The following is a 224776-nucleotide window of genomic DNA, read 5'->3' as shown; positions in this document are numbered from 1 at the left end:
CCGGGCACATCCGCGAACTGTCGCCAGCCGCCGATCCAAAATCCCGCACCTTTGCCGCTCGCATTGCCTTCACGGGCGGCAAGGTTCCCGCTGAACTGGGCCAGAGCGCCAGGGTGTTCGTGCAGACCGCCGAGGTGATCCCGCTGTCCGTGCCGCTTTCGGCGTTGACCGCGGAAAACGGCGTGACCTACGTCTGGGTGGTCAGCGCCAACAATACGTTGAAGAAGACCCCGGTGCGGGTCGGTGCCTTCGGTGAGAAAACCGTCCCGGTGCTCGAAGGGCTCAATGCCAGTGACTGGGTCGTGGCCGCTGGTGTCCATGTGCTTCTCGACGGGCAGCACGTGCGCCCGGTGGATCGCTCCAACCGCGTGGTCAATCTGGCGGACAAGGAGTAATCCCCGATGGGCTTCAATCTTTCCGAATGGGCGCTGCGTAACCGCCAGATCGTACTGTTCCTGATGCTGTTGCTGGCAATCGTTGGCGCACTGTCCTACACCAAGCTCGGTCAAAGCGAAGACCCGCCGTTTACCTTCAAAGCCATGGTGATCCGCACCAACTGGCCGGGGGCGACGGCGCAGGAAGTCTCGCGCCAGGTGACCGAGCGCATCGAAAAGAAACTGATGGAAACCGGCGAGTACGAACGCATCGTGTCGTTCTCCCGGCCGGGTGAATCCCAGGTGACGTTCATCGCGCGAGATTCCATGCACTCGGTGGAAATCCCGGACCTCTGGTATCAGGTACGCAAGAAGGTCAGCGACATCCGCCACACTCTGCCACCGGGCATCCAGGGGCCATTCTTCAACGATGAGTTCGGTACCACCTTCGGCAATATCTATGCACTGACCGGCGAGGGTTTCGACTACGCCGTGCTCAAGGATTACGCCGACCGTATTCAAATCCAGCTGCAGCGGGTCAAGGATGTGGGCAAGGTCGACCTGCTCGGGTTGCAGGACGAAAAAATCTGGATCGAGCTTTCCAACGTCAAACTCGCCACCCTTGGCTTGCCGTTGGCGGCGGTGCAACAGGCGCTTGAAGAACAGAACGCGGTATCCACCGCCGGCTTCTTTGAAACCAGCAGCGAACGATTGCAGCTACGGGTGTCGGGGAATTTTCAGACAGTCGATGAGATAAAAAACTTTCCGATTCGTGTCGGTGATCGCACCTTCCGCATCTCCGATGTGGCTGACGTACGCCGTGGCTTCAACGATCCTCCCGCACCGCGCATGCGCTTCATGGCGCAGGATGCCCTTGGTCTGGCCGTGGCCATGAAGGATGGCGGCGACATTCTGGTGCTGGGCAAGGCCTTGGAAGTCGAGTTCGCCCGCATCCAGAAAAACCTCCCGGTCGGCATGCAACTGCGCAAGGTGTCCGACCAGCCTGCGGCAGTGAAAACCGGCGTCGGCGAGTTCGTCCAGGTGCTGGTGGAAGCGTTGGCGATTGTGCTGCTGGTGAGTTTTTTCTCCCTCGGCGTGCGCACGGGCATGGTGGTCGCCCTGGCGATCCCGCTGGTGTTGGCAATGACCTTCGCCTGCATGTATTACCTGGGCATCGGCCTGCACAAGATTTCCCTCGGCGCGCTGGTGCTGGCGCTGGGTTTGTTGGTGGACGACGCGATCATCGCCGTGGAAATGATGGCGATCAAAATGGAGCAAGGCTTCGATCGTATAAAAGCTGCCAGCTATGCCTGGACCAGTACCGCCTTCCCGATGCTGACCGGAACGCTGATCACTGCCGCCGGGTTCTTGCCGATAGCCACCGCGCAATCGGGCACGGGTGAATATACCCGGTCGATTTTCCAGGTGGTGACGATCGCACTGCTCGCCTCCTGGGTGGCCGCTGTGGTGTTCGTGCCTTATCTCGGGGAAAAACTCCTGCCGGACCTGGCGAAAATTCACGCAGCCAAACACGGCACGGGTCAGCCCGATCCTTATGGCACGCCGTTCTACCAGCGTGTCAGACGTCTGGTGGAGTGGTGTGTGCGCTGGCGCAAAACCGTTATCGCCTTGACCGTGCTGTTGTTCATTGCCTCGATTGTGCTGTTCCGCTTTGTGCCTCAGCAGTTCTTTCCCGCTTCCGGCCGACTGGAGTTGATGGTCGACCTGAAACTGGCCGAAGGCGCTTCCCTGAGCAACACGGCCAAGGAGGTCACGCGCCTCGAGGCGCTGCTCAAGGACAAAGCCGGAATCGATAACTACGTGGCCTACATCGGCACCGGCTCGCCGCGTTTTTACCTGCCGCTGGATCAGCAACTTCCTGCGGCGAGCTTCGCCCAGTTCGTGGTCCTGGCCAAGACCATCGAGGAGCGTGAAGCGCTGCGCACCTGGCTGATCGAAACCCTCAACCAACAATTCCCGGCCCTGCGCTCGCGGGTCACGCGCCTGGAAAACGGTCCGCCGGTCGGTTATCCGGTGCAGTTCCGGGTGACGGGCGAACACATCGATGAGGTCCGCGCACTGGCCCGCAAGGTCGCGGCCAAGGTTCGCGAAAACCCGCACGTGGCCAACGTCCACCTGGACTGGGAAGAACCGAGCAAAGTCGTGTACCTGAACGTCGATCAGGACCGCGCGCGGGCACTGGGCGTGAGCACGGCGAACCTGTCGAAGTTCCTGCAAAGTTCACTGACCGGTTCCAGCGTCAGCCAATACCGTGAAGACAACGAGTTGATCGAAATCCTGCTGCGCGGCACCTTGCGTGAACGCAGCGAACTGTCGTTGCTGCCAAGCCTGGCGGTGCCGACCGATAACGGGCGTAGCGTGGCCCTGTCGCAGATCGCAACGTTGGAGTACGGCTTTGAGGAAGGCGTGATCTGGCACCGTAACCGCTTGCCCAACGTGACGGTTCGCGCCGACATTTATGGCAAGGAACAACCGGCGACCCTGGTGCAGCAGATCTTGCCGACCCTTGAACCGATCCGCGCCGAGTTGCCGGACGGGTACTTGCTGGATGTCGGGGGTACGGTGGAGGACTCGGCACGTGGGCAGAACTCGGTGAAGGCTGGCGTACCGCTGTTCATTGTGGTCGTGCTGACGTTGCTGATGCTGCAACTGCGCAGTTTCTCCCGCACGGCGATGGTGTTCCTGACCGCGCCGTTGGGGCTGATCGGGGTGACTTTGTTCCTGATGGTGTTCCGTCAGCCGTTCGGTTTTGTCGCGATGCTCGGGACGATCGCGTTGTCAGGGATGATCATGCGTAACTCGGTGATTCTGGTGGATCAGATCGAGCAGGACATCGCGGCCGGTCTCAAGCCATGGCAGGCGATTATCGAGGCGACGGTGCGGCGCTTCCGGCCGATTGTATTGACCGCGCTGGCGGCGGTGCTGGCGATGATTCCGCTGTCACGAAGTGTGTTCTTCGGGCCAATGGCGGTGGCGATCATGGGCGGGTTGATCGTGGCGACGGCGCTGACGTTGCTGTTTTTGCCGGCGTTGTATGCGGCCTGGTTCCGGGTCAGGAAGGAGTCGGTCTGATCCTTGGGCGTGGCGGCCTTCGGGCCGACCAGGCTTTGGGGTGGTTGTTCCGTTCACGCCCGGCGTCCGGCCCCTCGCTGAGGCTCGGCGTTCCTTCGCTGCGGTATCCATCCGGGGACACTGCCCTCCGGTTGGCTTCGCTTCAACCTACATGCAGCGTGTTCGACTGCGTCGAACGGCGCTGCGCGCCACTCCCCGGATGCACACCTCCACTCAGCCTCCCGAAGGGGCGGGTGGATCAAGATCAAAAGCTGCAGGCGAGCTAACGCTCGGCCTGATGAGTGGTGAGGAGCGGGTGGGTGTACGCCGCTGTGCTCTCTGTAGGAGCGAGCCTGCTCGCGATGAACGTCAGGGCAACGCGGGTATTCAGACAGCCCGCGTCATCGTTGACGACCATCGCGAGCGGGCTCGCTCCTACAGGGGCTCTGGTGAATGGAGTAGATCTTGCCGGTATCGTCGTTGCCGATGTAGACCCCGGCCCTCCGCACTTCGATATAGTGCGATGGCGGCCTGACAGTCGAACAATTTCCCTCGGATGTACCTGCTCCCACAGGATTTGTGTTTCGGCTTAGAGCGTACCAAACACCTTCTTCGCCAGGCTGGTCGCGGCGGCTGCCGGGTTCTGGCGGATGGTTTCTTCCTGTTTGCCGATCATCTCGAACAGGCCGTTCAGCGCCTGTTCGGTGACGTAGCTTTCGATGTTGGCATTCTTGGTGTCGATCACGCCCATGGTCGCGGCCTGGCCGGCGAACGAGTTGTACTGTTGAGCCAGGCCGACATGGTCGGTGGCTTGCTTGACGATAGGCAGGAACTTGGCGCGGATCTGTTCGCGGCTGGTTTTGTTCAGGTACTGGGTGGCTGAGTCGTTGCCGCCACTGAGAATGCCCTTGGCGTCTTCCACGGTCATTTTCTTCACCGCATCCACGAGGATCGGCTGGGCCTGTACCACGGCGGTTTCCGCCGCTTTGTTCATGCTGGTTTCCAGTTGATCGACCTGATCACCCATGCCGAACTGCTTCATTTTGCTGGCGACCTTGCCCAGTTTGCCGGGCAGTTCGATTTTCACGTCCGGATTGTTGCTGAAACCACCCGGCGTACCGAGTTGTTTCACGGCCAGTTGTGCGCCTTGGGTCAGCGCATCCTTGAGGCCGCCGGTGGCGTCTTTTTGCGACAGGTCGCTGAGGGACAGTGCCATGGCGTTGGCGCAGATCATCAAGCCAGCGCACAGGCCGGCGAAGCGGAGAGTGGGGCGGAGCATGGCAGCTTCCTTTCAAAAATGGGAGTTAGCGGACGGCGTTGACGCGGATTTTCAAAGGTTGCGGATCGCTGCCATCGAGCTGCACGGCATGATTTTCGGTGGTGATAAACAGTAACTTGCCATCGACTTCGATGCGCGCACTGACTGAATAGCGATGACCCGGTTTAACCTGCGCCGGATCGTAACTCAGATGAAAGGGGAGCGGCACCTGACCTTTGATCTGGCCTTTCTGTTCGTCGAGGACTGCAGCCGGCGCATCGGCCAGCGACACGTCCTGCAGGCTCACGCTCAAGGTGGCGTCAGCGGGCAGGGCGATGCGTTGCAAGTAGAAGACTTCACCGTCCAGGCTGGTCTTGGCGGCAGGTTGTATCGATTGGCAAGCTCCAAGCAGAGCTGTCAGTCCCAGAAGCGAAAGTTTTTTCATGATTGGAATCCATGTCGTTGACGCCTGAAGAAGCTCGGCGCCAACGACAATTTAAAGGAAATTGCCGGCGATATCGCCCGGCAAGGTATTGCAGACGCCTGACGGGGAGTCTGGCGTTAACGCTCAGGGTTTGAAGAATTGTTGCCGTAGGTCTGCGTTAAACCCTGTGGACCAGCACTTCAACAGCCTGCACGCCGTCGACGCCCAGCTCTACCGGGTGATGCTCGGTGGTGGTAAAGACCAGTTCGCCATCGGTTTTGATTTGTGCACTGATTGCGTAGGTGTGACCAGGCAGGACGTCTGCGGTGCTGTACTGAAGATTGAAGTTCAAGCCTGCCCTTTGCGCATCGGGGATGACTTGAGCGGCCAGTTGTTTGGCAGGAGCATCAGCCAGCGAAACGTCTTGCAGGCTGACGTAAAGTGTCGAGTTCGGCAAAAGCGCAATCCTTTCCAGATAGTGAACGTTGCCGCTGATGCTCAGGGTGTTTTCGTTGCTCATGTTGATTTCCTTATCATTGACTCGTCGAAACTGACGAACCGAGAGCATATTCCTTCAGTGCTCAATCCAATGTAGGAAAAGTCCTGCGCGCGACAGCGAAAGTGCAGCTGGATTGATGAGAAGCTTCCTTGCTTCTGCGATCTGGATCAGAGCGGCGTTGCCAACTCCTCCGCATCTTCACTGCGATGCAAGGCCACCTGACGGATCGACAGACGAATTTCCGCCGGCAGCACCCGCTGGGCTGCACCTTCAGCCAGTTCGCCGAGCAGTTCGTGATAGCCCAGCTTGCCGGCTGCATCGCGTTTGAGCACGTCGAGGTCCAGCAGGGTCTGGATGAAGTGGCGGAACAGGCTTTTGTCGAAGAACTCCGGGGCGTTCAGGCCGTGGAGGATCGACAGGCGCTGGGCCATGACTGTGCACAGGTCTTCCAATTCTTCGGCGCTGATGCTGTTCTGACCGCTGTTGAGCAGCAGGGAAACGGTCATGTAGAAGCGCTGCAAGGTCTGGGCGATGCTCTTGGACAGCAGTGTCAGCAGCACGAAATGCCGCGAGCTCGGTGCCGGGCGCAGGTATACGTCGTTCTCGAAGCGCAGCAGTCCTTGCTCGACGAACGCCTCGAGCCATTGATCGATCACCGCGTCCAGTTCGTCCAGCGACCAGCGAATGAACAGCTCCGCTTGCAGGTACGGATACAGCGCGCGGGTGTAGCGCAGGATCTGTTCGCGGTTCATGCGCGAGGCGCTCTGGAAGAAGCTCGCCAGCAGTGCCGGCAGCGCGAAAATGTGCAGCACGTTATTGCGGTAATAGGTCATCAGGACAGCGTTCTGCTCGTCCAGATACAGGATCTTACCCAAGGCATCGCTCTGCTCGGACAGCAAGTCCATGTCCTTGACGTGCTCGATCAGCGCGCGGCCGTCGCCTTCCGGCAACGTGGTGTGCGGTGAGTACGGGACTTTACGCAGCAGCGCCAGATACAGGTCGAGCACCCGCGCCATGGCGCGATCATCCAGCGCCAGGCGGCTGGTGGACAGCAGGGCCAGGGCAACCAGGTTGACCGGGTTGATTGCCGCCGCTTCGTTCAAGTGCTGCGCGACTTTGTTGCCCAGACGATTGGTGGTTTCGTTGAGCCAGGCCGGTTTGAACTGAGGGCCGAGTTCCTGCTTGCGCCAGCCCGGCTGTTCGCTGTCGAGGAATTGCGCCAGTTTGATCGGCTCGCCGAAGTTCACCGCGACCTGACCGAAGCGCTGCTTGAGCGCGCCGATGACTTTGAAAATATCGAAGATCGATTCTTTCTTCTTGCTCGCGCCGCGCAATTCCCCGAGGTAGGTCCGGCCTTCCAGTACGCGTTCGTATCCGATGTACACGGGTATGAACACGATGGGCATGCGTGACGAGCGCAGGAAGCTGCGCAAGGTGATCGCGAGCATCCCGGTTTTCGGTTGCAGCATGCGACCGGTGCGTGAGCGCCCGCCTTCGACGAAGTACTCCACCGGGAAACCCTTGGTGAACAGGGTGTGCAGGTATTCGTTGAACACCGAGGTGTAGAGCGGGTTGCCCTTGAAGGTGCGGCGCATGAAAAACGCGCCGCCACGCCGCAGCAGGCCGCCGATGACCGGCATGTTGAGGTTGATACCGGCGGCGATGTGCGGCGGGGTCAGGCCGTTGCGAAACAGCAGATAGGAGAGCAGCAGGTAGTCGATGTGGCTGCGGTGGCACGGCACATAGATCACTTCGTGACCCTGGGCGACTTTCTGCACACCTTCGATGTGATTGACCTTGATGCCGTCGTAGATCTTGTTCCAGAACCAGCTCAGTACCACTTCCAGGAAGCGGATCGCGGTGTAGGTGTAGTCCGAGGCGATCTCGTTGCCATAGCGCAGGGCCTGGGCCTTGGCTTTTTCCAGGGAAATGTTTTCGCGCTCGGCCTCTTCGATGACCGCCTGTTTGACCAGTGGCTGGTTGAGCAAGCCCTTGACCAGATTGCGGCGGTGGGAAATGTCCGGGCCGATCACGGCGGCTTTCAAGTTGCGGAAGTGCACCCGCAGGATGCGCTGGGCCATGCGCACGGTGCGCTCGTGGCCTTTGTTGTGGTCGATCAGTTCTCGCAGGTGGATCGGTGCGGAGAACTGCACGCGGGTCTTGCGCCCCAGCACGATGATGCTGAGCAAGCGACGCAGGCGCCCGGTGACGGCCCAGCTGTCGGCGAACAAGAGTTTCCACGGACTGGATTCGCTGTCCGGCGACTGGCCCCAGAACACGCTGACCGGAATGATTTGCGCGTCTTCGGCCGCGTTCTGGCTCAGGGCACTGACCAGACGAGTCAAGGTGGGTGGCGCGCCGCGCTTGTCCTGGCGGCCGATCCAGTCGGGGTCTGGCGTCAAATAGAAGAACGCGGCCGGCTCCAGCAGGTTGCCCACCGAAACTGGCAGCACCGGGCGCGGCAGGCCGGCCTTGGTGCATTCGGTGTCGACCACCGCGAGGTCGGTCAGCGAAGGATTTTGCAGGACGTAGAACACCGGGCGACTGCGGTCGAGGTCGAGGGTAAACGACGACTGGTTGATCGTCTCCGAGCGAACCCAGAGGTACAAAAGTCGGCGCAGGGTGCCAAACACAAGACGGCGGAGCGGGGAACGGGTCATACGGCTTCTGCATGAGTGAATAAAACCAAGCGTTTGCTCGGGGGGGGACAGTGTGCCGGATTCGCTGAAAATCGGCAAAAAAGCGCATAAGTAAACTCCATTTGAGAGTTTTGGCGCCTGACATATACTCGGCGAGCCCGCACTGGCCATACAGTGGCACCTATCAGTGCAAGCAATGTTCCCGAGGCTTTCCTGCGAAAAGCCCGATCAATAATAAAAGAGGAGTATGAACAGATGGCAACACGTGAAACCGGCAACGTGAAGTGGTTCAACGACGCGAAGGGCTACGGTTTTATCCAGCGCGCGGACGGGGTGGACGTGTTCGTGCACTACCGGGCCATTCGTGGTGAGGGGCATCGCTCGCTGACCGAAGGCCAGCAGGTTGAATATGCGGTGGTGGAAGGGCAGAAGGGTTTGCAGGCTGAGGATGTGGTGGGGTTGTAAGCACATTCATCGGACCAGAAAAAACACTGTGGGAGCGAGCCTGCTCGCGAAGATCTCAAGGACGCCGCGCTTTCCGGAATTGGCGCGTTTTCGTTGACGACCATCGCGAGCAAGCTCGCTCCTACAGGTGCGGTGTTCAGGCTTTAAGCGGTCTTCCAGGTGATCTCTTCTTCACCGTCGGCACTGATGCGAATCCAGCGATCGGCCGTCTCCTCGCCTTCCTCCTCGACCCAGCTCCCCGGTGCGCAACGCACTTCGACGTTCAGTGCGGCAAAGGCGGCGCGTGCGCACGCAATGTCGTCTTCCCATGGGGTCTGGTCGCTTTCCAGGTACAGGCTGTTCCATTTTCCTACGGCTTTCGGCAACCAGGTGACCGGCACGTTACCGGCCTTGCACTTGTAGGTCTGGCCTTTCTGCACCCAGTCGGTGCACGGGCCCAAGGCGGCACCGAGCCAGGCGGAGATGGCCTTGTGGTCGACGTCGGCGTCTTTCAGGTAAATCTCGATATCGGGTTGGCGCATGGATGTCCTCACTGCGGTCTGAAAAATCCATTCGCGGATTTAGCCGGCCTTGGGGATCGCCCAAGGCCAAAATTGAAAATTATTGAAGAACGAAATAATCGTAGCGCATCGACACGGTGACCTCGAACGGCTCGGCCTGTTCGATGACCGCCGCCCGACGTTCAGCGCTGGCACGCCAACCATGGGGTGTCATGGCCAACAGGTTCGCGCGGTCCTGGCCGCTGGTTAGCGTCAGCCGGAATTCCAGGGTTTCACTGTGCGCCAGCGCCATGCCTTCAGGCACCAGGTCCAGATGCTTGTCGTCAATGTATTCGCGGACTTCGTCATACAGCCGCTCACGCAATTCCATCAGGTGGCCGCTGGTCGGTCCGACTTTCATCAGTCCACCGCCAGGGCTGAGCAGGCGTTTGGCTTCCTGCCAGTCCAGCGGGCTGAAGACGCTGGCCAGAAACTGGCAACTGCCGGAGGCCAGGGGGACGCGGGCCATGCTGGCGATCAACCAGGTCAGCTGCGGATTGCGTTTGCAGGCGCGTTTGACCGCTTCCCGGGAAATGTCCAGCGCGTAACCGTCGGCGTCCGGCAAGGCATCGGCGATTTGCGCGGTGTAGTAACCCTCGCCACAACCGATGTCCAGCCAGCGCTGCGGCGCATACCCGGCCGCCAGTTCCGCCAGGCGCCTGGCCACCGGCGCGTAGTGGCCAGCGTTCAGAAAGTCGCGGCGGGCTTCGACCATCGCCTGGTTATCCCCAGGGTCGCGGCTGTTCTTGTGCTGCACCGGCAGCAGGTTCAAGTAACCCTGGCGTGCACGGTCGAAACGATGCCCGGCGGGGCAGGCCACGCCGTTGTCCACCGCGTTGAGCGGTTCGCTGCAAATCGGGCAGGCCAGCATCAGGCGAGCAACTTGATCAGGGTCTGGTAGTAGATTTCGGTCAGCACGTCGAGATCAGCCGCCAGCACCCGCTCGTTGACCTGGTGGATGGTCGCGTTGACCGGCCCCAGCTCAACCACTTGCGTGCCCATGGTGGCGATGAAGCGTCCGTCGGAGGTACCGCCGCTGGTGGACGCCTTGGTCTCGCGACCGGTGATGTCCTTGATGCTGGACGAAACGGCGTCGAGCAGCGCACCCGGTTCGGTGAGGAATGGCAGGCCGGACAGCGCCCAGTCGATGTGCCAGTCCAGACCGTGTTTGTCGAGGATGTCGGCCACGCGCTTCTGCAGGCCTTCGACGGTGGATTCGGTGGAGAAGCGGAAGTTGAACACCGCGACCAGATCGCCCGGGATGACGTTGGTCGCACCGGTGCCGGAGTTGACGTTGGAGATCTGGAAACTGGTCGGCGGGAAGAAGTCGTTGCCGTGGTCCCAGTGCTCGGCGGCCAGTTCGGCCAGGGCCGGGGCAGCGAGGTGGATCGGGTTCTTCGCCAGGTGCGGATAGGCGACGTGGCCCTGCAGGCCGCGTACGGTCAGCTTGGCGCCGAGGGAGCCGCGACGGCCGTTCTTGACCACGTCACCGACCAGGGTGGTGCTCGACGGCTCGCCGACGATGCACCAGTCCAGACGCTCCTTGCGCGCCGCGAGGCGCTCGACCACGGCTTTGGTGCCATGGTGTGCCGGGCCTTCTTCGTCACTGGTGATCAGGAACGCGACCTTGCCCTTGTGATCCGGGTAGTCGGCGACAAAACGCTCGGCGGCCACGGTCATGGCGGCGAGGCTGCCCTTCATGTCCGCCGCGCCACGGCCACAGAGCATGCCGTGTTCGTCGATCACTGCATTGAACGGGTCGATCTGCCAGGCGGTCACCGGGCCGGTCGGTACGACGTCGGTGTGACCGGCGAAGCACAGTACGGGACCGTCGTGTTGACCGTGGGTAGCCCAGAAGTTATCCACATCTTCGATGCGCATCGGCTCGAGCGCAAAACCGGCATCGCCCAGGCGCTGCATCATCTGCTTCTGGCAATCGGCGTCGACCGGCGTCACGGATGGACGGCGGATCAGGTCGATGGCGAGTTGAAGGGTCGGCGAAAGGTCGGCGTGGGCCGTCATGTGAAAACTCCGGAAAACTTGAATATGGGCAAGGGCCAATGTGGGATTCGTATTGCGCCAAGCCCTGCAAAATGGCGGTTATCTTAAAGCAAAACGGCGACCATAGGCCGCCGTTTAGTGCATCCGCGAAGATTTAGACCGCAGGTGCCGTTGCCGTCTCGGCCACGGGTTTTGGCAGCGACGACAGGAACGCCATGATCAGCGCCGCGAGGTAAGGCAGCGATTGCACCAGCAACATGGTCACCCAGAAGCGCATGTCGTTGCTCGGCATGCCGTTGACCAGGAAGATCCCCAGCGCCGCGCCCCATAGCAGCAGCATGATGAACACCTCTTCGCGCGCTTCCGAGATCGCCACCCAGAAGCCGTGGTTATCGGCATTCTTCGGCGTACGGAAGAACGGAATGCTGCTGGTGAAGAAGCCGTACAGCACCGCTTTGGCGATGGTGTGCGACAACGCCAGCCCGGCCAGGGCCGCGCAGAACGCGTCTTTCAGGTTCACGCCCACCGCACGGCGGTAGAGGAAGATGATCTTGCCGACCTTGAACACGAACAGTGCCAGAGGCGGGATGGCGAAGATCAGCAGCGGCGGATCGACCCGTTGCGGCACGATGATCATCGCCGCCGACCACAGCAGTGCACCGACGGTGAAGAAGATGTTCATGCCGTCCGCCACCCACGGCAACCAGCCCGCGAGGAAGTGATAACGCTGGCCGCGGGTCAGTTCGGTGTCCTTGCCGCGCAGCAGGCTGGCGGTGTGGCGCTTGATGATCTGAATGGCACCGTAGGCCCAGCGGAACCGCTGTTTCTTGAAGTCGATAAAGGTGTCGGGCATCAGGCCCTTGCCGTAACTGTCGTGGTAGTACGCCGCCGACAAACCTTTTTCGAACACCCGCAGACCCAGCTCGGCGTCCTCACAGATGCACCAGTCGGCCCAGCCCAGTTCTTCGAGCACCGAGCGACGGGTCATGGTCATGGTGCCGTGCTGGATGATCGCGTCACGGTCGTTGCGGGTGACCATGCCGATGTGGAAGAAGCCTTTGTATTCCGCGTAGCAGAGCTTCTTGAAGGTGCTTTCGTTCTGGTCGCGATAGTCCTGCGGCGATTGCACCACGGCGATTTTCGGATCGGCGAAGTGCGGCACCATGTGCTTGAGCCAGTTCGGGTGCACGCAGTAGTCCGAGTCGATGACCGCGATGACTTCGGCGTCCTTGGCGGTATGCGGAATCAGGTAATTCAGCGCGCCGCCCTTGAAGCCGGCCAATGGCGCGACGTGGAAGAATTTGAAGCGCGGGCCGAGGGTTTCGCAGTAGTCGCGCACCGGTTCCCAGACCGCCGGGTCCTTGGTGTTGTTGTCGATGATCAGGACTTCGAAGTCCGGATAGTCGAGGTTGGCCAGGGCGTCGAGGGTCTGTTTGACCATCTCGGGCGGCTCGTTGTAGCACGGCACGTGAATCGACACTTTGGGGCGGTAGCTCGAATCACCGACCACCGGCAGGAATTCCCGGCGGCGCTTGTGAATCCACACCGCCTCGGCCAGTTCATGGGCCTCGGTGAGCAGCACGATGAACACCCCGAGCGCACCGAGGGCGAGCAGGAAGCCCACCGTCAGGCTGAACCAGGTGCTGTATTGCTGGCTGTAGTCATAACCGATCCACACCAGCACCGAACCGCAGAGGAACGCGATGAACGTCAGGAAGGTACGGCCGCGTTGGCGCAGGGCCGAGCCGTCAATCATCAGCAGGGTCAGCGACAGCAGTGCCAGCACCACCGAGCCGATGGCCAGTACGCGCCATTGCGGAATGGCGACGACCGGGCCTTCGAAGTTGAATTTCTGCTGGCGCGCGGCGTTGAACACGCCCCAATACGCTCCCACCGAACCTTCGTCGCTGGCCTTCCAAGGCTGGTCAAAGGCCTCGATCACGAAGTAGTTGAAGCCCTGGCGGTTGAGTTTGTTGACCAGGTTGCGCAAGTAGATCGCCTGGTCTGCCGGCGACGCATCGGCGCCCCCACGCATGCGGCCGTTGCTCGGCCAGCCCACTTCAGACAGCAGCAGCGGCTTTTTCGGGAACAGCTTTTTCAGGTCGCGGGCGCGGTCCAGAACGAACTGCTGGGCCTTGTCCACCGGGATAAATTCCCAATAAGGAAGAACGTGGGCGGCGATCAGGTCGACGTGCTTGGCCAGTTCGGGGTGTTCTTCCCAGACATGCCACTGCTCGGACGTGGTGACCGGCACCTTCACGGCGGCACGAACGCGGTCCAGCATTACGCTGAGTTCCTGTGCGGTAATTTCCTTACGGAAAATCGCCTCGTTGCCTACGACCACACGCACGACGCTGCGCGAGGTGTTGGCCAGTTCGATGGCCCGGGCGATTTCTCGCTCATTGCGCTCCTGGTCCGGGCTGATCCAGATCCCCAGGGTCACCCGCAGGCCGAATTCTTCCGCGAGCTTGGGGATGTCCTCCAGCGTGCCGTCGACCGAGTAAATACGGATGTTGTCCGTCAGCTTGCTCATGATCTCCAGATCACGCCGCATCTGGTCGTCAGTGGGGTACTGGTCCTTCTGTGGGAATTGGCCCTGCTGGAACGGCGAATAGGAGAAGCCGGAAATCTGTTCAGGCCAGTTGGGAGCGGTGACCGGGCGATTGATCAGCGCCCAGAAGCCGGTAAACAAGGCAGCGATGGCGAGCACCACCACCAGATTGAGTCCAAATTTACGCGATGACATAGCTATTTCGGGTTCCAAAGGCTGTGGAACGAAGGAACGGTTGGCTACCGCCAAGGGGCGCGCATCCTACACCGGCAGATCGCTGAACGTACATCGGACAGGGAAATGCCCGACATTGGGCAATGTGCTCTCACATAAGTTCTTACACTTGTAGCTTGAAAGTTAAATCTTATTAGAAGGCCGGACACCCTCTATAATGCGCGCCGGTTTTTGGGGTAATGGTCATGAGTACAGAAGATCCGCGGTTTGCTGGTATTGCCCGTTTGTATGGCATCGAAGGCCTTGAGCGCCTGCGCGCGGCCCATGTGGCGATCGTCGGCGTCGGTGGCGTAGGTTCCTGGGCGGCGGAAGCCATGGCGCGTAGCGGCGTGGGCGAGATTTCGCTGTTCGACCTGGACGACGTCTGCGTCAGCAACGCCAACCGCCAGTTGCATGCGCTGGACAGCACCGTTGGCAAGCCCAAGGTCGAAGTGATGGCCGAGCGCCTGCGCGGGATCAACCCGGACTGCACCGTGCACGCGGTGGCGGATTTCGTGACCCGCGAGACCATGGCCGAGTACATCACGCCGAACATCGACTGCGTGATCGACTGCATCGACAGCGTCAATGCGAAGGCGGCGCTGATCGCCTGGTGCAAGCGCCGCAAGATCCAGATCATCACCACCGGCGGCGCGGGCGGGCAGATTGATCCGACACTGATCCAGGTCTGCGACCTGAACCGCACCTTCAATGACCCATTGGCTTCGAAAGTGCGCTCGACCCTGCGCCGCGACTATGGCTTCTCGCGCACCGTGACCCGCCATTACAGCGTGCCCTGCGTGTTTTCCACCGAGCAACTGCGCTATCCGAAACCGGACGGCAGCATTTGCCTGCAGAAGAGTTTTGTCGGCGACGGCGTGAAGCTCGACTGCGCCGGCGGGTTCGGCGCGGTGATGATGGTGACGGCGACGTTCGGCATGGTCGCAGCGACCAAGGCGGTGGACAAGATTGTGGCGGGGGTACGGCGGCCAGCGGATCGGGTCAAACCTGAGGTTTGATGGTTGTTGCTGATGGCTTCATCGCGAGCAGACTCGCTCCCACATTGGATAGGCGTCGAATACAGATCCCTGGTGGGAGCGAGCCTGCTCGCGATGGCTATTAACCTGCCAAGTCACGCATCCGCTGTAAAACAGCGTTCAAACCATTGCTACGGGACTGGGACAACTGGCGACCGAGCCCCAGCTGATTGAACCAGTCCGGCAAATCCACCTGTCGCAACTCAACCGCCGACAAGCCGTTGACCCGTGCCAGCAGCAGCGCCACCAATCCGCGAATCAACCGCGCATCGCTGTTGGCACTGAACTGCCAATGACCGTCGTGCAGCGCGCCCACCAGCCATACCTGGCTTTCACAGCCGTGCACGCGGTTGGCGTCGACTTTATCCTCATCGCTCAACGCTGGCAGGCGTTCGCCCCATTGCATCAACAGGCGTGCCCGTTGTTCCCAACCGGGGGCATTCTGAAAGGCGTGCAGGGCGGTCACGGCATCGACGGGCAAACTCATCGCAGCAACTCCAGTGCCTGATCCAGGGCTTCAAAGAAGCGCTCAAGGTCTTCAGAGTCATTGTATAACCCCAGCGACACCCGAATCGCTCCGGCCAGTTGAAGGCTTTTCAGCAACGGCATGGCGCAGTGATGACCGGCGCGAACGGCGATCCCTTGCTCGGTCAGCAAGTGGGCCAGATCAGAGTTATGCACACCCTCGACGGTAAAACTGGCCAATGCCACTTGCGGCGTGCCCAGCAGGCGGATGCCGTTGCGTGCCTCAAGGCCTTTGAGCAGATAGTCATGCAGCGCCGCTTCATGGGCGGATACGGCGTTCTGATCGAGCCCGGCGAGGTAATCCAGAGTCGCGCCCAGACCGATCACGCTGGCAATCGGCGGTGTGCCTGCTTCAAACCCCAGCGGTGCAGGGCGAAAGCGTGCGTCGTGGTAGTTGGCGTCCAGCACCATCTCGCCGCCGAACTGCCATGGCGCAAGCTGTTGCAAAGCTTCATTGCGCCCGAACAGCACGCCCAGGCCATCAGGGCCATAGAGCTTGTGGCTGGAAAACACATAGAAGTCGCAACCCAGTGCCTGGACGTCGTGTCGACCATGGACCACGCCTTGGGCACCGTCGATCACGGTCAGGGCGTTGTGCGCCTTGGCCATCGCCAACAGTGCGGGCAATGGTTGCCAGGCGCCGAGCACGTTGGACAACTGGCTGACCGCCAACAGGCGAGTGCGCGGGCCGATCAATTGCGCCGCGGCTTCGAGTTCGATCAGACCGTCGGCGTTCAGCGGCAGGATCACCAGTTTCAATGCGCGACGCTTTGCCAGTTGCTGCCACGGCAGCAGGTTGGCGTGATGCTCCAGGGCGCTGATGACAATTTCATCGCCCGGGTTGAATAGGTGTTCCAGGCCATAGGCCAGGAGATTCAGCGCAGACGTCGCGCCGTGGGTGAAGATAATTTGCCCGCAGTTCCCGGCATTGAGCCACTGGGCGACTTTGCTGCGGCTGTCCTCGAAGGCCTGGGTGGCGTGGGCGCCCGGCAGGTGTTGCGCCCGATGCACGTTGGCCGCGCCGTTGGCGTAGTAATGCGTGAGGGCATCGAGCAGGGCTTGAGGTTTTTGCGTGGTGGCGGCGCTGTCCAGATAGGTCTGGTCTTGCCGTTGCAGCGCGGCGATGGCCGGAAAGTCGGCGCGCCAGGGAGAGGGAATCATCATGCTTTTGAGCCCTGTTGAACTTGGGCGGGCGTACGCCAGACACCTGTGGGAGCGAGCCTGCTCGCGATGAACGTGAACGGTAACGCGCATTATCTGGATAACCGCGTTGCCCTTGCGTTTTTCGCGAGCAGGCTCGCTCCTACAGGTGAACTTGTGTGACGCTTAGTTATGAGCGTGCAGTGCTTCGTTCAGTTCGATCGCCGATTTGTGGGTTTTGCACTCCACGGCACCGGTTTCCGAATTGCGACGGAACAGCAGGTCAGGCTGACCGGCCAGTTCACGTGCCTTGACCACTTTGACCAGCTGGTTTTTCTCGTCCAGCAGGGCCACTTTGGTGCCAGCGGTCACGTACAGGCCCGATTCAACGGTGTTGCGGTCGCCCAACGGGATACCGATACCGGCGTTGGCGCCGATCAGGCAGCCTTCGCCAACCTTGATCACAATGTTACCGCCGCCCGACAGGGTGCCCATGGTCGAGCAACCGCCGCCCAGGTCAGAGCCTTTGCCAACGAACACGCCAGCCGATACACGGCCTTCGATCATGCCCGGGCCTTCGGTGCCGGCGTTGAAGTTGACGAAACCTTCGTGCATCACGGTGGTGCCTTCGCCAACGTAAGCGCCCAGGCGCAGACGTGCCGCGTCAGCGATACGCACGCCGGCCGGTACGACGTAGTCGGTCATTTTCGGGAACTTGTCCACCGAGAACACTTCGAGCAATTCGCCGCGCAGGCGGGCTTCCAGTTGATGCTCGGCCAGTTCGGCCAGGTCGATCGCACCCTGGCTGGTCCACGCTACGTTCGGCAGCAGCGGGAACACACCGGCCAGGTTCAGGCCGTGCGGCTTGACCAGGCGATGGGACAGCAGGTGCAGCTTGAGGTAAGCCTCAGGCGTGGAAGTCAGTTGAGCGTCTTCGGCCAGGATGGTCGCAACCAGCGGCTTGTGGCTCTCGGCCAGACGGGTCAGTAGGGCGGCCTGGGCAGCGTCGACAGCTTTGACCGCTTCAGCCAGTTGCGAAGCCTGTGCGGTGGTGAAGGCGATGGCCTGGTTGCCTTCGGTGTAGCCCAGAACCGGGGCGATGGCAGCGATCAGTTCGGCGGACGGATTAAGCAATGGCTGCGCGTAAAACACTTCCAGCCATGCGCCTTGACGGTTTTGAGTGCCGACACCAAAGGCCAGGCTGAACGGGGTAGTGGACATGTTGATACCTCTAGCAAATTGGAACGGGCTGCCTACTTGAGTGCTGCCGCGTAGATATCTGGCTTGAAGCCAATCAGGGTTCGGTCACCGAGATCGAGCACCGGGCGCTTGATCATCGAAGGTTGTGCGAGCATCAGCTCGATGGCTTTCGACTGGTCGAGATCGGCTTTGCGTTCGTCGTCGAGCTTGCGAAAGGTCGTGCCTGCACGGTTCAACACCACTTCCCAGCCGTGCTCGTTGCACCATTGGGTCAGGTGTTCACGGTCGATACCGACCGCTTTGTAATCATGGAAGTCATAGCTGACAGCGTGTTCATCAAGCCAGGTGCGCGCCTTTTTCATGGTGTCGCAGGCTTTGATGCCGAAAAGGTGCAACGTTTTACTTGAAACGGTCAAGGACTCGCCCCCTTTACAGATGCCGGAAATAAAAGGTTCGGGATTATGCCATGACCGGACGGTTTCGCGTCGGCTGTGGTCGGGTTTGTCTTTATCACCTGCATGAAACCCTGTAGGAGCGAGCCCGCTCGCGATGAACTCGAGAACACCACGGGGTGTCAGTTTGGTGGCGTCATTGTTGGCGACCCTCGCGAGCGAGCTCGTTCCTACAGGACCGCGTGCGACATTGGTGCAAAGGTCAGTGCACAGTCTAAGCGGCTAATATGGCACTTCAATGCTGTCGTTTGTCCGGGAACCCTGCGTTATGCAAACCGCCTACACCGTGCTGATCATGCTGATGTTGGTCGGCGTTTCACGCCTGATCGGACGGGTGATCCCGTTGCCGTTGCCTTTGGTGCAGATTGGCGCAGGTGCCTTGCTCGCCTGGCCGACACTCGGGCTGCACGTCGCCCTTGATCCTGAGCTGTTTCTGTTTCTGTTCCTGCCACCGCTGTTGTTTTCCGATGGCTGGCGCATGCCCAAGCGTGAGTTCTGGCGCTTGCGCGGGCCGATTTTGACGCTGGCGGTGGGCCTGGTGTTGTTCACGGTGGTCGGTGCGGGGTATTTCATTCATTGGTTATTGCCGAGCATTCCGTTGGCCGTGGCGTTTGCACTGGCGGCGGTGCTGTCGCCGACCGATGCCGTGGCGGTGTCGGCGATCTCCCAGAACCGCTTGCCGACGCCATTGATGCACATGCTGCAGGGCGAGGCGCTGATGAACGATGCGTCGGGTCTGGTGACCTTCAAGTTTGCCTTGGTGGCCGCCGTGACAGGCGTGTTCTCGCTGGCCAATGCCAGTGTCACTTTCGTGCTGGTGGCAATTGGAGGCCTGGCCACGGGCGTGGCGTTGAGCTGGCTGGTGGGGCGCTTGCGCTCATGGATGGTCGCCCGCGGTTGGGATGATCCGGCCACGCATGTGGTTTTCATGTTGCTGCTGCCGTTTGCCGCCTACGTGCTGGCCGAGCGGGTGGGGGTGTCGGGCATTCTGTCGGCGGTGGCGGCGGGGATGATGCAGAGCTGGCTTGACCTGCTTCCGCGCCAGACCAATACCCGCTTGCTCAATCGCAGCGTCTGGTCCTTGCTGGAGTTTGCCTTCAACGGCTTGATCTTCCTGCTGTTGGGACTGCAATTACCGGACATCATCAAAGCCGTGGCCAGCCACGAAACATCACTGTGGCCAACGTTGCTTTACCGTTGCCTGGATGTCCTCGCGATTTTCCTGGTGCTGCTGGTGTTGCGGTTTGTCTGGGTGCAGAGCATCTGGCGCCTGTCCATTTTGCTGCGACGCTGGCGCGGCGCGGATCAGATCACCCGGGTGCCCAGCGCGCGTTCCTGTTGGTTGCTGACCGTCGGTGGCGTTCGCGGCGCGGTGACATTGGCGGGTGTGCTGTCGGTGCCGATGCTCATGGGTCGCAGCGAGTTTCCTGAGCGTGACCTGCTGATCTTCATCGCGGCCGGGGTGATTCTGTTATCGCTGATCGCGGCCTGCATTGCCTTGCCGTTGCTGCTGCGCGGGATCGAAAAAAGCCCTGACGACAAGCGTCGAAATGAAGTGCGCGATGCCTGGCGCAAAACCGCCGAGGCGGCTATTCATGCGCTCGAAGCCGAAGAGGTCAACCCTCATGACGCCGCTGAATCCGCCTTATCGGCAGAGCTCAAGGCGCGGATCATGTCCGAATATCGGCATCAACTGGAGGTATACAACGATTCGGCTGAAGCCCAGGCGCTGGCGTTTCAGATGGATTTGCTGGAGCGGCGTCTGCGCTTGAAAGCGCTGCGGGCGCAGCGTCTGGAGTTGTATAGCCTCAGCCGTCATCACCAGATTGGTGATGACGTCTTGCGTGAGGTGTTGAGTGAGCTGGACCTGAGTGAAGCGAAACTCGGACAGGTCAAATAACCCTTGTAGGAGCAAGCTCGCCGCTACAGGGGACGCGTGCTATTTACGACGCTGGATGAAGTCGCGGATACGTTCCGCGGCTTCGACGCATTCGGCCAGCGGTGCGACCAGTGCCATGCGCACACGGCCTGCGCCCGGGTTGACGCCATCGACATCCCGCGACAGGTAGGAACCTGGTACCACGGTCACGTGCTCCTGTTCGAACAGGTCGCGGCAGAAGGCAGCGTCGTCACCGGCCACATTCGGCCACAAGTAAAAACCGCCATCCGGGCGCTGCACGTCCATGACCGGGCTGAGGATTTCCAGCACCGCATCATACTTCTCGCGGTACAGCGCACGGTTGGCGCGCACGTGCACTTCGTCGTTCCACGCGGCGACGCTGGCCAGTTGGGTTTGCACCGGCATCGCGCAGCCGTGGTAGGTGCGATACAGCAGAAAGCCCTTGAGAATGTCCGCATCACCGGCGACAAAACCCGAACGCAGGCCTGGCAGGTTCGAGCGCTTGGACAGGCTGTGGAATACCACGCAACGCTTGAAGTCCTTGCGGCCCAGTTTCACGCAGGCACTCAACAAACCGGGCGGCGGGGTTTGTTCGTCGAAGTACAGTTCGCTGTAGCACTCGTCGGCAGCGATCACGAAGTCGTATTCATCGGCCAGGGCGATCAGCTTTTTCAGGGTGTCGACCGGGATCAGCGCGCCGGTCGGGTTGCCTGGCGAGCACAGGAACAGGATCTGGCAGCGTTTCCAGATGTCCGGTGAAACGGCATCGAAGTCCGGGTTGAAGCCGTTTTCATCCAGGCATGGCAGGTAATGCGGCTTGGCACCGGCCAGGAACGCCGCGCCTTCGTAGATCTGATAGAACGGGTTCGGGCTGACCACCAGCGCATCGTCGCCACGGTTGACCACGGTCTGGGTGAAGGCGAACAGCGCTTCACGGGTGCCATTGACCGGCAGCACGTTGCGCGCCGGGTCAATCCAGCCGTTCGGGACGTTGAAGCGACGCTCGCACCATGCCGCAATGGCTTCGCGCAGGGCCGGGATGCCGAGGGTGGTCGGGTACACGGCCATCTGATCCAGATTGCTTGCCAGGGCTTCGGCGACAAAGCTTGGCGAGCGGTGTTTCGGCTCGCCAATGGACAGCGCGATGGCGCGTTTTTCCGGGTTTGGCGTGACGCTGCCGAGCAGGGCGCGGAGCTTTTCGAAAGGGTAGGGCTGGAGCTGGGTCAGAGCGTTGTTCATCGGTAGATCTCGTTCGGTGCGGGGTGTGGACAACCCTTGTTTCCTGTGGGAACTGGCTTGTCAGCGATGGTCGTTAACAATAACGCGTGCTTGCCGGCTAAACGCGGTGATCTTGAGTCCATCGCTGGCAAGCCCGCTCCTACAAAGAACGGGCTCGTTCCCACAGGGGAAAATTTGTCATGTCAGATACTGATGCGCGACAGTTTGATATCGGGTTCCTGAGTGACGCTCAACTGCTCGACGATTGCATCCTGTAACCGGCTGCACAGTTGCGGGTCGGATAACGGCTGGTTGTTGGCGTCGGTAATGAAGAAGACGTCTTCCACCCGTTCGCCCAGGGTCGCAATCTTGGCGTTTTGCAGCGACAGGTCGAACTCCAGGAAGATCGTACCGATTCGCGCCAGCAGGCCGGGGCGGTCGGGCGCGGTCAGTTCAAGCACGGTGACCGGGCGTTGTGCATCGTTATGGATCGTGACCTGCGGCGCGAAGGCAAAATGCTTGAGCTGGCGCGGTACCCGGCGCTGGATGATAGTCGGGTAGTCGGCCGGGTTTCGCAGGGCTTCGGTCAGGCCTTCGCGGATCTCCTTGACCCGTGCCGGATTATCGCCGATCGAGTCGCCATCCGCGTCGAGCACGATGTAGGTGTCGAGGGTGAACTGGCTGCTGGAGGTGATGACCCGGGCGTCGTGGATGTTCAGGTTGAGCTGATCCATCGCGGCCACGGTCACGGCGAAGAAGTCGTGCTGGTCGGGTGCGTAGATGAAGATTTGCGTGCCACCCTCGAACTCGCGCTGAGTGGTCTCCTTGATCAGCACCAGTGGCCCGCCATCGGCTGGCTGCTGGAGGATCGCATCACTGTGCCAGGCCACGTCGCCAGCGGTGTGGCGCAAGAAATAGTCATCGCCCAATTGCGCCCACAACTGCTCGACGTCGTCCGGATCGGTGCCGCCGCGCACCAGAATGTCCAGGGCGGCGCTCTGGGTCTGGCGGATCTGCTCCTCGCGATCGACCGGGTTTTCCAGGCCGCGACGAAGGGCGCGCTTGGTTTCCGTGTAGAGCTGGCGCAGGAGGCTGGCGCGCCAGGAGTTCCACAGCGTCGGGTTGGTGGCGTTGATGTCGGCGACGGTCAGCACGTACAGGTAGTCGAGGCGGGTTTCGTCACCGACGATCTGTGCGAAATCGTGGATCACCTGCGGGTCGGACAAATCCTTGCGCTGGGCGGTGGTCGACATCACCAGATGGTTCTGCACCAGCCAGACGATCAGGCGACTGTCCCACACGGGGAGTTGGTGGCGCTGGCAAAAAGCTTCGGCATCCACGGCGCCGATATCCGAGTGATCGCCATGCCGGCCCTTGCCGATGTCGTGGTACAGCCCGGCCAGGTAGATCAGCTCGGGTTTGGGCAGTTTGCCCATGAGCTTGCTGGCCAGCGGGAATTTTTCCGACACCTGTGTGTATTGCAACTTACGCAGGTGCTTGATCAGGTTCAGCGTGTGTGCGTCGACCGTATAGATGTGAAACAGGTCGTGCTGCATCTGCCCGACGATGAAACCGAATTCCGGCAGATAACGCCCGAGGATGCCGTAACGGTTCATCCGTCGCAGGTTGCGATGGATGCCGATCTTGCACTTGAACAATTCGATGAACAGGCTGGTGTTGCGAATATCGTTGCGGAAATCGTCGTCGATCAGGTGCCGGTTCTCGCGCAGCAGGCGAATGGTGTCGGCACGCACGCCCTTGATTTCCGGCTGCTGGGCCATCAGCACGAAGATCTCCAGCATGGCAAACGGGGTGCGACGGAACACGTTGTCGTTGCGCGCCTCGATGTAGCCATCGTGGAGCTGGAATCGCGAGTTGATCGGCTGCGGCGGCGCTTGATCGTCCGGTGCGAGGATGACCTCCTCGAAGTGCTGGATGATCAGGTCGCTGAGCTGGGCAATGCTCATCACCACCCGGTAATACTGCTGCATGAAGTTTTCGATGGCTTGCTTGGCATCGTCGCCTTCGAACCCCAGCAGCTTGGCAATGGTGCGCTGGTGATCGAACAGCAGGCGGTCTTCCGAGCGGCCGGCGAGCATGTGCAGGGCGTAACGCACTTTCCACAGGAATTCCTGGGAAGACGCCAGCAGGGCGTTTTCGCTCTCTACCAGGAAGCCTTCGCCGGCCAGTGCGCGCAGGTTCAGGGTGCCGTACTCGCGACGAGCCACCCACAGAATCGTCTGAATATCCCGCAGGCCGCCAGGCGAGCCTTTGACGTTGGGTTCCAGGTTGTACTCGGTGTCGTTGTACTTGTGGTGACGGGCCTTCTGCTCGGCCCGCTTGGCCAGGAAGAAATCCTTGCTCGGCCACATGTGCGCAGTGCTGGTGACGTCCAGCATGCGTTGGCGCAAGCGCTCGGGGCCGGCGATGGTGCGGCTTTCCATCAGGTTGGTGATGACCGTCAGGTCGGCGCGGGCCTCCTGGGCGCATTCGTCGACCGAGCGAACGCTCTGACCGACTTCCAGGCCGATGTCCCACAGCAGCGTCAGAAAACGCTCGATGGAGTCACGGAAAATTTCATGATCGGCGCTGTCCAGCAGGATCAGCAGATCGATGTCGGAGTAGGGGTGCAATTCACCCCGACCATAGCCGCCGACCGCAACCAGCGCGATGTCGGCGTCTTCACTCCAGTCGAACTGTTCCCAGGCCTTTTGCAGGATGTTATCGACGAACCAGGCACGATCCTCGATTAACCGGCGAATGTCCCGGCCGCTGCGAAAGCGCCCGTCGAGCACCTCGCGGGCCTGGCGGATCGCCTTCTTGAAAGCCGCGATCGGGCTTGCCTTCAGGGCCAGTTCAGCCTGGAACTGGCCGCGATCGAAGAGTTCTGGATCCACCTGCGGCATCGATTGGCTTTCCTTTCTGTAAGGCTGGGAATGGAGCGGGGCGGATCAGGCCGAAACGCGCGGGATGGTGTCATCGCTGCGCAAGGTGAAGATCTCGTAACCGGTTTCGGTTACCAGCAGCGTGTGTTCCCACTGTGCCGACAGCTTGCGATCCTTGGTGATCGCGGTCCAGCCGTCGCCCAGGACCTTGGTGTCGGCCTTGCCCTGGTTGATCATCGGCTCGATGGTGAAGGTCATGCCGGCCTGAAGTTCCATGCCGGTGCCCGCGCGGCCGTAGTGCAGGATCTGTGGCTCTTCGTGGAAAACTTTACCTATGCCGTGACCACAGAATTCGCGAACCACCGAGAAACCGTTCTTTTCAGCGTGTTTCTGGATGATTTCACCGATGTCGCCGAGGCGGCAACCGGGTTTGACGATTTCAATCGCCTTGTACATGCATTCCTGGGTCACTTGGGACAGGCGCTCGGCCCAGACTGGCACGGTGCCGACGTGGAACATGCGGCTGGTATCGCCGTGGTAGCCGTCCTTGATGACGGTGACGTCGATGTTAAGGGTGTCGCCATCCTTCAGCGGCTTGTCGTTCGGGATGCCGTGGCAGACCACGTGGTTGATCGATGTGCAAATCGACTTCGGGTAGCCCTTGTAGTTGAGCGGGGCAGGGATGGCTTTCTGCTCGTTGACAATATAGTCGTGGCAGATCTGGTTCAGTTGATCGGTGGTCACACCCGGCTTGACGTATTCGGCAATCATTTCCAGCACATCGGCGGCCAGTTTGCCGGCGACGCGCATTTTTGCGATGTCCTCGGGGGTTTTGAGGGTGACGGTCATACAGGCTCTCTCTGCGCTCGATGGCGCTTTCTCAACGAAAAGGGCGTTGCGCATTCGAACTTCGCAGCCCTGAAAAACGCAATTCTAACAGACGATCGGGGCAAATCCGCCGCTCTGTGAATCGCTTCTCTCCATACAATGGTGCATTGGGGGCCGATTCCAAGGGCGGGAACTGTGTGGTTGCCAGGATTTCAGAATCCGGGTTCCGTTTTTTCCTCCCTTGTGGTATAAAATGCGCCGCTTTCCGGGGATGCCCCGAAAAGCCTAAATCCACACACGTGTCGACACGATGACCTGGGTGCCTTCAGCTGATGCTGCTGGTTGGTCATTGGGATACGTGGAGGCCAAACCCGACTTATTAAGGAACTATCATGTCCCAAGTCAACATGCGCGATATGCTGAAGGCCGGTGTGCACTTCGGTCACCAGACCCGTTACTGGAACCCGAAAATGGGTAAATACATTTTCGGCGCGCGTAACAAGATCCACATCATCAACCTTGAAAAAACCCTGCCAATGTTCAACGAAGCTCTGACTTTCGTAGAGCGCCTGGCCCAGGGCAAAAACAAGATTCTGTTCGTCGGCACCAAGCGTTCCGCTGGCAAGATCGTTGCTGAAGAAGCAGCACGTTGCGGTTCGCCGTACGTCGATCACCGCTGGTTGGGCGGCATGCTGACCAACTTCAAAACCATCCGTGCTTCCATCAAGCGTCTGCGTGACCTTGAAGTACAAGCCGAAGACGGTACTTTCGCCAAGCTGACCAAGAAAGAAGCGCTGATGCGCTCCCGTGACCTGGAAAAGCTGGATCGTTCCCTGGGTGGTATCAAGGACATGGGCGGTCTGCCAGACGCTCTGTTCGTTATCGACGTTGATCACGAGCGCATCGCGATCACCGAAGCCAACAAGCTGGGCATCCCGGTTATCGGCGTAGTCGATACCAACAGCAGCCCGGAAGGCGTTGACTACATCATCCCAGGCAACGATGACGCAATCCGCGCTATCCAGCTGTACATGGGTTCGATGGCTGACGCTGTTATCCGTGGTCGCAACAACGTTGCTGGCGGCACCGAAGTTTTCGTTGAAGAAGCTCCGGCAGCTGCAGCTGAGTAATTAACGCCCCTGGCGTTGACTCAGTAAGCAAAAAGGGGGCTTGGCCCCCTTTTTGCCACCTCGGAAACCATTTGTTGGCGCCCTCTGCTTCATCTGTAACGTGCGGCAGCTAACAAGGGTGGTTCGGGAAGAATTGAACGCCCGTTCGATCGGGTGGAATGGTTGATAACCTATCCAAGAGGAATTTTGAAATGGCAGAGATTACTGCAGCGTTGGTCAAAGAACTGCGCGAGCGTACTGGCGAAGGCATGATGGACTGCAAAAAGGCCTTGACCAAGGCTGGCGGCGACATCGAAAAAGCCATTGATGACATGCGTGCTTCGGGCGCCATCAAGGCTGCCAAGAAAGCGGGCAACGTTGCCGCTGAAGGCGCAATCGCCATCAAGGCTGACGACAAGTCTGCCGTACTGCTGGAAGTTAACTCGCAGACCGACTTCCTGGCCCTGCAAGACGACTTCAAGAACTTCGTTGCTGCCAGCGTAGAAAAAGCTTTCGCCGAAAAACTGACCGACGCAGCTCCGCTGATCGCCGCTCAGGAATCGGCTCGTGAAGCCCTGGTTGCCAAAGTTGGCGAAAACGTCAACATCCGTCGTCTGGTACGCGTAGAGGGTGACGTTGTCGGCACCTACCTGCACGGTAACAAGATCGGTGTTGCTGTTGTTCTCAAGGGCGGCGATGTACAGCTGGCCAAAGAGATCGCCATGCACGTGGCGGCAAGCAACCCTGAGTTCCTGCTGCCATCGCAGGTTTCGCCAGAGGCCATCGAGCGCGAGAAGGGTGTTTTCATGACCCTGAACGAAGACAAGATGAAAGGCAAACCAGCAGAAATCGTCGAGAAGATGATCGCTGGCCGTATCACCAAGTTCCTGGCCGAAGCCAGCCTGGTCGAGCAAGCTTTCGTCATGAACCCGGAAGTCACCGTTGGTGCCCTGGCCAAGAAAGCTGGCGCAGAAATCGTTTCCTTCACCTACTTCAAGGTCGGCGAAGGCATCGAGAAGCCAGTTGACAACTTCGCTGAAGAAGTTGCTGCTCAGGTTGCGGCTGCTTCCAAGCAATAAGACGGTTTTTTTTAACTGTCGCCCTGAAGAGGCTGCCCGCTCACGCGCGCAGCCTCTTTTCAGATGGGGCACCAATTTTTAATTGGTTTCCTTTTGGAACTGACTTACAAAGCCATGTTCCGATGGCGCTGAAGCAGCGCCAAGCTAGAGTGAACGCCAGCTGAAAACAGCTCGCAAAGAATTTTTAAAATACGCCGCAGGAGAGATTCGCAATGGCTCAGCAGGGCAGTGGTTATCAGGCTCGCTATAAACGCATTCTACTCAAGCTTAGCGGCGAGGCCCTGATGGGCTCGGAAGAGTTCGGGATCGATCCGAAAGTTCTGGATCGCATGGCGCTGGAAGTTGGCCAACTGGTCGGCATCGGTGTTCAGGTCGGTCTGGTGATCGGCGGCGGTAACCTGTTCCGCGGCGAGGCGCTGAGCAAGGCTGGCATGGATCGGGTCACGGGCGACCACATGGGCATGCTGGCCACTGTGATGAACGCCTTGGCGATGCGCGATGCGCTCGAACGTGCCAATATCTCGGCCATTGTGATGTCGGCCATTTCCATGGTTGGCGTGACCGATCACTATGATCGCCGCAAAGCCATGCGCCACCTGAACTCCAAGGACGTCGTGATTTTCGCAGCCGGCACCGGCAACCCGTTCTTTACCACGGATTCGGCAGCCTGCCTGCGTGCAATCGAAATCGATGCCGATGTCGTGCTCAAGGCGACCAAGGTCGATGGCGTCTACACCGCTGACCCATTCAAAGACCCGCATGCAGAGAAGTTCGATCATCTGACCTACGATGAAGTACTGGATCGCAAGCTGGGCGTGATGGATCTGACGGCCATTTGCCTGTGCCGCGACCACAAGATGCCATTGCGCGTATTTAACATGAACAAGCCCGGCGCCCTGCTGAACATCGTGCACGGTGGCGCTGAAGGGACCCTGATCGAGGAAGGCCAACAATGATCAACGAAATCAAGAAAGACGCTCAAGAGCGCATGCAGAAATCCGTGGAATCGCTGGCGCACAACTTCGGTCGTATTCGTACCGGCCAGGCGCATCCAAGCATTCTGGAAGGTGTCATGGTGCCGTATTACGGCTCCGACACGCCGATCAAGCAAGTTGCGAACATCACTGTCAAAGACGCTCGCACCCTGCAAGTTGTTGCCTTCGAGCGCAATATGCTGGGTGCTGTGGACAAGGCGATCGGCAGCGCTGGTCTGAACCTCAATCCGACCAACCTCGGTGAGTTGCTGCTGATTTCCATGCCTGCCCTGACTGAGGAAACCCGTAAGGGCTTCACCAAGCAGGCTCGTGATGTTGCTGAAGACGCCCGTGTTGCGGTGCGCAATATCCGTCGTGACGCGAACAGCCAGCTCAAGGATCTGGTCAAGGAAAAGGAAATCAGTGAAGACGAAGAGCGTCGCGCCACTGGCGAAATCGACGATCTGACCAAAAAGTTCGTGGCTAAAATCGATGCGGATTTGGCGCAGAAAGAAAAAGACCTGATGGCCGTATAAGGGTCACGTTTTCATGGAAAAGACCAAGCAGATTGCACCGCCTGCGGTGCCGCGCCATGTCGCGATCATCATGGATGGTAATAATCGCTGGGCGAAAAAACGCTTTATGCCGGGTATCGCCGGGCATAAAGCGGGCGTGGATGCGGTTCGTGCGGTCATCGAGGTGTGCGCCGAGGCGGGGGTCGAGGTATTGACCTTGTTCGCGTTCTCCAGTGAGAACTGGCAGCGCCCGGCCGATGAGGTCAGTGCCTTGATGGATCTGTTCTTCAAGGCATTGCGTCGTGAGGCCAAGCGCCTCAACGACAACAACATCAGCTTGCGCATCATTGGCGACCGTTCGCGTTTCCACCCGGAGCTTCAGGCTGCGATGCGTGAAGCCGAGACCATGACCGCAGGCGCCAATCGCTTCGTTCTGCAGATCGCCGCCAATTACGGCGGTCAGTGGGATATCGCGCAGGCGGCGCAGCGCCTGGCTCGGGAAGTTCAGGCGGGGCACCTGAGGCCCGAAGACATCACCCCGGAATTGTTGCAAACCTGTTTGGCTACCGGTGATCTGCCGTTACCGGACTTGTGCATCCGTACCGGTGGCGAGCACCGCATCAGCAATTTTTTGCTGTGGCAGCTGGCCTATGCCGAATTGTATTTCTCCGACCTGTTCTGGCCGGACTTCAAACACGACGCCATGCGTAATGCGCTGGCCGATTTCGCATCTCGCCAGCGTCGCTTCGGTAAAACGAGCGAGCAGGTCGAGGCTGGAGCCCGGGTTTAATGCTCAAACAACGAATCATCACCGCGCTGATCCTGCTGCCGATTGCCCTGTGCGGTTTCTTCCTTCTCGAGGGCTCTGCCTTCGCGCTGTTTATAGGGTTGGTAGTGACCCTGGGTGGCTGGGAGTGGGCTCGCCTGGCGGGTTTCAATGAGCAGTCGATGCGCATTGCCTACGCCGCAGTCGTCGCGTTGATGCTGTTTGTCATGCACCTGTTGCCGGGGCTCGCGCCCTGGATACTGGGGGCTTCGGTGCTCTGGTGGGGCATTGCGACCTATCTGGTGCTGACGTATCCACGCTCCAGCGATCACTGGGCCAGTGCGGCCTGCAAGCTGGTGATCGGACTGCTGATTCTGCTGCCGGCCTGGCAAGGCCTGGTCCTTATCAAGCAGGAGCCCCTGGGGAACTGGTTGATCATGGCGGTGATGGTGCTGGTCTGGGGGGCTGATATCGGCGCGTATTTTTCCGGTCGGGCGTTCGGCAAGCGCAAGCTGGCTCCGCTAGTCAGCCCGGGCAAAAGTTGGGAAGGCGTTTACGGTGGTTTGGCGCTGAGCCTGATCATCACTGTCCTGGTTGGGTTTTTCCGTGACTGGACGGTTGCCGAGCTGTTCAAGGGCCTGATCGGCGCGGCGTTGATCGTGTTTATTTCAGTCGTGGGCGACCTTACCGAAAGCATGTTCAAGCGTCAGTCGGGGATCAAGGACAGCAGTAATCTACTGCCGGGACACGGCGGTGTACTGGATCGGATCGACAGTCTGACCGCCGCGATTCCTGTATTTGCCGTATTGTTGTGGATGGCTGCACCGTGAGCCGCCCACAGCAGATTACCGTGTTGGGGGCGACGGGTTCGATCGGTCTGAGCACCCTCGATGTCATCGCTCGTCATCCTGCGCGCTATCAAGCTTACGCCCTGAGCGGCTTCACACGATTGAGTGAGCTGCTGGCGCTGTGCGTGCGTCATACCCCGCGATTCGCTGTAGTGCCTGAAGCGGCGGCTGCTCGAGTGTTGCAGGATGATCTGCGTGCGGCAGGTCTTTCGACCCGGGTTTTGGTGGGTGAGGAAGGTCTGTGTCAGGTCGCCGCCGGCCCTGAAGTCGATGCAGTCATGGCGGCCATTGTCGGCGCGGCGGGTTTGCGTCCGACCTTGGCTGCAGTCGAGGCCGGCAAAAAAATCCTCCTGGCCAACAAGGAAGCACTGGTGATGTCCGGTGCGTTGTTCATGCAGGCTGTGCGCAAAAGTGGCTCGGTGTTACTGCCGATCGATAGTGAGCACAACGCGATTTTCCAGTGCATGCCGCAGGATTTCGCTCGAGGCCTGGGGGCAGTCGGTGTGCGGCGGATTCTGCTGACGGCGTCGGGTGGCCCGTTCCGGCAGACGCCGATGGCTGAGCTGGCGCACGTTACCCCCGAGCAGGCCTGTGCTCATCCGAACTGGTCCATGGGGCGCAAGATTTCGGTCGACTCGGCCAGCATGATGAATAAAGGGCTCGAACTGATCGAGGCCTGCTGGCTGTTCGATGCCAAGCCTTCCCAGGTCGAAGTGGTGATTCACCCACAGAGCGTCATTCATTCGCTGGTCGACTATATCGATGGCTCAGTGTTGGCTCAATTGGGTAATCCCGACATGCGCACGCCAATCGCCCATGCGCTCGCCTGGCCGGAACGGATCGATTCGGGTGTGGCGCCACTGGATCTGTTTGCCATCGGGCGTCTGGACTTCCAGGCGCCCGATGAGGAGCGTTTTCCTTGCCTGCGCCTGGCCCGTCTGGCGGCCGAGGCAGGCAACAGTGCGCCGGCCATGTTGAATGCGGCCAATGAGGTCGCGGTTGCGGCCTTTCTCGACGGACGGGTTCGCTACCCGGAAATCGCGAGTATCATCGAGGAAACCTTGAATCTCGAGCCTGTGGTAGCAGTGGATGATCTCGCGGCAGTGTTCACGGCAGACGCGAAGGCGCGTGTGCTGGCTGAACGATGGTTGAGTCGTCACGGGCGATAAGTGTGCAATGCGTTGGCCCATGCGGCACCGGATAGGAATGCGGAGAAAATAGATGAGCGCGCTCTATATGATTGTCGGCACCCTGGTAGCTTTGGGCGTGCTGGTTACCTTCCACGAGTTCGGCCATTTCTGGGTCGCTCGTCGCTGTGGGGTCAAAGTGCTGCGCTTCTCCGTAGGCTTCGGAATGCCACTGCTACGCTGGCACGACAAGAAAGGCACTGAGTTCGTATTGGCTGCCATCCCGCTGGGTGGCTACGTCAAGATGCTTGACGAGCGTGAAGGCGAAGTGCCTGTCGATCAACTCGACCAATCCTTCAATCGAAAATCCGTCCGTCAGCGTATTGCCATCGTAGCGGCTGGGCCGATTGCCAACTTCCTGTTGGCCCTGGTGTTTTTCTGGGTGCTGGCCATGCTCGGCAGCGAGCAGGTGCGCCCGGTCATCGGGGCCGTAGAGTCTGGCAGTATCGCCGCCAAGGCCGGTTTGAGCCCGGGTCAGGAAATTGTTTCCATCGACGGTGAGCCGACTTCCGGTTGGGCTGCGGTGAATTTGCAGTTGGTCCGTCGACTTGGGGAAAGCGGTTCCCTGCAAGTGTTGGTTCGTGAACAAGGCTCCACAGTCGATTCTCCGCGTGAGCTGGCCCTTGATAAATGGCTCAAGGGGGCTGATGAGCCGGATCCGATTCGATCGCTGGGTATCCGTCCTTGGCGTCCGGCGTTGCCGCCGGTCCTGGCTGAGCTTGATCCAAAGGGCCCGGCGCAGGCTGCTGGCCTGAAAACCGGCGACCGACTGCTGGCGCTGGACAGCAAGGCGCTGGATGACTGGCAGCAAGTGGTCGACACCGTCCGTATGCGTCCTGATACCAAAATAATGCTGCGGGTCGAGCGCGATGGTGCTCGAATCGACGTCCCTGTGACACTGGCTGCGCGTGGCGACAGGAAGGCTCCGAGTGGTTACCTGGGGGCAGGGGTCAAGCCTGTCGACTGGCCGCCGGAGATGATTCGGGAGGTCAGTTACGGCCCGGTGGCCGCGATTGGGGAGGGGGCACGGCGTACTTGGACCATGAGCCTGCTGACCCTGGATTCGCTGAAGAAAATGTTGTTCGGCGAGCTCTCGGTAAAAAACTTGAGTGGACCGATAACCATTGCTAAAGTGGCGGGCGCTTCGGCCCAGTCGGGTGTTGCTGATTTCCTGAATTTCCTTGCTTATCTGAGTATTAGCTTGGGGGTTCTGAATTTGCTGCCCATTCCTGTGCTGGATGGGGGGCATTTGTTGTTTTATCTGATTGAGTGGGCGCGTGGTCGTCCCTTGTCGGATCGGGTGCAAGGTTGGGGGATACAGATCGGTATCAGTTTGGTGATCGGAGTGATGTTGCTTGCTCTGGTCAATGATCTGGGTCGTCTGTAACGTCGCTGAATTGCGAATCTGCCGCATTTTGCGGCAGTTTGTTTATTGCCAGTTGGAATAAGAAAGGACTTCATGAAACGTCTGCTGCTAACTGCGGTTCTCACCGTATTGATGATCGCCGAAGTTCACGCCGAGTCCTTCACTATCTCTGATATTCGCGTCAATGGCCTCCAGCGGGTCTCCGCGGGTAGCGTCTTTGGTGCTTTGCCGTTGAACGTCGGTGAACAGGCGGATGATCATCGCCTGGTGGAATCCACTCGTGCGTTGTTCAAAACCGGTTTCTTTCAAGATATCCAGCTGGGCCGCGATGGCAACGTCCTGGTTATTACTGTAGTCGAGCGTCCGTCGGTCGCCAGTATCGAGATCGAAGGTAACAAGGCGATTTCCACTGAGGACCTGATGAAGGGCCTCAAGCAGTCCGGTCTGGCCGAAGGCGAGATCTTCCAGCGCGCGACCCTTGAAGGTGTACGTAACGAGCTGCAGCGCCAGTACGTCGCTCAGGGTCGCTACTCCGCCACCGTCGACACCGAAGTGGTACCGCAACCGCGCAACCGCGTCGGTTTGAAGGTCAACATCAACGAAGGCACCGTTGCCGCTATCCAGCACATCAACGTGGTGGGCAACACGGTCTTCCCGGATGAAGACCTGATCGACCTGTTCGAACTCAAGACAACCAACTGGTTGTCGTTCTTCAAGAACGACGACAAGTATGCTCGTGAAAAACTGTCCGGTGACCTGGAGCGTCTGCGTTCCTACTACCTGGACCGTGGCTATATCAACATGGATATCGCTTCGACCCAGGTGTCCATCACTCCGGACAAAAAGCACGTCTATATCACCGTCAACATCAACGAAGGCGACAAGTACACCGTTCGTGATGTCAAGTTGAGCGGCGACCTGAAGGTTCCAGAGGATCAGGTCAAGTCCCTGCTCCTGGTGCAGAAAGGCCAGGTGTTCTCGCGCAAGCTGATGACCACTACGTCCGAGCTGATCACCCGTCGTCTGGGTAACGAGGGTTACACCTTCGCCAACGTCAACGGCGTGCCGCAGCCTCATGATGAAGACCACACCGTAGACATCACCTTCGCTGTGGATCCGGGCAAGCGTGCCTACGTCAACCGCATCAACTTCCGCGGCAACACCAAGTCCGAGGACGAAGTGCTGCGCCGTGAAATGCGTCAGATGGAAGGCGGTTGGGCGTCGACTTACCTGATCGATCAATCCAAGACACGTCTGGAGCGACTGGGCTTCTTCAAGGAAGTCAACGTTGAGACGCCGGCCGTACCTGGCGTCGATGACCAGGTGGATGTGAACTACAGCGTTGAAGAACAAGCGTCCGGTTCGATTACCGCCAGCGTCGGTTTTGCCCAGAGTGCCGGTCTGATCCTCGGTGGTTCGATCACCCAGAACAACTTCCTCGGTACCGGTAACAAGGTCAGCATCGGCTTGACCCGCAGCCAATATCAAAGTCGCTATAACTTCGGTTATGTCGACCCGTACTGGACCGCTGATGGTGTGAGCCTGGGTTACAACGCCTTCTATCGCACCACCGACTACAAAGACCTTGATGTCAACGTAGCCAGCTACGCCGTTGACAGCCTGGGAGCGGGCGTCAGCGTCGGTTATCCAATCAGCGAGACGTCGCGTCTGACCTTCGGATTGACTGCGCAACAAGACAAGATCAAGACGGGTCTTTACACCGTCGACGAAATTTTCGACTTCGTTAACCAGCAAGGTGATCAGTACCTGAACTTCAAGGCCTCGGCCGGTTGGTCCGAGTCCACATTGAACAAAGGCGTACTGGCGACCCGTGGTCATTCCCAAAGCCTGACTGCGGAAGCGACAACACCGGGCAGCGATTTGTCGTTCTTTAAACTGGATTACCGCGGTCAATTGTTCCAGCCGTTGTCTGAAAACTACACCATGCGCCTGCACACCGAACTGGGTTATGGCGATGGTTACGGTTCCACTGATGGCTTGCCGTTCTATGAAAACTACTATGCTGGTGGTTTCAACTCGGTTCGTGGCTTCAAGGACAGCACTTTGGGGCCTCGCAGTACCCCGAGCCGGGGCGTGAACCCGGGAACCGCAGTCGATCCAGACCAGGATCCATTGCCGTTTGGTGGTAACGTCCTGATTCAGGGTGGTGTAGAAGTTCTGTTCCCGTTGCCGTTCGTGAAAGACCAGCGTTCGTTGCGCACCTCGGTATTCTGGGATGTGGGTAACGTGTTCGATTCGACCTGCAAGCAGAGCACCAATGCCGATGGCTCGAAGTCCAACACTCAATGTAACGACGTCAGCCTGAGCAATATGGCCAGTTCTGTGGGTGTTGGTGTGACTTGGGTTACCGCCCTTGGTCCGTTGAGCTTCGCGTTAGCGATGCCAGTTAAAAAGCCGGACAGCAATGCCGAGACTCAAGTGTTCCAATTCTCCCTCGGCCAGACGTTCTAAGCGTCTGACCCAAGATAACGACAATGGATTTTGTAGGAGTGCATCGTGCGTAAGTTGACTCAATTGGTTCTCCTGGCTTCCGTACTGGTAGCAGGCCCGGCATTCGCCGACATGAAAATCGCCGTTCTGAACTATCAGATGGCCCTGCTGGAATCCGATGCGGCCAAGAAGTACGCCGTGGATGCCGAGAAAAAATTCGGTCCTCAACTGACCAAGCTCAAGACACTGGAAAGCAGTGCCAAGGGTATTCAGGATCGTCTGATGGCCGGTGGCGACAAAATGCAGCAGGGCGAGCGTGAGCGTCTGGAGCTTGAATTCAAGCAAAAGGCTCGTGACTTCCAGTTCCAGTCCAAGGAACTGAACGAAGCCAAAGCCGTTGCCGATCGTGAAATGCTGAAGCAGCTCAAGCCGAAACTGGACAGCGCTGTGGAAGAAGTCATCAAGAAAGGTGCTTTTGACCTGGTCTTCGAGCGTGGCGCAGTGATTGATGTCAAACCTCAGTACGACATCACGCGCCAGGTTATCGAGCGCATGAATCAGCTGAAGTAATCCATGACTGCGACTATCAAACTCGGCCAACTGGCCGAGTTCCTCGGTGCCACGTTACGTGGCGACGCGGAGAAGGCAATTACTGGGCTAGCCACCTTGCAGGAGGCTGGCCCAACTCAGTTGAGCTTTCTCGCAAATCCCCAATACCGTAAATACCTGGCAGGCAGCCAGGCTGCAGCCTTGTTGCTGAAAGCCGCTGATGCTGAGGGGTTTGCCGGTAATGTGCTGGTGGTGCCTGATCCATACGCCGCCTACGCGCGCATTTCGCACCTGTTCGATCCCAAGCCCAAGGCGGCCGCCGGTATTCATCCGACCGCAGTCATTGCGGCGGACGCGGTGGTCGATCCGGCGGCGAGTATCGGAGCCTTCGTAGTCATCGAGAGCGGAGCGCAAGTTGCCGCGGGGACAACCATTGGCGCGCACTGTTTCATCGGTGCTCGTAGCGTCATTGGCGAAGGTGGCTGGCTCGCTCCGCGCGTCACGCTGTATCACGACGTGCGCATCGGCAAACGAGTGGTCATTCAGTCGGGTGCCGTACTCGGTGGCGAAGGCTTTGGTTTTGCCAACGAAAAGGGTATCTGGCAGAAAATTGCCCAGATCGGGGGCGTTCTGGTCGGTGACGACGTGGAAATTGGTGTGAATACTGCCATCGACCGCGGCGCGCTCGCCGATACCATCATCGGTAACGGCGTTAAGCTCGACAACCAGATTCAGATCGCCCACAACGTCCAGATTGGTGATCACACGGCCATGGCCGCGTGCGTGGGAATTTCCGGCAGCACCAAAATCGGCAAGCATTGCATGCTCGCCGGTGGCGTAGGGCTGGTGGGACATATCGATATTTGCGACAACGTTTTCATTACCGGAATGACCATGGTGACTCACTCGATCACCGAGTCAGGTTCCTATTCTTCCGGTACGGCAATGCAGCCTGCGGCCGAGTGGCGCAAAAGCGCGGCCCGTATCCGTCAGCTCGATGACATCGCACGGCGTCTGCGACAGCTGGAAAAGCAAGTAGGGGAAGTGACCCCTGACGGTAATGCTTCTTCAGATGGCTGATACCATTTCCATATCAAATGTGCGCAGCCGCTAGACTGTGTCCTTGATTTGCTAGAGGAGTGCGCGTAAGTCGCGCGCTCCCAATCTTTACATAGGCTTCCCCCCGAAATGATGGACATCAACGAGATTCGCGAATACCTGCCTCACCGTTACCCGTTCCTGCTGGTGGACCGGGTCGTGGATCTGGATGTGGAAGGCAAGCGCATTCGCGCCTACAAGAATGTCAGCATCAACGAACCTTTCTTCAATGGTCACTTTCCGGCGCATCCGATCATGCCGGGCGTGCTGATCATCGAAGCGATGGCTCAGGCTGCCGGGATCCTTGGTTTCAAGATGCTCGACGTGAAACCGGCCGATGGCACCCTTTATTACTTCGTCGGTTCCGACAAGCTACGCTTCCGCCAGCCGGTGTTGCCGGGTGATCAGTTGATTCTTGAAGCCAAGTTCATCAGCTGCAAGCGTCAGATCTGGAAGTTCGAGTGCCAGGCTTCGGTCGACGGCAAGCCAGTCTGCTCAGCTGAAATCATCTGCGCGGAACGTAAACTATGAGTTTGATTGACCCTCGCGCAATCATCGATCCGACGGCCGTCCTGGCTGACGGTGTCGAGGTCGGGCCGTGGTCGATCATCGGCGCAGGTGTGGAAATCGGCGAGGGGACGGTCATCGGGCCGCACGTGATTCTTAAGGGCCCAACCCGAATCGGTAAGCACAACCGCATCTATCAGTTCTCCTCGGTAGGTGAAGACACGCCTGATCTGAAGTACAAGGGCGAAGAAACTCGCCTGGTGATCGGTGACCACAATGTCATTCGCGAAGGCGTGACCATTCACCGTGGAACCATTCAGGATCGTTCGGAAACCACCCTGGGCGATCACAACCTGATCATGGCCTATGCCCACATCGGTCACGACAGCGTCATCGGAAACCACTGCATTCTGGTCAACAACACCGCACTTGCCGGTCATGTGCATGTTGAAGACTGGGCGATCCTGTCCGGATTTACCCTGGTTCACCAGTATTGCCACATTGGTGCCCACAGCTTTTCCGGCATGGGTACCGCCATCGGCAAGGACGTTCCCGCGTTCGTTACGGTGTTCGGCAATCCGGCCGAAGCCCGTAGCATGAACTTCGAAGGCATGCGCCGTCGCGGTTTCAGCGAAGAAGCGATCCACGCCCTGCGTCGTGCCTACAAGGTGGTCTATCGCCAGGGCCTGACGGTTGAACAAGCACTCGCCGAACTGGCCGAACCTTCGGAGCAATTCCCGGAAGTTGCGGTGTTCCGTGACTCCATCCAGTCTTCGACTCGCGGCATCACCCGCTAATCATGGTCAATCTGCGTATTGCGCTGGTGGCGGGTGAGGCTTCCGGTGACATTCTGGGCGCGGGCCTGATGCGTGCGCTCAAGGCTCAACACCCGGCAATCGAGTTCATCGGTGTCGGTGGTCCGCTGATGCAGGCTGAAGGCTTGACCTCATACTTCCCGATGGAGCGCCTGTCGGTCATGGGCCTGGTGGAGGTGCTTGGCCGATTGCGCGAACTGCTGGCACGACGCAAGAAACTGGTCGCGGACCTGATCGCCGCGAAGCCGGATGTGTTCATCGGAATCGATGCCCCGGACTTCAATCTCAATATTGAACTCAAGCTGCGTCAGGCCGGGATCAAGACCGTGCATTACGTCAGTCCGTCGGTCTGGGCTTGGCGACAGAAGCGTGTGCTGAAGATTCGTGAAGGTTGCGACCTGATGCTGACGCTGTTTCCGTTCGAAGCAAAATTTTATGAAGAGAAGGGCGTGCCAGTGCGGTTTGTCGGGCACACCCTGGCCGATGCCATTCCGCTCGAGGCCGACCGTGCCGCAGCGCGGGCCGAGCTTGGATTGCCTGACGGGCCCTTGGTCGCGCTGATGCCCGGCAGTCGCGGCGGCGAAGTGGGCCGTCTCGGTGCATTGTTTCTCGACACGGCCCAACGCCTGCGGGCACTGCGTCCGGGCGTGCGGTTTGTCTTGCCGTGTGCCAACCCGCAGCGTCGCGCGCAGCTTGAAGAGCTGTTGGTCGGCCGCGATCTGCCGCTGACCTTGCTCGATGGCAAATCCCACCTGGCCCTGGCCGCGTGTAACGCAGTGCTGATCGCGTCCGGAACGGCAACGCTTGAAGCCCTGTTGTACAAACGCCCAATGGTGGTCGCTTATCGCTTGGCGCCGCTGACGTTCTGGATTCTCAAGCGGATGGTGAAAAGCCCCTACGTCTCCTTGCCGAACCTGCTGGCCCAGCGACTGCTGGTGCCCGAGTTGCTGCAAGACGATGCGACGGTCGAAGCGCTGGCCCAGACCCTGTCGCCGCTGATCGAGGGTGGGGAAGAGCAAACTCGCGGTTTTGACGAAATCCACCGTACCTTGCGTCTGGATGCCTCTAATCAGGCGGCGGATGCGGTGCTGAACCTGATCGGCCAAGTACAATGAGTAAAACAAGCATGCAGATGGGGCTGGATTTCACCTTGGTCGCTGAAGTGGAAGAGTTGGTTGCCGGTGTCGACGAGGTCGGTCGCGGCCCGCTCTGTGGCGCCGTGGTGACTGCGGCTGTGATCCTCGATCCGAACCGTCCGATTCTCGGTTTGAATGACTCCAAGAAGCTCACCGAAGCTCGCCGCGAAAAACTCTACGATGAAATCTGCGAGAAAGCCCTGAGCTGGTGCATCGCCCGCGCGGAAGTCGAAGAGATCGACGAACTGAACATCCTCCATGCCACCATGCTGGCCATGCAGCGCGCGGTAGCGGGGCTGCACATCCAGCCGAAACTGGCGATGATCGACGGGAATCGTTGCCCGAAATTGCCGATGCGCGCCGAAGCGGTGGTGCAGGGCGATGGCAAGGTGCCAGCCATCGCGGCTGCATCGATTCTGGCCAAGGTCAGTCGTGACCGTGAAATGGCTGCGTTCGAGTTGATTTATCCCGGCTACGGCATTGGCGGGCACAAAGGTTACCCGACGCCAGTCCATCTTGAAGCGCTCGCTCGTCTGGGACCGACCCCGATCCATCGGCGTTCGTTTGCCCCGGTGCGCCTGGCGTATGAGGCACGGGAACGCCTGATCGAGAGTTAGCGGCAAGGCTGATTTTTTTTGCCAAGGCCCGGTACAATCCGGGCCTTGTTGTCTTCACGTTTCTAGTTTCTAGACAGGATCACTATGCCGGCTTCATTCGTTCATCTACGCCTGCACACTGAATATTCCCTGGTCGACGGTCTGGTGCGGATCAAGCCGCTGGTCAAGACCCTGGTCGGCATGAACATGCCTGCCGTTGCGGTCACCGATCAGAACAACATGTGTTCCCTGGTCAAGTTCTATAAAGCCGCCATGGGTGCCGGGATCAAGCCGATCTGTGGCGCCGACCTGTGGTTGTCGAACAAGGATCCGGACAATCCGCTGAGCCGGATCAGCCTGCTGGTGATGAACGCCGAAGGTTATCGCAACCTCACCGAGCTGATTTCCCGCGGCTTTATCGACGGCCAGCGCAACGGTTCGATCATCATCGAGCGCGAGTGGGTCGCTGAAGCCAGCGCAGGCTTGATCATGCTGTCGGCGGCGAAAGAAGGCGAGATCGGCCAGGCGATGCTCAGTGGCAACCCTGACGAAGCCGAAACCCTGGCGCGTGAATGGATGGAGGTGTTTCCGGACCGCTTCTATCTGGAAATCCAGCGTACCAATCGCCCCAACGACGAAGAGCAACTGCACGGTGCCGTGGCGCTGGCCGAGAAAATCGGTGCGCCGCTGGTGGCGACCAACGATGTGCGCTTCATCAAGCAGGAAGATTTCGCCGCCCACGAAACCCGCGTTTGCATCGGTGAGGGCCGCGCCCTCGACGATCCGCGGCGTTCGAAGAATTACAGCGATCAGCAGTACCTCAAAAGCGCCGAGGAAATGGCCGAGCTGTTCAGCGATATTCCCGAAGCGCTGGAAAACACGGTCGAGATCGCCAAACGCTGCAACATCGAAGTCAAGCTGGGCACGCACTTCCTGCCCAACTTCCCGATTCCCGATGGCATGACCATCGACGAGTATTTCCGCAAGGTTTCCTTCGACGGTTTGGAGGAGCGTCTCGCGGTCCTGCTGCCCAAGGACACCACTGAAGACTACGAGGCCAAGCGTCAGGTTTATGTCGACCGGCTGAATTTCGAGCTGGATATCATCATCCAGATGGGATTCCCCGGTTACTTCCTGATCGTGATGGACTTTATCCAGTGGGCCAAGAATAACGGTGTGCCGGTGGGGCCGGGCCGTGGATCGGGTGCCGGATCGCTGGTGGCCTATGTGCAGAAGATCACCGATCTCGACCCGCTGGAATATGACCTGCTGTTCGAACGTTTCCTTAACCCGGAACGGGTCTCCATGCCCGACTTCGACGTCGACTTCTGCATGGACGGTCGCGATCGGGTGATCGACTATGTGGCCGAAAAATACGGCCGCAACGCGGTAAGCCAGATCATCACCTTCGGTTCCATGGCGGCAAAAGCCGTGGTGCGCGACGTGGCGCGGGTGCAGGGCAAGTCTTACGGCCTGGCGGATCGTCTGTCGAAGATGATTCCGTTCGAAGTCGGCATGACCCTGGAAAAGGCTTACGAACAGGAAGAAATCCTGCGTGACTTCATCAAGGTCGATGAAGAAGCCGCCGAAATCTGGGAGATGGCCCGCAAGCTCGAAGGTGTGGTGCGTAACGTCGGCAAGCACGCCGGTGGTGTGGTGATCGCTCCGACCAAATTGACCGATTTCTCGCCGATCTATTGCGACGAAGCGGGCGATGGCCTGGTGACCCAGTTCGACAAGGACGACGTTGAAGCCGCTGGTCTGGTGAAGTTCGACTTCCTCGGCCTGCGGACCTTGACGATCATCGACTGGGCCCTGAAAACCATCAACCGCGACCGCGCCAAGGTCAACGAGCCGCCGCTGGACATTGCGTTCATCCCGCTGGACGACAAGCCGACGTACACGCTGCTGCAAAAAGCCGAAACCACGGCGGTGTTCCAACTCGAATCCCGCGGCATGAAAGAGCTGATCAAGAAGCTCAAGCCCGACTGCCTGGAAGACTTGATCGCACTGGTGGCCCTGTTCCGTCCCGGCCCGCTGCAATCGGGCATGGTGGACGACTTCATCAACCGTAAACACGGTCGTGCCGAACTGGCGTACCCGCACTCGGATTACCAGTACGAAGGCCTCAAGCCCGTATTGGCGCCGACTTACGGCATCATCCTGTATCAGGAACAGGTGATGCAGATTGCTCAGGTCATGGCCGGCTACACCCTCGGCGGTGCGGACATGCTGCGTCGGGCGATGGGTAAGAAAAAGCCGGAAGAAATGGCCAAGCAGCGTGGCGGCTTCATTGAAGGTTGCGCCACCAACAATATCGATGCCGACCTGGCCGGTAACATCTTCGACCTGGTGGAAAAGTTCGCCGGTTACGGCTTCAACAAATCCCACTCTGCGGCTTATGGGCTGGTCTCATACCAGACAGCATGGCTCAAGGCGCACTACCCGGCGCCGTTCATGGCGGCGGTGCTTTCGGCGGATATGCACAACACCGACAAGGTCGTGACCTTGATCGAGGAAGTGCGCACGATGAAGCTGCGCCTCGACGCACCGGATGTGAACACCTCAGAGTTCAAGTTCACGGTGAACGACGAAGGCCGGATCATTTACGGATTGGGCGCGATCAAGGGCGTGGGCGAGGGGCCGGTCGAAGCGATCACCGAAGCGCGTCAGGACGGCCCGTTCAAGGATCTGTTCGATTTCTGCGCCCGGGTCGACCTCAAGCGCATCAACAAACGCACCCTCGACGGCTTGATCCGCAGCGGAGCGCTGGATCGTCTTGGCCCGTACTTCCACGATGAGCCGAAGGCTTATCAAGCCAATATCGACCGTAATCGTGCCGTCCTGCTGACCGCGATGGAAGAGGCGATCAAGGCTGCCGAGCAGACTGCCCGTACCCACGACAGTGGCCATGCCGATCTGTTTGGCGGTCTGTTCGTCGAAGAAGATGCCGATGTTTACGCCAACCATCGCAGAGCCAAGGAACTGACCCTCAAGGAGCGGCTGAAGGGGGAAAAAGATACCCTGGGCCTGTACCTGACCGGTCACCCGATCGACGAGTACGAAGGGGAAATACGCCGTTTTGCCCGTCAGCGCATCATCGATCTCAAGCCTGCGCGCGATACCCAGACGGTCGCCGGCATGATCATCGCCCTGCGGGTGATGAAGAACAAAAAGGGCGACAAGATGGGGTTCATCACCCTAGACGACCGTTCCGGGCGGATCGAGGCGTCGTTGTTTGCCGATGCGTTCCATTCCGCGCAATCGCTGTTGCAGACTGATGCAATGGTGGTAGTCGAAGGCGAAGTCAGCAACGATGACTTCTCCGGCGGCCTGCGGTTGCGGGTCAAGCGGGTGATGAGCATGGAAGATGCGCGTACCAACCTGGCTGAGAGCCTGCGCCTGAAGTTGCACGCGAAAGATTTGAAAGGTGATCAGCTACGCTGGCTGGGTGAGCTGCTCAAGCGTCACCGTGGTGCGTGCCCGATCACCATGGACTACACCAGTCCCGATGCGAAAGCCTTGCTGCAGTTCGGCGAAGGCTGGCGAATCGATCCGGCGGATGCGTTGATTCAAGCCCTGCGTGACCAGTTCGGGCGAGACAACGTCTTCCTCCAATACCGTTGACGGTCAGGGCTGTTGGATGGCCCTGGCCTTGACCTGAATTTTTAATCTCGACCTGAACGCGCCTGTCCCTTAAGGTAGGGCGCGAATAGACAACCGGCCGGCCCAAGCTCTCTTGGACGTCGACCCAAGACGGACGCCTATGAACCCGAATTTTCTAGATTTCGAACAGCCGATCGCCGACCTGCAAGCCAAGATCGAAGAGTTGCGCTTGGTCGGTAATGACAATTCGCTGAATATCGGCGATGAGATCTCCCGCCTGCAGGATAAAAGCAGCACCCTGACCGAAGACATCTTCGGCAAGCTGACCAGCTGGCAGATCGCGCGTCTGGCGCGTCACCCGCGTCGCCCTTACACCCTGGACTACATCGAACACATCTTCACCGAGTTCGATGAGTTGCACGGCGACCGCCACTTCTCCGACGACGCCGCCATCGTAGGCGGTATCGCCCGTCTGGATGACCAGCCAGTGATGGTGATCGGTCACCAGAAAGGCCGTGAAGTGCGCGAGAAGGTTCGCCGCAACTTCGGCATGCCGCGTCCGGAAGGCTACCGCAAGGCCTGCCGCCTGATGGAAATGGCCGAACGCTTCAAGATGCCGATCCTGACCTTCATCGACACGCCGGGCGCTTACCCTGGCATCGACGCCGAAGAGCGCAACCAGAGCGAAGCCATTGCCTGGAACCTGCGTGTCATGGCCCGCCTGAAAACCCCAATCATCGCCACCGTGATCGGCGAAGGTGGATCCGGTGGTGCTTTGGCGATCGGCGTTTGCGATCAGTTGAACATGTTGCAGTACTCGACCTATGCGGTGATCTCGCCGGAAGGTTGCGCTTCGATTCTGTGGAAAACCGCCGAGAAAGCACCGGACGCCGCTGAAGCCATGGGTATCACCGCCGAGCGCCTGAAAGGCCTGGGCATCGTGGACAAAGTGATCAGCGAGCCTTTGGGCGGTGCGCACCGTGATCCAGCGGCGGCAGCTGCCAATATCCGTGCCGAGCTGAGCTCGCAACTGGCGATGCTGAAGAAGCTCGACAACAAGGCGCTGCTGGCCCGTCGTTACGAGCGTCTGATGAGCTACGGTCTCTGATCTGACCGCGCTGTTCGCTCTAACCTGTGGGAGCGAGCCGGCTCGCGATGAGGCTTAACATTCAACCAATCCGTTGTCTGTTATACCGCTATCGCGAGCAAGCTCGCTCCCACATTTGATTTGTGTGAATGAAGGATATGAGCCAGTCCAATAGTGATCTGCCAACCAGACTTCTCCTGAATCTCGCCCCCTGGCGCAACGCCAAAACCTGGCGCATCGCTTTCTCCGGCGGTCTTGACTCCACTGTCCTGCTACACCTTCTCGCAACACTCGCGAAAACCGAATCCCTGCCGCCATTAAGTGCCATTCATGTTCATCATGGTCTTCAGGCTGTCGCTGAAGCCTGGCCGGACCATTGTCGGTCAATGTGCGCGGCGCTGGACGTACCGTTGCAGGTTGTCCGTGTGCAAGTGCAGCCCGGCGCCAGTCTTGAGCGAGCGGCCCGGGATGCCCGTTATGGCGCGTTCGTCGAGGTTACCGGGGTCAACGACGTTCTGTTGACCGGCCAGCATCGTGATGATCAGGCCGAAACCCTGCTTTTCCGTTTGTTGCGTGGGGCCGGGGTGCGAGGTCTGTCGGGAATGCCTCGCCAGCGTCGGCTGGGTAACGGCTATCTGTTACGGCCCCTGCTGGAGGCGACTCGCGCCGTTCTGGAAGCCTATGCGGCCGAGCATCAATTGAGCTGGATCCAAGATCCTTCCAACCAGGATCGACATTTCTCGCGCAACTACCTGCGTCATCAAGTGTTCCCCGCATTGACCGCGCGGTGGCCGCAGGCAACCGCGACCATGGTCCGCAGCGCTGCGCACCTGAGCGAAGCGCAGGGATTGCTCGACGACCTGGCACAAATGGATCTGCTCGACGCCAGCACGGACAGTCCTTTCGAGTGGCTCAAGTTGCCATCGCTGGAGCTGGCATCACTGCAGAAACTCTCCGCGGCGCGTCAACGCAATGCGCTTGGCCATTGGCTCGAGTCGCTCACAGGACTACCGGACACCGACCATTGGTCGGGTTGGCAAGATTTACGCGATGCGGCGGCTGATGCCCGTCCGGTCTGGCGCTTGGCCGATGGCGAATTGCATCGGGCTGGCGGCCGCATCTGGTGGCTGAGCGGCCACTGGTTGCGCGCTTGCCCCGCTGTCGGAGCATGGCTGGAGCCAGCGTCTCCCTTGGCCTTGCCCGAAAATGGAGTGCTGAAAATCACCGGGACAATCCCGGAGGGCCCGCTGCATATCCGCTATCGTGAAGGAGGAGAAGTGATGGAATTGCCAGGTCGAGGGCATCGCGACCTGAAGCGTTTGCTCAACGAAAGCGCTTTACCGTTGTTCGTGCGCGGCAGATTGCCGCTGCTGTTCAAAGGTCAGCAATTGCTGGCGGTGGCGAACCTGCCGGGGCTCGATGGCGATGCGGCGGGAAGCTGGAAATTACATTGGCAGCCGCCTGACGAGGATCAAGGTTTGAGATGAAAGGGGCTTTCCGGTAGACTACGCTCCCTTCTTGATACAACTTCTGTGGATTCGCCTGAATTGCAGGAGTTGCCGATTACCAAGCAGTCTTTGCTGGGCGATTCCAAAAAATGTGTAGCGAGCAACGTACCGGTGTTTCATCTTCCGGTCTGTCCCAACGCGGCGGTTTTTTTGAAAGGTGCACTGTGATTAATGCAGGTGATCGGGGGCTTCGGCCTTCCTTCGCTTTCCCCGGCGGCTCGGACCGCTTTAACGCAGACTTCTAGGGTTTTTCATGACGCGCTACATATTCGTCACGGGCGGTGTTGTTTCTTCATTGGGGAAAGGCATTGCATCGGCATCATTGGCGGCCATCCTGGAGGCGCGGGGACTTAAGGTCACCATGCTGAAGCTGGACCCGTACATCAACGTCGACCCGGGCACCATGAGCCCGTTCCAGCACGGTGAGGTGTTCGTCACCCACGACGGCGCCGAGACCGACCTGGACCTGGGCCACTACGAGCGGTTCATCCGCACGACCATGACCCAGAACAACAACTTCACCACCGGCCGTGTCTACGAGCACGTGCTGCGCAAAGAGCGCCGTGGTGACTACCTGGGGGCGACCATCCAGGTCATCCCGCACATCACCGACGAAATCAAGCGCCGCATCATCAAGGGCGCCGGCGATGCCGACGTGGCGATGGTCGAGATTGGCGGCACCGTGGGTGACATCGAATCCCAACCGTTCCTCGAAGCCATCCGCCAGTTGCGTTTCGAAGTCGGCGCCAAGCGCGCGATGCTGATGCACCTGACGCTGGTGCCGTACATCGCCACTGCCGGCGAAACCAAAACCAAGCCAACCCAGCACTCGGTCAAGGAGCTGCGCTCCATCGGCCTGCAACCTGACGTGCTGGTTTGCCGTTCCGATCATCCGATCGATGTGTCTTCCCGTCGCAAGATCGCGCAATTCACCAACGTTGAAGAACGTGCGGTGATCGCGCTGGAAGACGCCGACACCATCTACAAGATCCCGGGCATTCTGCACTCCCAGGGTCTGGACGATTTCGTCGTCGAGCGTTTCGGCCTGCAATGCGGCGGCGCCGATCTGTCCGAATGGGACGCCGTGGTCGACGCCAAGCTCAACCCGGAGCACGAAGTCACCATCGCCATGGTCGGCAAGTACATGGAGCTGCTGGACGCCTACAAGTCGCTGATCGAAGCGATGAGTCATGCCGGCATCAGCAACCGTACCAAGGTCAACCTGCGCTACATCGATTCCGAAGACATCGAAAACCAGGGCACCGCGCTGCTCGAAGGTGTCGACGCCATCCTGGTTCCTGGTGGTTTCGGCCTGCGTGGCGTGGAAGGCAAGATCACTGCCGTTCAATACGCTCGCGAAAACAAAGTGCCATACCTGGGTATCTGCCTGGGCATGCAGGTGGCCGTGATCGAGTTCGCTCGTAACGTCATGGGCTGGAAAGACGCCAACTCCACCGAATTCGATCGCACCAGTGGTCACCCGGTCGTGGGCCTGATCACCGAGTGGGAAGATGCCACCGGTGCCGTCGAAACCCGTACCGAAGCGTCCGATCTGGGCGGCACCATGCGCCTCGGCGCGCAAGACTGCCTGCTGGAGCCGGGTTCCCTGGTTCACGATTGCTACGGCAAGGACGTGATCGTCGAGCGTCACCGTCACCGCTACGAAGTGAACAACAACCTGCTGCCGCAGATCATCGAAGCCGGCCTGAAAATCTCCGGTCGTTCCGGTGATGGCGCGCTGGTTGAGGTGGTTGAAGCACCGGATCACCCATGGTTCGTCGCTTGCCAGTTCCACCCTGAGTTCACCTCGACACCTCGCGACGGTCACCCGTTGTTCAGTGGTTTCGTTAAAGCCGCTTTGGCTCAACACCAGAAGAAGGCTTGAACCTTATGGCGCAGAAGATCATCCGTGTAGGCGATATCGAGATTGCCAACGACAAGCCAATGGTGCTGTTCGGTGGCATGAACGTGTTGGAAAGCCGCGACATGGCGATGCAGGTCTGCGAAGAATACGTGAAGGTTACCGAGAAACTCGGTATCCCTTACGTGTTCAAGGCCAGTTTCGACAAGGCCAACCGCTCCTCCGTGACCTCTTACCGAGGCCCCGGCCTGGAAGAGGGCATGCGGATTTTCCAGGACATCAAGCAGGCCTTTGGCGTGCCGGTCATCACCGACGTCCACGAGCCGGATCAGGCTGCGGTCGTTGCTGAAGTCTGTGACATCATTCAGCTGCCGGCCTTCCTGTCGCGCCAGACCGACCTGGTGGTCGCGATGGCCAGGACCGGTGCCGTGATCAACATCAAGAAAGCCCAATTCCTTGCGCCTCAGGAAATGAAACACATCCTGAACAAATGCGTGGAAGCGGGTAACGATCAGTTGATCCTCTGCGAGCGTGGTTCGAGTTTCGGCTACAACAACCTGGTCGTCGACATGCTCGGCTTCGGCATCATGAAGCAGTTCGAGTACCCGGTGTTCTTCGACGTGACCCACGCGCTGCAAATGCCGGGCGGTCGCTCCGATTCCGCCGGCGGTCGTCGCGCCCAGGTCACCGATCTGGCCAAGGCCGGCATGAGTCAGTCCCTGGCGGGCCTGTTCCTGGAAGCCCACCCGGACCCGGACAACGCCAAGTGCGACGGCCCTTGCGCCCTGCGTCTGGATAAACTGGAGCCATTCCTGGCCCAGCTCAAGGCGCTGGACGAATTGGTGAAGAGTTTTCCGACGGTAGAAACCGCGTAATCCTCAATTCTCCGGTAAAGTACCGCACGATTTAACGCTCAGGCCCTCGGGTCTGAGCTTTATCGTCTGCAAGTCTGCCCGCTGCACATCGCTTGCCGACGATCAAAGATTTCCTACAGCTGCGTCGTTTTCGTCAACTTTGGAGTGTTTACAACAATGGCTAAAATCGTCGACATCAAAGGTCGTGAAGTTCTCGACTCCCGTGGCAATCCCACCGTGGAAGCGGATGTGCTTCTCGACAACGGCATCATCGGCAGCGCCTGCGCGCCGTCCGGTGCTTCCACTGGCTCGCGTGAAGCGCTCGAGCTGCGTGATGGCGACAAGAGCCGTTACCTGGGCAAGGGCGTACTCAAGGCCGTTGCCAACATCAACGGTCCGATCCGTGACCTGTTGAAAGGCACTGACCCAAGCGACCAGAAAGCGCTGGATCTGGCGATGATCAAGCTCGACGGTACTGAAAACAAGGCAACCCTGGGCGCCAACGCGATCCTCGCCGTTTCCCTGGCTGCGGCCAAGGCAGCCGCACAGGATCAGGATCTGCCGCTGTACGCTCACATCGCCAACCTGAACGGTACCCCGGGTGTTTACTCGATGCCGGTCCCGATGATGAACATCATCAACGGTGGCGAACACGCCGACAACAACGTCGACATCCAGGAATTCATGGTTCAGCCAGTTGGCGCCAAGACTTTCTCGGAAGGTCTGCGCATGGGCACCGAGATTTTCCATCACCTCAAAGCCGTGCTGAAAGCCCGTGGCCTGAGCACTGCCGTCGGTGACGAAGGTGGTTTCGCGCCTAACCTGGCTTCCAACGAAGACGCTTTGAAAGTGATCTCCGAAGCCGTGGCCAATGCCGGTTACAAGCTGGGCACCGACGTGACCCTGGCCCTGGACTGCGCGGCCAGCGAATTCTACGAAGACGGTAAATACAACCTGTCCGGCGAAGGCCAGGTCTTCACCGCTGAAGGTTTCGCTGATTACCTCAAGGGTCTGACCGAGCGTTACCCAATCATCTCCATCGAAGACGGTCTGGACGAGTCCGACTGGGCTGGCTGGAAAATCCTCACCGACAAGATCGGCGAGAAGACCCAGCTGGTAGGCGACGACCTGTTCGTGACCAACACCAAGATCCTGAAAGAAGGCATCGACAAGAAGATCGCCAACTCGATCCTGATCAAGTTCAACCAGATCGGTACCCTGACCGAAACCCTGGAAGCCATCCAGATGGCCAAGGCTGCTGGTTACACCGCGGTGATCTCGCACCGTTCCGGCGAAACTGAAGATTCGACCATTGCCGACCTGGCTGTGGGCACCTCGGCTGGCCAGATCAAGACCGGCTCCCTGTGCCGTTCCGATCGCGTTTCCAAGTACAACCAACTGCTGCGTATCGAAGAGCAGTTGAACGGCAAAGCCAAGTACAACGGCCGCAGCGAATTCCGCGGCTGAGTAAGTACATGGTAAAAAAGACACCGGATTGTGTCGGAAAAATCGCTGCGGCGACGTTTTTACCACTAATCTGATGCCTTATAAGCACAAGCCTGGTTCATCCAGGCTTCGTGCTATCAGTAGCTTCATGTTTTGGTATGGCTGTCTTTTTTCACTGGATACCTGATATTCGATGCGCAGTCCCAATTGGTTGTTCCTCGTCTTGCTCCTGCTGCTGGCTGGCCTGCAGTACCGCCTGTGGGTGGGTAATGGCAGCCTGGCGCAAGTGGCCGAACTGACTCAGCAGATCGCGGATCAGCACGCTGAGAACGAGTCGTTGCTGGAGCGCAATCGAGTGATGGACGCTGAAGTCAGCGAGTTGAAAAAGGGCATGGAGACCGTTGAAGAGCGGGCTCGCCATGAGCTGGGCATGGTCAAGGACGGTGAAACCCTTTACCAGTTAGCACAATGAATTTGTCTCTACCGGCCTTCTGGGCCGTGATTCCTGCCGCGGGCGTCGGTGCCCGTATGGCCGCAGACCGTCCCAAGCAATACTTGCAATTGGGCGGGCGCACTATTCTCGAACACAGCCTTGGCTGTTTCCTTGATCATCCTTCCCTTAAGGGATTGGTGGTCAGTCTTGCGGTTGACGATCCTTATTGGCCGAACCTGGCGTGTGCTTCCGATCGGCGCATTCAACGCGTTGATGGCGGTGCCGAACGTTCCGGATCGGTACTCAATGCGCTGCTGCATTTGCATGCGTTGGGTGCGGATGACGAGGATTGGGTGTTGGTGCACGATGCTGCACGGCCCAATCTGAGTCGCGATGATCTGGACAAGTTGCTGGGCGACCTGGCGGATGATCCGGTGGGTGGACTGCTGGGGGTGCCGGCACGGGATACCTTGAAGCGGGTCGACAAGGAGGGTCGCGTGATTGAAACCGTGGATCGCAGCGTGATCTGGCAAGCCTATACGCCGCAGATGTTCCGACTTGGCGCATTGCATCGCGCGCTGGCGGACAGTCTGGTGGCCGACGCGGTCATTACCGACGAAGCTTCGGCCATGGAGTGGGCGGGGATGGCGCCGCGCCTGATCGAAGGGCGCGCCGATAATCTCAAGGTCACGCGCCCCGAAGATTTGGAGTGGTTGCGTCAACGGTGGGCTCACCGAGGCTAGACAACCCTAACCCCGATACTCGGGTCTTTCGGCCAATCCTATCTTCAGATAATCGACCAGTTTGCGCACCTTGGGCGACAGATGCCGTTGCTGTGGATAAAGCGCCCACACGGCAGTGTTCGGCGGCTGATGCGCCTCCAATAGCGAAATCAACGCACCGCTTTTCAAGTGCTCCAGCACGTAATAATCCGGCAGCTGGCATAACCCTACGCCCTGTAGCGCCGCATCCAGCACCGCTTGCCCACTGTTGCAACGCCAGTTTCCCTGGACTCGCTGGGAAAATTCCCGACCGTTCTGTTCCAGTTGCCAGAGATCAGAGCTGCCGATCAGGCAGTTATGACGGCTCAATTCCGACAAACTGTGGGGGCGACCATACCGTTCAAGGTAGGAAGGCGACGCGCAAAGAAACATGCGCCGTGGCGCGAGGCGGGTGGCGACGAGTCGCGAGTCCTGCAAGCGACCCAGCCGGATCGCCAGGTCCAGGCCTTCATGCACAAGATCGAGTTGCCGGTTGCTCAGTTCGATGTCGATCCGCAGTTGCGGATAAAGCCCCATGAATCGTGTCACCAGCGGCACGATAAAGCGTTCCCCGTAGGCCACGGCGCAGGTCATGCGCAGCATGCCCTTGGGTTCGCTGGTCAAGTCGCCAACCGCGCGCAACGCCTCTTCGCGACCATCCTGTAATCGCTGGCAGTGTTGCAAAAAGGTCTGCCCGGCTTCGGTCAGCGTCACCCGGCGAGTGCTGCGGTAGAGCAAGCGGGTTTGCAGGCGCTCCTCCAGGCGTACGATTTGTCGACTGACGTGGGAGGAAGAAACCCCCAAGCGTTCGGCGGCAGCCGTGAACTGACTGCATTCGGCGACTGCGACAAATTCGTCGATACCTTCCCAGCGATTCTCAGACATCCTGGATTATCCCTGTGTAGCAATAATGTTTTGCTTTTGTCCGGATTATTCACCGTAAGGCGCTGTAATACACTCCCTGTCTCGTTTTTATTCACTGGAGTATCACCATGATCAAGTCGCGCGCCGCCGTTGCCTTCGAGGCCAAGAAACCTCTGGAGATCGTTGAAGTCGATGTCGCCATGCCCAAGGCCGGTGAAGTGCTGCTGCGTGTGGTGGCGTCCGGTGTTTGCCATACCGATGCCTACACCCTGTCCGGTGCCGACCCGGAAGGTATCTTTCCGTCGATCCTCGGTCATGAAGGTGGTGCGATTGTCGAGGCGATTGGCGAAGGCGTGACCTCCGTTGCCGTCGGTGACCATGTGATCCCGCTGTACACCCCTGAATGCCGTCAGTGCAAATTCTGTCTGTCGGGCAAAACCAATCTCTGCCAGGCGATTCGCGCGACCCAAGGCAAAGGCCTGATGCCAGATGGCACTTCGCGTTTTTCCTACAAGGGCGAAACGATTTTCCACTACATGGGCACTTCGACCTTCTCCGAGTACACCGTGCTGCCGGAAATCTCCGTCGCCAAAATTGCTAAAGAAGCGCCACTGGAAAAGGTCTGCCTGCTGGGTTGCGGTGTCACCACCGGCATCGGCGCAGTCCTCAACACTGCCAAGGTGAAACCCGGTGACACCGTGGCCATTTTCGGCCTCGGCGGTATCGGTCTTTCTGCCGTCATTGGCGCGGTCAAAGCCAAGGCTGCTCGTATCATCGCCATCGACATCAACCCGGCCAAATTCGAGATCGCCAAACAGCTGGGTGCAACCGACTGCGTGAACCCGAAAGACTTCGACCGTCCGATCCAGGAAGTCATCGTCGACATGACCGATGGTGGCGTCGACTTCTCGTTCGAATGCATCGGCAACGTCCAATTGATGCGTGCCGCACTGGAATGCTGCCACAAGGGTTGGGGCGAGTCGGTCATCATCGGTGTGGCCGGTGCCGGTCAGGAAATTTCCACCCGTCCGTTCCAGCTGGTCACCGGTCGCGTCTGGCGCGGTTCGGCGTTCGGTGGCGTGCGCGGCCGTACCGAGTTGCCAAGCTACGTGGAAATGGCCGAAACCGGCGAAATTCCGCTGGATACCTTCATCACCCACACCATGGGTCTGGAAGATATCAACAAGGCTTTCGATCTGATGCATGAAGGAAAAAGCATCCGCACCGTCATTCATTTCTGAGGTCAGTCATGAGCCTGGAAAATATTTCCTGCCAGAAAAGCTTCGGCGGTTGGCACAAACGCTACCGGCATCGTTCCGAGGTGCTCGGCTGCGACATGGTGTTCGCCGTATACCTGCCACCACAAGCGGAGCTGGGCGGCAAGCTGCCCGTGCTTTATTGGTTATCCGGCCTGACCTGCACCGACGAAAACTTCATGCAGAAGGCCGGCGCCATGCGCATGGCGGCCGAGCTGGGGTTGATCATCGTCGCGCCGGACACCAGTCCCCGTGGTCCGGACGTGCCGGGTGATCCGGATGGCGCCTGGGACTTCGGTCTCGGTGCCGGGTTTTATCTGAATGCCACGCAGGAACCCTGGTCGCGTCACTATCGGATGCATGACTACGTCGTGCAGGAATTGCCGGCTTTGGTCGAAGCCCATTTCCCGGCGTCCGACAAACGCGGCATCAGCGGTCACTCCATGGGCGGGCACGGTGCGTTGGTTTGTGCCTTGCGCAACCCGGGGCGTTATCTCTCGGTGTCGGCGTTTTCGCCGATCAACAATCCGATGGACTGCCCTTGGGGCCAGAAAGCATTTTCCCGATACCTCGGCGAAGACCGTTCGAAATGGCGCGAATGGGATGCCTGTGCATTGATTGCCGGGGCCGACGAGAAGCTGCCGCTGCTGGTCGACCAGGGAGATCGCGATGATTTTCTGGCCACCCAGCTCAAGCCGGAAGCCTTGCAGCAGGCGACCAAACTGGCGGGTCATCCGCTGACCTTGCGTCTGCAACCCGGCTATGACCACAGCTATTTCTTCATCGCCAGTTTCATCGATGATCACTTGCGGCATCACGCGCATGCTCTAGGTGCCTAATGCAGGTAGAATCACGCCCTGACAAAATTCGGGGCGTTTTTTTATGCGTATTGGCCACGGCTATGATGTGCACCGTTTCGCTGAAGGCGATTTCATCACTCTGGGCGGCGTGCGTATTGCACATGGCTTCGGGCTGCTCGCTCACTCCGACGGTGATGTCCTGCTGCACGCCTTGAGCGATGCCTTGCTCGGCGCGGCTGCGCTGGGCGACATCGGCAAGCACTTCCCGGACACCGACCCGCAATTCAAGGGCGCCGACAGCCGTGGGCTGTTGCGTCATGTCGTCGCATTGATCCACGCCAAGGGCTGGAAAGTCGGCAACGTCGATAACACCATTGTCGCCCAAGCGCCAAAAATGGCCCCGCATATAGAATCGATGCGCGCACTGATTGCCGCGGATCTTCAAGTTGAGTTGGATCAAGTGAACGTTAAAGCTACCACTACCGAAAAGCTTGGCTTTGTCGGTCGCGAAGAAGGCATTGCGGTGCACTCCGTTGCCTTGTTGCTGCGCGCATGAACGAACTGCAATTGCTCGGCCCGCGGGCCTATGGTGAAGCCCTCGGCACCGCAGTCCTGAAAGCCATCGCGGAAGATTTTCAGGTCGACGAAGTTCTTGATATTCCCCTGAGCGGTGACGGTGAACACCTGTGGATCTGGGTGGAAAAGCGCGGTCTGAACACTGAAGAAGCGGCGCGGCGCATTGCCAAGGCCGCTGGCGTGCCGTTGCGCACCGTCAGCTACGCCGGGCTCAAGGATCGCCAGGCGCTGACCCGACAGTGGTTCAGCGTGCAGTTGCCGGGCAAGGCCGATCCGGATCTGTCGGCGGCAGAAAACGATACGCTGAAAATCCTCAAGACCAGTCGGCACAAGCGCAAGCTGCAACGCGGTGCCCACTCGGCCAATGGCTTTACTTTGCGCCTGACGCAGTTCGCCGGCGACAAGGCGGCCGTTGAAGAGCGTCTACAGTTGATCGCCAAACAAGGCATCCCCAACTATTTCGGCGCCCAGCGTTTCGGGCACGACGGCGGCAATGTGGTCGATGCCCGCGCCTGGGCCGCGCGCAAGGCCTTGCCGGAGCAGCGCAACGTCAGGTCGCGCCTGCTCTCCACAGCCCGTAGCTTTCTGTTCAACCAGGTGTTGGCCGCCCGTGTCGCCGATGGCACCTGGCAGCGTGCCCAAGTGGGTGACTTGCTGGCATTCACCGATAGCCGCAGCTTCTTTCCAGCCGGTGAGGCCGAGTGCAGCGACCCGCGTCTGGCGATTCTCGATCTGCATCCGACCGGTCCGCAGTGGGGCGAAGGTGACTCGCCGACCACGGGCGCTGTCCATGAATTGGAGCAGGCAATCGCCGCCCGCGAAGCCGACCTTCGCGATTGGTTGATTAACGCCGGAATGAGCCACGAACGTCGCATCCTGCGACTGCCCATAGCCGGGTTGACGTGGCATTATCCCGAGCCTGACATTCTGCAACTGGAATTCGTCCTGCCGGCCGGATGCTTCGCCACTGTATTGGTGCGCGAACTCGTTGATCTGGTGCCGGTGGGGCAGACGGACAGCCCATGCGTATTCTGATTTCTAACGACGATGGGGTAGCCGCACCCGGTCTCGCCGCGCTTTATGCTGCGCTGGCGGATTACACCGAATGCGTGGTTATCGCCCCGGACCAGGACAAAAGCGGCGCCAGCAGCTCGCTGACGCTCGACCGTCCGTTGCACCCGCAGACGCTGGCCAATGGTTTTATCAGCGTTAACGGCACACCGACCGATTGTGTGCACTTGGGCCTGAACGGCTTGCTGGAGCGTGAAGCGGACATGGTGGTTTCCGGGATCAACCTGGGCGCCAACCTGGGGGACGATGTCCTGTATTCCGGAACCGTGGCGGCGGCGCTCGAAGGGCGTTTCCTGGCACGTCCTTCATTCGCCTTTTCGTTGGTCTCACGACAAGTTGAGAACCTTCCTGCGGCGGCGTACTTTGCGCGCAAGCTGGTCGAAGCCCATGCTGAACTCGATCTTCCTCCGCGCACGGTATTGAACGTGAATATTCCGAATTTGCCGCTGGATCACATACGCGGCATCCAGTTGACCCGTCTGGGCCATCGCGCTCGCGCGGCGGCACCGATGCAAGTGGTCGATCCGCGAGGCAAGGCCGGGTACTGGATCGCGGCTGCCGGGGATGCCGAGGACGGTGGCCCGGGCACTGATTTCCATGCGGTCATGCAGGGCTATGTGTCCATCACTCCGCTGCAACTGGATCGCACCTTCAATGACGCCTTCAGAAGTCTCGATGGCTGGCTGGAGGGGCTGCGCTGATGTCTCGTGAGCACGACGATATGCTGCGTCGCGGCATCGGGATGACCTCGCAACGGACCCGTGAGCGCCTTATCCAGCGTTTGTATGAGGAGGGGTTGTCGAACGCCAGGGTGCTGGAAGTCATTCGACGTACACCGCGTCACCTGTTCGTCGACGAAGCGCTGGCGCACCGTGCTTATGAAGACACGGCGCTGCCGATTGGACATAACCAGACCATTTCCCAGCCTTATATGGTGGCGCGCATGAGCGAGCTGCTGCTGGAAGCAGGTCCGCTGGACAAGGTGCTGGAAATCGGCACGGGGTCGGGTTATCAGACGGCCGTTTTGTCGCAACTGGTCGAGCGAGTGTTTTCCGTCGAGCGCATCAAGGTGCTGCAGGACCGGGCCAAGGAGCGCCTGGTCGAATTGAACCTGCGCAACGTGGTGTTTCGCTGGGGCGATGGCTGGGAGGGCTGGCCGGCGCTGGCGCCCTACAACGGTATTATCGTGACCGCCGTGGCGACCGATGTGCCTCAGGCTCTGCTCGATCAATTGGCACCGGGAGGGCGTCTGGTGATTCCGGTCGGGTCGGGCGAGGTTCAACAATTGATGCTGATCATCAGGGAAGAACAGGGCTTTTCCAGGCGTGTTCTGGGAGCGGTTCGCTTCGTTCCGTTGCTCAACGGACCACTGGCCTGATCATTTGTTTCAGCGCTCTGAATTCTCTTCGATTGCTTCTGTCTTACAGCGGCGTCGATCGGTTAAACGGGTTGTTTTGTCTAGCAGCAAACGTGTGCGCGAAGCCATTTCGCTTCATTAAAGGTAAAGCGTGCACGGCCCGTTATACTTGCGACATTTCATGCCGGACCACGGCAAATCATATTTTCAGCCACCAAAAAGGGAGCGGCGGGTGAGTCTCACAGTCATTGCGCAGCGTATGGGTACAACGAGCTTTCAGCGCCTGGTGACTGGCCTTGTCTTGAGCACCTTGCTGGTCGGTTGTTCCAGCAACAAATCCAGCAATGTACGCGTGGTCGATCGCAACAATGCCGTCGCCCAGCGTCCGGCGGTAACGACGGGGCAGTATGTTGTCCGCCCCAAGGACACCCTGTTTTCCATTGCCTTTCGTTACGGCTGGGACTACAAGGCCCTGGCGGCACGCAACAACATTCCTGAGCCCTATACGATCCATCCGGGTCAGACGATTCGCTTTGACGGGCGCAGCGATTCAACGTCGACGACGACGGTCAGTTCGTCGAATTCAACGCCTTCGTCCTCGAGTAAAACCACGGTCATCCGTCGTCCGGTAAACGGTTCGACCAGCACTGCGCCAGCGGTCGTACCGTCCGTCGCCAACAAGCCAGCACCCGCTCCGATGCCTCCTGCCGGTCCGGCCCCGACCGGCTGGGGATGGCCATCTAATGGCATTTTAATTGGAAAATTCTCTTCAAACGGTAGTTTGAATAAAGGAATTGATATCGCCGGGGATTTGGGACAGCCTGTTTTAGCTGCGTCTGATGGGACGGTGGTATACGCCGGGAGTGGCTTAAGGGGCTACGGCGAATTAGTGATCATCAAACACAGCGAAACCTACGTCAGTGCCTACGGACATAACCGCAGGCTGTTGGTTCGGGAGGGGCAGCAGGTCAAGGTCGGACAGACAATTGCCGAAATGGGGTCAACGGGTACGGACCGGGTGAAACTGCATTTTGAGATTCGCCGTCAAGGTAAACCTGTAGATCCGCTGCAATTCCTGCCACGTCGTTGATCGCTTACCAGCCTGTTCCATCGTAGAGGGGACAGGCTCCAGCGTTGCCAAGGATAAAGGCGCCGCTTGAGCTTGAGGTCGAACTCACCAAAGGACTATAACAATGGCTCTCAGTAAAGAAGTGCCGGAGTTTGACATCGACGATGAGGTTCTCCTGATGGAGACCGGCATCGGTGCGGATTCGATGTCGAATGATGAAGGGGCGGCTCCACCTTCCGTTCGTGCCAAATCCAAACACTCCGCTTCGCTAAAGCAACACAAGTACATTGACTACACGCGGGCGCTCGATGCCACGCAGCTGTACCTCAATGAAATCGGTTTTTCCCCGCTGTTGTCCCCCGAAGAAGAAGTTCATTTTGCGCGCCTGTCGCAAAGTGGCGATCCGGCCGGGCGCAAGCGCATGATTGAAAGTAACTTGCGACTGGTGGTGAAAATCGCCCGACGTTACGTCAATCGTGGTCTGTCGCTGCTTGATCTGATCGAAGAGGGCAACCTGGGGTTGATCCGGGCGGTGGAGAAGTTTGATCCTGAACGTGGTTTCCGCTTTTCGACCTACGCGACCTGGTGGATTCGTCAAACCATCGAGCGCGCGATCATGAATCAGACCCGGACCATCCGGTTGCCGATCCATGTGGTCAAAGAGCTCAACGTGTACCTGCGGGCCGCACGGGAGCTGACGCAAAAACTCGACCATGAACCCTCACCTGAAGAAATCGCCAACCTGCTGGAAAAACCGGTAGGCGAGGTCAAGCGCATGCTCGGCCTGAACGAGCGAGTTTCCTCAGTCGACGTCTCGCTGGGGCCGGATTCGGATAAAACCCTGCTGGATACCCTTACCGACGATCGTCCCACCGATCCATGCGAATTGTTGCAGGATGACGACCTGTCCCAGAGCATCGATCAATGGCTCTCTGAGTTGACCGACAAGCAACGCGAAGTGGTAGTCCGTCGCTTCGGCCTGCGAGGCCATGAGAGCAGCACCCTCGAAGACGTAGGCCTGGAAATTGGCCTGACCCGGGAACGGGTCAGACAAATTCAGGTTGAAGGCTTGAAGCGTCTTCGGGAGATCCTGGAGAAAAACGGCCTGTCTAGCGAGTCGCTGTTTCAGTAACAGCCTTGCGTAGCAGCTAACAAAAAGCCCCGACTGATTCGGGGCTTTTTTGTTGCCATGGAAAAATAATCTCAGCGCAGGGTGCTCATCTGGTTCGTAGTCTCGCGTTGTAAGTCTTCGCTTACTCTTTCGTAAGTGTTCGTTATTTTTACAGGGTGATAGTTGCTCAGAATTTCAGGCAAGAAGTTTATCTAACTGAAAAATAAGTAAATTTTAATAAATTTACGGCATGTGACAAGCGGGTGGGGTGCCAGGCCCTGATTGCTCTTGCCACGGAACGCTTTAGTATTCGGGTTGTGTCGACGGACAGACACACCCTTCAAGGATGAAGGGAAGGAACATCGCAGGAAGCGATTCATCAGGACGATGAAAAGGAACACAGGGAATAGGGAAAAAATGCGGGCGGGTCAAACCGCCCCTTTTTTTGCCCATGAAAAAGCAAAAAGGCCCGCAAGGGGCCTTTTCGTGAACGCGGGTGAAATCAGCGCTCGAGATCCTTGATTTTGCCTTTGACACCATCCCACTCTTCGGCATCGGGCAACGATTCTTTCTTTTCGGTGATGTTGGGCCAGATTTCAGCCAGCTCAACGTTGAGCTGAATGAACTCCTGCATCTCCTCCGGGACTTCATCTTCGGAGAAGATGGCCACGGCAGGGCATTCTGGTTCGCACAGTGCGCAGTCGATGCACTCATCCGGGTGAATCACCAGGAAATTCGGGCCTTCGTAAAAGCAGTCCACCGGACACACTTCTACGCAGTCGGTGTACTTGCACTTGATGCAGTTGTCGGTGACGACGAAGGTCATTTCTAATTTTCTCCTCAGGCGCGGCTTGCTGCGCCCCTTCACGTGGGGGTCGCAAGGTTCGGGAGCGATAGTCTGCAGGCCAGGCTATAGCCAGCAGCATCCCAAACCGCGCGAGATTCTAACAGCTTGCAAGCCTATGCGTTAGATCCGTGTCTTCAGTGTATAGAGCATTTCGAGTGCACGACGTGGTGTCATGTCGTCCAGATCGAGTTTGGCCAGTTCATCCAGCACGGGATGTGGCAGGCTGGCGAACATATCGCTTTGCTGTGGCGCGGCCGGTTTGCCTTTGACTGGCTTGGGCGCCTCATGAGGCAGAGCGGTATCTTCCAGTCGGCTTAAATGCTCGCGGGCACGCACAATCACTTCGCTTGGCACGCCGGCCAGTTGCGCAACAGCTAGGCCGTAGCTTTGGCTGGCAGGCCCCGGCAGAACGTGGTGCAGGAACACGATGCGCTCGTTGTGCTCGGTGGCATTGAGGTGCACGTTGGCTACCAGCGGTTGGGCTTCCGGCAGGACCGTCAACTCAAAGTAGTGGGTGGCGAACAGCGTATAAGCCCGCAAATGCGCCAGACGCTCCGCTGCAGCCCACGCCAGGGACAGACCGTCGAATGTACTGGTGCCGCGTCCGACTTCGTCCATCAGCACCAGGCTGCGCTCGGTGGCGTTGTGCAGGATGTTGGCGGTTTCGCTCATTTCGACCATGAAGGTCGAGCGCCCGCCGGCCAGGTCATCACTGGAACCTATCCGGGTGAAGATCCGGTCGACCAGGGACAGCTCGCAACTGGCCGCCGGTACGAAGCTGCCGATGTGTGCCAGTAGCACGATCAGCGCGGTTTGCCGCATGTAGGTGGATTTACCGCCCATGTTCGGACCGGTAATCACCAGCATCCGCGTGCTGTCGTCCAGGTTCAGGTCGTTGGCGACGAACGGGGTGGTCAGGACTTGTTCGACCACGGGGTGACGACCCTGAGTGATGCGCATGCACGGCTCGCTGACGAAGCGTGGGCAGTTCAGGTCGAGGTTCAGCGCGCGCTCGGCCAGGTTGCTCAGCACGTCCAGCTCGGCTAGCGCCGCAGCGGTGTCCTGCAGCGGTGGCAACTGTGCGATCAAATCTTCCAGTAGCGCTTCGTAGAGCATTTTTTCCCGGGCAAGGGCTCGGCTCTTGGCCGACAGCGCCTTGTCTTCGAAGGCTTTCAGCTCCGGCGTAATGAAGCGTTCGGCGCCTTTGAGCGTCTGGCGGCGGATGTAGTCAGCCGGTGCTGATTCGGCCTGCTTGCTTGGCAGTTCGATGAAATAACCGTGAATGCGGTTATAGCCAACCTTCAGGTGCGAGAGGCCGGTGCGGGCCTTTTCGCGTGCTTCGAGGTCGATCAGGAACTGCCCGGCGTTCTCGCTCAGCGATTGCAGTTCATCGAGTTCGCTGTCGTAACCGGTCTTCAACACGCCGCCGTCACGGATCACCGCCGGTGGATTGTCGATGATGGCTTTATCCAGCAGCGCCGCCAGTTCCGGGTAGGTGCTGGTGGTCCTGGCCAGTTGAATAATGTGCGGGGCTTCTAGCTCAGTCATCGCCACTTGCAGCGCCGGCAGTGCACCGAGGGCGTCACGCAGGCGTGCGAGATCGCGGGGGCGAGCATTGCGCAGGCCGATTCGCGCGAGAATTCGTTCGATGTCACCGATTTCCTTGAGCTGCGGTTGCAGTTTCTCGAATCGGTAGCCATCGAGCAGACAGGTGATCGACGTCTGGCGAGCCAGCAATACGGTCAGATCACGCAGAGGGCGGTTCAGCCAACGGGTCAGAAGACGACTGCCCATGGCCGTCTGACAACGGTCGACCACCGATTGCAGGGTGTTGTCACGACCACCGGCCAGGTTGGTATCCAGCTCCAGGTTGCGGCGGCTCGCGCCGTCGAGCACGACGGTGTCGTCCAGGCGTTCATGACGCAAGCTGCGCAAGTGAGGCAAGGCGGTGCGTTGGGTTTCTTTCGCGTAAGCCAACAGGCAACCGGCGGCGCCGATGGCCAGGGTCAGGTTTTCGCAACCGAAACCTTTCAGGTCCTGGGTAGCGAATTGTTGGCAAAGACTTTTCAGTGCCGAGTCGCGCTCGAAATCCCACGGCGCGCGGCGACGCACCCCACGGCGTTTTTCGGCCGGCAGGTCTTTGGGCCAGTCATCCGGGATCAGAAGCTCCACCGGATTGACCCGCTCCAGCTCCGCCAGCAGGTTTTCCCAGCCTTTGATTTCCAGCACGCTGAAGTTGCCGCTGGTGATATCCAGCACCGCCAGGCCGAACAGGCGCTCGTCACCCAGTACTGCGGCGATCAGGTTGTCCCGACGCTCGTCCAGCAGCGCCTCGTCGCTCACCGTCCCCGGCGTGATGATCCGCACCACCTGGCGATCCACCGGCCCTTTGCTGGTTGCCGGGTCGCCAACCTGTTCACAGATCACCACCGACTCGCCAAGCTTCACCAGTTTCGCCAAATAGCCTTCGGCCGCGTGGTAAGGAATACCGCACATCGGAATCGCTTGCCCGGCCGACTGTCCGCGGGCAGTGAGGGTGATGTCCAGCAACTTGGCGGCCTTCTTCGCGTCTTCGTAGAAGATCTCGTAGAAGTCGCCCATGCGGTAGAACATCAACTGATCAGGGTGCTGGTTCTTCAGGCGCCAGTACTGCTGCATCATCGGCGTGTGGGAGGACAGGTCGGACAGGGCTTTATTCATCGGGAATCGGAAAACTCATTGAAAGGTGTGGGGCAAAGGTGGGCATCGGCCCGGCTTTTCCGCAATGGGCGCAAGATTAACATGGGCGGTCCGCCGGACGCAGGCACGAACGCCACGCGGCTTGCTTCTGCTAATCTATGCATGAGGCATGCAAATCAGCATTTGTTTTCCATGCAAAGAACAAGCACTATGCACAGTATGCAAAAACGCAACGTTTCTACCGTCTTAAGAGCACTGCTCGACCAGCACGGAATCTCCCCCACGGAGCTTCACCGTCGCACTGGCGTGCCCCAATCCACTCTCTCGCGGATCCTCAGCGGGAAGATTGTCGACCCATCGGATAAACACATCTCGAAGATCGCCGAGTACTTCGCCGTGAGCACCGATCAGTTGCGTGGTCGCGTGGACATCACGCCGACAGCCAGTGCCGGGCGCGGTCGAGCGCATGCTGAACTCAAGGATATAAGTCTGTGGGACGACGATACCCCTGTCGATGACGACGAGGTGTCGGTCCCCTTTCTTCGCGAGGTTGAATTGGCGGCGGGATCGGGAAGATTCGTCATCGAAGAGAGCGAGCGCGCCAGCCTGCGCTTCGGCAAGCGCAGCTTGCGCCATAACGGTGTGCAGTTCGACCAGGCCAAATGCGTGACCGTGCGTGGTAACAGCATGCTGCCGGTACTGCGCGACGGCGCCACGGTTGGGGTCAACGCCGGCAAGTGCGGGATTGGCGACATCGTTGATGGCGACCTCTACGCTATCAACCACAACGGTCAACTGCGGGTGAAACAGCTTTATCGCCTGCCTACCGGAATTCGCCTGCGCAGTTTCAATCGCGATGAGCACCCGGACGAGGACTACAGCTTCCAGGAAATGCAGGAAGAGCAAATCGTCATCCTCGGTCACGTCTTCTGGTGGGGCATGTACGCCCGATAATCTCCCGTCACTGTCAGATAAAACCCGCCATCAGGCGGTTTTTTTTCGCCTGCGCCAAAGGCGCGAACGTCCTTGTTTGCATGAGTGTGAATGCGTTTGTGCATTTTTGTGCGGCTTGAATGCACTTTTACATTGACAGAATATGCATAAATGCATAGATTCGTTCTCAATCCGTACGGTTAATCGGTTCCAGCGAACCTTTTCTGCCTGCGTGATGTAAGACTCGGCAACGGACATGGTTAAGCGCACTTACACCCCCATCAATTACTCCAGGAGGCATGACATGACCATTGAGCCGCAAGCATTGCTGGACATTCCGATCTGGCTGGTCGTTGTCCTTGCGTTGGTGGGTGGGCTGTCCGGTGAAATGTGGCGCGCCGACAAGGATGGCGCACGTGGCTGGACGTTGCTGCGGCGGCTGGCCCTGCGCTCCGGGGCCTGCATGGTCGGCGGGGTATCGGCAATCATGCTGTTATATGCCGCCGGCCTGTCGATCTGGGTCGCAGGCGCCTTCGGTGGCCTCACCGCGATGGCCGGGGCGGACGTGGCGATCGGTCTTTATGAACGCTGGGCGGCCAAGCGGATCGGCGTTTGTGAAATGCCACCCCGAGACTCTCGGCCCGACCAATAATGAATCCCGTCGATAAATAAACAGGAAGTGCTCTGTCAGTCGTCGATGTGATCCTGGCGTCCATGCCAGCGACCGCGGACTGATTGCCTTGCAGGCGTGCCAGGCTTATATCAGAGCGCTCGCGCGCTAACATTTTGATCGATCCTGTAACTTGCAAGCGTGATCCGCTCGTGTACGGTAGGTCTCATTCCGCCTGATCAGGAGATGACTGTGAAAGAAATCACACAGCTGGCCGCCGAGCTCGGTAGACGCTTGCAGGTTCTCAACGCCCATGTCACCGCAGCAGAGTCCTGTACGGGCGGCGGAATTTCCGAGGCGATAACCCGGATACCGGGCAGTTCGGCATGGTTCGAGGCGGGTTACGTCACTTACTCCAACCGTCAGAAGACCCAGCAGTTGAATGTCCCTGCCGAGTTGTTTTCAACGGTGGGGGCGGTCAGTCGAGAGGTCGTCGAAGCCATGGTCCGCGGCGCGCAGGAAAAAAGTCATGCGCGTTTTGCCGTGGCAGTCAGCGGCGTCGCCGGCCCGGACGGCGGTTCGCCAAGTAAGCCGGTCGGCACCGTATGGCTGGCCTGGGGCGTCGGCGAGCAGGTGTTCAGTGAGCTACAGCACTTCCCGGGTAACCGCGACGAAGTTCGCCGACAAACGGTGAAGGCCGCGCTAGAGGGGCTGCTGCGACATGCCGCCGGAGAAATCTCAAATCAGGGGTAGGCGATCCTCGAACGCTGTGGAATAATACTGTCTACTTATACAGGTGTTGGCCGTCAGGCCTTATTGATTACGTGAGGACTTTAATGGACGACAACAAGAAGAAAGCCTTGGCTGCGGCCCTGGGTCAGATCGAACGTCAATTCGGCAAGGGTGCCGTAATGCGTATGGGCGATCAGGACCGTCAGGCGATCCCATCCATTTCCACTGGCTCTCTGGGTCTGGACATCGCACTGGGCATTGGCGGTCTGCCAAAAGGCCGTATTGTTGAAATCTACGGTCCTGAATCTTCCGGTAAAACCACCCTGACCTTGTCCGTGATCGCCCAGGCTCAAAAAGCCGGCGCGACTTGTGCATTCGTCGATGCTGAACACGCTCTCGATCCTGAATACGCCGGCAAGCTGGGTGTCAACGTCGACGACCTGCTGGTTTCCCAGCCGGACACCGGCGAGCAAGCCCTGGAAATCACCGACATGCTGGTGCGTTCCAACGCGGTTGACGTGATCATCGTCGACTCCGTAGCGGCGCTGGTGCCAAAGGCTGAAATCGAAGGCGAAATGGGCGACATGCACGTTGGCCTGCAAGCCCGTCTGATGTCCCAGGCGCTGCGTAAAATCACCGGTAACATCAAGAACGCCAACTGCTTGGTGATCTTCATCAACCAGATCCGTATGAAAATCGGCGTGATGTTCGGCAGCCCGGAAACTACCACCGGTGGTAACGCGCTGAAGTTCTACGCTTCGGTTCGTCTGGATATCCGTCGTACTGGCGCGGTGAAAGAAGGTGATGAAGTCGTCGGTAGCGAGACCCGCGTCAAGGTTGTGAAGAACAAGGTGGCTTCTCCGTTCCGTCAGGCCGAGTTCCAGATTCTTTATGGCAAAGGCATCTACCTCAATGGCGAGATGATCGACTTGGGTGTTCTGCACGGTTTCGTTGAAAAATCCGGTGCCTGGTATGCCTACAACGGCACCAAGATCGGTCAGGGCAAAGCCAACTCGGCCAAGTTCCTGGCGGATAACCCGGAAGTTGCAGCGGCCCTTGAAAAACAACTGCGCGACAAACTGCTGACGCCAGCGCCGGACGTCAAAGCTTCGCCAGTTAAAGAGACTGAAGATGACCTGGCTGACGCTGACATCTGATAAGAACCGATGACCGTCGTACTCGATACTCTCGTCGCGGTGCGGCGAACTGCCATGGACCTGCTCGCACGTCGTGAGCACGGTCGGGTCGAGCTGACGCGTAAGCTGCGTCAGCGCGGCGCTCTCCCCGAAATGATCGAGACAGCACTCGACCGATTGACGGAAGAGGGTTTGTTGTCCGAATCCCGATACCTTGAAAGCTTCGTTGCCTATCGTGCCCGTTCCGGTTATGGCCCTCTGCGTATTCGTGAAGAGCTAAGCCAGCGGGGCCTGCAGCGTAGTGACATTGAACTCGCCTTGCGCGAAAGCGGGATCGACTGGCAAGAGCAGTTGGCTGACACCTGGCAGCGCAAGTTCTCCGGGCATCTACCGATCGATAACCGGGAACGTGCCAAACAAGGCAGGTTCCTGGCGTATCGAGGGTTCTCCATGGAAATGATCGGCCGCTTGTTCAGTGGTCGAGGGATGGACGATTAACTGAAACGGCTCGCTATTTCGATAGCGGGCCGTTTTTTGTGCCTCACGTAACCTTTGATGGCTCACGAGTGTGCTGTTGCACTTGAGGTTGGGGCTGCGCCCAGTTTTCCGGCAGGTTGATGTAGTCCACCAGTTCTCGCAGCCGGCCATGATCACGGGCGTTGAAATTGAAGGCCAATCGCGCCAAGTGGCTGAACTGCGCTTCGTCGTGTTCTTCGCCGCTGTAGACATGTTGATGGAAGTGGTCGCTGAGGCACAGATCGGCAAATGCCACCTGCATGTGTTCGAGCGCCGGGTCACTGAGTGTGTGATTCATGCGAATCAGGAACTGATGCTTGAGCCAGCGGCTGGAGTGGAAGTTGCTGTAGAACTGGTTGATGTGCTCCACCGCTTCATCGACGCAGTAGACCAATTTCACCAGTTTCATGTCGGTGGGCAGGATGTAGCGGTTCTCCACCAATTGCTGATGAATGAAGTCCAGCGCGACCTGCCAGAATTTGCCGCCTGGGGCGTCCAGCAGCACGACCGGTACCAACGGCGTTTTTCCGGTCTGGATCAGTGTCAGTACTTCCAGTGCTTCATCCAGTGTGCCGAAGCCACCCGGGCATAGCACCAGCGCATCGGCTTCCTTGACAAAGAACAGTTTGCGCGTGAAGAAAAAGTGGAAGGGCAGCAGATTGGTGGTGCCGCTGACGGTCGGGTTGGCGTGTTGTTCGAAGGGCAGGGTGATGTTGAAGCCCAGGCTGTGAGCGAGGCCGGCCCCTTCATGGGCTGCGGCCATGATACCGCCACCGGCGCCGGTGATAACCATCAGGTCTGAGCGGGCCAGAGCGGCGCCGAGTTCACGGGCCATTCCGTACAGCGGATGTTCAACCGGGGTGCGGGCCGAACCGAAAACCGTGACTTTACGCCGTCCCTTGAACTGCTCCAGTACGCGGAAGGCCTGCTCCAGTTCGCGCAGGGTTTGAAGGGTGATCTTGGCATTCCAGCGGTTGTGGTCTTCCTGGGCCATGCGCAGCACGGTCAGGATCATGTCGCGATAGATCGGGATGTTCGGGCTGTTGGGAGAAACCAGGTTGAGTTGTTCTTCGACCTTGCTGATGAGGTCGTGGCCGCTTTCTTCAAAATGACGGCTCAAGAGGTCATTCGGTTGGTAAGGCATTCAACTTCTCCTTCTGCACAGAGCCCCCGGCATCGACAACACATTCGCCAATGCCACGACACCTCGTGTGTCGCTGTCTGCCCAGGCCCATGCCTGGGCGATCCACTTGACCCGAATGGTTGTCGGATCATCCATACAGGCTCTGTTTTTTCCTTGGGTGAAAGAAACATTCGCAAAGCTTGGTTCGTAACGGACGGCCCCTTTCCAGCCCTGAAAAATTGAACGTGGCTAACCTGTAATCTAGACCCTCGCGATGATTTGCGCTGTTTTGATCATTGCGCCGTAAAGTCTTTCCTGGCAACCGCTTATTGACGATTTACAAGGTGGTTTCACCACTCGTCTGAAGGCGCGCCCAGGGGGCTGCATTCTGATTAACTGAATGACAGGTGTATCACAACAACTTGGCGTCAAGGGCAGGGCGCACGGTACGAGCGGTTTAAGGATTTGTCGCTCAACAAGAGCGAGGAGCAAGGAGGCGGGAGCCATGGCCAGAGTCATTCTGGAAATAGAGATCGATACGAATTTGTATCGATTGCTGAAGTCGTCAGCCGAGACCCATCATTTGAGTCTCGAAGAGGAGTGCTGTCGACGGCTTGAGGGCGCAGAGCCGCACTCTCGTTACCTGCAGGCGTTGCTGGCGGAGCTGCGCGCCGAAGATGAACAGCGGCGCGCCAAGTCCCACTGATTACTTTTTCTTCTGAGGTGCTTTCGGGCAATCCGATTCCCGGTAGCTGGCCGAGCCGACCGAACGGTTGGACTTCACTTCGGTGAAGTCGTAACGCATGGTTGCGCCTTTGGCCATCAGCTTGCGGTACGACGGGTTGTTGCATACCGAGGCACCGAGTTGGAAATACACGGCTTTTGGATCGGCGCGCATCTTGGTGGCATGGCTGCTTTGCACGCTCAGGTGGTTGATCAATGTCGTTCCTTCGACGGTATAGCCCTGATCAAGAATGTCTTCATTGATAGCCCGTGGAGTACCAACACTGCTTTGCGCGGCGACGTTTTGCAGCTCTTTGTTCAGATTCTGTTCACTCAAGGATGCAGCCTGGGCGCTGAATGACGACGCCAGCAGAATGGCAGCGGTGGGAACGATAAGGCGCAGCATGAAACTCTCCTGATTCAGTGACTGAGTGCTTCGACCAGTCACATGACTGTGCGTTCAGTGGTGGCGAATTATAGGGGAGGTGGTCGGGACGGTACAGGTTTGCGCTCAGCGCTCTGTTAAACTGTCGGCCTTTATTGCCATGCCGAGAGTTGTTCGTGTCAATTTCCCCATTTTGTCGGCGTTGCCTTCGATGAGCCATGCTCCCAACGCCGTAGCCCGGCTGCGCGATCAACGTGAAGAGGAAGGCATCAAGCCGATTCAGGCCCGTGGCTGGCGGGCAACTCGTTGCCGCGATTGTCGTGTAATCGAGAGCCATTGCCTGTGTGCCTGGCGCCCGCAGGTCGAAACCCGCTCCGGCGTTTGCCTGATCATGACCAACAAGGAAGTGTTCAAGCCGAGTAATACCGGCTGGCTTATCGCCGATGTGGTACGGGACAATCACGCGTTTATCTGGTCGCGCACCGAGGTCGACCCAAAGCTGCTGGCATTGCTGTCCGATCCGCAATGGCAGCCTTACCTGGTGTTTCCGGGCGAATACGTCGCGCCTGAGCGTGTAACCCACAGCGTGACGCCCGATAGCACTAGGCGGCCGCTGTTCATATTGCTCGACGCGACCTGGACCGAAGCCCGCAAGATTTTTCGCAAAAGCCCCTACTTCGACACATTGCCGATCCTCAGCCTGCTGCCGGAAAAACTCTCCCGCTATCAGTTGCGTCGCTCTACACGCAGTGAGCATCTGTGCACTGCGGAAGTGGCGGCGTTGTGCCTCGATCTTGCCGGCGATGCGCAGGCAGCGTCGGCGCTGGACGCTTATTTCGACGTCTTCAGCCAGCATTACCTCGACGCCAAGCGGCAGCTTGAAATGAACGTTGAAACGGCGGCGCACGCTGAGTTGATGCCATTCGTGCAGGGTAACGCCGCCTCAATGAGCTAATTGTCGCCCATACTGCAAAGAACTGTCCGGGCCAAGCACCTTGACCACCCCGGCTACGCTGGGCATGCTTGGCGCCGATTGGGGCGCGGCCAAGGTTTGATACGCCATTTTTTCACGTGAGATCCACGTGATTGGCGTTTAGCGTGCCCTGTTGGTGCAGCTCCGTGGCTGCACCTTGAGCTGTTTGAAGAACAGGATGATTTGAAAAATGGCCACATACGAAATCCTGATAGCCGATGACCACCCGCTTTTTCGTTCCGCCTTGCACCAAGCGTTGACCCTGGGTCTTGGCCCGGATGTCCGTCTTGTCGAAGTGGCGAGCATTGCGGAGCTGGAAACCCGTCTGACTGAAAAGGCCGATTGGGATCTTGTACTGCTGGATCTGAACATGCCGGGGGCATACGGTTTTTCCGGGTTGGTGCTGTTGCGCGGTCAGTATCCGCAGATTCCGGTGGTCATGGTCTCGGCCCAGGAAGAGGCTACGATCATGGTCAAGTCCCGTGAATTTGGCGCCAGTGGCTTCATTCCCAAGTCCAGCGACCTGGGCGTGATCCAGAAAGCCGTGCGGGCGGTTCTCGATGGCGATGTTTACTGGCCACCGCAAGCGTTCGAGGCCGTCAGTGTTTCGGAGGAGGCGAAGGCGGCCAGTGAAGGCCTTGCGAGCCTGACGCCGCAGCAGTTTCGCGTGTTGACCATGGTCTGTGAAGGACTGCTGAACAAGCAGATCGCTTACGAACTGAGCGTTTCCGAGGCGACCATCAAAGCCCACGTGACCGCGATTTTCCGTAAACTGAATGTCCGGACCCGAACCCAGGCCGCGTTGCTTCTGCAACAACTTGAGTCAATTCCGAGCCATTAAGAAACAGCGTCTTCACGCTTTTTTGACTTTGGCTAATCTAGCTTCCCCACCTCTTTTTTGGTCAGTTGCATACTCTATGTCACCTTTCAAAGGCCAGACCGGCCTGAAACGCATCCTCAACGCCTCCGGCTATTCCCTTGACGGCCTGCGCGCAGCTTTCACCGGCGAAGCCGCTTTTCGCCAGTTGGTGTTGCTTAACGTCATCCTGATTCCGCTGTCGTTCTTCCTGAATGTCAGCCGTGTCGAGCAGGCATTGCTGATTGCGGTCTGCCTGCTGGCCTTGATAGTCGAGTTGCTCAATTCGGCAGTGGAAGCGGCCATCGACCGCATTTCCCTTGAATTGCACCCGTTGTCGAAAAACGCCAAAGACATGGGCAGTGCCGCGCAATTGGTGGCGTTGAGCATGATCGCGCTGGTGTGGGCCGTGATTCTGCTTTAAGCGATTGTCGGCAGCACGATCTCGTCGCTGCGCTGAACCCCGGCGGTGAAGGCGCGGCAGAGATCGAGAAACTCGCGCATCGCCGACGTCTGGTATTTCTGTTTGTGCCAGATGAAATAGAACTGCCGCGCCAGATCCAGATCCGGTGTCTCCACCGGCACCAGGCTGCCGCGCCGGAATGCGTCCCGTAGCGCCAGTCGCGAGATGCAACCAATCCCCAGGCCAGACTCCACTGCGCGTTTTATCGCTTCGGTGTGTTCCAACTCAAGACGGATGTTGAGCGAACTTCGGTGATGACGCATCGCCTGATCGAAGGTCAATCGCGTGCCCGAGCCTTGTTCGCGCAGAATCCAGGCTTCGTGACTCAACTCATCCATGGTCGCCGTGCCGCGTTTGGCCAAGGGATGCTGTGGTGCGCAAAACACCACCAGCTCATCCTCGACCCAGCTCTGCACTTCGATGTCCGGATGGCTGCAGTCGCCTTCGATTAGACCCAGGTCAATTTCGTAGTGGGCCACTTGTTGCACAATGTTGGCAGTGTTCTGTACGTGCAGCTTTACCTGGCTTTCCGGGTGGCGTTGCATGAAGCTGCCGATCAGCAAAGTGGCCAGGTAATTGCCGATGGTGAGGGTTGCACCCACCGCCAGAGAGCCGAAGCCGGACTTGCCGTTGAGCAGGTCTTCGATTTCCTTGGCCTGATCCAGCAGGGCAACGGCTTGCGGCAGCAGTTGCTTGCCAAGGGCATTGAGGCTCAGGCGTTTGCCGGCGCGGTCGAATAGCTGGCAGCTGCATTGGCGCTCAAGCTCGGTGATCGAGGTGCTCGCCGCCGATTGCGAGAGATTGAGCAGGCCCGCAGCGCGGGACACGCTTTCCTGCTGGGCGACGGCGACAAATACTTGAAGTTGACGGAGAGTAAATCGCATATCGATATAACCGATAACCCTTATCTTAATAATCCATTTAACAGATATTGTCGCTGCCTTTAGAATGCGATGCAATTGCGCGAAGCCAACTCTTTTTCGCAGGGCAGGGCGCAGACAAATCTCCAGGAGTCCCACGTACATGAGCAACATGAACCACGAGCGTGTCCTCAGTGTTCACCACTGGAACGACACTCTGTTCAGCTTCAAGTGCACCCGCGATCCGGGCCTGCGCTTCGAGAACGGTCAGTTCGTGATGATCGGCCTGCAACAGCCCAATGGCCGCCCGCTTATGCGCGCATACTCGATTGCCAGCCCGAACTGGGAAGAGCATCTCGAGTTCTTCAGCATCAAGGTACCTGATGGTCCGCTGACTTCTCAGTTGCAGCATCTGAAGGAAGGCGACGAGATAATCATCAGCAAGAAGCCTACCGGCACGCTGGTGCTGGATGACTTGAAGCCTGGCAAACATCTGTACCTGCTCAGCACCGGTACCGGTCTGGCGCCGTTCATGAGCGTCATTCAGGATCCGGAAACCTACGAGCGTTTCGAAAAAGTGATCCTGTGCCACGGCGTACGTTACGTCAACGAAGTCGCCTACCGCGAATTCATCACCGAGCACTTGCCGCAGAACGAGTTCTTCGGCGAAGCGCTGCGTGAGAAGTTGATCTACTACCCGACCGTGACCCGCGAGCCGTTCGAGAACGAAGGCCGCCTGACCGACCTGATGCGCAGTGGCAAGCTGTTCCGCGACATCGGTCTGCCGCCGATCAACCCGCAGGACGACCGCGCCATGCTGTGCGGCAGCCCGAGCATGCTCGACGAGACCAGCGAAGTGCTGAACAGCTTCGGCCTGAAAGTGTCGCCGCGGATGCGCGAACCGGGTGACTACCTGATCGAGCGTGCGTTCGTCGAGAAGTGACCGTAGGTCACCTGTGGGAGCGAGCCAGCTCGCGATGGAGGTCAACGATAACGCGGGAAGCTTGATACCCCGCGGGTCCTCAGGTTTTTCGCGAGCAGGCTCGCTCCTACTGTAGATTTGCAGCGTATCTGAAAAGCCCGCATGACCTGGTAAGGTCATGCGGGCTTTTTCGTTTCCGGCATTCAGCCTTTTGCAGGAATGACTTCCAGCACGCGGATCAGCTCCGGTGTCGGGTAATGCCAACGCACGTCCAGGTCCCAGAACTGCGCGCCGTACTCCCGTTCCGGTACCGGCGTCTGATAGGCCGGGCGAGGATCTTGCGCCAGGCATTGCTCGATCAGCTCGACCAGGGGCTCCTGAAGGCGCTGAGCGTGCCCGCGGGCCTGTTGCAGGGCAGTGTCCGTCCATTGCACCGGAATCAGCTGTGGCGCGGCGCTGGCGATGGTGTTGGTGGCGCTCTCGATAACGTCGGCATAAGGCACGTAGGGCTTGATGTCGAGAATCGGCGTGCCGTCCAGCAGGTCTATGCCGGATATCCACAAGCGATTGGCTTCGACCTTGTCCAGTTTGACCACGGACTGGCCAATGCCGTTGGGTCGGTGAGTCGCGCGGGTGGCGAACACACCCATGGATTTGTTGCCGCCGAGGCGTGGCGGGCGGACCTTCAGCCGTGGTTTATCTTCCAGGGCTTGATGAAACAGGAACAGCAGCCAGACGTGGCTGACCTGCTCCAAACCCTGCACCGCGTCGCCTTGATCGAATGGCGCCACCAACTCCAGCACGCCGCGTGCGGCCGGGGCCAGTTGCGGCTGGCGCGGGATGGCGAACTTCTCCTTGAAGCAGGAACGCACGAAGCCGATGGGAGAAACGCTGTAGGTCATGGTGTGGGATCGAAGCGGAATGGGGGCGGGAATGATAACCCGATCACCCGGTGCATCGGTGCAGACTGTGAGTCTGCTATCGCGGGCAAGCCACGCTCCCCCTGTTTTTGGAGTGGGCGCGTATTGTGTGTTCGCTCGAGAACCCAGTGGGAGCGTGGTGTGCCCGCGATGGCCACACCGCAAATTTCAGAGACTGAAGCCCCCATCCAGCGGAATAATATTCCCGGTCATGTAAGCCCCTGCCGTACTCGCCAGGCTGATCGCCAGCGCAGCCATCTCTTCCTCCCGACCCCAGCGCTTCATTGGAATCAACGCCGTATCTTCGGCCAATGCCTGCTCATCATTGCCGATGTGCTGGGTCATCTTGCTCGGAAAACGTCCCGGCGCGATCACGTTGACGTTGATGTGCTGGCTCACCAGCTCACGCGCCAGAATGCGGGACAGTTGATGGAGGGCCGCCTTGCTCGGTCCGTAGGCATAGGCTTGTTCACCGAAGGATGAAATTCCTGCAACCGAACCGATGTTGATGATCCGCGCCGGATTCGCCGGTGAGCCGGCCTTGCGCAACAGTGGCAGGAACTGCTGGATACAGTTGAAGACCGACGTCACATTGAGCTGCATGACCTTTTCCCAGCCCTTGACCGGGTAACTCTCCAGTGGCGCGCCCCAGGTCGTACCTGCGTTGTTCACCAGGATATCGAGGTGGCCGATCTGCTCGCTCAAGCGTGCGGCCAGTTGCTGCACGCCTTGTTCCGTGGCCAGGTTGGCGGCGACGGCGTGACAGCGTCCAAGTGCACCGAGCTCATCCGCCGTTTGCAGGCAGGCTTCGGCATCTCGGGCACAGACGTAAACGGTAGCGCCCGCCTCGACATAGGCTTTGGCGATCATTTTGCCGATACCGCGAGTGCCGCCGGTCACCAGTGCGGTGCGGCCTTGCAGGGAAAAGTAGGGGTGCATGGCGATTCCTGAGAACTGAAGGTCTTAACACCCTAGTCGTCAGCCGCGTGAAGCGGAGCCACTATTTTCAAGCGGAATGGAGGGCCATTCGGCCATGTAGGCGCTGGCTTGCCAGCGATGATCGCTAACGATCACGCGGATTGTCTGGATCAACGCGGCGCTCCAGCTCCTACATGGAAAATGAGCCTTATTGCGGGCGTACGCGCAGGGTCAGGCCCTTAAGGAAATTGCGCAGCAACTGGTCGCCGCACGGGCGATAGTTGGTGTGGCCGAACTTGCGGAACAGGGCGCTCAACTCAGGTTTGGACACCGGGAACTCGGCGGCCTTGAGGATCGCGTGCATGTCGTCTTCTTTCAGTTCGAAGGCCACGCGCAGCTTTTTCAGGATGATGTTGTTGGTCACTGGCACTTCGATCGGCTGCGGTGGACGGCTTTCGTCCTTGCCGCGCTTGAAGATCACCAGGCCGTCGAGGAAATGCGCCATGACTTCGTCCGGGCAGCGCACGAAGCCTTCTTCGTCTTCCTCTTTCTTGTCGAGGTAGCTCACCAGGTCGGCCAGGGGCACGTCCATGCCGCCGAGCTTGATGATCTCGATGACTTTCTTGTCGCTGATGTCCAGCATGTAGCGCACGCTGCGCAGTACGTCGTTATGAATCATGTGAGCAATCCTGATAATTCAGCTATGGGCGTCGCAGAACACAGCGACGCCGGAATGTGTGACGGCGCGAGTGTCTTAGAACTTCTCTTTGCCGGTCAGGTAGCGCCATTGCCCCAGGGGCACTTTGCCGATGGACACGCCGCCGATACGGATGCGGCGGATGGCCACGACCTTCAGGCCGACAGCCTGGCAGAACAGGGCGATCACGCCCGGTTGCGGGTTCTTCATGGCGAACCGCAGGCGGTTTTCGTTCTGCCAACTGGCCTTCACCGGTGGCAGCTCCTTGCCCTTGTAGGTCAGGCCGTGCTGCAAGCGATTGAGGCCGTGCTCAACCATGTCGCCCTCGACCTCGACCACGTATTCCTGCTCGATCTTGCTCGCATCGGCGGTGAGTTTGCGCAGGATCTTCCAGTCCTGGGTAAACACCAGCAAGCCGCTGGCATTGGCTTGCAGGTCGGTGCTGGCGGTCAGGCGCAGGAAGTGACCCTTGAGCGGGCGTTTGCCGTAGCGGTGCTCCTCGCTCAGGGTTTCGGCGCTGATGGTCGCCATGGCGGTTTGCGCATCCATGCCGGCGGGCACGTTGAGCAGGAGGGTCACCGGTTCCGGCGCGGTAGCCTTGGCATCCTTGTCGAGTTCGACTTTCTGGTCGCCAACCTTGAATTGCGGTTCATCGATGACTTCGCCGTCGACGGTGACCCAGCCGCCCTCGATGAACAGCTCAGCCTCCCGACGGGAGCAGCCGACGAGTTCGATGAGGCGTTTGGAGAGTCGAATCGGGTCAGTCATGACAAGGCCGTAACAAAAAAGGGGTGGGCATTGTACCTGCCTGGCGCCGGTTAATCCCGGAACCATTTTGCCGCAGGGGCTTTTTGTAGGCGCCAGCTCCTGCCGTCGTTCCGTGTGGTGTCAGCCAAGTCGTGAGTGTTGCTGGTTTTGGCGCATCCGCATATGCAACAACGGATATGGCTGGCCCATGCCGTCGACTTCAGATCGTCCAATGACTTCGAAGCCCTGTTTGAAGTAAAAACCGAGGGCTTGCGGGTTCTGTTCGTTGACGTCCAGTTCATCGGCATTCAGGTGCTCCATGGCGTAGCGCAACAGCTGCTTGCCCAGGCCCTGGCCGCGGTGCGCGGGGTCGATGAAAAGCATTTCGATCTTGCCTGCCGCGACTCCGGCGAATCCGGTAATGCGCTGGCGTGGGTCTTTGGTGCAGATCAGCATGACCGCATCGAGGTAGCGGGTCAGCACCAGGTTTTTCAGCAATTCGATGTAGCTCTCTGGCAGAAAGTCATGGGTAGCCCGTACCGAAGCCTCCCAAACCCGTGTCAGCTCTTCGTAGTCGCTCTGTTTCGGCGTATGGATGACCGAATGTTGGCGCATGCCCGACTGCTCCTTCTATTTTTCAACCGGTTGTAAGGGAAGAGAAATCCGTTCTTCATAAAACGATAGCCGTAAAAAAGCCCCGCATCTCGTCAAGAGAGCGGGGCTTTTCGTATTTTTGGCGCTTAGATCTGTTCAGCCCACAGGTCATATTCGTCGGCGTCGGTCACTTTGCACCAGACCTTGTCGCCCGGCTTCAGGTTGCTGCCGTTGTCGATGAACACGTTGCCATCAATTTCCGGGGCATCGAAGAAGCAACGGCCGACTGCGCCTTGCTCGTCGACCTCATCGACCAGCACTTCGATTTCACGGCCGATGCGCAGTTGCAGGCGCGCCGAGCTGATCGCCTGCTGGTGCGCCATGAAGCGCTCCCAGCGATCCTGTTTGACTTCGTCCGGGACGACTTCCAGATCCAGATCGTTGGCTGGAGCGCCTTCGACCGGCGAATACTGGAAGCAGCCGACGCGGTCGAGTTGCGCTTCAGTCAGCCAGTTCAGCAGGTATTGGAAGTCTTCTTCGGTTTCGCCGGGGAAGCCGACGATGAAGGTCGAACGGATGATCAGGTCCGGGCAGATCTCGCGCCAGTTCTTGATGCGCGCCAGGGTCTTGTCTTCGAACGCCGGGCGTTTCATTGCCTTCAGTACTTTCGGGCTGGCGTGCTGGAAAGGGATGTCCAGGTACGGCAGGATCTTGCCGTCGGCCATCAGCGGGATCAACTCATCGACGTGCGGGTACGGGTAGACGTAGTGCAGGCGAACCCAGACGCCCAGGGTGCTGAGGGCCTCGCAGAGTTCGGTCATGCGGGTTTTCACCGGCGCGCCGTTCCAGAAGCCGGTGCGGTATTTCACGTCGACGCCGTAGGCACTGGTGTCCTGGGAGATGACCAGCAGCTCCTTGACGCCGGATTTGACCAGGCGCTGGGCTTCGTCGAGCACATCACCCACTGGACGGCTGACCAGTTTGCCGCGCATCGACGGGATGATGCAGAAGCTGCAGCTGTGGTTGCAGCCTTCGGAAATCTTCAGGTAGGCGTAGTGGCGCGGGGTCAGTTTGATCCCTTGAGGCGGCACCAGGTCGATCAGCGGGTTGTGATCCTGACGCGGCGGCACGACTTCATGCACGGCGTTGACCACTTGTTCGTACTGCTGAGGGCCAGTGACCGCCAGCACGCTCGGGTGCACGTTGCGGATGTTGCCTTCTTCGACGCCCATGCAGCCGGTCACGATGACCTTGCCGTTTTCCTTGATGGCTTCGCCGATCACTTCCAGGGATTCCGCCTTGGCCGAATCGATGAAGCCGCAGGTGTTGACGACCACTACGTCCGCATCCTGATAAGTGGACACGACGTCATAGCCTTCCATGCGCAGCTGGGTAAGGATGCGCTCGGAGTCGACCAGTGCTTTCGGGCAACCCAGGGATACGAAGCCAACCTTTGGATTGGCCGGCGCAGGAGTGGTGGACATGTCTAACCTCGGTGTTTTGTGACGCCTCCAGCCGTGATCGGCAAGGCGACAGATGGACGCTTTATCGCGCCTCTGATCAAAAAGTGCGCAATTCTAGCGATGGCAAGCGCACTTGACCAGCTTTATGCAGGGAAATACGACGAGTGCTGCGCTATGCTTCGCGCCGTTAGGCTTTACCGAATTTTTACAGTCATCAAAACGTCTGTAACGCGAAGTAAAACAGCGCATGCTGCACGACAAAGCATAGTGCTTCTTCAAAAGAAGCCCGAGTCTGGGTAGTAGGAGTGGTGGATGGGTCAGGCAAGTAGTCAGGCTGCGGGCGCCGGGCATTCGACGGCAAAGCCGATCGGCATGCTGGTCGCGGCGGTTGGGGTGGTATATGGCGATATCGGCACGAGCCCGCTGTACACCCTCAAAGAGGTGTTTACAGGCCACTATGGCGTTCCGGTCAATCATGACGGCGTGTTTGGGATTCTGGCGCTGATTTTTTGGTCGCTGGTCTGGGTCGTTTCGATCAAATACGTGCTGTTCATTCTGCGGGCAGACAACCAGGGCGAAGGCGGGATCATGGCGCTGACGGCGTTAGCTCGTAGCGCTTCCTCGCCCTATCCGAAGCTGCGGGCAACACTGGTGATTCTCGGTCTGATTGGCGCGGCGCTGTTTTATGGCGACAGTATGATCACCCCGGCGATTTCCGTACTGTCGGCGGTGGAAGGTCTGGAGTTGGCGTTCGAGGGGCTGGAACGCTGGGTCGTACCATTGGCCTTGATCGTGCTGGTGGCGTTGTTTCTGATCCAGAAGCACGGCACTGATCGCATCGGCAAGCTGTTCGGCCCGGTCATGGTGCTGTGGTTCGTGGTGCTGGGTCTGCTTGGCGCCAACGGTATTGTGCAGCATCCGGAAGTCCTGAATGCGCTGAACCCGATGTGGGGCGTGCGGTTCTTCATCGTGCATCCGGGCATGGGGGTTGCGATCCTGGGCGCCGTGGTGCTGGCCTTGACCGGGGCCGAAGCGTTATACGCCGACATGGGCCACTTCGGCCGCAAGCCGATCGCCCGTGCCTGGTTCGCCCTGGTGCTGCCGGCGCTGGTGCTCAACTACTTTGGCCAGGGTGCCTTGCTGCTGGAAAACCCGGAGGCGGCGCGCAACCCGTTCTACCTGTTGGCGCCGAGCTGGGCGTTGATCCCGCTGGTGGTGCTGGCCACCCTGGCCACGGTGATTGCTTCGCAAGCGGTGATCTCCGGCGCGTTCTCGTTGACGCGTCAGGCGATTCAACTGGGGTACATCCCGCGCATGCACATTCAGCACACGTCCAGTGCCGAGCAGGGGCAGATCTACATTGGTGCGGTGAACTGGGCGCTGATGGTTGGCGTGATCCTGCTGGTGCTTGGCTTTGAATCCTCCGGCGCGTTGGCCTCGGCCTATGGTGTGGCGGTAACCGGAACCATGCTGATCACCAGTATTCTGGTCTCCGCTGTGATGCTGTTGTTGTGGAAATGGCCACCCGTGCTGGCGGTGCCAATCCTGATCGGTTTCCTGTTGGTGGACGGGCTGTTTTTTGCCGCCAACGTGCCAAAAATCATTCAGGGTGGTGCCTTCCCGGTTCTGGCGGGGATCGTGTTGTTTATCCTGATGACCACCTGGAAGCGCGGCAAAGAGTTGCTGGTGGATCGGCTGGACGAGGGCGGCCTGCCGCTGCCGATTTTCATCAGCAGTATCGCCGTACAACCACCGCATCGTGTTCAGGGCACCGCTGTATTCCTCACGGCGCGGCCAGACGCCGTGCCTCACGCGTTGTTGCACAATCTGTTGCATAACCAGGTGCTGCACGAGCAAGTGGTGCTGCTGACGGTGGTGTATGAGGATATCCCGCGTGTGCCGTCATCACGACGGTTCGAGGTCGACGCCTATGGTGAGGGTTTCTTCCGGGTGATCCTGCACTTCGGTTTCACTGACGAGCCGGACGTACCGCAAGCGCTGAAGCTGTGTCATCTGGATGAACTGGACTTCAGTCCGATGCGCACGACCTACTTCCTCAGCCGTGAGACGGTTATCGCCTCCAAGCTTGAAGGCATGGCCCGCTGGCGTGAGGCGCTGTTCGCCTTTATGTTGAAAAACGCCAACGGCAACCTGCGTTTCTTCAATCTGCCGCTGAACCGGGTGATCGAGCTGGGTACCCAGGTCGAGATGTAAGCCTGAATCAAAAGCCCCCGGTGCCTTGCGGTATCGGGGGCTTTTTGTTGTCTGGCAATTGAATGAACCTTGCGCGAATACCCTGGGGGAGAGAGCCTGGTCGCGAAGGCGGACTGACATTTAACCCCTGTGTTGACTGACCCACCGCTTTCGCGAGCAGGATATGTAGTACTTGCTGAAATGAAAAAGCCCCCACGCTCATGAAGCGGTAGGGGCTTTTTTGTTTGCGCGGGTCACATCACTCCTGTGCCGTCGCCTCTTCCTTGGCCTGGCGTTTTATGATGATGTCCACCAGCCGCTTGGCCAGGGCCGGGTAGTTCTCGTCGAAGTGGTGACCGCCAGGCAGTTTGATGGCTTCGCCCACGGCGGTCTTGTCGGTGCAGCCGCTTTCGTCGACTTCTTCTTCACCGTAGATGCACACCACTTTGGCGGCAGGCAGCTTGGCCATTTCCGGGCCGGTGGCGGCTTCTTTGCCAGCATTGCCAAGCCAGCCTTCGACTTCGATCTCGAAGCTGCCGGTGCGGGCGAAGGCCAGCAGGATGATCGCGTCGACGCGCTGCTGCTCGGACTCTGCCAGGCGGTTGTAGATGGCTGGCAACACATCGGCACCAAACGAGTAGCCGGTGAGGATGAAACGCTTGGTGCCCCATTTCTGGCGGTAATGCTGCATCAGCTCGGCAAGGTCCAGGGCGCTTTGCTCGGGACTCTTGTGCTGCCAGTAGTAGCGCAGGGTGTCGATGCCGACCACCGGGTAGCCGATCTTCGCCATTTCGCCCGCCACGTCGCGGTCGAGGTCACGCCAGCCACCATCTCCGGACAGGAACAGGGTTACGGTGTCCTTGGCCTGGCCCGCTGGCACTTCGACCACCGGGATCTGCAGGCCGCCTGCGGCCTTGTCGCCGCCAACGAGGATCTTGCGCAGCTCGTTGTTCAGCACTTGCGGCAGGTTGATGTCGTAGTCGCTGATGCTGGTTTCGGCGTTGGGCTGGTCGCGCACGAAGCCGGCGCTGGTGTCATCCGGGTTGTCGTTCCACGCCACCAGCCAGTGGCCGTGGGAGGCGCTTTTTGGCAACAGGTGCGTGCAGCCACCCTTTTCCAGGGCCAGGTCGACCGAGACAGCCTGGGCCTTGTCGTTTTTCTGTTCGGACAACCAGCGCCAGGCGAGTACTGCGCCGGGGCCGATGCCGCTGACCAGGGTTGCCGGGCCTTTGAGTTCTCTCAGACCCGACTGCAGGGCGCGGCTTTGCAGCAGGCAGTCCTTGGGCAGGATCACCTGGACAATCTGCGCTGAGCCGCTGCGGCTCAGGGTCATCAATTGTTTGTCGCTGAGCTTCTGTTCCTCGGTGACCGCCACCAGCACCTGGGCGCGTGGCGTGGTCCCGGAGATGACGCGGGTCATCGCCGCGCCATCGGCCGGGGTCAACAGTTCGAGGGTCGGTTCAGGTGCCGGGCGTTTCAAGTACCAGTAGCCACCACCGAGAATCAGGGCCAGCACTACCAGCGTGCCCAGTACGTACCGCAAGGAGCGTTGAATCATCAGCGTTTCACCAATCCAGTCAAGCCGCCCGCGATCAGGGCAGCAGTATCGGCCAGGGCAACCAGCGGATCGAGTCCGGCGGGCACGGCCATATAACGGGGTTCCCAGTCTGGCTGGAACTTGTCTTTGAAGCGGCGCAAGCCTTGGAAGTTGTAGAGCTGCTCACCACGGCGGAAAACCATCGAGCCCAGGCGCTGGGTCAAGGGGGCACCGCGACGGGGTTGCAGCCCCGACAATGGCACCATGCCCAGGCTGAAGCGTGCATATCCATGATTTTTATAGTGCTGAATCAGGCCGACCATCATGAATTCCATGGTCAGTTTGGGCGCGTCCGGGTGCGCGCGCATCAGGTCGAGGCTGGCCAGGTCATGGCTGTAGGTCTCGAGCAGGTTGGCGAACGCCACCGGGCGCCCTTCGAAACGAATCACCGCTATGCGGAAATGCTTGAGGTAGTCATCGCTGAAGCGGCCAAGGGAGAAGCCTTTCTCGCGTACGTTCTTGCCGGTCAGCCAGGCATCGGATATCACCTTCAGCTCATTCATCGGCGCCTGGCCCGGCTCGAAGATCTCCAGCGACAGGCCGTCGCGTGTGCCACGGTTCCAGGTGTAGCGCAGGTCCTTCATCTCTTTGCCCTTGGCTTCGAGATCGAAGCGATGCAGATCCACCCGGGCTTCTTCGCCGAGTTTGATCGCCGTCAGGCCGATGTCCATGTAGTACGGCAGGTTCTCCGCGCGCACTTGATAGAACACGGGGCGGGCGTGGTGGATGTCGCACAGGTCGCGGAACTGCCAGATCATTTCCGCCCGTTGCTGGCCCGGACCGATCGGGTCATACAGCGCCACCAGGCTGCGGCCACGGCGGGCGTACATCAGGAACGCTTCGTCGTTGGGGTGAAACAGCAGTGCCTTGTCGCCGGTCAGGGCCAGGCCGCCATCGGGTTGCGCCGAGGCCATCAGAATCCTGCTGGCGCGCTCCAGTTCATCGGGTGTCGGCAGGTGGATGACCGGGCGCGCAGTGCGCAGCAGCCAGGTCAGGGACACCACAACCAGCAGCACGGCGGCACCGAGCAACGAGCGCAAGCCGCGGGGGGCGTCGGCGTCGAGGGTGAACTGCCACCAGAGCTGATGGCTGTACGGAACGTCCTGATAGGCAAACAGCAGCAGCCACATCGAGGCGCCCAGCACGCACAGGCTGGCCACCAGATAGAGTGGTGAGAACGGCACTTCCGTCAGGCGGCTGGGGCGATAGAACGAACGCCGGAAGACCCCCAGCAAAGCTGCGGTCAGGGTCATCAGGCAGGCTTCTTCCCAGTCGAAGCCCTTGAGCAGCGAAAGCAGGGCGCCCACCAGCAACAGAATGGTGGTGAGCATCCACGCGGCCGACAGTCGACGACGCAGGCCCTGGGCCAGCAACAGGCACAGCACGCCAATCAGGCTGGCGCCAAAGTGCGAGGCATCGACCAGTCGATGGGGAATCAGAAAACCGATGTGTTCCAGTCGGGTGTCGATTTCCGGCGTGGCGCCGGAAAACAACAGCACCACGCCGGACAGGAACACCAGCACCGCCAGAATCGGCGCAGCCAGGCCCGATGCCGCCCGCAGGGACTGGCGCGTCTGGAATACGCGCTGACCTTCGTTGATCAGCAGCAACAGGCAGGCCACCAGCATCGGCAGTACGACGTAGATCAGGCGATACAGCAGCAGGGCGGCGGCCAGTGGCGCGGCACCGAGTTTGTCGGAGAACGCGGCCAGCAAAATCGCCTCGAATACACCGACACCACCCGGTACGTGGCTGAGTACGCCGGCGGCCAGGGCCAGCAGGTAGACCAGCAGAAAGGCGCCGAAGGGCGGTGCTTCCGGCAGCAGCAAGTAAAGCACGGTGGCGGCGGCGGCAACGTCCAGGGCCGTGATGATCAATTGCAGGAAGGTCAGGCGACGCCCTGGCAGGCGCAAGGTGCGACGCCCGACCTTGACCATCAGGTTGTCCGCATAAGGTTGTTCCGGCAAGCGACGACGGTAGATGCCGATGGCCAGTACCGAAAACAGCAGCAATACGGCAGTGGCTACGGCACCCAGCAAGATTTCGGAGAGACCCAGTGCGACGGAGGCCGCTGGCAGGTCGCTGAGCGTCGCCAGCGCGGCGAGCGGTGGCAGGGCGCACCCTAGCGAAAGGCTGGCGAACAAGGTCATGTGGGCGACCTCGGCGGCCCCCAGACCGTGACGCGCATATAAACGGTAGCGAACCGAGCCGCCTGACAGCATCGAAAGGCCGATGGCATTACCAATGGCGAATGCGGTGAAGCCTCCCAGTGCCAGGGTTCGCGGCGCCAGGTTCGCGCCGGCGTAGCGACTGGCCGACCATTCGTAACCCAGCAAAATGATGAAACCCACCACGGTAGCGCCCACGGCACCCAGCAATGCGGGTTTGGGAACGTCGAGGATCGAGTCGTGCAGAGCGTCCAGATCGAGCTCGCTCAACAAATGACGGCAGGCAATCAGCGCGATCGCGAACAGCAGCAGGGTCACCGCCAGGCCGATGGGCTGACGGTATTTGCTGACCAGATCGAGCAGGCGCAGGCGCTCCGCCTTGATCGGTTGTGTCGCTGTGACGGTGTCTTGTGAATCAGACGAGTTGGCGCGCATCAATCACCTCTTGGATTGTGCGCGACAGGATGGGGGTATCCAGCCAAGTTACCAATCCCTGTAGAAAAAAATAATCACAAATATTAACGCCTATCACCGGCTCTCGGCGACGGCACGTCATCCGTCGTAGAGGGCCAAGTCTGCGATTGAGCATAGTCGGAACTCAGCGCATCGGTGGCCCCGGACGGCTCACTACACAGTGACAGATCATTGTTGCGAAAGGGTTTTTTCAACAGATACAAAAAAGGCCACTCTTTCGAGTAGCCTTTTTTGATGTTTGGTTGCGGGAGCCGGATTTGAACCGACGACCTTCGGGTTATGAGCCCGACGAGCTACCAGACTGCTCCATCCCGCGTCTGTGTGGCGGCATTCTATAGAGATACGCCGGAGTGTCAACCGTTAATCCTGAACCTGGTCAAATAAACGTAAAAACGCGGCAAACGGTCGCAGGTGAGGCTTAAGTTTCGGAATCGGAACGGTTTCTGGTTTTGCCGTGGCGCTGGTGCGTACCCTTATGGTGCGCCTTCTGCACAAAACAGGCACGCACAAAAAAGGCCACTCTTTCGAGTAGCCTTTTTTGATGTTTGGTTGCGGGAGCCGGATTTGAACCGACGACCTTCGGGTTATGAGCCCGACGAGCTACCAGACTGCTCCATCCCGCGTCTGTGGATCGGCATTCTATAGAGATACGTCAGCGTGTCAATCATAAATTTCGATAAAACCTGTTTCTGTTCAATCGCTTAGCTTGCTTTTGACGGTATGTGGCAGGGCTGTAAGTCATGCGTGGCAAGGCTTTCAGCTCTATTGGCGTAAGTAATTCGATTGAAAAAATAAATTTATCGGAAGCTATCCTACGATTGGAAAAGAACATTCCGACTACTGGTGCTATATACAGGTGTCAGTGAGATACTGCCCGTCTGACACGGCATGACGCCGTTTCTTCACCCTGAACACCACGTTGATATGACCCAGCGAAAAATCATCCACGTCGATTGTGACTGTTTCTATGCCGCCATCGAGATGCGTGACGACCCGCGCCTGGCCGGTAAACCCCTGGCGGTAGGTGGGTCGGCGGATCGGCGTGGGGTGATCGCGACCTGTAATTACGAAGCGCGGGCTTATGGTGTGCGTTCGGCGATGTCCTCCGGGCATGCGTTGAAGCTGTGCCCGGACCTGACCATCGTCAGGCCGCGAATGGATGCCTACAGAGAGGCGTCCAAGGAAATTCACACGATTTTTCGCGATTACACCGATATCATCGAGCCGCTTTCCCTGGATGAAGCCTATCTCGATGTGTCAGACAGCGCGCATTTCGGCGGCAGTGCCACGCGAATTGCCCAGGATATTCGCCGACGAGTGTCCAATCAGTTGCATATCACCGTTTCAGCAGGCGTGGCGCCGAACAAATTTTTGGCCAAAATCGCCAGCGACTGGAAAAAGCCCAACGGTTTGTTTGTCATCACGCCGGATCAGGTCGAAGACTTTGTCAGCGGCTTGCCGGTGAACAAGTTGCACGGGGTCGGCAAGGTCACTGCGGATAAGTTGGCCAAACTTGGAATTGCCGATTGTCTGCAATTGCGCGAGTGGGAAAAGTTGGCGCTGGTGCGGGAATTCGGCAGTTTCGGTGAGCGACTCTGGAGTCTGGCCCGTGGGATTGACGAACGCCAGGTGCATAACGACAGTCGCCGACAGTCGATCAGTGTTGAAAATACCTACGATGTCGATCTGCCCGATTTGCGGAGTTGCCTGGATAAGTTGCCGGAACTGCTGGAAACCCTGAAAACCCGCATGGAGCGAATCGACAGCAGCTATCGGCCAGGCAAGCCGTTCGTCAAAGTGAAGTTTCATGACTTTACCCAAACCACACTGGAGCAGGCCGGGGCAGGGCGGGATTTGGGCAGTTATCAGTTGATGCTGACCCAGGCGTTCAATCGCGGCGGTAAGCCGGTGCGATTGTTGGGTGTGGGAGTGAGGCTGGAGGATTTGCGCGGCGGGTTCGAGCAGATGGAATTGTTCGAGCGGTAGTTCCAGGGTGCCTGCCAGGCACCTTCGCGGGCGATTCGATTTGCCCGCGATGCTCTGAGCGTTTAGTTCGGCCCCGGATCTGCTACCAGTCGTCCGGCATCCTTGGTCAGTGCCTTGAGGAATTCGGTCTGCAGTTCGGGATCGTTACGGGTCAGTTCGATCAGGCTTTGTTCCAGTTCACTGGCTTCTTCCTCCAGCCCCAGTTCCGACAGGCGTTTGACCCGGTGTACCCATTGGCTCACTTCGTCGTCTTCGAGGTCGTCGTAAATCAGGCCGTGGGCTTCGAGCAATTTGCCGCGCAGCGTGCCGCTGAGCGCCAGGGACGAATCGCTATGCACATCGCCCTTTGAGTCATCGACGCTGATCTGCAGCTTACCCAGATGATTGAGGTCATATTCGGCGAACGGGCTGTCCAGCAGATTCAGGCGCAAGACGCCATTTTTGTCGGTGGTCAGCTCGAAGGTTTCCTTGCCGGCCTTGACCTCGACCGGGCGTTCGCTCCACGGCAGGCTCGAGTATTCCTTGCGCTTGTCGCGCTGGACTTCATCGATACCAGCCAGGTTCTGTTGCGCACGACCGTTGGATTGGACGTTCATGAACGGGTTGAGTCCGGCGAAACCGTAGCTGAGCCAGTCCTTGGTCATGCTGTCGGGAAGATTGCCCAGGGCAAACACGTTGACCACGTTCGCGCCCACGCCGCCCACCACCGCCACTGCGCCCAGCGGGAACTCGTAGATCTCCCGCCAGGGTTGATAAGGCGTATAGCGATCGTAATGACGGGTGACTTCGAACTCGGTGACTTCGAAGGTCTTCTGCTCGTGGATCTTTACCCGGCGTTGCGGGAGCTCAAGCACCTTGGGCTCACCGACATCGATCTGCAGGCTGTGATCGAGCAATTTGCGCTCGACACGTTCCTCGTGCTCGCTGCGTTGTGACATGTGATTGGCACAGCCGCTGACCAGCAGGGTGCCGCACAGGGCGGCACCACCGAGGCCTAAGGTGTTTCGCTTGAACATGACGTCTCTATCTGGTTTCAGCGGCGGATACGGGCCTGCAGGAAAGACAGTACGTCAGCGACCGGCAGCGCTTGCGGCTCGGCCTCGGTACGGCTCTTGTATTCCAGGTTGCCTTCGGCGAGGCCGCGGTCACTGACCACGATCCGGTGAGGAATGCCGATCAGCTCCATGTCCGCGAACTTGATGCCCGGGCTGGTTTTCTTGTCGCGGTCGTCCAGCAGCACTTCGAAGCCGGCTGCAGTCAGTTCTGCATACAGCTTGTCGGTGGCTTCGCGAACCAGCTCGGTTTCGTAGCGCAGTGGTACCAGGGCGACCTGGAACGGTGCCAGCGCGTCGCTCCAGATGATCCCTTTTTCGTCGTTGTTCTGCTCGATGGCAGCGGCAACCACGCGGGAAACACCAATGCCGTAGCAGCCCATTTCCAGGGTGATCGGCTTGCCGTTCTCGCCCAGCACTTCGCACTTCATCGCTTTGCTGTACTTGTTGCCCAGCTGGAAGATATGCCCGACTTCGATGCCGCGCTTGATCTCCAGGGTGCCTTTGCCATCCGGGCTTGGGTCGCCGCTGACGACGTTACGCAGGTCGGCAACGGTCGGAACCGGCAGGTCGCGTTCCCAGTTCACGCCGAAATAGTGCTTGTCGTCGATGTTCGCACCGATGCCGAAGTCGCTCATCAGCTCGACCGAGCGGTCGATGATGATAGGCAGTGGCAGGTTCAGCGGGCCGAGGGAGCCGGCGCCGGCGCCGATGGCGTCGCGCAGTTCGGTTTCGGAGGCCATGACCAGCGGGCTGGCAACGCCAGGCTGGTTGGCGGCCTTGATTTCGTTCAGTTCGTGGTCGCCACGGATGATCAGGGCAATCAGTTTGCCTTTCTCTTCAGCGTGAACCACGAGGGTCTTGATGGTCTTCTCGATCGGCAGGTTGAAGCCTTCGACCAGTTGCGCGATGGTCTTGGCGTTCGGCGTGTCGACCAGGCGCAGTTCTTCTGTTGGTGCTGCGCGGGAGGTTTCGCGCGGTACGGCTTCAGCCTTCTCGATGTTCGCGGCGTAGTCGGAACCGTTGCTGAAGACGATATCGTCTTCGCCGGACTCGGCCAGTACATGGAATTCATGGGAACCGGCACCGCCGATGGAGCCGTTATCGGCTTCAACCGGGCGGAATTTCAGACCCAGGCGGGTGAACACGTTGCAGTACGCCTGATGCATGCGGTCGTAGGTGATCTGCAGCGATGGCTGGTCAGCATGGAACGAATAGGCGTCCTTCATGATGAATTCGCGGCCGCGCATCAAACCGAAGCGTGGGCGGATTTCGTCACGGAATTTGGTCTGGATCTGGTAGAGGTTGATCGGCAGCTGTTTGTAGCTGCTCAGCTCGTTGCGCATCAGATCGGTGATGACTTCTTCGTGGGTCGGGCCGGCGCAGAAGTCGCGACCGTGGCGATCCTTGAAGCGCAGCAATTCAGGGCCGTACTCCTCCCAGCGACCGGATTCCTGCCACAGCTCTGCCGGTTGAGTGCTCGGCATCAACACTTCAAGCGAGCCGGCAGCGTTCATTTCTTCACGAACGACGGCTTCGACCTTGCGCATCACTCGCAAGCCCATCGGCAGCCAGGTATACAGGCCTGAGGCGAGTTTACGGATCATGCCGGCGCGCAGCATCAGCTGGTGGCTGATCACGACCGCGTCGGAAGGCGTTTCTTTCTGTGTGGCGAGCAAAAATTGACTGGTGCGCATGGTTGGCCGTTGTCGGTTGCTGATGACGAGAAATGACGGAGCATTGTACGGGCGAGATCCGCTGTCGTACAGAAGTGCGGCCGGCGGTGTGGCAGGAGGGCGGGAATCTCTGCGCCCTCTGCAAGGTTTCCTTCAGGTGTTTCTTACGATTCCTCCGCGACCTGGGTCGGAACCGGTTCCGGCGTCGGTGTCGGTCCTGCGCGGCGGCTTTCCTGGAACCAGTGCAGGGCGATCAATACCAGGGTCGGAACGCCCAGCAGGGCGGTGATTAGGAAGAAGTTGTGATAGCCGAACTTTTCCACCATGACGCCTGAGTAGCCGCCGATCAGGCGTGGCAGCAGGAGCATGATCGAGCTGAGCAGGGCGTATTGGGTCGCGGAGAATTTCAGGTTGGTCAGGCTCGACAGATAGGCGACGAAGGCGGAAGTCGCCAGGCCCGAGCTGAAGTTATCCAGTGAAATGGTCACGATCAGCATGTTCAGGTTGGGGCCCATGTCCGCCAGCATCAGGAACAGCAGGTTGGTCGCCGCCGATGCGGCGCCGCCGATGAACAGGATCGGCAGGATGCCGAAACGCACGATCAGCAGGCCGCCCATGCCGGCGCCCACCAGCGTCATGATCAGGCCGAAGATTTTGCTGACGCTGGCAATCTGATCCTTGGTGAAGCCCTGGTCGATGTAAAAGACGTTGGCCATCACGCCCATGACCGTATCGGACATCCGATAGGTGGCGATCAGCCCAAGCAGCAGCAGGGCTTGCCAGCGGTAACGCAGAATGAAGTCGTTGACCGGCGTCAGCACTGGCGCCAGGCCACGGCGACCCATGGTCGACAGGCACAGCGCAGTCAGCGTGGTGTAGAGAATTGCCCGAAGGAACGCGCGGTCCTCGAGCAGCAGATCGAGCAGGCTCACACCATGGAACAGCACGCTGGCAAAGTCGGTGTTGTAGAGCTGGGTGAACATGGCCGGGAAGGACACTAGCAGTACGATCAGTACGAACACTGAAGCCAGTTGATGCGCGAAGCTATAACGCCCGGCCTGCAGTTGGGTGCGCAGCGGGACCGGTGGTTCGCGCATGAAGAGGGAGGTCAGCAGCGCCGGGATCATCAGGGCGCCGAACAGCACGTAGGTGCCGGTCCAGGCGGAGTGCTGATAGTTGAAACCCGTGGAGCCGAAGCCTTCGGCGAAGAACAGGGCGCCTGCCGTCGCCAGCAAAGCGGCAATCCGATAGCCGGACATGTAACTGGCGGCGAGGGCGGCCTGGCGACTGTCTTCGGCAATCTCCAGGCGGTAGGCGTCCACGGCGATGTCTTGCGTTGCCGAGGCGAATGCGACAATGACCGCGATGGCGATCAGCCATGAAAGGTGTTTTTGCGGGTCGCAAAAGCCCATCCCGATCAGGCCGAGGATCACCAGCGATTGCGACAAAACAAGCCAGGAGCGTCGTCGACCGAGCTTGCCCAGCAGGGGCAGGCGCCATTGGTCGAGCAATGGCGACCAGACCCATTTGAAGGCATAGGCCAGACCGATCAGGCTTGCATAGCCGATGGTTTCGCGAGCCACACCGGCTTCGCGCAGCCAGACCGAAAGAGTCGAGAATACCAGCATGTACGGCAGGCCGGCGGCGAAACCCAGCAGTAACAGTACAAGCGTCGAGGGGCTGGCATATGCGGCGAGCGCGGCGCGCCAGGTTTTACGGGGCATGGGCTGGAGTCTGCCTCAAGAAATACGGAAACAAAGCGCGCACTCTAACCGCTGTGCTCTACCGGGCGCCAGCCATGGCGCTGAATATCAACACGATTGTTCAGGATACTGATGCCCTCCATGCGCAATCGGGCGCGTTGTTCGTCCCCGGATGGACTGCCCGCGGGCAGGCTGATGCGCCCGCCGGCGGCGAGTACGCGGTGCCAGGGCAATTTGCTGTCGCCGGGCAACTGGCTCAGTGTCCGCCCGACCCAGCGGGCGGCGCGCCCCAGTCCGGCCAGTTCGGCCAATTGGCCATAACTCACCACTTTGCCCTCCGGCACTTGTGCGAGTGTCAGGTAGAGCGCCGTGCGTCGGATTTGTGCCGCACTCTCGGTGTCAGTGGTTGGTTCGATCACGTCCGGGGTTCCTGAAAAAGTTCGCAGTACCGTCTGTAGAGTAAATCCTTGATCGTCCATTGAGAAATGAACTCAATAGATACGGTCGGGGTCAGTCCTAGCCAGGGCCTTATTCCTGCGAATAAGGCCAATTCTTTTCGCGTACCTGAGCCTGTATTTGCTTATGTTCTCCAGAACCGTGTTGTGTCTCGCCATCGCCAGTGCTTCTACCCCCTTGCTCGCGGATACCGTGTGGTTGAAGAACGGTGACAAGCTGAGTGGCAAGATCATTCTGTTCGATGGTGGCAAGCTGTTGATCCAGACCGAGTACGCCGGCGCGGTCCCCATTGACTGGAAGCAGGTCAAAACCCTGGAAAGTGATCAGGAACTGTTGGTCAAGCAGGACGCCTACACCGGCGAGAAGGCCAAGTCGTTGCATGCTGCGGACGATGGCAAGGTCATTTTGGCCAATGGCGAGGCTCCCAAGACGGTCGAGCTGGCCAGTGTCCAGCAGATCCTCAAGCCCAAGCCGGTGGTCGAAGACTTGGTATGGAAGGGCAATATCGACGCGGCCCTGGATTACCAGCGTGCGGACAAAGACACCGATGATTACGACATCGACTTCAAGACCACTGCGCGCCATGGCCGTTGGCGGCACATCGCTGAAGGCGAATACAACCGCGAGTTCCAGGATGACGTTGTCACGACGGACAACTGGCGGGCCGAATACTCCCTCGACCGCTTCATCACCGACAAATGGTTCTGGGAAGGTCGTCTGGTATACAAGCGCGACAAGGTAGAAGACCTGTCTCGTCAGCGTACAGTGGGTACCGGTCCTGGCTATCAGTTCTGGGATGACGAGTTGGGTGCATTTTCCCTGGGGTCGCTGGTCAATCGCACTGATTACGAGTTCAACGATGGCAGCAAGGAGAATTTCTATTCCCTGGCCATGAAGTGGGATTACAACCGTTACCTGATTGCCAAGAAGGTGGAGTTCTTCACCAATGGTGAGGTGGCCAAGCCGTTGTCGGGCGTGGCCGACTACGCGCTCGATGCCGAGATGGGGCTGCGCTATAAAGTGACCGACTGGGCGTCGCTGAACCTGAAGGCCGAGAGGGATATTGTCAGTGGTTCCGATGAGGCTGACTTGAGCAAGACCCGTTACACGGCAGGGTTTGGCGTGACTTGGTAAGTGCTGAAAAACGCAGCTTCGGCTGCGTTTTTCTATGCCTGGAAAAACACGCAGGCACAAAAAAGCCCCGCTGTTGAGGGCGGGGCCTTTTACTAAAGCAAGTACAAGTTAGATAACTTGAACTTCTTCAGCTTGCATGCCTTTCTGACCGCGGGTAGCGATGAAAGAAACCTGTTGGCCTTCTTTCAGGCTTTTGAAGCCGTCGGATTGGATAGCTTTGAAGTGAACGAACAGGTCGTCACCGGATTGTGGAGTGATGAAGCCGAAGCCTTTTTCATCGTTGAACCACTTAACGGTACCGGTTTGGCGATTAGACATGGTGTAACTCCTTGAACAAAGATAACTGCGACTCAGGAAGAACCCTGGCCGAGACTGAGTGCAAAGAGCAGGAAAAATTCTTGTAGATGGTTGGATCGAAATTCAACATATCGTGTAGAGATTCTCAGTGACACAAGCAGCACAGTGACGCCACCTTAACCCTTTTTCCGGAACGTGCCAATGTTTCTTGCGAAGGTTTCTCGGTTTTCGTGATCGACGGTGCATCCTATTGTTTCAAGGGGCCAGGGATTTCGCATGATCGTCGAGAATTGTGCCCCGGTCTTTGAACCCGAGGGCGTGCCCCGGTAAGATGCCGGACAGATTTTTTCCACCTCGCTATTCAGGACACCCGCCATGAGCATCAAATCGGACAAGTGGATTCGCCGCATGGCGCAAGAGCACGGCATGATCGAGCCCTTCGTGGAGCGTCAGGTGCGCGGCAGCGATGATAGCCGTGTGATCTCCTATGGCGTGTCCAGCTACGGCTACGATGTGCGTTGCACCAATCATTTCAAGGTGTTCACCAACATCAATTCGGCTATCGTCGACCCGAAAAACTTCGATGCTGGCAGCTTCGTCGACATCCACAGCGACGTATGCATCATTCCGCCGAACTCCTTCGCCCTGGCCAGCACCGTCGAATACTTCCGCATTCCACGTAATGTGCTGACCATTTGCCTGGGTAAAAGTACCTACGCGCGTTGCGGCATCATCGTCAACGTCACGCCGCTCGAGCCTGAGTGGGAAGGTCACGTGACCCTGGAATTTTCCAACACCACCAACCTGCCGGCGAAAATCTACGCCAATGAAGGCGTGGCACAGATGCTGTTCCTTGAGTCTGACGAAGAGTGTGAAGTGTCTTACAAGGACCGTGGCGGCAAGTATCAGGGCCAGCGTGGCGTGACCCTGCCGCGGACCTGAGTCAGCCGTCTGACGAACCGTGGGAATTCCTGGGCGAGCGTACACTCTATGGAGTGTACTGCTCTGATTCGCGCAACGCGGACCGGACCATCGCTCAGGAGTGCTTTATGAAGATCGACCCGCGAATAAGTGCCGAACTGGCAAGTCTTGAGCCCAATCAGGTTGGCGTCTTGGCCTGGTCCTTGTTGGCACACCCGCCGATCAGCATGGCAGGAGGCATCCCCGGCCAACCTGATCCCGATACCCCCAACGAACAGCCCACCGAGCCCGGTGAGCCCACCCTGCCGGATGAGCCGCCCCCCGCCCCTGTGGCCTGATTGCCTGCGCAGAAAAATGAATGGTCAGTCAGCTGAGGTCTGTGAAGACTTCAGCTGACTGGCCATATTTCGTTGTCGCCGATGACAAAGATCCTGCAGTTGTCGTCCCGGCGGACTTCATGGCCACCAGCAAACGCATCGAAAGCGGTGCCGCTTGTGCGTCGGCGCGTGTGAAGTTCGCTCCGGTGTTGATCGACTCATATCCGGCAATAACTGTAATCGCCGTCGAAACCTATTTCCGATCCGGCCGTGTTTTTATTCCGGCGTTGCTCGTTCTGCGACTTTTTGGAAAAGGTCAGCGTCGGGCAGTTATTTCGCCTATGAAAAGGACATTCAGATGAATACAAATCGATCGGGGCATTTAAGTGCCGATGTGAACACGGCCGGCGATCCCCAACCGTTTCGCGTGACGCACGGACTCTACTTCCATGATCGGCCAGGCATCCACTGTATCGAGGCTGATAACGGGAAGGGGACAGCGTTTTATGTCTATCTGCCGGTAGGAATCCAGAGTGGCAGTTTCAGTCTGGGGCTTAGTGAGCGGTCCCCCATGGTTATCCATGTGACGGGCAACTCCGAAGCCGAGTTGTATCGAGGCGCGCTTGATTTGACCGTGGGTGGCGATGCGCAGTTTGCCGGAAGCTTCAGTGGGTTAGATGCGGACGGTCTGGAAGTGACCAATGGAAGTTTCAGGCTTGAGCACGATGCGAGTGCTTGATGTTTGAGTGAGGGGAGCCGGGAATGCGGCTCCCCTTTTTTTCGTGCGGCGTTTATTTCAGGTTACCGCTGAGGAATTGTTTCAATCGCTCACTCTTCGGATTGCCCAGCACGTCTTCCGGCGCGCCTTCCTCTTCCACCAGGCCCTGATGCAGGAACAGCACCTGGCTCGAGACCTTGCGGGCGAAGCTCATTTCGTGGGTCACCATGATCATGGTCCGGCCTTCTTCGGCCAGGCCCTGGATCACGCGTAGCACCTCACCCACCAGCTCCGGGTCGAGCGCCGAAGTCGGCTCATCGAACAGCATGACCTCCGGCTCCATGGCCAGCGCCCTGGCAATGGCCACCCGCTGTTGCTGGCCGCCGGACAGGAATGCCGGATACTGGTCCGCCACCCGCGCTGCCAGGCCAACCTTGTCCAGATAGCGTCGTGCACGGTCTTCGGCTTCCTGCTTGCTGCACCCCAGCACCCGGCGCGGGGCCATGGTGATGTTCTCCAGCACGGTCATGTGGCTCCACAGGTTGAAGTGCTGGAACACCATGGCCAGTCGGGTACGGATCCGTTGCAGCTCATCGGGATCGGCGACATGCATGCCGTGTCGATCCTTGATCATGCGGATCGCCTGGCCGTCGAGGCTCATGGCGCCGTCGTTGGGTTGTTCGAGAAAGTTGATGCAGCGCAGAAAGGTACTTTTACCCGAGCCGCTGGCGCCGATCAGGCTGATGACGTCGCCGGTGTTGGCCTTGAGCGAAACGCCTTTGAGCACCTGATGATCGCCGTAGCTTTTATGCAGGCCTTCGATGGTCAGTTTGTACATGGAACAGGCATCCTCAAGGCGAAAGTAGGTAGCCGCTGCGATAGGCTTCGGTGCCCGCGACATGGGCGATCACCATGCCGGCAGTGGCCATGCGGCGCAGCGAGCGGGCGTACATCAACCCGGCGGCGGTGCAATGAACAGGGGTGACTCGATCCGCGATCGGGTCAATGATTTCGGCGATCAATTGCCCGGCTTCCAGGTATTCCCCTGGCAGCGCAGTGAACACCAGCAAGCCGCCGACGGGCGTGGCCACGGGTTCGACAGCAGCCAGCGGTGTGGCCGGGTAGGGCAGCTCGGGCATGGGCGCCGGTTCACCGGCGATCGCGCCGAAATGAATCAGGTAATCAATCAGCGCCTGACTGTCCAGGCTGGCCAGCGGGTGGTTGACGTCACCCTGGCCGCGCAGTTCGACGGTAACCGAAAAGCTGCCCGCCGGAATGTCGAAATGTTCGCCGAAGCGCTCTTTCAACTGCCACCAGAGCAAGGTGAAGCATTCGTCGAACGACTGCCCGCCGGAGTCAGTGGCCAACAGGCTGGCCTCGGCACCGATGTAGCGGGCCAGAGGCTCGACCTGGGGCCATGCATCCGGTGTGGTGTACAGGTGCGCGACGGCTTCGAAATCGCAATGCAGGTCCAGCACCATGTCGGCATCGCAGGCCAGCCGCTGCAGGGTCAGGCGCTGGGATTGCAACTGGGTGCTGGCGGTCTGCCGGGCAAGTGCATGACGCAAACTGTCACGAATCAGTTCGAGGTTGTGCTGCGGGTCATCGCCGAGTCGGCCCTCGATCTCGTTGCCGACCTCTTCGCTCAGATCGACGAACCAGCGGTTGAAATTCTGACCGCTTTCCAGCTCGTAGCGGCCCAGCGGTACATCCATCAGCACTTGCTCCAGGCCGACCGGATTGGCCACCGGAACCAGGACGATTTCGCTGCGCAGGCGGCCGGCGGCTTCCAGCTCCGCCAGGCGTTGCTTGAGGTGCCAGGCCACCAGCATGCCGGGCATTTCATCGGCGTGAAGGGATGACTGGATGTAGATCTTGCCGTTGGCCGGTTGCGGCCCGAAGTGAAAACTGTGGATCTGTCGCGCGGTCCCCGGCAGCGGGGACAGCAAGTCATGTATCTGGTGGCGCATGTGCGAGAAGTCCTAGTGGGTCGGCCCGAGGAAGGCCAGCCATCGGCGTTCGGCGAGGCGGAACAGGCCGACCAGCGCAAAGGTGACGGTCAGGTAGATCAGTGCGGCGATGCCGAACGACTGGAAGGTCAGGAAGGTCGCCGAGTTGGCGTCCCGAGCGACCTTCAGGATGTCCGGGATGGTCGCGGTGAACGCCACGGTGGTCGAGTGCAGCATCAGAATCACTTCGTTGCTGTAATACGGCAACGAGCGACGCAGGGCCGAAGGCATGATCACGTAGGCATACAGCTTCCAGCCTGTCAGGCCGTAAGCCTTGGCCGCTTCGACTTCACCGTGGTTCATGCTGCGAATCGCCCCGGCGAAAATCTCCGTGGTATAGGCGCAAGTATTCAGGGCGAAGGCCAGGATGGTGCAGTTCATTGCGTCGCGGAAAAAACTGTCGAGCAGCGGTTGCGCACGCACGGCGGCCAGGCTGTAGATCCCGGTGTAGCAGATCAGCAGCTGGATATAGAGTGGCGTGCCGCGAAACAGGTAGGTATAGAACTGCACCGGCCAGCGAATGTAGGAGTGCGGCGAGACCCGGGCGATGGACAGCGGAATCGATACGATGAAACCGAAGAAGATCGACGCGCTGAGCAGCCACAGGGTCATGGCCAGGCCGGTGATGTTCTGGCCGTCGGTGTAGAGAAAGGCTTTCCAGTATTCCTGCAGGAGTTCGATCATCGCACGGCCTCCCGTGTACCGGCAGCGTAGCGGCGTTCCAGCCAGCGCAGAATGAAGTTGGAGGCACTGGTGATCGCCAGGTAGATCAAGGCGGCGAGCACCAGGAAGTAGAACAGTTGGTAGCTGCTTTTACCGGCATCCTGCGCGGCCTTGACCAGGTCGGCCAGGCCAATGATCGATACCAGCGCGGTGGCCTTGAGCATGACCATCCAGTTGTTGCCGATACCCGGCAGGGCGTAGCGCATCATCTGCGGGAACACCACGATGCGGAAACGCTGGCCGCGTTTGAGACCGTAGGCAGTGGCGGCTTCAACCTGGCCGCGAGGCACGGCGAGGATCGCGCCGCGGAACGTTTCGGTGAAGTACGCGCCGTAAATGAAGCCCAGGGTCAAAACACCGGCGCTGAACGGGTTGATCTCGATGTATTCCCATTCCATGTAGTCGGTGAACGATGTCAGCCAGGTTTGCAGGCTGTAGAAAATCAGGAGCATCAGCACCAGATCCGGCACCCCGCGAATCAGCGTGGTGTAGCACTGGGCAGGCAAGCGCAGCAGTTTGACTTTTGACAGTTTGGCACTGGCGCCGAGCAGGCCGAGCAATACGGCCACCAGCAGCGACATCGCCGATAATTTGATGGTCATCCAGGTGCCTTCCATCAGCAACGGACCGAAGCCCTTGAGGCTGAAGGCTGAGAGCCCCAGATTTTGTAGGAAGTTTTCAAACATAAATCAGCAACCTGATCGGAAGAAAAAAGCGCCCATCGCGAGATGGGCGCCGGGCATTATTTGCCGCTGTACAGATTCAGATCGCCAAAGTGTTTCTTCTGAATGGTGGCGTAGGTGCCATCATCGTGTAACGCTTTGATACCTTTATCCAAAAGGGCTTTCAGCTCGGTGTTACCTTTCTTAATACCGACCGCTGTCTTGGCTGGCAGCAGTTCGCTGTCGACCGGCTTGCTGATTTCGTAATCGGCGCCGTTTGGCGACTTCAGGAAGCCCAGTTCGGCTTGCAGCATGTCCTGGATCCCGGCGTCGAGACGACCGGAAGTCAGGTCGGAGTACACCTGGTCCTGGTTCTGATAGGCCTGGGTTTTAACGCCAGCCTTGTCCAGAACGGCTTTGGCATAGGCTTCCTGAATGGTGCCTTGCTCGTAGCCGACGGTTTTGCCTTTGAGCGACGCGACGTCTGCCGTGATGCCAGAACCTTTCTTGGACACGTAAGCGGTTGGGCCGGAGAACAGTTCGCTGGAGAAGTCGATGACTTTTTCGCGGGCCGGAGTGACGGTCATCGAAGAGATCACGCCGTCGAATTTATTGGCCTTCAGGCCAGGAATCATGCCGTCGAAATCGCTTTCGACCCATTTGCACTTGACCTTCAGTTCGGCGCAGATTGCATTCCCCAGATCGATGTCGAAACCGACCAGGCTGCCGTCGGCCGCTTTCGACTCGAACGGTGCGTAGGAAGGGTCAACGCCAAAACGCAATTCCTTGTATTCCTTTGCCAGCGCGGAGCCAGCGGCAACGCACAATGCCAGTGCAGAAAGGGTCAGCAATGCTTTTTTCATTATTCAATCCCTAAGAACCAATATGAGCGCTTGTGGCGCAGAATTATTGTTACTGGTGAGCGTAAGACCTAATGAAAGTAGCAATTTCCGAACCAGAGTGCCGAACAAGCGTTTTAAAAGGTGTTCAGGAAATTGCCGGAAGGGATTAGTGCACGAAATTGGGCGACGTGGGAAGCCTGCACCTTTTTAGATCGAGATGTGGCGAAACCCTGTGGCGAGGGCGCTTGCTGTCGCTCGACTGCGCAGCAGTCGTAAACGCGACAGTGACGTTTGACGGATGTGCCGCGTGGACAGATCCAAGGGCCGTTTCGCAGCCCGGCGGGAGCAAGCTCCCTCGCCTCAGGGAATGGGTTTACTTGCCAGGTGTCAGGGTCAATCGTTTGGTCCCGTACACCTTGTCAAAGTTTTGCGGCTGCATCGGCAAGCTCTGATACTGACCTTTCAGCCACGGCTCGATGCTGTTCAGGTAATTCGGGCTGGCCGGGTTGCCGGACTGGCCCGTGGCATTCTGGCCCATCAGCGGTTCGGCTTGGCCGAAGTCGACGATAAAGCGCATGGCAGGCACCAGCGTGGTGTTGAAATCCTGGCCCCAGGCGAATGCAGCCGTATTGAGCGTGGTGTGATCGCCGCCGGCCGGCAACGGACCGCGAACGGTCTGGCCAGTGGCATTTTTCCATTCGTAGCGATGCAATTTGCCCCACTGCCAGCCTTTGTGGTCACCGCCCAGCTGACTGTCCCCGGCGCTGATCGCCGCGGCCAGGCTGCGTGCCAGGATCGCCGGTTTGTCTTCTTTCTGCGCGGTGCGCACGTCATCCCAGAATGGACTGTCTTCGCGGCCCAGCAGGTGATCGGCCTGCGCGGCATAGGACAACTTGCCGTCGGCGACAAAGGCTTTCCACGCCGGGCTGCTTTCTGGCCCCAGTTCATCAAGGAAAATCTGCTTGGCGCTTTCCTGCAGGAACAGCTCGTAGATCGCCGCATCGGCGGAGGTCGGGCTGAGTTTGCCATCGAACGCCATCAGGCGGGTGAACGCTTCGCGTGCCTTGGCTCCATCCGCTGCGGGCAACGCCGCGATGGCTTGTTTGAGCGGTTGGGACATGCCGGGCGCTGCGAACATTTTCTTTAATTTGGCGGCGAAGGTGGTGGTCTGGTCGTACTGCATCGCGATCAGGCTACGGGTGTCATGCTTGCCCACCCCGGCCAGTTCAGCCAGGCGCTCGCCACGTTCCGGCGCCGACCAGGAATTGGACAGCTGCATGCCATAGCCATGGGGGATGACCCGCTGATTCGCGGTGCCGAGCCAGCCCTGGGCCGGGTCCTGATCGTAGGGGTGCAGCATCGGGTCGGCGTAGCCGTCCCAGTCGTAGCGACCTTCCCAGCCTGGTGAGGGCAACAGGCCTTCGCCTTCGCGACGGTTCGGGTAGCGACCGGTGACTTGCCAGCCAATGTTGCTGGCATCGGCAAACACCAGGTTCAGCGCAATGGCGCGGATTTCGCGGCTGGCGTCCGACGCCTTCTCGACATTCTGTGCGCGGGACAGGTCAAAAAACGCGTCCAGGGTTTTGTCATCGGTGAAGCTCGGCGTCTGCAAGGCCAGGCCGAAGCCGCTGCCCTGGGCAAGACCCTGGGCGCTGTTGAGCAGCGGGCCGTGGCGGGTTTCGTACACCGCTTCGCGAATCGGCCGCTGGCCTTTGACAAAGTAGGTTTCGTTGCGCACCACCGCCGGCTGCCATTTGCCGCCGTTTTCGTAGGCCAGGCCGTTGCCCTGGCGTTTGATTTTTTCCAGGAACAGGTCCTGGTTGTCGCCCATGACGCTGGTGGTGCTCCACGCGACTTTGCCGTTGAACCCGCCGAGCACCATTGGCAATCCGGCAATGGTCACGCCGGACGCCTGATATTTCGGTGCGCGAATCTGTACGTAGCTGAACAACGACGGCACGCCCATCGGCCCATGGCTGTCGCTGGCCAGCAGGCTCTTGCCACTGCGGCTGCGTTGCGGGGCGATGGCCCAGTTGTTCGATGAAGTGGCGCCGAGCAGATTCAGCTCGGCGAGCTGACTCGTGGCTTTGCTGATTTCAGCCAGCCCCGGTACTTGCCCGTTGAGTCTGATGCCTTGCAGCTTTTCGCTTTCGGCCACTGGCAATTGTTCATCGGGGGCGGAAGGGGTCAGCCACGGCAGTTTGTCGGTGGATACCGTTTGGGCCAGCACCAGCGTGGAGATTTCCTCGGGCAGGTTGGCTGACTGACTGAAGTTGAGCAGGCAGAAAATCAGCGCCGAGTCTTCCGGTTGCCAGTATTCAGGCTTATAGCCGCTGGCGGCGAGGTCCGCCGGCAGCTTGTCGCGGTAGCGGAACAGGTAAGCGTTGACCCCGCGGGCATAGACTTCGAAGAAGCGCTTGAGGCGTGGCGACGATGCCTTATAGAGCTCGCCGGCGCTTTTCTTCAGATTGACCGCGCGCATGTAGCGGTCGGCGTCCAGCAGGTCCGAACCGTGCATCTCGGCCAGACGGCCCTGGGCCAGCAAACGCAAGGTGACCATTTGCGTGATGCGGTCGCTGGCGTGCACGTAGCCGAGGGTGAACAGGGCGTCGTGGAAGCTGCTGCTTTCGATCAACGGCATGCCCATGGCATTGCGGCGTACCGAAACGTTCTGAGCCAGGCCTTTGAGCGGCTGTACGCCGGAAGTCGGCGGGACGGAGTCCTGTGCGTTGAAGCTCTGACAGCCGGTCAGGCTCAAAACACCTGCAACTGCTGCGGCTACGCCGAACCGGGGTAGAAAATGTGTAAGGGCTGGCGAGGCCATGGCAAAGCTCCTGCGGGGCGGTAACGTCAGTAAAGGCGCTACGTTAGTGAGCAGGAGGTGGCCGCGCAAGCGGGCGGCCAGGTTATTTCAGGTTTTGTCCGAGATCCCGTTTGCATTCGATGGCTTGCCACTGGCCGGGGCCGATGTTGAAGTGCAGGAAATCCACTGACCTGGCGTGAGAAGAGCGAGCATGGAGCTTGAGAAAAACGCGGCACTGATCATCATCGATCAGCAAAAAGGCATCCTTCACCCCAGACTCGGCCGGCGCAACAATCCTCAGGCCGAAGACCGCATGCAGGAGCTCTTGGGCCACTGGCGTCGCAGCGGGCGGCCGATCATTCATGTGCAACACCTGTCCCGCTCGGAGGACTCGGTGTTCTGGCCGCAACAAGCGGGCGTCGAATTTCAGGAGCGCTTTGAGCCATTGCCTGGCGAGCAGCTGATTCAAAAACAGGTGCCGGATGCGTTTTGTTCGACGGGGCTGGAGGCGCGTTTGCGTGAGTCGGGGATCGGACAATTGATCATCGTCGGCGTGGCGACCCACAACTCCGTGGAGTCCACGGCGCGTAGCGCAGGCAATATGGGGTTCGATACGTGGGTGGCGGAGGACGCGTGCTTTACCTTCGACAAGGTCGACTTTTTCGGGCATGCCCGTTCAGCTGAAGAGGTACACGGGATGTCGCTGGGGAATTTGCATGGCGAGTACGCGACGGTCGTCAGTACCGCGCAGATCTTGATGGCCGATTGAAAACCTGTGGGAGCTGGCTTGCCAGCGAAGCGGGGCGTATGACAAAACGCGTCGTTTCGATCGCCAGCAAGCCGGCTCCTAAAGGGAAATGGGTCTAACCCATCAAGCGCCGTGGCACTTCTTGAACTTCTTGCCATTGCCACATGGGCAGGGGTCATTGCGGCCGACGTCTTTCAGGGCGTTGCGCACCGGTTCCTGGTGGGCGTGGCCGCAGTTCGGACCGTGGACATGGCCATGGTCGTGATCATGGTGGTCGTGATCGTGGTTGCAGTCTGGGCCATGTACATGGGGTTGCTGGGTCATCGGGGTTACTCCGGAATTAGATCGGCGGGGATTATCACGCCATTACGCGCCAGGTGCACGTAGTGGGCGATGAATAAACCGGTTTCCATTTCGCCTTCCAGTCGATAGGGGACGGGTTGCCTGGGACTTTTCAGTTGTTTGACCAGATCCCTCACTTTCGGCCACAGGTTGGTCCGGATCGGCACCTTGTAAAAACCGCTGCGTTTGGGGCCGACGGTGATCCAGTGTTCATGCTCGCCCTCGGCCAGCAGGATGTCGCCAAGATGAATGCGGTATTCCAGGCCGCGCACCGTCAGGTCGCTGTTGTTGGGGTTATCGATCCGGAAATGCAGCACAAAGCGCTGCTCCAACAGTTTGGCTCGCACGACTTCAACCCTGACCAGATGCACCTCGGGGTCCGGTTCGTCGTCGCTGAACCACGACGCACAGCCGCCGAGCCCCATAAACAGCAGCAGGAAGAGGGTTTGAAGTGTGCGTCGTCGACTGAGCATGGTGTGACTCCTTTGATGCCCAGTCTAGCTCCCTGGATTCACATCAACGGCCGAAATAACCCGAGCAGCACTTCTTGAACTTCTGCCCGCTGGCGCAGGGGCAGGCGTCGTTACGGCCGATGTCGAGGGGCACGGTCGGATCGATGAAATACCAGCGGTCGGCGTTCTGAACGAACGATGAACGCTCACGATGACTGTGTTCGCCGCTGCCGTCGTGCCAACGTGCGGTGAAGGTCACGAAAGCGTGTTCGGGCTGACCGCCAAGGACTTCCGAGCTTTCCACCTCAAGACCCAGCCAGGTGCTTTGGGCGCTCCAGTCGCTGATCGATTGCCGATCAAGGCCGGCTTGTTGCGCGGGCAGGGTGGTGGCCACCAGATAATCGATCAGGCCAAGCACGTAGGCACTGTAGCGCGAGCGCATCAGCGCTTCGGCGCAAGGGGCCGGGTGGCCGGCATGGTAATGACCGCAGCAGGCATCGAGCAGGGTGCCGCTGCCGCAAGGGCAAATGGATGTACTCATGGCGTTACCACCAATATTTCCCGAAGTTTTCCGGATTGGCCCAGAACCGCGAGTTGAGCCAGTCGGGGACTTGTTTGTAGTCAAGCAGATCATAGGTGAACAGCGTCAGCACTTGATCGTCACGCTGGAAGCGTTCGCTGGCCTGCAGCGCCAGGGAGAAAAAATCCGTTTCTTGCCAGCCGCTGGCGGGCAGGTCTGCCAGCACCGCGATGCGACTGGCATTGAGGTTGCGGATACCGCCGAGCAAATTCAGGCCGTCGCGCTTGGGCAGGTGCTCGAGGCAATCGACCGCCAGCGCGAGATCGAACCGGCGCCCCGCCAGCTCGGCAGGCAACGGCCCGGGTGCCGCGTGCGCCACGCAGCTGTCCGGGTGCGCGAGCTTGAAAGCCTCCAGCGCGGGGAATTCACTGGCGCCGATCAGCAGCAGGCGCGAAGGGGCGTAAAGATCCAGCAGAGCGGCCAGCGCTTGCTGCGGCGTGCGCGAAGAGTTACCTGCAATCATCAAAGATCCTCAATCAGATCTGCCAAGACTAGCTTGCCTGTGAGTCCGAGCCTAGAGCGGCTTTGACGCAAAACCGGCGATCCGTGCCGAACACTGGACAAAACAGCAATGGCCTATTGCTGGCGGAGATTAAAACTCCGGTCTTTACTCCGTGAATCGGTTCTAAGCCGATCCTTCAGGAGAAAACTAGATGAGCATAGTTCGGACAGCATTACCCCTGGTTCTGCTAACCAGTGTGTTGACTGGTTGCGCAGGTTTGCAGAAAACCGACTGGCCGACCTGTGCGGCCGTCGGTGGTGTCGTGGGCGCGGGTCTCGGTGCAACCGAGAGCTCGTCCTGGGCTGGTTATGGCGCGCTGATTGTCGGTGGCACGGCAGCGGCCTATTGCTGGGTTCACGGGGATGGCGACGAAGACGGCGATGGTGTGCCGGATAGCCGCGACAAGTGCCCGGGCACGCCTCATGGCGTGAAGGTCGATGCCGATGGTTGCCCACCACCAGCACCTGCACCAGTGGTCGAAGAGGTCGTGGTGGTCAAGGAAGAAACGATTGTCATCCGCGATGTTCACTTCCAGTTCGACAAAGCGACACTCACTGCGTCTGACAAGCAGGTGCTCGATAAGATCGCCACTCGCTTGAAAGCGGAAGCCCCAACCGCACGGATGACGGTTACCGGTCATACCGACAGCGTGGGCAGCGATACCTACAACCAGAAACTGTCGGACAAACGCGCCCACTCGGTGGTTGAGTACCTCATCCAGCAAGGCGTGCCGCGGAGCAACTTCGTGTCTGTTTCCGGTGCCGGTGAAAGCCAGCCGGTTGCCGATAACAAAACCGCCGACGGCCGTGCACAGAACCGTCGCACGGAAATCAAAATCGAGCGCTAAGTCCCTCGCATCCGCGGCTTGTGCAGTCGCGGATGCCGGTCTTTACTCCTGTGTAACCGGCATTGGCCGGTGACACAGGAGCTTCTCAAAATGACCCAATTCACACGGACCGTCTTGCCGGTTCTGCTGCTTGGCAGCCTGTTGACCGGTTGCGCCACTCACAGTGATGGCACCGCTCCCCTCAATCAACGTACCTGGCCGATCTGCAGCGTCATTGGCGGACTGGTCGGCGGAGGCCTTGGCGCTGTCGAAAGTGGCGGATGGGCGGCCGGTGGAGCGGCGCTCGGTATTTTGACCGGTGGTTTGATTTGCTATGCCCAGGATGGCGACGAAGACGGCGATGGCGTTTTCGACCGCCGTGATCGTTGCCCTGACACACCGGCCAACACCCCTGTCGATCATCGCGGTTGCCCGCTGCCCCAGTACCCGGCCAGTGTGAAGCTTGCCGAACCGGCGCAATCGGAGGTCATTACCCTGAGTGATGCCGGTGATGTGCTGTTCGCTTTTAACCAGTCAGAGCTGACACCCACCGCGAAGAGTCAACTGGACTCGATCATGGGCAAGTTGCAGGACGCCGATGTGATCAGCATCAAGGTGATCGGCTTCACGGACAGCGTCGGGTCGGATGCCTATAACCAGGGATTGTCCGAGCGTCGGGCCAGCAGCGTCGCTGAATACCTGCTGAGCCAGGGTGTGGCACCGAACAAACTCACCAGCGAAGGCAAGGGCGAAAGCCAGCCTGTGGCCGATAACGAAACAGATGAAGGCCGCTCCAAAAACCGTCGCGTGGAGCTGCACATCAATCGCTGAACCTCGAAATAGAGCTGTCGGGTGACTTTTCAGGTCGTCCCGACAGCCAATCGGCGATCTTCATGAAGAATTTTTGGTTGCCCTCTGGCTTATCCCGCGTGGAAGCCGTTACTGTGCGTGCAAATAATAATTCTGTTCGGGGGAGCGTATGAAGGTGTTCTGGGGGCTGGGGAAGCTGTTGACCCTGCTGTTCTGGTCGGTGGTGCTGGTCAATCTGCTCACGCCGTTCATCTATCCGCTGCACCTGCTGGTCAACCTGGCCGGCTGCCTGCTGGCAGGGCTCCACCTGCTGGAGATCGTCTTCTGCTTCCGCAGCCTCAGGGGGCGCGCCCATCCCTGGCGTGATCGCTTGAACATTCTCTTTTTCGGCGTTTTCCACCTGCAAACCATTCCCGCTCCGACCGCACCGAAGGCTTCTCATGCGTAAACTCTGTCTGCTCGCCGTACTCATCAGCCCACTGGCCTGCGCACAGGTGGTGAGTGTTGAAACCAACTCGCTGATGCGCTTGCCCAATACCGCCAGTACCTTGCAGCTGGATCGCCTGGAAGTGGCTGATTACGGCACATTGCTCATCCCGTCGAATGTCACCGAGGTCACCGTCGGCGAATTGCACCTGGGCCGTGATGCGCGGATCGCTATCGTGTCCAGCGAACAGGCGCTGGAGCTTAAAATCGGTCGTGCCGAGTTGGCCGAGGGCAGCCAGATCACCGCTCGCGGCGCGCCCGGTACTTACCAGAAGGCGGCCCGCTCCGGGCGTAATCTGAATGTGCAGATCAAGGCACTGAAGGCGCCGCAATTATTGGTGGATGCTCGTGGTGGTGCCGGAGCGCCGGGATATGTCGGCCTCGACGGGGCCAACGGCCAGCCTCCGGGCTGCACCTGGGGGCAGGCGGGTCGCGGTGCCGATGGCAGCGATGGCAGTAATGGCCAGCCGGGGGCGCCGGGTGCGTTGGTCAAGCTGGCAGTGCCGCGCGATTATCCCGCAGAACAAATCAAGGTTCAGGTAGCGGGCGGAGCCGGTGGCTTGGCCGGCCCCGGCGGCAAGCCGGGAGCGGGCGGTAAGGCCAAGGGTTGCTTCATCTACAAGGCCGATGGCGGCAAAAGCGGCAAACCTGGCGCCGATGGCCAGCCGGGGCCTGCGGGTGCGGCGGGCTCGGTGACGGTTCAGCGGTTATAAGCAACTTTTGAGATGTGTCTCGTCTGATCGATGGTCTTCGCGAGCAGGCTCGCTCCCACAGGATTGCTCCGTACCTGTGGGCGAGCGCGCTCGCGATGCTTTTAGAACATCGGCCGAGCCGCAGCAATCGCCACCAGTACCAACCCGACAATCAGATTGATCCCCACGAGGCGCCGAATCTTCCCGAGCACCGCAGCCCCCGCCGGCCAATCCTGCGCAATGACCGCCGTGCGCAACTCAGGCAGCATCAGTGCCTGAATCCGGATGAACAGCGCCGTCATCACCACATACAAGCCCATCATCACCTGCACATAGCGCGGAGCGGTTTCAAATCCGTTGAAGTGCATATGCAGCATGCCCACACCGCTGACGGGCAACAGCACGACCGCGACCCAGACCCAGCGGAAAAAACCTTGAAACACTTCTACCCACAATTTCAGTCGGGCAGGACCCTCCAGTGCCTTCACAGCCGCAGGGCGCAAGACCATCCAGGCGAAAAACATGCCGCCGACCCACACCAGTGCGGCGAGGACATGCAGGCTATAAACAAGGCTAAAAGCGGTCATTGGGGTACTCCGTTCTGCGCGGGATTAATTAGCGGGGTATGATAGCGGCCGATCCGTACCACTGAAAATTTATCCAGCGTTTTTTGCGCCCGACAATCCATGATCAGCACTGAACTCAAAACCACGATCCAGGGCGCCTACTCGCGTTTTCTCGAAGCCAAGAGCCTCAAGCCGCGCTACGGCCAACGCCTGATGATTGCCGAAGTGGCCAAGGTCCTCGGGGATATCGACACCGACGACGAAGGCCGGCGCAGCGGCGAGCCCGCGATTGTCGCGGTGGAAGCCGGCACCGGTACCGGCAAGACCGTCGCTTACAGCCTGGCCGCCATCCCGACGGCGAAAGCGGCCGGCAAGCGCCTGGTGATCGCCACGGCCACCGTCGCCCTGCAAGAGCAGATCGTCTACAAGGACTTGCCTGACCTGATGCGCAACAGCGGGCTGAATTTCAGTTTTGCGCTGGCCAAGGGGCGCGGGCGCTACATGTGCCTGTCCAAGCTCGACATGTTGCTCCAGGAAGGCCACGCGCAAACCGCCACGGCGCAGTTGTTCGAAGAAGAAGGCTTCAAGATCGAGGTCGATGAGGCCAGTCAGAAGCTGTTTACCAGCATGATCGAAAAACTCGCCGGCAATAAATGGGACGGTGATCGCGACAGCTGGTCCACCGCACTGGAAGACGCCGACTGGGCGCGCCTGACCACCGATCACAGCCAGTGCACCAACCGTCATTGCCCGAACTTCGGCCAGTGCGCCTTCTATAAGGCCCGCGAAGGCATGGGCAAGGTCGACGTGATTGTTACCAACCACGACATGGTCCTGGCCGACCTGGCCCTGGGCGGTGGCGCCGTGCTGCCGGACCCGCGAGACACCATTTACGTGTTCGACGAAGGCCATCACCTGCCTGACAAGGCCATCGGCCACTTCGCCCACTACACGCGCCTGCGCTCGACCGCCGACTGGCTGGAAACCACCGCCAAGAATCTCACCAAGTTGCTGGCCCAACACCCGTTGCCCGGTGATCTGGGCAAACTGATCGAACAGGTGCCGGAGCTGGCGCGGGAGATCAAGACCCAGCAGCAGTTCATGTTCACCGCCTGCGAGCAAGTCGCCGATTTCAAACCCGGCGAAGACGTTGAAGGGCGTGAACGACCGCGTCACCGTTTCGTCGGCGGGGTGATCCCCGAACACATGCGCGAAATGGGCATCGAGCTGAAAAAAGGCTTCGCCCGCCTGACTGACCTGTTCACCCGCCTGACCGATCTGCTCAAGGAAGGCATGGACGGCGTGGTCAACATCGGTATCGCCAGCAACCAGGCTGAAGAGTGGTATCCACTGTTCGGCAGCCTGTTGTCCCGTTCTTCGGGCAACTGGGAGTTATGGACCGCCTTCACCGTCGAAGACCCGGAAGACAACCCACCGATGGCGCGCTGGCTGACCCTGGCCGAAAGCGGCTCGCTGTTCGACATCGAAGTCAACGCCAGCCCGATCCTCGCGGCGGAAATGCTGCGACGCAACCTGTGGAACGTGGCCTACGGTGCGCTGGTGACCTCGGCCACCTTGACCGCCCTCGGCACCTTCGACCGCTTCCGCATGCGCGCCGGCCTGCCGAAGAAAGCCGTGACCGCCGTGGTGCCCAGCCCGTTTCATCACGCCGATGCCGGCGTGCTGCGGGTGCCGAATCTCAATGCCGACCCCCGTGATGCGGCGGCGCACACCGCGGCGATCATTCGCGATCTGCCTGATCTGGTCGAAGGTTCCCGCGGCACCCTGGTGCTGTTTTCCTCGCGCAAGCAGATGCAGGACGTGTTCGACGGCCTGGACCGCGACTGGCGCAAGCAAGTGTTCATTCAAGGCAACCTGTCGAAGCAGGAAACCCTGAACAAGCACAAGGCGCGGGTGGATGGCGGGGACTCCAGCGTGTTGTTCGGCCTGGCGAGTTTTGCCGAGGGGGTCGACCTGCCCGGCGCTTATTGCGAGCACGTGGTGATCGCCAAAATTCCGTTCTCGGTACCGGATGACCCGGTCGAGGCGGCGTTGGCCGAATGGATCGAAGCCCGTGGCGGCAATCCGTTCATGGAAATCTCCGTACCGGACGCCTCGCTGAAACTGGTCCAGGCCTGCGGTCGCCTGCTACGCACCGAAGAAGATCGCGGCACCATCACCTTGCTTGACCGGCGTCTGGTCACCCAGCGCTATGGCAAGGCAATCCTCAATGCGTTGCCGCCATTCCGTCGCGAAATTTCCTGATACATCGGTGGGCAAATCTGCCCGCCGTGTTGTCTATCTCTCTGTCATTGCTTTTCCACTGGCCCATCCGGGTCGTTAGGGAGAATTCCGTTCTCATGATTCGCCGTTCGCTGCGCCAATCGTTACCTGCCGTTTTTGCCCTGTTGTTTGCATCGCCCCTGCTGGCGGCACCCGCCACCCAGCAGACGCTGTTCAACTTTGTGCGCCCCGCCGATGTGGTCCAGGTGACCACTCAGGACGCCAACCTGCCGCAATCCAACGCCGAGCAAACCGCCGAAGGTGAAGTGCTGCGGCGGGTGACGTTCAACCCGGTCGCTCGCCCGACCCTGCGGTTGACCCCGCAGACAGGGGCCTGGGACTGGTCGCAGTCGGGTTTCATGAGCCTGCGGGTGCAGAACGCCATGAATTGGGCGCTGACCCTGTACGTGACCATTCAGAGCAACGATGGCAAGACACTGGTCAGCCGTGTCGATCTGCCGGCGGGTCCGGCGCAGACCCTGTTGGTGCCGTTGCAGCCGACGTCGCCGCTGAGCCTGGGCATGAAGGCCGGACCGCCCATGCCGATGACCGTCGACGGTCAGCGCATCCTGTTGGCCAGCAGCGTAGGTGATCTGGATCGCGGCCAGGTGGTGGCGGTGAGTGTGTCGATGGATCAGCCGAAAGTGGCCCAGAGCATTCTGCTGGAGCGCTTTGGTGTACAGGACGCCGAGGCCGTGACCCAGACCGTGTATGGCGCCTTGGTGGATGCCTACGGTCAATCGACCCGGGCCAAATGGCCGGAAAAGGTCAGCAGCGATGAGCAACTCAAAGGCGCCGTGGCCAAGGAACAGCAACAATTGAAAACCTGGCTGGCCGAGCGCGAAAAGTCGTCCCTGGACAAATTCGGTGGCTGGACCAAGGGGCCGGCCTTCAAGGCCAGCGGTTTTTTCCGCACGGAGAAACGCGACGGTCGCTGGTACCTGGTGACCCCGGAAGGGCATCCGTTCTATTCGCTGGGGGTCAACACGGTGACCCCGGACGTCAATCAGACTTACATCGCCGGTCGCGAATGGATGTTCCAATCCCTGCCCAAGGCCGGTGAGCCCCTGGCCAGTCACTTCGGTGAAGGTGACACCCGTGGCGGCAACGGCGTTGATCAGGGCCGGGGCTTCAACGTCGGGCGCTGGTACGACTTTTATGGTGCCAATTTACAGCGCCTGTATGGCGACCCTTGTGCTCTGGGCAGCGATACCAAGGCCGGCGTCGCCGCAGCGGCCAAGGCTGATGCGGCAGAGGCCACGGCCGAGAAGGCCGCCGAGCCACCGGTTGTTCCTTCGACGGCCGAATCCGGAATTGCCGAAGCCGCCAGGACCGACGCCGTAGACGCGACAGTCGCGAACGCGGCCGAGCAAAAAGCTGCCGAGCCCTGCAAAACGACCTTCGATGAAAAGCGCTGGACCGGCCATACCCTCGACCGCCTGCAAGCCTGGGGCTTCAACACCATTGGCAACTGGAGTGCGCCGGCACTGGGCAACGCTGATCGTGTGCCATACACCTTGCCGCTGTCGATCGTCGGCGATTACGCGAGCATCAGCACGGGAACGGACTGGTGGGGCGGTATGCCCGATCCGTTCGACCCGCGTTTCGCCATGGCCACTGAGCGCGCCGTGGCCATTGCTGCCCGCGATCATCGCGACGACCCATGGCTAATCGGTTACTACGCCGATAATGAACTGGCCTGGGCTGGCCCCGGCGACGACCCGAAAGCCCGCTACGCCCTGGCCTACGGCACGTTGAAAATGACCACCGACGTGCCGGCCAAACGGGCGTTCCTCAAGCAATTGCGCGATAAGTACCGCAACCAGGAAGGCCTGTCGAAAGCCTGGGGCATTGATTTGCCAGCATGGGAATTGATGGAAGACCCCGGTTTCGTGCCGCCGCTGCCAAGCGCCGACCATCCGGAGATCGAGGCCGACTTCAAATACTTCCAGAAGGTCTTCGCCGACACCTACTTCAAGACGATCTCCGATTCGCTCAAATGGCACGCGCCGAACCAGATGCTGCTCGGTGGCCGCTTTGCCATCAGCACGCCAGAAGCCGTGGAGTCCTGCGCTCAATACTGCGATGTGCTGAGCTTCAACATGTACACCCTGCAACCCCAGGACGGTTATGACTTCGCGCAACTGAACAGCCTCGACAAGCCAGTGCTGATTACCGAATTCAACTTCGGTTCGACGGACCGTGGCCCGTTCTGGGGCGGCGTAACGCAACTGGCGAAGGAAGAGGACCGTGGCCCGGCCTACGCGAACTTCCTCAAGCAGGCGCTGAGCGAGCCGTCGATCGTCGGTGTGCACTGGTTCCAATACCTCGACCAACCCGTGACCGGGCGTCTGTTGGATGGCGAAAACGGTCATTTCGGTCTGGTGGGGATTACTGACCTGCCATTTCAGGGCTTTGTCGACAGCGTGCGCAAGAGCAACCTGGCGGCCGTCGATCAATTAGGCAAAGAGGCTGAAAAGGCCGGTGCCGAGGCCGATAAACAGAAACACGACGCCGAAGGCGGACGCAAGGCCGAGGCCGGCAAAGGGCCGGGCAAGGCTGCCGGCGGGCATTCCGGCAAGGGGCACTGAGTCCTGGCACACCGCGCCATCGTTCATCACGAGCAGGCTCGCTCCCACAGGAACCTATGAAACGATTGAAATCCAGTGTGGGAGCGAGCCTGTTCGCGATGGCGTCTGCAAGGACGCCAGAAAAACCTGATCACTTCCAAGGGCGATTGACCGCCCGGCCCGACCCTGTTCCCAAATCCCTCAAGGGCTGGAACAATGCGGGCCACTTTGTAGAACGCTTGTCCGGGGAGTTGCGGGTGCAGATTCAGGGTTATTACGAGCTCAAGTTCGAAGCGGTACGCGAGGCCTTCGCGGCATTGTTCGACGATCCGCAGGAGCGTGGCGCAGCGCTGTGCATCCAGATCGGCGGCGAAACCGTCGTCGACCTCTGGGCCGGCACCAGCGACAAGGACGGTGCGCAAGCCTGGCACAGCGACACCATCGCCAACCTGTTTTCCTGCACCAAAACCTTTACCGCCGTCACGGCCCTGCAACTGGTCGCCGAAGGCAAGCTGCAACTGGATGCGCCGGTTGCGCGTTATTGGCCCGAGTTTGCCGCCGCCGGCAAAGAGTCCGTGACGTTGCGCCAACTGCTCTGCCACCAGGCCGGTCTGCCGGCGCTACGGGAGTTGCTGGCGCCTGAGGCCCTTTACGACTGGCAAACCATGGTCGACGCCCTGGCTGCTGAAACCCCGTGGTGGACGCCGGGACAGGGGCATGGGTATGCGGCGATCACCTATGGCTGGCTGGTCGGTGAATTGTTGCGCCGTGCCGATGGGCGCGGGCCGGGTGAGTCCATCGTGGCACGGGTGGCCAAGCCTTTGGGGCTGGATTTTCACGTCGGTCTGGCCGACGAAGAGTTTCATCGCGTGGCGCATATCGCCCGTGGCAAGGGCAATGTCGGCGATGCCGCTGCCCAGCGCCTTCTGCAAGTGACCATGCGCGAACCCACGGCCATGACCACCCGGGCGTTTACCAACCCGCCTTCGATCATGACCAGCACCAACAAGCCGGAATGGCGGCGCATGCAACAACCCGCCGCCAATGGCCATGGCAATGCCCGTAGCCTGGCCGGGTTCTATGCCGGCCTGCTCGATGGCAGCTTGCTGGAAGGCGAAATGCTCGACGAACTGACCCGCGAGCACAGCCTCGGCGAGGACAAGACATTACTGACCCGGACCCGTTTCGGTCTGGGCTGCATGCTCGATCAACCGGACGTGCCCAACGCGACGTTCGGCCTCGGCCCGCGAGCGTTCGGTCATCCGGGCGCGGGCGGTTCCATCGGTTTTGCTGACCCGGAGCACGATGTCGCCTTCGGTTTTGTGACAAATACACTGGGTCCGTACGTCTTGATGGATCCGCGCGCACAAAAGCTTGTGCGGGTACTGGCCACTTGTCTGTAAATCACGCCCAAGGGTTCCGGAGTTGGAACCCGAAAGCCTTTTCAGTTTCCAACCGTCTGTTTATGCGGGCCAACCCGGCCTGATTTTTATGACTTCATTTTTGTGGATATCCAATGTCATCCAAACCAACGCTCGCTTTGGCACTGTGCTTCGCTATAACCGGTTGTGCACAGACTCCTAAAAATGATGCAGACGGCGGTAGCTGGTGGCCGTTCGGTTCCTCCGACAAAGTCGCAGCCAAAGAGCCTGCTCCGGCGCCCCTGAAGCCTGCCGTCAGCGCTCCGGTGGCCAAGACTGAAAGCAGCAGCCATTGGTACTGGCCGTTTGGTTCCGATGACAGCAGTGACAAATCTGCAGTCAAACCGGAAGTAAAACCTGAAGCCAAGCCTGTCGCCGTGGCCAAGGCTGACGCCGATTCCGGTGGCAAGTGGTGGTGGCCGTTCGGTGGCAAGGACCAGAGCACCGCCAAAGTCGTGCCGATGCCGGACCCGAAAGTGACCCAGGCCTGGCTCGATGACTACGAACCGCGCCTGCGCGAAGCGATCAAGGGCAGTAACCTGCAACTCGAACGTCGTGAAAACGTGCTGGTGGTGACGGCGCCGGTCGAGGGCTCGTTCAACCCGGATCGCCCGGCGATGCTGCTGCCAGTGACCCTTGGTCCTTTCACCCGCGTGGCGAAAATCCTTGAAGTCGATTCGAAGACTGCCGTACTGGTGCTAGGCCACAGTGATACCTCGGGTGCCGCACCGGCCAACGTGAAGTTGAGTCAGGAGCGTGCACAGGCCGTGGCTGCGATCTTCCGTCTCAGTGGTCTGCAGCGTGATCGCCTGATGCTGCGTGGCATGGGTGGTGAAGCCCCGCGTGCTGCCAACGACAGCGTTGAAGGTCGCGCCTTGAACCGTCGTGTAGAGCTGCTGGTCACTCCGCAGAACACCATGGTTGCATTGCTGAGCAAGTACAACATGCCGGCCCCGGCGCCAGTGACGATGGTTGCCGCGCAAGACGTCAAGCCAGTTGCCAAGCCAGTGACCCCGGCACCTGCGGCCAAGAAAGCAGCGGTTCCAGCGACGAAAAAAGCGCCGGCCAAGAAAACCGCCGCCAAGAAGACGCCGGCTAAGACAGCGACTCCAGCGAAAAAGACTGCGCCGGCCAAAGCCGCTGCCGACACGAAAAAAGTCGCTGACGCCGATACCACAAAGAAGTGATTCGTTAACCAAAAGGAAAACGCCATGACCAAGGCTCTGGCTGATATGCGTCGCGACTACACCCGTGATGGCCTGACCGAGGCGCAAGCTCCGGCCGAGCCGTTTGCGCTGTTCCACCAGTGGTTCGCTGATGCGGTGAAAACCGAACAGGCACCGGTGGAGGCAAACGCCATGACCTTGGCCACTGTCGATCAGGACGGTCGACCGCATTGCCGTATCCTGTTGCTCAAGGGCCTGGACGCCCAGGGCTTCACCTTCTTCACCAATTACGACAGTGCAAAGGGTCAGCACCTGGCCGAAAACCCGTTCGCGGCCATGACTTTTTTCTGGCCAACCCTGGAACGTCAGGTGCGCATCGAGGGGCGGGTGGAGAAAGTCACGCCTGAAGAGTCCGACGCTTACTATCAGGTTCGCCCATTGGGCAGCCGCCTCGGTGCCTGGGCTTCGCCCCAAAGCCGGGTGATTGCCGATCGCGCCGAGCTGGAAGCGTTGCTCAAAGATACCGAGCAACGCTTCAGCGACACCCAGCCGCATTGCCCGGAACATTGGGGCGGTTACCGTCTGGTGCCGCAGCGCATCGAGTTCTGGCAAGGCCGCCCAAGCCGCCTGCACGACCGTCTCAACTATCGCCTGCAGGGTGCCGACTGGCTTCTTGAGCGTCTGGCACCTTAAGCGCCTACTGGTCGGGATAGCCTGCCGCAGCGGCCTCCAGCCATTGCGGCAGGTCTCGGCGTTTGATCTTTTGCGCGTGAGCGCTCGCCAGTTGCTGGAGCATGAAGGCCTTTTTCCGTTCGTCCTTGCCAGCCAGTGCCAGCGCCAGATCGCGGTCCATCCAGCGTTTGATCCTTACGTACAGCCACCAGTGGAAATACAGACCGGCAAGCGTAGTGACGACAATGATAAAGTAATCCATGAAAATCCTGGTTCAGTCGCGCAGATCGAGAAATTTGCCGCTACCGTGTGATTAATTTCTGAGCATGCCTGTACAAAGCCTGAATCAGAACATTTTTATCCGGGCGATGCCGTGACAGGCGTCAAGCTGCGGAGTTAAATGGTTACCCGTCCTTTGGAGTTAATGCTATGCGTAAGTCTGTTCTGCTGGTTGCTTCCTTTTCCACGATGGCGATGTTGCTCACCGGCTGCCAATCGAGCCTGACCGGTGACTCCTACTCCCGTGACGAAGCACGTCGCGTGCAGACCGTCCGCATGGGCACCATCGAATCCCTGCGTCCGGTGAAAATCGAAGGCACCAAGACCCCGATCGGCGGCCTCGCCGGTGCAGCTGTCGGCGGCGTTGGCGGCAGCGCCATCGGCGGCGGCAAGGGCAGCATCGTCGCTGCAGTCATCGGCGCAGTCGCCGGCGGCCTGGTGGGTTCGGCAGCTGAAGAAGGCCTGACTCGTACCCAGGGTGTCGAGATCACCGTACGCGAAGACGACGGCAGCATGCGCGCCTACGTCCAGGAAGTTCAGCCAAACGAAGTGTTCCGCGTGGGTGAGCGTGTTCGCATTTCCACCGTTGGCGGGACCAGCCGCGTTTCGCACTAAGCCGGAATAAGCGCAAAAGAAAACCCCGATCAGGTGAACTGGTCGGGGTTTTTTGTTGCTGAAGCGATTACTGATGACCACTGGGCCGGGACACGTTGTGGCTTCAGGGCGACGCTTTGACGGCCTGGAAAGTGGCCTCTGATGTTCAGGAAGGCAACGTAGCGTGCTTGCGACTCGCCATGGCCGTCACGGCATAGCCGATCAACGCCGCCAATATCGAACCGGTCAAAATCCCCATCCGATCCATGCCCGCATAGTCGCTGGCACCCGGTTCGAAGGCCAGGGAGCCGACGAACAGGCTCATGGTGAAACCGATGCCACAAAGAATCGCCACACCCAGCACCTGACCCCAATTGGCGCCTTGGGGAAGGGCGGCGATGCCTGTTTTCACCGCCAGCCAGGTCAAGCCGAACACACCGAGGGTTTTGCCGAGCAGCAGGCCGACCGCAATGCCCATCGGCACGTCGTGGGTGAAGCTGTCGACGGTTACGCCGCTCAGGGACAGGCCGGCGTTGGCAAAGGCGAACAGCGGCAGGATGCCGTAGGCCACCCACGGATGCAGCGCGTGCTCCAGGGTCAGCAGCGGCGAGGGTTCGGCGTTCCTGGTACGCAACGGAATGCAGAAGGCCAGAGTCACGCCGGCCAGCGTGGCGTGCACGCCGCTCTTGAGCACGCAGACCCAGAGGATCAGGCCGATGATCATGTACGGCCCGAGCTTGACCACGCCGAGTCGGTTCATCGCGATCAACGCCGCAATACAGGCGGCGGCCAGTGCCAGGGACAGGGTCGACAGCGCACCGGAGTAGAAAATGGCAATGATGATGATCGCGCCGAGGTCGTCGATGATCGCCAGGGTCATGAGGAACAGTTTCAACGAGACCGGGACGCGTTTGCCCAGCAGTGCCAGTACGCCCAGCGCGAAGGCGATATCGGTGGCGGTCGGGATCGCCCAGCCGTTCAAGGCCGGTGGGTTATCACGGTTGAGGAACCAGTAGATCAGCGCCGGCACCACCATGCCGCCAATGGCGGCCGCGCCGGGCAGGACGATCTGTGAGGGTTTGGACAATTGCCCGTCGAGCACTTCGCGCTTCACTTCCAGACCGATCAGCAGGAAGAACAGCGCCATCAGGCCGTCGTTGATCCAAAGCAGCAGCGGCTTGGCGATTTTCAAGGCGCCGACCTGGGCAACCACGGGGGTGTCCAGCAGGCCGTTGTACAGCCATGACAGCGGGGAGTTGTTGATGACTAACGCGAGGACAGCCGCAGCGATCAGTAACAGACCGCTGGCAGCTTCCAACTGAAAGAAACGCGTGAAAGTGCTACGCAGAGGCAAGGTCGCTCTCCATCGGTGAATTCAAAAGGTGGGACACCCTAACCCGTACGGTTAGTTGTTAAAACAAAGTTATATTCTTTTTTGTTATATGTCGTTACAACGTGATTGTCCCGCAAGGACCTGAGCCTAGCAGTTGCCGGGCGTATTGAAGCTCAGCTGTACCTGTGCGTGATGTAGGATTTTTCCTAAGCTTGATGGCTGAGGCTTGTGACATGGCCGACTCCTGCCCGATTCCACGAGAAAACCACCATGAGCGACAACCGACAGTGGGCCCGCGAAGCCATCCGGATCATTGAAGCCGACTTCCAGCGCAGCGCCGACACCCACCTGATCCCTTTGCCGCTGCCGGGTTTTCCGGGCATCGAGTTGTACTTCAAGGACGAATCCAGTCATCCCACTGGCAGCCTCAAACACCGCTTGGCCCGTTCTCTGTTCCTCTATGCGTTGTGTAATGGCTGGCTCAAGCCCGGCGCGCCGGTGATCGAGGCGTCCAGCGGCTCGACGGCGATTTCCGAGGCGTACTTCGCCCGCATGCTGGGTTTGCCGTTTATTGCGGTGATGCCGGCGACCACCTCCAGGGAAAAAATCGCACAGATCGCGTTTTACGGTGGCCAGAGCCATCTGGTGGATGATCCGACGCAGATCTATGCCGAGTCCGAGCGCCTGGCCCGTGAGCACGATGGGCATTTCATCGATCAGTTCACTTACGCCGAGCGCGCCACCGACTGGCGGGCGAACAACAACATCGCCGAGTCGATTTTCCAGCAGATGCGTTTCGAGCAGCACCCGGAGCCGAGCTGGCTGATTTCCAGCCCCGGCACCGGCGGCACCACGGCGACCCTGGGGCGTTACGTGCGTTATCGCCAGCATTGCACCCGCGTGCTGTGTGCCGATGCCGAGCGTTCGGTATTTTTCGATTACTACCAGAGCGGCGATGCCAGCCTGAGTCTTGACCATGGCTCGCGGATAGAAGGCATTGGCCGGCCACGGGTGGAGGCGTCGTTCCTGCCCAAGGTGATCGATGCGATGGTCAAGGTTCCGGATGCGCTGTCGCTGGCCGCCATGCATTACCTGGCCGAGCGTCTGGGGCGTCATGTGGGCGGATCGAGCGGGACCAACCTGATCGGCGCCTTGATGGCAGCGCAGCAGATGACGGTGGCGGGGGAGGCGGGGTCAATCGTGGCGATATTGTGTGATGGCGGCGAACGCTACGCCACGACTTATTACAATCAGGCCTGGCTCAAGGCCCAGGGGTATGAGCTGACCGGTTTGATCGCGGCGGTTGCGGCGACGGTCGAGCGGGGTGAGCCGTTGCCGGCCAGCATTCTGCGCGCCAATATCTGAGAACTTTCCAATATCCCAACACCCTGTGGGAGCAAGCTCGCTCCCACAGGGTGTTGTTCTAGGCTTCCAGGCCGAGCATATCCCGCGCCACGGCTTCGGCGATGCGAATGCCATCGACACCCGCCGACAGAATCCCCCCCGCATAACCCGCGCCTTCACCGGCCGGGAACAAGCCCTTCACGTTCAGGCTCTGCATCGACTCGTTACGGGTAATGCGTAGCGGCGACGAAGTACGGGTTTCGATCCCGGTCAACACCGCGTCATGCAGCGAGTAACCACGGATCTGCTTCTCGAACGCGGGCAAGGCTTCGCGAATGGCTTCGATGGCGAATTCCGGCAGGGCCAGGGCCAGGTCGCCCAAGGCAACGCCCGGCTTGTAGGACGGCTCGACAGTGCCCAGCTCGGTGGACGGTTTGCCGGCAATGAAGTCGCCGACCAGTTGCGCCGGGGCCTCGTAGTTGCTGCCGCCCAGCACAAAGGCATGGGACTCCAGGCGTTCCTGCAACTCGATACCCGCCAGCGGACCGCCCGGATAATCGACTTCCGGGGTGATGCCGACGACGATCCCGGAGTTGGCGTTGCGCTCGTTGCGCGAATATTGGCTCATACCGTTGGTGACGACGCGGTTCGGCTCGGATGTCGCCGCCACCACCGTGCCGCCCGGGCACATGCAGAAGCTGTAGACCGAACGGCCGTTCTTGGCGTGGTGCACCAGTTTGTAGTCGGCAGCGCCGAGTTTCGGATGGCCGGCGTACTTGCCAAGGCGTGCGCGATCGATCAGCGATTGCGGGTGCTCGATACGGAAGCCCACCGAGAACGGCTTGGCTTCCATGAACACGCCGCGGCCATGCAGCATGCGGAACGTGTCGCGGGCACTGTGGCCGAGGGCCAGGATCACGTGCTTCGAATGAATCTGCTCGCCACCATTGAGTTCGACGCCGACCAGCTGGCCGTCGTCGATCAACACATCGGTAACCCGTTGCTGGAAGCGAACTTCGCCGCCCAGGGCGCGAATCTGCTCACGCATGTTTTCCACAACGCCTGTCAGACGGAACGTACCGATGTGCGGTTTGCTGACGTAGAGGATTTCTTCCGGCGCACCGGCCTTGACGAACTCGTGCAGGACCTTGCGACCGAGGAATTTCGGGTCCTTGATCTGGCTGTAGAGCTTGCCGTCGGAGAACGTTCCCGCACCGCCTTCACCGAACTGCACGTTGGATTCGGGGTTGAGCACGCTTTTACGCCACAGGCCCCAGGTGTCCTTGGTGCGCTGGCGTACTTCGGTACCGCGTTCGAGGATGATCGGCTTGAAACCCATCTGTGCCAGCAGCAGCCCGGCAAAAATCCCGCAGGGGCCGAAGCCGACGACGATCGGGCGTGCGCTCAGATCAGCCGGCGCCTGGCCGACCATTTTGTAACTGACATCCGGTGCCACGTTGACGTTACGGTCATCGGCGAACTTGTGCAGAACCGAGGCCTCATCGCGCACGGTGAGGTCGATGGTGTAGATGAAGCACAGCTCGGAAGATTTCTTGCGCGCATCGTAGCTGCGCTTGAACAAGGTGAAGTCGAGCAGGTCATCGCTGGCGATGCCCAGGCGCTGCACAATCGCAGGGCGCAGGTCTTCATCGGGATGGTCGATCGGCAACTTGAGTTCGGTGATTCGTAACATGACGGGATCCGGTTCGCGGGGCGCACAACTGCGCCAGGGCGTTTGAAGCCGGCGATTATAAGCCTCAAACGCCCGGTCCCGTGAGGCAAAAACGATCAGTCGTTGCGCGATCCGCCGAAATACCCGCAACCACGCTGCACCTGCCCGTTGATGCGCAACTCGGCACTCATGTGCTGAATGCTGCCGGTGCTGCTGTCGACGCAGCGTTGTGGCGCGACCCACAATTCGATGTGCTGATTGTTGGCTTCGGTGCTGAGGTTGAAGCGGCCATCGCCCAGTTGTTCTTCAACGTAGGGGACGGCGAGGGGAGGCTGGCCCGCACGGCCGATGACCATGCCCTTGCCGCTGACGTTGACGTTCCACTCCGGAGAATGGCCGGCCGCGCGCAGGATCAGCAGTTTGAAGTTGGGGTCGTCACAGGCGTTGCCCGAACGCTCGACGCGGTACAGCGTTTCCAGGTCGAACTGACCGTCGCCGCTGCCGGGAACGATTCGCCCGCGCACGTCGGCGAACAGCTTGCCCTGGGCGTCGGCCAGGCTGGCAGCCTGTTGCAGGACGCTGGTGCCGCCCGTGTCGTTGACTACATATCGACGCTGTTCGCCGCAAGGCTGGAACAACAGCTTGCCATCGGCTGCGCTCAATTGGCCCTGCAGGCGGGTCTGGCCGACATGGGAGGCGCTTTCACGCGAACCATCGAGTAACTGACACGCGGCGAGCAGCGGAAGCAAGGCAACGATGACTAGGGAACGGGCAACACGCATCTTGGGGTCTCCTGACAAGTGCCGCCACGTTACTCAGCCTGACCGTTCATCACAAGGCTTTAGCCCACGTGAATGGTCTGGCCTGTCTGCAGGCCTTCCACGCTTTTCGCGTAGGCCAGTGCGACATCCGCCGCAGGAACCGGTTTGAAGCCACGGAAGTAAGGCGCGTATTTGCCCATGGCTTCGACCAGTACGTTCGGGCTGATCGAATTCACTCGCAGGCCGCGTGGCAGTTCGATGGCGGCAGCGCGGACGAAACTGTCCAGCGCACCGTTGACCAGCGCTGCCGACGCGCCACTGCGGATCGGGTCGTGGCTGAGCACGCCAGTGGTGAAGGTGAACGAGGCGCCGTCATTGGCGTACTCGCGACCGATCAGCAGCAGGTTGACCTGGCCCATCAGCTTGTCTTTGAGGCCCAGGGCGAAACTCTCTTCCGTCATTTCGGCCAGCGGTGCGAAGGTCACGTTACCGGCGGCGCAGATCAGCGCATCGAATTTTCCGGTTTGCTCGAACAGTTTGCGAATCGACGCGCTGTCGCTGATGTCCACCTGAAAATCACCGCTCTTGCGGCCGATACGAACGATTTCATGGCGTTGAGACAGTTCCTTGTCGACCGCTGAACCGATGGTGCCGCCTGCGCCGATCAAAAGAATTTTCATGGTGCTGATCCTCGAGTGGGTTGAATGAGACTTCAGTTTAGAGTGGTTTTTTCCATTGATAAGCGCGCTAATAGGCAACCTTTGGTTTTCAATTGGAAACAATCCATGAGCGAAATGGACGATCTCGCGGCGTTCGCGGTGCTGGTCGAAGCGGGGAGCTTTACCTTGGCGGCGCAACAATTGGGTTGCAGCAAGGGGCAATTGTCCAAGCGTATCAGTCAGCTGGAAGCGCAGTTTTCCGTGGTCTTGCTACAGCGCACCACACGGCGCTTGAGCCTGACGGCCGCGGGCGCTGCCTTGCTGCCGCAGGCGCAGGCGCTGGTGGTGCAGGTCGAGCGGGCGCGTCAGGCCTTGGCACGACTGAAGGACGACATGGCCGGGCCGGTGCGCATGACGGTTCCGGTTTCCCTCGGGGAAACCTTTTTCGACGGTCTGTTGCTGGAGTTCTCCAGCCAGTACCCACAAGTGCAGATCGAGTTGGACCTGAGCAACAACTATCGCGATTTATCCCGTGATGGCTATGACCTCGCGGTTCGCTCGGAGGTGGCTAACGATCAGCGTCTGGTGGCACGCCCGCTGTTGGCGTGGCACGAGATGACCTGCGCCAGTCCTGCGTATCTCGAACAATATGGCGAGCCGCTGACGCCGCAGGCATTGGCCGACCATCGCTGCCTGCTCAACAGCCACTACAGCGGTCGCGAAGAATGGCTGTATCACCAGCAACACGAATTGTTGCGGGTGCGCGTGTCCGGGCCCTTTGCCAGCAACCATTACAACCTGCTGAAGAAGGCCGCCCTGGCCGGCGCGGGTATTGCGCGCTTGCCGTCCTACTTGCTGCCGGCGGAACTGGCTGACGGACGTTTGCGCTGGCTCCTGCGCGATTATCAGACCCGGAGCATGCCGATGTACCTGGTGCATCCGTATCAGGGGGGGCTGCCCAAGCGTACGCAAGTGTTGTCGGATTATCTGATTGGCTGGTTCAAGCGCAGTGGGGAGGCGTTGGATCGGCTGTAGGAGCGAGCGTGTTCCGGGCGGCGTTCCGACGATGGTCGTCAACGATAACGAGGACTGTCTCGATGAACGCGGCGCTCTCAGGTTCTTTGCGAGCAAGCTCGCTCTACAAAGGATCTGCATGGTTTTAGAGGTTGGCAGGCACAAAAAAACGGCCCGAAGGCCGTTTTTCTGGTTACCGCAAACGCTTAGCCGCCGAGGTACGCTTCGCGCACTTTCGGGTCGGTCAGCAGCGCTTCACCGGTGCCTTGCATCACTACCCGGCCGTTTTCCAGCACGTAGGCACGGTCAGCGATTTTCAGCGCCTGGTTGGCGTTTTGCTCGACCAGGAACACCGTCACACCGTCCTTGCGCAGTTGCTCGATGATGTCGAAGATCTGCTGGATGATGATCGGTGCCAGGCCCAACGATGGCTCGTCGAGCAGCAGCAGCTTGGGTTTGCTCATCAGCGCACGGCCGATGGCAAGCATTTGCTGTTCGCCGCCGGACATGGTGCCGCCGCGTTGGCTGAAGCGCTCTTTCAGGCGTGGGAAAAGTCCGAGGACCTTGTCCATTTGTTCCTGATAATCGCCCTTCGCGGTGAAGAAACCACCCATGGAGAGGTTTTCTTCCACGGTCAGGCGCGAGAACACCCGGCGACCTTCCGGCACCACGGCGATGCTCTTGCGCATGATCTGCGCCGAGGTTTGCCCCACGAGCTCTTCACCCAAGTAACGGATGCTGCCGCTGTGGGCTTGCGGCGAGCCGCAGAGGGTCATCAGCAGGGTGGATTTGCCCGCGCCGTTGGCGCCGATCAGCGTGACGATTTCGCCCTGACGGATTTCCACGTTGACGCTGTGCAGGGCCTGGATCTTGCCATAGAAGGTGGAAACGTTTTCGAACTGCAGCATTTACGCTTCCCCCAGGTAGGCTTTGATCACTTCAGGATTGTCGCGGATCTGTTCCGGTGTGCCGTCGGCCAGAGGCGTGCCCTGGTTGATCACGACGATGTGGTCGGAAATGCTCATGACCAGTTTCATGTCGTGTTCGATCAGCAGCACGGTGACGTTGTGCTCTTCACGCAGCACGCTGATCAGCGCCTTGAGGTCTTCGGTTTCCTTCGGGTTCAGGCCCGCTGCGGGCTCGTCGAGCATGAGGATCCGCGGGCGGGTCATCATGCAGCGAGCGATTTCCAGGCGACGTTGCTGACCGTAGGCCAGGGTGCCGGCCGGACGGTTGGCGAACTCCTTGAGATGAACTTTTTCCAGCCAGTATTCGGCGAAATCCATGGCCTCGCGTTCGCTTTTGCGGAACGACGGGGTCTTGAACAGGCCGGACAGAAAGTTGGTGTTCAGGTGCCGATGCTGGGCGATCAAGAGGTTCTCGACCGCGGTCATGTCCTTGAACAACCGCACGTTCTGGAAGGTACGCACCACGCCTTTGAGGGCGATCTTGTGGCCCGGCAGGCCCTCGATCGGCTCGCCGTCCAGCAGGATGCTGCCGCCGCTTGGCTTGTAGAAGCCGGTCAGGCAGTTGAACACGGTGGTCTTGCCGGCACCGTTGGGGCCGATCAGGGCGACCACTTGTTTCTCTTTCACGCTCAAGGCTACGCCGTTGACCGCCAGCAAGCCGCCGAAGCGCATGCTCAGGTTTTCTACTTTAAGGATCTCGCGGCTCATTTGCGCAGCTCCATGTGAGGACGTTGCATGGGCAGCAGACCCTGAGGGCGCCAGATCATCATCAGTACCATCAAGGCACCGAACATCAACATGCGGTACTCACTGAACTCACGCATCATTTCCGGCAACAGGATCATCACCACGGCCGCGAGGATCACGCCCAGCTGCGAGCCCATGCCACCCAGCACGACGATGGCGAGAATGATCGCCGACTCGATGAAGGTGAAGGACTCCGGCGTCACCAGGCCCTGACGGGCAGCGAAGAAGCTGCCGGCAAAACCGGCGAAGCTGGCGCCCAGGGTAAAGGCCGAAAGCTTGATGACGGTCGGGTTGAGGCCCAGAGCGCGGCAGGCGATTTCGTCTTCACGCAATGCTTCCCACGCGCGGCCCAGCGGCATGCGCAGCAAGCGGTTGATGACGAACAGCGCAGCCAAAGCCAGGAGCAACGCAACCAGGTAAAGGAAGATCACCTTGTTGATCGAGTTGTATTCCAGGCCGAAGTACTCGTGGAAGGTTTGCATCCCTTCGGCGGCTTTACGTTCGAAGGTCAGGCCGAAGAACGTCGGTTTCTCGATGTTGCTAATGCCGTTCGGACCGCCAGTGAGGCCGGTCAGGTTACGCAGGAACAGACGGATGATTTCACCAAAGCCCAGGGTCACGATCGCCAGGTAGTCACCGCGCAGACGCAGTACCGGGAAGCCGAGCAGGAAGCCGAAGGTGGCGGACATCAGGCCGGCGATTGGCAGGCAGATCCAGAAGCTCAGGCCGTAGTAGTGCGACAGCAGCGCGTAGCTGTAGGCGCCGACGGCGTAGAAACCGACGTAACCGAGGTCGAGCAGGCCGGCCAGGCCGACCACGATGTTCAGGCCGAGGCCGAGCATTACGTAGATCAGCACCAGGGTGGCGATGTCCACCGCGCCGCGAGAACCGAAGAACGGCCAGACCAGCGCACCGGCGATCAGCGCAATGATGATCCAGCGCTGGGTGGTTGGCAGGGTCAGGAAATTGCTGGCCTTGGCCGGAATCAGCGGCACGCCGGGCGAGGAACGCCAGGCCGAGCTGATCTCCCGGTCGAAGATCACACGCAGGAACATCAGCACCGAGCACACGGCGATGGTGATCAGCGTGGCGTTGCTGGTGCCATGGACTTCGAGGTTGATGCCAACGATGGTCAGCTTCAGACCGAGTACCGGGTAGGCCACGGCCCACACCAGCAAGGCGCTGAACAGCGCCTGTTTAAGATTCCTAGTCATACTTTTTCAACCTCCGGACGGCCCAGCAGGCCGGTTGGCCGGAACAACAACACCAGGACCAATAGGCCGAACGCCACGACGTCCTTGTACTGGTCGCCGAAGATATCGGCACCGAAGGCTTCCGCCACGCCAAGTACCAGCCCGCCGAGCATGGCGCCCGGAATGCTGCCGATACCGCCCAATACCGCAGCGGTGAAGGCCTTGAGGCCGACGAGGAAACCGGCGTTCGGGTTGATCACGCCGTATTGCATGCTCAGCAGCACGGCCGCGACGGCCGCCAGCGCGGCACCGATGACGAATGTCAGGGCGATGATGTTGTTGGTGTTGATACCCAGCAGGTTGGCCATCTTGATGTCTTCGGCACAGGCACGGCAGGCGCGACCCAGGCGAGAGCGGGAGATGAACAGCGTCAGGCCGAGCATGGCGACCAGGGTCACCACGAACACCACGATTTGCATGTAGGAAATCAGCACTTCATGTGCGCCACCTGGCCCAAAGGCAAAGTTGCCCGGAATCAGGTTGGGAATGGATTTGTCCTTGGAGTCTTGCGCCAGCAGAACCGTGTTCTGCAGGAAGATCGACATGCCGATGGCGGAAATCAGCGGGATCAGACGGTTGCTGCCGCGAAGTGGGCGGTAAGCGATCCGTTCGATGCTGTAACCGTAGGCACTGGTGACCACGATGGTGGCGAGAAAAGCGGCGGTCATCAACAGTGGAACACTGTCGAGTCCCAGCATGGTCAGTCCGGCGATGGCGATGAACGCCACGTAGGAACCGATCATGTACACCTCGCCGTGGGCGAAGTTGATCATTCCAATGATGCCGTAAACCATCGTATAGCCGATGGCGATCAGGGCATACGTGCTGCCAATGGTCAGACCATTAACCAGCTGTTGGAAGAAGTGATAGATGTCAGGCATTACAGCGCTCCTAAAAACCTGATACGCATTTCACTGGTGGAGTCATTTTCCCGCTCGAGCCCCATGGATCTGCATCCACTTCGAATTCGAGGTTTGCCAGCGAACCGCTGATGACGGTTTTGAGATTTTCAGGTGGGGAGACTAGCGGATCACGCCAGCACGGCCCAATACGTTCGTAAAACAAAGCCCACGGCACGCCGTGGGCTTTGTAGGCAGTCAGTCAGGCAGGGCCTTACTGAGGCGAAACTTCAGTTTTAGGTTTGCCGAAGTGCCACTCGTAAACCACGAACTTGAAGTCTTTCAGGTCGCCCTTGGCGTCGAAGCTCAGGTCGCCAGTTGGAGTCTTGAAAGAGCCTGCGTGGATGGCAGCAGCCACTTTGGCAGTGTCTTCGCTCTTGGCGGCAGTGATACCACCGGCAATGACTTCAACAGCCGAGTAGGCCGGGAACACGAACGGACCGCTTGGATCTTCTTTCTTGGCCTTGAACGCATCAGCCAGGGCGACGTTGGCCGGATCCTGGTCGAAGGATTTCGGCAGGGTCACCAGCAGGCCTTCGGAAGCGTCCTTGGCGATCTGCGAAATGGAGTCGTTACCCACGCCTTCCGGACCCATGAACTTGGCTTTCAGGCCTTTTTCCTGGGATTGACGCAGGATCAGACCCAGCTCCGGGTGGTAGCCGCCGTAGTAGACGAAGTCGACGTTGGCTTGCTTGAGCTTGGAGATCATCGAAGAGAAGTCTTTGTCGCCGGCGTTGATGCCTTCGAACACGGCAACCTTGACGCCTTTCTTCTCGAGGGTCTGTTTCACGGCGGTGGCGATGCCTTCACCGTATTGCTGTTTGTCGTGCAGCACAGCAACGATTTTCGGCTTTACGTGATCGGCAATGTAGTTACCGGCGGCAGGGCCCTGGGCGCTGTCCAGACCGATGGTGCGGAACACCATTTTGTAACCACGGTTGGTGATATCCGGGCTGGTGGCAGCCGGGGTGATCATGATCACGCCTTCGTCTTCGTAGATGTCCGAAGCCGGTTGAGTGGAGCTGGAGCACAGGTGGCCAACCACGAACTTGACGCCGTCGTTGACGACTTTGTTCGCGACCGCTACCGCTTGTTTTGGATCACAGGCGTCATCGTATTCAACGGCTTCGAGTTTCTTGCCGTCGACGCCGCCCTTGGCGTTGATTTGCTCGATGGCCATTTTGGCGCCACTGAACTGCATGTCGCCGTATTGGGCTACAGGGCCGGTTTTAGGGCCGGCGATGCCGATCTTGATGGTGTCAGCTGCGAACGAATGGCTGGCAACCCCGGCCAGAACCATAGCGGCAAACAGTTTGGAAATCTGCTTAGTAGCCTTAGTCATAGTGCTCCACTCTTACTGTTGTATTTTTTATAGTCCTGGCGCCGTTGGCGGCAGAACCGGGTCAGATATCCACGACATCCCCCGGAAAATGCCCCTCGGCAACTGTACCGGTACAGTGTAGAGCGCCGATTGTCAGCCTGGGAAGCTGGCGGCGGGGGGCAAAACTTTGGGGTGTCGCTTTTTTGAAAGAAAAAGACAGAATTGCGGCGGGGCTTTGGAGTGCTTATAGCCAGATTCCGTGCATTCCTTGGCGTTCCTGCTCTTTTCATTCGGTGACTCAAAGTGCAACTGGGTTTTTCTATCAGGATCACCGACGTTATCATTGCGTCGATTTCTTATCCGGACAGGAACCCATGACTCAAGAACCTAGCACCCTCTATGCCAAGCTGCTTGGTGAAACGGCATCTATCACCTGGAAGGAGTTGGAGCCGTTCTTCGCCAAGGGTGCCCTATTGTGGGTCGACCCCGGTCTGGATTTGATCGCCGCCGCCGAAGCCGTGGCCACCGATGAGGGGGAGAAAGTGGCTGCCTGGCTGGCTGCCGATCAGGTCGCCAAGCTGTCTGAAACGCGGGCGCTGGATCTGTTTGAACGTGATCCCGAGTTGTGGGCGGTGGTCGTTTCGCCGTGGATAATGATCCAGGAAAGGGCAAAGCCATAAATACCCGCACTTGTTTGGTGCGTGACGTTGCCGGCTAAAAGTGTGTAGGCGAGTAGCGTGATGGCACGTTGCCGTAGAGAAAGGCCACAGCCTCACGGTGACGTAAACGTAACGGGAACAGTTAAGAGAGCAGCCGAAGGGCTGCTCAATTGTTTCTGGATGTTGAGATTTGTGTGGCGGGCAAGGTCGTCATCGCGAGCAAGCTTGCTCCCACAGGTTTCCGTTGGCTCGGATACTGCGGGAGCGAGCTTGCTCGCGATTCGCTACGACGCGGTCTGGCGGCGGTCTTAGTAAGCGGTTTTACCCGTGTGGTTATTCAGCGAAATGACCTTGGTCTTGCCGATGCGGTGGCGGTAGATCTCGCGCAGGTATTTGATGGCTTTTTTCACGCAATCCCGGGACAGGCGAATGTCGTTGATCGAGACGAACTTGTCCTTGTCATTGATCAGTTCACGATACTTTTTCTCGTACATCGGCTTGATCGCGTACCAGTTGGTATCGAGGATCTTGGCCGGGTTCTCGAACTCGTTGAGCAGGTCGTCGATCAAGCCTTCGTCGAAGTGATCATGGATGATGAAGTCCAGGATCGAGTTGTCGAGGGTCTCATCGAAGCGGTACGGGTTTTTTGCGAAGCAACGCTTGATGAAGGCAACGATCAGCGTCAGGAAGTCGTCCGACAGGCATGGGCTCTTGGCGATCAGCGTGGTCAGGGACAGGTTGGCCGAGGCGCCGATCACCAGCGCATAGCGCTTGAGCGTGGTGTTGGGGAACAGGCTGTTGAGGTGAGTCTTCAACCGGTTCAGGTCCATGTACGACAGCTTGTAGTCCTTCGGCAGGGAAACGATCGACACCACCGACGAGCAATTCTTGAAGAAGTGCAGGTCGTGTAGCGCGGCCGCGTCATACCCCGAATTCTTGTACTGCTCCAGCGACGCCCGATAGCGCTTGGACTCAATGGGCAGCAGGCTGATGCCTTCGATGGCCTGTGTGACCTTGTTGAAGTGCGGCAAGTCGATGGAGCGGAAGAACAGGTCGTCGATGTTCAGGCGCTGCGGCTCTTTCTCGAACACCTTGAATTTGTCGCTGGTCGGCGGCGGGGTTTCCGGCACCACGGATTCGGCGTAGGCGATGGCCACCGGGCCGGCCAGGCTCATGAACAGGTCGTTGGCATCGAGGCGAATGGTCTCGCCGATGTCGATGCCCGCACGACGGAAATAGTTCTGGTCGTAGTCGGTGGTTACCGCTTGCGCCGTCAGAATGTTGAAGATCTGTTGTGAGATGTATTGGTTGGCGTGCTTTTCCATGGCATTGACATCAATGTTCTGGATATTGCCGTCATCGCTCTCTTCGGCGTAACGCATGATGTCGTTGGAGATCAGCATCATGGCATTCCATGGGCGGATACGGCCCATGACGCTGGCTTCGCTGCTGTCCTCGTTGGCGAAGTTGTAGGAGAAGTCCCACTCTTCCGACAGGTATTTGCACAACAGGCGACCGGCGTTGATGTGCAAGGCTTCGGACATTTCGCTGCGATGATCGGAAATGTTCGGCAACACGCAGATGCCGCTGGTGAAGATCGGTTCGAAGACGAACGAATGACCACTCTTGCCGTCGTGCTCGTCCATCGGCTTGGTGTCGAACGTCTTGTTCATGTACGAGTGCTGCTGAGCCAGGCCGAACTCCGAAGCCATGCCCGAACCGGTACCGCCGCCGGCACTGAAAATCGAGAAATACAGGCGCGACTGGTTGGCCTTGATGCCACAGCTGTCGATCAGGTACGAGTGAATCATTTTCCAGTCCGGGCTGGAGAAACGCTGGGTGTCCTTGTTGAGGATGATCTTGGCCAGGTACTGGCCGAGGATCGGCGCGTTACCGGCGCCACCGGCGTGGACTTCCGACAAGTCCATGATTTTCATTTTGCTGTAGTCGCGCAGGAAACCGCTTTTTTCGCCCTTGCGCGAGAAACGGATACGGCCGGCGATGTCTTTGTCCAGGTCGCCGAGCATGACCAGCGGTTCTACCAGGAACACCGGTTTGGTGGCCTTGTTCGGCCCCAGGCGCAGGTTGTTGCGAATCCATTGGGCCGGGCTGTAGCCCTTTTCGGCAAAGCGCTTGTCCGGCGACAGGCGATCTTCGTTATTGAATTCGTTGAGATAGAACTTGCGGGCGTTGTACACCAGCTCCGCGACATCCAGCGCGATGTTCGAGCCGCAACGTCCCAGGCCGATCAGGCACACCGACGGGAATTCCTGATCGTTGTGCTGTTCGTTATCGCCTTCCAGGTGCGACGGGCGCGGGAACACCAGGTCGCGCAGGCCATCGAGGTTGTCGAGGATGCGGTCGGTGTTGGTTTCGGTGAAATACAGATATTGCTGGGTCGCCAGCGGGCGGGACGGGAGCAATGGCTTCGACGGTATTGGCGCGGGGCTGTTCGCCGCCGGGCTCAACGTCAGGTCGGATACCGCAGGGGCCGGATTGTTTTTAGAAGTCATTGTTCGCCATGTACCTGGGCTGGTGGTCGGGCGACTCGCTGTCGTCGAACCGTCACGGAATGAGAACTCGCGTCTTTTATCAGCGCGTATTTGTCCCAAGCTTCAAAGCCATGGCCTGAATGTCGCTCGGGGGAATCCTTTCCTAAGTCATGATGAATCGGCCAATATTCAGCGTTCTTTAATCAAAAGGAGGCCAAATGATGTCAACGCTACCTTCGTTGGGGTTTGCCGGGGTCGGCCTGATGGGCCTGCCTATGTGCAAGCGCCTGCTTGCGGCGGGTTTTCCGCTGACGGTGTGGAACCGCAATCCGGCCAAGTGCGCGCCACTCGTCCAGGCTGGGGCGCGCCAGGTCGCCACGCCTGCCGAGTTGTGCCAACACGCTGATGTGGTGATGTTGTGCCTGGCCGATACCCCGGTCGTCCGTGAGGTGGTTTTCGGTGCGGCGGGGATTGTCGAAGGGGCGAAAAGCGGCCAGTTGCTGGTGGATTTTTCCAGTCTGGAACCTGCCGCAACGCGGGAAATGGCCTCGGAGCTTGTCAGTAAAACCGGTATGGGTTGGCTGGATGCGCCGGTCTCCGGCGGCGTGGTCGGAGCCGAGGCCGGCAGCCTCGCGATCATGGTGGGCGGCGAGGCGGCAGCGCTTGATCGGGTCAAACCTGTCTTGTTGAGCCTTGGCCAGCGCGTGACGCACATGGGGGCCGTCGGGGCGGGGCAGGTGACCAAGGCCTGCAATCAAATGATCGTGGCCTGCAATGCCCTGGTGATTGCCGAAGTGGTGGCGCTGGCGGAGCGCTCCGGTGTTGATGCGAGCCTGATCGCCGAGGCGCTGGCCGGTGGTTTTGCCGACTCAAAACCTTTGCAAATTCTCGGCCCGCAAATGGCCGACAGCCGTTTCGAACCGGTCAAATGGCACGTGCGAACCCTGCTCAAGGATCTGGATACTGCGGTGAAGTTTTCCCGCGAGCAAGGCTCGGCAACGCCGATCAGCGGTCTGGCCGCACAATTGATGCGATTGCATGGGAGCCAGGGCTTCCTGGAGCATGACCCGTCTACATTAGTGCAGTTGTACCGTGAACCAGACTCAACGGCGTAGCCGTGTACGCGTGCTTGCGCTGGTTGATCTCGTCCAGCACCGGGCGTAAATCATTGAGGGGAACCGGGCTGCTTAGCAGGTACCCCTGAACAAAGTCACAGCCGTGGCGTTCGAGAAACTGGTATTGCTCGAACGTTTCGACGCCCTCGGTGACCACGTCCAGATGCAGCGTGTGGGCCATGACGATAATGGCCTGGACGATCTCCATGTCCTGGGCGGATTTGGGGATGTCGATAATGAACGATCGATCGATCTTCAGCGTGTTGAGTGGCAAGCGTTTGAGATAGGCCAGGGACGAGTAACCGGTGCCGAAGTCATCGATCGACAGCGACACGCCGAGGGCGCGAATCTGCTGCAGCAATACCAGCGTTTCGGTGATGTTGCCCATCAATGCATTTTCAGTCACCTCCAGTTCCAGCCGCCTTGGCGCCACTGCGGCGCTGTGCAAGGCCTGTTCGATTTCCCCGGCCAGTTCCTCGCGAACCAGGCTCAGGGGCGAGCAATTCACGGCAATTTTCAGTTCATCGCAGCCCTGTCGTGACAATTCGCCGAGGTCCTGGCAGGCCTTGCGCAGCACCCATTTGTCCAGTTCGGTGATCAGACCATTGGTCTCGGCGAGGGCAATGAAACGATCCGGTGCAAGGAAACCGTGGACGGGATGCTGCCAGCGAATCAACGCTTCCAGTTTGCTGGCCTGGCCGGTTTTCAGGTCGTAGATTGGCTGGTAATAAAGCATCAGGCCGGTGTCTTCGCGCAGGGCATGGCGCAGTTCTTCTTCCAGCTGCAGTTCCAGCGTGGCCCTGGCCTTGAGATTGGCGCTGAAAAAATTCAAGCCGTTGCGGCCGCTGCCCTTGGACTGATACAGCGCCAAATCGGCATTTTTCAGCAGTTCTTCGCAGGTTTTTCCATCCTCCGGAAACAGGCTGATGCCGATGCTGGTCGTCATGACCATGCGCCGCCCGGCCAGCTCGATGGGGTCCTTCATTTTCAGCATGATGCGTTGTGCCATTTGTCGGGCTTCGTCCCGATCGTGCAGATCGATGAGGATGCAGAATTCATCGCCACCGAATCGCGCCACGACATCTTCGTGGCTGCGCACCGAGGCCTTGATGTGGCTGGCCAGTACCTTGAGCAGTTCGTCGCCCGCATCATGGCCCAGGCTGTCATTGATCCGCTTGAAATGGTCGATGTCCAGGAACAGGACGGCAAGCATGCCACCTTCATGGGTTTTCTCGATGAGCTTCTCGGCGAAGATCTGATTGAAACCGCGTCGGTTGATCAGGCTGGTCAAGGCGTCATAGTGCGCGACCTGTTGCAGGGAAGCGCGTGCTTGGTCGAGTTGACTGAGCAGCGAGTTCACCCGTTGCAGGTCATGATCCTTTTTTTGCAGTTTCTTGTCCGCCAGGGCCGCGCTGATGCAGCTGCCAATGATGAGCAGGGTCATGACCGCGACAGTCACCCCCAGTTGCAGGTGGTTGTGTTCCCCCGGTTGCGGCAGGACGGTGCCGCCGGGTAGCAACAGATTGAAAGCCGCCATTCCCGTAAAGTGCATGCAGATGATGCCGGCCCCTATAACCAGGCTCGCGCTGTACTTGAACAACTGATGAAACATCCCGGTGCCGTTGCGCAAATGGCTGGCCAGTAACAGAGCCGCCAGGCTGGCGCCTATCGCGATCAGTATGGAGAGCCCAAACAACACTGGCTGGTAATAGACCTTCGCTTGCGACTGCATGGCGCCCATGCCCACGTAATGCATGGTCGTGATGCCCATGCCGATCCAGACCGAGGCTTTCAGGCATTGCCAAAAGCTCAGGGAGGGGCGACTGAGGGTGTACATCACCAGCCAGGAGGTGAGCAGGGCGATCAACAGGGACAACAAGGTGACGGGCAGTTGGAAATGAACATCGACCGGCACCTGGAACGCCAACATGCCAATAAAGTGCATGGCCCATATTCCGCCGGCCAGGCAGCCGGCACCGACCCAGCGCCACAGTCGTTGGGAAGAGAGGTTTTCCGCGTGGGCAACCCGTTCGGCCATGTCCAGTGTGGCAAAACTGCCGGCACAGGCGACCAGATAAGCCAGTAACACCAGAAAGGGGTCATGTACGCAGTTAAGTATGACCTGCCCGTTCTCTGGTAGCTCGGTAATGAAATGCAGACCAAGCCACTCCATAGCATGCCCCGTCGTTAATTACCCTGGCCTGCGCAATCGACGCTGGCGAATGCACTGAAGTATAGAGGGCATGCACGAAGCGCAAGCCATGGTGGCTAAATGAACCCAACCTTTTTGGAATGAGCTTTAGAACGTTTGGAAATAAATTGTTGCATGGGCTGCGCCCGTCACCATGGGTGGGTATCAGCCTTGCGAATAATGACAGACAGCAATGGCGGGACTGACTAGATTGCAAGTTCCGGGCTCGGATGCGCTGGCAGTGAAGCCCCATAACAATAAAAGAGACGGACCCATGCAGAACTCGACCCAAGCGGCGAATGCCTGGCGCATTCTGTTCCTGCTGTTCCTGGCCAATCTGTTCAATTTTTTCGACCGCACGATCCCGGCCATCATCATTGAGCCGATCCGCATGGAATGGCACCTCAGCGACTTTCAGCTGGGGATCATCGGCACCGCGTTCACCATCGTCTACGCGATAGCCGGCCTGCCACTGGGGCGGATGGCCGATACCGGTTCGCGCAGCAAGTTGATGGGCTGGGGGCTGGCCGTGTGGAGCGGGTTGACCGCGGTCAACGGCATGGTCGGCAGTTTCTGGAGTTTCCTGGTCGTGCGCATGGGGATCGGCATCGGTGAGGCCAGTTACGCGCCCGCCGCCAACTCGTTGATCGGCGATTTGTTTCCCGCTCACCGACGGGCGCGGGCCATGGGCATTTTCATGCTCGGCCTGCCTTTGGGCCTGCTGCTGGCGTTCTTTACCATCGGGGCGATGGTCAAGGCGTTCGACAGCTGGCGGGCACCTTTCTTCATCGCGGCCGTACCGGGACTGATCCTGGCGGTGTTCATGTTTTTCATCAAGGAGCCGAAGCGGGGGGCTGCCGAAAGCGTACAAGTCTCGCAGGAGCGCATTGACCGACCTGTCCGCCGGGTTCTGGCGGTGCCGACTTTTCTGTGGCTGGTGATGGCCGGGCTGTGTTTCAACTTCGCAACTTATGCCTGCAACTCGTTTCTGGTACCGATGCTTCAGCGTTACTTCCTGATGCCTTTGCAGGAGGCCGCAGTGGCGACCGGAGTGATTGTCGGTGTGACCGGTCTGGTTGGCCTGACGCTGGGTGGCTGGGTCGCGGACAAGATCCATCAGCGGGTCGCCAACGGACGTCTGCTGTTTGCCGCGATCAGCCTGATCATATCGACCCTGTGCACGGCCTGGGCGCTGCATTCGGGCCGGATCGAGATTGGCGTGTTCGTGGCGGTGTTCAGTCTGGGCTGGTTGTTCGCCTATAACTTTTACACCTGCGTGTACACGGCGATTCAGGACGTGGTCGAGCCGCGTCTGCGGGCGACGGCCATGGCGCTGTTCTTTGCCGGCTTGTACCTGTTGGGCGGTGGACTGGGGCCGGTGGTGGTGGGCGCGTTGTCCGATCACTTCGCCCATACCGCGATGCTTGCCGCCGGCGCCGAACAGATGACCGAAGCGTTCAAGGCTGTCGGCCTGCATGATGCGATGTACCTGATCCCGGTAGCGCTGTTTTTCACCATGGTGTTTTTGTTCCTGGCTGCGCGGTGTTTTGTGCGCGATGCCAAGCGGATGAAGGAGGGGTTAATTGCTGTGGTAGGGCAGCCAGATGGGGTTGCAGCGACTGCATGATCGCTTTCGTGAGCAAGCTCGCAGTGCTCGAGTCGAACACTGAACCTGTAAACAGCCCAAGCCTGTGGGTGCTTGCTCGCGAAGAGCCCATCAGCAGCAGCCGATTAATTACAGGAAATAAAAAAGGCCCGCATCGCTGCGGGCCTTTTCATTTATAGCGGTGGAGCAGGGGGCTTAACCCGCTACCAACACCCGAATTGCTTCCAGTCGCAGCGCAGCCTTTTCGAGCATGGCCAGGCCTTGCTCGCGTTGTTTGCGCAGGGCAACCAGTTCGCTGTCGCGTACGGTCGGATTGACCGCTTGCAAGGCGGTCAGGCGTGCCAGTTCTTCATCGGTATCGGCCGCCAGACGACGTTGCGCCTCGGCTACACGTTCGGCGTGACGCGGGGTGATCTTTTCTTCGCCCGCGTTGATCCGTGGGGTCAACTGATCGCGCTGGGCCTGGATGAACTTGTTGGCGCTGGCGCGCGGTACGCTTTCCAGTTGATCGTTCAGCGTCTCGAACGACACCCGGGCCGACAGGTCGTTGCCGTTCGGGTCGAGCAGGCAACGCAGGGCGGCCGGCGGCAGGTAACGGCCCAGTTGCAGTGAGCGCGGGGCAACCACTTCACTGACATACAGCAGTTCCAGCAACACGGTGCCAGGCTTGAGTGCCTTGTTCTTGATCAGCGCCACGGCGGTATTGCCCATGGAGCCGGACAAAACCAGATCCATGCCGCCCTGCACCATCGGGTGCTCCCAGGTGATGAACTGCATGTCTTCGCGAGACAGCGCCTGGTTGCGGTCGTAGGTGATGGTCACGCCTTCGTCGTCGCCCAGCGGGAAGCTGGCGTCGAGCATTTTCTCGCTCGGCTTGAGGATCAGTGCGTTTTCCGAATGGTCTTCGCTGTCGATGCCGAATGCGTCGAACAGGGTTTCCATATAGATCGGCAGGGCGAACTGATCGTCTTGCTCAAGGATGGCTTCGACCAAGGCATCGCCTTCGCCGGCGCCGCCGGAATTGAGTTCCAGCAGGCGGTCGCGACCAGTATGCAGTTCGGCTTCCAGGCGTTCGCGTTCGGTGCGGGCTTCGTCGATCAGCGCCTGCCACTCGCCATCATCGGCCTCTTCCAGCAAAGGCAGCAGGCGCGGGCCGAACTGATGTTGCAGGGCGTTGCCGGTCGGGCAGGTGTTGAGGAACGCGTTCAGCGCTTCGTGGTACCACTGAAAAAGGCGCTCTTGCGGGCTGGTTTCCAGGTACGGCACGTGCAGCTCAATGACGTGTTTCTGACCGATCCGGTCCAGTCGACCAATACGTTGTTCCAGCAGGTCCGGGTGGGACGGCAGATCGAACAGCACCAGGTGATGGGAGAACTGGAAGTTGCGACCTTCACTGCCGATTTCCGAGCAGATCAGCACTTGCGCGCCAAATTCTTCGTCGGCGAAGTAAGCGGCGGCGCGGTCACGCTCGAGGATGTTCATACCCTCATGGAACACCGTGGCCGGGATGCCGGAGCGCACGCGCAGCGCGTCCTCCAGGTCCATGGCGGTTTCGGCGTGGGCGCAGATCACCAGCACCTTGGTGCGCTTGAGCATCTTGAGGGTGTCGATCAGCCACTCGACGCGCGGGTCGAATTTCCACCAGCGATCTTCTTCGTTGGCGTCCGGCTGCGCCTGGAAGCTGACCTCCGGGTAGAGCTCGGCGTGATCGCCCAATGGCAACTCGAGGTATTCGTCCGGGCACGGCAGCGGGTACGGGTGCAGTTTGCGTTCCGGGAAACCCTGTACGGCGGCGCGGGTGTTGCGGAACAGCACGCGGCCAGTGCCGTGACGGTCGAGCAGTTCGCGCACGAGGCGGGCGCTGGCTTCGGTATCGCCATCGTTGACGGCTGTCAGCAGGGCTTCGCCTTCGTTACCGAGGAAACCGTGGATGGTCTTGTGCGCTTCAGGCGACAGACGCCCCTGGTCCAGCAATTCCTGAACGGCCTCGGCCACCGGGCGATAGTTTTCGCTCTCGGCGCGGAAGGCGTGCAGGTCATGGAAACGGTTCGGATCGAGCAGGCGCAGACGGGCGAAGTGGCTGTCCTGGCCCAGTTGTTCCGGGGTCGCGGTCAGCAGCAGTACGCCAGGGATGGTTTCGGCCAGTTGCTCGACCAGCGAATATTCAGGGCTGACCTGATCTTCGTGCCACACCAGGTGGTGCGCTTCGTCGACAACCAGCAAGTCCCAACCCGCTGCGAACAGTGCGTCCTGGGCTTTTTCATCTTCCACCAGCCATTCGAGTGCCACCAGCGCGAGCTGAGTGTCTTCGAACGGGTTGCTGGCATCGCTTTCGATGAAGCGTTCTTCGTCGAACAGCGCGACCTGCAGGTTGAAGCGACGGCGCATTTCCACCAGCCACTGGTGCTGAAGGTTCTCCGGCACCAGGATCAGCACGCGATTGGCGCGACCCGACAGCAATTGGCGATGGATCACCAGACCGGCTTCGATGGTCTTGCCCAGGCCCACTTCATCGGCCAGCAGAACCCGTGGTGCGATACGGTCGGCGACTTCGCGGGCGATGTGCAACTGGTGTGCGATCGGTTGCGCACGCACGCCACCCAGGCCCCACAGCGCGGACTGCAACTGGCGGCTGGTGTGTTCCAGGGTGTGGTAACGCAGGGCAAACCAGGGCAGAGGGTCGATCTGCCCGGCGAACAGTCGGTCGCTGGAGAGACGGAACTGGATGAAGTTCGACAGTTGGGTTTCCGGCAGGGTGACCACTTCGTTCTGCGCGTTGAGGCCGTGGTAAACCAGCAGGCCATCGACATCGTCGACTTCGCGAACGGTCAGCTTCCAGCCTTCGAAGTGGGTGATGGTGTCACCCGGCGAGAACCGCACGCGGGTGAGGGGCGCATTCCGTAGCGCGTACTGGCGGGTGTCGCCAGTGGCCGGGTAGAGCACGGTCAACAAGCGGCCGTCCTGTGCCAGAACGGTGCCCAAACCCAGCTCGGCTTCGCTGTCACTGATCCAGCGTTGCCCCGGTTGATACTGCTGCGCCATGCTGCCTGACTCCCACCTTGAAAAAGCGGGCTATCTTAACGGAATGAGGGCTTGAGGGCCAAAAGAATAGGAGCGACGGCACGCTTTAAGCTCCAGGCCGCCAGTTAAAGCGGGATGCACTTTTTCTTGTGGCAGGGCACTTCCAAGTGCCAACTGAGTCACAGTTGGCGACTGATGGCTCAAGTCGCCACCCCCGCAGCCGACAGCCTGCTGACAGGAGACCACTAAATATGCTGCCACCGATACTCCCCTTGAGTGCCGTGCCGATCACCTCACAGCATGACCCGGTCCGTCCGCGTCCCGACATTGCACCTGTGGTTCCTGCGCAGGAGAGCTCCAGCGACAGCACCATCGACCTGAAAAATCGCGATTCTGACGAAGCCACCTTGCTGTTGCGCGAGGAGCAGCGTCGGCAGCAGGAACGCCAGCGGCGCCGTCGGGAAGCCGATGATGACCCCGAAGCGCACCTGGCGATTCCGGGCGATGAACTTAACGCCGATAACACCGTGCCGGTGGCGCCGCTGATGGAGGATCAGCCACGTCAGGGTTTGTGGGTCGATATCGAGATTTGAGTTGGCGACTGGTCAGCGAGGTCATCAGACCGCATTATTGGCAAAACCCTGCCAACCGATACGGCAGCGCAATCTCAATTCAAGCGATGCACTTAACCCCATGAGCCAAGACGACAAGCTGATCGACCTCAACGCCGAACGCGCCAAGCGCATCCATGACCTCAACGACAAGCGCTTGAATGAAGTGCGCCAGGCGTTCGAGCAGGCCATGCCTTTGGGTAAAGCGAAGAAAAAGCCAAAAAACAAACCGAAAAAGCGCTAAACCCACTGCATTAATTGATGCAGGTCAGTTTCTCCCTCCTTTACTCCCGGTCCGGCGTCCGTTATCCGGCGACATTGATCCCGGTCAATATTCTCTCCTGCCTGTTTGGATAACTTAATCCCATCGCAACAAGGCAACTGCAGGAGACGCGTCATGTTTTTCGACAACGTGGTGATCGCCGGAGTGCTGACCGTCAGCCTCATGTTTGTGTTCTTTGCAGGATTCGGATTGTTTATCTGGAAGGACTCGCACAAGCGGAAAAAACCGTAAGTCTTTCTTGATGTAATGAGCACGCAAGGCATTTTGGGCAACTTCGGTTGCCCTTTTTTTTGTCTGCGAAAAACTGATCGACAATGCAGGGCTCTGTGTGAGCGAGCCTGCTCGCGATGGCGGTATATCAGTCGATATTTATGTTGGATGTTAAACAGCATTCGCGAGCAGGAGGATTGCTGTTTCTGCAGAATTGCATGTCAATAAAAAAGGCGCGGTCCTTGCGGAGCGCGCCTTGTTCGTGCGGCTGCGTATCAGCTGCCGAGTGCCTTCGAGGCCAGCCAGAACAGCCCGGCCGACAGGCCCACCGTGGCTGGCAGGGTCAGAACCCAGGCCAGCAGGATGTTTCTGACAGTGCCGCCCTGGAGGCCGCTTTTGTTCGCGACCATGGTACCGGCCACACCTGAAGACAGGACGTGAGTCGTGGACACCGGCAGGCTGAAGATGTTGGCCATGCCGATCAGGCTCGCGGTGGTGATCTGTGCCGACATGCCCTGGGAGTAGGTCATGCCCTGCTTGCCGATCTTCTCGCCGATGGTCAGTACCACGCGTTTCCAGCCGATCATGGTACCCATGCCGAGGGCCAGTGCGACCGCCAGAATCACCCAGAACGGGGCGTATTCGGTCGTGGTGGTCAGGTCCTTGCGCAGCTTGTCCAGGTCCGCTTTTTCCCGTGCCGCCAGGCCTGGCAACTTGCTGACTTTCTTCGCAGTGTCGTCCAGGCAGAGCAGGTAGCGACGTACTTCGATCCGCTGTTCCGAAGTCAGCGAGTGATAGTCGGCCACACCCTTGAGGGTGCCGAGCAGGGCGGCGATGGTCGGTTCGGTCTGTTGCGGGTTGCAACGGAATTTCTCCGGCAGATCACCTTCCGCACTTTTGCCCAGGGCCAGGAACTCACCCAGGGTTTCGTGATTGCGCTGGTAAAACTGGCTCAAGTGCAGGGTCGCGTCACGGGTCCGCTCGATCTGGTATGTGGTGCTGGTCAGGTCGAGTACGAACTGCGCCGGTACGATACCGATCAATACCAACATGATCAGGCCAATACCTTTCTGGCCATCGTTGGAACCGTGCACGAAGCTCACGGCCATCGCCGAAATCACCAGCACCAGGCGGTTCCAGAACGGCGGGTGTTTCTTGTCGTCGATCTTGCGGCGCTGTTCCGGTGTCTTGTGCATCTTGGACAGTGGGCGCCACCACTTGAGGCCGATCAGTATCAGCGCGGCGATCAGGAAACCCGCCATCGGCGAGAACACCAGCGATGCTGCGATATCGATCGCCTTCTGCCAATTCACCCCGTCAGCCAGGGGAATATCGTTGATCAGTGCGTTGGCCAGGCCTACGCCGAGGATGGAACCGATCAATGTGTGAGAACTGGAAGCGGGGATACCGAAGTACCAGGTGCCCAGGTTCCAGGTGATGGCGGCGGCGAGCAACGAGAACACCATTGCCAGGCCGTGGCCGGTGTTCACATTGATCAGCAGTTCCACCGGAAGCAGGTGAACGATGGCATACGCCACGCCAACGCCGCCCAGCAGTACGCCGAGGAAATTGAACACACCGGAAAAGAACACTGCCAGGTGCGGCGGCATCGCTTTGGTGTAGATAACAGTGGCGACCGCGTTAGCGGTGTCATGAAATCCATTGATGAACTCGAAGGCGAGGACAAAAGCCAGGGCGAGCAAGAGGCTCACAAGCACCCAAGCATCCAGTCCGCTGAATAAATCGATCATGAAGGTTTTCTGACCCGGTCATAAGGGGGCGCGATTATGCCAGAAAAGACTGTGAATCGATGCACTAGCTGCTCATCGGTAACATTCTTCAACGAATTATTTTGCATCGGTACCCAAAAAAACCGTGATTTTTCAGGCCTTGCAAGTCATTGAATTTATTTGAAAAGCCTTACGCCACAAGGGTTTCACTCCCAGAGAGGAGAGTGCTGAATGCTTGTATGAAATTTCTGAGAGGAGGGTCAGATATGAGCCTTTTACCTCGTCCGACGGTCAAGGTGGTCGCTGCCCGCTTGTAGCGGGCGCAAAGGCAACATCAATACATCCCGCTTTTAACAGGTGTAAATGCGGACCCTTGAAAGGACCAGGCCGAAGCAGTCATGGCTCTTCGGCTTTGAGTTCCTTTTCCATCTTCTGCAGTTCTTGGATAAATGCCTGATCCTGAACGGTGGCGCGTTTACGCCAGGGTTTGCGTTCCGGTTCGGGCTGGGCGGCGTAGGTGGTGACTTCCCCGCCGTAAACTTCCTTGTAACGTTGTTCCTGGCGCTCAAGTTCCGCGCGCAGTTCGTCTTTCGTCACAGTGCTACCTGATTGAGTTGAGATAAATTCTGGTGAAAACGCGCTGCTCAATGTATTGACCACACTCATCGAAACGACGAGGCCCTTGAAGGCATCGTTTTACGGCAGCGGGATCTATACTTCCATGTTGCAGGCGGCCACGGCACCAGAGAAGAACGGCTGACGTAGCATCAGTTTCCTGTTCAGCGAGCGCGTTGGCGATGCAAATGCAGGCAGCGTCAGGCGCTTGCTGTGGGTGGCGGCGATGGAATATCGCGCCACCGCGTAGTCGGTTGGGCAAGTAAAAAAACGCTTGGCGACTGATTTGCATTATAGCGAGCGAATCACAGAACACTATCGCCAATGAGTTAAAAGTCGATCTCGATGTGTGATTGGTTTGTTGCCCGTAACTTTCGGCTAACTAAAGAGGTGCCTGATGCCACTTGGCTGCGATGTCTTTCTGACGCCATTAAGTCGAGCAACTTGGGTAACTACATCGGATCCTAAAGTCCGCACGGATCCCAGAGTAAAAACAAATCAGGAAAACCGTGCGGCCCGGTCAGTGAGCGGCGGGATTGTGCAGGGCGTCGATTGCGATTATCGGCCGTTGGTTCGATAATCGCCCCATGTTGATGGGGCGGGCTTGTGCAGCAAGCCAGTAGCCGCTTGTAATAGTCGCCGATCCGTGTGGATAAGGACCTTAAATGAACGATCAATTGCGCAACTCTTTCGCTTCAGTGGCTCCGCCGATTGTCGCTTCACCCGCCAAACGGATCCAGGCACTGACCGGCGACCCGGATTTCATGACGTCCCTGGCACGTGGACTGGCCGTCGTGCAAGCGTTCCAGGAACGCAAGCGGCACCTGACCATCGCCCAGATCAGTCATCGCACGGAAATTCCCCGCGCTGCCGTGCGCCGTTGCCTGCACACGCTGATCAAGCTCGGTTACGCCACCACCGATGGCCGGACTTATTCCCTGCTACCCAAAGTGCTGACCCTCGGGCATGCCTATGTTTCCTCCACGCCGCTGGCGGTCTCTGCCCAGCCGTATCTGGACCGCATGAGCGAGCAACTGCACGAGGCCTGCAACATGGCGACCCTGGAAGGCGATGACATCTTGTACATCGCCCGCTCGGCAACCACCCAGCGCCTGATTTCGGTTGACCTCTCGGTGGGCGGGCGCTTGCCGGCCTATTGCACGTCGATGGGCCGGATCCTGCTGGCCGCCCTGGATGACACGTCGCTGGGTGAGTACCTCGACCACGCGGAGCTGCAAGCCAAGACCAGTCGAACCATCCACACCCCCGAAGCACTGCTGGAGTGCCTGCAGGAAGTGCGGCAACAGGGTTGGTGCATCGTCGATCAGGAACTTGAGCAGGGCCTGCGCTCGATTGCCGTTCCGGTGTACGACGCGTCCGGTCAGGTTGTCGCGGCCCTGAACGTCAGCACCCACGCCGGACGGGTCAGTCGCAACGAATTGGAGCAACGCTTCCTGCCCGGCCTGTTGAATGCCAGCCGCGACCTCAGTACCCAGCTGTTTACCTAAGCTGTTCGATAAACGCACAGAGTCGCGTTCGGTGAATTGACGCTCTTTCCCTTGGCTCATTAATGTCGCGGCAGCGTCATCCGGCGCTGTCGGTACCGATTCGGCGCCGGACGACGACCCCATAATAATGAGAAGAGGCACCCCTCATGCGCATGCTCCCCACCTGCTGCCGTTCCCACTGTTTTTCCTGGCAGGCCCGGATCGCCTGATCCCGATACCTTTTTCCCTGTAACAGCGTCAGCCACGGCTGGCACCTGTTCGACTGCGTTTTTTGCGTGGAATAAAAATAATGAACCAGCCTCAGTCTGCTGTAGGTAACTGCCTCGACGTGCAGTCCTTCATCAACGCTCAACCCATTTCGCGCTATCAGTGGCGAGTGGTGATCCTGTGTTTTCTGATTGTCTTCCTCGATGGCCTCGATACGGCCGCCATGGGGTTCATCGCACCGGCCCTGTCTCAGGACTGGGGCATCGATCGCGCCAGTCTCGGCCCGGTGATGAGTGCGGCACTGATCGGCATGGTGTTCGGCGCGCTGGGCTCCGGCCCTTTGGCTGACCGCTTCGGGCGAAAAGTCGTACTGGTGGGGGCGGTGCTGTTGTTCGGTGCGTTCAGCCTGGCCTCGGCCTACAGCACCAATGTCGACCAGTTGCTCGTGTTGCGTTTCCTGACCGGCCTGGGATTGGGTGCGGGCATGCCCAACGCCACCACACTGCTGTCGGAATACACCCCGGAACGCAAGAAATCCTTGCTGGTGACCAGCATGTTCTGCGGTTTCAACCTTGGCATGGCCGGGGGCGGATTCATTTCCGCCAAGTTGATCCCGACGTTCGGCTGGCACAGCTTGTTGCTGATCGGTGGGGTCCTGCCGTTGATCCTCGGCGTCGTGTTGCTGCTGTGGCTGCCGGAATCGGCGCGCTATCTCGTCGTGCGCAACCGTGGCACCGACAAAGTGTGCAAGGCGCTGGCGCCGATCGACCCGACAGTGGTGGCCCAGGCTTCCAGTTTCAGTGTGCCGGAACAGAAAACCGTGAAGGCGCGCAACGTGTTTGCGGTGATCTTCTCCGGCACCTACAGCGTCGGCACGCTGCTGTTGTGGCTGACCTACTTCATGGGCCTGGTGATCGTGTACTTGCTGACCAGTTGGCTGCCCACCCTGATGCGTGACAGTGGCGCCAGCATGGAGCAAGCGGCGTTCATCGGTGCGCTGTTCCAATTCGGTGGCGTATTGAGTGCCGTGGGCGTGGGTTGGGCGATGGACCGGTTCAATCCGCACAAGGTCATCGGCACTTTCTACCTGTTGGCCGGGGTGTTTGCCTACGCGGTAGGGCAGAGCCTGGGCAACATCACGATATTGGCGACCCTGGTGCTGATCGCCGGGATGTGCGTCAACGGTGCACAGTCGGCAATGCCTTCGCTGGCGGCGCGGTTCTATCCGACCCAGGGACGTGCCACCGGCGTGTCGTGGATGCTCGGCATTGGCCGTTTCGGCGCCATCCTGGGGGCGTGGATGGGGGCAACGCTGCTGGGCCTGGGCTGGAACTTCGAGCAAGTGCTGACCGCGCTGGTGATTCCGGCGGCGCTGGCCACGACGGCGGTGGTGATCAAGGGCCTGGTCAGTCATGCGGATGCGACCTGACCGATGATCGGTAGTGAGATAACAATGTGTTCGATAGGCGAACGCTCATTCGATTATCGGATTGTTTGGCGTTTTTCAGGGGCTTAATCTTCAGTGATTCCGGCGCTGCGCATCGGCGCCATTTTCACTGTCGGTCAATACCAAGCGGAAGTCCGCCCCAATGGCTGTTTTGCCGATCACATCGATAGCACTGCCGACCCGACCGAAGTCGAGCTGACGGCACTGCGTGACCTCGAAGCCCGTACTGCAGCGGCCCACGGCCAAGCCCCAGGAGAAGCATAATGCGTGACGTTTATATCTGCGACGCGATTCGTACCCCCATCGGCCGTTTCGGCGGTGGTCTGTCGGCGGTTCGCGCCGACGATCTGGCCGCCGTGCCAATCAAGGCTTTGATGGAGCGTAATCCGTCGGTGGACTGGAATGCGGTGGACGAGGTGTTCCTCGGCTGCGCCAACCAGGCCGGTGAAGACAACCGCAACGTGGCGCGCATGGCGCTGCTGCTGGCGGGATTGCCGCAGACCATTCCGGGCGTGACCCTCAATCGCCTTTGCGCTTCGGGTATGGATGCCATCGGCACCGCGTTCCGCGCCATTGCCAGTGGCGAAATGGAGCTGGCGATTGCCGGTGGCGTCGAGTCGATGTCCCGCGCGCCGTTCGTGATGGGCAAGGCCGATGCCGCGTTCTCGCGCAACATGAAGCTCGAAGACACCACCATTGGCTGGCGTTTCATCAACCCGTTGATGAAAGCCCAGTACGGTGTGGATGCGATGCCGCAGACCGCCGACAACGTGGCCGATGACTACGAAGTGTCCCGCGAGGACCAGGACGCTTTCGCCCTGCGTAGCCAGCAACGCACCGCCGTCGCCCAGGCCGCAGGCTTTTTCGCCGAAGAAATCGTCGAAGTGCGCATTGCCCATAAAAAGGGTGAAACCGTGGTCAGCCAGGACGAGCATCCTCGCGCTGACACCACCCTGGAAACCCTGGCCAAACTCAAGCCGGTCAATGGTCCCGATAAAACCGTCACCGCCGGCAATGCCTCGGGCGTGAACGACGGTGCGGTGGCGCTGATCCTGGCGTCGGCCGAAGCGGTGAAAAAACACGGCCTGACCGCCCGCGCCAAAGTACTGGGCATGGCCAGTGCCGGTGTTGCGCCTCGGGTGATGGGCATCGGCCCGGTGCCGGCGGTACGCAAACTGACCGAACGCCTGGGCGTGGCCGTCAGCGATTTCGACGTGATCGAACTCAACGAAGCCTTCGCCAGCCAGGGTTTGGCGGTGCTGCGCGAGCTGGGGATCGCGGACGACGCGCCGCAGGTCAATCCGAACGGTGGCGCCATTGCCTTGGGGCATCCGTTGGGCATGAGTGGTGCGCGCTTGGTCTTGACTGCTCTGCATCAACTGGAAAAAACCGGTGGCAAGAAAGGTCTGGCGACCATGTGCGTCGGCGTTGGCCAAGGGCTGGCGTTGGCAATCGAACGCGTCTGACACGCTTCGAAGACAAGAACAACAGAGGAATGCTTCATGACTGACAAGCCTGGTTACCGTCGCCCGCAGGAAGGCACTCAGCCGCCTTACCTGCACCCGACGTACCAATCCACCAACCTGCGCTCACCGTCCAAGCCTCTGGTGTTCTTGCCCCATTCGCTGTCGGAAATTACCGGACCGACCATTGGTGCCGAGCGCATCCACGAGCAGGACAATGACCTGACGGCTCAGCATCAGGGCGAGCCGCTGGGTGAGCGCATCATCATCCACGGCCGCGTGCTGGACGAGAACGGTCTGCCGGTGCCGGGGATTCTGGTGGAGATCTGGCAGGCCAACGCCGCCGGTCGCTACAACCATGCTCGCGATCTGCACGACGCGCCCCTGGACCCGAACTTCACCGGCACTGGCCGCACCGTCACCGACGCTGATGGCTGGTACCAGTTCCAGACCATCAAGCCCGGTGCCTATCCGTGGGGCAACCACCACAATGCCTGGCGCCCGGCGCACATCCATTTCTCGCTGTTCGGGCCGAGCATCCTGACGCGCCTGGTCACGCAAATGTATTTCCCGGGCGACCCGCTGCTGGCGTACGACCCGATCTACAACTGCGTGCCCGACACCCGCGCCAAGGAACGCTTGATCGCCAGCTTCGACCTGGAAAAAACCATCCCTTCCTACGCCCTCGGTTATCGCTGGGACATCGTTTTGCGCGGCCGCGATGCCACGCCGATGGAGAAATAAGATGACGCTGACTGCGACCACATCCCACACCGTCGGACCTTACTACCACATCGGCTTGACCTGGCTGAACCGCGAAAACCTGACCGTCGAACAGACTTTGGGTGAGCGCGTGGCCATCACCGGGCAGGTGCTCGATGGCAACGGCGACGTTGTCAACGATGCGATGCTGGAAGTCTGGCAGGCCAACGCCGCCGGCAAATACGACCACCCGGAAGACGACCAGGACAAACCCCTGGACCCGAACTTCGAAGGCTTTGGCCGGATACCCGTGGATGCCGAAGGGCGTTTCCGTTTCACCACCATCAAACCGGGCACGGTTGAAGGCCTCAAGGGCACGACCCAGGCGCCGCACCTGGTGGTGCTGGTGTTCGCACGCGGATTGGTGAAGCATTTGCTGACGCGGATTTACTTCGACGGCGAACCGGCCAATGGGGCGGACCCGCTGCTCGAGTGCGTGCCGGCCGAACGCCGCGGCACCTTGCTGGCGAAGCAGGATGCGTCCGGTGTCTATCAGTGGAATGTGATTCTGCAAGGCACTGAGGCGGAGACGGTGTTCTTCGATTATTGAGAGCGCAGCACCCCTATAGGGAGCGACGTCGCTAATGCATCTGCGGAACGGGGCTGTTACAAAGTGTGTCTAGACTCACACTGTCCCCATTGAGTGAAAAACAATGACAACGACTACGGTTTCAGAACCGCTATACACCGGCGAAGAACGCAACAAGCGGATCTTCGCCATTGTCGGCGCCTCGTCCGGCAACCTGGTTGAATGGTTCGACTTCTACGTCTACGCCTTCTGTGCGATCTATTTCGCGCCTGCCTTCTTTCCGTCCGATAACCCTACGGTGCAACTGGTCAACACCGCCGGTGTGTTTGCCGCCGGGTTCCTGATGCGGCCGATTGGCGGATGGATTTTTGGCCGAGTCGCGGACAAGCACGGGCGCAAGAATTCGATGCTGATCTCGATTCTGATGATGTGCTTCGGCTCATTGCTCATCGCGTGCCTGCCGACCTACAACAGCATCGGCGTCTGGGCGCCGATCATGCTGCTGTTCGCCCGTTTGCTCCAGGGCCTGTCGGTGGGCGGCGAATACGGCACCACCGCGACCTACATGAGCGAAGTCGCGCTCAAGGGCCAGCGTGGCTTCTTCGCCTCGTTCCAGTACGTGACGCTGATTGGCGGGCAGTTGCTGGCGGTGTCGCTGGTGGTGATCCTGCAACAGTTCCTCAATGAAGACGAATTGCGCGCGTACGGCTGGCGGATCCCGTTCGTGGTCGGTGCTGTGGCAGCGCTGATTTCGTTGTTCCTGCGCCGGACGCTGAAAGAAACCACCAGCAAGGAAATGCGTGAAAACAAGGACGCCGGCAGCATCACCGCGCTGTTGCGCGACCATAAAGCCGCGTTCATCACCGTGCTCGGCTACACCGCCGGTGGCTCGCTGATTTTCTACACCTTCACCACCTACATGCAGAAGTACCTGGTGAACACCGCCGGCATGCCGGCCAAGACCGCCAGCTACATCATGACGGGCGCACTGTTCCTTTATATGTGCATGCAGCCGCTGTTCGGCATGCTCGCCGACAAGATCGGCCGTCGTAACTCGATGCTCTGGTTCGGCGCCCTCGGTACGCTGTTCACCGTGCCGATCCTGCTGAGCCTGAAAAGTATCAGCAGTCCGTTCCTGGCCTTTGTGCTGATTACCGTGGCGCTGGCGATCGTCAGTTTTTACACCTCGATCAGCGGCCTGGTGAAAGCCGAGATGTTCCCGCCGGAAGTCCGGGCACTGGGCGTGGGCCTGGCGTATGCGGTGGCGAATGCGATCTTCGGCGGTTCGGCGGAATATGTGGCCTTGAGCCTTAAAGCGGGGGGCATGGAAAATTCTTTCTACTGGTACGTGACCGTGATGATGGCGATCGCGCTTCTGTTCAGCCTGCGTCTGCCCAAGCAAGCGAAGTACCTGCATCACGACCTTTGATCCATACTCGCGGGCCCGAGTGGCCCGCGCTTCCAAGGACTGTTTATGAACGAGCGACCGGGCAATCAATTGTTCGATGCCTATTTCACTGCCCGCGATATGCGTGAAGTGTTCTGCGATCAGGGCCGGGTTCAGGCCATGCTCGATTTTGAAGCGGCGCTGGCCCGGGCCGAAGCTCGGGTCGGTCTGATTCCGCACACGGCGGTGGCGCCGATCGAGGCAGCCTGCCAGGCCGGTCATTACGATTTTGCGGCTCTCGGCGAAGCCATTGCCACGGCGGGTAATTCGGCGATTCCGTTGGTCAAGGCCTTGGGCAAACAGATCGCCGCGAACGATGCCGAAGCCGAGCGCTATGTGCACCTGGGCGCCACCAGTCAGGACGTGATGGACAGCGGTCTTGTCCTGCAACTGCGCCGTGCGCTGGAATTGATCGACAGTGATCTGGCGCAACTGGGGCAGACCCTCGCCACCCAAGCCCAGCGATATGCGGCCACGCCACTGGCCGGGCGCACCTGGTTGCAACACGCAACGCCGGTCACCCTGGGCATGAAGATCGCCGGCTGGTTGGGCGCAGTTACCCGCAGCCGCCAGCGCTTGCTCGAACTCAAACCGCGTTTGCTGGTGCTGCAATTCGGTGGTGCCTCGGGCACCCTCGCGGCGCTCGGTGAGCAGGCGATGCCGATTGCCCAGGCCTTGTCCGAGGAACTGCACCTGACCCTGCCCGATCAACCCTGGCACACCCAGCGTGATCGTCTGGTGGAGTTCGGTTCGGTGCTGGGATTGATCGCCGGCAGCCTCGGTAAGCTCGGGCGTGACATCAGCCTGTTGATGCAGACCGAAGCCGCCGAAGTGTTCGAGCCCTCGGCACCGGGCAAGGGCGGTTCCTCGACCATGCCGCATAAGCGCAACCCCGTGGGCGCGGCGGTGCTGATCGGCGCCGCGACTCGCGTGCCGGGCCTGCTCTCGACGCTGTTCAGCGCCATGCCGCAGGAACACGAGCGCAGCCTGGGGCTGTGGCATGCCGAGTGGGAAACCCTGCCGGAGATTTGCTGCCTGGTGTCCGGCAGCCTCAAACAAGCGCTGTTGGTGACCCAGGGCCTGGAAGTGGACGCCGATCGCATGGCCCGCAACCTCGACCTGACCCAGGGCCTGGTGCTTGCCGAAGCGGTGAGCATCGTCCTCGCACAACGGGTGGGGCGCGATACGGCGCATCATCTGTTGGAGCAATGCTGCAAACGCGCGGTGGCCGAACAGCGGCACCTGCGCGCAGTGCTCGGCGACGAGCCGCAAGTGACCGCCGAGTTGTCGGCGGCTGAACTCGATCATCTGTTGGACCCCGCCCATTACCTCGGTCAGGCCCGTACCTGGGTCGAGCGAGCGGTGGCTGAACATTCTGCATTGACTGCCTGAAGGAGATTGCTGTGGCTTTCGTACAACTCGCCGAGGGCGAATTGCATTACCAACTCGACGGCCCGGCCAATGCGCCGGTGCTGGTGCTGTCCAACTCCCTGGGTACCGACCTGCACATGTGGGACGCGCAAATAGCGGCCTTCACCGAGCATTTCCGCGTATTGCGTTTCGATACCCGTGGCCACGGCCAGTCGCTGGTGACGCCTGGCCCGTACAGCATCGAGCAACTGGGCCACGACGTGCTGGCGCTGCTCGATGCCTTGCACATCGAGCGTGCGCATTTCTGTGGCTTGTCCATGGGCGGCTTGATCGGCCAGTGGCTGGGGATCAATGCCGGCGAACGCTTGAATTCGCTGGTGGTGTGCAACACCGCGGCGAAAATCGGCGAACCGTCGGTGTGGAATCCGCGCATCGAAACCGTGCTGCGTGACGGCGCGGCGGCCATGGTTGCGCTGCGCGATGCGTCGATTGCGCGCTGGTTCACTCCGGACTTCTCCGCCGCCAACCCGACGGCGGCCAAGCAGATCACCGACATGCTGGCGGCCACTTCGCCCGAAGGCTATGCAGCCAACTGCGCGGCGGTGCGCGATGCCGATTTCCGCGATCAATTGGCCTCGATCAAGGTGCCACTGCTGGTGGTTGCCGGCACCGAAGACGCGGTGACGCCGCCGTCCGGTGGGCACTTCATTCAGGAGCATGTGGCCGGCGCCGAGTACGCCGAGTTCTATGCCGCGCATTTGTCCAACGTTCAGGCCGGCGCTGCGTTCAGCGAGCGGGTACTGGCATTTCTGTTGGCTCATTGAGGGGACTGTCGTGGACGAAAAACAACGTTACGACGAGGGCATGAAAGTCCGTCGCGCGGTGCTGGGCGACGCCCACGTCGACCGCAGCCTGACCGCGTTGACCGAGTTCAACTCGGAGTTTCAGGAAATGATCACCCGCCACGCCTGGGGCGACATCTGGACCCGTCCAGGGCTGCCGCGTCACACCCGCAGCCTGATCACCATCGCCATGCTCATCGGCATGAATCGTGAGGGTGAGCTCAAACTGCACCTGCGCGCCGCCGCCAACAATGGCGTCAGCCGTGGCGAGATCAAGGAAGTGATCATGCAGAGCGCGATTTACTGTGGCATCCCCGCAGCTAATGCAACGTTCCACCTGGCCGAGTCGGTGTGGGATGAACTGGGGGTTGAGTCGCGGGAGTAAGCGGCACCGATGCAAACCTGTGGGAGCGAGCTTGCTCGCGATAGCGGTCGGAATGTGACGCTGCCATCGCGAGCAGGCTCGCTCCCACAATTGACCGGGTGCCATGACGGACGCGGTCTAATGTGGGAGCGAGCCTGCTCGCGATAGCGGTGATGAGGTTTAGAGCAGGCTGATCGGGTAGCTAATGATCAGGCGGTTCTCGTCGAACTCGTTGTTGCTGTAGTCGCGGCGCATGGTCGAGTTACGCCATTTCAGGTTCAGGTTTTTCAGCGCACCGCTCTGCACGGTGTAGCCCAGTTCACTTTCACGACCCCATTCCTTGCCGTCGGTGATGTTGCCGGTGTGCACGTTGTCGCCGCTGATGTAGCGGTTCATCAGGGTCAGGCCCGGCACGCCGAGGGCGACGAAGTTGTAGTCGTGACGCACTTGCCAGGATTTTTCCCGGGCGTTGTCATAGCTGGAGTTGTAACTGTCGTTGGCCAGGGTGCCACCGCTGGTGCCGTTGACCCGCATCCACGGACTGTCGCCGGTGAGTTTCTGCAGGCCGACGTAAAAGGTGTTGCCGCCGTACCTGGCCGAGAACAGGCCAAACAGGGTTTTGTTGTCCAGCTCTCCGGCGCGGGCGCTGCCGTCATCCTTGCCGTAGAAGAAGCCGAGGTTGGCGCCCAGGGTCCAGTCGCCCAATGGCTGGCTGTGTACCAGGTTGATGAATTGCTGGCTGTAGATGTCCTTGAGTTCAGCGTTCCACACACCGATCTGGGTGCGTTTTTCGTTGAACTGGTATTCGCCGCCCTGGAAATTGAATCGATCAGAGGTGAACGCCGCTTTGCCGGTCATCGACATGTCGTTCATGCTGCTGTCGTCCCGTGGGCTGTTCTGCCGGAACTGGCCGCCGTAGAGCGTCAGGCCGTCGATTTCCTTCGAGGTGATCTGGCCGCCGCGGAAGGTTTGCGGCAGCGAGCGCCCGTCGTCCGAACGCAGGATCGGCAGCACCGGCATCCATTCGCCCACCTTCGCTTCGGTCTGTGACAGCTTGGCCTTGAACGCCACGTTGGTGCGACCGAAGTTGTCCGCCGGGCGACCATCGTGGTCCAGCGGCAGCAACTGCGTGCCACCGGTGCCTTTGCCGCCGTCGAGTTTCACCGAGTACAGTCCCAGCACATCCATGCCGAAGCCGACGGTGCCCTGGGTGAACCCGGACTTGGCATCGAGGATGAAACTCTGCGTCCACTCCTCAGCCTTGCCTTGAGCCTTGGTCGGGTTGGTGAAGTTGCGGTTGATGTAGAAGTTGCGCAGGTTCAGGTTGACCTTGGCGCCTTCGACAAAGCCCGACTCTTCGGCATGGGCGGGCAGGGTCGCGCTGGCCAGGGCGATGGCGATCAGGCTGGGTACGAAATACGGCGCGTTGGAAGGCGTCATGGGCTCGGGTCTCTCTAATTCTTGGGGATGAACGGGGGCATGCCGCAACCCGCTGGGTGCAGACAAAAAAACTCGGTCAATTCGGGGTGGAACCTGGGGATCAGCCGGACAGGGCGGGGCGCGGGGGCATGGTGTCGAACCTGTTGTTATTGGTTTTGTGGTTCGGATGGTGCTTGGAATGTACCAGATGGTTCAATCTGTAAAAGCAGGTTTTGGGCGATAATCGAACGCAAGATTACATATGGACATGGGGTGAATGTGCTGGCCCCATCGCGGGCAAGCCCGCTCCCACAGGTTTAGCGTGAGCTCACAAAGTCGAGCTCCACAGGGACACTGTGGCAGTGAGCTTGCTCCGGGCGGCGTTCCGACGATGGGGCGCTGCCTGACGACAAAACTTTTCCCGCCGCCAACAAAAAGCCCACCAAAAGGTGGGCTTCCTGTCATTCACAGCGCTGTCAGAAATACTTCATCTTCGGCGCTTCTTCTTTGAGCGGCTCGTTTTTCGCCGTCTGTTCGTTCCAGCCACCCCCCAGCGCCTTGTACAGATTGACCTGGCTGACCAGTTGCGCCAGACGATCGGTGACCAGCGTTTGTTGGGCGCTGAACAGCTGGCGCTGGGCATCGAGGAAGGTCAGGTTGCTGTCGACACCGATGCGGTAGCGGCGTTCGGCCAGGCGGTAGTAGTCCTGGTTGGCACTGACGAAGTCTTGCTGTGCCTGCAGCTGCTGGACATAGGTCTGGCGCGCGGCCAGGCCATCGGCGACTTCCTGGAAGGCCGTTTGAATGGACTTCTCGTAGTTCGCCACACCGATGTCTTTCTGGATCTTCGAGTAGTCCAGGCTGGCGCGCAAGCTGCCGGCGTTGAAGATCGGCAGGTTGATCTGCGGCTGGAACAGCCAGGTGCCCGAACCGCCCTTGAACAGACCGGACAGGTCCGGGCTCATGGTCCCGGCGTTGGCCGTCAGGCTGATGCTCGGGAAGAACGCGGCCCGTGCGGCGCCGATGTTGGCGTTGGCGGCCTTGAGGTTGTATTCGGCCTGGAGGATGTCCGGACGACGTTGCAGCAAGTCCGACGGCAGCCCTGGCGGTACATCGGCCAGCAGTTCGTCAGACAACGGTCTGGCGGCGGGCAGGTTGGCCGGGATGCCGGTGCCAAGCAGCAGCACCAGGCTGTTTTCATCCTGGGCGACCTGACGGGTGTACTTGGCCAATTGCGCACGGGCGTTTTCCACCGAGGTACGCGACTGCGCGAGGTCCAGCGCCGAGGCGACCCCCACTTCGTTGCTGCGGGCGGTGAGCTTGTAGCTCTCCTCGAACGCGCCGAGGGTGTCCTGGGTGACCTTCAGCAGTTCCTTGTCGGCCTGCCAGGTCAGGTAGGCGTTGGCCACGCTGGCCACCAAGCTGATCTGGGTGCTGCGACGGCCTTCTTCGGTGGCGAAGTACTTCTGCAGGGCTTCTTCGCTCAGGCTGCGCACCCGACCGAACAGGTCGAGCTCATAGGCGCTGATACCGACGGTTGCCGAGTAGGAGCTGTTGATGCCCGCCTGACCGGTTTGCGAGGAGTCGGCCGGAACGCGTTGGCGGCTACCGCTGCCATTGGCCGAAACGGCCGGGAACAGGTCGGCGCGCTGGATGCGGTATTGAGCCGCGAAGGCGTCGATGTTCAGGGCCGCGACACGCAGGTCTCGGTTGTTTTCCAGGGCGACCTGGATCAACTGCTGCAGCGCCGGATCATGGAAGAACTGCTTCCAGCCTTGTTCCGCAGCGGCCTGGGCGGGCGCCTGGGCTGGCGAGTACGCCGGCCCCTGCGGGTATTGATCCGCCACTGGCGCTTGCGGCTGCTGATAATCAGGTATCAGCGAGCAGCCACCCAGTACGAAGGCGGCGACTGCCAGGGAGAGTAGCGACTTGCTCATTAGCCAGCCTCTTTAGGAGTTTCAGTGGCGTCGTCCTGGTCGGCGTTTTTACGCTGGCCCATGGACGACACGGTGACGAAGAACAGTGGGACCCAGAAGATCGCCAGCACAGTGGCCGTGATCATACCGCCAATCACCCCGGTACCGATTGCATGCTGGCTACCGGAACCCGCACCCGTGGAAATAGCCAGTGGTACCACACCGAGAACGAAGGCGAGCGAGGTCATGATGATCGGTCGCAGACGCATGCGGCAGGCTTCGATCGCCGCATCGCGCAAGCTGCGTCCCTGTTCGTGGAGTTCCTTGGCGAATTCGACGATCAGAATGGCGTTTTTCGCCGCCAGACCGATGGTCGTCAACAGACCCACCTGGAAGTACACGTCGTTGGACAGACCGCGCAGGCTGGTGGCCATCAGCGCACCGATGATCCCCAGCGGCACCACCAACATCACCGCGATCGGAATCGACCAGCTTTCATACAGCGCCGCCAGACACAGGAACACCATCAGCAGCGACAGGGCGTACAACGCCGGTGCCTGGGAGCCGGACAAGCGTTCCTCATAGGACAAACCGGTCCAGGAAATACCGACACCCGCCGGCAGTTTCTGGGCAATGGCTTCGACTTCGGCCATGGCTTCACCGGTGGAATAACCTGGCGCCGGGGCACCGAGGATCTCCATCGCTTCAACGCCGTTGTAACGGGCCAGTTTCGGCGAGCCGTAGATCCACTCGCCCTTGGCGAACGCCGAGAACGGAACCATGGTGCCGGTGCTGTTACGCACGTACCACTTCTTCAGGTCCTCCGGGCTCATGCGCGACCCCGGCTGGCCTTGCACGTACACCTTCTTCACCCGACCGCGGTCGATGAAGTCGTTGACGTAGCTACTGCCCAGGGCAATCGACAGGGTGTTGTTGATGTCGGCGATGGTGATGCCCAGGGCACTGGCCTTCTCGTCATCGATTTCCAATTGATATTGCGGTTCGTCGTTCAGGCCGTTCGGACGCACTTGCGACAACACTTTGCTTTGCGCGGCCATGCCGAGGAACTGGTTGCGGGCTTGCATCAGTTTTTCGTGACCGATACCGGCGCGATCTTGCAGGAACACGTCGAAACCGGTGGCGTTACCCAGTTCCAGTACCGCCGGTGGCGCGAAGGCGAACACCATGGCATCGCGGAACGTGAAGAAGTGCTGCTGGGCGCGGGCCGCGACCTTGAACACGTTGTTGTCGGCGTTACGTTCTTCCCATGGCTTGAGCATGATGAAGGCCATACCCGAGCTCTGGCCACGGCCGGCGAAGTTGAAGCCGGTCACGGTAAACACCGAGTTCACCGCATCCCCTTCACCGCCATCCTTGCCCGGACGCAGCAGGAACTCACGCATTTCGTCCACCACCACCTGGGTGCGCTGGGACGTCGAACCGGCCGGGGTCTGCACCTGGGCGAACAAGACGCCCTGATCCTCTTCTGGCAGGAACGCCGTTGGAATGCGGGTGAACAGCCAGATCATGCCAACCACAATCAGCAGGTAAGCCAGCAGATACGGTGCCTTGTGCGCCAGTATGCTGCCCACGCCTTGCTCGTAGCGGCGCACGCCTCGGTCGAAATTGCGGTTGAACCAGCCGAAGAAACCGCGTTTTGGCGTGCCATGCTCGCCTTTGGGAATCGCCTTGAGCAGGGTGGCGCACAGCGCCGGGGTGAAGATCAGGGCAACCATTACCGACAGGGCCATGGCCGAGACGATGGTGATCGAGAACTGCTTGTAGATCACACCGGTGGAGCCGCTGAAGAACGCCATTGGCAGCAGTACCGCCGAGAGCACCAGGGCGATACCGACCAGGGCGCCCTGGATCTGGCCCATGGATTTCTTGGTGGCTTCCTTGGGCGACAGACCTTCTTCGCTCATCACCCGTTCGACGTTTTCCACCACGACGATGGCATCGTCCACCAGCAAGCCGATGGCCAGGACCATACCGAACATGGTCAGGGTGTTGATGCTGAAACCGGCCGCCGCGAGGATGCCGAACGTACCGAGCAACACCACCGGCACAGTCATCGTGGTGATGACGGTGGCGCGGAAATTCTGCAGGAACAGGAACATCACCAGGAACACCAGCACGATCGCTTCGACCAGGGTTTCAACCACACCCTTGATCGACTCGGTCACCACCGGGGTGGTGTCGTACGGGAACACCACTTCCATCCCTTGCGGGAAGAACGGCTTGAGGTTGTCGATGGTCTTGCGCAGGGCTTTGGCTGTATCGAGGGCGTTGGCACCGTTGGCCAGTTTCACCGCCAGGCCGGAAGCCGGAGCGCCGTTGAACTGGGCGTTGATGCTGTAGTTCTCGCCACCCAGACCGACTTCGGCGACATCCTTGAGGCGAACCTGGGAACCGTCCTTGTTGACCTTGAGCAGGATTTTATTGAACTGCTCGGCGGTCTGCAGGCGGGTCTTGCCGATGATCGTGGCGTTCAGCTGCGTGTCGGGCAGGGCAGGCAGGCCGCCGAGCTGGCCGGACGAAATCTGCACGTTTTGCGCGGCAATCGCCGTTTTGACGTCGATCGGGGTCAGGTTGTAGTTGTTCAACTTGGCCGGGTCGAGCCAGATGCGCATGGCGTACTGCGAACCGAATACCTGGAAGTCACCGACACCGGCCGTGCGCGAGATCGGGTCCTGCATGTTCGACACGATGTAGTTGGACAGGTCGTCCTTGGTCATGCTGCCGTCGCGCGAGACCACGCCAATGACCATCAGGAAGTTCTTCACCGCCTTGGTCACGCGGATACCTTGCTGCTGCACTTCTTGCGGCAGCAGCGGGGTGGCCAGGTTCAGTTTGTTCTGGACCTGAACCTGCGCGGTATCGGAGTTGGTGCCTTGCTCGAAGGTCGCGGTGATGGTCATGGTGCCGTCGGAGTTACTTTCCGAAGACACATAACGCAGGTTGTCGATACCGTTGAGCTGTTGCTCGATCACTTGCACCACGGTGTCCTGCACGGTCTGCGCGGAAGCGCCCGGGTAGGTCACGGAAATGGCGATCGCCGGAGGCGCGATGCTCGGGTACTGGTTGATCGGCAGTTTGAGGATCGAGAGTGCCCCGACCAGCATGATCACCAGGGCAATCACCCAGGCGAAAATCGGACGGTCGATGAAAAATTTTGACATGAGTTACTCCCCTTTGCCGCCAGCGGCTTTATTAGCTGCCTGAGCGGGGGCCGGGTTCTTTGCGGCAACGTTGGTCGCTTCGCTGGCTTTGACTTCCACGCCAGGCTTGACGTATTGCAGACCTTCGGTGATCAACCGATCGCCGGCCTTCAGACCGTCTTCGACCAGCCATTGATTGCCGACAGTACGGCTGGCCTTGAGCTGGCGCAGTTCGACCTTGTTGTCGGGGCCGACGACCAGCGCGGTCGGGCTGCCTTTGAGGTCGCGGGTCACGCCCTGTTGCGGGGCCAGAATCGCCGCACTGTTCACGCCGGCCTGCAATTGGGCGTGCACGAACATGCCCGGCAGCAGCGTATGGTCAGGGTTGGGGAACACGGCGCGAAGGGTCACGGAACCGGTGGTCTGGTCAACCGAGACTTCGGAGAATTCCAGCTTGCCGTCCAGCTTGTACTGGCTGCCGTCCTCAAGGGTCAGCTTGACCTTGGCGGCATTGTCGCCAGCCTTTTGCAGGCGACCGCTTTCCAGTTCGCGGCGCAGTTCAAGCAGTTCGACCGAGGATTGCGTCACATCGACGTAGATTGGGTCCAGTTGCTGAATCACGGCCATGGCTTCGACTTGGCCGTTGCTGACCAGCGCGCCCTCGGTCACCGACGAACGACCGATACGGCCGGTCAACGGCGCGTAAACCTTGGTGTAGCGCACATTGATCTGGGCGCTTTGCAGCGCGGCTTCCGATTGCAGGCGGTTGGCCACGGCGGTGTCGTATTCCTGACGGCTTACGGCCTGCTCATCAACCAGTTGCCTGTAGCGGTCGGAGATCGATTTAGTCGAACGCAGGTTGGCTTCGGCGCTTTTGAGCGTCGCTTCATAGATCGAGGGATCGATTTGATACAACTGCTGGCCGGCTTTGACATCGCTGCCTTCCTTGAACATCCGCTTGAGGATGATGCCGTTGACCTGCGGACGGACCTCAGCGATGCGGAACGCGCTAGTGCGGCCCGGAAGATCAGAGGTCAAGGTGAAAGATTGCGGTTGCAGGGTGACGACGCCGACCTGAGGCGGTGGTGCAGCCGGGGCTGCCTCTTCCTTTTTACATCCGCTGAGCAATGATGCCAGGGCGATGGCGGCGACCAGAGCGGTAACAGCTGGCTTGAATTGCATGAAAATCCTCGGGTCAGGCGCGCAAGACACGCACAAGAAAAGATGGAAGGTTAAAAATGGATGCCGGGTGGATAAGTAGCTTGCTAAGGAATATACTTACGTTCATGGTTGTTTGTAAATACCTTGGCACTGTACCCGCACCGTTACAGACGCCGTTTAAAGGTTCGAATTGTTGGCCCGGGGACGATACCCAAGAGCGCTCGCCCTACTTTTATTCAGCTGATCGTCAAACATCGCTGAAGCATCCTGATTGAGGTTGTACTGCCATGGTCCGTCGTACCAAAGAGGAAGCTCAAGAAACGCGCAGCCAGATACTCGAAGCGGCCGAAAAAGCCTTTTTTGAAAGGGGCGTGGCGCGCACGACGCTGGCCGACATCGCGACCCTGGCCGGCGTCACGCGCGGGGCCATCTATTGGCATTTCAGCAACAAGGCGGACCTGGTTCAGGCCATGCTGGATACCTTGCATGAGCCACTGGACGAAATGGCCAAGGCCAGCGAGAACGAGGACGAACCTGATCCACTGGGCTGCATGCGCAATTTGTTGATTCATTTGTTTCATCAGATTGCCATGGACCCGAAAACCCGACGCATCAATGAGATTCTTTTTCATAAGTGCGAATTCACCGATGAAATGTGCGACCTGCGTCAGCAACGCGTGTCCGCCAGCCTCGACTGCAATGTGCGGATCAGCGTGGCGCTGAGAAATGCAGTGAATCGTGGGCAGTTGCCGGAAAACCTCGACACCGCCCGGGCGGCCATCAGTTTGCACGCCTATATCGATGGCATCCTGTACCAGTGGCTATTGGCCCCCGACAGCTTCGAACTGCACACCGAAGCCGAACGCTGGGTCGATACAGGGTTGGACATGCTGCGCCTGAGCCCCAGCCTGCGTAATTGAAACAAAATGCTTAATCGGTTCCGCGTGTGTCAACCATTGAAGCCGCAGATGAACAGTTCTTCACCCGCTTTGCGCTAATGGGGTGCTTTTATATACGTCCGTCCGCCCGGAAGACAGGTCGTCAGCGACGTAATTTGTAGGAATTTTGTGTCGATTCTGTGGGCGGTATGAGCACTTGGCATAAATCCAAAGCAAAACACCGCACTTTGTAGGAGCGAGCTTGCTCGCGATGGCGGTGGGTCAATCGACCGAAAATTGAATGTGATCGCTGACCTCAGACTGTCGTTCAGCTAATGGCTAATTGCACGGACTTGCCCACCCATTTGCATTCGACCTGACCAGTCATTTGCATCGGATTTGACCAGCACGATGCGTGGATATGAGCGGCAGAGATCGACCGATTCTGTTGAAAAAGTCGGCCATGGTTTGCGCATCAAAAAAGTACGTGCCCGAGATTGAAATCTTTACTTTTGGCAGAGGCTTCCGGACTCGGATTTCACGTAGCAGCGTGCAAACAAGGCGTTTTCACCAGTCAATGATCAGGCCGTTTGGGCAGACCGACTTTTTCAACAGAATCGACCCATAGGAGACGTTCATACCAGAGATGACAGATCCGTCTCCGCCGGGTGATTGCCATTGAATCTAAGCGTCAGATTCTTTTTCCGCCAGCCTGATGGCTGTAGTCATATGCGGTACAGCGTAGGTCTTGTACCAATGATTCATTCCTGCAATAGCTTTCTGAGCGGGTGCCGTGTCGGCTGCTCCAATCAATTCCGCACAAGCCTGCGCCATTGAGACAAGAATGCGGGCTGCTTCGGGAACGTAGGGAAGGTCATTTCCAGCTTCATGACGCTCACGAATGATCTGGTAGCGAACGTTTTCCGGGAGCGTCCAGGCACTGATTAAAAACTCCTGAACGGAGTAATCTACGCCTTTGATTTCTACGGTCGCGGAGCGATGTTCTTCATTGAATCCTGCCGTTTCGATTTGCTCACAGCTATCGATGACAGTGTTCATCATTTCTCGAATTTGTTGCCAATCAGTTTTCATTCGAACTCCTTTTCAATGTTGTCTTTCAGCAGGATACGTTGAGTGTGTTTCAGTGGACAGGTGAAAGGCAGCTTCTGGCCGATTCTGTTGAAAAAGTCGGCCATGGTTTCCACGGCAGAAAAGTACGCGTCCGAGATTGAAATCTTTACTTTGAGCAGAGGATTCCGTACTCAGATTTCGCGTAGTTGCGCGCAAAAAAGGCATTTTCAGCAGTCAATACGTGGACAGTCTGGAAGGACCGACTTTTTCAACACAATCGGCCGATTGCAGTCTGTCGCGAAGGGCTCGATTTGACTCACAGCGGACAGATCGACCCAATCTCGGGCCGATCTCTCGATGCCGATTAGAAACACCAGTTCTCAGCGTGAACGACACGACAGAATGGGCCCGCCAGGGTCGCATTGTGATGAGCAACGATATTTTCGGCCTTCAAAGCAGGGGTGTCGGTGCAGGTATGACCATCGGCGATCAGTACTGCATCGAACCCAAGATCTCGTGCGGCGCGGCAAGTGCTGTCGACACAATACTGGGTCTTCATTCCAGCAATAACCACGCCTTGAGATCCACAAGCTTTTAGCCGATCGGCCAAGTCAGTCATGGCGAAAGCGTTGGGTCGGCTTTTTTCGAAGATCATTTCGTCGCCTTGTAGCAGCAGTTCCTGCACCAATTGCGTCAACGGGCTTCCAGGTTCGATAGGCGAGCCAGGCGGACCTACGTGGCGAGCAAGAAAAATTGGCGCGCCTGCCCTGCGGGCATCGCTCAACAGGCTATTCAAAGTGTTTAGCAGCGCTTCGCCAGCCCATGGTTTATCCGGGCCATGAAACAATCCAACCTGCATATCGAGAATCAACAGTGCATACATAGTGCTTTTCCTTGCGTTTGGACCAGCGACACAAGGGCAAAAGAAAAGGCCCTATCCATCGCTGGCGGGCCTTTGAAGTTCGTGCGTTATTGGCTCACGACACCTCTCACGACCCGCCTCGGGCGGTCGTGGTAGTGGTGGTTGAGGCAATGCGTGGCTGATTCATAGAGCTGACAGTATCTGCATGGGTACCTGGTTGGCAAGTGAGCACTACGAGCGTGAAGACTGATTCAAGTATCGATCATTGAGGTCCGCTTTTGGCCGTTCTCTGCCAATGATGGTTACAACGCGTGCTGGTCAAATCCGATGCAATCGCTGGCCAGAACCAATGCAAGTGACTGCTCAGGTCGCATGCAAACGGGTAGTCAAGGGGTGCGCAATTTCGCAGCTGAAAAAGCCGCGTTCTTACGCGGCTTTATTACGCCCATGAGACGTCCCTATGGCGTTACGCCCGTGCGCTCACGATCAGCCTCTCGATCCAGCACCTTCGCCACATCATCGATCACCGCTTTGCTCATCGCAGTCAGGTAATGGGCGGCCCAGGCGTGGCGGTCGGTGTCCTTGGCGTAGGCGGCGTCGACGGCGAGCTCCTTGGCGAGGAAGAGCAGATTGGAGGCCTGGGCTAACGCGTCGGCGAGGGGCACGCCACGGCTGACATGAAACAGCGCCTGGTTCGAGCAATAGATGAAAGGGGTGAAGCCGATGGTTTTGAGTTCTGAGGGGGAGGGCGGGGTAGTTTTGCTCATGGTGTAACTCCTTAATCCAGTCGCTGCCACCTTCGTTTCCAAGCGAAGGGTGGCAGCTGTACGCAGGTTGGAAAACCGGGGATCAAGGAAACCGGCACGCCCGAAAGCGTCCCACGCACAGCTGCCATAACACATATTTCTCAGTCGTCAAAAACGTCTGGAATCGTGGTAAAGGTACTGTTGCGCTACGATCCGACGGGTTTCCAAGCCCGATCGCTGAATGGGTCAGCGACGTCCGGAGACTATCCCGTCAAACAAAAGCGCAACAAGGCATCAAAGTGCCCAAACGCAAGATTCGGAGTTTGCCTACAAGGTCCTACGGCGTCATCCGATATTGCGATTTCGTAATTAAACGAAACCAAACAAAAGGCGCACTGGCGCAAGAGGGTACAGCGGCAAGGTGTCCGCTGTCCTGGGACTGAGGACACCTTGAGCATCCGGGGCGGGTCGCTGTCAAGGGCAACAAAAAGCCCCAACTCTCTCAAGTCGGGGCTTTTGCATTTCAACGGCTGACCATTACAACGTCGGGTAGTCGATGTAACCCACCGGGCCTTTGCCGTAGAAGGTTTCCGGATGTGGCTCGTTCAGCGGCGCGTCGGCCTTCAGGCGTGCCGGCAGGTCCGGGTTGGCAATGAACGGTACGCCGAAGGCGACGGCGTCGGCCTTGCCGGCGGCCAGCCAGGCGTTGGCGCTGTCCTTGGTGAAGCGTTCGTTGATGATGTACGGGCCGCCGAAGGCTTCCTTGATTTGTGGGCCGAGGCTGTCGGCGCCTTCTTTCTCGCGCGAGCAGATAAACGCGATGCCGCGCTTGCCCAGTTCGCGGGCCACGTAGGTGAAGGTTTCGGCCAGGTTGTCGTCGCCCATGTCATGGGAGTCGGCACGTGGCGAGAGGTGTACACCCACACGGCCGGCGCCCCAGACTTCGATCGCGGCATCGGTCACTTCCAGCAACAGGCGCGCACGGTTTTCCAGGGAGCCGCCGTAGTGGTCGGTGCGCTGGTTGGTGCTGCTTTGCAGGAACTGGTCGAGCAGGTAGCCGTTGGCGCCGTGGATTTCCACGCCGTCGAAACCGGCGGCCTTGGCGTTCTCGGCACCGACGCGGTAGGCGTCGACGATATCGGCGATTTCAGCGGTTTCCAGGGCGCGCGGGGTCGGGTAGTCGGACAATGGGCGAACCAGGCTGACGTGACCTTTTGGCTGGATGGCGCTTGGCGCGACCGGTTTTTCGCCGTTCAGGTACGACTCATGGGAGATCCGGCCGACGTGCCACAGTTGCAGGAAGATCTTGCCGCCGGCGCCGTGGATCGCTTTGGTGACGTTGGTCCAGCCGCGTACCTGATCGTTGGACCAGATGCCCGGGGTGTCCGGGTAGCCGACGCCCATCGGCGTGACCGAAGTGGCCTCGCTGAGGATCAGGCCGGCGGAGGCGCGTTGTACGTAGTACTCGGCCATCAGCGCGTTCGGCACACGGCCTTCGTCGGCGCGGCAGCGGGTCAACGGGGCCATGATGATGCGGTTGGACAGTTCCAGGTCGCCCAGTTTGATCGGATCGAAAATAGTCGTCATTAATTAAAACCCTCGTGAGGTAATAGTGAATCAGTGGGTAGCAGGAGCCAGTTCGGGATTGCCGCTCTGGCGGAAAGTGATCAGGGTCGCCAGCAGGGCGAGCACCGCCAGCGCCGCGGCGGCGAGTGGCACGCTGGTCAGGCCGAACCCGTGGGCAATCACGCTGCCGCCCACCCAGGCGCCGAGTGCGTTGCCAACGTTGAACGCGCCGATGTTCAGGGTCGACACCAGGTTCGGTGCAGCCTTGCCGTAGGTCACCACGTTGACTTGCAGGGCCGGCACGGCGGCGAAACACGCGGTGGCCCAGAGGAACAGGGTGATTTCGGTGGGGATCAGCGCGACGCTGGTCCAGGTCAATACGGTGGAGACCACGGCCATGGCGATGAAGACGCCGATCAGCGTTGCGGCCAGGCCCTTGTCCGCCAGCTTGCCGCCGATGATGTTGCCGACGGTCAGGCCTAGGCCGATGAGCATCAGGCTCCAGGTCACGCCACGGGGCGAGACGCCGGTGACTTCGCCCAGCAGCGGCGCGACGTAGGTAAAGAGGGTGAACACCGAGGCGGCGAACAGCACGGTCATGCTCAGGGATAACCAGATGCCGGCGCCTTTGAGGGCACGCAGCTCGGCACGCATGTCGAGTGTTTCTTCATCGCGCTTGGCCGGCAGAAAACGAATCAGGCCGATCAGCGCGATCACACCGATGACCGTCACCGCCCAGAAGGTCGAGCGCCAGCCAGCTTCCTGACCGAGCGCGGTGCCCAGCGGCACGCCGAGGACGTTGGCCAGGGTCAGGCCGGTGAACATCAGGGCCACGGCCGATGCACGTTTGTTCGCTGGCACCAGGCCCGCCGCCACCACCGAGCCAATGCCGAAGAACGCACCGTGGCACAGCGCCGTCACCACACGGGCGAGCATCAGCAGGTTGTAGTCACTGGCCACCGCACACAGCAGGTTGCCGATAATGAATATGCCCATCAACGCCACCAGCGCAGCCTTCCGCGGCAGTTTGGCGGTGGCCAGTGCCATGAACGGCGCACCGATGGCCACGCCCAGGGCGTAACCGGTCACCAGCCAGCCGGCGCCGGGGATCGACACGCCGAGGTCGGCCGCCACGTTGGGCAGCAAGCCCATGATGACGAACTCCGTGGTGCCGATGGCGAAGGCGCTCAAGGCCAGGATGAGTAGCGAGAGGGGCATGGTTTAAATCCTTTTGGGCTGGCTGACGTTAAGGGTCAGAGCTCTTGGCTGAAGATGCGGAGGAATTCCTGAATGGTTTCCTCGTTGCGCTTGAAGAAGTGCCACTGGCCGACTTTGCGGCTGCTGATCAGGCCGGCGCGTTGCAGGGTCGCCAGGTGCGCGGACACCGTGGACTGCGACAAGCCGCAACGTTGATCGATCTGCCCGGCGCAAACGCCGTGCTCGTTGCTGTGGGTCTGGTCTGGAAATTCGACGTCCGGGTCTTTGAGCCAGTGCAGGATTTCTCGCCGTACCGGGTGCGCCAGGGCTTTTATTATTTCGTCGAGATTGAGGGTCATGGGTGTGGGCTCGTGATGATTAAAACGCTATATCGCGATGGGGCGAACTTTAAATCGGTATTTCGCGATATACAAATATGATTTGGCTCTGACCAACTCACATTTCGGTATATCGAGTTATAACGATACGTTGGTGTGTAGATACAAGGGGCAGTGCTAAGCTGCGACCATGAACTATCTCGCACATCTTCACCTCGGTGGCCAGCGTCCCGGTCAACTGCTCGGCAGTCTGTATGGCGATTTCGTCAAGGGACGGCTGCAAGGGCAGTTCGATCCGGAGATCGAAACGGCCATCCAGCTGCATCGCAGCATCGACGTGTTCACCGATCGCCACCCGTTGGTGGACGCTTCGTTGTCGCGGTTTTCCCTGACGCGCAGACGCTATGCCGGGATCGTCCTCGACGTGTTTTTCGACCACTGCCTGGCGCGGGACTGGGCGCTCTACGCCGATCGGCCACTGGAGCATTTCACTTCGGACGTGTACCGGGTGTTGTCCAGTGAACGGCAGTTGCCCGAACGGCTGGCGAAAATCGCACCGCACATGGTGGCCAATGACTGGTTGGGGTCTTACCGGGAGTTTGAGGTGCTGGAGCAGGTGTTGCGGGGGATTTCCCGGCGCTTGACCCGGCCTGAGGAACTGGCCGCCGCGATGCAGGAATTGCGGGTTTTGTATGAGCCGTTGAGCGAGGATTTCCGCTTGTTCTATCCGCAGCTTCAGGATTTTGCCCAAGCCAATGTGGGAGCGAGCTTGCTCGCGATGAGACCATAGCCGTCACCATTGCGGTGTCTGTTAGATGGCTATCGCGAGCAGGCTCGCTCCCACAGGGGATCTTTGTTCAGGCTGCGATGGCGGGGCGCATCGGGACCGGTTGTGTTTCCGGAATCGCCCCAAACAACGCCTTCTGCACCGCCTGCTGTGCCTCGAACGCCAGCGCCGCGCGTTCGCGACCTTCGCAAGCGATGGGCTTGAGCAGATGAATTTCCACTTGCCCCCGGTCGTTGGCAAACAAACGCATCAGGTGCGACAGCAAATCATCTTCGCCAATGAACGGTGCCAGCAGGCAAGGCTCACCGTCACGCACATAACGAATCGCCACCGGTTGCAGCGCCACCTCGGAATCAATGGCCGCCGACAACAAGCGACCGTGAAAGGTGCGCAGCGAACGGCCATCGGTGGTGGTGCCTTCCGGGAACATCAGCAGCGGGTGTGCCTGCTCCAGGTGGCGAGTCATCTGTTTGCGGATCAACTGGCTGTCGCCCGAACCGCGACGGATGAACAGGCTGCCGGCCTTGGCCGCCAGCCAACCCGCCACCGGCCAGGTCCGCACTTCGGCCTTGGACAGGAACGACAACGGCGTGAGCATCCCCAGCAACGGGATGTCGGTCCAGGACACATGGTTGCTGACCCAGAGCATCGACGTCTTCGGCAATTCCCCTTGTACCGTCACGTCGAAGGGCAGGGCGTTGCTCAGGCGCGCCATGAAAAAACGCGACCAGCGCTGACGGCGCTCCATCGAATGCGCCATGCCCAGACGCTCGAACACTCCGAACACGGTGGCCATGCTCAGGCCGAGCCCGACCACCAGCAGCACCCGTGCGATTCGCGCGTACACGCGCAACCGACGCATCACACAGCAGCCTTGAAGTGTTTGGCGTAACGCGGGCACAGCTCATCGCGCTTGAGCAGGATGAACACGTCGGCGACCTGGAAGTCTTCGTCCCAGCACGGCTCGCCGCAGATTTTCGCGCCCAGGCGCATATAGGCCTTGAGCAGCGGCGGCATTTCGGCGATCACGTTCGATGGAATATCCAGGGTCGGCAGCGGTTTTTTCGGTTCGGCCCGCAGGTGCTCGGTGCACAGGTAGCGTTCGCGCAGGCGCTGCATGATCGCGTGGGCCTGAATCCCGCCGTCCTGCATCGGAATGCTCGCGCAACCCATCAAGTAGCTGTAGCCACCCTGGTTCAGCACTTCGGCCAGTTCGCTCCAGAGCACGGCGATGGTGCCGCCGTTGCGGTAGGCCGGGTCGACGCAGGTGCGGCCGATTTCCAGGATCGGGCCTTGCAGATGGATCAGGCCGTGCAGGCTGAATTCTTCTTCGCTGTAAAACCTGCCCAGGCTGCTGGCGGCGGTGTGATCGAGCAAACGAGTGGTGGCCACCAGGCGCCCGGTGTTGAGGTCACGCACGCCGATGTGGGCGCAGTGAACATCGTAGTCATCCATGTCCAGACCCAGTTCCGCGCCCTTGAGTGTGGCGTTGAATTCGCCGCTGAACACGTTGAAGCGCAGGGCCTGGGCTTCCTGCAGAGCTTCGATGCCGACCAGGCGTTCGGCTTGCAGGCGGCGTTCGTTGCCGGTGTCGCTGATGCGGGCGATCTGAGTCATGGCGAATCTCCGTGCGGGCTGTTCACTCGTCTTTGGGTGCAGCCGGTCGACTTTCTTTATGCAGCCGTGTTGTGCAAAGTCAGGCTATGTAGCGCCGGTGTCATCGCCGTTAAGCTTTGGTGATGCTTATATGACAGCCCACGAGGAGCCTCTTATGCCCTGGCAAAACCTGTTGATTCGCCGCGATCGCTTGCCCGCCAACCCGGACCTGGGTGAGGGCTTCGCGACCTTGATGCACCTCTTGGGCGCGGTCACGCCCTTTGATTTGGCGGTGGCGGGGGGGCGGATGATGGCGACCCCGGGGCTGGCATTTCTGGTGGGGTATCAAGCAGCCTTGCGCATGTTGTGGCCGAGCGCGCCGTTGAGCCTCGGCGCGTTATGCGCCACTGAGCAACGCAGCCTGCGAGTGGCGGACATGCAAACCCGTCTGCACGATTTGCGCTTGAGCGGGCGCAAGGATTTTGTCACCGCTGGCGATGCCGCCGACTGGCTGTTGATCGCTGCGCGCAGTGAGGCCCCCGGCGACGATCCGTGCCTGAGCCTGGCGGTGGTCTATCCCGATGAGCCGGGCGTGCGAGTGGAAAAACTGGCTCCGATCCCGTTGATGCCGGACATCAGCCATGGCCGGGTGTTTCTGGACAACGCTTTGTGCGAGTTGCTGGCCGGGGACGGTTGGGACGCCTACGTCAAACCGTTCCGAACCCTGGAAGACATCTATGTGTTGAGCGCCATGACGGCGTGGCTGTATGGCGTCGGCCAGGACAGTGGTTGGCCGCAAGCCTTGCAACTGCGCTTGCTGGCGCTGCTGGCCGGGTGCGCGGAAGTCAGCCGCCAGGCACCGAACAACCCGTGCGGGCATGTGTTGCTCGGCGGCTTGTTTGCGCAGTTCGAGGGGCTCAAGGCTGAAATCAATCAAGCGCTGGCCGATGGCCCGCCACAGTGGGCGGCGATGTGGCAGCGCGATCAGGCGGTGATGGATCTGGCAGCGGGGGCACGGGGCAAGCGATTGGCCAAGGCGTTGGCGGCGATTTGACGGGCCCCTTCGCGAGCAGGCTCACTCCCACGGGTGTTGTGCCATGCACAATATTTCACTCACCCAAAAACCTTGTGGGAGCGAGCTTGCTCGCGATGGCTATTGTTCCGGCGACACAAATTTCAAAACTGTCATCAACCTCGACTAGGCTCAGCAGGTTAACCCCCACGAGCACTCGTCATGCCCAAAGGCCTGTGGCTGTTTTTTGTGCTGCTGTTCAGTCTCGCGGTCCACGCGGAAAACTGGCCTGGCGAACAGTGGTCACCCGGCCCGAGCGTCACCGGGCCGGCGCTTCGGACGTTTGAGAATTACGCCTTCCCACCGCGCAACGACACCACTCGCCAGGGTATCCGCACCGATGCCTTGCTGGTGATTCGCGATGGCCAGTTGATCTACGAGCGCTACGCTGGCCCGACCACCGCCGCAACGCCACACCTGACCTGGTCCATCAGCAAGAGCCTGATGGCCACGGTGCTGGGTGTGGCCTACGGCGAAGGCCGGTTCAATCTGCAGGACCCGGTGGCGAAGTTCTACCCGCCGCTGAAAAAACACCCCGACATGAGCATGGCCGACCTGCTGCACTGGGCTTCGGGCCTGGACTGGCAGGAAGACTACGAATACGCGCCATTGAAGTCCTCGGTGGTGGCGATGCTCTACACCCGGGGGCACCGCGACATGGCGGCGTTTACCGTCGATCAGGACGCCTACGCCGCACCGGGTCAGGTGTTTCGTTACTCCAGTGGTGACAGCGGTCTGTTGTCCGCTGCACTGAAGGGCATCGTCGGCCCGGCCCGCTATGCCGACTATCCGTGGACTGCGCTGTTTGAACCCCTGGGCATTCACCATGCCATCTGGGAAACCGACGCCACGGGTATCTTCGTCGCCTCGTCCTACGCCTACCTCACCGCGCGGGATCTGGCGCGGGTCGGCCTGTTGATGGCCCGCGACGGGCGCTGGGGCGAGCGCCAGTTGCTGCCCAAGGATTGGGTGGCCTTCAACCGCGAACCCTTTGCCCGTTATCACGCCAACCAGGATGACGCCGTGCCCGGCGGCCACTGGTGGCTCAACCGCGCCGTGGAGGGCGCGCCCCGGCCCTGGCCCGACGCACCCGCAGACACTTTCGCCGCACTCGGACACTGGGGGCAGGCGATGTACGTGATCCCCAGCGAAAACCTGGTGATCGTGCGCTACGGCGATGATCGCGACGACAGTTACCAACACAACCAATTACTCAAACTCGCGCTCAAGGCCTTTGGCGGCAAGGTGCAGCCATGAACCGTCGCAGCTTCGTTCGTCGCCGGCCGTTCAGCACCCTGCTGTTGATTGTGCTGATCGTCTTATTCGGCTGGATTTGGCGGGAGCGGGTGGCGCTGTCGGCGTTCCCGGACATCATCAGCGCCTACACGGCCAAGGAATATTGCTCGTGCCGCTACGTGATGAACAACGGCGCCGAGTACTGCCGTGGCTACGTGAAACAGTGGCTGCCCATCAGCGGCTTTACCGATGACGCCGCCAGCAAGCGCGTTACCGTCAGCGGTTTGGGACGCAGCAACAGCGCCGTGTGGATCGGCGAGCGTCAGGGTTGCCGCTTGAACCCCTGACCAACAGGTTCCATCTGGCGGAACCACATTCGATTGTCCTCGCGCGCGAGTCGCGGTTATCTGGCGGTGAGCGCGACCTGCCTTGATGTGTCGCGAAATCACAGCGAACAAAAAGAACGGGAATACACCCGGCCCGAGGACAAATCGTCATGACCCGACATCAGCACATTCTTGCCTGGCTCAGCGACGTGGCCAGCGATCTGCACGCCACCCGCCAGGACATCCACGCCCACCCGGAACTCGGCTTCGAGGAAAACCGCACGTCGGCGCTGGTGGCCGACTCCCTGAAGGAGTGGGGTTACGAGGTACACACCGGGATCGGCAAGACCGGCGTGGTCGGCGTCCTGCGCAACGGCAGCAGCCCGCGCAAACTCGGCATACGGGCGGACATGGATGCGCTGCCGATCATTGAAAATACCGGTGCCACTTATAGCAGCCAGCACAAGGGCTGCATGCACGCCTGCGGGCATGATGGCCACACCGCGATGTTGCTGGGCGCGGCGCGTTACCTGGCGGCGACCCGTCAGTTCGACGGCACCCTGACCCTGATCTTCCAGCCCGCCGAAGAAGGCCAGGGCGGTGCCGAAGCCATGCTCGCCGATGGCTTGCTCGAGCGTTTCCCCTGCGACGCGCTGTTCGGCATGCACAACATGCCGGGCTTGCCGGCCGGACACCTGGGCTTTCGCGAAGGGCCGATGATGGCCTCGCAAGATTTGCTGACGGTGACGATCGAAGGCGTCGGTGGCCACGGCTCGATGCCGCATCTGGCGGTCGATCCGCTGGTGGCGGCGGCCAGTGTGGTGATGGCGTTGCAGACCGTGGTTGCACGCAACATCGATGCGCAACAGGCGGCGGTGGTCACCGTTGGTGCATTGCAGGCCGGGGAGGCGGCCAACGTGATTCCGCAGCAGGCGATCCTGCGTCTGAGTCTGCGCGCGCTGAACGCCCAGGTGCGTGAGCAAACCCTCGAGCGGGTGCGGGCAATCATCGAATCCCAGGCCACGAGTTTCGGTTGCAGTTCGAAGGTCGAGCACCGCCCGGCGTACCCGGTGCTGGTCAATCATGGCGCCGAAACCGAGTTCGCCCGGCAAGTCGGCGTCGAGCTGGTCGGCGCCGATGCGGTGGACGGCAACACGCCCAAGCTCATGGGCAGTGAAGACTTCGCCTGGATGCTGCAACGCTGCCCCGGCACCTACCTGTTCATCGGCAACGGCGTGTCGCGGCCGATGGTTCACAACCCTGCCTATGACTTCAATGACGACATCCTGCTGACCGGCGCGGCGTATTGGGGCGCGCTGGCCGAGAGCTGGCTCAAGCCGGCCTGACCTCCTCACTTTCTACTGCCGCTGGAACGGGTGCGCGAAGACGCGCCCGTCATCACCCAACAGGTTTTTGGAGAGTTCCCCATGCAGACTTCGAGCACAGGTGTTTCGCGTACCCGGCAGGTGATCGCCGCCGTTATCGGCAATGCCCTGGAATGGTATGACTTCATCGTTTACGGCTTTCTGGCGAGCATCATCGCCCGGCAGTTTTTCCCGTCCGAGGACGAATACGCGTCGTTGCTAATGGCCTTGGCGACCTTTGGCGTCGGCTTCTTCATGCGCCCGGTGGGCGGCATTTTGTTGGGCATGTATTCGGATCGCAAAGGGCGCAAAGCGGCGATGCAGATGATTATCCGCCTGATGACCGTCTCCATTGCGCTGATCGCTTTCGCGCCCAATTACGCCGCCATTGGCATGGGCGCGCCGCTGTTGATCGTGGTCGCGCGGATGCTCCAGGGCTTCGCCACCGGCGGTGAATACGCCAGTGCCACCGCGTTCCTGGTGGAAAGCGCACCGGCGCACCGCAAGGGTTTGTATGGCTCGTGGCAGTTGGTCGGGCAATGCCTGGCGGTGTTTGCCGGCGCGGGCATGGTGGCCTTGTTCACCCATTTGCTGAGCCCCGAAGCGCTGGACAGCTGGGGCTGGCGGATTCCGTTCATGATCGGCCTGTTGATCGGCCCGGTGGGCTTGTGGATTCGCAAGCACATGGAGGAGCCGGAAGAGTTTCTCGAAGCACGCAAGCAAGCCAAAGGCGAGAGCCCGGGGTTGCTGCAAGTGATTCGTGAACACCGCCGCGCCATTCTGGTGTCCATGGGCCTGGCGTGCGGCGCAACGGTGTCGTTCTACGTGGTGCTGGTGAACATGCCGACCTTTGCCCACAAAAACCTCGGCCTGCCGCTGGATCAGGTGCTGTTGGTGCAGATGATTGCTGTGGCGGTGATGACCGTGGTGATTCCACTGTCCGGCGCGTTGTCGGATCGCCTTGGCCGCCGCCCAGTGCTGATGGCCTTCACCCTCGCATTCTTTCTGATGGTGTATCCGCTGTATGTGTGGGTGGCGGCCGCGCCGTCGGTGGAGCGCCTGTTGGTGATGCAGCTGTTGCTGTGCAGCGCGATCGGCGGGTTTTTCGGCCCGGCACCGACGGCACTGGCCGAGCAGTTTCCAATCGAAGTGCGTTCCACCGGGGTGTCGGTGGCGTACAACGTCGCGGTCATGGTCTTCGGTGGTTTCGCGCCACTGATCGTCACCTGGCTGAGCAAGGTTCTGGCCACGCCTGTGGCGCCATCCTTCTACGTATTGTTCGCTTGCCTGCTGACGCTACTGGGTACTTACTGCATGCAGGAGGCGCCGCGTGCAAAGAAATCCGTCGCACTTAACCTTGAGGTGAAATCTTGAGCATCCATCCGATTGTTGAAATGGACGCCGATTCGTTGTCCCGGGCCATTCACGGGCGACAGGTGTCCTGCCGTGAAGTGATGCAGGCGTATCTGGCGCAGATCGAGCGCTTCAATCCGCAGGTCAACGCGCTGGTGTCGCTGCGCCTGGCCGAAGAGTTGCTGGCAGAGGCTGACACGTGCGATCGGCAGCTGGAGCAGGGCCAATCCCGCGGCTGGATGCACGGCATGCCGCAAGCGATCAAGGACCTGGCGGCCACCGCCGGGTTACGCACGACCATGGGTTCGCCGCTGTTCGCCGAGCAAATCCCGCAACACGATGCCATCAGCGTGGCGCGGGTTCGCGACAGTGGCGCCATCATTATCGGCAAGACCAACGTGCCGGAGTTCGGCCTCGGTTCGCAGACGTACAACCCTGTATTCGGCACCACCACCAACGCTTACGACCCGAGCCTGGTGGCCGGTGGCAGCAGCGGCGGGGCGGCGGTGGCACTGGCGTTGCGCATGCTGCCGGTGGCCGACGGCAGCGACATGATGGGCTCGCTGCGCAACCCGGCGGCGTTCAACAACGTGTTCGGGTTTCGTCCGTCCCAGGGGCGCGTGCCCCACGGTCCGCAGCCCGAGGTGTTCGTGCAGCAACTGGCCACCGAAGGGCCGATGGGCCGTACCGTCACCGATGTCGCCCGATTGCTCGGTACCCAGGCCGGGTACGACCCGCGCGCGCCGTTGTCGCTGACGCAGGATCCGGAGATTTTTCATCAGTCACTGGTGCAGGATTTCAGCGAGGTTCGCGTGGGATGGCTGGGCGACTACAACGGCTACTTGCCGATGGACCCTGGCGTGATGAGCCTGTGCGAATCGGCGTTGCAGGACTTCGCGGCGCTGGGTTGCAAGGTCGAAGCCTGCCAGCCGGATTTTTCCATGGAACGCCTGTGGCAGATCTGGTTGGTACATCGCCACTGGCTGGTGCAGGGCAGTCTCGGCGCACTGTATGCCGACCCGAAGAAACGCGAGCAACTCAAACTTGAAGCCCAATGGGAAATCGAGGGCGGGCTGCGTTTGACGGCGGCGGATGTCTATCAGGCCTCGCTCGGCCGCAGTGACTGGTACCGCGCTTTGAACGAATTGTTCGAACGTTACGATTTTCTGTTGCTGCCCACCGCCCAAGTGTTCCCTTTTGATGCGCATACCCTTTGGCCTCGCGTCGTCGGCGGGCAGAGCATGGATACCTATCACCGCTGGATGGAGGTGGTCATCGGCCCGACCCTGGCCGGCTTGCCGAGCATGAACGTACCGGTGGGCTTCAACCCGGCGGGCTTGCCCATGGGCCTGCAAATCATTGGCCCGGCCCAGGCCGACCGTGCGGTGCTGCAACTGGCTTATGCCCATGAACAGTTGACCCAGTGGGTCAAGCGTCGCCCGCCCGGTTGTCTGTAAAACGCCTGAGCGCGTCGGACGGGCGCGCATCTTGCTGTACTTTGTAACAAGAGCACACGATCAACCATTTCGGGCAAAGGGAGGGCGAACACATGGACAGCAAGGCAGAAACCGGCAGCGTACGTTCCGTCGAGCGCGCCCTGGCAATCGTCGAGTTGCTGGGCGAGCATCAAGCGCTGGGTCTGGAGCAGTTGCACTACCTGACTCGCCTGCCCAAGGCCACGGTCTCGCGCATGTTGCTGACGTTGCAGGAGCAGGGCTGGGTCTATCGCGGGCTGAGCGACCGGCGTTATCGCCTGTGCGCCAAACGCCTGTTTGGCGACAGTCAGCAGCGTTTTAAGCGACGCCTGGTGGAAAACGCCGCGCCGCAGTTGCTGGAGTTGAGCGAGCGCACCGGGCTGGTGGTCGACCTGTCGTGTTTCGACGGCGAGCGCGTGGAAGTCATGGAAAGCGCGATTCCCACGGTGCTGCGCAAGCGCTATCCGAACAACTGCCAGATCGTCGGTCAGCATTCCAGCCTGTTTCATTCGGCCATGGGCCGGGCTTGCCTCGCCGAATTGCAAAGCGCTGAAGTGGAGCGTCTGGCCAATCGTGAACGTCTGACCGATGAAAGCCTGTTCAGCGCCACGCAGCAGGCCTTGCATCAAGGCTTCGGCCAGCGCACCGAAGGTTATTGGGAATACCCGGTACGCCTGCCATTCCTGATTCGCGCGGTGGCCTTGCCTATCCATACCGACGGCCGCCTGGTCGGCAGCATGGCGTTGCACTGGCCGATGGATCAGGCGCCGGTGGAGCGAGTGCTAAGTCTGCATCTGAACAGCCTGGCGGCGACCATCGGCAATGTGCAGCAGGCGATGGCCTGAGTGGAACCTTTGGCTGTTTAACGACTCAAGGCAACACAAAGTTTGCAACCTGTGTCAGGCCAGTTAAGGTTCAGCACAGGTTTATCTGCCCCACGAGTCACTATGTTCAAGCGTTCCATCATCAAAAGCTTCTCCATCCTGCTGTTGGCCGGCGCTTCGTTGTCGGCCCAGGCCAACTGGTACCTGGACGGCGAGTCTTCGCGGCTGTCGTTCGTCAGCACCAAAAACGCCAATGTTTCCGAAGTGCAGCGCTTTCTGGTGTTGCACGGCAAGGTCGATCCCAAAGGGGTGGCCGAAGTGGAGGTCGAGCTTGAATCGATCAACAGCGGCATTCCGTTGCGCGACGAGCGCATGCGCAAAGAGCTGTTCGAGATCGACAAGTTTCCCGAAGCGCTGATCACCACGCAGATCGATCTGCGCCCGATCAACGATCTTGCCCCCGGTGCGCAGCTGGAACTGCGCTTGCCGCTCACCGTCAACCTGCATGGCAAACAACACACGTACAACACCGAGTTGCTGGCGACCCGTCTCGATGACCGGCGCTTTCAGGTGGTGACGCTGGAGCCGGTGGTGATCAATGCCGAAGACTTCGACCTGGCCCCCGGCCTGGAAGCGTTGCGCAAGCTTGCCGGACTGTCGGCGATCAGCCTGTCGGTGCCGGTGGGTGCGGTCCTGATCTTCACGGCGCGCTGACATGGCCGGCCCCGTCTTTCCCTGGCGTGAAGGCAACCACTTCGAACTGCTGATCGACGGGCCACAGTTTTTTCCGCGCATGCTGGTGGCGATTGCCCGTGCCGAAGAGCAAGTCGAACTGGAGTTGTACCTGGTGGAGGCGGGTGCCTGCGCCGAGGCCATGGTTCAGGCGCTGGTCCAGGCCGCCGAGCGCGGTGTGCGGGTGCGTTGCCTGTTCGACGATTACGGCAGCCTGGCCTTCACGTTGAACCTGCGTCAGCGCCTGATGGCCGCCGGGGTCGAGCTGCGTTTCTACAATCGCCTGAGTTGGCGGCGTTGGGTCGGTAATTTCTACCGCGATCACCGCAAGCTGTTGCTGGTGGATCAGAGCCTGGCGGTGGTCGGCGGCACCGGTGTCACCGATGAGTTCTGGACGCCGGGCGAGGATGTCAGCGAGTGGCACGAGGTGATGGTGGAAATCACGGGGCCGCTGGTCCTCGACTGGCAGTTGCTGTTCGATCGGCAATGGATCGCCAACCGCCATCGCCGCGCCTGGAAACCCGCCTCGCACTTTGGCCTGCCGCGTCTGCCCCGTGTGCCACCGATGGGCGAGGGCATGGGCCGCGTGGCCTATGCCGACGCCCGCCAGCATCGGGACATCCTGCATTCGCTGGTTCGTGCGTTGAGCAGCGGGCAAAAGCGAGTCTGGCTCGCCACCCCGTATTTTCTGCCGACCTGGAGAGTCCGGCGTTCATTGCGTCGCGCGGCCAGCCGCGGTGTCGATGTGCGGCTGCTGCTGACCGGGCCGCGCACCGATCACCCTTCCGTGCGCTACGCCGGGCATCGCTACTACCCGCGACTGCTCAAGTCCGGGGTGAGGATTTTTGAGTACCAGCCCTGCTTCCTGCATTTGAAAATGGTTCTGATCGATGACTGGGTGAGCATCGGCTCGTGCAATTTCGATCACTGGAATTTGCGTTTCAACCTCGAAGCCAACCTTGAATCACTGGACGCCGGACTGACCCGGGCGGTGAAGGCGAGTTTCGAAAACGACTTCGCCTTGAGCCAGGAAGTGAGCCTGGAGTCGTGGAAACGCCGACCGCTGTGGCGGCGGGTCAAGCAGAGGGTATGGGGATGGGTGGATCGGCTGGTGGTGAATCTGCTGGATCGGCGGGGATAGGCGTTACACCCTAAAACACTGTGGGAGCGGGCCTGCTCGCGATGGCGGCCTGACAGTCAACGGTGTTGTTGAATGTTATGGCCTCATCGCGAGCAGGCTCGCTCCCACAGGTTTATTTACAGCAGTTCAAAGCTCTGCTGCGTCACGTCCTGGGAATCCAGGCCAATCTGCACGTTGAACTTGCCCGGTTCCGCCGCGTACTTGAGCTGGGCGTTGAAGAACTTCAGGTCGTCCTCGGTGATGGTGAAGTGCACGACTTTCTGTTCGCCGGCCTTGAGCATCACTTTCTGGAAGTTCTTCAGTTCCTTGATCGGCCGGATCATTGAGCCGGTCACGTCCTGGATGTACAGCTGGACCACGGTTTCACCATCACGCTTGCCGGTGTTTTTCACCGTGACGCTGGCGTCGAGCTTGCCGGTCTTGTTCAGTGTGGTCGATGACAGGGCCATCTCGCTCAGGCTGAAGTCGGTGTAGCTCAGACCGTAGCCGAACGGGTACAGGGGGCCGGTGGTGTCATCGAAATACTGCGAGGTGTAGTTGCCCGGTTTGCCTGGCGTGAACGGCCGGCCAATGGTCAGGTGGTTGTAGTAGGTCGGAATCTGCCCCACCGACCGCGGGATGGAGATCGGCAGTTTGCCCGACGGGTTGTAGTCGCCGAACAGCACGTCGGCGATGGCGTTGCCACCCTCGGTGCCGCTGAACCAGGTTTCCAGGATCGCATCAGCCTGTTCCTTCTCTTCGAGAATCGACAGCGGACGTCCGTTCATCAGTACCAGCACCAGCGGTTTGCCGGTGGCTTTCAAGGCGCGGATCAGCTCGCGCTGGTTTTCCGGGATATTGATGTCGGTGCGGCTCGAGGATTCGTGGGACATGCCACGGGATTCACCCACGGCGGCGACCACCACATCGGCATCCTTGGCGGCCTTGACCGCTTCGTCGATCAGCACATTGGCCGGACGCGGGTCATCCACCACTTCGGGGGCATCGAAGTTGAGAAAGTTCAGGTAATCGAGGACTTTCTTGTCGTTGGTGATGTTGGCGCCACGGGCGTAGATCAGCGTTGCCTTGTCGGCGACGGCGGCGTTCATGCCGTCGAACAGGGTCACCGATTGCGCAGGTTTCCCGGCGGCTGCCCAGCTGCCCATCATGTCGATCGGCGCCTTGACCAGCGGACCGACCAGCGCGATTTTTGCGGTTTTCTTCAGCGGCAGGGTTTCGTTCCGGTTCTTCAGCAGCACCTGGCTGCGACGCGCCACATCGCGGGCTTCGGCGCGGTGCAGGCGGCTGTCGGCATAGGTGTCGGCCGGGTCGTCCTCGGCCTTGCCGATACGCAGGTACGGGTCCTTGAACAGGCCCATGTCGTACTTGGCGTCGAGCACGGCACGCACGGCGTTGTCGATGTCGCTCTGCTGGATCTCGCCAGACTTCAACAGCCCCGGCAGCTCCTGGCGATAGAGGGTGTCGTTCATGCTCATGTGGATGCCGGCCTTGATCGCCAGCTTCGCCGCTTCGCGACCGTCAGCGGCGACACCGTGCTTGATCAGCTCGAAAATCGCGCCATGGTCACTGACCGCCAGCCCCTTGAAGCCCCACTCCTTGCGCAGCAGGTCGTTCATCAGCCAGGTGTTGGCGGTGGCCGGCACGCCATTGATCGAGTTCAGCGCGACCATCACCCCGCCAGCGCCGGCGTCAATGGCGGCGCGGTAGGGCGGCAGGTAGTCCTGGTACATCTTGACCGGGCTCATGTCGACCACGTTGTAGTCGCGACCGCCCTCGACCGCGCCGTACAAGGCGAAGTGCTTGACGCTGGCCATGATGCTGTCGGCGGCGTTCGCACCGGCGCCCTGGAACGCCTTGACCATCACGCCGGCAATCCGCGAAACCAGATAGGTGTCTTCGCCGAAGCCTTCGGACGTGCGACCCCAGCGCGGGTCGCGGGAGATGTCGACCATCGGCGCGAAGGTGATGTCGAGGCTGTCAGCCGCGGCTTCCTTGGCGGCGATGCGCCCGGACAGGCCGATGGCATCCATGTCCCAGCTCGAGGCCAGGGCCAGCGGGATCGGGAAAATGGTGCGGTGGCCGTGGATCACGTCATAGGCGAAGAACATCGGGATCTTCAGCCGGCTGCGCATGGCCGCGTCCTGCATCGGACGGTTTTCCGGGCGGGTGATCGAGTTGAACGTACCACCGATGTTGCCGGCCGCGATTTCCTTGCGGATCAGCTCCCGGGGCATTTCCGGGCCGATGCTGATCAGGCGCAACTGGCCGATTTTTTCATCGAGGGTCATCTGCTTCATCAGGTTGCTGATGAAGGCGTCCTTGTTCTCCAGAGGTGCGGGTGTCGTGGCGGCCAATACGTTATGACTGGCCAGGCTGACGAGCAGGCCCAGCAAACACAGCTTCTTCATGAATAGTTTTCTCAAGGGCCCAAACGGCGATGTACACATGCCGGCCAGCCAAAATTTAGGGAGCGACTATTGTTGTTCGGGTGCAGACTCGATAAACGACAGCCAAAATACGGCAGCCGAATCGGATGCGTCTTTGCGCAGGGGCTCTTTTTAGCCCATCGGCCCGTTGCAATCCAGAGGCGCGGGCGATTATGCCCCAAGAGCCGACTCAGAAGGTTTCATGGTCGGTTTTTTCATTAAAAGTACAAGGGAGCATCATCCAGATGAATGTCAGTCCAACCTACCGTTCTCGCTTGCAGGTCGCCACGCTGCTGGTGCTGGCCACATTGCTGACCGCCTGCGGCATCAACAATATTCCGACCCTCGATGAACAGGCCAAGGCTGCCTGGGGCCAGGTGCAAAACCAGTATCAGCGCCGTGCCGACCTGATTCCCAATCTGGTGGAGACCGTCAAGGGCTACGCCAAGCACGAAGAGGCAACCCTGACTGCCGTGATCGAAGCCCGGGCCAAGGCTACGTCGATTCAGGTCGATGCTTCGACCCTGGACGACCCGGCAAAACTCAAGCAATACCAACAGGCCCAGGATCAGCTCAGTGGTGCGTTGAGCCGGTTGATGGTGGTCTCCGAGCGCTACCCGGACCTCAAGGCCAACCAGAACTTCCTGGCCCTGCAATCGCAACTTGAAGGTACCGAGAACCGCATCGCCGTCGCCCGCCGCGATTTCATTCTCGCGGTGCAGAAGTACAACACCGAGATCCGCACGTTCCCCGGTCGCCTGTGGCACAGCGTGATGTACAGCAATCTGCCGATTCGCGAGACCTTCGAAGCCACGCCGGGTTCGGAGAAGGCGCCCGAGGTCAAATTCTGAATTACCGTCGGTGCTGTCGAGGTTGCCAATGCGAGCGTTGAAGGTAGGCCTGATGCTGTTGTTCTGGGTGGTTGCCCTGGCGGCCCAGGCCGAATTGAAGTTTCCGCCACTGACCGGTCGGGTGGTGGATAACGCCCAGATGATTGAGCCTGCGGTGCGCGAGCAACTGACCCAGCAGCTTCAGGCCCATGAAAAAGCCACCGGCGAGCAGGTGGTCGTGGTCACGGTGCCGGACTTGCAGGGCACCGACATCGCCGATTTCGGCTATCAACTGGGGCGCTACTGGGGGATCGGGCAGAAGGACAAGAACAACGGCGCACTGCTGATCGTTGCCCGTGACGAGCGCAAACTGCGTATCGAAGTCGGTTATGGCCTGGAAGATCGGCTGACCGATGCCCAGAGTTCAGTGATCATCCATCAGGTCATCACCCCGGCGTTCAGGGCCGGTCACTTCAGCAAAGGCATCAGCGACGGGGTGGCGGCGATGTTGGTGGTGCTGGGTGGCAATGCCCTGGACGAGCCATCGACCGCCTATGAATCCCGGGGTGATCCGGAGGGCGATTTCGTTTCGCGGCATCCGGGTGTCTTCGTGTTTTTGGTGCTGCTGTTCATCCTGACTGTGTTTGTCTGCCAGATGCTCGGTATCCTTCCTGCCGGCCGTGGTGGTTCGGGCGGCTCCGGAGGCGGTTTCGGCGGCGGTGGCGGTGGCTTCAGCGGCGGCGGGGGCAGTTTCGGGGGCGGTGGTTCGTCGGGCGGCTGGTGATAAAAACAATAGCGAACAGGCATCTTCAAGACATGGCATTACTCACTGAACACGAACAACGCAAAGTGGCCGAGGCCATCGCCCGGGTCGAGCGCGACACCGACGCGGAGCTGGTGACGGTGCTCGCGGCCCGCGCCGACGACTATGCGTACATCCCGCTGCTCTGGGCCAGTCTGCTGGCGCTGGTGGTGCCGGGGATCGTGCATTACCTGACGGGGTGGTTGACCCTGCACAGTTTGCTGCTGGTGCAATGGATCAGTTTCATCGTCCTGTGCCTGGTGTTCCGCCTGCCGAAAATCACCACTCACCTCATCCCGCGCGCGGTGCGGCACTGGCGTGCTTCCAACCTGGCGCGGCGGCAGTTCCTGGAGCAAAACCTGCACCACACGGTAGGCCGCACCGGCATGTTGATTTTCGTCTGTGAGGCCGAGCGCTATGTGGAAATCCTGGTGGATGAAGGGATCTCCAGTCGCCTGGACGACAAGAACTGGGACGCGATTGTCGCGACGTTCACCCAGCAAGTGCGGCAAGGACAGACGTTGCAGGGGTTCGTCAACTGCGTCGAGGCGTGCGGCGAGTTACTCAAGGTTCATGTGCCGGTGACCCATGTTCGCAATGAGTTGCCCAATCGCCTGGTAGTGCTTGGCTAAGCCTTTTCATCGGGCTTTGTAGCGCACGACGGCACAACGCCTGTCGGTTGTCCGGGCCCGGGCTTGTCTCCAACATCTCTCTCCATAGCCAACGCCCCGTGACGGGCGTTCCGACGTAGAGGGAGTTCTCATTTCAATGCATCAGACACTCGACTTTTTAGTGGAGGCCCCCGGCGGCGTGAAGACCCCGCCAGCGCGCTTGACCGCAAAAGAAACCCAAACCCTGATGTGGTGCCTCAAAGGTAAAACTTCGTGGGAGATCGCGAAGATTCAGAATTGCTCGGAATCCACGGTCAACTTCCACTTCTCCAATATTCGCCGCAAGTTTGACGTCAAGTCTCGCAGTGAAGCGCTGATCAAGGCCCTCGAATCCGGCGTCCTCAGCGTGGGTGAAATCCGATTCGCGAGGCGCCCATGAGCCTGACTGATTCGACCTACAACAGCGTCGGCGGTCTATTGTTGGGATTGGGTATTGCGACAATGCCTTCGATAGATGGCGAGGTGCTGTTCGGTGCCTCGCTGGGGGCCTGGTTGGTGACCACGACCCGCACCAATTTCAAGGCATGGCAGCGTATCGGTTCCTGGTTGCTGTCGGCGGGTGTCGGTTATCTCTTTACGCCCGTCGCACTCCCGCTGGCCCCTTTCCTGACGGCAGGCGTGACGGCATTTCTCTGTTCGGTGGTCGTCATTCCCATCAGCATCAAGCTCATGCTGTGGATTGACGGTGCCGGCCTGGGCGACATCATTCAGCATCTGAGAGGGCGTGGATGATGGGCGATGAAACGATTGCACTGGTCTTCATAACCGGCATCGCTCATTTGTTGAGCGCGTTCAGGCTGGCCTGCTATCAGCGTGACGAAGAGCGCCACTGTTGGCGAGGCGGACTATTGACCAGTCTGTGCGGGGGACTGTTATGCATTGCCGGCATGGATGTATTCCTGACATCTGTGCCGGTGAGTCCATGGCATTCGGTCGTGAGCGTCTTCCTGTGTGTGCTGATTATTCGAAGTGACGGAAACATTAAGGTGCTTTGGCGCGCCTTGAAGTAATCGCGCTTCGGGTGATCTATGACGTTATGTTTCGTTCGACTGCTGGAGTGTCGACAGGATAGAGGCCATTTCTGCAAGTTTAACTTCCATGTCGCGCAGGCGCCGTTTCTCCTCCAGTGCGTTTTGAATGGCGCAACGATCATCTTCGTTGAGCAATCGCCAGAGCGCGAGAATGGTGTTTTCTCGGGTTGTGCTTTCCTGGTTGTTGTCCTGCGACTGTGCCGTGACAGGCCGCAGGATTGGCCCTTCACCCAGTAGCAACCAGTCGAGAGAGATGCCTCGCGCTTGCGCGATGTCTACGCATAATGAATACGGTGTGCTGTCGCGGCCTTTCCAACTGCTCAGGGTTTGCGGACTGATCTTTAGCGCAGAAGATAAAGAGGCATCGCTTTTTGTGCCGGTAATTTGCTTCAGTCGCGCCAGAACAGCTTGTGATTTTTTGCTACGCAATTTGAGCCTCTTCCTTTTGACATATGCTTTTCGAGTGCATAGCGTATGCGTAATGAGTACTTTTTTTCTTGTGAGTAATCAATCGTTAACTATGGATCAGAAGAATACGATGTTGAAACTTCCTAATGGTAGCAAGGTGATTTCCTACGGCTTTAGTTCTAACCCCATTCGCGTTTACCCATTGCACTTCCTTTTGTCCGGCAGGCGTTACTCGCATGTGCCAAGCACCGCGATCAATGCATCCAGCAGTATTGCGTTTGATAATGTCGATTACCACCAGATGACCACCGGGAGCCAGGCATGAGCACATACAAAATGGTGTGTCCGCACTGTTTGAGCCGGATGCGCATCCGGACCAGCGAGGGCCGTCATATTTTTCTTCGGGTGGCCTATTTGCAATGCACGTCGGAAGCCTGCGGCTGGTCGGTGCGCGCCGAGTTCGAAATGACCCATGAACTTTCCCCCAGTGGAATGCCCAACCCGGCGGTGCGTTTACCCTGCGCGGGCCCGGACTTGCGCCGTGACGCACGGCCTGTTGCGGTCAGTGACTCATCGACGGACGCACAACAGGAGTTGTGAACATGAACGAAGTCGATGAACACCCGGAATTGAATGAGGATCTGCTGGCCATGGCCCAGGCCTTTCTGGTTCGACATGAAAGCGACGGATTGCTCGATGACCAGGTGTTGTTCTGTCGTGCGGTCAAGCATTTGCAAAGTGTCGATGTGCCCATGCATGTGGCGGAAAGACTGGTCAGCCATGCTTATGGGGAGCTTAAATCGAGCCATGATCGTCGGCGCCTGGACATCGCCGCGAGCTCTGAAACCGTCGCTGTGGTGACTGACCCGCTCAACGGTCTTACCTGGGCGGTACCGGTCGGGCTGATTGTCAAATACGTGATCAATTCGCCGAGTAACCGCAAGCTGCGACTGGTTGAGCCGTGATGCTTTAAAGGCGTTTATTCAGGTCTTGGGTGGCGTCACCAAGACCTGCCACAAAATAACCCCGTGCCCAAAACCCTCGGCCCCCCTAAAATACCCGGCATTCCCCCGATTCGTATTGCCCGAGGCCGTTTTTCCATGTCTGTCACCGCCACACCCGCCAGCCTCGTGCCGGATCATCACGCCCAATTCATCGACTTGCTGCAATCGAGCCTCGATCAGAATGCCTTCATCAAACTGGTGCTGGCCAAATACGTCGGCGAAGAGGCGGAGTTGCAGCGGATCATCATCAAGCCGGTGACCGTCAAGTCGCAGCCGTGCCTGTCCTTCGTCTATCGCTACAAAACCCGCGACATCACCAAGAACCTGCCGCTGGCCGAAGGGGTGGCAAGCATTGCCGAGTTACTCCCGGCGTCGTTCAAAAATGCGCATTTGCTGTCGCTGACCGATGAAGCCCAGCTCGAATACAGCAAAAAGGGCAAACCTTCGCTGTTCAAGAGCAAACCCCAGCAATTGCGTGAAGTGCCGTCCGCCGAGCACAACCGCGAGAAAAACCGCTTTCTTGACCTGAGCCGACCGTTTCTCGCCGACCTTGGCGTGACCAACAAGCAACACGAGTTGATCCCGGCGATGTCGCGCAAGTGGAAGCAGATCAACAAGTTCATCGAAGTGTTCAGCCATGCGCTGACCTCGTCACCCTTGGCACTGGACAAGCCAGTGCGCGTGGCGGACTTCGGGTCGGGCAAGGGGTACCTGACCTTTGCCATTCACGATTACCTGCGCAATACCTTGAACACCGAGGGCGAAGTGACGGGTGTCGAGTTGCGTGAGGACATGGTCACCCTCTGCAATGCCGCTGCGGTCAAGCTCGAGCATCCGGGGCTGATCTTCAAATGTGGTGACGTGCGCAGCGTGGCGCCGAGCGAGCTGGAGGTGATGATCGCGCTGCACGCCTGCGACATCGCCACTGACTATGCGATTCACACCGGCATCCGTTCCGGCGCGTCGATCATCATGTGCTCGCCGTGCTGCCACAAACAGATTCGCCTGCAAATCCAGAGCCCGGCGCTATTGAAACCGATGCTGCAGTACGGTTTGCACCTGGGCCAGCAGGCTGAAATGGTGACCGACAGTCTGCGTGCGCTGTTCCTTGAAGCCTGCGGTTACGAGACCAAGGTGTTCGAGTTCATCTCACTGGACCATACCAACAAGAACAAGATGATCCTGGCGGTCAAACGCGCCGAGCCGGTGGACCCGGCCCAGCTGTTGGTGAAGATTCAGGAGCTGAAGGATTTCTACCACATCAGTGAGCATTGCCTGGAAACGCTGCTGCGGGCTGACGGTTACCTGTGATCCCATGTAGGAGCCAGCAAGCTGGCTCCCACAGGATTTATGCGGTGGCAATTCGCGCGGGTTTGATGGCGGTCTTGCGTCCCAACATCACCGTCACAATCACCCCCGCGGCAAACAGCCAGGTGATCGGCTCGACGTGTTCGCCGAAGAACAACGCCGAGAAGGCGATGGTGAAGAAGATCTGCAGCAACTGGATCTGGCTGACCCGCGCAATACCGCCCATGGCCAGCCCGGCGTACCAGGCAAAGAACCCGATGAACTGCGAAAACAGCGAGACATAGCCGAAGGCCCACCAGGTTTTCGCCGAGATCTCGCCTTGATGTTGCAGCGCCAGATACACCACCGGCCCGATCAACACGGGCGTCGACAGCACCAGCGCCCAGCAGATCACCTGCCAGCCGCCCATTTCCTTGGCCAGGCGCCCCCCTTCGGCATACCCCAGGCCGCCCACGGCAATCGCACCGAGCATCAGCAAATCGCCGGCCTGAATGCTGCCGGCACCGCTGATCAGCGCATACCCGAGCACCAGCGCACTGCCCAGTGCGGCGCAGGCCCAGAACGCTTTCGACGGTCGTTCATGGGACAACCACGCCGCGTACAGCGCCACGCACAGGGGCTGCAGGCCATTGACCAGGGCGCCATGGGACGCCGGCAAGGTTTGCATGGCCCAGGCCGACAGCACCGGGAAGCCCAGGATCACCCCGGCAATCACCAGGGTCAGGCCTTTGACCTGCTTCCAGGTTGGCCATTTCTCACGACGCCAGAGCAACAGCAGTGCGGCGGGAATCGCCGCGAACAGGGCCCGGCCCAAGCCGTTGAGCAGTGGATGGAGTTCCTGCACGACGATTCGCGTGAAGGGCAGGGTGAGGCTGAAGATCACAACGCCGAGCAGGCCCAGGGCCATGCCGGTGTTTTCGCGGGAGGACATGATGGCAACCAGAATCGAGGGGGGTGGGAGGTGCCTTCATCTAGCCATAAATGGCGGGGGGCGCGCTGTTACAGCTAGGTGCAGAGTTATCCGTACAGTTGGAGGACGCCTTCGCGGTCCATCAGGTAGTAGCAGGTTATTACCCGACCCGCCGGATAAGGACTACCTTGAATACTCCTGCAAGCCCACGTTTTCCAGAGGAGTCCTCCCCATGGCTGCTAAAAAAATTCTGATGCTGGTTGGCGATTACGTCGAAGACTATGAAGTGATGGTGCCTTTCCAGGCGCTGTTGATGGTCGGCCACACGGTACACGCCGTATGCCCGGACAAAACCGCCGGCCAGACCGTACGCACTGCGATCCATGACTTCGAAGGCGACCAGACCTACAGCGAAAAACCCGGTCACCTGTTTGCCCTGAACTTCGACTTCGCCAAGGTCGTGGCAGCGGACTACGACGCGTTGCTGGTGCCCGGCGGTCGTGCGCCGGAGTACCTGCGGCTGAACGAAAAAATCCTGGAGCTGGTACGGGATTTCGACAAGGCCGGCAAACCGATTGCTGCCGTGTGCCACGGTGCGCAATTGCTGGCGGCGGCAGGGATTCTCGAAGGCCGTGAGTGCAGCGCTTACCCGGCCTGCGCGCCGGAAGTGCGCCTGGCCGGCGGTACGTATATCGATATCCCGGTGACGGACGGCCACGTTCAAGGCAATCTGGCCACCGCCCCGGCCTGGCCTGCCCACCCGAACTGGCTGGCGGGTTTCCTTGGGTTGCTGGGCACCAAAATCACGCTGTAACGAGGGACCTTTTCATGTGCGAGCTCTACGTCAAAGCCGACCCGATTCTCTACGAATCGCGCTCCCGCTCGCTGCGCATCTGCGGAGTGGTTACCACCCTGCGGCTGGAGAATCAGTTCTGGGACATCCTCAGCGAAATCGCTGAGGTCGACGGCATGACCACCAACCAGTTGATCGCCAAGCTGTATGAAGAGGTGATGGACTACCGCGGCGAGGTGGTGAATTTCGCCTCGTTCTTGCGGGTGAGTTGTACGCGGTATTTGAGTCAGCGGCGAGGGCAGGTGCCGGAGTTGTCGGTGGTGAAGCGCTCAGTGAGTTAGGTTTTTCGGCTCAGGCGACAGATTTGCCGGGCTGGTCTTTACTCTCAAGCGCGCAACCTCTCAATCGCCAAAGGAGAAAGAGCATGTCCGGATGGTACGAAGTGAGCAAAAGCATCAGCGGGCAATTCAGGTTTGTGCTGAAGGCGGCCAATGCCGAGACCATTCTGACCAGCGAGCACTACAGCACGCGCGCCGCAGCCGATAAAGGCATCGCGGCGATGCAGGCCAACAGCCCGCTGGATGAGCGCTACGAGAAGAAAACCACCAAGGATGGCCACCCGTATTTCAACCTCAAGGCCGCCAACCACGAGATTATCGGCAGCAGCGAGGCTTATTCTTCCGCTGCCGCGCTGGAAAAAGGCATCGCCAGCGTCAAGGCCATCGGGCCGACCAAGGTGATCAAGGACAAGACGTTGCCGGTGCTTTGAGGCACTTGTGGGAGCGGGCAATCTCGCTCCCACAGTGGTTTTATGGGGTTGGAAATCAGCGCAAAGTGTTCAGCAGCCCCTGGAGCTGATCGCGTCCTGCCTCACTCAACGGAAAAACCGGTAACCGCGGATCGCCCGATTCCAGCCCGGTGGCACGCAACCCAGCCTTGATGGTCGCCGGCAGGCCACCCTTGAGAATGAAGTCCAGCAAGGGCAACTGGCGATAGAACAGCTCGCGCGCCTTGCTCAAGTCGTTTTCCAGCACCGCCTGATACAGGTCGAGGTTGAGCTGCGGGATCAGGTTCGGTGCCGCCGTGCACCAGCCTTTGGCCCCGGCGGCAAACGCTTCCAGCGCCAGCGGGTTGCAACCGTTGTAAAACGGCACCTGACCTTCGCCCAGGCGTTGCAGTTGATGCATGCGCTGGATGTCGCCGGTGCTCTCCTTGACCATGGTCACGTTTTCCACGCCTTTGACGATGCGCAAAATCAGGTCCACCGACATGTCGGTGCCGCTGGTGGCCGGGTTGTTGTAGAGCATGATCGGCACACCGATGCTGTCGCCGATGGCGCGGTAGTGGGCGAGGATTTCCGCTTCGCTGAGTTTCCAGTAGGCGGTTGGCAACACCATCACCGCATCGGCACCCTGGGCTTCGGCGAAACGTGCGCGGCGCACTGCTTTGGCAGTGGTCAGGTCGGACACGCTGACGATGGTCGGCAGGCGTTTGGCCACTTGCCTGATACTGAATTCGGCGACTTGATCCCACTCTGCGTCGCTCAGGTAGGCGCCTTCCCCGGTGCTGCCCAGTGGTGCGATGGCATGCACGCCGCTGTCGATCAAACGGTCGATGGAGCGCCCGAGCGCGCCGAGGTCGACACTTTCACCCTTGGCGGTGAAAGGCGTGATGGTGTAGCCGATGATGCCGTGAATGGTTGTGCTCGACATGGTGTCTCTCCGTAATAAAAGGTCGGGGTTCAGTTCAGGCAATCGGCGTGTTGACGCAGGTTCTGCCGGGCGTAGTAGTTGAAAGCGGCGGCGTGTCGCTTGGGCCGGGCGATCCAGTCATGGGCTTCTCGGCCCAGCTCGGGGATGATCGGCTTGATGGTCCCGGCACTCATTGCCAGCAGTTGCAGCCTGGCGGCGCGTTCGATCAGTTGGGCAATCACACAGGCTTCCTCGATGGTGCCGCCGGTGGACAGTTGGCCGTGGTGGGAAAGCAGGATCGCCCTTTTGTCGCCCAGGGCCCCGGCAATCAACTCGCCTTCTTCATTACCGACCGGCACACCAGGCCAGCCTTCGAGAAACGCGCAGTCGTCGTAGAGCGGGCAGAGGTCCATGTGGGAAATCTGCAGCGGCACTTCCAGCATCGACAAGGCCGCAACGTGGGTCGGGTGGGTGTGAATGATGCAGTTCACATCCGGCCGGGCGCGGTACACCCAACTGTGGAAACGGTTGGCCGGATTGGGCATGCCATGGCCGGCAAGCACGTCCAGGTCTTCATTGACCAGCAGCAGGTTGCTCGCGGTGATTTCGTCAAAACCCAGGCCCAGTTGTTGAGTGTAATAGGTGCCTGGCTGCGGGCCGCGGGCGGTGATTTGCCCGGCCAGTCCGGAATCATGGCCGTTCTCGAACAGAATGCGGCACGTCAGGGCCAGCTTTTGCCGGTCGGTCCACGTATTATCCGCGAGGGTGTTTTGCATCTGGGTCAGCGCTTGCTTGACCAGTTGCTCTTTGGGCAGTGCTAAGGTCTTGGCCATATCGGTGTCCTTTGGGGTGATTCATGCAGATGACACTAAAGAGGCTATATGACACTTTGTGTCATAGGCAAGGACAAATCGTCGGCTCCTTGATGGATTAATCGCTCCACATGTCTATCCGTTTGAAATTACTCAGAAAAAAACTTGGCGTGACACTCGAATCCTTGGCCGAAAAATCCGGTATGACCAAGAGCTATCTGTCGAAAGTCGAGCGCGGGCTGAACACGCCGTCGATCGCGGCTGCCCTGAAACTGGCCAAGGCGCTGAACGTGAAGGTCGAGGAGTTGTTTTCCGAGGACAAGGTCAGCCTCGACAGCTACAGCCTGGTGCGCAGCCATGAGCGCCAGTCCCTGGCGGCCAACGATCAAAGTCCTGGCTACGCGGTGCTGGCCCATCAGGTCAGTGAACGCAGCCTGCTGCCATTCATCATTTATCCGCCCGCCGAATTCACCGACAAAGCCTTCAAGGAACACACCGGGGAGGAGTTTCTGTTTGTCCACGAGGGGCAGGTGGAAGTGGACTTCATGAACGAGCGAGTACTGCTCGATCGCGGCGACGCGCTGCACTTCAACGCGCAAAAACCGCACCGGATCCGGTCAGTGGGAGAGGTTCAGGCGCAGTTGCTGGTGGTGGTGCACAGCAACGAGGAATGAGTCCTGGCGCTTTTGTGGCGAGGGCGCTTGCTCCCTCGCCACCGGTCAGGGTCTGGCCTCAGACTTCGACCGGAACGGTCAGTTTCGGGCTACCCAGTGCATGGGTCTTCGAGTCAAAAAAGCGCAACTCAACACCCGTCCCCTCAAACACCTTCGCGTAATAGCGCTTCTGATGCTGGATAAACGCCTTGCTGCGCGGATAGATCGAGATCGCCACCACCTGCGGTTTCGCCTGACGCAAGGCGTGCACGATGTGGCTGTCCTGCTCACCCAGGGCATGGCCGAAAATGCACAAGCCTTCGCCATGACCCAGTAACTGGTCGTAGCAGAACGACAGATAATCCGAGCTGCGAATGGTCTTGAGCTTGTCCGCGCTCGGCCCTTCGTTGACGAACAGCGGCACGTCGTCGAGGGTCTTGATCGTGTTGTTGATCGCGAAATTACCCAGCAATGTGCCCTCGGTCGACATCAGCTTGCGCGCCGTGCCGTCCTGATTGCGCACCAGGTGCAGGCCACCGTGCAGGTACAGCAAGCGGGTTTTGTCGGTGGCGGTGGCGCTGAGGTCGAAGCCGGGCTCGTCACCCTGGAACAGATCGGTGATCGCCTGCGGCGAGTGCTGGATCGCCCAGTAGTTGAGCAGGTCGTAGTTGGTGGTGAATACCGTGCGGTAGCGGGCCAGTTCCTGATTGATCGACGCCAGGGTCGAGGCCTGGACCAACCGCCACGGGATATGCACCGCGTGCACGGTGTTGATCAAGGCTTCCTTGATCGCGTAGTAACGATTGCGCGGGGCGGCGGAGCTGACGGCCAGGGCCTTGTTGACCCGGCTGGTGGTTTTCAGCGCGCTGAGCACTTGTTCGAAGCTGCGGGTTTGCAGCGCATCGAACACACTCAATTCCGATTGGCTCAGGGGCTTTTCTTCGACGGTGCGGGCGTTCTCGAACAGCGAGTCGTAGCCGAAATCGTCCCACACGGCGCGGCTGGCGCCGTTGCCCACCAGCAAGCCGGCGAACGCAGCGCTTGAGCGCAAGGCGTTCCAGTCTTCAAGTTGGGCGTCGACATCCTGTAAATCGGTCATTGCGTTTGTCGTCTCGAAGCAAAAGGTCTGATGGGCGGCGACTTTATCACGACCGGACGTTGAGCCAGATCAACATGCAGTAGTGGCGACGAGTCGATCCTGAGCGCCTTCAGAGGATCGGTGCTGCCGGTCTGCCCCTCGTCAGGAGACTCGCGCATGAGTAGTACGTTTTTTATCCCCGCCGTGAACATCATGGGCATCGGTTGCCTGGACGAAGCCATGGATGCCATCCGCCAGTACGGTTTTCGCAAAGCGTTCATCGTCACCGACGCCGGGCTGGCGAAGGCCGGCGTGGCGAGCATGATTGCCGGGAAACTGGCGCTGCAGGACATCGATTCGGTGATCTTCGACGGCGCCAAACCCAACCCCAGCATCGCCAACGTCGAGCACGGCCTGGGTCTGCTCAAGGAGACCCGTTGTGACTTCGTGGTGTCTCTGGGCGGGGGCTCGCCCCACGACTGTGCCAAGGGGATCGCCCTGTGCGCGACCAACGGCGGGCAGATTCGCGACTACGAGGGCGTCGATCGGTCCACTAAACCGCAACTGCCGTTGATTGCCATCAACACCACGGCCGGCACGGCCAGCGAAATGACCCGGTTCTGCATCATTACCGACGAATCGCGGCACGTGAAAATGGCCATTGTCGATCGCAACGTCACGCCGTTGCTGTCGGTCAACGATCCGGACCTGATGATCGCCATGCCCAAGGGCCTGACGGCCGCCACCGGCATGGATGCCCTGACCCACGCCATCGAAGCCTACGTGTCCACCGCAGCCACTCCGATCACCGATGCCTGCGCCCTGAAGGCCATCACCCTGATCAGCCATAACCTGCGCCTGGTGGTCCAGGACGGGGAAGACCTCGGGGCGCGGGAAAACATGGCATACGCGCAGTTTCTGGCGGGCATGGCGTTCAACAATGCGTCCCTGGGCTTCGTGCATGCCATGGCCCACCAATTGGGTGGTTTCTACGACTTGCCCCATGGCGTGTGCAACGCAGTGCTGTTACCCCACGTGCAAAGCTTCAATGCCCAGGTCTGCGCCGTTCGCCTGACCGACGTGGCCCACGCCATGGGCGCCGACATTCGCGGATTCAGCCCGGAAGAGGGCGCCCAGTCGGCCATCGAGGCCATCCGCCGCCTTGCACACGATGTGGACATCCCCGCCGGTTTGCGTGAGCTCGGCGTCCGGCTCAACGACATCCCGACCCTGGCCAGCAACGCCCTGAAAGATGCATGCGGCGTAACCAACCCCCGGGCGGCGGATCAGCGGCAGGTCGAAGAGATTTTCCGCAACGCGTTCTAGACGTTTTGACGGCCGGGCGCGAGCCTCGTGCCCGAGGCCGGCGACGTGCGTAGACGTGGTGCATGTTTCCCCTCGGCGTGAGCTTGTGGCGGCCCTTTAACCCACGGCCGCCAGTGCTTTGTCATGCGACCCACTGAACTGAATCAACACCACACCGGCCATCAGCATCACCACGCCCAATACCCGCGGCAAGCTCACCTGCCGCTGCACCAACCCAAACCACCCAAAGTGATCCAGCACCAATGACGCGACCACTTGCCCGGCCAGCGCCAAGGCCATGAACCCCGAGGCGCCGAGCTTGGGCAGCAGTACCAGGGCCAGGGAAATGAAGCAGACCCCGAACGCACCGCCGGCCCACATCCAAAGGGGCGCCTTGCTGATGAACGCTACTGATGGCAACGGCACGCGCATCGCCAGCATGATGGGCAGCAACACCAGGATACTCACCAGCAACGAGGCCAAGGTGGCCCATAACGGATGTCCCAGGCCCCGTCCAAGGTTCGCGTTGATCGCACTCTGAAAAGGCACCACCGCCCCGGCAATCACGGCCAGCAATAACAGGCCGATCCCATGCAACGTACTCATGATCATTCTCCAGCAGGTTTTGCTGGACTCTAGGGTATTCGTCGCGCAGATTTAAATTCCGTTTTGCTATCCAGAACATGCATCAAATGAATGATCTGCGCCGCATCGATCTCAATTTACTGGTGATTCTCGACGCCTTGCTCAGCGAGCAACACGTCACCCGGGCGGCTGAACGTCTGCACCTGAGTCAGCCGGCCGTCAGCCATGCTCTGGCGCGTTTGCGCGATCTGCTGGGCGATCCGCTGTTGGTGCGGGCAGGCGCCGGCCTGGTGCCGACCTCGCGGGCGCTGGAGCTTATGGCGCCGTTGACCGAAGCCCTGGCCCAGGTGCAATCGCTGCTGGCGCCCAATGCCTTTGATCCGGCGACCACCCGACGCACCTTTCGCCTGGCCATGTCCGATTACGGTGCCGCCATCGTCCTGCCTGGCTTGATCCGCACGTTGCGCAGAGAGGCTCCGGGTATCGATCTGCAAATCAGTCACGCCAGCCGCGAAGGCATGCTCGACGGGATACTCAACGGTGACATCGACATCGCCGTCGGTGTGTTCCCGGAAATGCCCAATGAACTGCGCAGCACCCCGCTGTTCGAGGAGCACTACGCCTGCCTGGTGGATCGTGACAGTTTGCCGGCCGACGCTACCCTTGACCTGCCAACCTATCTGGCGCGCCCCCACGTTTTGCTGGAAATGCGCGGCAGTGGCACGCCGGAAATCGAGCGTGCCCTGACCGCGCTGCATGAACGGCGGCGCGTGGCGGTCAGCCTGCCGCACTGGAATGTCGCCCCGCAGTTGATCAGTGGCACGGATTTGATTCTGACCGTTGCCTCCCGCGGCTTGCGCGACCTCGACGAGGCGTCGCTGATCGTCGTGCCTCCACCGTTTCATATTCCGTCGTTTACCTTTGTGTTGGCGTGGCACCAGCGGCGGGGCGGGGATCAGGCGTTGAACTGGCTGAATCAACGAATCGCGGAGGGGATAAAACGCTGATGAAGTTCTTCGACGATCAGTCAATCAATGCCCAATGAGCTGATATAGACTGGCGCCCATTCGCCAAACAGTTCAAAAGGACTTCCCATGACCCCGTCGCTGTTAATGGCCGTTGTTGCCTCGGGTTTTATTTACGGGATTACGCCAGGCCCCGGCGTGCTGGCCGTATTCGGCATCGGCGCGGCCCATGGGCGACGGGCCGGGGCAGGGTTCCTCTGCGGGCATTTGCTGGGGGACGTGGTCTGGTGCGGCACTGCGCTGGTGGCGATTGTCGGGGCGCGGGAAATCGGCAGCACGGCGTTCGATGTGCTGGGCGTGCTCAGCGGTCTCTACCTGTTCTGGCTCGGCTGGCGTGCGGTGCGGGCGCGTCGCAGCAGTGCCCAGGCGCCGCAAGGGCCGGCGCGCCAGCCGTTCTGGCATGGCATCCTGTTTGGCCTGACCAATCCGAAGGCTTACCCGGTGGCCGTGGCCACGTTTACCGCCTTGTTGTCGAGCCGAGCAGAGTTGCTGACCTGGTCGATGCTGCCGTGGCTGATCCTGCTGAGTTTCGTGGGTGGTCTTATCGCCTACGCTATTCTCATTGGCGTCGTCGGTGCGCGGCGGGTGCGCACCTTGTATCAGCGCCATGAACTGGCCATCACCCGGCTTTGCGGGTTAATGTTCATCGGTTTCGCCATCAACGCCCTGGTACATGCCGTGCCGGGCCTGGTGACGAACAAGGCTTGAAGCCGGGTGCACGGAGGCCTCGGTGACACAGGATCTAACGGTCAGGGATGTTTTTTTATTGCCGCATTGTCCGGACATGCATTCAGCGCCATGACCACCAGAAATTCCGCGCCGCTGGCGAGCTACATCGATCTCTTGCTGGACGCCGTTTGCGCGGTCGACAAACAAGGTCGCTTCGTTTTTGTCAGTGCGGCCTGCCAGCGCATTTTCGGCTACAGCCCTGAAGAGTTGATCGGTCGACCGATGATCGACCTGGTGCATCCGGCCGATCGTCAGCGCACCCTGGACGCCGCCCGGGAGATCATGGGCGGTGAGCCCCGGCTCAATTTCGAAAACCGCTACCTGCGCAAGGATGGCCGGGTGGCGCACATCCTCTGGTCGGCACGCTGGTCGGAGGTCGATCAACTGCGCATCGCCGTGGCGCGTGACATTACCGAGCGCAAGCAAGCCGAGTCCCGGCAAGCAGCGCTGTATGCGATTTCCGAGGCGGCGCATGCAGCGGAAGATCTCTTGGCGCTGTTCAAGCGTATTCATCTGATCATTGGCGAATGGTTGCCAGCGCTGAATTTTTCCGTGGCGTTGTATGACGATCACTGTGCCGAGCTGAGCTTCCCCTATCACGTTGATGCCCATGAACCCGAGCAGCCCTGCGCGATGACCGGGCGCCTGTGTGCCGAGGTGGTCCGCAGCGGCCAGCCGATCCTGCTGACCCCGGATCAGGACGATCGACCTGCGGGGTTCGAGAGGCAAGAGAGCGCACAGAACACACCGTGCTGGCTCGGCGTGCCGCTGAACTCGCAAAACGGCACCATTGGCGCACTGATCGTCAAGAGCATGCCGGGCAGTGAGTGCTACACCGAGCAGGATAAAGAATTGTTGCAGTACGTCTGCGCGCAGGTCGCGACCGCGATCGAGCGCAAGCAATTGCACGCGCGCCTGGAGCGCATGGCCCAGTACGACCAACTGACGCAACTGCCTAACCGCGAATTGCTGCGCGACCGGCTCAAGACTGCATTGGAAGCGGCGCGTGACGACTGCGGACGCTTGGCTTTGCTGTATGTCGATCTTGACCGCTTCAAGGAGGTCAACGACACCCACGGGCATGCGGTTGGCGACATGTTGCTGCAAACCGTGGCCAATCGGCTCAAGGGCTGCGTGCGTGAAACCGACACGGTGGCGCGTATTGGCGGCGATGAGTTTGTGGTGTTGTTACACAGCATTCACGCTTCGGGAGATGCCGACGGCGTGGCCGTGAAAATCCGTCAGGTCCTGGCTCAACCCCTGCGCCTGGACGGCCATAGCTTCAACATTCAGCCAAGCATCGGCGTTGCCCAATACCCCGAGCATGGCACGGAAGAAAAGCAGTTGTTCAGGCACGCCGATGAGGCGATGTACACCGCCAAGCGCGAGCATCACCTGCGGCTCGTCTGAATCGCGCGCACCGTTCGTCGTGGCCTCGACGTTTTTTTCTAAACCTTTTGTATCGCGCCCATTCAGATTCTATGCGGGCGCCAGCTCGCCGCGATCATCACCAAGAGGTAGAGAATCATGCCTAACTCAAGAAACTCGAACTCGGGAAATTTCGCCAACGATCGAACCAAGGCGTCTGAAGCCGGTCGCAAGGGTGGGAAAACCACCACCACGACTGTCGATAAAGAGCCAGCGAAACCCGACATGGGCCGCAAGCCCGGACAGAAATCCAAGTAGTGGATGAAGGTGGTTTTGATTGAGAAGCGGGGGCGAAAGCTCCCGTTTTGAATGTTTACTGAGGAGGGCGCGACCATGAAGCGGATGGCCACCCAAATACGCAACACCGGTTTCGCCACGTTACTGGGCCTGTGCGCCAGCAGTGCCTTCGCCCAGTCCCCCGCCGAGTTCATCAACGATGCGTCGGCCCAGGGCATCGCCGATATCGAAACCAGTCGTCTGGCGCACCAGAAGTCGGAATCCAAAGAGGTCAAGGACTACACCATTGTCGTGATCAATGACCGCACCACTGCCAACCAGCACCTGGCGAAAATCGCCAAACAGCTGGATTTGCCGGTGGCCCCGCGTGAACAGGTGGTCGATAAGGCCAAGGCCTTGATGCCGCAAGTCATGGACGGCGCGAACTTCGATGAGGCCTATGCGGCCAGTCAGGTGAAGTCCACCGAAGAAGCCATCGCACAGCTTCAGCAGGAAGCGCAAACCACGGATGTGCCTGAGATCAAGGCGTTCGCTGAAGAGACGTTGCCCAAGTTGCAACATCACCTGCAGATGGCCAGGGCATTGCAAGCCAGTCGTTAGATCGTTCGATCACGCGGGCGACCCAGTGCCGCCCGTGCAGTGACCTTCAGCACTTGTTCAAATCCTGTTTGTAACTGTCTTCGACGACAGTGCCGTCAAGGGAGATGGTTTCGCCCTCGCCAAGTTGCCGATACTGCTTTCTCAGCGCTTCCAGCTCCTTGAGATCCAGCGCTTCGAGCCCCAGCATCGCGTTCTGCGCCTCCTTCGTCACCCGCAACAACTCATCGACTTTCAAATGCAGAATGTCCGTATCGCGGTTTTGCGTGTTCTGGATCAGGAACACCATCAGGAAGGTGATGATGGTGGTCGAGGTGTTGATGATCAGTTGCCAGGTATCGTTGAAGTGAAAGATCGGCCCGCTCAGCCCCCACAGGAAAATCAGAATGATCGCCCCCATGAACGTCTTGGGACTGCCGGTCCACAGGGCAAGTTTCTGGGCGATTTTTGCGAACTTCATGGCCGTTTTCCTTATTCTGAGAGCGCTTGAATTTCAGACAGTGGGGGCGCGATGAAAATTCGACCGGAGTGGCGGTGTGCCTGAAAAGGCTGTTTTTTGAAACCTTTGGTCTCGCCTGTCGCGGTATCGTAGCGGTCCGAGGACAACGCACCGACTGGAGAACGCAATGAGTTGGTCCGCCAAACAGTACGTCGCTTTTGAAGATGAACGCACCCGTCCCGCCCGTGACCTGCTGGCGGCTATTCCCGCCGGTGATGTGCGCTCGGCGATCGATATCGGATGTGGCCCCGGCAACTCGACCGAGTTGCTGGTGGAACGCTTTGCCAACGCCACGGTGCGCGGGCTGGACAGTTCGACCGACATGATCGAGGCCGCCCGCAAGCGTTTGCCGCAGGTGCGGTTCGATATCGCGGACATTGATCGCTGGAACGAAACTGGCCCATTCGATGTGATTTTCGCCAATGCGGTGTTGCAGTGGCTGCCTGATCACGCCACGTTGCTGCCTTCATTGGTGAGCAAACTTGCACCGGGTGGCAGCCTGGCGATCCAGATGCCGGACAATCTCAATGAACCCTCCCATCGCTTGATGCGCGAAGTGGCGGCGAGTGGTCCCTGGGCTAGCAAACTGACCGGCGCGGCCGGGCAACGCACGCAGATGGCCGATGCCAGCGGCTACTACTCAATGCTCAAACCGCACTGCGCCCGGGTCGATGTGTGGCGCACCAAGTATCATCATCCACTCGCAGGCGGTGCCTCGGGTGTGGTCGAGTGGTTCAAGGGCAGTGGCTTGCGGCCGTTTCTCGATCCACTGGATGAGGCGGAACGGGCTGAATATCTGAAGCTGTATCTGGCCGCCGTCGAGCAGGCTTATCCGGCGCAGGCCGATGGTTCGGTGCTGCTGCCGTTTCCGCGGTTGTTTCTGGTGGCGACGCGCTGATGAAAGAAAGGGGGTAGATGACGCATCTGCCCCCTTTTTTTGATCGCCTGGAAACATCACTGCGGTTTGCTTCTCTTCGAGCGTCTGGCGCTCAAGTACTCAAAAACAAACGAAGCAAAGCCGAACAACCCGATCAATGAAATGATCATGATTCCCAACTCTGAATTTTGCATGTTGATCTCGGGGGCGGAAGGTGAGCCCGGAGCATAAGGTATCTGCCAGCGGGTTCAACGCAGCGCTATGGCTTCTTTACGGGCGAGCGCGGATCTATATGCAAACAATACGAGTGCCGGGCCGGCAAGGTCTGTTTAACGCTGAACAGCAACCAGCAACATCATCGGCCGTTCGCGTTCTTCGGCCAGTCGGTTGGTCACGCGTTCGCCCGCCATTCAGTGCTGAAGCACCTGAACCCGATCATGAGCGGGCCTTCACGGTGACTATTCTGGTCGGGCCGCTCTGCTGCGGGTCATATGGATGAGCGCTGATCTGCGACCATCCAGAGACGTTCGCTCTTCGACAGCAAAGGGCAAGAAGCCGAGTTTTGGATAAAGCAGTAAGCCAGCGGTATTTTCATTGAAACACGAGATCTGCACCTCGGTGGCGTCATAGCGCTCGAACGCCAGAGCCGTCATCGTCTCCACGATGAAGGTCGCCACACCTTTACCTCGTGCCTGCTGGGCAACGATGACATTGCCGATACAGCAAACCCCACCCGTTTCAGCCCGATAAAAGTTGGCAAAGCCAACGACGCTGTTCCCGGCCTCGACAATCGTCGAGTCGAATCGCTGGGTAATCGCGTTAGACAGCTGGGCTTCCGTCAGAGGGTATTGAGCTTTCGGGAACATATAAAACAGTTCCTGAGCATCAAGGGGAAAGCTGCAGATGGTTTTGATGTCAGCAGCCGTCACTGGCCTGTGTTGCAATATCATCGCGCGTCCTTGAGGTCTATGCATTCGGCCAAGTTAGTTTGAATGCAAAAGGGCTTGTTCAAAAGCCCCTTTCATTTGTGGACTACGCGTGTAATGCCGGCATCGAGTTTTTAATTATTTCTGAAATGATAGGAACAGGTGTCATCAGATGCTCCCTCATCAGGGCGCTCGCCTTTACCGCATCGCGAGCAAGGATTGCGTCAACGAGGGTTGCATGCTCGACCCTTTTTTGACGAAGTGCCTCTTCGGAAAAGACAGTGCTTTTGAGCCACAGGTGCCTGTACCTCTCAGCCTGGTCCAGCAGTTGCGATCTTAGTTGCAGCAGATGCTTGGATCCGCACCCGGAGGCTATCGCACTATGAAACGCCTTATGTCGAGAGTCCCATATCTCGAGCATTTGCTCCTGCGTTCTGAGCTCCATGACTTTCGATAGCGTGTGAGTTCGCGCCAGGATCGAGGCTTCCCACGAGTCATCTCCTCGTTCGATCGCGAGCGTGAGGATCATGGCTTCCAGGTTGGCGCGCGCGTCGTAGATGTCGCGCATTTCCTCCAACGACATGGGGGCTACCCGATAGCCTTTCTGGTTAATCGCAATGACCAGGTGTTCCGCGACGAGCTGAGACAAAGCCTCTCTGAGTGGGCCAACCCCAAGACCATATCGATCTTTCAGGGCACTCATCAGCAGCTTTTGTCCAGCCGGAAATACGCCACGAATAATGTCCTTCTTGAGCCTTTCGTAACCATCGAAAGTAGATTTCTGCTTTGGCTCAAGCTCTTCCATAGCGACCACTCATCGTCAAATTTTCCTAATGATACCCACATTTCAAAAGGCTCGCCGAATGGCTACTGAATCATTTTCTATCTACGTATTTTAAAAATGTAGACATTTTTGTTTAGTGGCGATATTTTTTGGCCGTCGCTTCACCAGACGCCCTGGAAAGCGCCCACACTCACTACGCCAGGACACAGCAATGAACGCCTTCTCTCAGATCAACGCTCCGGTAATGCAACAACCCACTGAGTGCGTGGGTTTCTCTCTCAAGCCTTCTGCTCAGTCCAAGCGCTTCCTGGAGCTCACATTTCCCAAGGTCACCGTCGACGCGTTTCTCTCTGCCGTGTCCCAATGGCCAGTTCAGGCACTTGAGTACAAGTCCTTTTTGCGTTTTCAGATTGGCAAAATCCTGGACGGAATTTGTGGCGAGACGCTGCGTCCGGTTTTGGTCAACACGCTGATGGATCGGGAAACGGGTGGTCTGTTGGTGAAGCCGGAAGGGCTGAACGATGTCTCCCAGGCAGAAGACATGGTCAAGTTTTCAACCGCCGTAGCGCACCTGCTCGGGCGTTCTAATTTCGATGCGATGAGCGGGCAGTTTTATGCGCGCTTCGTCGTAGAGAACGTTGATAACTCGGACAGCTACCTGCGTGCGCCACATCGTGTGATGGAGCTGCACAACGACGGAACGTTCGTGAATCAGATCACTGACTACGTCCTGATGATGAAGATCGACGAGCAAAACATGGAAGGTGGCAACTCCTTGCTGTTGCACCTCGACGACTGGGCTGATCTGAATAAGTTCTACAAGCATCCATTGGCTCGCCGCTCCCTGCGCTGGACAGCTCCACCGAGCAAGAACGTCAAAGAGGACGTGTTTCATTCCATCTTTGATACGGATGGTGAGGGGCGCCCGACCATGCGCTACATCGATCAATTTGTTCAGCCTGAAAACTTCGAAGAGGGCACCTGGCTTTTCGAACTCGGTGAGTCGCTGGAAACCAGTCAGGCGAAGTTGTCTATTCCCGTTGCGGTGGGTTCGTTCGTGTTGATCAACAACTTGTTCTGGCTTCACGGACGCGACCGCTTCGCAGCGCATCCAGGCCTGCGTCGTGAACTGATGCGTCAACGCGGCTACTTCAGCTATCCGAAGGTGGGTCACCACCACGGCCAGACATCCAACTAATTGACGGATGGGCCGCAGGCGACTGCGGCCCGTTCCCTGTCCGCCATCCTTGTGAGGTGATAGCTGTGTACGACTTTGTAATCATTGGTGGCGGCATTGTGGGAATGTCTACAGCCATGCAAATGGCATCTGAATACCCGGATGCAAAAATTCTGTTGCTGGAAAAAGAATCGGGTCCTGCCCAGCATCAGACCGGTCATAACAGTGGGGTGATCCATGCGGGTGTTTACTACACGCCTGGCAGTCTGAAAGCCAAGTTTTGCCTGGAAGGAAACCGGGCAACGAAAGCCTTCTGTGATCAGCACGGAATTCGTTATGACGCCTGCGGCAAAATGCTTGTGGCGACGAATGAAATTGAGAAGGAACGAATGAAAGCCCTTTGGGAGCGCACTGAGGCCAATGGCCTTGAGCGTGAATGGCTTTCAGCTGCCGAGCTTCGGGAAAGAGAACCGAATATTGTCGGGTTGGCGGGAATTTTCGTCCCTTCCAGTGGCATCGTGAATTACGCCGAAGTCACTCGACAGATGGCTGCAGAGTTTACGAAAGCGGGGGGCGTCATTCGCTACAACTCTGAAGTGACGGCTCTCGATGAGCGAGCGGACGAGGTCGTGGTCACGACGTCGACCGGCATTTACCAGGCCCGTTTTCTGATTTCATGCTCAGGCCTGATGGCTGATCGGGTCGTCAGGATGCTTGGGCTCGAACCGGAGTTCCAGATTTGTCCTTTCAGGGGCGAATACTACCTGTTGCCCAAGCAACACAATCAGATCGTCAATCACTTGATCTACCCCATCCCTGATCCGTCGATGCCATTTTTGGGTGTGCATCTGACTCGTATGATTGACGGCACTGTCACCGTAGGGCCGAACGCTGTATTGGCGCTCAAGCGTGAGGGGTACAAGAAAACTGATTTCTCCCTGGGGGATATGTTTGAGATCTTCACCTCGCTCGGGGTCTTGAAGGTTTTGAAGGCAAACTTCAAACCTGGCCTGATAGAGATGAGGAATTCTCTGTTCAAGAGCGGCTATCTCAAGCAAGTGCAGAAATACTGTCCGTCGATCAATAAAGAGGATCTGACACCGTACCCCGCCGGTGTTCGTGCCCAGGCTGTTTCGAACAGCGGCAAACTGATTGATGACTTCTTGTTCGTCAATACGAAGAGGAGCGTGAATGTGTGTAACGCTCCTTCGCCAGCCGCCACCTCGGCCATTCCTATCGGCGCCTACATCGTAAGCAAGGTCAAAGAGCAAATCGGTGAGCGGGCGTTCTTCGCCGCTCCGAAGGTCGGTCCAGCGGATGCCAGGGCGTTCGTATAAATAATAAAGCCGCTAGCGATAGCGGCTTTTTTTGAGCCAGGAAAGGGCTTGGGCGAGCTCGGATCCTCAACGCGCCAGGCTCAGACAGGCAAAAACCTGAACGAACAATGCGGCGAGCAGTGGCCAAGCGTTTGGTTGATCTGTTCTGGACTCGCTGATCGGCTCCTCCGCCTCTGGGGCCGGCATCACTCCGATCTCGAATGCACCGATTGTTTCACGCATGAGAAGCCTCCTGATGGGTCAAGGCCGGCTGCATGCCTGGCGCTGCATCATATAAAATTCTAATCCATATGTATTGTCAACGATATCTGCCGTTTTTTTGATCATATCTGGCCGATTTTTTAGTGTGCTGGTTATTTGTTTGCTGCGTATATCGGGTTTTTAGCCAGCGTTTACAGGGATTTTTGCCAATCGGCCAGGGATAAAACATTTTCCTTTGACTTCAAATGTATTTGGCGGTATTTCTAGACCTGCGATGAGCGTTCGCGTTTACAAGAGCAAAAAAATGCTAGATGGCCCCCCCTTCTACGTCGCTGCCGAGAACACAAAAATACGAGGTTGCACCATGACGAATCATCCCGTGAATTCCCCGGTTGACGCTGACGCCGAGCGTCTTGCATCCCTGGGATACCAGTCTGAATTCAAACGCGATATGAGCCTTTGGGCGAACTTTGCGTTGGGCTTCACTTATCTCTCGCCGGTAGTCGGCATTTACACCCTGTTCGCCTCATCTCTGATGCTGGGCGGCCCTCCGATGATTTGGGCATTGCTCATCGCCGGTGTTGGCCAGCTTCTGGTGGCGCTAGTGTTTGGTGAGATCGTCTCCCAATTCCCGCTCGCAGGAGGTGTATACCCCTGGGCGCGTCGCCTTTGGGGTCGCAAGTGGGCATGGATGACAGGGTGGGTTTACGTGATGGCGATGTTCTCGACCATTGCAGGGGTGGCATATGGCGCAGCGCCGTACACCGCTTCAGTTGTCGGGTTCGAGCCTACGGTGGGTGCAAACGTCATCTGTGCATTGGTGATCCTGGCCATTGCGACAGCCATCAACATGATGGGCACCAAGGTCTTGGCGCAGGCAGCGCTGATCGGGTTCTTCGCCGAAATAATGGGGGCGTTGGTGGTAGGCGTGTACCTGCTGGTGTTTGAGCGTCACCACGATATGAGCATTTTCTTCAATACGTTCGGTTCGGAGAGTACGGGCTCATACACCGCAGCATTCCTGGCCGCTAGCCTTATCGGTGTCTTCCAGTACTACGGATTCGAGGCCTGTGGCGATGTCGCCGAGGAAGTCCCGGAGCCCGGTCTGCGTATCCCCAAATCGATGCGTCGCACGATTTACATTGGCGGTGTTGCAGCAACCTTCGTCTGCTTTGCCCTGATTATGTCCGTGGTCGATATTGGCGCGGTTATCAATGGCACTCTTGCTGATCCAGTGTCCGCCATTCTGGCCAATGCGTTTGGCCCGGTGGGATCCACTGCAGTGCTGTGCGTCGTGCTGATCTCCTTCCTCTCTTGCGTGATGAGCCTGCAAGCTGCGGCCAGTCGACTGATCTATGCGTACGCCCGCGACAAGATGATTTTTGCCAGCGGCCTGCTTTCCAGGTTTTCTCATGAGCGTCATGTCCCGCCCTATGCCCTGTTTTTGTCGGCGCTTTTGCCTGGTGTGATTGTCGTCGGCTCGATGATTTCAGCTGATGCGCTGTTGAAGATTATTTCCTTCTCGGCGGTAGGCATCTATATCGCGTTCCAGATGGTCGTTCTTGCTGCTCTGCGAGCTCGCTTGAAAGGCTGGAAACCAAGCGGCGAGTACCAGCTTGGATCGCTTGGTTTGATCACCAACGTTGGCGCGCTCGTCTATGGGGTTGCCGCTATGGTGAACATCGGCTGGCCACGCACACCCAATGCACTGTGGTATGACAACTGGATTGTTGTGCTGTCCTCCTTCGCTGTGATCGCGGTCGGCTTCCTCTATATGTGGATTGCCCGCCCTCATTTGCGCAGCGCGGCCATTTACGGAGACGCAATTCCATCAAGGGAGGCGGTTGTAACCGGCGCGGTTCGAAGAACCACCGCATAGTTTCCGACGAGATCAAAACGCTCTTTAAGAAGGGCGTTTTTTTGTTTCTGAGGGCATTCCAATGATTGGCTGTATGCAGAGTGCCGATTTCAGCTTGAAAGCCGGAAGCTCCAGAAACCCATGGCTGAGTTGCGCAGTAAAGGAGCAACGTGATGTGGTTCAAAGGTTCATTGAGTGCAGAATTTAATGAGGTGGATCGCGCCCTGCATGCACTGCTGGGGCAAGAGCCTCTGACCCCGGACAGTTTGCAGTTGTTGAAAAATGGTCATGCTACGACGCATTCAAATGTGTTCGCTCTGGCCGAGCGGATAAAAGCGCTGGAGGACCAGGTTGAGAACCTGAAACAGGCGCAAGAGAACGGGGCGCGGAACGCAACCGCCAGCGCGGATAAAATCAGCGCCCTGACAAGTGAGGTCGCTTACCTGAATCAATGTTCAGCTGAGAAAAGCCTGGCCTTCGAGTCGATCAATAGAGAATTGACTGCACTGAGTGGAGAGGCGCAAGTGTGGGAGCTTGTCAAACAGACCCTCACGGAAGGCTGTTGGGATCTCAAGATCGTTGACGGAGACCTGGAGCATCCCTCCAATGAGCTTCGTTGGTCTCGTCAGTTCAAGGAGCTGGTTGGCTATTCAGATTCGGAGTTTCTCGATGGCTGGGAAACGTATAACCAGATCGTTGATCCCGACGATCTCCCCAGGATGCTGAAGATTATCGAAGAATACGTGCGGGCTCCGCAAAGCGCCGACCATTACGTCGTGGAGTATCAAATGAGGCATAAGCAACGGGGCATGGTTTGGTATCGAGAGCGGGGGCGGGCCATGACGGGGGCTGACGGCAAGGTCTGCAGGCTGATTGGCGCCGTTCGAGACATTTCTTCCGAGCGGCATGCCATTGATTTACGTCAGCGGGAGCAGGCTGCCATGCAGGCAACCTATGCTCAGATTTCCACTGCTCTTGGAGTGATAAAGGCCATTGCAGATCAAACAACCATGCTCGCGCTTAATGCCGCGATTGAAGCGGCGAGGGCAGGGGATTCGGGGCGTGGATTTTCTGTTGTGGCTGATGAAGTAAAAAAGCTCGCTTCAAGAACGCAGGAGGCCACTCAGCAGATCCACTCAATGCTGTCGAATGTCTCAGTGAGTGGTGAGTGAGCCTGTATAAGCAGGTCGCTTGCGCCGGTGTTTCGCGATGATAAAACGTATTGGTAAAACCATAATCCAGCCGACCCATACTGCATCCTGCCATTGCGGCGCAGTGGTGTTTGAGCTGGACCTTCCTGATGGGGTGGTCGACCCCAAGCGATGCAACTGTTCGCTCTGCAGGCGCAAAGGCGCAGTGATGGGGACTGTAGCGCTATCCGGTATACGCATCACCCAGGGTGCGGATGTTCTGACGGCCTATCGTTTCCATACGGGCGTCGCGTGCCATTACTTCTGTTCTCGATGCGGTATCTACACGCATAACGTGCGGCGCTCCGATCCGACCCAATGCGGCTACAACATAGGTTGTCTGGATGGCGTGGATCCGGCGGAGCTGGAGCATGTCTCGATGAGCGATGGGGCCAACCATGCGCTTGATCGAGGCACTGAATGATTTGGAAGAGGTGGGGCGAAAAGGGTTTCGAGCTGCGTAGAGAGGCTTAAGCCTCTCTACGGCGAAATGCGTCGGCTTATGCCGCGCCTCGGTGTTTACGCTTGCAGGGGCGCTGAACCAGCGACCAGTGCGCAGCGGCCTCGCCGAGTTCGATAACCCGACAACCTGTTTCCTGGCGATTCATTGCGTGATGAGCCATGTCTCCAACCGTCCAATTGGCCGTGTTGGCAGCGATGACACGACCTTCCTCGGATACGATCAGGGCCTCGTTTTCCATTTTGATCAGGCTGGAAAGCAGGATTCGTTCGAACTTATGCAAGGCGATGTCCGCACCGGCGATACCCACGAAACGACCATCAACGTGGATAGGCAGGGAGAAGGTCAATATGTACGTATCGGCCCCGTAAAGATCGACGTAAGGGCCTATGACAACATTGCTGCCTGTATTTTTCGGGCGAGCAAACCACTGCATGCTCTGGTAGTTGTAGAAGCTTTCGCTGCGTCGATTGAAGTTGAGGGTCATGGGTACGACCTTGCCCGCAGTCCCCATTCTCCACCACTCAAGGTACATCTCGCAGTCTTCCAGCTCTCCCGGCTCAAGAACAACGCCAGTGCCATGAATGCATGATTTGGAACCCTGGAGCTGTGCATCGATTTTTGGTTTAAGCACGGCCAGGTCTTTGGATGAGGGCTTCTTGCCCAGCGCAGCCTCACGTCGCCAAATCTCCACGACTTCGTTTGCCAGGATCGTCAACTGGTCGAAAACGTTACCGATCGAAGCATTGATGCTGGCGGCGCAGTCGTCTGCGTCGGTGCGAAAAAGTGGTACTGGCATGATGTGGGCCCCTGTTGCATTCTCGTGACGCCGTTTCAGCTTGATGCCGTGGGTAGCTTCCACCCACTTCGCATCAAAAAGCCGCTTGCGGGAGAAGGAGCAAGGCGCATGCCATTTTCTAGGCTATCTCGGATAAAAGATCTAATCTCAGATCTATGAGCCTTTTGATGCCGCGCGTGACATGCGCTTCTGCCAATGCGCCTGCAAGATTGGGATCATTTGCCATGATCGCATCGGCAATCGCTCGGTGTTCTGATTGGACCGCTTCGGGCGTTATGGAGCCTTCTCCGGGGATCCACATCAGCTCGCCGATTTCTGCCTGAAGGCTCATTTCTGCGTGGGTCAGTCTGACTGACTGCGCGGCAACGGCAATCTCTATATGGAATCGCGCATCGGCACGACGCCGTTCCGTTCGGGTTGTCGCATCGCCCAGCGCATCAATGTAGTGCTGGAGCTTGGCATGATGCTCCGATGAGGAGCGCTTGGCGGCGAGTCGAGCCGCCGCCCCCGAGATGGCAACATGTTCGTCGCAGAGATCGCGTAGTTCCAGCGCGCTCATATCGGCAAGGCGGGTACGCAAATGCACTTCCGGGAGTTCAACGGCGGGGCATACGAAACTTCCGCCGTTACGACCTCTCTTTGTCTCGATGACACGGCGTTCGCGAAGGTAGGCCAAGGCTTCACGCAGTGTTACGGTCGCTACCCCAAACTGCATGGCCAGTTCGTTTTCGCTTGGCAATTGCTCGCCTTCGGCGAAAAGCCCCAGGTCGATCACTTCAATTAATCTGCGAACGACTTCTTCTGTCCGGCCTTCTTGTCGCAACCTCATGAACGAGGCTGTTCTTGCGCTGGAGTTGTTGTTCATCATCCATCGGCAGTGAATGTTGCTCAAGCGAGCTCAATTGACTTGCCAATCCTCCCAAAATGGTTGTGTCTCATGGCCTCAATTTACCAGACTCAGCCGGCACTTCGCGCTAAAACCTCTCAAATTAAATTTTAAAAAAAAGGCCGCCCCCTCGACAGGTGCGGCCAAAAACTCGGGTGGTAACGCCGAGTGGACAAGCTGAGATGCAGGGTGAGTGCTGTTTCTCAACGGGTCCCGAAGGGGTAGCTCAGCGAGGGCATCCATTTGCGCCAAAGCTGTTCCAGTTGGCCGTTCGATTTGATCGTCGCAAGGGCCTCATTGACGTGGGCGAGCCAAGCCTCATTTCCCTTTTTGACCGCAATGCCCCATTTGTTTTGAGTGGGAACACTGAACCCGATTTCCAGATCCGGTTCCTCGGCAAGCGGAACCAGCGCGACGTCGTCATCCACGAATGCATCGATAATGCCGTCGCGTAGCGCGCTGACCATGTCACCCAAAACATCGTCGCTATCCCCGCCGAAAGGCACGCAGATGCAGCCGGTGAACGTTTCGGCCAGTGCCATGTTCAGGCTTTGGGCAATCGCACCGACTTTCTTGCCCTTCAGGTCTGATGGGGATCGCAGATTTGAGCCACGTCGAATCATCACGGCTTCATCGAATACCGCGTACGGCTCAGTGAAGTCAGCCAATGTCTTGCGATGAGCGGAAATGCCCTGACCGCACAAAATGACGTCGCCTTCCCCGGCCTGTAACGCGGGATAAAAATCGGCCCAGTTCTGATAGGCGAACTGAAAAGACAGGCCCAGTGTCTGGGCCAGCAGCCTGCCCAGATCCGATTCGTAGCCGTGTCGGAATCCTTTGTCGTCTCTCCAGAAAAGCGGTGGGGCAGGGAGGTCTGCACAAATCATTCGCAATTGTGGTGCTTGGAGGGCGTTGTCGATCATGGCAGGTAGTCCAGGTACATTTTGCGTTCCCAGTCGGTCACTACGCCGCAAGAGCGAGCCCATTCATCGGCCTTCAGTTCGCGATAGAGACTGGACAGTTCTGCAGGGAATGCGTTGCGAACGACTTCATCGCGATCAAATGCTGCAACCGCGTCACCCAGGGTGAGAGGAATCCCCACCGACTCGCCGCCGTCGACATAGCTGTCTTTGGACTCGGACGGACCTGGGCTTGTCTTGTTGCGAAGACCGTCGAGCATGCCGGCCAGAAGCAGGGTGTGCGAGAGGTAAGGGTTCACGCTGGCATCGGGAAGCTTGTACTCAAGACGGCCGTTGGCGGACAGGCGCACGGTGCAGGTTTTGTTGTCCATGCCCCAGTTGATTCGAGTTGGAGCGAATTGGCCGATATCCCAGAAGCGTTTATAGGAGTTCACGGTCGACGCCATGATCATCATGGAGCCAGGGGCGTGAGCGAGCATGCCGCCCAAGGCATGCATGCCTGTTTCAGTCAGGTGCAGCTCACGTCGACCGGGTTCAGCCAGAACGTTGCGGTCGTCTTTCCACAAGCTGACGTTGTGGTGGCAGCCGTTCCCCATGCTGCCGGTGCTCGGCTTCGGCATGAAGCTCGCCTTGACACCGAACTCGCTCGCGACCTGGCGACAGATCAAGCGATAGGTCATCAGTCGGTCTGCAGTCAGTTCGCACGAGTCAAACATCCAGTTGAGTTCGAGCTGACCTGGGTCCTCGTAATCGCCTTCGATCATGTCCAGGCCCATGGAGATCGCATATTCCATGACGCGTTTGTAGATAGGGCGCATCAGCTCGAGGTTGCCCATGTGATAGGCCGGGCTTGCACCTGGGCGCACTTGAACTTCCAGCTTGTCGCCGAACCAGGTCATCTCTGGCTCGCAGCCCGATTTCATACGGAAGCCGGTTTCCTTGATGAAGGCTTCATGCGAACGGATCAAGTGTCCACGGGCATCGGTGCCCAGTGGGGCGCCGCCGTTTTCGAGGCGGTGATCCGGCTCGTACATACGGCAGAAGAACGAACCAATGGATTTGTCCCAGGGAAGAATGTTGAAGCTATCAATGTCCGGGATGGCGGTGAACTCAGCCGCTTGTGCGCCCCCGCCCAGCAGTTCGCCAGTACGGGTCGTTTGAAGATCCGAGACGGCCGTGCGATGGAATTGCACGCCTTTCTCAAGGTTGCGCAGCAGATGTTTCGCCGGCACAACCTTGGCGATGACGCGACCGGAGAGGGTGACAACTTGGTAGTAGAGGTATTCGACGCCGGCATCTTTGATGCGTTTGGCCAGTTCCTGGGACGCTTGGGAGCTGGTGTTGAATTCTCTGTGCAGGTCTAACGCAGTCATTCGAGTTCTCCTGGCGCTGCATGGGCAAGGCATGGCAGCAGCACATTCTTTTTGTATTCCTGCTCTGACGGCTGGCACGTGGCACCTGGCAGGGACGTATTTAATTTAAGATATGGTTTTATATCTTTCAAGCTTTAAATTTTGAATTTGCCGATCTGTAAGGCTGTTTTGTGCGGATATTTTGATTTTTTATAAGGTAAAACGCATCAATAGCGACCTTTCCGGCGTGAGGTGAGGCGCTTATGAAGGAGAAAGGCAAAAAAAAGGGCCTATACATACAGGCCCAGAGGTTAACTGGTCGGGGGATGTTTACTTCGTACGATGGGTGCGGAAGAAGTCAGCGACCCATTTCGCCACAGGAGACGCATCGACGGGTAAATGAGCAATGGAGTCCAGGGCGTTGGCCGACACATGGTCGCTTAGAAGATCGCCGCGAAATTTTTTTGCCAGTGCCTGGATGTATTCCGGTGAAAACTCAGGATGGTACTGAACGGAGATCGCCGGAAAGGAATAGGCGAAGACACCGTTTTCACAGTGAGCTGATCCACCTATGCGAGTCGCTTCTGGCGGAACCTTCTGAACCTGATCTTGATGGAAGACAAATGAGGCAATGCTTCCCGGAAGGTCGGGCGTCTCATAGTTGTATCGCTGAGAGCCGACGCCCCATCCCTTGCTTGATTTCGCGTTCAGGCCGCCGTACGCATCCGCCATGATTTGGTGGCCAAAGCAAATCCCGAAAACCGGAATTCGCTTCTGTCTCAACTGTTGAAGAAGTGCGATCAGGCCAACCATCCAGGGACTTCGCTCATAGGTGCTGTGTTTCGACCCGGTGAGGATAAAACCATCGAAGTCACCCGGGGCCGGGAGCTTTTCTCCACGCACTGGCGACAGGTAGGTGAACGTGGCTTCCGGAAGATAAGGGGATAGCCACTGGTCGATCATTTTCGGGTACGACCCAAACTCATCGATCAAGTCGTCGGGTGTTCGCCCGTTTTCCAGAATACAAATCCGCAATGGCTGCTGAGACATATTTCACCTCATGAATCGTGGGGCTGCACATGACGAAGGTGATTCAAGCAGCGCCGTGAAGGCGCTGGTTCACGAAGTCGTCGTTGTGCCGCTCGTAGCGTTCACAGTCCTGATAGAACCGCTTTGGCCCAAGGCATTGCAATGTCACCGGGAAGTTGTCCTGCGCTGGCGTCATGCACCCCTCGTTCCCCCACCTGTTTGGCTCCCAGCCGAGTCAATGTCTGTGCAACGATCTCGCTGCCGCGATTGAAGGTTTCGTAGAAGCTGTCACCCAGGCCAAACAGCGCGAACTTGAGACCGCAGAGGTTGGGTTGTTCACGGTCCAGCGCTTCGAAGAAAGGCTGAGCGGAATGCGGAAGTTCGCCGTCGCCATAGGTCGAGCACACGATGAAATAAAACACGTCTGGCGACAGATCGGTGACTGAGAATTTAGACATGTCGGTGCTTTCGATGCTCACGTCTGCGCTGAGTGCGTCGACGATGTCGTCGGCGACCATTTCAGCGTTGCCGGTTTCTGTGCCGTAGAGGACTTGAATGTTCATTTATTGTTTTCTCCTGCTTGATGGGACTTGGCTGCGCCCAACATGGCAACCTTGTTGCGGAATTTTCGGCGCGCGCGGCCATAAGGGGCATTTTTGAGTTCGGCCGTATCGATGCGCTTCCAGTCTTCGTAGCAAACAGTCGTGCTTTTGATCGCCTCTGCTATCGCCGGGTAACCTGGTTTTCCAAGACCCAGGGCGCCCGACTTAACGGCCTGTACGATGTTGTCGGCCACGTGTTTGGCATCCGCTCGATTGTCCGGGATCGTGCCCGTGGGGCCTCGGCGGAACCAGCCGGTGCAATACAGGCCGTCATCCAGAAAGCCGTTGGACAAATCGGAGCCCGGGCGTGATAAATCCGTGCGGCAGAGATCGAGTTCCGGGCGCTCTTCAAATCCAATCGCAGTGATGATGCTTGTCGCGGGAATGCTTTGCTGGTGCTCAGGGTTTTGCGTGCCTTTAAGCACCAGGCCTGCAACATGGTCGACACCGGCCACGCGAACGGGCGCCCAGCCAAAATGGAATGTCACCGATTTTTTGCTGGTGTACGGTTCGGCTTCTGATCTGGCCAGCGCGAGCAGTGTTTCTATCTTGGCCCTGGCAAGCCCGAGCAGGGCCTCAATTTTGGCCTTGGCAAGCGGATCCTCAATCGATTCAAGATCGAGCTCGTCGTTAAACTCGAATTGCACATTGGCAAGTTTGGCGAGTTCTTTGATCATCACCGTGTCGAATTTTGCCAATGCAGCTGGCGATCGACCTACGACATCGATGTGTTCTATCGGGCTGCTCGCCAGGTGTGTCAGTGCTTCGTGGGACAAGTCAGAGCCATGAAACTCTTCGCCCTTTTTGACCAGCAGCCGCAGCACGTCAATGGCAACGTTGCCATTGCCCACGATGATTGGGCGAGTGCCAAAGCGTGGCAAAAACGCTTCTTCGTCCGGGTGATCGTTCAGGAAGCGAGTGATCTGTCCGGCGCCGTAGATGTGATTCAACGTATCCCCCGGTACGCCCAGTTTCCGATCGCCATACAGGCCCGTCGCAACCACCACGATGTCGTAAGCGGCACGCAGATCTGCCAGTGGTAGTTCGGTGCCAACATGAACGTTACCCAGAAACCGGATGTTCTCGCGTTCAAACATTCTTTCGAATTGCCGGGTCACTGCCTTCGTGCCCGGGTGGTCGGGCGCAACACCGTAGCGGACCAAACCGTATGGAACGGGCAGTCGTTCAAGCAGCGTGATTTCTGCGTCCGGCCATTCACGTCGAAGTGCTTGAGCCATGAAGCAGCCCGAGGGGCCCGACCCGATTATCGCAATGGTTGGAGTGCTCATGATCAGACCTCTGGATCGAACGCCATGGGCATCGCAATAGGGCCCGTGTTTCCGCTGTCCGGCAGCCACTGCACTTCGCCATTGAAGCGAGGGTTTTTGATGCGTTGTGCAAGAAGCGCCAAGGCTTCTGTCATGTCGCCGCGAGCGATGAAGTGACCGATGCAGTGGTGAGCGCCGGCACCAAAACCGAAGTGCGCCTGGCGTTTGGCCGTGATATCGAACCCGGGATTTTCGAAGACGGTCGGATCGGTGCCGGCCGCCTGGCTGAACAGGTGAACCGTCGTGCCCTTTTTGATCTCCAGCCCTTGATAGTTGAAATCCTCCAGCGCTTCTCGGGTCACCCATGTCACGGTCGGGCGCACGCGCATGACTTCTTCGACAGCAGCCCTTGCCAGCTCAGGATCTTCACCCAGCAGTTTCCACTGGTCCGGGTGCTGGACGAACATGTCCATGGCCAAGGCGATCTGGTTACGCGTGGTGTCGATGCCGCCGAAAATGGCGAGAACGATCATGTCGTACAGTTCTTGATCGCTCAGCGCGGTTTTGTCTTCTTCGTTGGCTTTAACCAGCATGCTGAGAAAGTCATCGCCCAGGCCGTTCTTCTTCAGGGCTTCAACCGCCATGGCGGCATAACCGAACAGTTTGTCGGTCGCGGCGTTGATCTTTGCTTCGTCCTGCTTGAACGTCACGCCCAGCGCCAGCCCCATGTCCACCGCCAACTGAGCCAGCCCTCGCCACTCACTGCGCGGTAAGCCGAGGAGGGCGCAGATGACTTGAGTGGCGTATGGCTCAGAAAAATCGGCGACGAATTCACAGGTGCCTTTCTTCGAGAATCCATCAATGATTTCGTTGGCCATGTCCTGAAATACAGGTGTGAGCTTGCGTACGAGCTTCGGTGCAAAAGCGGGGTTCGCAAGGCGGCGAAGGCGGGAGTGATCGGCGCCTTCGCGACTCAGCAGCATCCGAATCCACCAGTCGGCAAAACTCCCTGTCGCCTTATTGTGCGCAGGCCATGCGTAGCTCCCCTGGCGAAGACGCTGGTCCCGAATCAGCGCGTTGACTTCGTCGTAGCGAAGCACTGCGATGCCATAAGGCGTCCGTGCAAACCAGCTTTTTTCTCGCGCATCAATCACTTCCTTCGAGCGCATTGAAAAGGAAGGGTTGGCCACATCCAGGTAGGGCGCAGCTTCGAGCGTAGTAGGGAGACTGGAAGACATTTGGACACCTTCGATCGTTATTAGAAGAAGCGAGCCGCTCGCGATTCGCACGGGTCAACTGCGACGGTTGACGGGCGGTGCGGGCCATTACCTGCGTGGGCCTGGTATCTCGCCGGAGTCGCATTACGAATTCAATTTAAAATATGGTTTCATATCTTTCAAGAGGAATTTTTGTTTTTTGGGGCGCTATTGGGCCCGTTTTTGCCATTGCATGGCATGATTCGCATAAGAAATTGGCTATTTAGAGAGGAAAACCAGCTGGAGAGGACGTAAAAAAGCTGCTTGGCATCTAATTTACTTTAAGATATGGTTTCATAAGTATTAAGATTCGATCAGGATTTGCTCATGAAGTCGCCGCGCGCCATTGCAATTGTTCATTCCGATACTGATGTCCCTGGCAGCCTGCCCGAGCTCTTCAGCGAGCAGGGTATGGATCTGGAAATCGTATCCATCAGCCAGGCCCTGCCAGCGCCTGAAGCGCTCGACATCGTTGTTGTGATGGGCAGCCCTGAATCGGCCTATGACCATCGATTGCCCTGGTTGGATGCCGAGCTCAAATGGCTGAAGTCTGTTCAGGAGCGAGGCGTGCCGACGCTTGGCATTTGCTTTGGCAGCCAGTTGCTTGCCCGCGCGCTGGGCGGTCAGGTCTATCGAAACTCCACCGCAGAGATCGGTTGGACTGAAGTTCAAACACTTCAGGCGCAGTGGGCGCACAAGGGCCCCTGGCTCAATTTCCACTTTGACGCCTTCACGCCGCCCCCCGGCTCAACCTTGTTGGCGAAAACCGATCTGGCTCCCCAGGCCTACCGCAAAGGCAAGTCCGTGGGGGTGCAGTTCCATCCGGAAATTGACGCACAGATGTTCGATACCTGGACGGACTACTGGCGCAATACCGAGGAAGGGCAGCGCTTTCTAGCCTCCGCCGGAGATCTGCCAGAGCGCATGCGCGCGGAAATTCAGGTGAAGGAGGCCGGTAATCGAGCCAACTGTCGCCTGCTGCTTCAGGATTTTTTAGCCGCTATCTGAAACACCCATTCAACCCTGACCCAGCCTGCGAATTCAGCGAGCTCGACCTGGGCCATCAATCGTGAAACCTGAGGACAACCATGCAACCGTTAACTTTGAGCGATTGGGAAACCAAATCTGCACAGCTGAAGATTGAAGGGCGCGCGTTCGTGAATGGCGCGTATGTGAGCGCTGCGGCAGAAGCTGTTTTTGAGTGCATCAGTCCGGTCGACGGGCGCTTTCTCGCCCACGTTGCCAGCTGCGATGCCGCCGATGCGGATCACGCAGTAAAAGTCGCCCGCGGCACATTTGACTCCGGTGTCTGGTCTCGTCTGTCGCCCGTTTCCAGGAAACAGGCGATGCTCCGTTTTGCTGATCTGTTGGATCAGAACGCCGAGGAGCTGGCGCTCCTGGAAACACTCGACATGGGCAAGCCCATTTCGGATGCACTGAATGTCGATCTACCTTGCTCTGCTGATGCCATCCGTTGGAGTGGTGAGGCGATTGACAAGATTTACGACGAAGTCGCGGCGACACCCCACGACCAGTTAGGCCTGGTCACTCGCGAGCCGATCGGCGTTGTCGCCGCGATCGTGCCGTGGAACTTCCCGTTGATGATGGCGTGCTGGAAGTTGGGCCCTGCACTTGCAGCGGGCAACTCGGTGATTCTCAAACCATCGGAGAAGTCGCCTCTCACCGCCATTCGGATTGCCCAACTGGCAATCGATGCCGGCATTCCTGCGGGCGTCCTGAACGTACTGCCGGGCTATGGCCACACCGTAGGCAAGGCGCTCGCCCTGCATATGGACGTCGACACCATCGTCTTCACCGGCTCGACCAGGGTCGCCAAGCAACTCTTGATCTACTCCGGCGAATCCAACATGAAGCGCGTATGGCTGGAGGCTGGCGGCAAGAGTCCCAACATCGTTTTCGCCGACGCTGCCGATCTTCAAACCGCAGCGGAATCCGCAGCGGGTGCGATCGCCTTCAATCAGGGAGAGGTTTGTACCGCCGGTTCCCGTCTTCTCGTCGAGCGTTCGATAAAAGACACATTCCTTCCGATGGTCATCGAAGCACTGAAAGGTTGGACGCCCGGCAATCCGCTTGATCCTGAAACAAACGTGGGAGCCCTGGTCGACACGCAGCAGATGAACAACGTGTTGTCCTACATCGAGGCCGGTCACAAGGACGGTGCCAAATTGGTCATCGGTGGCGAGCGCGTGCTTCAGGAAACGGGTGGGACCTATGTACAGCCCACCATTTTCGATGGTGTCAGCAACGCGATGAGAATCGCCCGGGAAGAAATCTTCGGGCCGGTTCTGTCGGTCATCACGTTCGATTCGGTCGAGGAAGCGATCTCGATCGCGAACGACTCCCCATACGGTTTGGCCGCTGCGATCTGGACCGCAGATATTTCCAAGGCACACCTCACGGCCAAAGCCCTGCGGGCGGGCAGTGTATGGATCAATCAATACGATGGCGGCGACATGACCGCCCCCTTTGGTGGGTTCAAACAGTCGGGCAACGGTCGCGACAAATCGCTCCACGCGTTTGACAAGTACACCGAACTGAAAGCCACCTGGATCAAGCTGTAATGGGGCGCGAGATGTCCGTTCAAAACACGCTGCTTTTCCGTCAGCAAGCCTGATTGGGATTGAAGCGGCGGCTCTCCGGCAGAGAGCCGCCCGGCACATTGATTGATGCACGGCCCCCTGGGCCGATGCTCAGTCGCAGCAAGGCCTGAACATCATCGGCGAATGCTTCGACGAGCTGGCATAACGCTCTCTTCCAGACTGTGGGCTCATACCATGAACAAGACAAACCTCACGCTTGAACAGAAAGACGTTAAATACCACATGCATCCTTACACGGATGCCCGCCTTCATGAGTCGGCTGGCCCATTGATCATCGAGCGTGGCGAAGGTGTTCACGTCTTCGATAATCAAGGCAAGCAGTACATCGAGGCAATGTCGGGGTTGTGGAGTGTCGCGCTGGGCTTCAGCAATCAGCGTTTGATAGAGGCTGCAGAAAAGCAGCTGCGAACACTGCCGTTCTATCACTTGTTCACCAGCAAGGCGCATGCGCCCAGTATCGAGCTGGCAGAAAAGCTGATTGAACTATCGCCAGTGCCAATGAGTAAGGTGTTTTTCACCAACTCCGGCTCTGAAGCCAATGACACGGTTGTGAAGCTCCTGTGGTACCGCAACAACGCTTTGGGCAAACCGGCCAAAAAGAAATTCATCAGTCGGATGAATGCCTACCATGGCATCACCGCCGTCAGCGCAAGCCTTACCGGGATACCTGCGAATCAGCGAGGTTTTGACGTGCCTCTTCCCGGTTTTCTCCATGTCAGCTGTCCTCACTTCTACCGGTTCGCAAAGCCGGGTGAAACCGAGGAGCAATTTGCGGATCGTCTGGCCCAGGAGCTGGATGACCTGATTCAAAAGGAGGGCCCGGAAACCATCGCGGCCTTCTACGGGGAACCGTTGATGGGAGCGGGTGGTGTGATTGTGCCGCCTGAAACCTATTGGGAAAAAATCCAGAAAGTGTGCCGCAAGCACGACATCCTCATTGTGGCTGATGAGGTGATCTGCGGTTTTGGTCGTACCGGCAACCTGTTCGGAAGTGAGACGTTCGGGATCAAACCAGACGTTATGGTGTTGTCCAAGCAACTGTCTTCGTCCTACCAGCCGATTGCAGCCATTTTGATCAACGACCTGGTGTATCAAGGCATCGCTGATCAGAGCCACGCACTGGGCACCCTGGGTCACGGCTTCACCGGAGGCGGACACCCCGTCGCAACGGCGGTCGCGCTCGAAAACCTGAAGATCATTCAGGAAGACCATCTGGTCGAGCATGCCGCCACTATGGGAGAAGTGCTTCGCCGTGGGCTTCGGCGCTTTATCGGACATCCGCTGGTGGGGGAAGTCCGTGGTGTGGGGCTTATAGCGGCAGTCGAGCTGGTCGCCGACAGGGATACCAAGGCGCCGTTTGAGACTGTGGGTCGGCTGGGTCGCTACTTGGCGTCACGTGCGCAGGATCTCGGGATGATCGTTCGCAGCATGGGCGACTCGATCGCTTTTTGCCCTCCGCTCATTTCAACCGAGAAGGACATCCAGGCCATTCTGGATTGCTTTGAGCAATCTCTCGAAGATACCTGGCAGTGGTTTGAGCGCAGTCGAGGCCAATAAATAACGCGGCTCACTACACCGGCTGTAGCTGCTCACAAAAGGGGGGGATCGGCCGACAGGATGCGGCGCTGATTCACACTCCTGTTGCAAGCCTTGTTCGAACGCCATCACCGCCTTCATTGTTGTGATCGCAAATATCCGAGAAACCGGCATTCATAGGCTCCTTTGCTATCGTGCTTTAAATTGTGTGATCAAAAAGAGACGAGAGATGACGATTCCCATGTGGCAAGGTCAAGTCGCGCTGGTCAGCGGTGCGGGCAGTGACAGTGGTATTGGTCTGGCGATCGCTCGACGTTTGGGTCGCGAAGGCGTGCGTGTCTTGATCACTGCCAGCAGTGCGCGGATCCAGCAACGTGTCGCCGAGTTGCAGGCTGAGGGTATAGACGCTCGGGCGATGACAGCCGACCTGACTGACGAATTGCAGGTCAAGGCGCTTGCCGATTGGGCTCATGAGCAGTTCGGCCATATCGACATTTTGGTCAATAACGCCGGTATGGCTATGGTCGGCAGCCCGGAACCCTTCGTCGAAGTGGCGGACATGGATTTGGCGACCTGGAATCTGTCTCTGGCGCGCAACCTGACCAGCGCTTTTCTGCTGACTCGTGCGGTTTTGCCAGGGATGAAGACGCGCGGTTACGGACGCATCGTCCACATCAGCTCAACGACCGGTACACGCGGCAGCAACCGAGGTGAGTCGGCTTACAGTGCGGCCAAAGCAGCGATGCTGGGGATGAATATGGGCCTGGCGCTGGAAGTCGGTAAACGGGGCATCACCGTCAACAGCGTTGCACCAGGCTGGATTGATACGGGGGCCTTGACCGAGGAAGAAAGCCGCGCCGGTACCTACACTCCGATCGGCCGCGCCGGTCGTCCAGAAGAGGTTGCCGCTGCCGTGGCGTTTCTGGCGTCTCCGGAAGCCAGCTATATCACCGGTGAAGTGCTGGTGGTGGATGGCGGTAATTGTCTGATCGAAAACAAGGCGCCCTGACGCTCGCCTCGAACGGCTGTCTTGTAGTGGGCCTGCTATTTAGCGAAAAAATCAAACGTAAAGATACTTGCAGGCCCATCTGCTGGCGACGTCGAGCTGGGGTCTCGTCAGCGAGCCTGTAGCTGAGCCAGCGCCGCATCCACCAGGGCCAGCAGTTCGTCAATGCCTTGGGTGGCGCGTTGAAAGTAGGTCTTGGCGGCAATCACGGGGTGTTCCTGGTCGAGCAGCTCCTCTTTTGTGCAGCGTAGAAAATCCTCCACCACTTGCTCGCGATGCTGTAGGCGGAACACGTCAGCCTGCGGGTGAGCGGTGGCGTAGCGTTGCAGAGTGGCGAAGGCCGTGCCGGCCAGCAGCTCGATCTTCTGGTAGAGAAAACGCAGCCTCACGCGCTGCTCGGCGCTGCTCTGAGCGGCCGCCGCGATACCGGTGCCCAAGGCACGCGCCTGGCCCGCCCATTCTGCCGCCTGGACGACCTCGCGCCAGATGCAGGGCAGGTAGCCCAGCTCGGCACGACCCTCGGTCAGATCGATTTCGCTCGCCACATCCTCCATCAGAAAGATGCTGTTGCGAATGATCAGGTGATGCTGCGACAGATTGTTTGCCCGGTCACTATTGCGCCCTTCGCGCATGCGCGACCAGTGATCGATCAAGCTGTTCCAGGCGTCCCGGTGCGTGCTGTCGAACTCTTGGGCCGCACGGATATGCTGGTCGAGCCCCTGGCGTGTGGTGGCAAGATCGTGACTCAGGCTGGCATCGCCACACAGCACGCCATTGCTCAGGCCGCGATGGCGCTGAAACCCTGATATCAGCGCACGCAACAAGGTCAACTGGCGAATGTTGAGCTGGATATGTTGGCGTTTTTGCCGCAGCAGGCGCCGGTGCAAGCCATAGAACATCTGGGTGGCCAGGGCGATGGCCGCGGCGAGCAAGAGCGGTAGTCCGTGCAATACATTCATGCTGGTTACCCCGTCAGATGAGCCAGATGGTGGGCGATGGATCGCGCCTGATCGGCGGCCTGCAGATTGTCGGCATTGCCTTGGCGGACGCGGTCGGCCAATTCGGCGATTTCCGCAACGGCCTTGCCCTGTTGTTCGGTACTGACCGCCACTTGGTCGACCTGTCCGGTCAATTGCAGGGTGCGCTGTTGCACCTGATTGAGTAGCGTGCACACCGCCTCGGAACTGGCGGCGCTGCGATGCGCCAGATTGGTCAAGTCGGACACTTGTACCGTGGCATCCTTGATGTGCTGTTGCACCGATTCGATGTTGCGACTGATTTCTGCCGCCGACTCCTGGCTGTGTAAGGCCAAGCGGCGAACTTCATCGGCCACCACGGCGAAGCCACGGCCGCTTTCACCTGCGCGGGCAGCTTCGATGGCGGCATTCAGGGCGAGCAGGTTGGTTTGCGAAGCAATCCCGCGGATGGTGCCGGACATTTCATTGATGGTGCGCGAGTTGGTGTTCAGCTGCAGGATCAGTTCGTTGGTGGTGATGGCTTGCTGCGCCATC

The 224776-nt window shown here is 59.3% G+C and carries 214 protein-coding genes, 2 tRNA genes and 2 pseudogenes (1 of these 218 cut by a window edge); 122 read left to right on the top strand and 96 right to left on the bottom strand.

The window, feature by feature from the left end; translation table 11 throughout:
- Nucleotides 1–395, top strand: the 3' portion of a protein-coding gene (locus ACX3YF_RS01090; protein ID WP_288097250.1) for an efflux RND transporter periplasmic adaptor subunit. 706 nt of this gene lie to the left of the window's left edge; only the last 395 of its 1101 coding nucleotides appear in the window; the start codon falls outside the window, past its left edge; its stop codon occupies nucleotides 393–395.
- 6 nt (nucleotides 396–401) lie between these two features.
- Complete coding sequence (locus tag ACX3YF_RS01085; protein ID WP_448645896.1) at nucleotides 402–3467, top strand: efflux RND transporter permease subunit; 3066 nt, start codon at nucleotides 402–404, stop codon at nucleotides 3465–3467.
- A 568-nt stretch (nucleotides 3468–4035) separates the two neighbouring features.
- On the opposite strand, the gene ACX3YF_RS01080 is transcribed toward ACX3YF_RS01085, so the two are convergent.
- The 4 genes from ACX3YF_RS01080 to plsB form a co-directional block, all read right to left on the bottom strand.
- Nucleotides 4036–4725: a DUF4197 domain-containing protein gene (locus ACX3YF_RS01080; RefSeq protein ID WP_130209644.1), complete on the bottom strand. Its 690-nt coding sequence runs from the start codon at nucleotides 4723–4725 to the stop codon at nucleotides 4036–4038.
- 25 nt (nucleotides 4726–4750) lie between these two features.
- The gene (locus ACX3YF_RS01075; RefSeq protein ID WP_130209646.1) at nucleotides 4751–5149 is read right to left on the bottom strand and encodes a YbaY family lipoprotein; all 399 of its coding nucleotides are present in this window, start codon (nucleotides 5147–5149) and stop codon (nucleotides 4751–4753) included.
- 157 nt (nucleotides 5150–5306) lie between these two features.
- On the bottom strand, nucleotides 5307–5648 hold the full coding sequence (locus tag ACX3YF_RS01070) for a YbaY family lipoprotein (protein WP_196585994.1): 342 nt from the start codon (nucleotides 5646–5648) through the stop codon (nucleotides 5307–5309).
- Nucleotides 5649–5794: 146 nt separating this feature from the next.
- Nucleotides 5795–8287, bottom strand: coding sequence for a glycerol-3-phosphate 1-O-acyltransferase PlsB (plsB, locus tag ACX3YF_RS01065; protein ID WP_458973296.1), 2493 nt, complete (start codon nucleotides 8285–8287; stop codon nucleotides 5795–5797).
- A 234-nt stretch (nucleotides 8288–8521) separates the two neighbouring features.
- On the opposite strand from plsB, the gene ACX3YF_RS01060 reads away from it, so the two are divergent.
- Nucleotides 8522–8731, top strand: coding sequence for a cold shock domain-containing protein (locus ACX3YF_RS01060; protein WP_019647794.1), 210 nt, complete (start codon nucleotides 8522–8524; stop codon nucleotides 8729–8731).
- Nucleotides 8732–8874: 143 nt separating this feature from the next.
- Here the strand turns inward: ACX3YF_RS01060 and ACX3YF_RS01055 are convergent, their stop codons facing one another.
- The 4 genes from ACX3YF_RS01055 to ACX3YF_RS01040 all read right to left on the bottom strand — a co-directional run bounded on the left by ACX3YF_RS01055 (nucleotide 8875) and on the right by ACX3YF_RS01040 (nucleotide 14017).
- Entirely contained in the window at nucleotides 8875–9252 is a 378-nt protein-coding gene (locus tag ACX3YF_RS01055) for a hypothetical protein (RefSeq protein ID WP_020799880.1), read from the bottom strand.
- Nucleotides 9253–9331: 79 nt separating this feature from the next.
- Nucleotides 9332–10141 (bottom strand): putative RNA methyltransferase, encoded by an 810-nt coding sequence (locus ACX3YF_RS01050; RefSeq protein ID WP_130209654.1) that lies wholly within the window; start codon nucleotides 10139–10141, stop codon nucleotides 9332–9334.
- Nucleotides 10141–11292, bottom strand: a complete 1152-nt coding sequence (gene dapE / locus ACX3YF_RS01045) for a succinyl-diaminopimelate desuccinylase (protein ID WP_130209656.1) — start codon at nucleotides 11290–11292, stop codon at nucleotides 10141–10143. Before dapE ends, ACX3YF_RS01050 begins: the two co-directional genes overlap by 1 nt.
- Before the next feature lie 133 nt (nucleotides 11293–11425).
- Nucleotides 11426–14017 carry a glycosyltransferase gene (locus tag ACX3YF_RS01040; RefSeq protein ID WP_130209658.1) on the bottom strand — a complete coding sequence of 864 codons (2592 nt, stop codon included), beginning with the start codon at nucleotides 14015–14017 and terminating at the stop codon, nucleotides 11426–11428.
- 224 nt (nucleotides 14018–14241) lie between these two features.
- Here ACX3YF_RS01040 and tcdA point away from each other — a divergent pair, with 224 nt between their 5' ends.
- Nucleotides 14242–15054 carry a tRNA cyclic N6-threonylcarbamoyladenosine(37) synthase TcdA gene (gene tcdA, locus ACX3YF_RS01035; protein WP_189340452.1) on the top strand — a complete coding sequence of 271 codons (813 nt, stop codon included), beginning with the start codon at nucleotides 14242–14244 and terminating at the stop codon, nucleotides 15052–15054.
- 100 nt (nucleotides 15055–15154) lie between these two features.
- Here tcdA and ACX3YF_RS01030 read toward each other — a convergent pair whose 3' ends face one another.
- The 4 genes from ACX3YF_RS01030 to ACX3YF_RS01015 form a co-directional block, all read right to left on the bottom strand.
- Entirely contained in the window at nucleotides 15155–15559 is a 405-nt protein-coding gene (locus ACX3YF_RS01030) for a SufE family protein (protein WP_198132745.1), read from the bottom strand.
- Nucleotides 15556–16761: an aminotransferase class V-fold PLP-dependent enzyme gene (locus tag ACX3YF_RS01025; RefSeq protein ID WP_448645898.1), complete on the bottom strand. Its 1206-nt coding sequence runs from the start codon at nucleotides 16759–16761 to the stop codon at nucleotides 15556–15558. The genes ACX3YF_RS01030 and ACX3YF_RS01025 overlap by 4 nt, the downstream gene beginning before the upstream one ends.
- A 162-nt stretch (nucleotides 16762–16923) precedes the next feature.
- Nucleotides 16924–17958, bottom strand: coding sequence for a 2,3,4,5-tetrahydropyridine-2,6-dicarboxylate N-succinyltransferase (gene dapD, locus ACX3YF_RS01020; protein WP_130209666.1), 1035 nt, complete (start codon nucleotides 17956–17958; stop codon nucleotides 16924–16926).
- 32 nt (nucleotides 17959–17990) lie between these two features.
- The gene (locus tag ACX3YF_RS01015) at nucleotides 17991–18353 is read right to left on the bottom strand and encodes an ArsC family reductase (RefSeq protein WP_008057297.1); all 363 of its coding nucleotides are present in this window, start codon (nucleotides 18351–18353) and stop codon (nucleotides 17991–17993) included.
- A 304-nt stretch (nucleotides 18354–18657) separates the two neighbouring features.
- Here ACX3YF_RS01015 and ACX3YF_RS01010 point away from each other — a divergent pair, with 304 nt between their 5' ends.
- The gene (locus ACX3YF_RS01010) at nucleotides 18658–20289 is read left to right on the top strand and encodes a Na+/H+ antiporter (protein ID WP_448645899.1); all 1632 of its coding nucleotides are present in this window, start codon (nucleotides 18658–18660) and stop codon (nucleotides 20287–20289) included.
- A gap of 39 nt (nucleotides 20290–20328) precedes the next feature.
- Here ACX3YF_RS01010 and dapC read toward each other — a convergent pair whose 3' ends face one another.
- From dapC to map, 3 genes are all read right to left on the bottom strand, one after another.
- On the bottom strand, nucleotides 20329–21528 hold the full coding sequence (gene dapC / locus ACX3YF_RS01005; protein ID WP_130209670.1) for a succinyldiaminopimelate transaminase: 1200 nt from the start codon (nucleotides 21526–21528) through the stop codon (nucleotides 20329–20331).
- A gap of 182 nt (nucleotides 21529–21710) precedes the next feature.
- Entirely contained in the window at nucleotides 21711–24413 is a 2703-nt protein-coding gene (locus ACX3YF_RS01000; protein ID WP_130209672.1) for a [protein-PII] uridylyltransferase, read from the bottom strand.
- Between the two features lie 45 nt (nucleotides 24414–24458).
- Entirely contained in the window at nucleotides 24459–25241 is a 783-nt protein-coding gene (map, locus tag ACX3YF_RS00995) for a type I methionyl aminopeptidase (RefSeq protein ID WP_047526297.1), read from the bottom strand.
- Nucleotides 25242–25612: 371 nt separating this feature from the next.
- On the opposite strand from map, the gene rpsB reads away from it, so the two are divergent.
- The 23 genes from rpsB (at nucleotide 25613) to ispD (ending at nucleotide 51754) form a co-directional block, all read left to right on the top strand.
- Entirely contained in the window at nucleotides 25613–26350 is a 738-nt protein-coding gene (gene rpsB, locus ACX3YF_RS00990) for a 30S ribosomal protein S2 (protein ID WP_008057307.1), read from the top strand.
- A 191-nt stretch (nucleotides 26351–26541) separates the two neighbouring features.
- Nucleotides 26542–27408: a translation elongation factor Ts gene (tsf, locus tag ACX3YF_RS00985; protein ID WP_130209676.1), complete on the top strand. Its 867-nt coding sequence runs from the start codon at nucleotides 26542–26544 to the stop codon at nucleotides 27406–27408.
- A gap of 212 nt (nucleotides 27409–27620) precedes the next feature.
- Nucleotides 27621–28364, top strand: a complete 744-nt coding sequence (pyrH, locus tag ACX3YF_RS00980) for a UMP kinase (RefSeq protein ID WP_003222124.1) — start codon at nucleotides 27621–27623, stop codon at nucleotides 28362–28364.
- Nucleotides 28361–28918, top strand: a complete 558-nt coding sequence (gene frr, locus ACX3YF_RS00975; protein ID WP_008000041.1) for a ribosome recycling factor — start codon at nucleotides 28361–28363, stop codon at nucleotides 28916–28918. Before pyrH ends, frr begins: the two co-directional genes overlap by 4 nt.
- A gap of 13 nt (nucleotides 28919–28931) precedes the next feature.
- Nucleotides 28932–29687 (top strand): polyprenyl diphosphate synthase, encoded by a 756-nt coding sequence (uppS, locus tag ACX3YF_RS00970; protein WP_130209678.1) that lies wholly within the window; start codon nucleotides 28932–28934, stop codon nucleotides 29685–29687.
- Nucleotides 29687–30493 (top strand): phosphatidate cytidylyltransferase, encoded by an 807-nt coding sequence (locus ACX3YF_RS00965; protein WP_130209680.1) that lies wholly within the window; start codon nucleotides 29687–29689, stop codon nucleotides 30491–30493. Before uppS ends, ACX3YF_RS00965 begins: the two co-directional genes overlap by 1 nt.
- Entirely contained in the window at nucleotides 30490–31680 is a 1191-nt protein-coding gene (gene ispC, locus ACX3YF_RS00960; RefSeq protein ID WP_458973295.1) for a 1-deoxy-D-xylulose-5-phosphate reductoisomerase, read from the top strand. The genes ACX3YF_RS00965 and ispC overlap by 4 nt, the downstream gene beginning before the upstream one ends.
- Nucleotides 31681–31732: 52 nt before the next feature.
- A complete protein-coding gene (gene rseP / locus ACX3YF_RS00955) occupies nucleotides 31733–33085 on the top strand; it encodes a sigma E protease regulator RseP (protein WP_448645903.1) in 1353 nt (450 codons plus the stop codon).
- A 72-nt stretch (nucleotides 33086–33157) separates the two neighbouring features.
- On the top strand, nucleotides 33158–35536 hold the full coding sequence (gene bamA, locus ACX3YF_RS00950; protein WP_130209686.1) for an outer membrane protein assembly factor BamA: 2379 nt from the start codon (nucleotides 33158–33160) through the stop codon (nucleotides 35534–35536).
- Between the two features lie 45 nt (nucleotides 35537–35581).
- Nucleotides 35582–36085, top strand: coding sequence for an OmpH/Skp family outer membrane protein (locus tag ACX3YF_RS00945; protein WP_007990260.1), 504 nt, complete (start codon nucleotides 35582–35584; stop codon nucleotides 36083–36085).
- Between the two features lie 3 nt (nucleotides 36086–36088).
- The gene (lpxD, locus tag ACX3YF_RS00940; RefSeq protein WP_130209688.1) at nucleotides 36089–37144 is read left to right on the top strand and encodes a UDP-3-O-(3-hydroxymyristoyl)glucosamine N-acyltransferase; all 1056 of its coding nucleotides are present in this window, start codon (nucleotides 36089–36091) and stop codon (nucleotides 37142–37144) included.
- Between the two features lie 108 nt (nucleotides 37145–37252).
- The gene (gene fabZ, locus ACX3YF_RS00935) at nucleotides 37253–37693 is read left to right on the top strand and encodes a 3-hydroxyacyl-ACP dehydratase FabZ (RefSeq protein ID WP_007940511.1); all 441 of its coding nucleotides are present in this window, start codon (nucleotides 37253–37255) and stop codon (nucleotides 37691–37693) included.
- Entirely contained in the window at nucleotides 37690–38466 is a 777-nt protein-coding gene (lpxA, locus tag ACX3YF_RS00930; protein ID WP_458973294.1) for an acyl-ACP--UDP-N-acetylglucosamine O-acyltransferase, read from the top strand. Before fabZ ends, lpxA begins: the two co-directional genes overlap by 4 nt.
- Nucleotides 38467–38468: 2 nt before the next feature.
- Nucleotides 38469–39599, top strand: coding sequence for a lipid-A-disaccharide synthase (gene lpxB, locus ACX3YF_RS00925; RefSeq protein WP_130209692.1), 1131 nt, complete (start codon nucleotides 38469–38471; stop codon nucleotides 39597–39599).
- A gap of 11 nt (nucleotides 39600–39610) precedes the next feature.
- Entirely contained in the window at nucleotides 39611–40237 is a 627-nt protein-coding gene (gene rnhB / locus ACX3YF_RS00920) for a ribonuclease HII (protein WP_047526329.1), read from the top strand.
- Nucleotides 40238–40321: 84 nt separating this feature from the next.
- Complete coding sequence (gene dnaE, locus ACX3YF_RS00915; protein ID WP_130209694.1) at nucleotides 40322–43843, top strand: DNA polymerase III subunit alpha; 3522 nt, start codon at nucleotides 40322–40324, stop codon at nucleotides 43841–43843.
- 139 nt (nucleotides 43844–43982) lie between these two features.
- On the top strand, nucleotides 43983–44930 hold the full coding sequence (locus ACX3YF_RS00910; RefSeq protein ID WP_130209696.1) for an acetyl-CoA carboxylase carboxyltransferase subunit alpha: 948 nt from the start codon (nucleotides 43983–43985) through the stop codon (nucleotides 44928–44930).
- Nucleotides 44931–45067: 137 nt separating this feature from the next.
- Nucleotides 45068–46396 carry a tRNA lysidine(34) synthetase TilS gene (gene tilS / locus ACX3YF_RS00905; protein WP_458973293.1) on the top strand — a complete coding sequence of 443 codons (1329 nt, stop codon included), beginning with the start codon at nucleotides 45068–45070 and terminating at the stop codon, nucleotides 46394–46396.
- A 274-nt stretch (nucleotides 46397–46670) separates the two neighbouring features.
- Entirely contained in the window at nucleotides 46671–48302 is a 1632-nt protein-coding gene (locus tag ACX3YF_RS00900; protein ID WP_458946013.1) for a CTP synthase, read from the top strand.
- A 5-nt stretch (nucleotides 48303–48307) separates the two neighbouring features.
- Complete coding sequence (gene kdsA, locus ACX3YF_RS00895) at nucleotides 48308–49153, top strand: 3-deoxy-8-phosphooctulonate synthase (RefSeq protein WP_103403603.1); 846 nt, start codon at nucleotides 48308–48310, stop codon at nucleotides 49151–49153.
- 156 nt (nucleotides 49154–49309) lie between these two features.
- The gene (gene eno, locus ACX3YF_RS00890; RefSeq protein ID WP_090316970.1) at nucleotides 49310–50599 is read left to right on the top strand and encodes a phosphopyruvate hydratase; all 1290 of its coding nucleotides are present in this window, start codon (nucleotides 49310–49312) and stop codon (nucleotides 50597–50599) included.
- 172 nt (nucleotides 50600–50771) lie between these two features.
- A complete protein-coding gene (gene ftsB, locus ACX3YF_RS00885; protein WP_047526337.1) occupies nucleotides 50772–51050 on the top strand; it encodes a cell division protein FtsB in 279 nt (92 codons plus the stop codon).
- Nucleotides 51047–51754: a 2-C-methyl-D-erythritol 4-phosphate cytidylyltransferase gene (ispD, locus tag ACX3YF_RS00880; RefSeq protein WP_448645907.1), complete on the top strand. Its 708-nt coding sequence runs from the start codon at nucleotides 51047–51049 to the stop codon at nucleotides 51752–51754. The genes ftsB and ispD overlap by 4 nt, the downstream gene beginning before the upstream one ends.
- 6 nt (nucleotides 51755–51760) lie before the next feature.
- Here the strand turns inward: ispD and ACX3YF_RS00875 are convergent, their stop codons facing one another.
- Nucleotides 51761–52657 (bottom strand): LysR family transcriptional regulator, encoded by an 897-nt coding sequence (locus tag ACX3YF_RS00875; protein WP_130209704.1) that lies wholly within the window; start codon nucleotides 52655–52657, stop codon nucleotides 51761–51763.
- Between the two features lie 107 nt (nucleotides 52658–52764).
- Between ACX3YF_RS00875 and ACX3YF_RS00870 the strand changes: the two genes are divergently transcribed.
- The 8 genes from ACX3YF_RS00870 to rpoS all read left to right on the top strand — a co-directional run bounded on the left by ACX3YF_RS00870 (nucleotide 52765) and on the right by rpoS (nucleotide 59897).
- Nucleotides 52765–53877, top strand: a complete 1113-nt coding sequence (locus ACX3YF_RS00870) for an S-(hydroxymethyl)glutathione dehydrogenase/class III alcohol dehydrogenase (RefSeq protein ID WP_047526341.1) — start codon at nucleotides 52765–52767, stop codon at nucleotides 53875–53877.
- Between the two features lie 8 nt (nucleotides 53878–53885).
- A complete protein-coding gene (gene fghA / locus ACX3YF_RS00865; RefSeq protein ID WP_448645909.1) occupies nucleotides 53886–54731 on the top strand; it encodes an S-formylglutathione hydrolase in 846 nt (281 codons plus the stop codon).
- A 43-nt stretch (nucleotides 54732–54774) separates the two neighbouring features.
- Complete coding sequence (gene ispF, locus ACX3YF_RS00860) at nucleotides 54775–55248, top strand: 2-C-methyl-D-erythritol 2,4-cyclodiphosphate synthase (RefSeq protein ID WP_090316982.1); 474 nt, start codon at nucleotides 54775–54777, stop codon at nucleotides 55246–55248.
- Nucleotides 55245–56303, top strand: coding sequence for a tRNA pseudouridine(13) synthase TruD (truD, locus tag ACX3YF_RS00855; protein ID WP_198132427.1), 1059 nt, complete (start codon nucleotides 55245–55247; stop codon nucleotides 56301–56303). Before ispF ends, truD begins: the two co-directional genes overlap by 4 nt.
- Nucleotides 56291–57040 carry a 5'/3'-nucleotidase SurE gene (gene surE, locus ACX3YF_RS00850; RefSeq protein WP_130209710.1) on the top strand — a complete coding sequence of 250 codons (750 nt, stop codon included), beginning with the start codon at nucleotides 56291–56293 and terminating at the stop codon, nucleotides 57038–57040. The genes truD and surE overlap by 13 nt, the downstream gene beginning before the upstream one ends.
- 41 nt (nucleotides 57041–57081) lie before the next feature.
- Nucleotides 57082–57717, top strand: coding sequence for a protein-L-isoaspartate(D-aspartate) O-methyltransferase (locus tag ACX3YF_RS00845; protein WP_189340456.1), 636 nt, complete (start codon nucleotides 57082–57084; stop codon nucleotides 57715–57717).
- 211 nt (nucleotides 57718–57928) lie between these two features.
- Nucleotides 57929–58786, top strand: coding sequence for a peptidoglycan DD-metalloendopeptidase family protein (locus ACX3YF_RS00840; RefSeq protein WP_130209714.1), 858 nt, complete (start codon nucleotides 57929–57931; stop codon nucleotides 58784–58786).
- A 103-nt stretch (nucleotides 58787–58889) separates the two neighbouring features.
- A complete protein-coding gene (rpoS, locus tag ACX3YF_RS00835; RefSeq protein WP_130209716.1) occupies nucleotides 58890–59897 on the top strand; it encodes an RNA polymerase sigma factor RpoS in 1008 nt (335 codons plus the stop codon).
- A 481-nt stretch (nucleotides 59898–60378) separates the two neighbouring features.
- Here the strand turns inward: rpoS and fdxA are convergent, their stop codons facing one another.
- On the bottom strand, nucleotides 60379–60702 hold the full coding sequence (fdxA, locus tag ACX3YF_RS00830) for a ferredoxin FdxA (RefSeq protein WP_007908827.1): 324 nt from the start codon (nucleotides 60700–60702) through the stop codon (nucleotides 60379–60381).
- Nucleotides 60703–60843: 141 nt separating this feature from the next.
- On the bottom strand, nucleotides 60844–63411 hold the full coding sequence (gene mutS / locus ACX3YF_RS00825; RefSeq protein ID WP_177329344.1) for a DNA mismatch repair protein MutS: 2568 nt from the start codon (nucleotides 63409–63411) through the stop codon (nucleotides 60844–60846).
- 210 nt (nucleotides 63412–63621) lie between these two features.
- Here mutS and ACX3YF_RS00820 point away from each other — a divergent pair, with 210 nt between their 5' ends.
- From ACX3YF_RS00820 to recX, 5 genes are all read left to right on the top strand, one after another.
- On the top strand, nucleotides 63622–64356 hold the full coding sequence (locus tag ACX3YF_RS00820) for a LexA family transcriptional regulator (RefSeq protein WP_130211164.1): 735 nt from the start codon (nucleotides 63622–63624) through the stop codon (nucleotides 64354–64356).
- A gap of 283 nt (nucleotides 64357–64639) precedes the next feature.
- Nucleotides 64640–64987 carry a phage holin family protein gene (locus tag ACX3YF_RS00815; RefSeq protein ID WP_130211163.1) on the top strand — a complete coding sequence of 116 codons (348 nt, stop codon included), beginning with the start codon at nucleotides 64640–64642 and terminating at the stop codon, nucleotides 64985–64987.
- Between the two features lie 210 nt (nucleotides 64988–65197).
- Nucleotides 65198–65698 (top strand): CinA family protein, encoded by a 501-nt coding sequence (locus ACX3YF_RS00810; RefSeq protein ID WP_103403587.1) that lies wholly within the window; start codon nucleotides 65198–65200, stop codon nucleotides 65696–65698.
- Between the two features lie 83 nt (nucleotides 65699–65781).
- Nucleotides 65782–66834, top strand: coding sequence for a recombinase RecA (recA, locus tag ACX3YF_RS00805; protein ID WP_090317008.1), 1053 nt, complete (start codon nucleotides 65782–65784; stop codon nucleotides 66832–66834).
- 9 nt (nucleotides 66835–66843) lie between these two features.
- Entirely contained in the window at nucleotides 66844–67311 is a 468-nt protein-coding gene (gene recX / locus ACX3YF_RS00800) for a recombination regulator RecX (protein WP_130211162.1), read from the top strand.
- Nucleotides 67312–67354: 43 nt separating this feature from the next.
- Here recX and ACX3YF_RS00795 read toward each other — a convergent pair whose 3' ends face one another.
- Complete coding sequence (locus ACX3YF_RS00795; RefSeq protein ID WP_130211161.1) at nucleotides 67355–68473, bottom strand: LOG family protein; 1119 nt, start codon at nucleotides 68471–68473, stop codon at nucleotides 67355–67357.
- Between the two features lie 484 nt (nucleotides 68474–68957).
- Here ACX3YF_RS00795 and ACX3YF_RS00790 point away from each other — a divergent pair, with 484 nt between their 5' ends.
- Complete coding sequence (locus ACX3YF_RS00790) at nucleotides 68958–69158, top strand: hypothetical protein (protein ID WP_047526361.1); 201 nt, start codon at nucleotides 68958–68960, stop codon at nucleotides 69156–69158.
- Here the strand turns inward: ACX3YF_RS00790 and ACX3YF_RS00785 are convergent, their stop codons facing one another.
- Nucleotides 69159–69581, bottom strand: a complete 423-nt coding sequence (locus tag ACX3YF_RS00785) for a PA3611 family quorum-sensing-regulated virulence factor (RefSeq protein WP_103403584.1) — start codon at nucleotides 69579–69581, stop codon at nucleotides 69159–69161.
- 190 nt (nucleotides 69582–69771) lie between these two features.
- Between ACX3YF_RS00785 and ACX3YF_RS00780 the strand changes: the two genes are divergently transcribed.
- The 3 genes from ACX3YF_RS00780 (at nucleotide 69772) to ACX3YF_RS00770 (ending at nucleotide 71813) form a co-directional block, all read left to right on the top strand.
- Nucleotides 69772–70515: a tRNA-uridine aminocarboxypropyltransferase gene (locus tag ACX3YF_RS00780; protein WP_458946012.1), complete on the top strand. Its 744-nt coding sequence runs from the start codon at nucleotides 69772–69774 to the stop codon at nucleotides 70513–70515.
- A 208-nt stretch (nucleotides 70516–70723) separates the two neighbouring features.
- Nucleotides 70724–71374: a response regulator transcription factor ErdR gene (gene erdR / locus ACX3YF_RS00775; protein ID WP_103403582.1), complete on the top strand. Its 651-nt coding sequence runs from the start codon at nucleotides 70724–70726 to the stop codon at nucleotides 71372–71374.
- A 76-nt stretch (nucleotides 71375–71450) separates the two neighbouring features.
- The gene (locus ACX3YF_RS00770; protein WP_008153979.1) at nucleotides 71451–71813 is read left to right on the top strand and encodes a diacylglycerol kinase; all 363 of its coding nucleotides are present in this window, start codon (nucleotides 71451–71453) and stop codon (nucleotides 71811–71813) included.
- Here the strand turns inward: ACX3YF_RS00770 and ACX3YF_RS00765 are convergent.
- On the bottom strand, nucleotides 71810–72736 hold the full coding sequence (locus ACX3YF_RS00765; RefSeq protein WP_033047456.1) for a LysR family transcriptional regulator: 927 nt from the start codon (nucleotides 72734–72736) through the stop codon (nucleotides 71810–71812). The genes ACX3YF_RS00770 and ACX3YF_RS00765 overlap by 4 nt on opposite strands.
- 139 nt (nucleotides 72737–72875) lie before the next feature.
- On the opposite strand from ACX3YF_RS00765, the gene fpr reads away from it, so the two are divergent.
- Nucleotides 72876–73655: a ferredoxin-NADP reductase gene (fpr, locus tag ACX3YF_RS00760; protein ID WP_047526369.1), complete on the top strand. Its 780-nt coding sequence runs from the start codon at nucleotides 72876–72878 to the stop codon at nucleotides 73653–73655.
- Nucleotides 73656–73837: 182 nt separating this feature from the next.
- Here fpr and tsaA read toward each other — a convergent pair whose 3' ends face one another.
- The 6 genes from tsaA to rimO form a co-directional block, all read right to left on the bottom strand.
- The gene (gene tsaA / locus ACX3YF_RS00755) at nucleotides 73838–74536 is read right to left on the bottom strand and encodes a tRNA (N6-threonylcarbamoyladenosine(37)-N6)-methyltransferase TrmO (RefSeq protein WP_130211158.1); all 699 of its coding nucleotides are present in this window, start codon (nucleotides 74534–74536) and stop codon (nucleotides 73838–73840) included.
- A 186-nt stretch (nucleotides 74537–74722) separates the two neighbouring features.
- A complete protein-coding gene (locus tag ACX3YF_RS00750; protein WP_130211157.1) occupies nucleotides 74723–75493 on the bottom strand; it encodes an SDR family oxidoreductase in 771 nt (256 codons plus the stop codon).
- A gap of 187 nt (nucleotides 75494–75680) precedes the next feature.
- Nucleotides 75681–76151, bottom strand: coding sequence for a YehS family protein (locus tag ACX3YF_RS00745; RefSeq protein ID WP_090317038.1), 471 nt, complete (start codon nucleotides 76149–76151; stop codon nucleotides 75681–75683).
- 75 nt (nucleotides 76152–76226) lie between these two features.
- Complete coding sequence (locus ACX3YF_RS00740; protein ID WP_130211156.1) at nucleotides 76227–76937, bottom strand: rRNA pseudouridine synthase; 711 nt, start codon at nucleotides 76935–76937, stop codon at nucleotides 76227–76229.
- A gap of 120 nt (nucleotides 76938–77057) precedes the next feature.
- Entirely contained in the window at nucleotides 77058–77531 is a 474-nt protein-coding gene (locus ACX3YF_RS00735) for a GNAT family N-acetyltransferase (RefSeq protein ID WP_130211155.1), read from the bottom strand.
- A 125-nt stretch (nucleotides 77532–77656) separates the two neighbouring features.
- Nucleotides 77657–78994: a 30S ribosomal protein S12 methylthiotransferase RimO gene (gene rimO / locus ACX3YF_RS00730; protein ID WP_130211154.1), complete on the bottom strand. Its 1338-nt coding sequence runs from the start codon at nucleotides 78992–78994 to the stop codon at nucleotides 77657–77659.
- 291 nt (nucleotides 78995–79285) lie between these two features.
- On the opposite strand from rimO, the gene ACX3YF_RS00725 reads away from it, so the two are divergent.
- Nucleotides 79286–81187, top strand: coding sequence for a potassium transporter Kup (locus ACX3YF_RS00725; protein ID WP_130211152.1), 1902 nt, complete (start codon nucleotides 79286–79288; stop codon nucleotides 81185–81187).
- Nucleotides 81188–81425: 238 nt separating this feature from the next.
- Here the strand turns inward: ACX3YF_RS00725 and ACX3YF_RS00720 are convergent, their stop codons facing one another.
- The 4 genes from ACX3YF_RS00720 to ACX3YF_RS00705 all read right to left on the bottom strand — a co-directional run bounded on the left by ACX3YF_RS00720 (nucleotide 81426) and on the right by ACX3YF_RS00705 (nucleotide 86028).
- On the bottom strand, nucleotides 81426–82724 hold the full coding sequence (locus ACX3YF_RS00720; RefSeq protein WP_458973292.1) for a virulence factor family protein: 1299 nt from the start codon (nucleotides 82722–82724) through the stop codon (nucleotides 81426–81428).
- Entirely contained in the window at nucleotides 82724–85366 is a 2643-nt protein-coding gene (mprF, locus tag ACX3YF_RS00715) for a bifunctional lysylphosphatidylglycerol flippase/synthetase MprF (protein ID WP_448645913.1), read from the bottom strand. The genes ACX3YF_RS00720 and mprF overlap by 1 nt, the downstream gene beginning before the upstream one ends.
- Before the next feature lie 278 nt (nucleotides 85367–85644).
- Nucleotides 85645–85721 (bottom strand) — tRNA-Met (locus ACX3YF_RS00710).
- A 230-nt stretch (nucleotides 85722–85951) separates the two neighbouring features.
- Nucleotides 85952–86028, bottom strand: a tRNA-Met gene (locus ACX3YF_RS00705).
- Nucleotides 86029–86329: 301 nt separating this feature from the next.
- On the opposite strand from ACX3YF_RS00705, the gene dinB reads away from it, so the two are divergent.
- Nucleotides 86330–87391, top strand: coding sequence for a DNA polymerase IV (gene dinB / locus ACX3YF_RS00700; protein ID WP_130211148.1), 1062 nt, complete (start codon nucleotides 86330–86332; stop codon nucleotides 87389–87391).
- A 62-nt stretch (nucleotides 87392–87453) separates the two neighbouring features.
- On the opposite strand, the gene ACX3YF_RS00695 is transcribed toward dinB, so the two are convergent.
- The 4 genes from ACX3YF_RS00695 to ACX3YF_RS00680 all read right to left on the bottom strand — a co-directional run bounded on the left by ACX3YF_RS00695 (nucleotide 87454) and on the right by ACX3YF_RS00680 (nucleotide 92241).
- Complete coding sequence (locus ACX3YF_RS00695; RefSeq protein ID WP_458973291.1) at nucleotides 87454–88407, bottom strand: hypothetical protein; 954 nt, start codon at nucleotides 88405–88407, stop codon at nucleotides 87454–87456.
- 17 nt (nucleotides 88408–88424) lie between these two features.
- Nucleotides 88425–90140, bottom strand: coding sequence for a proline--tRNA ligase (locus ACX3YF_RS00690; RefSeq protein WP_130211146.1), 1716 nt, complete (start codon nucleotides 90138–90140; stop codon nucleotides 88425–88427).
- A 143-nt stretch (nucleotides 90141–90283) separates the two neighbouring features.
- Nucleotides 90284–91843 (bottom strand): AmpG family muropeptide MFS transporter, encoded by a 1560-nt coding sequence (locus ACX3YF_RS00685; RefSeq protein WP_448645915.1) that lies wholly within the window; start codon nucleotides 91841–91843, stop codon nucleotides 90284–90286.
- 44 nt (nucleotides 91844–91887) lie between these two features.
- Nucleotides 91888–92241, bottom strand: coding sequence for an MGMT family protein (locus ACX3YF_RS00680; protein WP_130211144.1), 354 nt, complete (start codon nucleotides 92239–92241; stop codon nucleotides 91888–91890).
- Between the two features lie 163 nt (nucleotides 92242–92404).
- Here ACX3YF_RS00680 and ACX3YF_RS00675 point away from each other — a divergent pair, with 163 nt between their 5' ends.
- A complete protein-coding gene (locus tag ACX3YF_RS00675; protein ID WP_130211143.1) occupies nucleotides 92405–93412 on the top strand; it encodes a DUF481 domain-containing protein in 1008 nt (335 codons plus the stop codon).
- A gap of 108 nt (nucleotides 93413–93520) precedes the next feature.
- On the opposite strand, the gene ACX3YF_RS00670 is transcribed toward ACX3YF_RS00675, so the two are convergent.
- Nucleotides 93521–93730, bottom strand: coding sequence for a cold-shock protein (locus ACX3YF_RS00670; RefSeq protein WP_002554837.1), 210 nt, complete (start codon nucleotides 93728–93730; stop codon nucleotides 93521–93523).
- A gap of 354 nt (nucleotides 93731–94084) precedes the next feature.
- Here ACX3YF_RS00670 and dcd point away from each other — a divergent pair, with 354 nt between their 5' ends.
- Both dcd and ACX3YF_RS00660 read left to right on the top strand, forming a co-directional pair.
- Nucleotides 94085–94651, top strand: a complete 567-nt coding sequence (gene dcd / locus ACX3YF_RS00665; RefSeq protein WP_007904652.1) for a dCTP deaminase — start codon at nucleotides 94085–94087, stop codon at nucleotides 94649–94651.
- A gap of 107 nt (nucleotides 94652–94758) precedes the next feature.
- On the top strand, nucleotides 94759–94968 hold the full coding sequence (locus tag ACX3YF_RS00660; protein WP_047526427.1) for a hypothetical protein: 210 nt from the start codon (nucleotides 94759–94761) through the stop codon (nucleotides 94966–94968).
- Nucleotides 94969–95018: 50 nt separating this feature from the next.
- Here ACX3YF_RS00660 and ACX3YF_RS00655 read toward each other — a convergent pair.
- Nucleotides 95019–95114, bottom strand: a pseudogene (locus ACX3YF_RS00655) (ligase-associated DNA damage response endonuclease PdeM); the annotation flags it as partial.
- Here ACX3YF_RS00655 and ACX3YF_RS00650 point away from each other — a divergent pair.
- Together ACX3YF_RS00650 and ACX3YF_RS00645 are read left to right on the top strand one after the other, a co-directional pair.
- The gene (locus tag ACX3YF_RS00650; RefSeq protein ID WP_130210954.1) at nucleotides 95088–95309 is read left to right on the top strand and encodes a hypothetical protein; all 222 of its coding nucleotides are present in this window, start codon (nucleotides 95088–95090) and stop codon (nucleotides 95307–95309) included. The pseudogene ACX3YF_RS00655 and the gene ACX3YF_RS00650 overlap by 27 nt on opposite strands.
- Nucleotides 95306–95686, top strand: a complete 381-nt coding sequence (locus ACX3YF_RS00645; protein WP_130210955.1) for a hypothetical protein — start codon at nucleotides 95306–95308, stop codon at nucleotides 95684–95686. Before ACX3YF_RS00650 ends, ACX3YF_RS00645 begins: the two co-directional genes overlap by 4 nt.
- A 52-nt stretch (nucleotides 95687–95738) precedes the next feature.
- Here the strand turns inward: ACX3YF_RS00645 and ACX3YF_RS00640 are convergent, their stop codons facing one another.
- The 6 genes from ACX3YF_RS00640 to ACX3YF_RS00615 all read right to left on the bottom strand — a co-directional run bounded on the left by ACX3YF_RS00640 (nucleotide 95739) and on the right by ACX3YF_RS00615 (nucleotide 102725).
- A complete protein-coding gene (locus ACX3YF_RS00640) occupies nucleotides 95739–96503 on the bottom strand; it encodes an ABC transporter ATP-binding protein (RefSeq protein WP_047526429.1) in 765 nt (254 codons plus the stop codon).
- Between the two features lie 13 nt (nucleotides 96504–96516).
- Nucleotides 96517–97635 (bottom strand): succinylglutamate desuccinylase/aspartoacylase family protein, encoded by a 1119-nt coding sequence (locus ACX3YF_RS00635; protein WP_130210956.1) that lies wholly within the window; start codon nucleotides 97633–97635, stop codon nucleotides 96517–96519.
- A gap of 12 nt (nucleotides 97636–97647) precedes the next feature.
- Entirely contained in the window at nucleotides 97648–98358 is a 711-nt protein-coding gene (locus ACX3YF_RS00630) for an ABC transporter permease (RefSeq protein ID WP_047526431.1), read from the bottom strand.
- Nucleotides 98355–99083, bottom strand: coding sequence for an ABC transporter permease (locus ACX3YF_RS00625; RefSeq protein ID WP_130210957.1), 729 nt, complete (start codon nucleotides 99081–99083; stop codon nucleotides 98355–98357). The genes ACX3YF_RS00630 and ACX3YF_RS00625 overlap by 4 nt, the downstream gene beginning before the upstream one ends.
- Before the next feature lie 56 nt (nucleotides 99084–99139).
- On the bottom strand, nucleotides 99140–99922 hold the full coding sequence (locus ACX3YF_RS00620) for a transporter substrate-binding domain-containing protein (protein ID WP_047526433.1): 783 nt from the start codon (nucleotides 99920–99922) through the stop codon (nucleotides 99140–99142).
- A gap of 352 nt (nucleotides 99923–100274) precedes the next feature.
- Nucleotides 100275–102725 carry a penicillin acylase family protein gene (locus tag ACX3YF_RS00615; protein WP_130210958.1) on the bottom strand — a complete coding sequence of 817 codons (2451 nt, stop codon included), beginning with the start codon at nucleotides 102723–102725 and terminating at the stop codon, nucleotides 100275–100277.
- 190 nt (nucleotides 102726–102915) lie between these two features.
- On the opposite strand from ACX3YF_RS00615, the gene ACX3YF_RS00610 reads away from it, so the two are divergent.
- Complete coding sequence (locus ACX3YF_RS00610) at nucleotides 102916–103473, top strand: cysteine hydrolase family protein (protein WP_130210959.1); 558 nt, start codon at nucleotides 102916–102918, stop codon at nucleotides 103471–103473.
- A 102-nt stretch (nucleotides 103474–103575) separates the two neighbouring features.
- Here ACX3YF_RS00610 and ACX3YF_RS00605 read toward each other — a convergent pair whose 3' ends face one another.
- Genes ACX3YF_RS00605 through ACX3YF_RS00590 form a run of 4 tightly spaced genes read right to left on the bottom strand, consistent with a single transcriptional unit; the run spans nucleotide 103576 to nucleotide 105289 of the window.
- Nucleotides 103576–103776, bottom strand: a complete 201-nt coding sequence (locus ACX3YF_RS00605; RefSeq protein ID WP_034146774.1) for an SEC-C metal-binding domain-containing protein — start codon at nucleotides 103774–103776, stop codon at nucleotides 103576–103578.
- Between the two features lie 5 nt (nucleotides 103777–103781).
- Complete coding sequence (locus tag ACX3YF_RS00600) at nucleotides 103782–104267, bottom strand: LEA/WHy family protein (RefSeq protein ID WP_130210961.1); 486 nt, start codon at nucleotides 104265–104267, stop codon at nucleotides 103782–103784.
- A 43-nt stretch (nucleotides 104268–104310) separates the two neighbouring features.
- Nucleotides 104311–104787, bottom strand: coding sequence for a YchJ family protein (locus ACX3YF_RS00595; protein ID WP_130210962.1), 477 nt, complete (start codon nucleotides 104785–104787; stop codon nucleotides 104311–104313).
- A 4-nt stretch (nucleotides 104788–104791) separates the two neighbouring features.
- Nucleotides 104792–105289 carry a DUF6231 family protein gene (locus tag ACX3YF_RS00590; RefSeq protein ID WP_130210963.1) on the bottom strand — a complete coding sequence of 166 codons (498 nt, stop codon included), beginning with the start codon at nucleotides 105287–105289 and terminating at the stop codon, nucleotides 104792–104794.
- 190 nt (nucleotides 105290–105479) lie between these two features.
- On the opposite strand from ACX3YF_RS00590, the gene ACX3YF_RS00585 reads away from it, so the two are divergent.
- The 4 genes from ACX3YF_RS00585 to ACX3YF_RS00570 all read left to right on the top strand — a co-directional run bounded on the left by ACX3YF_RS00585 (nucleotide 105480) and on the right by ACX3YF_RS00570 (nucleotide 108163).
- The gene (locus ACX3YF_RS00585; protein ID WP_130210964.1) at nucleotides 105480–106175 is read left to right on the top strand and encodes an OmpA family protein; all 696 of its coding nucleotides are present in this window, start codon (nucleotides 105480–105482) and stop codon (nucleotides 106173–106175) included.
- 90 nt (nucleotides 106176–106265) lie between these two features.
- Nucleotides 106266–106985, top strand: coding sequence for an OmpA family protein (locus ACX3YF_RS00580; RefSeq protein WP_130210965.1), 720 nt, complete (start codon nucleotides 106266–106268; stop codon nucleotides 106983–106985).
- A 148-nt stretch (nucleotides 106986–107133) separates the two neighbouring features.
- The gene (locus ACX3YF_RS00575) at nucleotides 107134–107412 is read left to right on the top strand and encodes a DUF1145 domain-containing protein (protein ID WP_130210966.1); all 279 of its coding nucleotides are present in this window, start codon (nucleotides 107134–107136) and stop codon (nucleotides 107410–107412) included.
- A complete protein-coding gene (locus tag ACX3YF_RS00570; RefSeq protein WP_130210967.1) occupies nucleotides 107405–108163 on the top strand; it encodes a collagen-like triple helix repeat-containing protein in 759 nt (252 codons plus the stop codon). The genes ACX3YF_RS00575 and ACX3YF_RS00570 overlap by 8 nt, the downstream gene beginning before the upstream one ends.
- Before the next feature lie 101 nt (nucleotides 108164–108264).
- Here the strand turns inward: ACX3YF_RS00570 and ACX3YF_RS00565 are convergent, their stop codons facing one another.
- Nucleotides 108265–108729 (bottom strand): CopD family protein, encoded by a 465-nt coding sequence (locus ACX3YF_RS00565; RefSeq protein WP_103403561.1) that lies wholly within the window; start codon nucleotides 108727–108729, stop codon nucleotides 108265–108267.
- Between the two features lie 99 nt (nucleotides 108730–108828).
- On the opposite strand from ACX3YF_RS00565, the gene dinG reads away from it, so the two are divergent.
- From dinG to pdxH, 5 genes are all read left to right on the top strand, one after another.
- Complete coding sequence (dinG, locus tag ACX3YF_RS00560) at nucleotides 108829–110973, top strand: ATP-dependent DNA helicase DinG (RefSeq protein WP_458973290.1); 2145 nt, start codon at nucleotides 108829–108831, stop codon at nucleotides 110971–110973.
- 95 nt (nucleotides 110974–111068) lie between these two features.
- Nucleotides 111069–113582 (top strand): beta-galactosidase, encoded by a 2514-nt coding sequence (locus ACX3YF_RS00555; RefSeq protein WP_458973289.1) that lies wholly within the window; start codon nucleotides 111069–111071, stop codon nucleotides 113580–113582.
- Nucleotides 113583–113818: 236 nt separating this feature from the next.
- Nucleotides 113819–114964, top strand: coding sequence for a serine hydrolase domain-containing protein (locus ACX3YF_RS00550; RefSeq protein ID WP_130210981.1), 1146 nt, complete (start codon nucleotides 113819–113821; stop codon nucleotides 114962–114964).
- Between the two features lie 113 nt (nucleotides 114965–115077).
- Nucleotides 115078–116169 (top strand): OmpA family protein, encoded by a 1092-nt coding sequence (locus ACX3YF_RS00545; RefSeq protein ID WP_448645934.1) that lies wholly within the window; start codon nucleotides 115078–115080, stop codon nucleotides 116167–116169.
- A 24-nt stretch (nucleotides 116170–116193) separates the two neighbouring features.
- Nucleotides 116194–116841 (top strand): pyridoxamine 5'-phosphate oxidase, encoded by a 648-nt coding sequence (pdxH, locus tag ACX3YF_RS00540; RefSeq protein ID WP_047526456.1) that lies wholly within the window; start codon nucleotides 116194–116196, stop codon nucleotides 116839–116841.
- A 4-nt stretch (nucleotides 116842–116845) separates the two neighbouring features.
- On the opposite strand, the gene ACX3YF_RS00535 is transcribed toward pdxH, so the two are convergent.
- Nucleotides 116846–117082, bottom strand: coding sequence for a hypothetical protein (locus tag ACX3YF_RS00535; protein ID WP_198132334.1), 237 nt, complete (start codon nucleotides 117080–117082; stop codon nucleotides 116846–116848).
- A gap of 167 nt (nucleotides 117083–117249) precedes the next feature.
- Between ACX3YF_RS00535 and ACX3YF_RS00530 the strand changes: the two genes are divergently transcribed.
- Complete coding sequence (locus ACX3YF_RS00530) at nucleotides 117250–117714, top strand: outer membrane lipoprotein (RefSeq protein WP_047526458.1); 465 nt, start codon at nucleotides 117250–117252, stop codon at nucleotides 117712–117714.
- A gap of 145 nt (nucleotides 117715–117859) precedes the next feature.
- Here the strand turns inward: ACX3YF_RS00530 and nhaA are convergent, their stop codons facing one another.
- Nucleotides 117860–119047, bottom strand: coding sequence for a Na+/H+ antiporter NhaA (gene nhaA / locus ACX3YF_RS00525; protein ID WP_130210970.1), 1188 nt, complete (start codon nucleotides 119045–119047; stop codon nucleotides 117860–117862).
- 249 nt (nucleotides 119048–119296) lie between these two features.
- Between nhaA and ACX3YF_RS00520 the strand changes: the two genes are divergently transcribed.
- Complete coding sequence (locus ACX3YF_RS00520) at nucleotides 119297–120391, top strand: PLP-dependent cysteine synthase family protein (RefSeq protein ID WP_047526461.1); 1095 nt, start codon at nucleotides 119297–119299, stop codon at nucleotides 120389–120391.
- 58 nt (nucleotides 120392–120449) lie between these two features.
- Here the strand turns inward: ACX3YF_RS00520 and ACX3YF_RS00515 are convergent, their stop codons facing one another.
- The 3 genes from ACX3YF_RS00515 to ACX3YF_RS00505 form a co-directional block, all read right to left on the bottom strand.
- The gene (locus ACX3YF_RS00515; RefSeq protein ID WP_130210972.1) at nucleotides 120450–122063 is read right to left on the bottom strand and encodes an NAD(P)/FAD-dependent oxidoreductase; all 1614 of its coding nucleotides are present in this window, start codon (nucleotides 122061–122063) and stop codon (nucleotides 120450–120452) included.
- Nucleotides 122064–122158: 95 nt separating this feature from the next.
- Nucleotides 122159–122824, bottom strand: coding sequence for a COG3650 family protein (locus tag ACX3YF_RS00510; protein ID WP_448645935.1), 666 nt, complete (start codon nucleotides 122822–122824; stop codon nucleotides 122159–122161).
- Between the two features lie 59 nt (nucleotides 122825–122883).
- Nucleotides 122884–123483 carry a short chain dehydrogenase gene (locus tag ACX3YF_RS00505; protein ID WP_130210974.1) on the bottom strand — a complete coding sequence of 200 codons (600 nt, stop codon included), beginning with the start codon at nucleotides 123481–123483 and terminating at the stop codon, nucleotides 122884–122886.
- 105 nt (nucleotides 123484–123588) lie between these two features.
- On the opposite strand from ACX3YF_RS00505, the gene ACX3YF_RS00500 reads away from it, so the two are divergent.
- Nucleotides 123589–124497, top strand: a complete 909-nt coding sequence (locus ACX3YF_RS00500; RefSeq protein WP_130210975.1) for a LysR family transcriptional regulator — start codon at nucleotides 123589–123591, stop codon at nucleotides 124495–124497.
- Between the two features lie 185 nt (nucleotides 124498–124682).
- On the opposite strand, the gene ACX3YF_RS00495 is transcribed toward ACX3YF_RS00500, so the two are convergent.
- From ACX3YF_RS00495 to ACX3YF_RS00475, 5 genes are all read right to left on the bottom strand, one after another.
- Nucleotides 124683–125384, bottom strand: a complete 702-nt coding sequence (locus ACX3YF_RS00495; RefSeq protein ID WP_047526470.1) for an ABC transporter ATP-binding protein — start codon at nucleotides 125382–125384, stop codon at nucleotides 124683–124685.
- Nucleotides 125385–126152: a high-affinity branched-chain amino acid ABC transporter ATP-binding protein LivG gene (gene livG, locus ACX3YF_RS00490; RefSeq protein WP_047526471.1), complete on the bottom strand. Its 768-nt coding sequence runs from the start codon at nucleotides 126150–126152 to the stop codon at nucleotides 125385–125387.
- Nucleotides 126149–127405, bottom strand: a complete 1257-nt coding sequence (locus ACX3YF_RS00485; protein ID WP_103403552.1) for a high-affinity branched-chain amino acid ABC transporter permease LivM — start codon at nucleotides 127403–127405, stop codon at nucleotides 126149–126151. Before ACX3YF_RS00485 ends, livG begins: the two co-directional genes overlap by 4 nt.
- Complete coding sequence (gene livH / locus ACX3YF_RS00480; RefSeq protein WP_448645937.1) at nucleotides 127402–128325, bottom strand: high-affinity branched-chain amino acid ABC transporter permease LivH; 924 nt, start codon at nucleotides 128323–128325, stop codon at nucleotides 127402–127404. The genes ACX3YF_RS00485 and livH overlap by 4 nt, the downstream gene beginning before the upstream one ends.
- Before the next feature lie 232 nt (nucleotides 128326–128557).
- Complete coding sequence (locus ACX3YF_RS00475; protein ID WP_130210976.1) at nucleotides 128558–129685, bottom strand: branched-chain amino acid ABC transporter substrate-binding protein; 1128 nt, start codon at nucleotides 129683–129685, stop codon at nucleotides 128558–128560.
- A gap of 353 nt (nucleotides 129686–130038) precedes the next feature.
- Between ACX3YF_RS00475 and ACX3YF_RS00470 the strand changes: the two genes are divergently transcribed.
- Entirely contained in the window at nucleotides 130039–130344 is a 306-nt protein-coding gene (locus ACX3YF_RS00470) for a DUF2288 domain-containing protein (RefSeq protein ID WP_103403551.1), read from the top strand.
- 287 nt (nucleotides 130345–130631) lie between these two features.
- Here the strand turns inward: ACX3YF_RS00470 and ACX3YF_RS00465 are convergent, their stop codons facing one another.
- Entirely contained in the window at nucleotides 130632–132836 is a 2205-nt protein-coding gene (locus ACX3YF_RS00465; protein WP_130210977.1) for a hypothetical protein, read from the bottom strand.
- 197 nt (nucleotides 132837–133033) lie between these two features.
- Here ACX3YF_RS00465 and ACX3YF_RS00460 point away from each other — a divergent pair, with 197 nt between their 5' ends.
- Nucleotides 133034–133930 carry an NAD(P)-dependent oxidoreductase gene (locus ACX3YF_RS00460; protein ID WP_189340494.1) on the top strand — a complete coding sequence of 299 codons (897 nt, stop codon included), beginning with the start codon at nucleotides 133034–133036 and terminating at the stop codon, nucleotides 133928–133930.
- On the opposite strand, the gene ACX3YF_RS00455 is transcribed toward ACX3YF_RS00460, so the two are convergent.
- A complete protein-coding gene (locus ACX3YF_RS00455; protein ID WP_458973288.1) occupies nucleotides 133887–136103 on the bottom strand; it encodes a bifunctional diguanylate cyclase/phosphodiesterase in 2217 nt (738 codons plus the stop codon). The two genes, ACX3YF_RS00460 and ACX3YF_RS00455, sit on opposite strands and share 44 nt — an antisense overlap.
- Nucleotides 136104–136395: 292 nt before the next feature.
- Here ACX3YF_RS00455 and ACX3YF_RS00450 point away from each other — a divergent pair, with 292 nt between their 5' ends.
- On the top strand, nucleotides 136396–137748 hold the full coding sequence (locus tag ACX3YF_RS00450) for a spinster family MFS transporter (protein WP_130210980.1): 1353 nt from the start codon (nucleotides 136396–136398) through the stop codon (nucleotides 137746–137748).
- Between the two features lie 174 nt (nucleotides 137749–137922).
- Here ACX3YF_RS00450 and rapA read toward each other — a convergent pair whose 3' ends face one another.
- Nucleotides 137923–140769: an RNA polymerase-associated protein RapA gene (rapA, locus tag ACX3YF_RS00445; RefSeq protein WP_130210612.1), complete on the bottom strand. Its 2847-nt coding sequence runs from the start codon at nucleotides 140767–140769 to the stop codon at nucleotides 137923–137925.
- A gap of 230 nt (nucleotides 140770–140999) precedes the next feature.
- On the opposite strand from rapA, the gene ACX3YF_RS00440 reads away from it, so the two are divergent.
- From ACX3YF_RS00440 to ccoM, 3 genes are all read left to right on the top strand, one after another.
- The gene (locus tag ACX3YF_RS00440) at nucleotides 141000–141341 is read left to right on the top strand and encodes an aspartate-semialdehyde dehydrogenase (protein ID WP_130210610.1); all 342 of its coding nucleotides are present in this window, start codon (nucleotides 141000–141002) and stop codon (nucleotides 141339–141341) included.
- A gap of 100 nt (nucleotides 141342–141441) precedes the next feature.
- Nucleotides 141442–141603, top strand: coding sequence for a hypothetical protein (locus tag ACX3YF_RS00435; RefSeq protein ID WP_007998358.1), 162 nt, complete (start codon nucleotides 141442–141444; stop codon nucleotides 141601–141603).
- 153 nt (nucleotides 141604–141756) lie between these two features.
- Nucleotides 141757–141873 carry a cytochrome c oxidase subunit CcoM gene (gene ccoM, locus ACX3YF_RS00430; RefSeq protein ID WP_046816669.1) on the top strand — a complete coding sequence of 39 codons (117 nt, stop codon included), beginning with the start codon at nucleotides 141757–141759 and terminating at the stop codon, nucleotides 141871–141873.
- A 254-nt stretch (nucleotides 141874–142127) separates the two neighbouring features.
- Here ccoM and ACX3YF_RS00425 read toward each other — a convergent pair whose 3' ends face one another.
- Nucleotides 142128–143603, bottom strand: coding sequence for an inorganic phosphate transporter (locus tag ACX3YF_RS00425; RefSeq protein ID WP_130210608.1), 1476 nt, complete (start codon nucleotides 143601–143603; stop codon nucleotides 142128–142130).
- 375 nt (nucleotides 143604–143978) lie between these two features.
- On the bottom strand, nucleotides 143979–144179 hold the full coding sequence (locus tag ACX3YF_RS00420) for a hypothetical protein (RefSeq protein ID WP_090317178.1): 201 nt from the start codon (nucleotides 144177–144179) through the stop codon (nucleotides 143979–143981).
- A gap of 683 nt (nucleotides 144180–144862) precedes the next feature.
- On the opposite strand from ACX3YF_RS00420, the gene pcaR reads away from it, so the two are divergent.
- From pcaR to pcaC, 10 genes and pseudogenes are all read left to right on the top strand, one after another.
- A complete protein-coding gene (gene pcaR, locus ACX3YF_RS00415) occupies nucleotides 144863–145705 on the top strand; it encodes a pca regulon transcriptional regulator PcaR (protein ID WP_130210606.1) in 843 nt (280 codons plus the stop codon).
- A 289-nt stretch (nucleotides 145706–145994) separates the two neighbouring features.
- Nucleotides 145995–147341: an aromatic acid/H+ symport family MFS transporter gene (locus ACX3YF_RS00410; RefSeq protein ID WP_458973287.1), complete on the top strand. Its 1347-nt coding sequence runs from the start codon at nucleotides 145995–145997 to the stop codon at nucleotides 147339–147341.
- Between the two features lie 189 nt (nucleotides 147342–147530).
- Nucleotides 147531–147623 (top strand): annotated as a pseudogene (locus ACX3YF_RS00405) (CoA-transferase subunit beta); the annotation flags it as partial.
- Complete coding sequence (pcaF, locus tag ACX3YF_RS00400; protein WP_458974822.1) at nucleotides 147620–148825, top strand: 3-oxoadipyl-CoA thiolase; 1206 nt, start codon at nucleotides 147620–147622, stop codon at nucleotides 148823–148825. The pseudogene ACX3YF_RS00405 and the gene pcaF, both read left to right, overlap by 4 nt.
- A 36-nt stretch (nucleotides 148826–148861) precedes the next feature.
- Nucleotides 148862–149566, top strand: a complete 705-nt coding sequence (pcaH, locus tag ACX3YF_RS00395) for a protocatechuate 3,4-dioxygenase subunit beta (RefSeq protein WP_130210600.1) — start codon at nucleotides 148862–148864, stop codon at nucleotides 149564–149566.
- A 1-nt stretch (nucleotide 149567) separates the two neighbouring features.
- Nucleotides 149568–150134 (top strand): protocatechuate 3,4-dioxygenase subunit alpha, encoded by a 567-nt coding sequence (gene pcaG, locus ACX3YF_RS00390; RefSeq protein WP_198132347.1) that lies wholly within the window; start codon nucleotides 149568–149570, stop codon nucleotides 150132–150134.
- A 103-nt stretch (nucleotides 150135–150237) separates the two neighbouring features.
- Nucleotides 150238–151542, top strand: coding sequence for an MFS family transporter (locus ACX3YF_RS00385; protein WP_130210596.1), 1305 nt, complete (start codon nucleotides 150238–150240; stop codon nucleotides 151540–151542).
- A gap of 45 nt (nucleotides 151543–151587) precedes the next feature.
- A complete protein-coding gene (locus tag ACX3YF_RS00380) occupies nucleotides 151588–152952 on the top strand; it encodes a 3-carboxy-cis,cis-muconate cycloisomerase (protein ID WP_448645939.1) in 1365 nt (454 codons plus the stop codon).
- Between the two features lie 11 nt (nucleotides 152953–152963).
- A complete protein-coding gene (gene pcaD, locus ACX3YF_RS00375) occupies nucleotides 152964–153755 on the top strand; it encodes a 3-oxoadipate enol-lactonase (RefSeq protein ID WP_458973286.1) in 792 nt (263 codons plus the stop codon).
- A gap of 10 nt (nucleotides 153756–153765) precedes the next feature.
- The gene (gene pcaC, locus ACX3YF_RS00370; RefSeq protein WP_130210590.1) at nucleotides 153766–154158 is read left to right on the top strand and encodes a 4-carboxymuconolactone decarboxylase; all 393 of its coding nucleotides are present in this window, start codon (nucleotides 153766–153768) and stop codon (nucleotides 154156–154158) included.
- Between the two features lie 159 nt (nucleotides 154159–154317).
- Here the strand turns inward: pcaC and ACX3YF_RS00365 are convergent, their stop codons facing one another.
- The 4 genes from ACX3YF_RS00365 to emhA all read right to left on the bottom strand — a co-directional run bounded on the left by ACX3YF_RS00365 (nucleotide 154318) and on the right by emhA (nucleotide 161815).
- Entirely contained in the window at nucleotides 154318–155577 is a 1260-nt protein-coding gene (locus ACX3YF_RS00365; RefSeq protein ID WP_130210588.1) for an OprD family porin, read from the bottom strand.
- A 455-nt stretch (nucleotides 155578–156032) separates the two neighbouring features.
- Nucleotides 156033–157493, bottom strand: a complete 1461-nt coding sequence (emhC, locus tag ACX3YF_RS00360) for an efflux RND transporter outer membrane subunit EmhC (RefSeq protein WP_448645940.1) — start codon at nucleotides 157491–157493, stop codon at nucleotides 156033–156035.
- Nucleotides 157493–160654 (bottom strand): efflux RND transporter permease subunit EmhB, encoded by a 3162-nt coding sequence (emhB, locus tag ACX3YF_RS00355; RefSeq protein ID WP_130210584.1) that lies wholly within the window; start codon nucleotides 160652–160654, stop codon nucleotides 157493–157495. Before emhB ends, emhC begins: the two co-directional genes overlap by 1 nt.
- 3 nt (nucleotides 160655–160657) lie before the next feature.
- Nucleotides 160658–161815 (bottom strand): efflux RND transporter periplasmic adaptor subunit EmhA, encoded by a 1158-nt coding sequence (emhA, locus tag ACX3YF_RS00350; RefSeq protein ID WP_196585011.1) that lies wholly within the window; start codon nucleotides 161813–161815, stop codon nucleotides 160658–160660.
- Nucleotides 161816–162081: 266 nt separating this feature from the next.
- Here emhA and emhR point away from each other — a divergent pair, with 266 nt between their 5' ends.
- Nucleotides 162082–162714: an efflux system transcriptional repressor EmhR gene (emhR, locus tag ACX3YF_RS00345; protein ID WP_130210580.1), complete on the top strand. Its 633-nt coding sequence runs from the start codon at nucleotides 162082–162084 to the stop codon at nucleotides 162712–162714.
- 642 nt (nucleotides 162715–163356) lie between these two features.
- On the opposite strand, the gene ACX3YF_RS00340 is transcribed toward emhR, so the two are convergent.
- The 6 genes from ACX3YF_RS00340 to ACX3YF_RS00315 all read right to left on the bottom strand — a co-directional run bounded on the left by ACX3YF_RS00340 (nucleotide 163357) and on the right by ACX3YF_RS00315 (nucleotide 168473).
- Nucleotides 163357–163764 carry a hypothetical protein gene (locus tag ACX3YF_RS00340; RefSeq protein WP_130210576.1) on the bottom strand — a complete coding sequence of 136 codons (408 nt, stop codon included), beginning with the start codon at nucleotides 163762–163764 and terminating at the stop codon, nucleotides 163357–163359.
- A gap of 343 nt (nucleotides 163765–164107) precedes the next feature.
- Nucleotides 164108–164626, bottom strand: coding sequence for an isochorismatase family protein (locus ACX3YF_RS00335; RefSeq protein ID WP_223488771.1), 519 nt, complete (start codon nucleotides 164624–164626; stop codon nucleotides 164108–164110).
- 437 nt (nucleotides 164627–165063) lie between these two features.
- Nucleotides 165064–165372, bottom strand: coding sequence for a DUF3077 domain-containing protein (locus ACX3YF_RS00330; protein WP_458973285.1), 309 nt, complete (start codon nucleotides 165370–165372; stop codon nucleotides 165064–165066).
- Between the two features lie 516 nt (nucleotides 165373–165888).
- A complete protein-coding gene (locus tag ACX3YF_RS00325) occupies nucleotides 165889–166938 on the bottom strand; it encodes an alkene reductase (protein ID WP_449104852.1) in 1050 nt (349 codons plus the stop codon).
- A gap of 30 nt (nucleotides 166939–166968) precedes the next feature.
- Nucleotides 166969–168135: an MFS transporter gene (locus ACX3YF_RS00320; protein WP_130210556.1), complete on the bottom strand. Its 1167-nt coding sequence runs from the start codon at nucleotides 168133–168135 to the stop codon at nucleotides 166969–166971.
- Nucleotides 168136–168170: 35 nt separating this feature from the next.
- Nucleotides 168171–168473 carry an ArsR/SmtB family transcription factor gene (locus ACX3YF_RS00315; protein ID WP_448645944.1) on the bottom strand — a complete coding sequence of 101 codons (303 nt, stop codon included), beginning with the start codon at nucleotides 168471–168473 and terminating at the stop codon, nucleotides 168171–168173.
- Nucleotides 168474–168642: 169 nt separating this feature from the next.
- Here ACX3YF_RS00315 and ACX3YF_RS00310 point away from each other — a divergent pair, with 169 nt between their 5' ends.
- The gene (locus ACX3YF_RS00310) at nucleotides 168643–169242 is read left to right on the top strand and encodes an acyl carrier protein phosphodiesterase (RefSeq protein ID WP_130210554.1); all 600 of its coding nucleotides are present in this window, start codon (nucleotides 168643–168645) and stop codon (nucleotides 169240–169242) included.
- A 67-nt stretch (nucleotides 169243–169309) separates the two neighbouring features.
- Here ACX3YF_RS00310 and ACX3YF_RS00305 read toward each other — a convergent pair whose 3' ends face one another.
- Both ACX3YF_RS00305 and olsB read right to left on the bottom strand, forming a co-directional pair.
- Nucleotides 169310–170101: a lysophospholipid acyltransferase family protein gene (locus tag ACX3YF_RS00305; protein ID WP_130210552.1), complete on the bottom strand. Its 792-nt coding sequence runs from the start codon at nucleotides 170099–170101 to the stop codon at nucleotides 169310–169312.
- Nucleotides 170101–170856, bottom strand: a complete 756-nt coding sequence (olsB, locus tag ACX3YF_RS00300; protein WP_047526532.1) for an L-ornithine N(alpha)-acyltransferase — start codon at nucleotides 170854–170856, stop codon at nucleotides 170101–170103. The genes ACX3YF_RS00305 and olsB overlap by 1 nt, the downstream gene beginning before the upstream one ends.
- Before the next feature lie 154 nt (nucleotides 170857–171010).
- Between olsB and ACX3YF_RS00295 the strand changes: the two genes are divergently transcribed.
- From ACX3YF_RS00295 to ACX3YF_RS00255, 9 genes are all read left to right on the top strand, one after another.
- The gene (locus ACX3YF_RS00295) at nucleotides 171011–171889 is read left to right on the top strand and encodes an acyl-CoA dehydrogenase middle domain-containing protein (protein ID WP_458973284.1); all 879 of its coding nucleotides are present in this window, start codon (nucleotides 171011–171013) and stop codon (nucleotides 171887–171889) included.
- 180 nt (nucleotides 171890–172069) lie between these two features.
- On the top strand, nucleotides 172070–173164 hold the full coding sequence (locus tag ACX3YF_RS00290) for a serine hydrolase domain-containing protein (RefSeq protein WP_130210548.1): 1095 nt from the start codon (nucleotides 172070–172072) through the stop codon (nucleotides 173162–173164).
- On the top strand, nucleotides 173161–173490 hold the full coding sequence (locus ACX3YF_RS00285; protein ID WP_448645948.1) for an amidase: 330 nt from the start codon (nucleotides 173161–173163) through the stop codon (nucleotides 173488–173490). The genes ACX3YF_RS00290 and ACX3YF_RS00285 overlap by 4 nt, the downstream gene beginning before the upstream one ends.
- 149 nt (nucleotides 173491–173639) lie before the next feature.
- On the top strand, nucleotides 173640–174815 hold the full coding sequence (locus ACX3YF_RS00280; protein ID WP_458973283.1) for a M20 aminoacylase family protein: 1176 nt from the start codon (nucleotides 173640–173642) through the stop codon (nucleotides 174813–174815).
- A gap of 81 nt (nucleotides 174816–174896) precedes the next feature.
- On the top strand, nucleotides 174897–176207 hold the full coding sequence (locus ACX3YF_RS00275) for a citrate-proton symporter (RefSeq protein ID WP_204149539.1): 1311 nt from the start codon (nucleotides 174897–174899) through the stop codon (nucleotides 176205–176207).
- Nucleotides 176201–177643, top strand: a complete 1443-nt coding sequence (locus ACX3YF_RS00270) for an amidase (RefSeq protein ID WP_458946356.1) — start codon at nucleotides 176201–176203, stop codon at nucleotides 177641–177643. The genes ACX3YF_RS00275 and ACX3YF_RS00270 overlap by 7 nt, the downstream gene beginning before the upstream one ends.
- Nucleotides 177644–177735: 92 nt before the next feature.
- The gene (locus ACX3YF_RS00265; protein WP_448645949.1) at nucleotides 177736–178506 is read left to right on the top strand and encodes an IclR family transcriptional regulator; all 771 of its coding nucleotides are present in this window, start codon (nucleotides 177736–177738) and stop codon (nucleotides 178504–178506) included.
- A gap of 102 nt (nucleotides 178507–178608) precedes the next feature.
- A complete protein-coding gene (locus ACX3YF_RS00260; RefSeq protein WP_130210538.1) occupies nucleotides 178609–179199 on the top strand; it encodes a YceI family protein in 591 nt (196 codons plus the stop codon).
- Nucleotide 179200: 1 nt separating this feature from the next.
- Nucleotides 179201–180358, top strand: a complete 1158-nt coding sequence (locus ACX3YF_RS00255; RefSeq protein WP_196585027.1) for a phospholipase D-like domain-containing protein — start codon at nucleotides 179201–179203, stop codon at nucleotides 180356–180358.
- A gap of 116 nt (nucleotides 180359–180474) precedes the next feature.
- Here ACX3YF_RS00255 and bglX read toward each other — a convergent pair whose 3' ends face one another.
- Nucleotides 180475–182766, bottom strand: a complete 2292-nt coding sequence (bglX, locus tag ACX3YF_RS00250; RefSeq protein WP_130210534.1) for a beta-glucosidase BglX — start codon at nucleotides 182764–182766, stop codon at nucleotides 180475–180477.
- A 263-nt stretch (nucleotides 182767–183029) separates the two neighbouring features.
- Between bglX and ACX3YF_RS00245 the strand changes: the two genes are divergently transcribed.
- From ACX3YF_RS00245 to ACX3YF_RS00220, 6 genes are all read left to right on the top strand, one after another.
- Entirely contained in the window at nucleotides 183030–183635 is a 606-nt protein-coding gene (locus ACX3YF_RS00245) for a LemA family protein (protein WP_090467557.1), read from the top strand.
- Nucleotides 183636–183663: 28 nt separating this feature from the next.
- The gene (locus ACX3YF_RS00240; RefSeq protein WP_204149540.1) at nucleotides 183664–184398 is read left to right on the top strand and encodes a TPM domain-containing protein; all 735 of its coding nucleotides are present in this window, start codon (nucleotides 183664–183666) and stop codon (nucleotides 184396–184398) included.
- A gap of 32 nt (nucleotides 184399–184430) precedes the next feature.
- Complete coding sequence (locus tag ACX3YF_RS00235; RefSeq protein ID WP_090467562.1) at nucleotides 184431–185048, top strand: TPM domain-containing protein; 618 nt, start codon at nucleotides 184431–184433, stop codon at nucleotides 185046–185048.
- A gap of 136 nt (nucleotides 185049–185184) precedes the next feature.
- Nucleotides 185185–185466: a helix-turn-helix domain-containing protein gene (locus ACX3YF_RS00230; RefSeq protein ID WP_130211110.1), complete on the top strand. Its 282-nt coding sequence runs from the start codon at nucleotides 185185–185187 to the stop codon at nucleotides 185464–185466.
- Nucleotides 185463–185819, top strand: coding sequence for a putative holin (locus tag ACX3YF_RS00225; RefSeq protein ID WP_130211109.1), 357 nt, complete (start codon nucleotides 185463–185465; stop codon nucleotides 185817–185819). The genes ACX3YF_RS00230 and ACX3YF_RS00225 overlap by 4 nt, the downstream gene beginning before the upstream one ends.
- Nucleotides 185819–186097, top strand: a complete 279-nt coding sequence (locus ACX3YF_RS00220) for a phage holin family protein (protein ID WP_458973282.1) — start codon at nucleotides 185819–185821, stop codon at nucleotides 186095–186097. Before ACX3YF_RS00225 ends, ACX3YF_RS00220 begins: the two co-directional genes overlap by 1 nt.
- 24 nt (nucleotides 186098–186121) lie before the next feature.
- Here the strand turns inward: ACX3YF_RS00220 and ACX3YF_RS00215 are convergent, their stop codons facing one another.
- The gene (locus ACX3YF_RS00215) at nucleotides 186122–186547 is read right to left on the bottom strand and encodes a helix-turn-helix domain-containing protein (RefSeq protein ID WP_130211107.1); all 426 of its coding nucleotides are present in this window, start codon (nucleotides 186545–186547) and stop codon (nucleotides 186122–186124) included.
- Between the two features lie 300 nt (nucleotides 186548–186847).
- On the opposite strand from ACX3YF_RS00215, the gene ACX3YF_RS00210 reads away from it, so the two are divergent.
- From ACX3YF_RS00210 to ACX3YF_RS00200, 3 genes are all read left to right on the top strand, one after another.
- Nucleotides 186848–187126 carry an Ogr/Delta-like zinc finger protein gene (locus tag ACX3YF_RS00210; RefSeq protein ID WP_130211106.1) on the top strand — a complete coding sequence of 93 codons (279 nt, stop codon included), beginning with the start codon at nucleotides 186848–186850 and terminating at the stop codon, nucleotides 187124–187126.
- 2 nt (nucleotides 187127–187128) lie between these two features.
- Nucleotides 187129–187491: a hypothetical protein gene (locus tag ACX3YF_RS00205; RefSeq protein ID WP_130211105.1), complete on the top strand. Its 363-nt coding sequence runs from the start codon at nucleotides 187129–187131 to the stop codon at nucleotides 187489–187491.
- 135 nt (nucleotides 187492–187626) lie between these two features.
- Nucleotides 187627–188841 carry a class I SAM-dependent methyltransferase gene (locus ACX3YF_RS00200; protein WP_448645953.1) on the top strand — a complete coding sequence of 405 codons (1215 nt, stop codon included), beginning with the start codon at nucleotides 187627–187629 and terminating at the stop codon, nucleotides 188839–188841.
- Between the two features lie 37 nt (nucleotides 188842–188878).
- On the opposite strand, the gene ACX3YF_RS00195 is transcribed toward ACX3YF_RS00200, so the two are convergent.
- Nucleotides 188879–189769, bottom strand: coding sequence for a DMT family transporter (locus ACX3YF_RS00195; RefSeq protein WP_090317304.1), 891 nt, complete (start codon nucleotides 189767–189769; stop codon nucleotides 188879–188881).
- 211 nt (nucleotides 189770–189980) lie between these two features.
- Between ACX3YF_RS00195 and ACX3YF_RS00190 the strand changes: the two genes are divergently transcribed.
- The 3 genes from ACX3YF_RS00190 to ACX3YF_RS00180 all read left to right on the top strand — a co-directional run bounded on the left by ACX3YF_RS00190 (nucleotide 189981) and on the right by ACX3YF_RS00180 (nucleotide 191310).
- Nucleotides 189981–190562, top strand: a complete 582-nt coding sequence (locus ACX3YF_RS00190; protein WP_130211103.1) for a DJ-1/PfpI family protein — start codon at nucleotides 189981–189983, stop codon at nucleotides 190560–190562.
- A 14-nt stretch (nucleotides 190563–190576) separates the two neighbouring features.
- Nucleotides 190577–190882 (top strand): ribbon-helix-helix domain-containing protein, encoded by a 306-nt coding sequence (locus ACX3YF_RS00185; protein WP_130211102.1) that lies wholly within the window; start codon nucleotides 190577–190579, stop codon nucleotides 190880–190882.
- Between the two features lie 83 nt (nucleotides 190883–190965).
- Nucleotides 190966–191310 (top strand): YegP family protein, encoded by a 345-nt coding sequence (locus ACX3YF_RS00180; RefSeq protein WP_458973281.1) that lies wholly within the window; start codon nucleotides 190966–190968, stop codon nucleotides 191308–191310.
- A 55-nt stretch (nucleotides 191311–191365) separates the two neighbouring features.
- Here the strand turns inward: ACX3YF_RS00180 and ACX3YF_RS00175 are convergent, their stop codons facing one another.
- Both ACX3YF_RS00175 and ACX3YF_RS00170 read right to left on the bottom strand, forming a co-directional pair.
- Nucleotides 191366–192253 (bottom strand): dihydrodipicolinate synthase family protein, encoded by an 888-nt coding sequence (locus ACX3YF_RS00175; RefSeq protein ID WP_130211100.1) that lies wholly within the window; start codon nucleotides 192251–192253, stop codon nucleotides 191366–191368.
- A gap of 29 nt (nucleotides 192254–192282) precedes the next feature.
- Complete coding sequence (locus ACX3YF_RS00170; protein ID WP_130211099.1) at nucleotides 192283–193065, bottom strand: aldolase; 783 nt, start codon at nucleotides 193063–193065, stop codon at nucleotides 192283–192285.
- A 110-nt stretch (nucleotides 193066–193175) separates the two neighbouring features.
- On the opposite strand from ACX3YF_RS00170, the gene ACX3YF_RS00165 reads away from it, so the two are divergent.
- On the top strand, nucleotides 193176–193718 hold the full coding sequence (locus ACX3YF_RS00165) for a helix-turn-helix domain-containing protein (RefSeq protein ID WP_130211098.1): 543 nt from the start codon (nucleotides 193176–193178) through the stop codon (nucleotides 193716–193718).
- Nucleotides 193719–193776: 58 nt separating this feature from the next.
- On the opposite strand, the gene ACX3YF_RS00160 is transcribed toward ACX3YF_RS00165, so the two are convergent.
- Complete coding sequence (locus ACX3YF_RS00160) at nucleotides 193777–194796, bottom strand: DUF4917 family protein (RefSeq protein ID WP_288099630.1); 1020 nt, start codon at nucleotides 194794–194796, stop codon at nucleotides 193777–193779.
- A 156-nt stretch (nucleotides 194797–194952) separates the two neighbouring features.
- Here ACX3YF_RS00160 and yiaY point away from each other — a divergent pair, with 156 nt between their 5' ends.
- Entirely contained in the window at nucleotides 194953–196101 is a 1149-nt protein-coding gene (yiaY, locus tag ACX3YF_RS00155) for an L-threonine dehydrogenase (protein ID WP_458973280.1), read from the top strand.
- A gap of 96 nt (nucleotides 196102–196197) precedes the next feature.
- Here the strand turns inward: yiaY and ACX3YF_RS00150 are convergent, their stop codons facing one another.
- Nucleotides 196198–196686 (bottom strand): DMT family transporter, encoded by a 489-nt coding sequence (locus ACX3YF_RS00150; protein ID WP_449104863.1) that lies wholly within the window; start codon nucleotides 196684–196686, stop codon nucleotides 196198–196200.
- Nucleotides 196687–196763: 77 nt separating this feature from the next.
- Here ACX3YF_RS00150 and ACX3YF_RS00145 point away from each other — a divergent pair, with 77 nt between their 5' ends.
- The 5 genes from ACX3YF_RS00145 (at nucleotide 196764) to ACX3YF_RS00125 (ending at nucleotide 200684) form a co-directional block, all read left to right on the top strand.
- Nucleotides 196764–197672 carry a LysR family transcriptional regulator gene (locus ACX3YF_RS00145; protein WP_458973279.1) on the top strand — a complete coding sequence of 303 codons (909 nt, stop codon included), beginning with the start codon at nucleotides 196764–196766 and terminating at the stop codon, nucleotides 197670–197672.
- A gap of 87 nt (nucleotides 197673–197759) precedes the next feature.
- Nucleotides 197760–198398: a LysE family translocator gene (locus tag ACX3YF_RS00140; RefSeq protein WP_130211093.1), complete on the top strand. Its 639-nt coding sequence runs from the start codon at nucleotides 197760–197762 to the stop codon at nucleotides 198396–198398.
- A gap of 90 nt (nucleotides 198399–198488) precedes the next feature.
- On the top strand, nucleotides 198489–199829 hold the full coding sequence (locus ACX3YF_RS00135) for a sensor domain-containing protein (protein WP_458973278.1): 1341 nt from the start codon (nucleotides 198489–198491) through the stop codon (nucleotides 199827–199829).
- Between the two features lie 117 nt (nucleotides 199830–199946).
- Nucleotides 199947–200105 carry a KGG domain-containing protein gene (locus tag ACX3YF_RS00130; RefSeq protein WP_007976786.1) on the top strand — a complete coding sequence of 53 codons (159 nt, stop codon included), beginning with the start codon at nucleotides 199947–199949 and terminating at the stop codon, nucleotides 200103–200105.
- Nucleotides 200106–200180: 75 nt separating this feature from the next.
- Nucleotides 200181–200684 carry a DUF4142 domain-containing protein gene (locus ACX3YF_RS00125; RefSeq protein ID WP_458973277.1) on the top strand — a complete coding sequence of 168 codons (504 nt, stop codon included), beginning with the start codon at nucleotides 200181–200183 and terminating at the stop codon, nucleotides 200682–200684.
- A gap of 46 nt (nucleotides 200685–200730) precedes the next feature.
- Here ACX3YF_RS00125 and ACX3YF_RS00120 read toward each other — a convergent pair whose 3' ends face one another.
- Complete coding sequence (locus ACX3YF_RS00120; protein WP_458945985.1) at nucleotides 200731–201141, bottom strand: low affinity iron permease family protein; 411 nt, start codon at nucleotides 201139–201141, stop codon at nucleotides 200731–200733.
- A 166-nt stretch (nucleotides 201142–201307) separates the two neighbouring features.
- Between ACX3YF_RS00120 and tam the strand changes: the two genes are divergently transcribed.
- The gene (gene tam, locus ACX3YF_RS00115; RefSeq protein WP_458973276.1) at nucleotides 201308–202078 is read left to right on the top strand and encodes a trans-aconitate 2-methyltransferase; all 771 of its coding nucleotides are present in this window, start codon (nucleotides 201308–201310) and stop codon (nucleotides 202076–202078) included.
- A 437-nt stretch (nucleotides 202079–202515) separates the two neighbouring features.
- On the opposite strand, the gene ACX3YF_RS00110 is transcribed toward tam, so the two are convergent.
- Together ACX3YF_RS00110 and csiR are read right to left on the bottom strand one after the other, a co-directional pair.
- Nucleotides 202516–203007, bottom strand: a complete 492-nt coding sequence (locus ACX3YF_RS00110; protein WP_198132058.1) for a GNAT family N-acetyltransferase — start codon at nucleotides 203005–203007, stop codon at nucleotides 202516–202518.
- An 82-nt stretch (nucleotides 203008–203089) separates the two neighbouring features.
- Nucleotides 203090–203788 (bottom strand): DNA-binding transcriptional regulator CsiR, encoded by a 699-nt coding sequence (gene csiR / locus ACX3YF_RS00105; RefSeq protein WP_047526592.1) that lies wholly within the window; start codon nucleotides 203786–203788, stop codon nucleotides 203090–203092.
- A 190-nt stretch (nucleotides 203789–203978) separates the two neighbouring features.
- Here csiR and glaH point away from each other — a divergent pair, with 190 nt between their 5' ends.
- Both glaH and lhgO read left to right on the top strand, forming a co-directional pair.
- Nucleotides 203979–204965, top strand: a complete 987-nt coding sequence (gene glaH / locus ACX3YF_RS00100; protein WP_103406592.1) for a glutarate dioxygenase GlaH — start codon at nucleotides 203979–203981, stop codon at nucleotides 204963–204965.
- 65 nt (nucleotides 204966–205030) lie between these two features.
- Nucleotides 205031–206281 carry an L-2-hydroxyglutarate oxidase gene (gene lhgO, locus ACX3YF_RS00095; RefSeq protein ID WP_130211086.1) on the top strand — a complete coding sequence of 417 codons (1251 nt, stop codon included), beginning with the start codon at nucleotides 205031–205033 and terminating at the stop codon, nucleotides 206279–206281.
- A 66-nt stretch (nucleotides 206282–206347) separates the two neighbouring features.
- On the opposite strand, the gene ACX3YF_RS00090 is transcribed toward lhgO, so the two are convergent.
- Nucleotides 206348–206503 carry a hypothetical protein gene (locus ACX3YF_RS00090; RefSeq protein WP_189340501.1) on the bottom strand — a complete coding sequence of 52 codons (156 nt, stop codon included), beginning with the start codon at nucleotides 206501–206503 and terminating at the stop codon, nucleotides 206348–206350.
- 343 nt (nucleotides 206504–206846) lie between these two features.
- On the opposite strand from ACX3YF_RS00090, the gene ACX3YF_RS00085 reads away from it, so the two are divergent.
- From ACX3YF_RS00085 to ACX3YF_RS00075, 3 genes are all read left to right on the top strand, one after another.
- The gene (locus ACX3YF_RS00085; protein WP_130211085.1) at nucleotides 206847–208361 is read left to right on the top strand and encodes an APC family permease; all 1515 of its coding nucleotides are present in this window, start codon (nucleotides 206847–206849) and stop codon (nucleotides 208359–208361) included.
- A gap of 152 nt (nucleotides 208362–208513) precedes the next feature.
- Nucleotides 208514–209512, top strand: a complete 999-nt coding sequence (locus ACX3YF_RS00080) for a PAS domain-containing protein (protein ID WP_458973275.1) — start codon at nucleotides 208514–208516, stop codon at nucleotides 209510–209512.
- A gap of 37 nt (nucleotides 209513–209549) precedes the next feature.
- Nucleotides 209550–209954, top strand: coding sequence for a GFA family protein (locus ACX3YF_RS00075; RefSeq protein WP_458973274.1), 405 nt, complete (start codon nucleotides 209550–209552; stop codon nucleotides 209952–209954).
- A gap of 76 nt (nucleotides 209955–210030) precedes the next feature.
- On the opposite strand, the gene ACX3YF_RS00070 is transcribed toward ACX3YF_RS00075, so the two are convergent.
- From ACX3YF_RS00070 to ACX3YF_RS00035, 8 genes are all read right to left on the bottom strand, one after another.
- Nucleotides 210031–210852: a cache domain-containing protein gene (locus tag ACX3YF_RS00070; RefSeq protein ID WP_223272729.1), complete on the bottom strand. Its 822-nt coding sequence runs from the start codon at nucleotides 210850–210852 to the stop codon at nucleotides 210031–210033.
- 55 nt (nucleotides 210853–210907) lie between these two features.
- Nucleotides 210908–211654: a FadR/GntR family transcriptional regulator gene (locus ACX3YF_RS00065; protein WP_130211082.1), complete on the bottom strand. Its 747-nt coding sequence runs from the start codon at nucleotides 211652–211654 to the stop codon at nucleotides 210908–210910.
- A gap of 224 nt (nucleotides 211655–211878) precedes the next feature.
- Nucleotides 211879–212598, bottom strand: a complete 720-nt coding sequence (locus ACX3YF_RS00060; RefSeq protein ID WP_198132060.1) for a substrate-binding periplasmic protein — start codon at nucleotides 212596–212598, stop codon at nucleotides 211879–211881.
- On the bottom strand, nucleotides 212595–213968 hold the full coding sequence (locus tag ACX3YF_RS00055) for a glutamine synthetase family protein (protein ID WP_198132061.1): 1374 nt from the start codon (nucleotides 213966–213968) through the stop codon (nucleotides 212595–212597). Before ACX3YF_RS00055 ends, ACX3YF_RS00060 begins: the two co-directional genes overlap by 4 nt.
- Nucleotides 213969–214277: 309 nt before the next feature.
- Complete coding sequence (locus ACX3YF_RS00050) at nucleotides 214278–214997, bottom strand: type 1 glutamine amidotransferase (RefSeq protein ID WP_458973273.1); 720 nt, start codon at nucleotides 214995–214997, stop codon at nucleotides 214278–214280.
- 101 nt (nucleotides 214998–215098) lie between these two features.
- The gene (locus ACX3YF_RS00045) at nucleotides 215099–215539 is read right to left on the bottom strand and encodes a flavodoxin domain-containing protein (protein WP_198132063.1); all 441 of its coding nucleotides are present in this window, start codon (nucleotides 215537–215539) and stop codon (nucleotides 215099–215101) included.
- A complete protein-coding gene (locus ACX3YF_RS00040; RefSeq protein WP_458973272.1) occupies nucleotides 215536–216867 on the bottom strand; it encodes an FAD-dependent oxidoreductase in 1332 nt (443 codons plus the stop codon). Before ACX3YF_RS00040 ends, ACX3YF_RS00045 begins: the two co-directional genes overlap by 4 nt.
- A gap of 2 nt (nucleotides 216868–216869) precedes the next feature.
- Nucleotides 216870–218036, bottom strand: coding sequence for a cytochrome P450 (locus ACX3YF_RS00035; RefSeq protein ID WP_239142506.1), 1167 nt, complete (start codon nucleotides 218034–218036; stop codon nucleotides 216870–216872).
- Nucleotides 218037–218429: 393 nt separating this feature from the next.
- On the opposite strand from ACX3YF_RS00035, the gene ACX3YF_RS00030 reads away from it, so the two are divergent.
- The 4 genes from ACX3YF_RS00030 (at nucleotide 218430) to ACX3YF_RS00015 (ending at nucleotide 223268) form a co-directional block, all read left to right on the top strand.
- Nucleotides 218430–219110: a type 1 glutamine amidotransferase gene (locus ACX3YF_RS00030; protein ID WP_458973271.1), complete on the top strand. Its 681-nt coding sequence runs from the start codon at nucleotides 218430–218432 to the stop codon at nucleotides 219108–219110.
- A gap of 80 nt (nucleotides 219111–219190) precedes the next feature.
- Nucleotides 219191–220684, top strand: coding sequence for an aldehyde dehydrogenase (locus ACX3YF_RS00025; protein WP_458973270.1), 1494 nt, complete (start codon nucleotides 219191–219193; stop codon nucleotides 220682–220684).
- Between the two features lie 213 nt (nucleotides 220685–220897).
- Nucleotides 220898–222280 carry an aspartate aminotransferase family protein gene (locus ACX3YF_RS00020; RefSeq protein ID WP_458973269.1) on the top strand — a complete coding sequence of 461 codons (1383 nt, stop codon included), beginning with the start codon at nucleotides 220898–220900 and terminating at the stop codon, nucleotides 222278–222280.
- Between the two features lie 208 nt (nucleotides 222281–222488).
- Entirely contained in the window at nucleotides 222489–223268 is a 780-nt protein-coding gene (locus ACX3YF_RS00015; protein ID WP_449104875.1) for an SDR family NAD(P)-dependent oxidoreductase, read from the top strand.
- Nucleotides 223269–223375: 107 nt separating this feature from the next.
- Here ACX3YF_RS00015 and ACX3YF_RS00010 read toward each other — a convergent pair whose 3' ends face one another.
- Both ACX3YF_RS00010 and ACX3YF_RS00005 read right to left on the bottom strand, forming a co-directional pair.
- Nucleotides 223376–224224 carry a nitrate- and nitrite sensing domain-containing protein gene (locus ACX3YF_RS00010; RefSeq protein ID WP_458973268.1) on the bottom strand — a complete coding sequence of 283 codons (849 nt, stop codon included), beginning with the start codon at nucleotides 224222–224224 and terminating at the stop codon, nucleotides 223376–223378.
- Nucleotides 224225–224229: 5 nt separating this feature from the next.
- On the bottom strand, nucleotides 224230–224776 hold a 547-nt coding region (locus ACX3YF_RS00005), incomplete at its 5' end, for a methyl-accepting chemotaxis protein (RefSeq protein WP_458973267.1).

Source organism: Pseudomonas fluorescens group sp. PF-69 (assembly GCF_054481235.1).
Note: the sequence above shows the minus strand (reverse complement) of the source record. Positions and strands in the feature narration are given on the sequence as shown.

Coding starts and splice junctions, on each gene's coding strand:
- ACX3YF_RS01085 (WP_448645896.1), top strand. CDS start 402: ATGGGCTTCAATCTTTCCGAATGGGCGCTGCGTAACCGCCAGATCGTA.
- ACX3YF_RS01080 (WP_130209644.1), bottom strand. CDS start 4,725: ATGCTCCGCCCCACTCTCCGCTTCGCCGGCCTGTGCGCTGGCTTGATG.
- ACX3YF_RS01075 (WP_130209646.1), bottom strand. CDS start 5,149: ATGAAAAAACTTTCGCTTCTGGGACTGACAGCTCTGCTTGGAGCTTGC.
- ACX3YF_RS01070 (WP_196585994.1), bottom strand. CDS start 5,648: ATGAGCAACGAAAACACCCTGAGCATCAGCGGCAACGTTCACTATCTG.
- plsB (WP_458973296.1), bottom strand. CDS start 8,287: ATGACCCGTTCCCCGCTCCGCCGTCTTGTGTTTGGCACCCTGCGCCGA.
- ACX3YF_RS01060 (WP_019647794.1), top strand. CDS start 8,522: ATGGCAACACGTGAAACCGGCAACGTGAAGTGGTTCAACGACGCGAAG.
- ACX3YF_RS01055 (WP_020799880.1), bottom strand. CDS start 9,252: ATGCGCCAACCCGATATCGAGATTTACCTGAAAGACGCCGACGTCGAC.
- ACX3YF_RS01050 (WP_130209654.1), bottom strand. CDS start 10,141: ATGCTGGCCTGCCCGATTTGCAGCGAACCGCTCAACGCGGTGGACAAC.
- dapE (WP_130209656.1), bottom strand. CDS start 11,292: ATGACGGCCCACGCCGACCTTTCGCCGACCCTTCAACTCGCCATCGAC.
- ACX3YF_RS01040 (WP_130209658.1), bottom strand. CDS start 14,017: ATGTCATCGCGTAAATTTGGACTCAATCTGGTGGTGGTGCTCGCCATC.
- tcdA (WP_189340452.1), top strand. CDS start 14,242: ATGAGTACAGAAGATCCGCGGTTTGCTGGTATTGCCCGTTTGTATGGC.
- ACX3YF_RS01030 (WP_198132745.1), bottom strand. CDS start 15,559: ATGAGTTTGCCCGTCGATGCCGTGACCGCCCTGCACGCCTTTCAGAAT.
- ACX3YF_RS01025 (WP_448645898.1), bottom strand. CDS start 16,761: ATGATGATTCCCTCTCCCTGGCGCGCCGACTTTCCGGCCATCGCCGCG.
- dapD (WP_130209666.1), bottom strand. CDS start 17,958: ATGTCCACTACCCCGTTCAGCCTGGCCTTTGGTGTCGGCACTCAAAAC.
- ACX3YF_RS01010 (WP_448645899.1), top strand. CDS start 18,658: ATGCAAACCGCCTACACCGTGCTGATCATGCTGATGTTGGTCGGCGTT.
- dapC (WP_130209670.1), bottom strand. CDS start 21,528: ATGAACAACGCTCTGACCCAGCTCCAGCCCTACCCTTTCGAAAAGCTC.
- ACX3YF_RS01000 (WP_130209672.1), bottom strand. CDS start 24,413: ATGCCGCAGGTGGATCCAGAACTCTTCGATCGCGGCCAGTTCCAGGCT.
- map (WP_047526297.1), bottom strand. CDS start 25,241: ATGACCGTCACCCTCAAAACCCCCGAGGACATCGCAAAAATGCGCGTC.
- rpsB (WP_008057307.1), top strand. CDS start 25,613: ATGTCCCAAGTCAACATGCGCGATATGCTGAAGGCCGGTGTGCACTTC.
- tsf (WP_130209676.1), top strand. CDS start 26,542: ATGGCAGAGATTACTGCAGCGTTGGTCAAAGAACTGCGCGAGCGTACT.
- pyrH (WP_003222124.1), top strand. CDS start 27,621: ATGGCTCAGCAGGGCAGTGGTTATCAGGCTCGCTATAAACGCATTCTA.
- frr (WP_008000041.1), top strand. CDS start 28,361: ATGATCAACGAAATCAAGAAAGACGCTCAAGAGCGCATGCAGAAATCC.
- uppS (WP_130209678.1), top strand. CDS start 28,932: ATGGAAAAGACCAAGCAGATTGCACCGCCTGCGGTGCCGCGCCATGTC.
- ACX3YF_RS00965 (WP_130209680.1), top strand. CDS start 29,687: ATGCTCAAACAACGAATCATCACCGCGCTGATCCTGCTGCCGATTGCC.
- rseP (WP_448645903.1), top strand. CDS start 31,733: ATGAGCGCGCTCTATATGATTGTCGGCACCCTGGTAGCTTTGGGCGTG.
- bamA (WP_130209686.1), top strand. CDS start 33,158: ATGAAACGTCTGCTGCTAACTGCGGTTCTCACCGTATTGATGATCGCC.
- lpxD (WP_130209688.1), top strand. CDS start 36,089: ATGACTGCGACTATCAAACTCGGCCAACTGGCCGAGTTCCTCGGTGCC.
- fabZ (WP_007940511.1), top strand. CDS start 37,253: ATGATGGACATCAACGAGATTCGCGAATACCTGCCTCACCGTTACCCG.
- lpxA (WP_458973294.1), top strand. CDS start 37,690: ATGAGTTTGATTGACCCTCGCGCAATCATCGATCCGACGGCCGTCCTG.
- lpxB (WP_130209692.1), top strand. CDS start 38,469: ATGGTCAATCTGCGTATTGCGCTGGTGGCGGGTGAGGCTTCCGGTGAC.
- rnhB (WP_047526329.1), top strand. CDS start 39,611: ATGCAGATGGGGCTGGATTTCACCTTGGTCGCTGAAGTGGAAGAGTTG.
- dnaE (WP_130209694.1), top strand. CDS start 40,322: ATGCCGGCTTCATTCGTTCATCTACGCCTGCACACTGAATATTCCCTG.
- ACX3YF_RS00910 (WP_130209696.1), top strand. CDS start 43,983: ATGAACCCGAATTTTCTAGATTTCGAACAGCCGATCGCCGACCTGCAA.
- tilS (WP_458973293.1), top strand. CDS start 45,068: ATGAGCCAGTCCAATAGTGATCTGCCAACCAGACTTCTCCTGAATCTC.
- ACX3YF_RS00900 (WP_458946013.1), top strand. CDS start 46,671: ATGACGCGCTACATATTCGTCACGGGCGGTGTTGTTTCTTCATTGGGG.
- kdsA (WP_103403603.1), top strand. CDS start 48,308: ATGGCGCAGAAGATCATCCGTGTAGGCGATATCGAGATTGCCAACGAC.
- eno (WP_090316970.1), top strand. CDS start 49,310: ATGGCTAAAATCGTCGACATCAAAGGTCGTGAAGTTCTCGACTCCCGT.
- ftsB (WP_047526337.1), top strand. CDS start 50,772: ATGCGCAGTCCCAATTGGTTGTTCCTCGTCTTGCTCCTGCTGCTGGCT.
- ispD (WP_448645907.1), top strand. CDS start 51,047: ATGAATTTGTCTCTACCGGCCTTCTGGGCCGTGATTCCTGCCGCGGGC.
- ACX3YF_RS00875 (WP_130209704.1), bottom strand. CDS start 52,657: ATGTCTGAGAATCGCTGGGAAGGTATCGACGAATTTGTCGCAGTCGCC.
- ACX3YF_RS00870 (WP_047526341.1), top strand. CDS start 52,765: ATGATCAAGTCGCGCGCCGCCGTTGCCTTCGAGGCCAAGAAACCTCTG.
- fghA (WP_448645909.1), top strand. CDS start 53,886: ATGAGCCTGGAAAATATTTCCTGCCAGAAAAGCTTCGGCGGTTGGCAC.
- ispF (WP_090316982.1), top strand. CDS start 54,775: ATGCGTATTGGCCACGGCTATGATGTGCACCGTTTCGCTGAAGGCGAT.
- truD (WP_198132427.1), top strand. CDS start 55,245: ATGAACGAACTGCAATTGCTCGGCCCGCGGGCCTATGGTGAAGCCCTC.
- surE (WP_130209710.1), top strand. CDS start 56,291: ATGCGTATTCTGATTTCTAACGACGATGGGGTAGCCGCACCCGGTCTC.
- ACX3YF_RS00845 (WP_189340456.1), top strand. CDS start 57,082: ATGACCTCGCAACGGACCCGTGAGCGCCTTATCCAGCGTTTGTATGAG.
- rpoS (WP_130209716.1), top strand. CDS start 58,890: ATGGCTCTCAGTAAAGAAGTGCCGGAGTTTGACATCGACGATGAGGTT.
- fdxA (WP_007908827.1), bottom strand. CDS start 60,702: ATGACCTTCGTCGTCACCGACAACTGCATCAAGTGCAAGTACACCGAC.
- ACX3YF_RS00820 (WP_130211164.1), top strand. CDS start 63,622: ATGCAAAAACGCAACGTTTCTACCGTCTTAAGAGCACTGCTCGACCAG.
- ACX3YF_RS00815 (WP_130211163.1), top strand. CDS start 64,640: ATGACCATTGAGCCGCAAGCATTGCTGGACATTCCGATCTGGCTGGTC.
- recA (WP_090317008.1), top strand. CDS start 65,782: ATGGACGACAACAAGAAGAAAGCCTTGGCTGCGGCCCTGGGTCAGATC.
- recX (WP_130211162.1), top strand. CDS start 66,844: ATGACCGTCGTACTCGATACTCTCGTCGCGGTGCGGCGAACTGCCATG.
- ACX3YF_RS00795 (WP_130211161.1), bottom strand. CDS start 68,473: ATGCCTTACCAACCGAATGACCTCTTGAGCCGTCATTTTGAAGAAAGC.
- ACX3YF_RS00790 (WP_047526361.1), top strand. CDS start 68,958: ATGGCCAGAGTCATTCTGGAAATAGAGATCGATACGAATTTGTATCGA.
- ACX3YF_RS00785 (WP_103403584.1), bottom strand. CDS start 69,581: ATGCTGCGCCTTATCGTTCCCACCGCTGCCATTCTGCTGGCGTCGTCA.
- ACX3YF_RS00780 (WP_458946012.1), top strand. CDS start 69,772: ATGAGCCATGCTCCCAACGCCGTAGCCCGGCTGCGCGATCAACGTGAA.
- erdR (WP_103403582.1), top strand. CDS start 70,724: ATGGCCACATACGAAATCCTGATAGCCGATGACCACCCGCTTTTTCGT.
- ACX3YF_RS00770 (WP_008153979.1), top strand. CDS start 71,451: ATGTCACCTTTCAAAGGCCAGACCGGCCTGAAACGCATCCTCAACGCC.
- ACX3YF_RS00765 (WP_033047456.1), bottom strand. CDS start 72,736: ATGCGATTTACTCTCCGTCAACTTCAAGTATTTGTCGCCGTCGCCCAG.
- fpr (WP_047526369.1), top strand. CDS start 72,876: ATGAGCAACATGAACCACGAGCGTGTCCTCAGTGTTCACCACTGGAAC.
- tsaA (WP_130211158.1), bottom strand. CDS start 74,536: ATGACCTACAGCGTTTCTCCCATCGGCTTCGTGCGTTCCTGCTTCAAG.
- ACX3YF_RS00750 (WP_130211157.1), bottom strand. CDS start 75,493: ATGCACCCCTACTTTTCCCTGCAAGGCCGCACCGCACTGGTGACCGGC.
- ACX3YF_RS00745 (WP_090317038.1), bottom strand. CDS start 76,151: ATGATTCATAACGACGTACTGCGCAGCGTGCGCTACATGCTGGACATC.
- ACX3YF_RS00740 (WP_130211156.1), bottom strand. CDS start 76,937: ATGACTGACCCGATTCGACTCTCCAAACGCCTCATCGAACTCGTCGGC.
- ACX3YF_RS00735 (WP_130211155.1), bottom strand. CDS start 77,531: ATGCGCCAACATTCGGTCATCCATACGCCGAAACAGAGCGACTACGAA.
- rimO (WP_130211154.1), bottom strand. CDS start 78,994: ATGTCCACCACTCCTGCGCCGGCCAATCCAAAGGTTGGCTTCGTATCC.
- ACX3YF_RS00725 (WP_130211152.1), top strand. CDS start 79,286: ATGGGTCAGGCAAGTAGTCAGGCTGCGGGCGCCGGGCATTCGACGGCA.
- ACX3YF_RS00720 (WP_458973292.1), bottom strand. CDS start 82,724: ATGATTCAACGCTCCTTGCGGTACGTACTGGGCACGCTGGTAGTGCTG.
- mprF (WP_448645913.1), bottom strand. CDS start 85,366: ATGCGCGCCAACTCGTCTGATTCACAAGACACCGTCACAGCGACACAA.
- dinB (WP_130211148.1), top strand. CDS start 86,330: ATGACCCAGCGAAAAATCATCCACGTCGATTGTGACTGTTTCTATGCC.
- ACX3YF_RS00695 (WP_458973291.1), bottom strand. CDS start 88,407: ATGTTCAAGCGAAACACCTTAGGCCTCGGTGGTGCCGCCCTGTGCGGC.
- ACX3YF_RS00690 (WP_130211146.1), bottom strand. CDS start 90,140: ATGCGCACCAGTCAATTTTTGCTCGCCACACAGAAAGAAACGCCTTCC.
- ACX3YF_RS00685 (WP_448645915.1), bottom strand. CDS start 91,843: ATGCCCCGTAAAACCTGGCGCGCCGCGCTCGCCGCATATGCCAGCCCC.
- ACX3YF_RS00675 (WP_130211143.1), top strand. CDS start 92,405: ATGTTCTCCAGAACCGTGTTGTGTCTCGCCATCGCCAGTGCTTCTACC.
- ACX3YF_RS00670 (WP_002554837.1), bottom strand. CDS start 93,730: ATGTCTAATCGCCAAACCGGTACCGTTAAGTGGTTCAACGATGAAAAA.
- dcd (WP_007904652.1), top strand. CDS start 94,085: ATGAGCATCAAATCGGACAAGTGGATTCGCCGCATGGCGCAAGAGCAC.
- ACX3YF_RS00660 (WP_047526427.1), top strand. CDS start 94,759: ATGAAGATCGACCCGCGAATAAGTGCCGAACTGGCAAGTCTTGAGCCC.
- ACX3YF_RS00650 (WP_130210954.1), top strand. CDS start 95,088: ATGGCCACCAGCAAACGCATCGAAAGCGGTGCCGCTTGTGCGTCGGCG.
- ACX3YF_RS00645 (WP_130210955.1), top strand. CDS start 95,306: ATGAATACAAATCGATCGGGGCATTTAAGTGCCGATGTGAACACGGCC.
- ACX3YF_RS00640 (WP_047526429.1), bottom strand. CDS start 96,503: ATGTACAAACTGACCATCGAAGGCCTGCATAAAAGCTACGGCGATCAT.
- ACX3YF_RS00635 (WP_130210956.1), bottom strand. CDS start 97,635: ATGCGCCACCAGATACATGACTTGCTGTCCCCGCTGCCGGGGACCGCG.
- ACX3YF_RS00630 (WP_047526431.1), bottom strand. CDS start 98,358: ATGATCGAACTCCTGCAGGAATACTGGAAAGCCTTTCTCTACACCGAC.
- ACX3YF_RS00625 (WP_130210957.1), bottom strand. CDS start 99,083: ATGTTTGAAAACTTCCTACAAAATCTGGGGCTCTCAGCCTTCAGCCTC.
- ACX3YF_RS00620 (WP_047526433.1), bottom strand. CDS start 99,922: ATGAAAAAAGCATTGCTGACCCTTTCTGCACTGGCATTGTGCGTTGCC.
- ACX3YF_RS00615 (WP_130210958.1), bottom strand. CDS start 102,725: ATGGCCTCGCCAGCCCTTACACATTTTCTACCCCGGTTCGGCGTAGCC.
- ACX3YF_RS00610 (WP_130210959.1), top strand. CDS start 102,916: ATGGAGCTTGAGAAAAACGCGGCACTGATCATCATCGATCAGCAAAAA.
- ACX3YF_RS00605 (WP_034146774.1), bottom strand. CDS start 103,776: ATGACCCAGCAACCCCATGTACATGGCCCAGACTGCAACCACGATCAC.
- ACX3YF_RS00600 (WP_130210961.1), bottom strand. CDS start 104,267: ATGCTCAGTCGACGACGCACACTTCAAACCCTCTTCCTGCTGCTGTTT.
- ACX3YF_RS00595 (WP_130210962.1), bottom strand. CDS start 104,787: ATGAGTACATCCATTTGCCCTTGCGGCAGCGGCACCCTGCTCGATGCC.
- ACX3YF_RS00590 (WP_130210963.1), bottom strand. CDS start 105,289: ATGATTGCAGGTAACTCTTCGCGCACGCCGCAGCAAGCGCTGGCCGCT.
- ACX3YF_RS00585 (WP_130210964.1), top strand. CDS start 105,480: ATGAGCATAGTTCGGACAGCATTACCCCTGGTTCTGCTAACCAGTGTG.
- ACX3YF_RS00580 (WP_130210965.1), top strand. CDS start 106,266: ATGACCCAATTCACACGGACCGTCTTGCCGGTTCTGCTGCTTGGCAGC.
- ACX3YF_RS00575 (WP_130210966.1), top strand. CDS start 107,134: ATGAAGGTGTTCTGGGGGCTGGGGAAGCTGTTGACCCTGCTGTTCTGG.
- ACX3YF_RS00570 (WP_130210967.1), top strand. CDS start 107,405: ATGCGTAAACTCTGTCTGCTCGCCGTACTCATCAGCCCACTGGCCTGC.
- ACX3YF_RS00565 (WP_103403561.1), bottom strand. CDS start 108,729: ATGACCGCTTTTAGCCTTGTTTATAGCCTGCATGTCCTCGCCGCACTG.
- dinG (WP_458973290.1), top strand. CDS start 108,829: ATGATCAGCACTGAACTCAAAACCACGATCCAGGGCGCCTACTCGCGT.
- ACX3YF_RS00555 (WP_458973289.1), top strand. CDS start 111,069: ATGATTCGCCGTTCGCTGCGCCAATCGTTACCTGCCGTTTTTGCCCTG.
- ACX3YF_RS00545 (WP_448645934.1), top strand. CDS start 115,078: ATGTCATCCAAACCAACGCTCGCTTTGGCACTGTGCTTCGCTATAACC.
- pdxH (WP_047526456.1), top strand. CDS start 116,194: ATGACCAAGGCTCTGGCTGATATGCGTCGCGACTACACCCGTGATGGC.
- ACX3YF_RS00535 (WP_198132334.1), bottom strand. CDS start 117,082: ATGGATTACTTTATCATTGTCGTCACTACGCTTGCCGGTCTGTATTTC.
- ACX3YF_RS00530 (WP_047526458.1), top strand. CDS start 117,250: ATGCGTAAGTCTGTTCTGCTGGTTGCTTCCTTTTCCACGATGGCGATG.
- ACX3YF_RS00520 (WP_047526461.1), top strand. CDS start 119,297: ATGAGCGACAACCGACAGTGGGCCCGCGAAGCCATCCGGATCATTGAA.
- ACX3YF_RS00515 (WP_130210972.1), bottom strand. CDS start 122,063: ATGTTACGAATCACCGAACTCAAGTTGCCGATCGACCATCCCGATGAA.
- ACX3YF_RS00510 (WP_448645935.1), bottom strand. CDS start 122,824: ATGCGTGTTGCCCGTTCCCTAGTCATCGTTGCCTTGCTTCCGCTGCTC.
- ACX3YF_RS00505 (WP_130210974.1), bottom strand. CDS start 123,483: ATGAAAATTCTTTTGATCGGCGCAGGCGGCACCATCGGTTCAGCGGTC.
- ACX3YF_RS00500 (WP_130210975.1), top strand. CDS start 123,589: ATGAGCGAAATGGACGATCTCGCGGCGTTCGCGGTGCTGGTCGAAGCG.
- ACX3YF_RS00495 (WP_047526470.1), bottom strand. CDS start 125,384: ATGCTGCAGTTCGAAAACGTTTCCACCTTCTATGGCAAGATCCAGGCC.
- livG (WP_047526471.1), bottom strand. CDS start 126,152: ATGAGCCGCGAGATCCTTAAAGTAGAAAACCTGAGCATGCGCTTCGGC.
- ACX3YF_RS00485 (WP_103403552.1), bottom strand. CDS start 127,405: ATGACTAGGAATCTTAAACAGGCGCTGTTCAGCGCCTTGCTGGTGTGG.
- livH (WP_448645937.1), bottom strand. CDS start 128,325: ATGCCTGACATCTATCACTTCTTCCAACAGCTGGTTAATGGTCTGACC.
- ACX3YF_RS00475 (WP_130210976.1), bottom strand. CDS start 129,685: ATGACTAAGGCTACTAAGCAGATTTCCAAACTGTTTGCCGCTATGGTT.
- ACX3YF_RS00470 (WP_103403551.1), top strand. CDS start 130,039: ATGACTCAAGAACCTAGCACCCTCTATGCCAAGCTGCTTGGTGAAACG.
- ACX3YF_RS00465 (WP_130210977.1), bottom strand. CDS start 132,836: ATGACTTCTAAAAACAATCCGGCCCCTGCGGTATCCGACCTGACGTTG.
- ACX3YF_RS00460 (WP_189340494.1), top strand. CDS start 133,034: ATGATGTCAACGCTACCTTCGTTGGGGTTTGCCGGGGTCGGCCTGATG.
- ACX3YF_RS00455 (WP_458973288.1), bottom strand. CDS start 136,103: ATGGAGTGGCTTGGTCTGCATTTCATTACCGAGCTACCAGAGAACGGG.
- ACX3YF_RS00450 (WP_130210980.1), top strand. CDS start 136,396: ATGCAGAACTCGACCCAAGCGGCGAATGCCTGGCGCATTCTGTTCCTG.
- rapA (WP_130210612.1), bottom strand. CDS start 140,769: ATGGCGCAGCAGTATCAACCGGGGCAACGCTGGATCAGTGACAGCGAA.
- ACX3YF_RS00440 (WP_130210610.1), top strand. CDS start 141,000: ATGCTGCCACCGATACTCCCCTTGAGTGCCGTGCCGATCACCTCACAG.
- ACX3YF_RS00435 (WP_007998358.1), top strand. CDS start 141,442: ATGAGCCAAGACGACAAGCTGATCGACCTCAACGCCGAACGCGCCAAG.
- ccoM (WP_046816669.1), top strand. CDS start 141,757: ATGTTTTTCGACAACGTGGTGATCGCCGGAGTGCTGACCGTCAGCCTC.
- ACX3YF_RS00425 (WP_130210608.1), bottom strand. CDS start 143,603: ATGATCGATTTATTCAGCGGACTGGATGCTTGGGTGCTTGTGAGCCTC.
- pcaR (WP_130210606.1), top strand. CDS start 144,863: ATGAACGATCAATTGCGCAACTCTTTCGCTTCAGTGGCTCCGCCGATT.
- ACX3YF_RS00410 (WP_458973287.1), top strand. CDS start 145,995: ATGAACCAGCCTCAGTCTGCTGTAGGTAACTGCCTCGACGTGCAGTCC.
- pcaH (WP_130210600.1), top strand. CDS start 148,862: ATGACTGACAAGCCTGGTTACCGTCGCCCGCAGGAAGGCACTCAGCCG.
- pcaG (WP_198132347.1), top strand. CDS start 149,568: ATGACGCTGACTGCGACCACATCCCACACCGTCGGACCTTACTACCAC.
- ACX3YF_RS00385 (WP_130210596.1), top strand. CDS start 150,238: ATGACAACGACTACGGTTTCAGAACCGCTATACACCGGCGAAGAACGC.
- ACX3YF_RS00380 (WP_448645939.1), top strand. CDS start 151,588: ATGAACGAGCGACCGGGCAATCAATTGTTCGATGCCTATTTCACTGCC.
- ACX3YF_RS00365 (WP_130210588.1), bottom strand. CDS start 155,577: ATGACGCCTTCCAACGCGCCGTATTTCGTACCCAGCCTGATCGCCATC.
- emhC (WP_448645940.1), bottom strand. CDS start 157,493: ATGAGCAAGTCGCTACTCTCCCTGGCAGTCGCCGCCTTCGTACTGGGT.
- emhB (WP_130210584.1), bottom strand. CDS start 160,654: ATGTCAAAATTTTTCATCGACCGTCCGATTTTCGCCTGGGTGATTGCC.
- emhA (WP_196585011.1), bottom strand. CDS start 161,815: ATGCAATTCAAGCCAGCTGTTACCGCTCTGGTCGCCGCCATCGCCCTG.
- emhR (WP_130210580.1), top strand. CDS start 162,082: ATGGTCCGTCGTACCAAAGAGGAAGCTCAAGAAACGCGCAGCCAGATA.
- ACX3YF_RS00340 (WP_130210576.1), bottom strand. CDS start 163,764: ATGAAAACTGATTGGCAACAAATTCGAGAAATGATGAACACTGTCATC.
- ACX3YF_RS00335 (WP_223488771.1), bottom strand. CDS start 164,626: ATGTATGCACTGTTGATTCTCGATATGCAGGTTGGATTGTTTCATGGC.
- ACX3YF_RS00330 (WP_458973285.1), bottom strand. CDS start 165,372: ATGAGCAAAACTACCCCGCCCTCCCCCTCAGAACTCAAAACCATCGGC.
- ACX3YF_RS00325 (WP_449104852.1), bottom strand. CDS start 166,938: ATGACGACTATTTTCGATCCGATCAAACTGGGCGACCTGGAACTGTCC.
- ACX3YF_RS00320 (WP_130210556.1), bottom strand. CDS start 168,135: ATGCCCCTCTCGCTACTCATCCTGGCCTTGAGCGCCTTCGCCATCGGC.
- ACX3YF_RS00315 (WP_448645944.1), bottom strand. CDS start 168,473: ATGACCCTCAATCTCGACGAAATAATAAAAGCCCTGGCGCACCCGGTA.
- ACX3YF_RS00310 (WP_130210554.1), top strand. CDS start 168,643: ATGAACTATCTCGCACATCTTCACCTCGGTGGCCAGCGTCCCGGTCAA.
- ACX3YF_RS00305 (WP_130210552.1), bottom strand. CDS start 170,101: ATGCGTCGGTTGCGCGTGTACGCGCGAATCGCACGGGTGCTGCTGGTG.
- olsB (WP_047526532.1), bottom strand. CDS start 170,856: ATGACTCAGATCGCCCGCATCAGCGACACCGGCAACGAACGCCGCCTG.
- ACX3YF_RS00295 (WP_458973284.1), top strand. CDS start 171,011: ATGCCCTGGCAAAACCTGTTGATTCGCCGCGATCGCTTGCCCGCCAAC.
- ACX3YF_RS00290 (WP_130210548.1), top strand. CDS start 172,070: ATGCCCAAAGGCCTGTGGCTGTTTTTTGTGCTGCTGTTCAGTCTCGCG.
- ACX3YF_RS00285 (WP_448645948.1), top strand. CDS start 173,161: ATGAACCGTCGCAGCTTCGTTCGTCGCCGGCCGTTCAGCACCCTGCTG.
- ACX3YF_RS00280 (WP_458973283.1), top strand. CDS start 173,640: ATGACCCGACATCAGCACATTCTTGCCTGGCTCAGCGACGTGGCCAGC.
- ACX3YF_RS00275 (WP_204149539.1), top strand. CDS start 174,897: ATGCAGACTTCGAGCACAGGTGTTTCGCGTACCCGGCAGGTGATCGCC.
- ACX3YF_RS00265 (WP_448645949.1), top strand. CDS start 177,736: ATGGACAGCAAGGCAGAAACCGGCAGCGTACGTTCCGTCGAGCGCGCC.
- ACX3YF_RS00260 (WP_130210538.1), top strand. CDS start 178,609: ATGTTCAAGCGTTCCATCATCAAAAGCTTCTCCATCCTGCTGTTGGCC.
- ACX3YF_RS00255 (WP_196585027.1), top strand. CDS start 179,201: ATGGCCGGCCCCGTCTTTCCCTGGCGTGAAGGCAACCACTTCGAACTG.
- bglX (WP_130210534.1), bottom strand. CDS start 182,766: ATGAAGAAGCTGTGTTTGCTGGGCCTGCTCGTCAGCCTGGCCAGTCAT.
- ACX3YF_RS00245 (WP_090467557.1), top strand. CDS start 183,030: ATGAATGTCAGTCCAACCTACCGTTCTCGCTTGCAGGTCGCCACGCTG.
- ACX3YF_RS00240 (WP_204149540.1), top strand. CDS start 183,664: ATGCGAGCGTTGAAGGTAGGCCTGATGCTGTTGTTCTGGGTGGTTGCC.
- ACX3YF_RS00235 (WP_090467562.1), top strand. CDS start 184,431: ATGGCATTACTCACTGAACACGAACAACGCAAAGTGGCCGAGGCCATC.
- ACX3YF_RS00230 (WP_130211110.1), top strand. CDS start 185,185: ATGCATCAGACACTCGACTTTTTAGTGGAGGCCCCCGGCGGCGTGAAG.
- ACX3YF_RS00225 (WP_130211109.1), top strand. CDS start 185,463: ATGAGCCTGACTGATTCGACCTACAACAGCGTCGGCGGTCTATTGTTG.
- ACX3YF_RS00220 (WP_458973282.1), top strand. CDS start 185,819: ATGGGCGATGAAACGATTGCACTGGTCTTCATAACCGGCATCGCTCAT.
- ACX3YF_RS00210 (WP_130211106.1), top strand. CDS start 186,848: ATGAGCACATACAAAATGGTGTGTCCGCACTGTTTGAGCCGGATGCGC.
- ACX3YF_RS00205 (WP_130211105.1), top strand. CDS start 187,129: ATGAACGAAGTCGATGAACACCCGGAATTGAATGAGGATCTGCTGGCC.
- ACX3YF_RS00200 (WP_448645953.1), top strand. CDS start 187,627: ATGTCTGTCACCGCCACACCCGCCAGCCTCGTGCCGGATCATCACGCC.
- ACX3YF_RS00195 (WP_090317304.1), bottom strand. CDS start 189,769: ATGTCCTCCCGCGAAAACACCGGCATGGCCCTGGGCCTGCTCGGCGTT.
- ACX3YF_RS00190 (WP_130211103.1), top strand. CDS start 189,981: ATGGCTGCTAAAAAAATTCTGATGCTGGTTGGCGATTACGTCGAAGAC.
- ACX3YF_RS00185 (WP_130211102.1), top strand. CDS start 190,577: ATGTGCGAGCTCTACGTCAAAGCCGACCCGATTCTCTACGAATCGCGC.
- ACX3YF_RS00180 (WP_458973281.1), top strand. CDS start 190,966: ATGTCCGGATGGTACGAAGTGAGCAAAAGCATCAGCGGGCAATTCAGG.
- ACX3YF_RS00175 (WP_130211100.1), bottom strand. CDS start 192,253: ATGTCGAGCACAACCATTCACGGCATCATCGGCTACACCATCACGCCT.
- ACX3YF_RS00170 (WP_130211099.1), bottom strand. CDS start 193,065: ATGGCCAAGACCTTAGCACTGCCCAAAGAGCAACTGGTCAAGCAAGCG.
- ACX3YF_RS00165 (WP_130211098.1), top strand. CDS start 193,176: ATGTCTATCCGTTTGAAATTACTCAGAAAAAAACTTGGCGTGACACTC.
- ACX3YF_RS00160 (WP_288099630.1), bottom strand. CDS start 194,796: ATGACCGATTTACAGGATGTCGACGCCCAACTTGAAGACTGGAACGCC.
- yiaY (WP_458973280.1), top strand. CDS start 194,953: ATGAGTAGTACGTTTTTTATCCCCGCCGTGAACATCATGGGCATCGGT.
- ACX3YF_RS00150 (WP_449104863.1), bottom strand. CDS start 196,686: ATGAGTACGTTGCATGGGATCGGCCTGTTATTGCTGGCCGTGATTGCC.
- ACX3YF_RS00145 (WP_458973279.1), top strand. CDS start 196,764: ATGCATCAAATGAATGATCTGCGCCGCATCGATCTCAATTTACTGGTG.
- ACX3YF_RS00140 (WP_130211093.1), top strand. CDS start 197,760: ATGACCCCGTCGCTGTTAATGGCCGTTGTTGCCTCGGGTTTTATTTAC.
- ACX3YF_RS00135 (WP_458973278.1), top strand. CDS start 198,489: ATGACCACCAGAAATTCCGCGCCGCTGGCGAGCTACATCGATCTCTTG.
- ACX3YF_RS00130 (WP_007976786.1), top strand. CDS start 199,947: ATGCCTAACTCAAGAAACTCGAACTCGGGAAATTTCGCCAACGATCGA.
- ACX3YF_RS00125 (WP_458973277.1), top strand. CDS start 200,181: ATGAAGCGGATGGCCACCCAAATACGCAACACCGGTTTCGCCACGTTA.
- ACX3YF_RS00120 (WP_458945985.1), bottom strand. CDS start 201,141: ATGAAGTTCGCAAAAATCGCCCAGAAACTTGCCCTGTGGACCGGCAGT.
- tam (WP_458973276.1), top strand. CDS start 201,308: ATGAGTTGGTCCGCCAAACAGTACGTCGCTTTTGAAGATGAACGCACC.
- ACX3YF_RS00110 (WP_198132058.1), bottom strand. CDS start 203,007: ATGATATTGCAACACAGGCCAGTGACGGCTGCTGACATCAAAACCATC.
- csiR (WP_047526592.1), bottom strand. CDS start 203,788: ATGGAAGAGCTTGAGCCAAAGCAGAAATCTACTTTCGATGGTTACGAA.
- glaH (WP_103406592.1), top strand. CDS start 203,979: ATGAACGCCTTCTCTCAGATCAACGCTCCGGTAATGCAACAACCCACT.
- ACX3YF_RS00090 (WP_189340501.1), bottom strand. CDS start 206,503: ATGCGTGAAACAATCGGTGCATTCGAGATCGGAGTGATGCCGGCCCCA.
- ACX3YF_RS00085 (WP_130211085.1), top strand. CDS start 206,847: ATGACGAATCATCCCGTGAATTCCCCGGTTGACGCTGACGCCGAGCGT.
- ACX3YF_RS00080 (WP_458973275.1), top strand. CDS start 208,514: ATGTGGTTCAAAGGTTCATTGAGTGCAGAATTTAATGAGGTGGATCGC.
- ACX3YF_RS00075 (WP_458973274.1), top strand. CDS start 209,550: ATGATAAAACGTATTGGTAAAACCATAATCCAGCCGACCCATACTGCA.
- ACX3YF_RS00065 (WP_130211082.1), bottom strand. CDS start 211,654: ATGAACAACAACTCCAGCGCAAGAACAGCCTCGTTCATGAGGTTGCGA.
- ACX3YF_RS00060 (WP_198132060.1), bottom strand. CDS start 212,598: ATGATCGACAACGCCCTCCAAGCACCACAATTGCGAATGATTTGTGCA.
- ACX3YF_RS00055 (WP_198132061.1), bottom strand. CDS start 213,968: ATGACTGCGTTAGACCTGCACAGAGAATTCAACACCAGCTCCCAAGCG.
- ACX3YF_RS00050 (WP_458973273.1), bottom strand. CDS start 214,997: ATGTCTCAGCAGCCATTGCGGATTTGTATTCTGGAAAACGGGCGAACA.
- ACX3YF_RS00045 (WP_198132063.1), bottom strand. CDS start 215,539: ATGAACATTCAAGTCCTCTACGGCACAGAAACCGGCAACGCTGAAATG.
- ACX3YF_RS00040 (WP_458973272.1), bottom strand. CDS start 216,867: ATGAGCACTCCAACCATTGCGATAATCGGGTCGGGCCCCTCGGGCTGC.
- ACX3YF_RS00030 (WP_458973271.1), top strand. CDS start 218,430: ATGAAGTCGCCGCGCGCCATTGCAATTGTTCATTCCGATACTGATGTC.
- ACX3YF_RS00025 (WP_458973270.1), top strand. CDS start 219,191: ATGCAACCGTTAACTTTGAGCGATTGGGAAACCAAATCTGCACAGCTG.
- ACX3YF_RS00020 (WP_458973269.1), top strand. CDS start 220,898: ATGAACAAGACAAACCTCACGCTTGAACAGAAAGACGTTAAATACCAC.
- ACX3YF_RS00015 (WP_449104875.1), top strand. CDS start 222,489: ATGACGATTCCCATGTGGCAAGGTCAAGTCGCGCTGGTCAGCGGTGCG.
- ACX3YF_RS00010 (WP_458973268.1), bottom strand. CDS start 224,224: ATGAATGTATTGCACGGACTACCGCTCTTGCTCGCCGCGGCCATCGCC.